Raw genomic sequence first — 230,686 nt, 5'->3', positions numbered from 1 at the left:
GGTGGCCTCGTATCGTTTCTGGTGGCGGTGCCGCTGTGCCTGGGCATAGCACTAGCCTCGGGCGCGCCCCTTTTTTCCGGCATTATTGCCGGTATTGTGGGCGGCCTGGTAGTGGGCGCCTTAAGCCGGTCGGCGGTGAGTATATCGGGGCCGGAAGCGGGCCTGATTATGGTAGTACTGAGCGGGCTGGAGGTGCTGGGTTCGTTTGAGGTGCTGCAGCTGGCTATTTGCGTAGCGGGCGTGATGCAGGTAATTCTGGGCCTGCTGCGAGCCGGCATCATCAGCAACTTCTTTCCCTCCTCAGTCATTAAAGGAATGCTGGCGGCCATCGGCATCATTCTCATTTTAAAACAGATTCCGCACATTCTGGGCTATGATGCCGATGCGGTGGAGTCGTTGGCGCTGTTTCCCTGGACGGGCGGCAACATAAGGGCGCTGCTGACGCACGCCATAGAGGAGTTTAACCCTACCGCGCTGGTTATTGCGCTGGCCAGCCTGACGGTACTGCTGGCCTGGGAACGGCCCTTTTTCCGCGCCAACCCGGTACTGGCCAAAATTCCGGCGGCGCTGGTGGTAATTGTGCTGGGTCTGGGGCTTAATGCCCTAGCCTACCTGCTCAACCCCGCCTATGCGCTGGCAGGAACGCACCTGGTGCAACTGCCCATTCCGCACAGCATGGCCGAGTTTGCGGGCCTGTTTACCCTGCCCGATTTTTCCCAGCTCACCAACCCCAAGGTGTATACCACCGCCTTCGCCATTGCGCTGGTGGCCAGCCTGGAGGCCCTGCTGGCCATAGAGGCCACCGACGAGCTGGACCCGCTGAAACGCAAAACCCCCACCAACCGCGAGCTGAAGGCCCAGGGCGCCGGCAACCTGGTCAGTGGGCTGCTGGGTGGGCTGCCCCTCACCTCGGTTATTGTGCGCAGCTCTGTGAGCATTAACGCCGGCGGGCGCACCAAGCTGGCCGCCCTGATGCACGGCAGCTTTCTGCTGCTGAGCGTGGTGCTGTTCCCGCGCCTGCTGAACATGATTCCTTGGGCCGCCCTGGCCGCTATTCTGCTGATGACAGGCTATAAGCTGGCCCGCGTGAGCATCTTCCGCCAGCATTTCCAGGCCGGCATAATGGAATTCCTGCCCTTCATTGTTACTATTGTGGCCATTCTGCTAACGGATCTGCTGATTGGCATTGGTGTAGGTGCGGCGGCAGGCATGTTCTTCATCCTACGCGAAACCTATAAGAACGCCCACTTTTTCCACAGCTACTCGGTGCAGGGGCAGGATCATCTGCGCATCAGCTTGGGCGAGCATGTGTCGTTTCTGAATAAGGCCAGCATTATGACGGTGCTCAAGGATATTCCGGCCGATACCACGGTGGAAATTGACGGCACCAATTCCGCCTTCATCGACCGGGACGTGCTGAGCGCCATTGAGAATTTCCGCGAAACCGCCCGGCAGCGCAATATTCAGCTGGTGTTTCTGCGTAAGGGCGAGGAATACGCCCAGAATCTGGCCAAGCAGCCCCACGTAACCAGCAAGGAGGCCGACTTTGAGGCTTACTACAAGCTCTTTCAGAACAACCGCAACTGGGTGGCCGAAAAGCTGCGGCGCAACCCGCGCTTCTTCGAAACAGCGGCCCAGCAAATTCCGAAGTTCCTGTTCATTGGCTGCTCCGACAACCACGTTTCCGTGAGTGAGATGACGGGCACAGCCCCGGGCGAGGTATTTGTGCACCGCAACGTGGCCAACCTGGTGGTCAGCACCGATCTGAACCTGATGTCGGTGCTGCAGTACGCGGTGGAAGTGCTGCAGATTCAGCACATTATTGTGTGCGGGCACTACGGCTGCCGGGGCGTGCAGGCGGCCATGCAGAGCGTAGATGCGGGCCTGGTTAGTAACTGGCTGACCAGCGTGCGCGACGTGATGCACCGCCACCAGCACGAGCTGGGCGAGCTGGAAACCGAGGAAGAGCGCTACCGCCGCCTGGTTGAACTAAACGTCATTGAGCAAGTTTACAATCTGCACCAAACCGTTACCGTGCAGAATGCTTACCAGAAATCGGCTCCCTTGCACCTGCATGGCTGGGTGTACGACATCCACGGCGGCATTATCCGCGACCTGGAGGTAGACGTGCGCCGCGACTTCGCCGAGTACGACGCCATCTTCCGCTACCAGGTGGCCCCGGAAGGACTGCGGCGCCTGCCCGGCGAGCTGTATCAGGCCCCCTCTATCTACTCCATGAGCGCCGGGCAAAGCCGTACCCCCATCATTGCCATTCCCCCCTTCGACTACGATAATCCGCTGGGGGTGCCGTAACCTCTCGTCCCCGCCCGTTACAGAAACCAAAGCCCGAAAATCAACCCCAGCTGTGATGAAAATATTGATTGTAGAGGATGAGCTGAAAGTTGCCACTTTTCTGAAAAGCGGACTGGAAGACTACGGGCTGGCGGCGGCCGTAGCCCTGGATGCCACCTCGGCCCAGCGCCTGCTGGCCGCCACCGAGTACACCGCCGTGGTGCTGGATGTTAACCTGCCCGAGATGAGCGGGCTGGAGCTGTGTCGCGTTATTCGCCAGCGCTTCCCTAAGCTGCCGGTGCTGATGCTCACGGCCATGAGCTCTACCGACGATAAGCTCCTGGGCTTTGATGCCGGGGCCGATGACTACCTGGTCAAGCCCTATGAGTTTAACGAGTTGCTGGCCCGCCTGCGGGCGCTGCACCGCCGCTACGCCGTAACCACCGAAGAAAATGTGCTAAAAGTGGCGGATCTGGAGCTGAATGGCCAGAGCAAGCTGGTGAAGCGCGGCGACAAGCGCATTGACCTGACCATGCGGGAGCTGGCGCTGCTGGAGTACTTCATGCACAACCAGGGCCGCGCCCTCAGCCGCCTGGAAATCGTGGATAAGGTCTGGGATTTATCGTTTGATACGGGCACTAACGTGGTGGACGTGTACGTGAACTACCTGCGCAAAAAGATTGACAAGGATTTCACACCTAAGCTGATTCATACGCTCAACGGCATCGGCTACATTCTGGAGGAGCGCGAGGCCTAGCGTATGGTGTGGTATCTGCTCCTGGGTTTTGTGATGGGCGCGGCCCTGCTGGGCGGGGCCGGCTGGTGGCAACGCCGCCGCAGCCGGAGCGCCCTCGCCCACCTCACCCGGCAACTGGAGGCCCTGGACTTGGACGATTATCAGCAGCGCCTTGTAACCCCTGCCGCTGACACCGCGCCGCTCGTGCGGCAGCTTAACCAGCTGCTGGCCCGGCGGCAGGCCGCGTTTGAGGACCAGCGCCGGTTTGTGGTGCAGGCGGCACACAAGCTGCGCACACCGCTCACCAGCATCAGGGGGCAGCTGGAGGTAACGCTGATTAAGCCGCGCAGCGTGGCGCACCACGAAGAAACCTGCCGCTCGGTGCTGCAGGATATTGCCCGCCTCAACCTGCTTTCCGCCGATTTACTGACGCTGGCCCACCTGCGCGCAGCCCGGCTCACGCCCCACCCCATAGCCCTGGATGACGTGCTCTACCAAGCCAGCGCCCGGCTGAAAGCCCGCCGCCCCGGCTATCAGGTACACTTTGAGTTCGATCCTCAATTGGCGGAGCTGCCCGGCCCGCTCACCGTTCCCGGCGATGCAGAACTGCTGGAACAGATGTGCCTGCACTTATTGGAAAACGGCTGTAAGTTCTCGCCCCACAACCAGGTACGGGCCACCCTGGGCCTAGATACACACCACGCCATTCTGCGGTTTGCGGACGATGGCCCTGGTGTGGTGCCCGCCGAGCTGCCGCGCATTTTTGAGCCCTTCTTCATGGGAGCTAATGCACACCTTTATTGCGGCCACGGTCTGGGTTTGGCGCTGGTGCAGCGCGTGGTGCAGCTGCACCGGGGTATTATAGAAGTAATGTCGGAGCCGGGCTCGGCTTTTGTTGTGCGGTTGCCGCTGCAGTAGCGGCAAGATCTTTATAGATATTACATCATAATTACAGTCAGCGTAAATAAAAAGACCCGACAGATAAATCTGTCGGGTCTTTTTATTTATGTTAAGAATAGAGTGAATAAAAGCTCTTAAATTATTATCAATACGCTCTCTTCAACCTATAAGCTCCATTCCACTCGGTTTTATCAAATCTGTTATCATCTGAATTTACATATAACAGATTAACATTAGCATTTTTTTCGCCTAAATCTATATAACCAGCGTAACCGTATTGCCCAGCAGGCACCTTTATTTCAGCACCATTTAGTCGCTTTATTGTAGGATCGGGTATTTTAAACAAAACACTGTCATTATATTTTTCTCTGAGAAGCAGAGACAGGGGGTCGTGTACATTATAAAATTGACGACGCTTAATTTTTAATACCCAATCATTATCAATTTTACAGATTACAGCTTCATCATAATTATTTCTAGACCATAAGCAGTTAAAAAGCAATGCATTAAAAGCGAAGAAAATAAATAATAATTTCATAGATATACTCCTGATATTATAAAAACAAGCACATTATTTCTCAGTCCTAATTCTGCAGGTATCCCACCATTAACTCCGCTGCTTTTTTAGCGGAATTATTGCGGCCCAGTTTCTCGCGCAGTTCTGCATAATCTGCTTTCTGCCTGGCGATAAATGCTTCATCGGCCGTTATCTTTTTCAACTCCTGCACCAGTTTGCGGGAGTTGAATTCGCCCTGAATCAGCTCTTTTACCACTTCCTTTTCAGCAATAAGATTGACTAAGGAAATGTAAGGCACCTTAATTACGGCCTTGCTGATGACGTAGGACACGGCGCTGGTGCGGTAGCAGACTACCTGTGGCACATCAAATAGAGCGGTTTCCAGGGTGGCGGTACCGCTGGTTACCATGGCCGCCTTGGCGTGGCTGAGGATATCGTAGGTCTGGTTGAAGAGGATGCGGACGTTGTTGCGCTCGAAGTTGGCGTAGTAGGTTGCGTCGAGGTTATCGACGCCGGCCACAATGAACTGATAATCCATGAACGGCGGGATGATGGCCGTCATCTCAAAGAGCATTTCCTCGATTTCCTGCTTGCGGGAGCCGGGCAGCACGGCAATAATGGGCCGCTGAGGGTCCAGGTTATTGCGCTGATAGAAGTCGGGGGAAGGCCGGAAGTCGGCTACTACATCGGAGGTGGGGTTGCCAATATAGTCTACTTTGTAGTCGAAGCGCTTGTAGAATTCTTCCTCGAACGGCAGAATCACGAACATGCGGTCAACCAGCTGCTTGATTTTGTGGCCGCGGCTCTGGTTCCAGGCCCATATTTTGGGCGAAATGTAGTAGAATACCTTCAGGCCGGCGGCTTTGGCAAACTTGGCCACCCGCATGTTGAAGCCGGCATAGTCTACCAGAATCACAACGTCGGGTTTCCAGGCCAGCAAATCCCGCTCACACTCTTTCAGAAAGCCCCGAAACTTAAGGATGCTGGTAGCTGCTTCCAAAAAGCCCATAATGGCCATTTCCTGGTAATGGTGCACCAATTCCGCGCCTTCGGCTGCCATCATGTCGCCGCCCCATACCCGGAACTCGGCCTGGGGGTCTTGCTGCTTCAACTCACGCATCAGGTTGGCGGCGTGCAGGTCACCGGAACGTTCCCCGGCTATCAGGTAATACTTCATTGGTTGCTTCTGAATGATGAATTCGGAGGTTGAACAAAGCCTGCGGGCTTACTCAACTTCAGAACTAAGCTTCGCCGTAATACTCCACAAAGTTGCGGGGCGTTTCGTAGAGTTTAATGGAGTGCAGTTGGGCATTGGTGATGGTGGGGAGCTGGCGCTGCAGAATTTCCCAGAATGCCAGCACCAGGTTTTCCGTGCTGGCCAGCTTGCCGGCCATAAAGGGCACGTCCAGATTCAGGTTTTTATGGTCTACCTGAGCAATGATGTGCTCCCGGATTAGCTGGCTGAGCTGCTTCAGATCCACCACAAAGCCGGTTTCGGGGCTGGGCTTGCCTTTCACCGTTACTATCAGGTCGAAGTTATGACCGTGCCAGTTGGTGTTGGCGCAGGGGCCGAAAACCTCCCGGTTCCGCTCCTCGGTCCAGTTAGGGTTATATAGCTTATGGGCCGCGTTGAAGTGTTCCTGCCGGCTGACGTAAATCATTCTGTGGAGTATTGGGTGGTAAGAGCTCAGGGCCTGCTAACTGACTTTATAAGCCAGCCAATACAGGTAATACGGTAAGAAACAGGCGGCATCCATACGTGCTGCTTGTAACACCTACACCCTGAATCCTTCTTTTTTTCGGAGCAAATATACGAAGAACGGTACGCCAAACAGGGCAGTAACAATGCCTACCGGCAAGCCCGCCGGCGGATAGAGCACGCGGGCCAGCAGGTCGCAGGCCAGCAGAAAGTTGCCGCCCAGCACCGCGCACACCCACAGGTTGGCCCGGCCCGTAACCCCCAAAAGCCAGCGCGTGATGTGCGGAATCATGAGCCCCACAAACCCAATGGGGCCACACAAGGCTACTACACAGCCCGTAAGCCCCGAGGCCGCAATAACCAGAATCCAGCGCGTACGGCCTACGTTCATCCCCAGGGCCTGTGCCCGCTCCTCCCCCAGCAGTAAAATGGAAAGGTCTTTCTGCAGAAATAGAAACAGCCCCAGTACCATTGCCAGTGCTACGGCCGGGTAGGGCAACAACTCCCAGCCGGCCCGCTCAAAACTACCCATGGCCCAGAAAGCCACGGAGCGCAGCTTTTCCTGCGAATCAGATAAAAAAGTAAGCAACCCGCCAATGGCGGTAGTGAGGGAGCCAATGGCCACGCCGCCCAGCAGCAGCTGCGCCGGGCGCAATTGCCCTTGCTGCATGCCCAGCACTACTACTACCAGCGTAGTGCCCAGGGCGCCGGCCAGGGCTGCCAGCGGCGGCAGGTAAAAGCCCCCCAGAAAAACACTGGGCAAAAAAGAAAAGCAAAGAATAGCGCCCAGGGCCCCGCCGGAGGCAGTGCCCAGTAGATAAGGGTCGGCCAGGGCGTTGTTTACCATGGCCTGCATGAGGTAGCCACTCACGGCCAGCCCCGCGCCGGCCAGCACGGCCAGCAGCAGCCGGGGTAGGCGCAGCTCTACCAGTACCAGCTGGGCGGGGTCGGCGGGGTTGTAGTGCAGCAGGGCACGGCGCACCAGGGCATAGTCTACGGAGTAGCTGCCCACGCGCAAGCCCAGCGCCAGCAGCACTACCAGCAGCACCAGACCCAGCACTAGCCAAATGGCGGCACGTTGATTCATAGCGTGAAGTAACACCAGCCGGCGGAATTACCGGGCCGCCGGCTGCCGCAACAAGCGTTGCAGCTCCTGAATGGATTCTACCACGCGCGGGCTGGGGCGCTCCATCAGGTTGCCGGTTACGGCAAACACGCGGCGGTTCTGGTAGGCCCGAATGCGGCGCAGCTCCGGATAATTCTTAAAAAACGTGCTGTCCAGCTGCCCAAAGCGGCCGCCCAGCAGCACATCGGGGTTTAGCTGCAGAATGTACTCGCGGGTGAGAGCCGGGTAAGGTTGCGTAAAAGCCTCTGCCACCGCGTTTTGCCCCCCGGCCAGCCTGATTTTATCGGTAAACAGGGTATTCTGGCCATATACATAAATGGGGTCCTGCCAGGTAATGGCCAGCACCCGGGGGCGCGGCCCGGCCGGTGCCGCCGCGGTTATGGCTTCCAGTGCGGTGCGGAGAGAATCGGTGAGGTGGCGGGCTTGTGGTGCGCGGTGCAGGATGCGGCCCAGGTCCTGCAGCCCTTTGAATATGTCCTCTACCGTGTTGTAGCGCTGGTAATACACCGGAATGCCCAGCTTTTCGAGGCGGGCGGCATCGTCCTGGGAGGTGATGCCCTCAATGGTGAAAACTACATCGGGCTGCAGCGCTACCAGGCGCTCCAGATCCAGTGGGTAGCTGTTGACCACGGGCTTGCGCAGGGCCGCTTGCGGGAAGTCGCAGGCCTGGGTGCGGGCAATGATGGTGGCGGTGTCAGCAACGGCGTACAGCATTTCCGTCATGGACGGAGCCAGCGCCAGAATGCGGCGCGGCCGGGCCGGCACAGTGAGGCGGCGGCCCAGGTCATCGGTCAGCTGCTGGGGCCGGGCGGCATTTTCGGTAGCGGCGGGCTGCTTATCGGGCTGGCAGGCGAGCAAACCGAGCAAGGGCAGCGCCCAAAGCACCCGTAGAAATAACTGAGGCATGGGCAAAGGTAGCGCGCCACGCCAAGTACTCAGCCCCCTACCAAAGGCAGACGCCGGATAATGTCTACTTTTAGGCAAAATTTCAGCCCTATGATAGTTGTGACCGGAGCGGCCGGCTTTATTGCCAGCTGCCTTGTAACCCGCCTCAATGCCGCCAACTTCAACGACATTGTGGTGGTGGATAATTTCTCAGTGGAGCGCAAGCTGGCCAACCTCAAAGGCAAGCACCTGCGCGAGTACGTAGACCGCAACGAGTTTTTTGAGTGGCTCGATAAAAACCACGAGGAAGTGGAGTTCATCTTCCACCTCGGTGCCCGCACCGATACCACCGAGCAGGACCGCGCCGTGCTGGACGTGCTCAACCTGAACTACTCCAAGCAGATGTGGCAGGCCTGTGTGCGCTATCAGCTGCCGCTGGTGTATGCCTCTTCGGCTGCCACCTACGGCTCGGGCACGCTGGGCTATTCTGATCAGGATGATGCGCTGCTGCCGCTGTACCGCCCCCTGAACCCCTACGGCGAGTCGAAAAACGACTTCGACAACTGGGCTGTGGAGCAGGAAGAAAAGCCGTTTTTCTGGGCAGGCCTGAAGTTCTTTAACGTGTACGGCCCCAACGAATACCACAAGGGCCGCATGGCATCCGTAATTCTGCACGCCTTCGAGCAGATCCGGCGCACGGGCTCCATGGAGCTGTTCCGCTCCCACAACCCCGACTATACCGACGGCGGCCAGATGCGCGACTTCGTGTATGTGAAGGACGTGGTGGAAGTGTGCTATTTCCTGCTGCACCACCGCCAGCATTCCGGCATCTACAACCTGGGCACCGGCGAGGCCCGCACATTCCTGGACCTGGCCCTGAACACGTTTGCCGCCCTGGATATGACGGCCGACATCCAGTTCAAAGACACGCCCGAAGACATCCGTGATAAGTACCAGTACTTCACGGAGGCCGATATGCGCAAGCTGCGCGGCATTGGCTACGACCGGCCCTTTACCCGCCTGGAAGATGGCATCAATGACTACGTGCGCAATTACCTGGCCACGGGGGCTTATTATTAATCTGCCATGGCAGCCTAACGGCTGGCCATTTTTCGTCCGTATTTCTTTCTGAACTGCCCAGCTGAGCGCAACGCCTAGCTGGGCAGTTCGTTTTAGGGCATACAACGGAGATGCCTAGGCTGCCATACCGCGTATCTGTTTTTATTCCTCGATTTTTTAGTAAGAATTTTTTATTCGATTTTATCACCCCAAACTCTCCCACCTCTCTTTTTGACCCCACCTAAGTGCAACGGAAGACCATAACAATTTTAGGCGGGGGATTTTCGGGCTCGATGCTGGCCGTGCAGCTGGCCCATTTACCGGGCGGGCCATTTGCCTGTGATATTCATTTAGTGGAGCCCCGACCGGCACTCGGGCCGGGGCTGGCCTACACTGCCCGCCGGCCGGAGTATCTGCTGAACGTGCGCAGCGCCCTGCTCAGTGCTTTTCCCGATCAGCCGGGGCATTTTGCTGAGTGGCTGCGCAGCACCAACGCGCCGGCCTGCGAGCAGGATTTCTGCGCCCGCCAAACCTACGGGCGCTACATACAGGAGCAGGTGGCCAGCGTAGTAGCGCAGCAGGCGGCGAATGGCATGCGGGTTACGGCCCACAACACCTCCGCTACCGCAGCCACCCTGGCAGCCGATGGGCAGTCGGCGGTGGTGGAACTGGCGGATGGTACCCGCCTGGAAAGCCATTATGTGGTGCTGGCGCTGGGCAATTTCCCACCACTGCCCCCTACGCGTCCATCGGAAGGGTACAGTGCCCACCCCGGCTTTCATGGTAACCCCTGGGCACAGGGGGCGCTCCGCACTATTGGCCTGGATGATTCGGTACTGCTGATTGGCTCCGGCCTGACGGCCGTAGATGTATTGCTGGGGCTGCGCGCCGATGGACACCGCGCGCCTATTACCGTGGTATCGGGGCACGGGCGCTGGCCTACCACGCACGGCCCGGTAGCCGCGCCTTATCCCAGCTTCTATGCCAGTGATCTGCAGCAATTAACTACCGTGGCTGAGGTAATGGCCGCCGTACGCCGCCGCGTGCGAAAAGCGGCAGCAGAAGGTATAGACTGGCGGTCAGTAGTAGATTCGCTCCGGCCCGATCTGGGCCGGATATGGGCAAATTGCCCCCTGCCGGAACAGGCCCGGTTCCTTCGCCACGTCTCTTCTCTGTGGACTACCATCCGCCACCGGAGCCCGCCTCAGAACGCCGCCACTATTGAAAGCATGATGGCGGCCGGCCAGGTGCAGGTGCACCGGGGCCGGGTATGCCACCTGGCTGCCCAGGGCGCTGAGCTGGCGGTGCAGGTGCGGCAAAAACACGACACAACGGTTCTCACCGCGCAACACGTGGTTTCCTGCACCGGGCCGCTGCTGGACTATACCCGCATTCAGGACCCGCTGGTGCAAAGCATGCGGGCGGCCGGCCAGCTGGTGCCCGATGTGCTGCGCTTAGGCATGGAAACTGATGAGCACGGGGCCCTGCGCAACACGGTCGGCATTGTTTCTCCGGTGTTCTTCACGCTGGGGCCCAGCCGCCGGCCCGCTTACTTTGAATCGACGGCGGTGCCGGAGTTGCGGCAGCAGGCCGTGGCGCTGGCCCAGCTCCTAGGCCAGCGAGTGGCTGACTAAGGGCGGGCTATCAGCACAACGCCACCGCTGGAACAAGCCCGGCGGTGGCGTTTGGTATAGAAAGATACGTGCCTAGGCAGCTATATCATCTTCGGAGTAGACAGGGCGCATGGATACAACCGGCGTTGAAGCGGCTTCAGTGGGTGCTTCCTGGTTATTGCGGCGCAAGGCGCGCATCAACAGGTAGCGGTATTGCTCGGCATCGGCCAAGGCTGCTTCCACGGCCCGCAAGGCATCATCATACGTTACAACCGGAGCCGATTCTGCTTCCTCCCCCGTAGGATACGTAAGGTAGAAAACCGGCGCGTTGAGGTAATCAGCAGGTGATTTCATAGAAGGAAGAAGAGCGTTAATTGTCGTTCGATTTATAACAGAAAGTGCCCTTACTTCATTCCTTTTTCGAGTCCTTTTCAGCAATATTTTATCATTTTAATATACTGATTATCAATAAATTAAAATGATTGCGGGAAATAATTTAAAGCGTTTTTATTGGGCCATAATCTGAAGCACAATCTTCCCGAACTGCTGGCCATTATCCATGCGGCGCATGGCTGATTCGCCTTCGTCCAGGGGCAGCACTTCATCTACTACCGGCTTCAGCTGGTGCTCGGTTACCAGCGCCAGCAGCTCGGCAAAATCCTGCTCGGTACCCATGGTAGAACCCAGGATGGATAGCTGCTTCCAGAATATTTTGGCCGGTGGCAGTTGGGGTATGGCACCCAGCGTGCCCCCATAGAATACAATGCGGCCGCCCGCAGCAGCTACATCCACCAACTGGGCAAAGGCCGGACCAGCGGCGCTATCCACAATGACATCAAAGGGGCCGCCGGCTTCCTTGGCCAAAGCCATGGCCCATCCTTCGGTTTTGTAGTTGATGCCGCCCTGCGCGCCTAATGCTACGGCGCGCGCTATTTTCTCCTCCGAGCCGGAAGTAACCCACACCTGCGCGCCCCGGGCCACAGCCATTTGCATGGCCAGCAAGGCCACGCCGCCGCCAATGCCCGTAACCAGTACCCGCTCATTGGCCTGCAGACCAGCCCGCGTGAAGACTGCCCGGTAAGCCGTAACGCCGGCCAGCGGCAGGGCGGCTGCCTGCGCAAACGTGAGGTGAGGCGGCATAGGGTGCACATACTGGGCCGGCACCCGCAGGTATTCGGCAAAAGTACCTTGCTCGGGCAGCCCTACAATGGTAAAGGCCTTTCCCTGGGCCCGCGGGTTCTCGCCCCAGTTGTGCCCGGGATTGATGAGGACTTTCTGGCCCAGCCAGTCAGCCGAAACACCCTCCCCTACGGCCGATACTAGGCCGGCCCCATCGGAGCCCAGGATACAGGGGAACCGCAGGCCGGCATACTGGCCCTTCTGAATCCAGACGTCGCGGTGGTTGAGGGCGGCGGCATGCACTTGCACGAGTAGCTCACCGGGGCCGGCTGAGGGAGGGGGAACGTCACGGAGCTGCAGGGGCTGGTTGATGCCATCGAGAACAAGTGCTTGCATGCGGGAGGGGATTTTGGGTGAGAGGTATAAAAGAGCACCTACCGGGGCGGGTGCGCCCGGGCAATTAACAAAAAATGAAGGCCGGAGGTTAGCCGGCCAGAAAACGGGCGCGCAACTCCGGGGTGGGCAGCCAGCAGGCCTCCTGTTTGCCAAACCACTGGTAGCGGTGGCGGGCCACCCAGCGGTACACGGCATCGCGCAGGCGCTGCGGCAGCCAGATGGCGGCGTAGCCCCAGCGCCAGGGCCAGGTAAGCTGCCGGGCAATGCGCAACGCCGCCGTGGAATGTGAGTACAGCCGCCCGTTTTCCAGCAGCAGCACTGAGTCCGGCTCGCCGGCCGGCACGGCATGGCCATGCGCCTCTAACAGGGCCTGCCCCTCCGGTGACTGCAGAGCAGCAAAATGGAAATGGCCGGCGGGGTCGTGCTCAATCACAAACTGCACAAACCCGTTGCACAGATTACAGACTCCATCAAATAAAACAATGGCCGGGGAAACTGTCATGCCGCAAAGGAGGGAATACTTACATGAATTCAACTCACAGATAAAGGAAACGTTTCGGCCTGAAATATAGCTACGCTGACTTTTGTGCAGGCCTTATGCTGCTACGCTTCCCCAACGCTGAAAGGCACATCAGGTTCATCATACGGATCCGCATGAATACGCATTTTATTTATTCGGTATTTATTCAAGAATAAAAGTGAATCATCCGGCTCAACGGTGCGTATAACAGGGCTACCTAATTCCCTACTAGCAGAAACCAACTGATTGGGCGTGTGTCTGATATCAGTCGGGTTTCAGTACTATTTTTCTTTTCACTAACTGATTCCTGTTATGAAAAAGTCCTTTGCCTCCGTGGCTATACTGGCAGCCGTACTCGCGCTGTCCACTGGCCTGTCCTTAAGCTCTTGCAACCGGAGCATGTCGACGGATACGGGCACTACTCCCGCAACCGGAACTGATATGAGCACCACCTCCGGCACTTCCACTTCTGGCACCACCACTGGTACTACTACCGGAATGGAAGGCACCACAACCACCGGCACCACAACCACGGGCACAACTACAGGAACAACCTCGGGCACTACTTCAGGCTCCACCACGGGCATGACCACCTCCGGTACCACTACGGGCTCTACTACCAGCAGCACCACCTCGGGTACCACCAGTGGCTCTACTACCCGCTAGTGCGCGTTGAATAGCCCAGCTGCCCTTCTATCATAGTTAACACGGCAGCCTATTGGAATGCAGGACATTCTGGTAGGCTGCCGCGTTGCGTTTTCTTACTTCTCCCGCCCTTTGCCCTGGCTTTCTATGCCGCGTGCCGCTGCTTTCTTCCAGAATCCGTTTGCGCTGGATTTGCGGGCACTGGGGCTGTTGCGTATTGCCCTGGCGGCCGTGCTGCTGACTGACTTAGCCATTCGCAGCACCGACCTGGAGGCGCATTACGCAAACATGGGTGTGCTGCCCCTGCATGCGCTGTTTGCCAATTGCTGGACACCCTATCAGTTCTCCCTGCATACCAGCAGTGGGCTGTGGCAGGTGCAGGCTTTGCTGTTTTTAGTGGCGGCCGGGTTTGCTGCCGCCCTGATGCTGGGCTACCACACCCGCTGGATGACGGTGCTGTCGTGGCTGATGCTGGTTTCAGTACAAAACCGCAACCCGCTTATTCTGCAGGGTGGCGACGACTTACTGCGGATGCTACTCTTCTGGGGCATGTTTTTGCCCTGGGGCCGGTGCTACTCGCTTGATGCGCGGCGCAAGCCACTGCCGGCTTCCTTCACGTATTTCAGCGCCGCCACGGTGGCGTATATCGTGCAGCTGGCGCTGCTGTACTGGTGCACCGCGCTGTTAAAAAACGGCCCGGAATGGACGCAGGACGGCACCGCCCTCTACTACGCGCTCAGCCTCGACCAGATTCTGATGCCGGTAGGCCGGCTGCTGTACCCGCATAGCGAGCTACTACGCCTGCTCACTTTTGGCGCCTACTACACTGAAATGTTACTGCCCTTTGCGCTGTTTATCCCTTTCCGGGTAGCCTGGTGGCGCATGCTGTTCGTTACCGTGCTTTTCCTTTTTCATATTGGTATCAGCCTGACGTTGTTTGTGGGGCTGTTTTACCTGATCAACCTGGCCTCCTTGCTGGCACTACTGCCGGCTTCCGCGCTGGCGGTGCTGGAACGGCACGGGTTGCCGCCATTGCAACGTCTGCAGCAGCGGGCCGCCTTGCACACTGCCGCCTGGCGGAGCCGCATAGCCAGTTGGCCCCGCCCACTTAGCCTGCAGGTGCAAGCTACCTGGCACGGGCACCGCGGTAGCCGGCAGCTGCTGCGCAGCCTGCGCGAGGGGCTGGTGCTGGGCCTGCTGGTGTATATCTGCTGGTGGAATGTGGATAGCGTGGCACCCACGCGCCGACTGTTTTCGGACCAGAGCCGCTGGCTGGGCTACCTGTTCCGGCTGGATCAGCACTGGGGTATGTTTGCGCCCACGGTGTTTAAGGATGATGGCTGGTATATTCTGGAGGCTACAACCACCGATGGCCGGCGCCTGGATTTAAACCACGGTGGCGCCCCGGTAAACTACCGCAAGCCCGCCTCCGTAGTGAGCCTGTTTGCGAATGACCGGTGGCGGAAGTACTCCGAGAATTACTTGTTCATCAACAACGCCTATATGCGGCCCTACTTCTGCCACTATCTGCTGCGCATCTGGCAGGAAAAGCTGCCTGCCACGCCTATCCGGCAGCTGGAGGTTGTGTATATGAAGGAGGTTTCCCTGCCCAACTATCAGGTGGCGAACCCTAAGCGGGAAGTGCTGTGCACCTGCGCTGCTGCCGTGCCGGGCAAGCCGTAAGAGCCTGAGCTAAATAGCCAGTTGGAAATCGGGAGTAAAACTCGGGCAGCGCCATCTTCCGGCAGCTTCCTGCCGTATACAGGGCCCTAGTATCTTCTTCATCAAGTTATCTTTCCTATGAAACATCTGCCTCATATAGTACTGGCCCTGGTAGCGGCCACCGCGCTTTCGTCCTGCGACCGAAGCAACAGCCCCGGCAAAGACCCGCAAACCAGCCAGGACTTTACCAACGCTCCACCGGCCCGCTCCACCGATACCAACCTGGACAGCGTAAGCAAAGGGCAGGACGCCCAAACGCCCATCGGCACCGGCTCCGCCGCCGACATGAAAACATCCACCGACGCGGCCCGCAAAGGCCCCCCCAACGACCCTTCGTCCCCGGTGCAGCGCATGCCCAGCCAGTCTACGGAGCAGCAGGCATCTACCCGCGAAGAGTAGTACCCGACAATCATCTTACAAAAAAAGGCCCGACAGAATATCTGGCGGGCCTTTTTTTATGCAGGAAGATCTGAATTTCGTGAGTTCTTATTTCTGGGTAGCGGCCCAGGCGTCCATCTTGCGCTCCAGCACGGCCAGGGGCATTACGCCGTCCTTCAGCAGCTCATCGTGGAAGTCGCTCAGCTTGAACTTAGGGCCCAGCTGCTGCTCGTACTTGGTGCGCAGCTCCCGGATTTTCAGGGCGCCTACTTTGTAGGAAAGTGCCTGGCCCGGAATGGCCATGTAGCGCTCAATCTCGGCCGTGGCGCCGTCTTCGCTAATGGCTTCGTTTTCCATCATGTATTTAATGGCCTGCTCGCGGGTCATGTTTTTGGTGTGCATGCCCACGTCTACCACCAGCCGGATGGCGCGGTGTATTTCGTCGCCTAGGGCGCCCATGTACTGATAGGGGTCGGTGTAGAGCCCCAGTTCCTTACCCAGGCTTTCGGTGTACAGGGCCCAGCCTTCGCCCATGGCGCCGTACCAGGCAAAGCGCCGGAACTTGGGCAGTGCCGTGTTTTCCTGCTGCAGGGATGTCTGGTAATGATGGCCCGGAATGGCTTCGTGCAGAAACAGCGACTCCATGCCCGAGGTGACGTTGAAGGTAGTAGCATCCAGAATGGGGATGTAGAAGACACCCGGCCGGGAGCCGTCGGGGCTGCCCGCGTTGTATTCTGCTGAGGCCGAGGCGGCGCGGAAGGCCTCCGTCTGCCGGATTTCGAACGGCGTTTTGGGTGTGCGTCCAAACATCTTTTTCAGGTTGGGGTCAATCTTGGCCTGAATGGCGCGGAAGGCATTGAGCACATCTTCCGGCTTTTTGTAGGGCATCAGCTTTTTATCCGACTTCAGGTTCTGGAAGAAGGCCTGCAAATCACCCTTAAACCCTACCTGCGTCTTCACCTTCTCCATTTCCGTGCGAATGCGCTTTACCTCGCTCAGGCCGGTCTGGTAGATTTCTTCGGGGGTTTTATCGGTGGTGGTCCAGTATTTTACATAGTAGCGGTAGTCTTCGGCGCCCTGCGGAATGGCCGAAATACCGGTGCTGGTGCGGGCCTTGGGCAGGTATTCCGTTTTGAGGAAGTCGCCCAGTTTTTTGTAGGCGGGTACCAGTTCCGTGAGAATGGCTTGCTTGTAGGCCTCAGTGATGCGCTTTTTATCCGCCTCTGCTATGTCCTTGGGCATCTTATTAATGGGGCCGTAGAACAGGCTCTTGGTGGGGTCCGTCACCACCATGGCCGTCATCTGCGGAATCATTTTTACCACCAGGGCTTTGGGCAGCACCACGCCGGTTTTCATGCCCTGGCGGAAGTTGCTGATGGCGGTATCCGCCCATACGGAGAAGCCCCGCACGCGGCCCAGCCAGTTATCGTAGTCCTTGGCGGTTTTGAAGGGCTGGTTGCCTTCGCCGGAGCCGTATTGACCCATGGTGAGCGGCAGACCCCAGAACTGCTGGAAGGGCATCATCCAGGTGTTCAGCTGCAGGCCCTGCAGCTTGGTTTCCAGGTCGTACTTAAAGATATCGTAGCTGATTTTATCATTCTCCGAGAGCTTCTCCCGGTCATATTTCGCCAGCTGGTCCAGGTACGACTGGTAGGTGGAGCGCAGCTTCTCCCGAAATTCTTGGGTGCCATCGTTGGGCAGTTGGTCGTTGTAGCGGTTGTCGCCTTGGGCAGTGGCCTCCAAGGGGAAAAGCCGGCTGTTTTCTTCCCAGTACTTGTCGAAAAGCGTGGCCATATCTTGCATTTCGGTAGCCGTGCCGGCCGTAGCGCCGGCCTCCTGTGGTTGCGTCTGCTGGCTACAGCTACCCAGCAGGGTACCAGCCAGCAAAGCCGCTAAGGTTACGTGTTTCATTTAGGGAGAGTTGATTGGGTGAAAGGAAACGAAAGCTAGCAGATTTTGTGGCGAAAGGCAGCACCATGGGCCATAAATGCAGGGCGCCTATTCCACAAAAACAGCCGTGCCGGCGAAGACAAGCTTCGCCGGCACGGCCGCACTCATTTTCAACATTATTGCCTGCCTAGTTCAGCAGTATTTTCTGGCTCATCATACCGGTAGAGGTCATGGCCTGCACAATGTATACGCCGGCCACGGCAGTACGCAGGGGAATAGTGCGGGAGAAAGTGCCGGCGGTTTCGGCTGACAGTTGCTCGGTGTACACTACCCGGCCCATGCTATCCAGCACCCGAATGGCGCGGCAGGTACCAGGGCTGCGCAAATCCACATTCAACGACGACAGGTTGCCGTACACGGCCAGGGTCTGGGTGCCCTTCCCGGTTTGCACCACCGCCACATTGGAGTAGGTGAAGGTGCCGTCGGTATCGGTGGATTTTAGGCGGTAGTAGCTGGTGCCAGCGCGGGGCGTTTTGTCTACGGCCGAATACGAAAGCGTGGAGGAGGACTGGCCCGCGGCCGGCACTACCGAAATGGCTTCAAACTGGCGGCCATCCTGGGAGCGTTCTACCGTGAAGCTGGCGGAAGCCCGTTCCATAGCCGTAGCCCAGCTCAGCTCTACCCGCTCATTCAGGTACTTTGCCGTGAAGCTGATAAGCTCCACTGGCAGTGGGGCACAGCCATTGATGGCAATAGCCTCCAGAGCATTGGGGTTGCACTCCAGGCCGGGGTCGGTGGTGGAAGTGCAGGCCGTGGCCTGCTCCTGTATACATACCCGCAGATTAGGACCAAATAAGCCATTCAACTTGCCCCGGCTTTGGGTGCGTACACAGCCATCTATGGCCAGTTCGCCCGTACCTACCAAGCTGGGGTTTCCCTGCATAACAATCAGGTCGCCTTCAATATTCACCTCTGAGGCAACAGTAAGGGTAGACTGGTTGGCAATGGTGATGCTGCAGGTAGCGGTAAGGGGCGCATTAATCAGGGCATCGGCCTTCAGAAAGGTCAGGGAGGTAACCTCCACGCTGCCATTGGCCAGTAAGCGCTGCTTGTCGGGGCCGGCCTGCTGGCCGAAGCTCAACGTACGGCCCGGGGTAGTGGCTGACTCCGTAACAGAGCCATTAGTGCCAATCATCAGCATCCCATTATTGCCGGCTACCGTATAATTCCGATCCAGCTGAACGGGGGCATTGACAATGATGATGTTGTTGCTGACATCCTGCCCGTTTACGATTTGGTTGGTGGGCACCGGACTTGCATTGGGGGTGCCGGTTACCGTCCAGGTGGAGGCGCTGCTCCACGCGCCGCCGGTGGCGGTGGTGGTATAAATGGTTTGTGCTACCAGCCCTGTGCTGAGCCCGAAGATCAAGAGAGAAAACAGGACAAAAGAAAGTATACTGGTTTTCATTATTGTCGTCTTTAAGGTCAAACTTTTTAGCTTAAAAGCTTGATATTTATACGACAGCACTTATCTTTAGATCAAGAATTATGAGTTAAAAATTTATTAAACTCGTCTTATATATATAAATATTCTAATTAACGGAAAGTGAATTTAAACCGGTTAAATCTGCTTGTTTTACTTGTAACCCTATACAAAAACTGTATTTATTTTACAAGTAATTCTATAAATGAGACAAAAAATTTATCCGAAATGTTCCGATTTTTTTGTCTTTGACTCTGTTTCTTCCCGTGTTACCCAGCACAAAGAGCCCCGGCAGATACACCTGCCGGGGCTCTTTGTGCTGTTAGCCTCACCTGAGCATCTACTCCTGCAACAGAAGGCGTTGGGTTAGCAACCCAGTGGAGGTTATAGCCTGCACGGTATAAATACCCATGGTGCGCTGCCCCAACGGAATCTGGCGCTGCAGATTTCCCCTGGTAGCCGCCGGAATTGCCTCACTGTAGACCACGCGCCCCAGGTTATCAAGCACACGTAGCAGCCGGCATTCTCCCGGGGTGTGCACTTCCACCACCAACTGAGCGGCGCTGCCCGCCTGCCCATAGGCAAGCAATTCGGCCTTGATGGCGGTGGCCTGTACTACCGCAACCGGCGAAAAGGCATGCATACCGTCCACATCGTTCTGGCGCAACCGGTAGTAGTTGGTACCGCTAACCGGCTCCGCATCGGTGGCGGTGTAATGCTGCAGGGTGCTGGACTGCCCGGCGGCGGGAATGTTCACAATGGGTTTGAACACATGGGCATCGGTGGAGCGCTCTACCGTAAAACTGGCCGAGGCCCGCTCCAGCGCCGTGGTCCAGCTTAGCTGCACTTTGCCCCCAACATAATGGGCTGTAAAGCTATTCAGCTCCACGGGCAGGGAAGGCGGCGGACAGCCGTTGTTGGGAATATCCACGTTGGGGTTTACATGCAGGTTACTATCCAGATTATTCCGTCCGCAGCCCCCGCCTTTTCTCACACATACCACCACCGCATCGGAGAACAGGCCCGGTAGAGGGCCATTACTGATGCTCAGAACGTCGCCCTCAATTGTTAAGCTGGCCCCGCTCAGCCCTTCATCAATATCCGGCGTGGTGGTGTCGGTGTTGCCGTTATACACAATCAGGTCGCCTTTCACTACTACATTGGAGGAAATGGCGAAGGTGGATTGATTACTTAGCAGCAGGTTGCAGCTAAGCGTAGTGGCTGATCGGATGGAAGCATCCGACTTATAGAACTCCAGGGAGGCAGCCGTTATCTTGCCGCCACTGGCTACAGAAAGCCGCTGAATGGCTTTTTTACTCTGTTCCACAAATTTTATGGTGTAGCTTTTAGCCAGTAGCGCGCCCAGACTCCCAATGGAGATTTTGCCGTTTGCCCCGGCCGCCTGGTAGTCATGCGTCAGCTTAATTTTATGATCTATCACCACCACATTATTCAGGCCGGAGGTGGGAACGGCCGGCACGGTAAGCCCCGAAGGGTTGCTGGATATAACCCAGGAACTGGGGTTATCCCATTGTAGCGTGTCGCCTGGTAGTAAGGCGGCGGCAGTCGTACTGTAGTAGTAGATCTGCGCGTATCCATTGGTGGAGGCGCCAAAAAGCGCAACAATGAATACTAAAAGAGAGAGTAGAATTGCTTTCATCACATTCCAACTTTAAGGTTCAATTTTTTAATTGAATTTTTATATAATATAAATCTTATCGTTACACAGAGCAAGTTTATTTGTCATATTATTATATAATTTATACCTATAACGATATTACACAAAACTACGTAGGTTCGCCATCAGACTTCTCAGTATGCTGTTGGTGAAGCTTTACCCAAGGTGAGGAAGGAGGAGCCCCTGGCATTGTCCGCCTTTTAAGAAAGTATTTCCGGCTCCTGCTTTCTCTCCCCACACAACAGCCCTTGCCAGATAGCACAGCTACTACTCCAAAAGCCATAAAAAAAGCCCGCTGGTATAACCAGCGGGCTTTTTTACAGAATGGGTTATCCGTTATTTCTTGACCATAGTGCCGAAAGCGCCTTTCCGTTCGAACGCGGCAATTACTTCGTCCTCCACCGGAGTACGCTTCACTACAGGGTTGTTGGCCCAGAACTCCGGGTCGTATTTAATGCTGCGGATAGCATCCAGGTCGCGGTCTTTGGTGCTTACCCGCGCGTATTTAATAGCTGTTGGCGTGGGCGTGGTGTCGTAGAAGAAGGTAAACGACTGCACATTAATGGGGGTAGCGGCCTTGCCGGCGCTGGTGAGCTCCGCGCGCAGGCTGGTCTTCATATAGGATAGCGTCATGGGGCCGGTGGCTCCGGCAGCATCCTGAAAAGCCATTTCAATCTGCAGCTGAGGGTTGCGGAATTTCTGGTTGGGGTTGCTGGAGGTAGCCGTAAAGTTGGGCGTCGTCATCTGGTAGCGCAGCACCTGGTAGGTATCCGTATCGACCCAGATAGTGCCCTTCGATTCGTATTTCTCCAGCTCGGGGCGGGTTTCAAAGGTAATTTCGGCTACTCCGCCTTTGGTAGAATCGGGGCCGGCTACAATGCCTTTTATTTCGAGCAGGTAGTTTTTGAAGGTATTGGGGCTGAGCAGCGCCAGAGACTTTGTGCTATCGGCGCGCGGATCAAACAAGCCGAATGAGCGGGTATAGAGGGAGAAGTTGCTGAAGCTGGTGAGGGCCTGCTTGCCGGCGTAGCGGCCCTGGGCAATGGCCGTGCCCTCAATGCGGGAGTTATTCGACTTCACGTTCCAGATAACTTCCTGCAGCTCCGTAGGCTCGCCGCCAATGCGCGTAATCTGGCGGTAGAAGGCTTTGCCGTAGAATTTCTGGGCGTAGTCGTTCTGCAGGCGGCAGTAGGCCCGGTCTACCAACTGAAATGCATAGCTACCTACTTTCACCTCCGGCAGCGTAATGGAAGCCGAGGCCAGCGAAACCGCCAGCGGCTGTGCCCCGGACGTTACCCGCACGGTGTCGCGCTGGTGGCTGAGCTCCGAGAAAATGAGCGTACGCGGCAAAGAGGGCACGTTGATGGAGAATTCACCGTTTTCGTTACTGGCCGTGCCTAGTGTGGTGCCGCTCACGCCAATGCTCACAAACGGCAGCGGCTCCCGGGTATCTTTATCGATAACGGTGCCGCGCAGCATTACCTGCGCCTGGGTTAGCTGCGCCAGCAGCAACAGAGCCAGCAATAACCCTAGGGATTTAGCGAAGGGCCGGATAGCCCCGGAAAAAGAATGGCGGGAAAAGAACGAAGACCGATAAATCAAAACAGCCGGAATTGAAGTGAGAAGATAGAGAAACCGTAAACGCTGACACTGCCCGTCAGCATGTGTGCCTTGCACAAAAAACGAACCGGATAGTGGTCAAACCAACTATCATCCCCAGAAAGATAATCTTTGCTCTTCCTTTGTAGCCTGATTACTACCGGCCATTTCCCTTTTCCAATGAAACCTTCCCTCCTTCTTGCGGCCCTAACCTCTTTATATATAGGAGCCCATACGCCAGCGCTGGCCCAGCATAAAAAAGAGCTGCGCATTGCCTTTGGCTCCTGCAACCGCCACGATTTACCCCAGCCGCTCTGGGACGATATTGCCGAGGACAAGCCGCAGGTCTGGATCTGGCTGGGCGACAATATCTACGGCGACACCGACGACATGCAGGTGATGCGCCAGAAATACGATGCCCAGTTTAACCAGGAAGGCTACCGCCACCTGCGCGAGCAGGGCACGGCCGTCATCGGCACCTGGGACGACCACGACTACGGCCGCAACGACGGCGACAAGAACTACCCCTTCAAAAAGCAGAGCCAGCAGGTAACGCTGGACTTTCTGCAGGAGCCCGCCAACAGCCCGCGCCGCCAGCAGGAAGGCATTTATGCCGCCTACACCTACAATGTGGGCCGCAAAAAGGTGAAAGTGATTCTGCTGGATGACCGCTACTTTCAGGACACCCTGTACCGCGACGCCAACCTGGTTTACCACCCCAACCAGACCGGCGACATTCTGGGCGAGGCGCAGTGGAAGTGGCTGGAGCAACAACTCACCAGCTCCGATGCCGATGCCCACATCATTGCCTCCGGCATTCAGTTCCTGCCTCAGGAGCACAAGTACGAGAAGTGGGCCAACTTCCCCAAGTCCCGCCAGCGCCTGCTGGATCTGCTGGTTTCCACCAAAACCAAAGGCGCACTGCTCATCAGCGGCGACCGGCACATTGGGGAGATTTCCAAAATGACACTGCCGGGCCTGGAGCAGCCAATTTATGAGGTTACTTCCAGCGGTCTGACCCACCCGGCCACCCATAATTTAGGCGAGCCCAACCAGTACCGCGTGGGGCCGCTGGTCAATCAGAAGCACTATGCCCTGTTCCGCTTCCGCCAGAAACGCCGGAAGCTGCTGGTGTCGGCGGCCCTGAAGGGGGATGAAGGCAAGGTATTTTACACGGAGAACATCGAAATAAAGTAGCCGGACCCTGGTTGCCCCTGGTGGCCGCCGCCGAAAGACCCGCCCGGTAAAAGCAGCACATTCCCCTAACTTCGCAATTCAACCTACGCCCAAGCCGCTTGTCGTTGTTCCGCTACCTCTCGTTTCTATTGCTGGCGCTGCTGCTCCTGAGCCCGACTGATCTGTCGGCGCAGCGCCGGAAGAAATCATCACCCCGCCAGAAAACTACCCGCACGGTAGCCCGTCGGGCACCCGTGCGCAGCCGCCCCGCGGCCAAAGTAGCAGCCCGCCTGAAACCGGTGGCGCCGGCGCCCAAGCCTAAGGCAGTAGCCGTAGTGAGCCAGCCAGCTAAGCTGCCGATACCGTTTGCCGCCCAACTAAGCAGCTCCCGCTGGGTTGATTCGGTGATGCAGACGCTCACGCCCGACCAGCGCGTGGCCCAGCTGTTTATGGTGGCCGCCTACTCCAACCGCAAGCGCATTGATGAAGACTCCGTGTCGACGCTGATTCAGCAATACGGTATTGGGGGACTGATATTCTTCCAGGGCGGGCCCGTGCGCCAGAGCCGGCTGCTGAATCGTTTTCAGAGCCAGAGCCGGGTACCCCTGCTGGTTGCCATGGATGCGGAGTGGGGCGTGGGCATGCGCCTGGACAGCGTGGTGCGCTTCCCCTTCCAGATGAGTATGGGCGGCATCCGCGACAATCAGCTGTTCTATGATATGGGCGAGGAAGTGGCCGCGCAGTTTAAGCGGCTGGGCATGCACGTCAATTTTGCGCCGGTAGTTGATGTCAATAACAACGCGGCCAACCCGGTTATTGGCTTCCGCAGCTGGGGCGAAGACCGCCAGAGCGTAACGGAGAAAAGCTACCTGTACATGAAGGGCATGCAGGATGCCGGCGTGCTGGCCGTAGCCAAGCACTTCCCCGGCCACGGCGACACCGATACCGACTCCCACCTGGCCCTGCCGCTGGTGCGCGTAGACCGGCGCCGCCTCGATACCTTGGAGCTCTACCCTTTCCGGAGCCTGATGCAGCGCGGCCTGGGCGGCCTCATGATTGCCCACCTAAACATTCCGGCCCTCGACAGCACCGGTACGCCTTCCACCCTTTCCCGCCCCATTGTAACGGACCTGGTGCAGCGCAAGCTGGGCTTTGAAGGCATGATCTTTACGGATGCCATGAACATGAAGGGCGTCATCAGCAAGTACCCGCCCGGCGAGGCGGATGTGCGCGCCCTGCTGGCCGGCAATGATATTCTGGAATTCAGCAAAAACATTCCGCTGGCCCTGCAAATGGTGCGCGCGGCCATCAACCGCGGCGAGCTGACCCAGGAAGAAATTGACCGCCGCTGCCGCAAAGTACTGGCCCTAAAGCAGTGGGCCGGTCTGGACAAGTACCAGCCCATCAACCTAAAAAACCTTTCCCGGGACCTCAACGGGCCCCATGCCCAGTACCTCAGCCGCCACCTCTCGGAGCTGAGCGTAACCTTGCTGCGCAACCAAAAAAACCTGCTGCCCCTGCCCCGCCTCGATACCCTGCGGCTGGCTACGCTCACCATCGGCACCAAAGACACCACCGATTTTCAGCGCATGGCGGCCACCTACGCGCCGGTGCGCCACTTCTGGCTGCCCGCCACGCCTACTCTGGATGAGTTGGTGCAGATGCGCGAGGCCCTGCGGCCCTACAACACCATTCTGGTGGCCCTCAGCAACCTGGGCCGTCAACCGGCCACCAGCTTTGGCGTAACGCCGGAAACCAATGTGCTGCTCCGCGAGCTGGGCGCCGCCAAGCAACGCATGATTGTCAGTGTGTTCGGCTCAGCCTACGCCGTGGCCAAGGTGCGGGACTTAGACCGGGCCGAAGCAGTTATTGTAGCTTATCAGGAAAGCCGCAACGCCCAGGAAACAGCCGCCGAGCTAATTTTTGGCGGTATTAATGCGACGGGGCATCTGCCCGTGACGGTATCCGATAAGTACGGCTACGGTGCCGGGCTACCCACGCAGGGCGGAGCCCGGCTGCACTTTGGTGCCCCTGAAGACGTGGACATGGACCCGCGCCTGGAAGCCCGCGTCGATTCTGTGATGGCGCAGGCCCTGGCCGCCCACGCCACCCCCGGGGCGCAGGTTATCATTGCCCGGCGCGGCACGGTGGTACTGCGCAAAAGCTACGGCACCCAAACCTATGCCGAGGCCGGAAAAACGGCCCGCCCGGTGCAGGATACCGATATCTACGATTTGGCTTCGCTGACGAAAGTTACGGCCGCCCTGCCGGCGTTGATGAAGCTGCAGGATGAAGGCAAATTCAGCCCCGACAAAACCCTGGGCGACTATTTCCCCGAGCTGCGCAAGACCAACAAAACCAACCTGAAGCTGCGCGACGTGCTCACCCACCAGGCCCGCCTGCAGGCCTGGATTCCGTTCTGGAAAAGCTACGTGCGCAAAAACGGCAAGCTGAAGTGGTGGTACGTGCGCCGCGACTCCTCTGCCCTCTTCCCCCTGCAGATTGCCCACCACGAGTGGGCCCGCCGCGACCTGCCCCGGCGCATTATGAAGGCCATTGGCAAGTCGCCGCTGAATGCCAAGCCGGGCTATGTGTATTCCGATTTGTCGTTCTACCTCTACCCTATATTGGTAGAGCGTCTCAGCGGCAAGCCGCTGGATGTGTATCTGCGCGAGAATTTCTATCAGCCGCTGGGCGCCACCTCCCTGGGCTTCAACCCTACGCGCCGCTTCCCGCTCAGCCGCCTGGTACCCACGGAATACGACTCGCTTTTCCGCCGCCAGCTCCTGCACGGGACGGTAGATGATGAAGGCGCGGCTCTGCTGGGCGGTCTGTCCGGCCACGCGGGTCTGTTTGGTTCCGCTACTGATCTGGCCAAGCTGGTGCAGCTCTACGCCAACGGCGGCCGCTACGGCGGGCAGCAACTCATCAAGGAAGCCACGCTGGCCGAGTACACGCGCTGCCAATTCTGCCCCCAGAACCGCCGCGCCCTCGGCTTCGACAAGCCCAGCACGCCCCCGGCCGGCAACACCGCCCACGATGCCAGCCCCAGTAGCTTCGGCCACTCCGGCTTCACGGGCACTTATTTCTGGGTCGATCCGCAGTATGAGCTGACGTATATCTTCCTTTCCAACCGGGTAAACCCCACGCGCCGCAACAGTAAATTATCCGACCTGAATGTGCGCACCCAGATTCAGCAGCTGGCTATTGAGGCCATTCGCAAGCCCCGGCACCTGGAGGTGGAAAGCACCGTTCCGGAGGAGAATTAAAAGTCTCCGCTGGATGGTTAGAGTTAAATTAAACCCGTCATGTCGAGCAAAGTCGAGACATCTCGCTAGTGTGGTAATTAGTATGGCAACGTCAGCACGCGAGATGTCTCGGCTCCGCTCGACATGACGTTCTTTCTTCAAATCCGCACCCGTAGGCCCTAACGTCTCAACACGCTGCGAGAAACCTGCAACTAATTTCCTAGCTTATAGCCTCCCCAAACCCACCGCTATATGTTAGGATTGATGATGCTGGAGCCCCTGCGCATTGCCGGGCTCATAGAGCACGCTGCTAAGTGGCACGCCGATACCGAAATTGTAACACGTCTGGTAGAAGGCGGCTTCCACCGCTACACCTACGCCGCCGCGCACCGCCGCAGCAAGCAGCTGGCCAATGCCCTGACCGAGCTAGGGATTAACTGGGGCGACCGGGTGGGCACGCTGGCCTGGAATACACACCGGCATTTCGAGCTGTACTATGGCATATCGGGTATGGGCGCGGTGTGCCATACCATCAACCCGCGGCTGTTCCCGGAGCAGCTGGTCTACATCATCAACCACGCCGAGGACCGGCTCGTCTTCTTCGACCTCACCTTTCTGCCGCTGGTAGAGCGCCTGGCGCCGCTGTGCCCCACCGTAGAAGCCTGGGTGCTGATGACCAACCGCGCCCACATGCCGGAGGCTACCACGCTGCCCGGTGAGGTGCGCTGCTACGAAGACCTGCTGGCTGCCCAGAACGACGAGTTTGTGTGGCCCGTGTTCGATGAGAATATGGCCTCGTCGCTGTGCTACACCTCCGGCACCACCGACCAGCCTAAGGGCGTGCTCTACTCCCACCGCTCCACCTTGCTGCACAGCTATGCCGCCTCGCTGCCAGACTGCTTTAACTGCTCGGCCCGCGACGTAGTATTGCCGGTAGTACCCATGTTCCACGTTAATGCCTGGGGCATTCCGTACGCCGCCCCCATGAATGGCTGCAAGCTGGTGCTGCCCGGGCCGGGACTGGATGCAGCCAGCCTTTATGAATTATATGAGCAGGAAGGCGTAACATTTACGGCCGGCGTACCCACCATCTGGTTTGGCTTGCTGCAGTTTATGCGCGAGAAGAAGCTGCGCTTCAGCACCCTGAAAAACATGATTGTGGGCGGCGCTTCCTGCCCGCCGGCCTTGCTCAAGGCATTTGATGAGGAGCTGGGCGTTACCATCCGCCACGCCTGGGGCATGACGGAAACCTCTCCGCTGGGCACCGTTTGCACCCTGAAAAGCCAGCAGCTTAGCCTGAGTCCCGATGAGCAGTTTGCCATCCAGAGCAAGCAGGGCCGCGCCATTTTTGGGGTGGACATGAAGATTGTGGATGATGAAGGCCAGGAGCTGCCCCACGACGGCGTAGCCTTCGGCGACCTGCTGGTGCGCGGCCCCTTCATTGTGGCCGATTATTACCGGGCAGGGGAGCCCGGCGAGCTAACAAAAAGCGGCTGGTTCCGCACCGGCGACGTAGCCACCATCGACCCCAATGGCTTCATGCAGATTACGGACCGCAGCAAGGACGTCATCAAATCGGGTGGGGAGTGGATTTCGAGCATTGAGTTGGAAAACCTGGCCGTGGGCCACCCCGCCGTGGCTGAGGCCGCCGTGATTGGCGTGCCCCACAGCAAGTGGAGCGAGCGGCCGCTATTAATTATTGTGGTGCGGCCCGGTCATGAAGTAACCGCCGAAGAGATACTGAGCTTCTATGAAGGCAAAGTAGCCAGCTGGTGGAAACCCAATGCCGTGGAGTTTGTGCAGCAGCTGCCGCACACGGCTACCGGCAAACTTCTGAAAACGCAGCTACGCAAGGATTTTGCTGGGTATGTGCTGGGCGGGTAATTCCCGCATCCACAACCCAGCCTAAAAAAAAGGCGCTGCCCCAATGGGGCAGCGCCTTTTCTGTTCCAAGGAAAGCCGGTTATTCCTGCGCTTTCATTTTCTCTTCCAGCATACGCTGCAGCTCCGGCAGGTTTTCCTTCACCCGGCGCTGGCCCAGCTGCATACCCGCCTGCAGCAGCACGTTCTGCTTGCTCACGTATTTCTGTCCCGTTGAGGACTGGTAGAACTTAGTTAATTCGCGCAGCTCTTTTTCCGAGAACTCCCGGGCGTAGAGGTCTACCATTTCGCTTTTCAACGCTGGCCAGCTCATGTATTTGTTCATGAAGGCGCGCATTTCGGGCTCCAGCTTTTTCAGGTTGGGGTTCTGCTCTATCTGCAGGGCCAGCGTCATGTCGATGCTCTGGTTAATGGTTTTTTCCGACTGCATGACTTCCAGCAGCGTTTCGGCGGCTTTGCGCTGCGCGGTGGAAATGGGTGCAGCAGCCGCTACCGCCGGCGCCGAGGCAGCGGTGGTACTTTGAGCCTTTACGGTCGGGGCCGCCAGCAGCAAACCCGCCGCCAGACATACGCCACTCCAACGGGAAATCAGGAAATTGAAGGAATACATACTGAACTCCGGATGATCATGAAGAGATAAGATTACCGCAAGGTCCGGAAAATAACCTGCCCACAAGTACCGGCTAAAGCTTCACAATAATATGACGGCGGTACAGCACCCACAGCACCGCATACCAGATCAGCAGGCAAACCACGGCGCCGGCCAAGGACGCGGCATACGGCGACGCGAAGTACGGCGCGAAAAATTGTGCGTAGAGCCAGTCTTTCATACTGATGGCCCGGCCGGCCGGGCCAGCTACCTGCCATAGGTTGAGCGTGCGCGCCACCAGCGTAGAGCCCACAAATACCAGCAGCGCATTAACGCCTACTACCTGGGCCGGCAAAGCAAAACGCCGCCAGCCCTGCACATCACAAAGCCAGTAAAGCGTAGCCAGCACTGCTACGGCCAAGCCGCCAGTGTACAGCACATAAGAGCTGGTCCACAGGCTTTTGTTGAGCGGAAACCAGTGGCTCCAGATCAAGCCCAGCACTATCAGCAGGCCGGCATCAATCAACAGCCAGACTACTTTCACGGCGGGCTCCAGGCGCGGGCGGCGCAGCCATTCGCCGGTAAGTACGCCCAGCAGGCCGGTGGCAACCGCGGGCAGAGTGCCCAGCAGGCCTTCCGGGTCCCAGGTGCGGCTGAGCTTCCAGAGGTGGTTTTCGGTGAAGATGAGCCGGTCCAGCCACGCGCCCAGGTTGGTGGCGGGCTCCAGGTTAGCCGGCCCAAAACCCGGCACGGGCACTACCTGCAGCAGCAGGGCATAGCCAATGAGTAGCCCAATCACCAGTGCAATCTGCTGGCGGCGGGTGGTGTACAGAAACAGGAAACCGCATATGCCGAAAACAACTCCTATGCGCTGTAGCACACCCGGCAGGCGCACCGTGGCAAACTCAAAATACGGCAGCAGGGCCACCAGAATACCTAGTGCCATAATCAGAGCGGCCCGGCGCAGCACCCGCCGCATGGCCGTGCGGCGGCGGGCGGCCTCGTGGCGGCTGCTATCCAAGGCATATACCGCCGACACGCCTACAATAAACAGGAAGAAGGGAAATACCAGGTCGGCCAGGGTGCAGCCGTTCCACTCGGCGTGGGCCAGCGGCGCGTAGATGTGGCCCCAGTCGCCGGGGTGGTTTACCAGCAGCATTACCAGCACCGTAATGCCACGGAATACATCCAGGGAGATAAGGCGACCGGGTTGAGAAGCCTCCGCTAACGGCTGCACGCCGGTGGTGGCTAAAGCGGCTTGGGTGGTGCTTTGCATGAGAAGCTGACTACTGCGGGAGTGGGAAAATATTGGGTAAATTAGTCATGCTGCGCTTGCCGCCGGGAATTACCTGCTTTATATCCTGGGCGATTTTCTTCTACCGCTTCGTTATGTCAGCCAGTCGCCACCGTTTCCGATTTGCAGGAGCCCTTTTCCTGTGGGTGGGCGTTATCAGCTGTCAATCTAAGCAGCAGGCGCCTGACTTCCCGTTTCCTGAAAATCCCAGCGTATCGGATGCCGCGGGCCACCCCCGGGACACGCTTACGGATTACTTTCACTTACCCGATTATATCAGTAAAGAGCCCCATGTGGAGGCTGGGGTAGCTACGCAAATTCAGAATGACTTCCGGCACCTGGGTAGCGAGCTGTATTACTTTGGCGCGCCGGTACTGTCTAATTACCCGCTTCCCAAACCGGTTTTTCGGGCTTTGCGCCATAGCGCTTCTGAGCCAGTGCAGCTCTTCACCTTTCAGGTAGATGAGAAAGGGCCTTTTCTGCTGGTGCAGGCGCTCAATCATCACTCCAATCTGGGCGGGCCTCAGGCTACGCCCCCGCCTCCCCCAGTGCTTATCCAGATAGCGGCACCCCTGCTGTCTCCTACCGAGCAGGCCGAAAAGAAGTGGCTTCAACGCCCCCCAACCGTTGAGTACACCTGCCGGTATGACCTCAGTAAAAGCCAGTGGTATAACATGACTAGCCAGTTTCCGGAAACTTACTCCCCGTACTACATCAGCCCCAGTGCCTTTGAGGGGTTTGGCGGCAACCGGTGGCTTTTTGAAACCAGCACACCCCGGAGCTATAGTCTGTACTACTACCGGGCCGATTCTCCCAGCTATTTAATAAGGTGGCTGGAAGCCCACGGCTATCCGGAGCAGTAGCTTTACCCGCCAAATATCCGCCCAAACAGGCCTGGGCGGCGTTTGTGCTTGATTTTGACTTTGGTTTTAGAAGCCGTAGACGATGGGCGGCTGCCGATAGTGGACCGGGAAGGCGCGGGGCGGGCCGGCGGCCGGGCCGTTACGGGCGGCGTGGCCGCAGGAGCCGACTCGGGCAGCGTAGCGGGCACGGCAACCGGAGCCGCCGGGGTTTCGGCCACCAAAACTTCCGGCTCCGTTTTCAGGGTAGTCACGCGAATGGGGGCGCTTTCATTGTGCAGCCGGTCTACGGCCGTCACATAGTAGGCATACTCCTGGCCGGGGCGGGCGGTGGTATCCTGCCACACCAGGGGCTTATCGGGGCGGCGGGGCAGCAGTTTGAGGATGCGGCGCGGGTCGTCGGGGCCGGGCGTTTCGCCTTCGGCGAAGCGGTACACCACAAAGTAGCGGGCCTCGTCGCCATCGGCGGCTTGGGAGCCGGCTTGCCAGCGCAGGGTAACGGGGCCGCCGGCGCGGGTGAGCATCAGGTTCTGAGCCGGGCGCGGCGGCACGGCATCCATCCAGGGCATGGTGGGAATGAGGGCCGGGTAGCGGAACAAGTTCAGGCGCAGGGAATCCGTGGTGTGCAGCGGGTTGGCCATGATGGACTTGGCCGAGAAAAACACGCTGCCGCTCACATCAGTGGGGAAAGAGCGGTTGAGACGCACCTGCCGGGGCAGCTCGCGCGGGTTGCGCCAGGTGGTATCGGAGCGGGTGCTTTCCAGCATGCGGTAGGCGCCCTGCCCAATGTAGAGGTGCCGGTCGTAGTGGTTGCGCGACCACCACTCCAGAATAGTGGCGTAGGGCACCAGCCGGAAATTGCTGCTCCAGTAGAGCTGCGGCACTATGTAGTCTACCCAGCCCTGCTGCAGCCACAGGCGGGTATCGGCATACAGATTAGCGTAGCTGGGCTGCCCGGCGCGGGTGTCGGAGCCTTCGGGGTGGCCGGATTTGTTCATCCAGACGCCAAAAGGCGAGACGCCAAACTTCACCCAGCGCTTGGTGCTGCGAATGGAGTCGTGCACCTGCTGAATAAGCAGGTTCACGTTCTGGCGGCGCCAGTCGGCCAGCTTCAGGTTATCGGGGTTGTAGCGGGCAAAGGCGGCTTCATCGTGAATGGCCTGGCCGGGCTCGGGGTACGGGTAGAAGTAGTCATCAAAGTGCACCCCATCAATATCATAGCGGCGCACTACGTCCAGAATAACCTGGGTAATGTAGTTGCGCACTTCCGGCAGGCCGGGGTTGTAGAGCAGCTTGCCGGAGTAGCGGATAAACCACTCCGGGTGCTGCCGGAACTGGTGGTTGGGCGCCAGGCGGCGCGTGACGGAATCCAGGGAAGCGCGGTAGGGATTAAACCAGGCATGAAACTCCATGCCCCGGTCGTGGGCTTCATCAATCAGGAAAGGCAGGGGGTCGTAGGCGGGGCTGGGGGCGCGGCCCTGCTGGCCGGTGAGCCACTTGCTCCAGGGCTCCAGCTCCGATTTATAAAAGGCATCGGAGGCGGGGCGTATCTGCACAAACACGGCGTTGATACCGGCCCGCTGCTCGGCGTTCAGCATGCGCTGGTACTCGCGGCGCTGCTGGTCGGCGGTGAGGGTGCGGGAACTGGGCCAGTCTATATTCTCTACTGAGGCAATCCAGACGCCGCGCAGCTCCCGCTTGGGCGGCATGCCCTGCGCCTCTGCCCGCTGGCAACAGGCAGTGAGTCCCCACACCAACATCCAACTAAACAGAACAACACGACCAACAGTAGAGAATCCAAGCATCAGCACCAAACGAGTAAGATGCCTCGAAATTACGCAGCCTGAGTTGCTTTACCGGAAAAATTTACACCCAAATGTGCCTGGATTGGCTCTAAAAACAACTTTATCCGGCCATGATTATAAAACAAAACAGCCCCAGACCACGCTAGGCCTGAGGCTGTTATCCTATATAAATTACAAAGCGGCCGGGGGGTTAGTCGCCTACTCCGCGGCGCGTGAGGTCGTTGTGTGGCTGCGGGTCGTCGCCGCCTTCCATGCCGTTGGTTTGGTCTGAGTTGCCGTAGCCGCCCCGGATGCCTTCCCCATCTCCCATGTCTTCCTGGGTGCTGGTGGGCTGGGGTTGCCCTTCAGTGGGCTGCTTGGTGTTGGGCTTGGCCGATTCCGCTGACTTTTCGGGCTGGGTGCTGTCGGTGGGCTGTGGGTTATTTTGCATACGGGTATACTATTTAGGGTATTTAGAAGGATGCGAGGCCTGCGTATTTCCGGCTATACGCGGCCTGCGCCGGGTGGTTGAGCCCAGGTTTCCCTGTATCTTGCTGCTTTATCATTTTATTCATTCGCTATTCTTTGCCCCGATGTCAACTTCCAGTACTGCTGGTTCTGATTTCCTGACCCAGAAAACTACCGAAGAGCTTTTATTTCTGATTCGCAACCCCAGCTTATACCACGAGACCTTAGTAACCGCCGCCCAGCACGAGCTGCGCCAACGGGGGGTAAATCCTCGCCAGGCTATTGCTGATACCCAGGACGCCCAGATGGAATGGGATACGGATTCTGGCTCGCGCATTAACTGGGCCGCCGTCCTGACTATTCTGCTCTTTGTGGGCGGCGCGGTGCTGTACTGGTGGCATATGCCGGCAAAGCGTACTTCCGAGGATGGCAAATCCGGCCCGGCCGTTCTGGAAACCGTGGCCTCGCGCCCCATTCCCAACTTTACGGCCCAAACGGAGGCCAGCGTGCAGCGCATGCTGCAGCTGCTGCCGGCCGCAGCCCGCCGCGACGAAAAGGCCACGCGCAAGTACCTGATTCTGGCGCAGCGCTTCTGGACTGCGCAGCATCAATCAGCCTATTTAACCAAAGAAGCAACGGCCGGCCGCATCGATTCCAACTTCCCCAGCCAAGTTGATTTAACCTATCAGGAGTGGCGCAAGCTCACCAGCGTGCTGGTGTATAACCACAACCTGAAGCCCATTATGCAAGCCCGCGTGGACATTATGCAGGACATTGCCCAGCGCGAAATGACGGCCCTTACCCTGATGCGCGGCAACTACCAGCTGGGCAACCCGCCCCTGAACGAGCAGATACGAATAGCCCTGGCCTCCGTGCCCCAGCTGCTGACGGAGTTGCAGGGCAAAACCACTACCCTGCACATGACGCTGGGCAAATAACCCGGCCACCCCGGTAAACTCAACCTTCGGTAAGCCACGCTGTTCTATACATCTATGCTGCCCGCCGAAGACCCGCTCACCGATTTTGCCCACCTCAGTGATGCTGAATTGCTGTACCTGGCGCAGCATGCCCGGCGCTATCCGCCGGAGCTGGGCCACGGGGCTTTGCAGGAGCTGCAGCGGCGCGGCCTGGTTCCGTCCGAGCTGCCACAGCAGTCCCATACTCCCAGAGCTTCTCATCAGCAGGAAGAGCCAGTACAGCCTTCCTGGTGGGCGCAGGCCAGCCGGGTGTTCCGGCCCGGCGGCAGCTATTTCATCACGCCCCTGTTGCTGTGGCTGAATCTGGCGGTTTTTGGATGGATGGTAGCGCAGGGAACCAACGTGCTGCACCCGGCCGGCCCCGACCTTATTCGGTGGGGCTCCAACTTTTCCCCGCTTACCCTGCACGGGCAGTGGTGGCGGCTGTTTACGGCCTGCTTTCTGCACGGCGGCCTTACGCACCTGCTTCTCAACAGCTACGCCCTGGTGTTTATTGGGGTGCTGGCCGAGCCGCTGGTGGGCCGCTGGCGGCTGTTGCTGGTGTACTTGCTGAGTGGGGTGGCCGGCAATATGCTTAGCCTGTGGTGGCACACCGGGGGCGTGAACGGCGTAGGAGCCTCCGGCGCTATTTTTGGGTTGTATGGCCTGCTCTTGGCCCTGGTAGCCACGGGCGCCCGGCATCTTACGCGCCCTCAGCGGCTGGCTTTGCTGGTGAATACGCTTTTGGTAACCGCCACCAGCCTGACCTACGGCCTGCAGCAACCCTCCGTAGATAATGCGGCGCACCTGGGCGGCCTGCTGCTGGGGCTGGTAGCCGGGGTGGTGCTGGGTATTTGGAGCAGGCTTTTCCCCGCGCAGCCCACCATCTGAGTGTCCGTAGTGAGGTGCCGGGTATTTCTGGCGTAAATTTGCTTTATACCGTTGCTGCTGTGCCTGATACTCCTCCCCCTTCTCTGCCCCCTGATGACGCCTCCAGCCCCAAGCCACCTTCTCGCTGGCAAAAGCTGGGCGCAGCCGCCCGCAAGGCGGCCGGCTGGCCCGGCAGTGGCCTGAGCTACCTATACCAGACCTCCCTGGCCAACCGGCACTTTACCCTACCGGTGCTCAACGGCGCCTTCGGCGACCAGCTGGCCGCCCGCCACGACCCGCGGACCATTCAAATGAGCTTCCGCCGCCACGGCGCCGATGTACCCGTCTCCCACCTGCACCTTTCCCCCGACCGCCACAAAACCGTGATATTCCTGCACGGGCTGATGGGCGACGAACTCCTCTGGCAAACCGGCGCCGGCGCGGCGCCGCGCTTTGGCCCGCGCCTGCACCGGGAGCTGCCGGTGCACTGCCTGTATGTACGCTTCAACTCCGGCCTGCACATTTCAGAAAACGGACACCTGCTTAGCCAGCTGCTCACGGAGCTGGTAGCCACCTATCCGGAGGCCACGCAGGAGCTGGTGCTGGTGGGGCACAGCATGGGCGGCCTGGTTATTCGCTCTGCAGGGTATTACGGAACACAGGATGCGGCTGCATCCGCCCCGGAGTCTTCTTCAGGAGAAAGCCGGCCGGCTGTTAGCTGGGTAAAGCATTTGAAAACGGTGTTTCTGCTGGGCGTCCCCAATGAGGGCTCCTTTCTGGAGCAGAACAGCTACCTCACCTCCATGGTGCTGCGCAAGATTAACTTGCGCCCCACCCGCTTTGTGAGCGACCTGATAGACCGGCGCAGCAATGGCATCAAAGACCTGCGCTACGCCCGGCTGGTAGACGAAGACTGGCAGCACCCGCACGCCGACCACCTATTGCCCCCGCGCACCCTGGTGCCGCCCCTGCCCGGGGTGCACTACCATATTCTGGTGGGCTCCCTGCTAAAATCCACCGCCTCGGCCCTGGCCCATTACTTCGGCGACGGGCTGGTGGGGGCCGGCAGCGCTATCGGCACCGTTTTCGGCGACCCCGCCCTGCCGCCCGATGTGCAGGTAAGCACGCGCACGTTTGCGCAGCAGCACCACGGCTCCCTGATTTCCAATGAGCAGGTGTACCAGTATCTGAAGGAGAATATCCGGAGTTGAATCTCTGCTTATGAAAAAGGACCCAAACTAGTCAGCATGGGTCCTTTTTTCATAAGCAGAGATTTTAATTTTTTACTTGATAATCAACTCACCAAAGCCTGCCGACACAATAACATGTGGCAGCGTGAGGCCGGCTTCAGTTACGCCCTGTGTGGCTTCTGCGGGCTGGCCATCCACGGTTACCGTGGCGGGCGCGAAGGGCAGGCCGTGCAGCACTACGCTGTAGGTTTCGTAGGTTGGCTCGAAAGGGCCCGCAATTTCCTGCTTCAGGCTGAAGGTGTTATCGTTGCCCTGCACCCGGAAGTGGCGCGTGGTGCTCTGGCCTTTGGCGTAGCCGTAGCCTTCACCGCCGTCCTCGTAGAGCACGCTCAGCTCTTCGCCTTCGGTGTAGTACACGTGCAGTATGAGCTGCTCTACCACTTTCTCGCCCACGTACTGCATGAGGGGGTAGAAAGGAATAACGGCACCGGCGCGCACGAACAGTGGAATCCGGTCCAGGCCGGCGCTGGCCCACACTTCGGCCCCGCCGCCTTTGGGCTCATCGGTCCAGTAGTAGAACCAGTTGCCGCGCGGCAGATACATCCAGCGGCCATCGGCACCGGCCTGCGTGATGGGGCACACCAGCAGGTGGTCGCCCAGCGCAAACTCAGCCATGCGCAGGTACGTGTCGGTATCGTTCTGGTCGAGGAAAGCCAGGGGGCGCAGCATGGGCGTGCCTTCCTGCACGTACTGCCAGAAGGTGGTGTACATGTAGGGCAGCAGGCGGTAACGCAGCTCGATAAACGACTTGGCCAGGTCGCAGAACTCCTGCCCGAACGACCAGGGCTCCTGGTCGCCGTGGTCGCCACTGCTGTGGGTGCGGAAGAACGGGTGGAAGGCCGCCAGTGCTACCCAGCGCACGTACAGCTCGCCATCGGGGGTATCAATAAAGCCGCCTACATCCGAGCCCACAAAGGAGAAGCCGGAAATGCTCAGGCGCTGGCACTGAATGTTGGCCAGCCACAGGTGCTCCCAGGAGGCAATGTTGTCGCCGGTCCAGCCGGAAGAGTAGCGCTGCCCGCCGGCGTAGGTGCTGCGCGTGATGGTGAACGGGCGGTTTGGATAGGAAAAGCGCTTCACGCCCTCGTTGGTGGCGCGGGCCATTTGCATGCCGTACACGTTGTGGGCTTTGCGGTGGGTGCCGGGGTGGCCGTCGTAGTCAAAGCGCACATCGTCCGGGAAAGTGCCTTTCTCGAACACGGCGGGCTCGTTCATATCGTTCCAAACGCCCTTCACGCCGGTTTCCTCAATGAGGCCCTTGAACAGGCCGGCCCACCACTCGCGCACGGTGGGGCGGGTGAAATCGGGGAAGTTGCAGAGGCCGGGCCACACGGAGCCTTTCATCAGGGGGCCGTCGCCGCGGCGGCAGAAGTAGTCCTTTTCCAATGCCTCGGTATACACCGGGTAGTTGGGGTCAATCTTAATGCCGGGGTCGATGATGACAATGGTTTTGAAGCCATCCTCGGCCAGCTCCTTCACCATGCGCTTGGGCTCAGGGAAGTGCGTGGGGCTCCAAGTAAAGCACCGGAAGCCATCCATGTAGTCGATGTCCAGGTAAATAGCGTCGCAGGGAATTTTCCGGTCGCGGAAGCCCTGGGCAATGGCCTTTACGTTGCTCTCGGGGTAGTAGCTCCACTTGCACTGGTGGTAGCCCAGGGCCCACAGCGGGGGCAGCTCGGGCGGGCACGTGAGGCGGGTATACTCCTGGGTTACTTCCATGAGCGTGGGGCCGTAGATGAAGTAGTAGTTCATCTCGCCGCCCATGGCCCAGAAGCTGGTTACATCGGCCCGCTCCGCGGCAAAGTCGAAGAAGGACTTAAAGGAGTTGTCGAAGAAAATGCCGTGGGCAATTTTCTGGTGCAGTTCCAGGTAAAACGGAATGTTCTTGTAGAGTGGGTCGGAGCCTTTTACGTAGCCGTACGTATCAGTGCCCCAGTTCTGGTAGCGCTTGCCGCGCAGGTTCATGTTATCGGGCTTGTCGCCGAGGCCATAGTAGTGCACGCCGCTCTGCACCTGCTTGCTCATCTTCACGATGTCGTTGCCGGTCTCGTAGTCGTACTCCCAGTGGAAGCCTTTCTCGTCGGCCGAAAGCAGACTGCCGGAGCGGTCCAGAATGCGCACCCCGGCGTTTTCCTTGCTGATGGTGCAGATCAGGCGCTCGGTGGTAATGCGGTAGTGGTCGGGTTTTTCCTTGAACTCCAGGAATTCCAGCTCGCGGCGGGGCTGGTCGGCGGGAACGGCGTAGCTGAAATCAGCCTCAAAACGACCTTCCGCCGCGTAGCGGAAGCGCAGAATTTTATCGGTTACCACGTACAGCATCAGCTGCACGCCATTATCACAAGAGAAAAGAAAACCTTCGTCAGTGGTTCGGGATGAAATGACCTTGCCGGGGAAGTGCTCATGCTTCCGCGACACCAGGTCGTTGATCATGTAATTGTTATCCTGAATTGAATCGGCCATGAAGGTGTGGATGCGGGGCAAAAAAATGTCCGGCCGGGCCGGACAGACGAGCTTCGTTTCGCAAGGTAAAAACGATTCATAGGAATTTTGCCTATCATTAATCGTAGATTGCCAAAAAGCCGCTTCCCCGTATATTCAACGGCTTTTTACTTTTCCCCTGCCCCCTCAAACACCCCGCCATGGAAACCCCTAACCTGAAGGTATTACTACTAGGCTGGGATGATATGTACCCTCCGCAGCACCCGGCCCCGGCCCCGTTAGGGCTGGCCCGCGCGCTGGCAGCCCACCACCAGCTTACGGTAATACTGCCCACGCTGCCGGCCTCCTCCGCCCCCATATCCGGCGCAGATGTAACAGTCATCGGCAGCCTGTCGGTGGAGGAATTGCAGTCCGCCGTAGACCAGTCCCGCAGCGCGGTAACGGAAAGATCTGCCTGGAAAACGCCGGCTGCCCCCTATCTGGGCGCCACGCCGGCCGGGGAATCTGCTCCGGCTCCGGCCCTGCAAGCTACCGCCTATTCCGCCGGTCAGCCGGCCACAACTTCCACCGGAACGTCGGCCAGCTCTTTCCTCTCTGCTTCTTTGCTGGATGCCGAGGATAGCGCCGGGGAGCCCGACGCCGCCGAAGCCAATGCGCTGGATGAGGGCCAACCCCTGGAGCAGCCGGTTGCTTATGCCAAGCCTGCCGACACCCGCAGCCTTCTACCGGCCAACGCCGAGCGCACCACGCCACACCATGCGCTGGCCGTACTTAATAATGAGCTGGACCAGGAGGCCAACCTGAATTTCCGGGTGATACAGTATGCCCGCTTTGCCACGCCCGTAGTAGCCGATAAGCCATTTGAGGTGATTTACGCCGCTGAGTGGCCTACCTGGCTGGCCGCCATGGAAATCCGGCAGCGCACCGGCCGGCCGCTGGTGCTGCACGTGCACTCCCTGTGCACCGACCGTAACACCACCGACGACCGGGGCTGGATTCAGGCATTGGAGCGCCTGGCCATCCGCCGCGCCGATTTGGTTATCATGGACTCGGAGGAGATATGCCACCGCGTGCGCCAACTCTATAACATACCTTTGCACCGCACCCACGTGCAGCATGGCGAGGTAAATACGGAAGAAGTAGCCCGCGTTATGCAACACGTGCTGGAAGTGACCCAGCTGAAAGCCAACCGACAGCAGCCGGCTTAATTACCAAGCACTTTTCTTTGGCAATGCGGCACCAGAAATGGCACGCAGATGAATTGCCTGCCGCATCAAATAACTCAGATAGATTCCCTTGACTCCCGAACACACCTTTGACGCCCCCCTGGAGCTGGATGCCGAAACCGGCGGCGTTTTCGTTTTGATTCCCTTCAGCGTAGAAGAAACCTACGGCGTGCGCGGCCTGCTGCCCGTGCAGGCTACTATTGATGGTTTCCCATACCGCGGCAGCCTCTCCCCCATGGGCGACGGCCACCATGCCCTGCTGGTGCAAAAGCAAATCCGCAACGCCATTGGCAAATCTTGGAGCCAGTCGGTGCACGTTACCCTCTCCCGCGACACGGAAGAGCGCACCGTAAACGTACCCGAGGAGCTGGCCATGGCCCTTGACCGCGCCGGCCTGCGCCAGCGCTTCGATGCTCTTTCCTTCACCCACCGCAAAGAGTTTGCCCAGGGCATTGAGCGGGCCAAGAAATCCGAAACCCGCGCCCGCCGCGTGCAGGACGCCCTGGACCGGATTGCCTCCGGCCGCAAGCCGTAATCTTTTTAAACTGTCATCCTGAGCTTGCGAAGGCGAGGAATCTGAGGAAGCCAGTACGGCCATACTCAGATTCCTCGCCTTCGCTCGGAATAACAGTTTCTATTGAAGCTATTCAATATTTCAAACCCTTGTCATCCTGAGCTTGCGAAGGACCTTATCACGGCTAAACGACTAGCGTAACAACGGCTCGTGCAAGCGTGATAAGGTCCTTCGCAAGCTCAGGATGACAGGAGTTTTGAGTAATGCAGGAGTTTCGTTTTTACCCGATGCGCTGCAGCACCAGCGCCGTGCGGTTGGTGACGTACAGGCTGAGCTTGTTTACGCCGTCTTCCTCAAAGGTCTCGTAGGTCAGGCCATCGTCTACGCGCTGGAAGCCGCCGAATTGGGCATCATCGGAGTTGAGAATGATGCGGTAGCGGCCGGCCTGGGGCACGAAGAAACGGTAATCGAACACGCTGCGGTCTACGTGGAAGCTGAAGACGAAGATCAGCCCGGCGCGCTCAAAAATCAGTACCTGGTTGTTGCTGTCGATGTTGAGCTCGTGGGCCGGGCCGGCGGCCAGCAGGCGCCGGTTGCGGGCCGTGGTCACCATGGCTTTATCGAAGGCCAGCAGGTACTGGTATTTCAGCTCGGGGTTGGTAGAGAGGCTCCACTGGCGGCGGGCAAAGTGGAAGCTCCACTCGTTGCCCTGGCGCGGGAAGTCCACCCACTCGGGGTGGCCAAACTCGTTACCGATGAAATTAAGGTAAGCCTCGCCGCCCAGCGCCAGCGTGAGCAGGCGGATGAGCTTGTGCAGGGCCATGCCGCGGGCCACCACCGGGTCGGGGTCGTCCTTGTGCATGTGGGTATAGATGGCGGCGTCAATCAGCCAGTGGGCCAGGGTTTTGTCGCCTACCAGGGCCTGGTCGTGGCTTTCGGCGTAGGCCACGGTTTTCTCACCGGCGCGGCGGTTGGTGAGCACATACCAGAGGTCGTGCAGGTTCCAGTCCTCGTCGCGGGAGTGCTTGAGCAGCTTGATCCAGTAGTCCGGAATACCCATGCCCAGGCGGTAGTCAAAGCCCACGCCGCCTTCGCTGATGGGGCGACACAGGCCGGGCATACCGCTCATGTCTTCGGCAATGAGCAGGGCGCTGCGCTTGCAGTCGTGCACCAGGGTGGTAGCCAGCTGCAGGTACAGGATGGCATCATCATCTACCTCGGGGCCGAAATACTGGTCGTAGTGCCCAAAGCCGACGCCCTCGCCGTGGTGGTGGTAGAGCATGCTAGTCACGCCATCGAAGCGGAAGCCATCGAAATGAAACTCCTCCAGCCAGTAGCGCAGGTTGCTGAGCAGGAACTGCTGCACCTCGGGCCGGCCGTAATTAAACAGCTTGGAGTCCCAGCCGGGATGGTTGCCCCGCTCGCCTTCGTGGAAATACTGCCCGCCGGAACCATCGAAATCCGCCAGCCCTTCGGCCTCATTTTTCACGGCGTGGGAGTGCACCACATCCAGCAGCACGGCAATGCCCCGGTTGTGAGCTTCGTTAATGAGATGCTTCAGCTCCTCGGGGGTGCCAAAGCGGGAAGAAGCGGCAAAGAAATTGGCCACATGGTAGCCGAAGGAGCCGTAGTACGGGTGCTCCATCACGGCCATCAGCTGAATGCAGTTGTACCCCAGGTCCTGAATGCGCGGCAGGATATTTTCGGCGAATTCCAGGTAAGTACCCGTGCGGGCTTCCTCGGTGGCCATGCCCACGTGGCACTCATAAATAAACGGTTCCCGCACAAAATTGGGGATGCGGAATTTCTGATCAGTCCAGGCGAACTGGGTTTCCGGGCGCCACACCTGGGCAGCAAAATCCTTGGATTGCTCGTCCTGCACGGCGCGGCGCAGCGTGGCCGGGAGCCGGTCTTTGCCGCCTTTCTGGGTTACCACGTGCACCTTGTAGCGGCTGCCGTGCGTGAGGCGCTGGTCGTAGTCTTTATCACTGAGAAATACTTCCCACACGCCGTCCTGACTGCGCTGTAATGGCGTGGCCTGCCGGTCCCATTGGTTGAAATCACCTACCAGAAACAGCCCCTGCGCGGCCGGGGCCCACTCCCGGAACCAATAGCCCTTGCGGCGGGGGTCATAGTTGAGGCCGAGCCGCTGGTGCGCGGAGGCGAACTTGGTCAGGGAGCCGTACTGCTGGTTTATTTCCTGCAGGCGCTGCGCCAGACGCTCTAAACGGGCCCGCAGCACGGGCTCGTAGGGGGCCAGCCAGGCATCCTGCTGCACCAAAGGCAGGTGCGGGGTAGAAGGTGCTATATCAGTTGGTTCCGTAATCATGGCAGGTCGGGTTTGGGTCAAAACTACGAGGAGCGGGGGATTATGGTAGTGCTTTCCGAAAAGAGGCCATCTTTTTGTTTCCCCAACTCCGGGGCGGCAGCCTATGTGTAGCGGCTTCACCCCTTATCTTCGCCGGGTATGAAACGATATTTCCTGCCGCTGACTCTGGCGGCTTTCTTTGCCTGCACTACCTCACAGGCACCGGTTATTTCCAAGGTTGCTCCTTCCCTGGCCGCGCCGATTCCCGCCGCTACGCCCGTGGTTACGGCCAAAGCCATGGTGGTATCGGCACACCCGGAGGCTTCCCGTATTGGGGTGGAGATTCTGCAGAAGGGCGGCAATGCCTACGATGCGGCGGTAGCCGTGCAGTTTGCGCTGGCCGTGGCGCTGCCGGCCGCAGGCAACATTGGCGGCGGCGGGTTTCTGCTCTACCGCGGCGCCGATGGCACGGAAGGCGCCCTGGACTTCCGGGAAACGGCCCCGGCGGCCGCGGCCCGGGATATGTACCTGGACGCGCAGGGCAATGTAGTGCCTGACCGCAGCACCCTGGGCCACCTGGCCGTGGGCGTACCGGGTACCGTAGCCGGCATGGTGGAAGTGCACAAAAAGCTGGGCAAGCTGCCCTGGAAAGAGGTAGTGCAGCCGGCCGTAGACCTGGCCGCCAACGGCCTCAAACTAACTGAAAAGGAAGCCGCCGGCCTCAATAGCAACCAGGCCGCTTTCCGTAAATTCAACGCCACCCACTTGCCCGCCTACGTGCGGGAACAGGGCGAGTGGAAAGCCGGCGACCTTATCCGCTACCCGGAGCTGGCGGCCACGCTCACCCGCATCCGCGACCAGGGCCGGGCCGGCTTTTATGAGGGCGAAACGGCCACCCGCATTGTGGCCGAAATGCAGCAGGGCAAAGGACTCATCACCAAAAAAGATTTACTGAGCTACCAGGCCAAATGGCGCACGCCCTTGCACGGGCAGTACCGCGGCCATCAGGTGCTCACCTTCCCGCCGCCCAGCAGCGGTGGCGTGGCATTACTGCAGATGCTGCAGATGCTGGAGCCCTATAATCTGGCCCAGGCTGGCTGGCACTCCCCGCAGGCTGTGCACTGGATAACGGAAGCTGAGCGCCGCGTGTACGCCGACCGCGCCACCTACCTCGGCGACCCGGACTTTGGCCGCGTGCCCGTGCCGCAGCTTTTGGCGGCCAGCTACAATCAGCAGCGCATGGCAACCACCCTGCCCTACCGCGCCACGCCCAGCAAAGATGTAACCGCCGGCGCGGGCCTGCCCGGCTACGAATCGGACCAAACCACGCACTACAGCATTATAGATGCCCAGGGCAACGCCGTAAGCTGCACTACCACGCTCAATGGCGGCTACGGCAGCAATGTAGTGGTGGCGGGCGGCGGCTTCCTGCTGAACAACGAAATGGACGACTTCAGCAGCAAGCCCGGTACGCCCAACGCCTATGGTTTGGTGGGTGGCACGGCCAATGCCATTCAGCCCGGCAAGCGCATGCTTTCTTCCATGACGCCGGCCATCCTGACTCAGAATGGCAAGCTGGAGCTGGTAACCGGCACTCCCGGCGGCAGCACCATCATCACCTCGGTGCTGCAAAGCATCCTGAACGTCATCGACTACGGCATGAACGCCCAGCAGGCCGTGGCTGCCCCGCGCCTGCACCACCAGTGGCTTCCTGACCAGATTGACGTAGAAAACGGTGCCCTGCTGCCCGCCGCGCAGGACACGCTCCGCGCCCGCGGTTACAACCTGAACCCACGTGGCCGCTGGGGTCGTCTGGATATTATTCGGGTGCTGCCCGGCGGCAAGCTGGAAGGCGGCGCCGATCCGCGCGGAGATGACTCCGCACAGGGGTATTAGGGAAGTATCAAGTAGCGCAAAGACCCAAATTTGAAATAACCATTGCCCGTCATGTCGAGCGGAGCCGAGGCATCTCGCTAGTGTGGTATACCATAGCAACGAAGCGGGCGAGATGCGTCGGCTACGCTCAGCATGACAATACTATTACAACAAGAGCACGCGAGATGTCTCGGCTTCGCTTGACATAAAGGTCTGCATTTCCCTAACAGAAAAGGCCACCCTGCTACAGGGTGGCCTTTTCTTGTTAGAGTATTAGAGTATGCCGTTTGTTATCTGGTGGCTGACAATCTCATATTGCCGGCAGCAGCAATAAGCGTTTGACCCAGGTGGCGGAGTTGGTCGCCGAGGTTATTGTGGAGGTGGGCAGCCATGAGGGAGGTTTCCTGGCCCAGGCGCTGTAAGGACTGGCTGAGCTCCAGGGTGTCGCCGTTCTGCAGGTAGCCTTTCAGGCTTTGCAGCTCCGATACCATGGCGTCGCTACTGTTGTTGTTTTGCAGGGTGGCAATCCAGCCATCAATGCTTTCCAGGGCCGCATCGAGGTGGGAGTGCAGGCCATGGTTAATACCATCGGTGAGGGCAATGATAGTGCTTTCGAGGTGTTCGGCGTGGCTTTCCATAGAGATAGGGAGTTGTGGGAATGAAAACTAGGACCCCTCTTTACGCCGGGAAGCAGAAAGCTGTTGTGCTTCGGCCAGCTGGTTCTTTTTAGACCCGTTGGCTTTGCCAGCCCCGGGGCAGTAACTTGCCCGGCTCATTAAGCTTTGTTGCCATGCTCCGTTGCTTACGCCACGCGTTGACTTTGCTGCTGTTGTCGGTTTCTCTTGCGGCGGTGGGCCAGCGGGCAGGCGGCGGCCCACCCACGCAGGACCCATTCGGTAAAAGCGAAATTCCGGGGCGCACCGTGGCGCTGGGCAACTACCAAAGCCACTCGTATGCTGCCGGTATCCTCACTATAAAAAGCACTACAGGTAGCACGTTGCGCGTGCGCCCTTGGGCTGAGGGCGTAGTACGGGTAGAATACTTTCCGGTCGGCCAGCCCGTGCAGGAAATTCACTTGGTGAGTGTGGTGCAGAATGCACAGCTGCCAGCAAACAAGAATAAAGTATTGCCACTCGCCTTTGCCGACCACTTGGAATGGCACCCCTCTTATGAGGGCAGCAGCGCAGATTACGGCATCTTCATTCAAAAAAAACCGCTACGGGTAAGCTTCCGGCAGGGCAGCGAGCTACTAATAGAGGAAGCAGGCGGCGCTTTACAACGGGAAGCTTCTGCGGCCGCTAACCCGGGCGGCATGGGCGTCAGCTTCCGCCTCGCCCCCGACGAACACCTGTATGGCACCGGCTCCCGCGCCCTGCCCCTGGACCGACGTGGCCGAAAGCTCACCCTCTACAACGAGGCGCACTACGGCTACCAGAATGGCGAGCCTACCCTGAACGCCAGCCTACCCTCGGTACTCAGCAGCCGGGGCTACATGCTGTTTTTCGATAACCACACGGCGGGCACCCTGGACCTGGGCGCCACTGAAAAAAACACGCTGGAGTACCGCGGCGAGGGACTTTCCAATCTGGCCTACTTCATAATAGCCGGCGAATCCTATGCCGAAATTCTGAGCCGTTATACCCGGCTTACCGGCCGCCAGCCACTGCCGCCGCGCTGGGCTATGGGCCTTATTCAAAGCCGGTTTGGGTACCAGAGTGAGCAGGAAATGTATCAGGTGGCGGGCCGCATGCGGCGCGAAGGTTTCCCGCTGGATGGCCTGGTGCTGGACCTGTACTGGTTTGGCGGCACCACCCGGCAGGGCGACTTTCAGTGGAAGCAGCCCAACTTTTCTGACCCCAAACGCATGATGCGCCGCCTGGATTCCGCGGGCGTAAAAACCATCCTGATTACGGAGCCCTACATTATGCGCACCTCCCGCAACGATGCCTTGGTGCGCCGCCAGGGCCTGGTGGGGCGCGACAAGAACGGGCAGCCCTACACGGTGGAATCTTTCTGGGCCGGGCCCGCCACGCTACTGGATATGTTCCGGCCCCAGGCCCGCGAGTGGATGTGGAAGCAGTACGACCGGCTGAAGCAGGACGGTGTGGGCGGCTGGTGGAGCGACCTGGGCGAGCCGGAAAACCAGCCCGCCGATATGTTTTATGATGCCGGTCCCACGCGCCGCATTCACAATGCCTACGGGCAGGCCTGGGCCAGCATCATCAGTGAAGGCTATGCCCGGCAATACCCGCAGGAGCGCCTGTTTAACCTGGGCCGCTCGGGCTGGGCGGGCATGCAGCGCCACAGCGTATTTCCGTGGTCTGGCGATGTGAGCCGGTCCTGGGGCGGACTGCAGGCGCAGGTGCCCATTATGTTGAGCATGGGCCTGGGCGGCGTGGGCTACATGCACTCCGATGCCGGTGGCTTTGCCGGCAACACCGCCGACCCCGAACTATACACCCGCTGGCTGCAGATGGCCAGCCTGGGCCCCATTTTGCGCCCCCACGGTTCCGGCGTGCCGCCCGAGCCTTACTGGTATCCGGAGCCCTACAAAAGCGCTGTGCGCGAGTTCACCCACCTGCGCTATGAGTTGCTGCCCTACCTCTACACGCTGGCCTGGGAAAACAGCATGACCGGTACGCCACTGACGAGGCCTATGAATTTCGGGGAAACCCAGCTGCGCAATGAGGCCCTACTGGAAGCCTCCGCCGAAGGTCAAGATTCGGCCCGGGCGCAAAATACCTTAGACGCAGCAACCAGCTGGAGCTGGAGCACCAAGGCCTCCAGCCAGTGGGGCAGCAACCAGCTGCTGGAGCGGCAGCAAAAGCGCTTTGCAACTCAGAACAAACCAGAGTTCACCAACCTCAACGATCAGTATTTTCTGGGCTCCAACCTGCTGGTAGCCCCTGTTGTCCAGCCCGGCCAGCGCCGCCGCAACGTGGTGCTGCCGGCCGGTAACTGGATTGATTTTTACTCTCATGAAACCCTGCCCGGCGGCCAGACTGTGGGCCGGAATGCCCCGCTGGCCCGCATTCCGGTGCTGGTGCGCGCCGGGGCCGTTCTGCCCCTAGCGCCCTATGTAAATACCACCGCCCGCTACCGCACCGATACCCTGCGGGTGCGCTTCTACGCTGATCCTACTGTGAAGACATCCAGCTTTACGATGTATGAAGATGATGGAAAATCGGCGCTGGCGCAACAACAAAACGCATATCAGCTTATTGCTTTTGAAGGCAATGTAACTGCCCGTGGCACCACCCTGCGCGTGGCCGTACGCGGCACCTACCCCGGCGCACCCACCCAGCGTACGGTGGAGCTGCTGATTCCGCGCGTGGCCGCCGCACCGGCAGCCGTACTACTCAACAACAATGCGCAGGCGGCCACCACCTGGCAGTACGATGCCGCCTCGCAAAGCCTGCGCCTGCGCTTTCCATTGGGCACGCAGCCGGTCGTAATTTCTATTCCGGGCCTGCAGCTGGATACTACGCCCGCCACCAACTTAGCGCCTGAGGCAGTATCACTGGAAGCGCCCAACAACCGCACATTCAGCGGCAGCGTACGGCTGCCCTACACGCTGTTTTCAGCGGGGCAATATCCGCTGGTTATCAAAAACGCGGCGGGCGAAATCGTAAAAACATTACCTACAGAAACCTCTGCCGGCTCGCACATCATCACCTGGAACGCTGATGACCAGCAAGGCCAGCCGGTGCCCGGTGGGGTATATTGGGCTGAGATGAACGGGCAGCACCAGCGGCTGGTGCTACTGCGCTAATGGCCGTTCCGCTTGAGGTAATCCCGGCCTTTTTGCCAGTATGCTTCGCCCAGGTGCCACCAGTCGCGCAGCTGCTGAAAGGCAGGTGAAAACAGAATGTGCAGGCCGCCCACCCAGCCCAGGGAGCCTACCCAGCCGGCCAGCACATCGGAAGGATAATGCACACCCAGGTACATGCGCGAAAGGCCCACCCCCAGCGCAAACAGCCCGCCCAGAATCCAGATGGGCCAACGCCAGGGGCTGCGCCACACCAGAAAGCCGATGGCCGCAGCCAGCGCCATAGAGCCCATGGCGTGGCCGCTGGGAAAGCTGTAATAAATACCAGGGTCTGCGGAGTCCCACAAAGCGGGCCGGGGCCGGCCAAATACTGTTTTCACCAGCAGATTCAGCAGAATGGCCCCGCCCGTGGACAGGGCAAAAAACAAGGCATCGGTGCGGCGCCGCCACAGAAACAAGCCCGCCGTTAGTACAAAGCCGGTGGTGAGCATGGGCGGCGGTCCGCCAGCATTGGTTAGCGCCAGGGCTATTTTATCCAAAGTGGGCGTAGCATAGCTGTGGATAAACTCCAGAATAGGTTTGTCGCCGAAAAACCCACCCGATTCCCAGATATCCTCGGCTACTTCCACAAAGATGATCCAAGGACCCACAAAGCTGAACAGCAGCAGGGCCAGCAACACCCAATGCGTGTGCAGGAAACGGCGAAGCAGAAAAAGCAGTTTGGTAAGAATCATGTGCAGCAGGGCGTATTAGTGGTACTGTACTGGCTTTCCGGCAGATTGTTCGTTTCTTTCCGGGCGGCTGATCTGCCTGGCCCCGCCGTAGCGGCTCCTCTCTCCTGCTTATGAAAAATCCCGGCGTCCCGGTTCTGGCCCTTGATTCGTTTCCGCAGCGCCCGGCCCGGCAGGCCTACTACCTGGAGCGCCTGGACCGGCACGTGGCCAACTTTCCCGGAGTCAGCACGCCACACTCCCACAGTTTTTACCTGCTGCTCTACGTTACGGCGGGCCACGGCACCCATACCATTGATCTGGTGACGTATGCGCTTCAGCCGGGCAGTGTGTTTTTTATGACGCCCGGGCAGGTGCATCACTGGCAGCTTTCCCCGGATGCGCAGGGCTACATCATCTTTTTCAGTCCCGACTTCTACCTGTTCCGCTACCCCGGCCACCGGCTTTTTGAATACCCGTTTTTCAACCCGCTGCACCCACCGGTGCTCTATCTTACCAGCGAAGAAAACGAGCTGCGCCGCGTAGTGGAGCTGATGTGGGAGGAAGCCACCACACCCGCCCCGCAGCAGGAAGAAGTGATGCGCTCCTGCCTGCATATTTTCCTGGAGCTGGCGGCCCGGCACTACCCGGAAACCGGGACGGCTGCGCCGGAGGAACACCCGCACGGGCTGCAGCTGCTGCGGGAGTTTGGCCTGCTGATAAACCAGCACCTCAAGGAAAGCCGCACCGTGCAGCATTATGCCGACCAGCTGCACATCAGCCCCAACCACTTGAACGCCCTTTGCCGACGGCACCTGGGCAAAACCGCCAGCAGGCTCATTCAGGAGCGGGTGGTGCTGGAGGCCCGGCGCCTGCTCACACACTCCACCCAAACCGTGGCCCAGATAGCCGATGCGCTGGGTTTTGAAGATGCCTCCTACTTCGGGCGCTATTTCCGCAAGCACACCAACACTACCCCAGAGCAATACCGAAAGGCCGAACAGCAAGCCCAGCCCGCGCGGGAGCATTGATTTGTACCGGACAAACCCGCAAATGCATCTTACCGGCCCCCTTCTATCGTAGTAGCTTTGTATTGTTCCATGCGCTTGCGCACCGCTATTCATGCAGAAGATAGAATCTACGCCCCTGGCCCTACTGGCGCAAAAATGCCCGCGTTGCCATACCGGGCCCTTGTTTAACCATAGCACGCTCCACCTCACTAAATACGCCGATATGCCCGAGGCCTGCCCCGTGTGTGGACTGCGCTACGAGCCGGAGCCCGGGTTCTACTGGGGCGCTATGTTTATCAGCTTTGCTTTCTCCACGGGCATTATGCTGGTCGTAGGCTTTCTAGTGTACCACCTGCTCAACGACCCCGACGTGTGGGTGTACATTTTAGCCGTGGCCGTAGTCACGGTGCTATTGATGCCTTTCTCTTTGCGCTACTCCCGCGCCCTGATGCTATATCTGTTTGGCGGCGTGCACTACGATCCGCACTTTACGCCTACAGGTAGTGCCGGCGCAACCAAGACGCTCTAAGGCTGGTCTGCGTACTGCTTTTACCCCGGCTCTTTGCTACCGAAATAGCATGGGGCTGGGGTAAATTCGTTTTAGGTATTCCGTGGCAGCTCAAACCGGGCTATTGCGTGAAAACTGATAATTTCCCGCATGGTTTCCCTTCGTCTGCCGCTGCTGGTAGGCCTGCTGAGCTTGCTCGCAGCCTGCCAATCATCATCTACTTCTGAAACCGACTGCGCCCCGGCCGCGCCGCCGCAGTATACCATCAAGCACCCCGCCTGGGCCGATTCGGCCAGTATTTACGAGGTGAACATCCGGCAGTACACGCCGGAGGGCACCTTTCGGGCCTTTGAGGCGCACCTACCTCGCCTACAGCAAATGGGCGTAGGTATTCTGTGGCTGATGCCGGTGCAGCCCATTGGCCAACTCAACCGCAAAGGCTCGCTGGGCAGCCAGTATTCCATCCAGGACTATAGGGCCGTCAATCCGGAGTTTGGTACTATGGATGACCTCCGGCACCTGGTGGCCGAAGCCCATAAGCGGGGCATGCACGTTATTCTGGACTGGGTGGCCAACCACACCAGCTGGGACAGCAAGCTGGCAAAAGAGCACCCGGAGTGGTTTACCAAAGGCCCCCAAGGCCAGTTCGTGCCGCCCGTCGCCGACTGGCAGGACGTCATCGACCTGGATTTCTCTAAGCCCGAGCTACGCCGCTACATGACGGAAAGCATGGCCTTCTGGGTTCGCGAAGCCGACCTGGACGGGTTCCGCTGCGACGTGGCCGGCCTGGTACCCATGGATTTCTGGACCAGCACGCGCCAGGTGCTGGAAAAGCAGAAACCCGTGTTTATGCTGGCCGAGTGGGATGAGCTCCACGAGCCGCCCTTCCTGAAAAAAGGCGAGTTCAACCCCAACACCGGCATGCTGGAAAAGGCTTTCGATGCCACCTACGCCCTGCGCATGCGCTACCTGCTCGACAGCATCAGCCGGGGTCAGCAGCCGGTAGCGGCACTGGATAAGTACCTGCAGGTAGAGCGCACCCGCTACCCCGCCAATACCTACCTCATGTACTTCACCACCAGCCACGATATCAACAGCTGGGATGGCACGGAGTATGAGCGGCTGGGCAAAAACGCTCTGCCCCAGGCCGTACTCACGGCCCTGCTGCCGGGCATTCCCATGGTATACAGTGGCCAGGAAGCTGCCCTGAAAAAACGGCTGCGCTTCTTCGATAAGGATACCATTCCGTGGAACGACTTCCCGCTGCAGGATTTCTACACCCGGCTGCTGCAGCTCAAAAAACGCAACCCCGCCTTGCGCAACGGCGATGCGTGCAGCCAGTTCACCCGGCTGGCCTCGCCCGCCAAAACGTATGCTTTTCTGCGGCGCAAGGGCAAAGCCAGCGTACTGACCGCGGTGAACATGGACGCGCAGCCCCATCAGCTAACCATGGCCACGCTGGGGCCGGGCGTGTACCGGGAGGTGTTCAGCGGGCAGGTGCTCCGGCTGGGGTCAGGCTCCCGGGTGCTGGTGCCGGCCTACGGCTACCGTGTGTATGAGCGGCTGCCCGACCCACCCCGTGATGGTTTGTGGTAACGGCTTTCCGCGCCGGCTGCCCTTGCTCAGCCGGCCGTAGTCTGTTCCTTGCCAGCCCTTTTTCCGTACACGGCGGGAGTTTCCTGTGTCACTGTAGCTGTCTTTGTCCGTGTCTGAATCTGCTGCCCACCCCGATGCCCACCGCTTTCAGGTTCGTCACCCGGAATGGGCGGCCCATGCCACCATTTACGAGGTAAACCTGCGCCAATACACCCCGGAAGGTACTTTCCGGGCGTTTGAGGAGCATCTGCCGCGCCTGGCCGCTATGGGCGTCAGTATTGTGTGGCTGATGCCTATTCACCCCATTGGCGAGGTGGGCCGTAAAGGCACGCTGGGTAGCCAGTATGCCGTGCGCGACTATTTTGGGGTGAACCCGGAGTTTGGAACGCTGGACGACTTGCGCCACCTCGTGCAAACGGCCCACAGCCTGGGCCTGTATGTGCTGCTGGATTGGGTGGCCAACCACACCAGCTGGGATAACCTGCTGGTGGAGGAGCACCCTGACTGGTACCAGCGCAATGCCGCCGGCCAGCTCCTGCCGCCCGTGCCCGACTGGACCGATGTGGTGGCGCTGAATTATAAAAGCCGGGAGCTGCGCCGCTACATGACCGATGCCCTACTGTACTGGGTGCGCGAGGCGGATATTGATGGCTACCGCTGCGACGTGGCCGGCCTGGTGCCCACCGACTTCTGGGACGAAGCCCGCCTGGAGCTGGACGAGGTGAAGCCGCTGTTTATGCTGGCCGAGTGGGACGAACTGTACCCCTCCGGCGGCCTGAGCTGGGAAGACTTCAACAGCGACACCAAGCTGCTGGAAAATGCCTTCAACATGACCTTCGGCCTGCGCCTGCACTACCTGCTGGACCACATTGCCGAAGACAAGCAGGCCCTCAGCGACATTGATATTTACCTGGCCGCCGAGCGGGCCAAATACCCACCCTCGGTGTACCTGATGCACTTCACCAGCAACCATGACGTGAATACCTGGGACGGCACCGAGTATGAGCGGCTGGGCCCATTGGCACTGGCCTTTGCCGTGCTCACGGTGCTGGTGCCCGGCATGCCGCTGGTATACTCCGGCCAGGAAGCCGCCCTGAACAAGCGCCTGGCCTTCTTCGATAAAGACCACATCGACTGGCGGGATTTCCCGCTGCAGGATTTCTACACCCGCCTGCTCCAGCTCAAGCGCCGCCACCCCGCCCTGCGCAACGGCGACACGACCAGCCAGTTTCAGCACCTGGAAAGCGCCCCGGAAGTGTATGCCTTTATCCGGCAGAAAGGCCCGGCCGCCGTGCTCACCGTTATCAACCGGGCGGCAGCCGACCGAGCAGTGGCCCTGCCCACCGCTGCAGAAGGCACCTGGACGGATATTTTCCGGGACGAGAGGGTTCTGCTTCAGCCTAACGAAAAGCTGACGGTGCCCGCGCACGGTTGGCGGGTGCTGGCGCGCGAGTAAGCTTACCTAGGGCCCAGTTAGCGCAGTATTTCATCCGGCCAATAACCTGCCCGCCCGCTTACCGGTTAATACCGGATATTCCTTTATCTGCTTTTTAAACTCATTATTGCATGCAACAACGTGAACTGGGCCGCTCAGGCTTGCATATAGCCCCACTGGTTTTGGGCGGCAATGTTTTCGGCTGGACGGCCGATGAAGCCACTTCCTTCCAGATTCTGGATGCTTTTGTTGCCGGGGGCGGCAATGCCATTGACACCGCCGATGGCTACTCTGTGTGGGTACCCGGCCACGTAGGCGGCGAGTCGGAAACCGTGATTGGCAAGTGGCTGAAGCAACGCGGCCGCCGCGACGATGTTGTGATTGCCACCAAAGTGGGCTGGGAAGTGAATACCGAAAACAAAGGCCTCGCCAAAAACTACATTCTGCGCGCCGTAGAAGGCTCCCTCAAGCGCCTGCAAACCGACTATATCGACCTGTACCAATCGCACAAGGACGACCCCACCGTGCCGGTGGAGGAAACCCTGGAAGCCTATGCCCAGCTGGTGAAAGAAGGCAAGGTGCGGGCCATTGGGGCTTCCAATTTCTCGGCTGAGCGGCTGCGCGAGTCGCTGGCGGCCAGTGAGGCGCACGGCTTTCCGCGCTACCAGAGCCTGCAGCCGCTGTATAATCTCTATGACCGCGCCGAGTTTGAAAAGGAGCTGCTGCCGCTGTGCCGGCAGGAGAACATCGGCGTAATTCCCTACTACGGGCTGGCTTCCGGCTTCCTCACGGGAAAATACCGCTCAGCCGCCGACCTGCAGAAAAGCCCCCGCGGGGGCGGCGTGGGCCAGAAATACTTGAATGAAAGAGGTCTGCGCATTCTGAAAGGGCTGGATGCCGTGGCCGCCCGCCAGCAGGCTACACCCGCCCAAGTAGCCCTGGCCTGGATTATGGCCCAGCCCGGCCTTACCGCTCCCATTGCCAGCGCCACCAGCGTGGCGCAGCTGCATGAGCTGCTGCCCGCGTTGCAACTGCAGCTCTCCGCTGAGGATGTAGCAACGCTGGATAAAGCCAGCGCTTAAATCCGGCTTCTTTATCAGAGTTACTTCATAGAAAAACGGCCTTCCCAAGCTTTATTAAGCGCCTGGGAAGGCCGTTTTTATTTTCAGAAGGGAGCCAATCAAATGGCTGCCCGGCTACCGGACGGTCCGGTGAATTTCACGCTCAATTTCTTTCTGGGTTACCTGATCCTCCATTTTGACAGGCTTCATCGGCGACTCCACAAAGTTGAAGTAAGCATCCTCATTCCAGGGGCCGCGCACGTCCCGGTCGCCGTTCTGGCCGGGGCCGGTGGAGGCATTAAAGTACTTGTCTACCACGCCGGGCGTGGGGGCCAGCAGGCCCACTTCCAATGGGTCTTTGCCCATGCTATCCAGGGCCAGCATGAAGGATTTCATGTGGGTGATTTCGCGGGTCATCAGGAACTGTAGGGCATCTTTGGTGCCGGCGTCGTCGCAGAAATTAATCAGGCGCTCATACACTATTTTAGCGCGGGCCTCGGCGGCAATGTTGCTGCGCAGGTCCACGTCCAGCTCGCCGGTAATCTTCAGGTAGTCGGCCGTCCAGGGGTTGCCCTGGGAGTTGAAGAGGTTAACGCCGCCTCCGCCGGCAATAGCCACCAGCGGATCGGCTTCGGCCAGCTCCCGGGCCTCTTTGGTGGGCTTGAGGTGCAGGCGGGCCAGGCTACCAATAATTTCCAGGTGGCTTAACTCCTCGGTTCCAATATCCATCAGCAGATCCTTGCGGCCGGGGTCGTCGCAGTTCAGCCCCTGAATGGTGTATTGCATGGCCGCGGCCAGCTCACCATTGGCACCGCCAAACTGCTCCAGCAGCATATTGCCGAACCGTGGATCGGGGGTGCCTACCCGCACCGTATACATTAGCTTCTTCACGTGATGATACATAACTACCAGTTTCAAGGGTGAATAATAAAGAAGGGTGTACGCCTCCTTTTTCAGCCCTGTTTCCGGTGGGGCCGGCTTTTTCCGGCATGGCCCAAATTATGTATCCAGCATCGTTGAGTCCTAATATTCAGATAATTCAACGGTATAAACGGAGTACCAGCCCCCTGCTTCTATTGCCCGGGTACGAGCATCTTCCATCAGGTCAGGGCCGCTTCCGTCACCTTGCTGATGTCTTGGCTAAGCTGCCGGATAAAGGCGAGCTGCTCGGTAAGAATCTGGTCGTCGGGGGTGCGGGTGGCGGGAGCGGCAGCGGCCTCAGCCGGAGCCGACTCGGCGGGGGCAGCGGCAGCGGGGGTGGCAGGATCCAGGCGGCGCAGGCTGGCCGTGAGGGCGGCCATGGCCTGGCCCAGCGGGCGCTGCTGCTCCGGGGGCACCGTAGTGCCGGGCTGGGTGGTTAGCGTGGCACCCAGTGTGGCAATGTTGGAGGACAGGATATGGTTGAGCACCACAAACTGCTGCACTTCCTCGCTGTGCTGCCGCTTGCTTTCCGGCTCGGAGAGCATGCGTTGGAACGCGGCTGAGAGGTTGGCGGAGCTGATATACACGGCTTTGCGCACCAGCTTGTACTCCGTGAGCTGCAGGGGGCGGCCCGCCAGCCGGTCGGCCAGCTGCTGCAGATAGCGCAGGTTTGCCTCTACCACGTCGCGCATGAAATGGCGCAGCTGGTTGGCCTCCCAGGTGGGAAACAGCAGGTAGCCGGCGGCCAGGGCTATGGCGCAGCCAATGAGGGTATCCACCACCCGCTCGCCCAAAAGCTGCAGAAAACCCAGGCCCAGGAAGGTGAACATGATGAGCAGGAAGGGCGTCATCAGAAACACCGACACCACATAGTTGCGGCGCTGAAAGCTGTAGGTACCTATCATCAGGAACACCATCAGCACAAAGCGCAGGGTAGGGTCGGTTATCAGCCACAGCAGCACTACGCCCAGCAAACCGCCACCAATGGTACCCAGCACGCGCTGGTAGTTGCGCTCTTTGGTCAGGCTGAAGCCCGGCTTGAGCATGAAGGCGCAGGTCATCACAATCCAGTAGCTGTGGTGCCCGAAGGACACCCACTTAGCCACTACAAAGCCAAACAGGCAGGCCAGCCCCATGCGCACGGCGTGCCGGAACACCGAGGATTTTATGGTGAGGTTGCTCAGCAGCAAGTCCGGCGAGAGGTTTTCCCGCGACACAAACCGGCGATATTCCACCGGCCCTACATCCCGGCGGCGGGTGGGCGAAGCGGGGTCAAAGTACTGCACTAGGGCCTGGAGCTGCTGCTGCATATTGCGGAAGTTCACCAGCACCTTTTTCAGCATGAGCACACTAATGCCGGAATCCGGGTCTGCCAGGGCATCAATGCGGGCTTTTAGCTGGTCCAGCTCGGCGGTCCAGTCGGGGCGGGTGTGGTAGGGGCGCTTGGAATGAATGGCCAGGCCAATGGCGTCCAGCTCCGCAGCCATTTCCCGAATCAGGCGGGCCATATCGGGCAGCAGGCCCGTAGCGCCAAAGCGCTGGCGCAGGGCGGCGTAGTCGTAATACGTAGCCGTAATGTGCTCATACAGGTCTATGGCCTCAATAAAAGCAAACATGAGGGCCCGCCCAATGCCAGTGGAATCTTCTACCAGCTGGCGGCTTTTGAACAGGAGCTGGCGCATGGCATCCTGCCTTTCACTTACCACTACCTGCTGGGCCAGCAGAATCCGGTAGGCGGCATTTAAGTCTTTCTGAGGCTCATAGAAATCGGCCTTCAGCTCCAGAAACTTAGCAATAGCATGGATGCATTCGCCCAAAGCGCGCTCTACCGGCCGGTAGGGCCGCACCTGCCGGGTAAGCAGGCTGGCGGCCGTGTACCACAGCCCGCCCACCGAGACCAGCGCCGCATATTGCAGCACCTGTTGGGGCGTGAGGGGCTGGTCCATCATAATAATCATGACCAGCAGCGCGGCGGTGCCCACGGCTCCGGCGCGGTTGCCGTACACCATCAGCATGGTAAAGCAGAAGCTGAACAGCATGATTTCGGCGCCCAGCACGTACACATTGTGGCGGACAAAGCCAGTGACCAGCGCCACCAGCAGCATACACAGCACACAGGCCAGCATGCCGTTGCGCTTGTGCAGGGTGGGCCCGGGAATATCGGTTACACTCACGCAGAGGGCCCCCAGGGAAAGAATAAACCCGGCCTGCAGTTGGTTGAGATAAGCGCAGATGAGGCCCGGAATTAGAACCAGCAGGGTAATGCGGAGGCCATCGGCGAGGTCCTGCCCGAAGAGAAAAAACTGAAGGCGGCGGGTGTCAAAGGTCATCAGCGAGGGAAGGCGGGGCAGGGCTTTTGCAGCGGTGGCTGGCGGTGGAAGACAGGGCCTGGCAGCCGCGGCTCAAATACGCAACTCCTACGTAGCAAACCAAGGTAATGATGGCCGCACTGCTGGAAATGCCAAGCGCCGGCAAACGGCACTGGCAACCTGACAGCACCGCGCACCCGGTACCCGCAGCTAGCGGGTGGGGCTTGCTACCGGACTAACATCCTCATAGCGAAATTGCTTTTCCAGGGCCGCAAAAGGCCGGCCATCTACCTCGGCATAAGGATAGATGAAGTAATTCAGCGGTTCGCCGCGCTGGCTGGGGGCCAGGGTCAGGTCGCGGCCCCGGGTGAACTCCACGCGGTTTTCATCGTGGGCCCCGAAGAAGTAGCTCCGACGGGCTGGGTCTTTGGCGGCCTCGGAGGCATCAATGGGCACCCAGCCGGTTTCCGGGGTGTAGAACTCGGCCCAGCAGTGGTAGCCTTTGATTTCGCCGGTGCCGCGCTGGGCGGGCAGCGGAAAACCGATGCTGAAGCGGGCGGGAATGCCCACGGCCCGGCAATAGCCAATGAAAACGGCGTGAAAATCGGTGCAGTTGCCGCGGCGGGCGTCGCAGGCGTAGTAAATATCTCCCTGGCCCCAGCCCTGCCCGGTTTTATCGTATTTCACAGTAGACACCACGTGGTTGTAGATGGCCTGGGCTTTGGCGAGCGGCGTGGTGGCGTGTGCCTTGGTTACTACTTCCTGCGCCCACTGCCGGATTTGGCCGTCCAGGGGCACCAGGTGGTCGGGGGCCAGCCAGCGGGCCAGGTCGGCGTCGGCGGGCGGTACCGGGTTGCGGGCCTGGGCCGGCAACGAGGCCTGGAGCGGGTTGCGGTGCTCCCGGCGCACGGCATTAAAGCGCATGGTTACGGTAAAATCTGCCGCCGGGGGACTCAGTAATTTCAGGTGCAGTACCCGGTTTCCGTGCTGGGCGGGCAGTATCTCGTACGGATAAGGGGAAGTAATTTCCAGCTGATCAATATCCTGCCAGGCATCCGAATGCGGCATGGGCAGCCATAGGTTCAGTTCCTGCGCGCCCTGCGGGGCCGGGTGCACCGTGGTGGAGTACTCAAAGGTAAAATGGCGGGTGCGCATGGGTTCAGTCGGGTTTCCGGGGCGGGCAAACATAGCGCCGCCAGCCATCAGCAACAAGGCCAGCACGGGCAGCAACCGGGGCAGGCGCAGGTGCCCCAACAAAAGACTCCGGAATTTCAGCAAGGCTATAGAATAAGAAGCGGGCGGGTGGGAAAGCAGGTTGGATATGCTCTTTTTCCCGCGCCCTGATAGGGGGCAAAGGTACGCTCATATTTAAGATGGTGCCCGCGGCCGGCGGGTACTTCGCTTAAGAATAGGGCATTTGCCGATATTGCCGGCCTGACCCTTATCCGCTTGCTATGCTACCGCTACTTCGTATTCATCATATCGCCATTATCTGCACCCAGTACGCCGTTTCGAAGCGGTTTTACACCGAGATACTGGGCCTGTGTGCCCTGCGGGAAGTATACCGGGCCGACCGGGACTCCTGGAAGCTGGACCTGTCTCTGGGCGGCGAATACATTATAGAGCTGTTCTCGTTTCCGGCACCGCCCGTGCGGCCCACCCGCCCCGAGGCCGCCGGCCTGCGCCATCTGGCCTTCGCCGTGGCTGATCTGGAGGCTACCATTCACCGACTGGATGCGCACGATGTCGCCTCGGAGCCCATTCGGGTAGATGAGTTCACGGGGCGGCGCTTCACGTTTATTGAGGACCCGGATGGGCTGCCGCTGGAGTTTTATGAGGTCTGAGGGTCGGAGAAACCACTTATAAAAACAATGTCCCGACCGTTAGGCCGGGGCATTGTGGCATCCACCTGGCCGCGCGAAGCGGCCAAATGGGCTTGCATGGTATGCCTCAGAATGTACGGTTTCGTGCATCCGGAGTTGCCCTGATATGCTGCGCGCCAGCCGGTGCATGTACCAAGGAGAAAGGCATAAGGCGAGGAAAACAGTTTCACAGATATCCGTTTTTCAGTGGGACCTAACCGCCTCCGTTACGTTGTACCCAGCGGTAGCTTTGTTTTGTTGGAAATGCAGAACCTGCCCTCCCCGCCTATCCGTTATTGGCGGTTCCGCCCTACCTTGCCCCCACTATGCCTCAGTCGTCGCCCCCGCTTCCCTATCTCATCATTGACTTCGACAGCACTTTTACGCAGGTAGAAGGGCTGGACGAGCTGGCCGATATTGCCCTGCAGGGCAGCCCCGACCGGGAAAGAATTGTGGGCGAAATCCGGGCCCTCACCGACCAGGGCATGAGCGGCAGCCTGAGCTTTTCAGAGTCGTTGCAGCGGCGGCTGGCCTTGCTGCCGGCCCGGCGCGAGCATATCGGGCAGCTGGTGGAGCGGCTGAAAGGGCTGGTTTCTGAAAGCATCCGCCGCAACCAGGCGTTTTTCCAGCAGTTTGCCGGCCGCATTTACGTGGTCAGCAGCGGCTTCCGGGAGTTTATTGAGCCGGTAGTGGCCGAGTTTGGTATCGGCCCCGATTTCGTGCTGGCCAACACTTTTACGTACGATGCAGAAGGCCGCATTACGGGCTTCGACGCCGAAAACGTGCTCAGCCAGAACGGCGGCAAAATCCTGCAGCTGCGCCAGCTGGACCTGGAGGGCGACGTGTACGTACTCGGCGACGGCTACACCGACTACCAGATTCGGGAAGCCGGCCTGGCCAACCGCTTCTACGCCTTCACGGAAAATGTCAGCCGCGAGGCCGTGGTTTCCCGCGCCGATGAAGTCCTCCCCTCTTTCGACGAATTTCTTTACCAGAATAAACTGCCCATGACGCTCTCCTACCCCAAAAACCGCATTAAGGTCCTGCTCCTTGAAAACCCCGACCCGCGCGCGGCCGAGCTGTTCCGGCAGGAAGGCTACCAGGTAGACCTGGTGCCCGGCGGCCTGGACGAAGACGAGCTGGTGGACCGCATTGAGGGCGTGAGCATTCTGGGCATTCGCTCCAAAACGCAGGTGACGCCCCGCGTGCTGGAAGCCGCCAACCGCCTCATAGCCATTGGCGCCTTCTGCATCGGCACCAACCAGATAGCCCTCACGGAGTGTATGAAAAAGGGCGTGGCCGTGTTCAACGCCCCTTTCTCCAACACCCGCTCCGTGGTAGAGCTGGCCCTGGGCGAAATCATCGTACTGGCCCGCCGCATCCCGGAAAAGAACCCCAAAATGCACCAGGGCGAGTGGGATAAGTCGGCGAAAGGCGCCTTTGAAATCCGGGGCAAGAAGCTGGGCATCATCGGCTACGGCAATATTGGCGCGCAGCTTTCGGTGGTAGCCGAGGCCGTGGGCATGCAGGTACTCTACTTTGATATTGCCGAAAAGCTGCAGCTGGGCAACGCCGTGAAGTGCCGCACCCTGGACGAGCTTCTGCAGCAGGCCGATATTGTGACCATGCACGTGGATGGCCGTCCGGAAAACACCAACCTCATCGGGGCCCGGGAGTTTGCGCTCATGAAGCCCGGCACCATCTTCCTCAACAATGCCCGCGGCCACGTGGTAGACGTGCCCGCCCTGGCCGAGGCCATCCACTCGGGCCACCTGGGTGGTGCGGCCGTTGACGTTTTCCCCTACGAGCCCAAAACCAACCACGAAACCTTCGAAAGCGAGCTGCGCGGCCTGCCCAACGTGCTACTCACGCCCCACATTGGCGGCAGCACCTCGGAGGCTCAGCGCAACATTGCGGAGTTTGTGCCCGAGCGCCTGATGCAGTACGTGAACACCGGTAACACCCAGCAGAGCGTTAACCTCCCCAACATTCAGCTGCCGGTGCAGCAGGCCCACCGCCTCATCCACATTCACCACAACGTGCCCGGCGTGCTGGCCCGCATCAACAACGTGCTGGCGGCCCACTCCGTGAACATACTCGGCCAGTACCTCAAAACCAACGAGCACATCGGTTATGTAATCACCGATATCGACAAGGAGTACGAGCAGGAGGTAATTGGCGAGCTGCGCAAGGTGGAGCACACCATTAAGTTTCGGGTGCTGTACTAGAGGGTTAATCCTACGCACTTTTCTTTATACCATTATGTCATGTCGAGCGCAGTCGAGACATCTCACGTGCTGACGTTGTGGTGCTAATCACTATTCACCACACTAGCGAGATTCCTCGACTTCGCTCGGAATGACCGGCTTAATGTTGTCATATATTCTATGCTGAGTAGACATGGTATCAGACGATTTCTTGGTCTACTAATACTCCCCATAATATTCATTGGCTGTTCGCCTGAGAAGGAGAAAGCCACACCAGCGGCTTCTGCAAGTGAAATAAATTTCACTAAAACACCGCAAAAGCTACCTCTGGACGAGGGTTTGCAACGTCTGATCAGAGCGTATGGCAAGCAGCGCGGTGGAGGAAAAATATTCTGTCTCGAGTTCGAGAAGCTGGCCTACGACAGCCTGCAGTTCTCTTTGTATGGCGCCGGAAACTACGTACCCATCGTTGATTTCTGCCGGCCCAATTTTTACGCGGAGTTTGATGATAATCTGGTTCTGATTGCTACCGGAGCTGAATTTGTAACACCGGGCTCTTCTTACCGGGACACCTACCGCGAGGGTTTCTATAAAATCGTAACCAGGAAAGTGTTGGGGAAAGCCTACACCCCAGCCCAGCATGATAGTCTGCAGCTTACCTATGGAGCTTATAATCTACCGGTCTGGCGAGTGATTCTGCATGTAGGAGATGAGCAGCCAGGCAGGATCTATACTGTTGTTGATTCCTTTGCCGTGCCCGCCAGAGATAGGAGAATACCACCTCCTCAACACAAAACCGTGCTTAAAGGCCGGGAATAGTATAGCTCCGTTACATCCGCTCCCGCACCTGGGCCAGCACTTTCTGCATTTCCAGCCGGATGGCGCTGGTTTCCTGCACATGGTTGTTATTCATGAAGCTAAAGGCTAGTAAGCGGCCTTTTTTGGTGCGCAGGTAGCCGGCCAGGTTGTGCGTGTTGGAAAGGGTGCCGGTTTTGCCCCACACCCAGGGGCCGCGCTGGTCGTGGTAGAGGCGGCGCAGGGTGCCGTGCCCGCCCCCGGCGGCCAGCAGGCTGAGCAGGCGCTGCTCGGACACTTCCTGGTGCAGCTTCAGGAGTAGCATGGTCATGTCCCGGGGCGTGATGAGGTTCTGGCGGGAGAGGCCGGAGCCGTCTACCCACACGGGCGCATCGGGCAAATCATGCAGGTACCGCTGTTTCATGGTGCGAATGGTGCGGGCCGTATTCAGGGAATCGGGGCCCAGGCGACTGGAGCACATGAGTAGCAGCTGCTCGGCCAGAAAATTGTCGCTCACCTGAATCATGCGCCGGTACAAGGAATCGACGGGCAGGCCGGCCAGGGTGTGCACCTGCTCCTGTGCCCGCGCCTGCCACGGCGCGGGCAGGATAGGCCGGTGCAGGGTATCCTGCAGCAACGACATCAGCAGAGCCGGGCTGGTGCGGAAAGGGGTTTCATCCACCCAGTTTTTCTGGATGGGCATGACGAAGAACTTATTTTCCAGCACCGCCCGTCGCACATGGTCGGAGCGGTTGAGGTAGCCGGAAGGTGCGGGCGCTACGCTGGCCGTGAATACCTGCGGCAGCACCAGGGGCTGGGCTTTGCCGGCACGGGCGTAGAAGCGCACGGTGTGGCCATAGATGGGAAATGGGCCGCGCTCCGGCTGGTAATAGTAGTTGTAGTCGTCCCAGCTCCAGCCGGGTCCGAAGGGCTCAACGCAGGGAATTTGGGCGTAGAACAGCTTTTCGGGGCGGCGCTGCAGGAACTGGAAAGCGGCACGGGAAGGCACGTCGCCGTGCAGCAGGGTAGGGTCGCCGGTGCCCCAAAAGATGAGGGAATCCTGGCGCACCACGTAGCGCAGGCTGGGCAGGGAGTCACCCAGCAGATGCAGGCCGGCATACAGGCTGAACAGCTTCATGGTGCTGGCCGGCACAAAGTATTCTTCGTCGCGGTAGCCGAAGAGCCGCTCCCCGGTAGCGGCATCGGTAATACTCAGGCCTACCTGATGCTGTTTAAGCACCGGCGAGTGCGCCACCAGCTTATAGAGCCAGTGCGGGCCATTCTTGCCGAACAGCTCCATTTCGGCAGCCTCTTCTCCATCGTTGCCCATGGCCTGGTAAGCCATGCCAAAGCCCAGAAAAAGTAACAGGAAGTAAAGCTTGCGGCGCATAGGCTGGTAGCGCCTGCAATTATGCTTTCAGCGCTGATTACATGTGAAGTAATAGCACCTAATTAAAGCAATACTTTAATACAATGTCAACCTTTCATTTCACAATGATATGTTTTACTTCTGTTAATCAGACACTTAACTTATTAATTATTTTTGCATATTATCTTATAAACTGATTTTCAGCTGGTTTAAAAATGGCCTGAGCGCTTGAATAAAGGCAAAGGAGCCCGGGCTGAAGGGCCCTCTGCTACCTGAAGCCAGCCGCCTCCCCTACCCTGTTAGCGGAAACGGGCGGCGGTGTTTTTTCGGGCAAAAATGTTTTCGATCCGTCGGCCTTCCACTTATTACCCTACCTTTGTTTCCCGTTATGCCAGACCGAATTCTCCCCCCCACGGCTGCAACGGCCAAGTTCATTTTCGTAACCGGAGGAGTGACCTCTTCGCTGGGCAAAGGCATCATTTCGGCCTCCCTGGCTAAGCTGCTGCAAGCCCGCGGCTTCCGCGTCACCATCCAAAAGTTCGACCCCTACATCAACATCGACCCCGGCACGCTGAACCCCTATGAACACGGGGAATGCTACGTGACCGACGACGGCGCCGAGACTGATCTGGACCTAGGCCACTACGAGCGTTTTCTGAACGTGCCTACCTCCCAGGCCAACAACGTTACCACGGGGCGCATCTACAACCACGTTATCAGCAAGGAGCGCGAAGGCGCCTACCTGGGCAAGACCGTGCAAGTAGTGCCGCACATCACCGATGAGATTAAGCGGCGCATGCTGCTGCTGGGTCAGGACGATAAGTTCGACGTGGTTATCACCGAAATCGGGGGCTGCATTGGCGACATTGAGAGCCTGCCCTTCGTGGAAGCCGTGCGCCAGCTGCGCTGGGAATTGCCACCGAATGATTCGCTGGTCATTCACCTCACCCTGTTGCCCTACCTGAAAGCGGCCGGCGAGCTGAAAACCAAGCCCACCCAGCACTCCGTGCGCGACCTGCGCGAAGCCGGCCTGCAGCCCGATATTCTGGTGTGCCGCTCGGAGTACCCCATTCCGGCCGAAATGCGCCGCAAAATTGCGCTGTTCTGTAACGTCAAAATCAACTCCGTTATCGAGAGTCTGGATGCGGACAGCATCTACTCGGTGCCGCTGCTGATGCTGAAAGAGCAGCTCGACGACCGGGTTATCAAGAAAATGAAGCTGACCGGCGGTACTACGCTGCCCGATCTGGAAGCCTGGAAAGACTTCCTGGGCCGCCTGAAAAACCCCACTGAGGAAGTAACTATTGCGCTGGTAGGCAAATACGTGGAGCTCCCCGACGCCTACAAGTCCATCAACGAATCCTTTGTGCACGCCGGCGCGCAGAACGAGTGCAAAGTGACCGTACGCAGCATTCAGTCCGAGAACATTAACGCCGATAACGTGGCCCAGCTGCTGCACGGTGTGGATGGCGTGCTGGTAGCCCCTGGCTTTGGCGAGCGGGGTTTTGAGGGCAAAGTAGCGGCCATTAAATATGTGCGCGAAAACGGCATTCCGTTCTTCGGCATTTGCCTGGGCATGCAGTGCGCCGTGGTGGAGTTTGCGCGCAACGTGCTGGGCCTGAAGGATGCCAGCTCTACGGAGATGGACCCGCACACCAGTGCCCCCGTCATTGCCATGATGGAGGAGCAGAAAAGCATCACCCAGAAGGGCGGTACCATGCGCCTGGGCGCTTACGACTGCGAGCTGCGCAAGGGCTCCAAAGCCGCCAAAGCTTACGCCCGCAACCACATCAGTGAGCGGCACCGCCACCGCTACGAGTTCAACAACGAGTACTTGGAGCAATTTGAGCAGGCCGGCATGCTGGCCTCGGGCATCAACCCCGACACCGGCCTGGTGGAAGTGGTAGAGCTGGCCAACCACCCGTGGTTTGTGGGCGGGCAGTTTCACCCGGAGCTGAAAAGCACCGTGCAAAACCCGCACCCGCTATTTGTGCGCTTTGTGAAAGCGGCCATTCAGTACCACAAGGGTCAGTTTTAGGCGCTGGAGGCCGTGTCATGGCTTCGCGGGGCTCGCCATGACCCACCTCCGGACAACGGACAACTGGCTTCTGATATATCACAACTGAATATTCACGGAGAACTGCGACCTTTGTGCCCGCATTGCCTGGCATTTGTTGGGCGGCTTTTCCTGCTGCAACTCTTTTTTTGCCCTCACCTCTTCCTCTAATGGATAGAAATCAAGCAACCGGCCTGTTTTTAATTTCGGCCATGCTCCTCGCCTACCTGTTTTTCTTCAGGCCTACGCCGAAGGAGCCAGTTGCCGAAAAAGCCGTTACCACTGCCTCGGCCAAAGTACTGGCCGATAGTACGGTAAGTGCCCCGCTGGATTCGGCTACGGCCGTCCGCACCTTGGGTGCTTTTGCCACCGCGGCCCAGGGCACTGCCCAGCAGGTAGAGCTGAAGAACGACCGTCTGGCTATGTCTTTCTCTACGAAAGGTGGCCGGATTGAAGCCGTTCGGCTGAACGAGTACAAGACCTTCTTCGGGCAGCCGCTGTTTCTGTTTGATAAGCAGAGCGCTCAGATGGATATGAGCCTGCGCACCAACGACGGGCGCACGGTGAAGTTTTCGGACCTGTATTTCCAGCCCACGCAGGTGCAGCCCGTAACGGTAGGCAACAAAAAAGGCCAGCAGTTGGCTTTCACGGCCAGCGTAGCCGGCGGCACTATTCAGCAGCTTTATACGCTGTTCGATAACAGCTATGAAGTAGGCTACGACCTGCGCCTGAATGGCCTGAACACGGTGGTAGCGCCACAGCCGCTCACGTTCACCTTCGTGGACCACGTGCGCCAGACGGAGCAGGACCTGAAGCAAAACCGTAACCACTCCATCATCAACCACTACCTGGCCAACGACGACCACGGTGCCCTGGGCGAGGCCAGTGAGAAGCCCGAGGAGATGGTAGTGAACGAGCCCCTGAAATGGGCCGCCCACAAGCACGACTTCTTCGTGGCCGGTATCATTGCCAACTCCACCTTCACCACCGGCAAGTTTGTGTCGAATGTGAACCTGGCCGATTCCACCTTCATCAAAACCCTCAGCACCACGCTCACCATTCCCGCCGCCGATGTGCAGCAGGGCAAGGCGCAGATGCGGTTCTTCTTCGGTCCTAACTCCTTCAGCCTGCTGAAGGACGTAGCGCCCGGCTTCGACCGGAACGTGTACCTGGGCTGGGGCCTGTTCCGCTGGGTAAACCGCTTTGTGGTGCTACCCGTGTTCCACGTGCTGGAGCAGTTCATCAGCTCCTACGGTATCATCATTGCCATTCTGGTGGTGCTGATTAAGCTGGTGACCTGGCCTTTGACCTACAAGACCTACGTGTCGCAGGCGCGCATGAAGGTGCTGAAGCCGGAGATTGACCAGATCAAGGAAAAGTATGCCGATGACCAGGTAAAGCAGCAGTCGGAAACGATGAAGCTGTACCAGAGCATGGGGGTTTCGCCGCTCAGTGGTTGCGTGCCCATGCTGCTGACGATTCCGATTCTGTTTGCCATGTTCCAGTTCTTCCCCAACGCCATTGAGCTGCGCCAGCAGCCTTTCCTGTGGGCCAAGGATCTGAGCACCTACGACGTGTTCATCAAGCTGCCGTTTTACGTGAAATGGTACGGCGACCATGTGAGCATGTTTACCCTGCTGATGACGCTTTCTACGCTGCTGATGACGTGGCAGAGCAACCAGATGAACACGGCCATGCAGGGCCCCATGAAAATGTACAGCTACCTGATGCCGCTGATTTTCATGTTCGTACTGAACAGCTTCTCGGCTGGCCTTACCTGGTACTACTTCATGTCGAACATCGTCACCTTCGCGCAGCAGGCCATTACCCGCCGCTTTGTAGACGACTCCAAGATTCGGCAGCAGTTGGAGGCCAACAAGGTGAAGAACAAAGACAAAAAGCCCAGCGGTTTCCAGGCCCGCCTGGCCGAGGCCATGAAGGCCACGCAGGAGCGGGAGTCGGATGCCCGCAAGGAAGGCAAGAAGAAAAAGTAACACCGGCGCTTCCCGCTAAGTAAAATGCCTTTCCGCCGATGCGCGGAAAGGCATTTTTATTTTCTGCTCCTTGTTACGACTGCAGCGTTCCTTCTCACCCTTGCCCCACCTGCCATGCGTTTTCTTCTCGGCTTTCTGTTGCTGATGGGCTTTGCTCACCTGCCCGCCTGCGCGCAGCAGGGTTCCACCAATAAGCCCATCCGCTACACCCCGCCCAAGACCAAACCGGCCGTATCGGCTCCCCAGGTTTTGCTGGACACGCCGGTAGTAGCCCCCAAAACACAGGCCAGCGCAAAGCTGCCGATATTGATTTTTGAGAAAACGCCCTGCTTTGGCCGCTGCCCGGCCTACAAAGCCACCGTTTACCGCAACGGTCGCCTGAGCTACGAAGGCTTGAGCAACGTGCCGCTGCTGGGCCAACATGAGCTGCAGCTGCCCGCTGCTACCGTAAATCATATCCTGAAAGAAGCCCAACGCATCGGCTTTGCCCGGCTGCAGGGCGTGTACTCCCAAAACACCTCCGACCTGCCCTCCACCTACATTTCCATCCTGCAGCCCGACTGCAACCTAAAGGAAGTGCGCGTGGAAGAAGGTGCCCCGGAAGAGCTGAATAAGCTGCTGCAGTACGTGCACGAGCAGATTATGAAAGTGGCCCTGCCGCCAACTAAGTAGGGGTGTAGTGTAATAATAAAGAACGTCATGTCGAGCGCAGTCGAGACATCTCGCGTGCTGACGTTGCAATAGTATTGTCATGCTGAGCCTGTCGAAGCATCTCTACCGCTTCGTTGCAGTGGTATACCATACTAGCGAGATGTCTCGACTGCGCTCGACATGACGGCTTACGTGAAGCAAGACATGACTTTTCCTTTGTAATTCCTTCTACTCTTTCCGCACCCGTTCCAGCACCAGCTGGTTCATGGGGTTGGGCATGAGGCCGCGCACGTTGTTCTGGGTAAGGCGCACTACTTCGTCGTAATACAGGGTAATGACGGGGCATTCTTCTACGATGATGCGGTCCATCTGGCGGTAGAGGTCATAGCGCTTGTCGAGATTCTGCTCCAGCTTGGCCTGCTCGTAGAGCTTGTCGTAGGCGGCGTTTTTGAAGTGCGTTTTGTTGGGGCCGGCCGGCGAGAAGTTTTTGCTGTAGAACAGGGCCAGGTAGTTTTCTGCGTCGGGGTAGTCGCCCAGCCATGACTTGGTGAAGAAGGCCGCCCGGCCGTTGTCCACCATTTCCTGCTGCGCGGCCGATTGATTGACATCGATTTCTACCTGCACGCCCACATCAGCCCAGTTCTTCTGCAGGTATTCGCACACTTCTTTGCGCTCGGCCACGGTGGTCAGGCGCAGCCGCAGGGGCTTGCCGGGACCAAAACCAGCCGCCCGCAGTAGCTCCCGGGCTTTTTCCGGTTGATAGGTATAGCCGGGCACCAGCTTTTGACTGAAGGAGGGCAACGAGGCGGGCACGAAACCCGAAGTGCCCGGCACGCCCACATTGTTGAGAAAATAAGCCAGCAGCTCTGGGCGGTTAATAGCGTAGCTCAGGGCCTGACGCACACGCTTGTCGCGCAAGGCCGGGTTGGCAGCCTCCCCGCGCAGGTTGGTGGGGTCCTGCTGCAGGCCGAGGTATTCCGTGTTGAGGTAAGGTACTTTCTGCAGCTGAAACTTGCCCTTGAAGTCCTCGCGCACGGTGCCATCGGGGTGCATAATCAGGTCCCGGGAGCCCGCCCGGATGCCGCTCAGGAAATCAAGCCGGCCCTGCATAAACGTCAGGAACTCGGTTTTGCGGTCCTGGATAAAGCTGATCTGTACGGCGTCCAGGTAGGGCAGTTGCCGGCCCTGGGCGTCCATTTTCCAGTAGCTGGGGTTGCGGTGGTACACAATGGCATTGCCTTCATCCCACTCCTTAAATACAAACGGACCGGTGCCGACGGGGTGCTCCCGAAAATCCTTGCCGTAGCGCTGTACGGCCTCCCGAGGCACTACATAGGCATAGGGCATGGTCAGAATTCCCAGAAACGGAATAAAAGGCTCCTGCAGGTGAATACGCAGCGTGGAGTCGTTTACGGCCACAAAGCAGGTATCGGCAGGCTCGCCCTGGGCGTTTTCCAGCACCTTACCCCGGAAAATCCAGCCGCCGGGGCTGGCCGTGGGCGCATCCAGCAGGCGCCGGAAGCTGTACACGAAATCCTGGGCCGTTACCCGGCGGCCTTTGCCATTGGCAAACACCTCGGAATCGTGAAAAAACACATTGGGGCGCAGCGTGAAGGTATACTGGCGGCCATTGGGCGAGATGCTGTAGCCGCGGGCAATGGAAGGGCCGGGCTTGAGCTGCTCATCCAGCTCTACCAGCCCGTTGTAGAGCTGCGTGGTAGCCCAGATGTTGGCCTGGTTGCGGGCAAAAGCCGGGTCCAGGGAGGTTAGCGCCTCGGGCTGGTTGTAGCGGAATACGCGTCGGGCATCGGTGGTTTGCTTATTCCCGCCGCAGCCAGCCAGGGCAGGAAGCAGCAGAAAGACCATCCGGGAAAAGCAACGCGAAAACGGAATCATGGGAAAGGTGAAAGCGTGTATATTTGTGCAAGTGTAAGGGTTCAGGGGTTAGCCATTGTGTTTTGGCCAGCAGCTTTTCTCCGTTAGCCCACCGCACTTGCCTCTCCTGCCTGAGGAGAACCGGTGCTGCGGCGCCTTGGTGAAACCCTTATTTTGTCATAAACTAGCAGTCGGCTGAAGCCTCTGGTTATCGGCTTACTTTGCGACATTCTCTTACCAACCAGCTGGCAGCCAACGGCTAATAGTGCAAGCAAATGGGAAAAATTATTGCGGTAGCCAATCAGAAAGGCGGGGTGGGCAAAACCACCTCCTCGATTAACCTCGCGGCCTCGCTGGCAGCGCTGGAATATCGCACCTTGCTGGTAGACGCCGACCCTCAGGCTAACGCCACCTCTGGCGTCGGCTTCGACCCCAAAGACATTCAGAACAGCATTTACGAGTGCATGGTGGATGGCATTAATGCCCAGGATATTATCCTGACCACCCACGTACTGCCCCACCTCGACCTGATGCCCTCCCACATTGATTTGGTAGGCGCTGAGGTGGAGATGATTAACCTGCCCAACCGCGAAGAACGGATGAAGGAGGCCCTGCGCCCCCTGGCCGATCAGTACGACTTCATCATCATTGACTGCTCGCCTTCCTTGGGCCTGATTACGGTGAATGCCCTCACGGCTGCTCACTCCGTTATCATTCCGGTGCAGTGCGAGTACTTTGCGTTGGAAGGTCTGGGCAAGCTGCTGAACACCATCAAAATTATTCAGAGCCGCCTGAACACGGAGCTGGAAATTGAGGGCATTCTGTTGACCATGTACGATGTGCGCCTGCGCCTGAGCAACCAGGTGGTGGAAGAAGTAAAGTTGCACTTCCAGCAGTTGGTGTTCGATACCATTATTCCGCGCAACGTGAAGCTGTCGGAGTCGCCGAGCTTTGGCATTCCGGTTATTCTGCACGATGCAGAGAGCAAAGGCTCTATCAGCTACCTCAATCTGGCCCGCGAAATTGTGGAGAAGAATGCGGTAGATGCCACGCCGGAGGCCGCGGAAGACAGCGCGGCCTAAGCCATAACAGCCAAAAGAAAAGCCCTTACTTGTTGAGGGCTTTTTTTATGACTTTTATCGGCAGCACAAATTCGGTGAATTTTTATCGGCCTAAAAACCAGCAGCACAGAGCCCAGACCCTATTTTCCCAAAACCCCTTGCGGGGTAAGTGCAAATTTTACACCCCTCCGATTGGCGCGACAAATTCAGAAGCTGTAAATTCATGGCTCCTTTTGGTGTATAATCGGTAACAACACCCAAATTTCGCTTCCTGTGCAGTATCCGTTATTTTGTTCTCTGCTGGCTGGCCTTGTCCTGACTGGCGCTACGCCCGGCGGTACCCACGCCTGGGCTGGTCCCACCGGTAACGCTTCCGTTTCAGCCACCAGCGCAGCGCCGGCAGTGGTTGGCAGCGGGCTTACGGGCAGCTACTACCCCAATGGTACTTTAGCCGGAGCGCCTGTTCTGCGCCGCGTAGATGCCTCCGTGGACTTTAACTGGGGTCTGGGCGCGCCTTCCAAGGACCTGCCCACGGATTACTTCTCGGTGCGCTGGGAAGGTCTGCTGGTGGCTCCTACCACCGGCACCTACCGCTTTCAGGTACCCACCAACGATGAAATTCGGCTGTGGGTAAATGGCAAGAAGGTGCTGGATACCTGGGACGGCCGCCGCGAGGATAATTCTAACGCTTTTGTGCAACTGGCGGCTAACGAGAAAACCAGCATTAAGCTGGAATATGTAGATGCCGATGGCGAAGCCCACCTGCAGCTGCAGTGGCTGGCGCCCGGCAAAGGCCTGCAGATTATTCCCATGGAGTATCTCTACCCCTTGGGTTCCAGCATTACCCCGGTAGTAACGGCCCCTGCAGCGACGCCAGTGGTAGCGGTGGCAGCGGTAAAGCCCGCTCCGCCTACGCCCGCTCCGGAAGTGCCGGCCCCCAAAGTAGCGGTTCCTGTTCAACCGGCCGCGCCCAAACCAGCGCCCCCCGTTCGCACCCCTGCACCGACACCGGTAGCGGTAGCGGCAAAACCAGCCGCGCCAGCTCCTAAACCTGCTGCGGTTCCAGCAGCTCCGAAACCGGTGCAGAAAGAACCCGCTCCGAAAGCTGTTGCGGCCGTTCCGGCTGCGCCCCGCAAAGAAGTTGCTAAGCCGGAAAAAGCGATTGCCAGCAAGCCTAAGCCTCCCGTAGCCGCGGCACCCAAGCCCGCTCCAGCGGCGCCAAAGCCAGCCGCTGTTAGAGCGCCGGCCCGGGTGGAGCCCGCCATATATATTATTACTTCGCGCTCCACCGGCCGGGCTCTGGAGGTACAGGACCCCAGCCGCCCCAATATGCGCGCTTACCAAACTGTTCCCACGGGTGGTACGGCAGCGGCTCCCCAAAATGAAGCCACACATTGGCGTATTGAGCAGCAGAATGATGGTTTCTACCGCCTGATGGTGCCCGGCAATAACCGCGTACTGGAAGTACTGGGCAGTTCTACCTCCAATGGCGCGGCCCTGAACCTGTGGCCTTATTACAGCGGCAACAACCAGCAATGGAATATTGAGCTGACGGAAGACGGGTATTATAAAATCGTAGCCAAACACAGCAAAAAAGCCCTTACCGCCCGCGACTCTACCGACACCGGTATCGTACAGTGGCGCTTTAAGGACAATGAAACCCAGGACTGGAAGCTGACCAAGGTAATCCCCAACCAAAACCGGGAGCTGCTGCAGGCAGCCGTAGACCGGCCCGGTATCGGCGCTAACCGCATGAGTTTGTACCCCAACCCCAGCAACGGGGTAGTACAACTGACGTACCGCCTGCCGGAAGAACTGCCCGTGGGTTGGGTTTTATACAACCAGAATGGCGCCGTGGTGCGCGTATCGGACTACCGCCGCCGCACAGTGGGCATACAGCTCCAGACCCTGGAATTCACCGATCTGCCCCCCGGCGACTACTACCTGCACCTCACGGTAGGCACTACTACTACCCGCCACCCGCTGAAGCTGCGCAAGCCCAGCGCAACGGTTCCGGAGGCCAGCGCCGGTCAATAGCCTGCCACTCTGCCAGCGAATTTCTTTCCGGCCAGCGTTATCGATAAGATGACGCTGGCCGTTTTTTTAGTTGAGGAGCAGGCAGTTCCGCTGGCCTGATTGCCCACAATTCCCCGGCCCAACAAAATTTCCCATCCTTCCCCGACGTTTGTGTATTTTTGAATCCTGCTTTTGCCCGGTGTTGGGCAGAAGCCTATTGCAGGTATGTCAGAGAAACCCGAAGAGAAATCTACGCCAGCGGCGACACCCAAGCGTAAAATAGGTGGTCTGGGCCGGGGGCTTAATGCCCTGATTGAAGGCAGCTACGAGAAAAAGAGTGACCGGCTCGTGTCGCACCCCGTCAACTCGGTGGGCTTCATTCCGGTGGCGCACATCGAAGCCAACCCCTATCAGCCCCGCACCCACTTCGATCAGGAAGCGCTGCAGGAGCTAGCCGAAAGCATCCGGATTCAGGGTATCATTCAGCCCGTAACGGTACGCCAGACGGGCACCAACGCCTACCAGCTCATCAGCGGGGAGCGGCGCTTGCAGGCGTCCAAGCTGGCTGGCCTGGATACCATTCCCGCCTACATCCGCAAGGCCGATGACCAGCAGATGCTGGAAATGGCCCTGATTGAGAACATTCAGCGCGAGAATCTTAACGCCATTGAAATTGCCCTCAGCTACCAGCGCCTGGTGAGCGAGTGCAACCTGAAGCAGGAAGAGCTGGGCGACCGGGTAGGCAAAAACCGCTCTACGGTAACCAACTACCTGCGCCTGCTCAAGCTGCCGCCCGATATCCAGGTAGGCCTGCGCGATGCGGTAATCAGCATGGGCCACGCCCGCGCCCTTATCAGCATTGAGGATGCCGAGCAGCAGCTGGCTTTGTTCCACCGCATTGTAGCCGAGGAGCTGTCGGTGCGCCGGGTAGAGCAGCTGGTGCGTACCGGGGCTGGCCTGCCCAAGCCCGCCGACGCACCCAGTGCCCAGCAGGTACAGGAAACCAACGTGCAGGTACCCGTGGCAGAGCTACGCCGTACCGAGCGCCACCTCTCGGAGCGTTTTGGCAGCCGTGTGATGGTGAAGCCCGGACCGCAGGGCCGCGGCGAAATCAAAATTGCTTTCGACTCCGTGGAGGACATGCAGCGTATTCTGCATATTCTACAACCCGCGTAAGCACAGCTATGCATAACGGGCTGCGTCATATCCTTCTGACTTCATTGCCAGTCTTGCTGCTGGCCGGTCAGGGATGGGCGCAGGCCTTTACCGCCGGTTCTTTAGTGTCTGATTCTACCCGCCGTACCGAGCGGTTGCTGGGCTGGTCGGTAACGCGGCCAAAGAAAGCCGCTATTCTCTCGGCCGTGCTCCCGGGTGCCGGGCAGATCTATAACCGTAAATACTGGAAGCTGCCGCTGGTATACGGGGCTATTGGGGGTGCTATTATCGGAGAAATGCATGCCCAGCGCCTCTACAAAGAGTATGCGCGGGGCTATGAAGCCCGGATGGATGGCAACCCCAGAACCATTGACCAAGGAGAGCACTCCGGGAAGGAACTCTCGGATGCCAACGTACATACCACGCTAAGTTCCCTGCGAACCTCCCGCGACCAGTGGATAGGCGGCATTGCGCTGGCCTACACCCTAAACATTGTGGACGCACTGGTAGATGCCCACCTGTACGACTTCGACGTTAGTAACGACCTGAGCCTGCACTGGCAGCCCAGTGTGCTTCAGTTACCCGCTGCAGCTCCTACGCCCGCTATTGCTTTTTCTTTTCATCTGAAATCCAACCGTTGAATGAATATTCTGCTGAATGGATACAGAACTAAGGAAGGCTTGCGGAAAGCTCAGGGCAATGCCTGGACAGGTAACGCCCTGCAAGGCCGCCTGCGGGCTATACTGCTGGCTTTATTGCCAGCCCTGCTGCTGACCGGTTCAGTACAGGCGCAAACCGTGGTTACCGCCGGGCCGGACTCGGTGCAAGTAAGCACCCCGCCTACTGCGCCGGACACCACGCGCCGCACCGAGCGGCTGTTGGGCTGGCACGTGACGCGGCCGAAGAAAGCGGCCATTTTATCCGCCGTTCTACCCGGCGCCGGTCAGATTTATAACCGCAAATACTGGAAGTTGCCGTTGGTATACGGGGCCATAGGCGGCACGCTGGCGGTGGAAATTTTCTATCAGCGCCGCTATAAAGAGTACTCCCGCGGCTATCGGGCCCGTATTGATGGCGACTCGCTTACCACTGATGACGGCCCCCGCTCTGGCCTGGAGCCCACGGACGATGCTGCCAAAGCGGGCCTGGTTTTCTACCGTGCCCGCCGGGATACCTGGATTGCTTATACGGCTGTAGCTTATACCTTAAACATTGTGGACGCGCTGGTGGATGCCCACCTGCACGACTTTGATATCAGCGACGACCTGAGCTTGCACTGGGAGCCCAGCGTGTTGCGGGTGCCCACTTCCGGCCTAACCCCCGGCGTTGCTTTTTCTTTTCAATTGAAATCTAAGCGTTGAATGAATATTCTGCTGATTGGCTATGGTAAAATGGGTCATGCCTTGGAAGCACAGGCCATAGCCCGGGGTCATCGTATTGCCGGCATTATAGATCCATCTAGGCCGGAAAGCCGCATTACCGATTTCACGCCGGCTACCGTTGACGTGGCTATTGAGTTTACCCACCCGGACTCCGCCTTTCTGAACGTATCCACGGCCCTGCGCCAGGGCATTCCGGTGGTGTGCGGCTCCACGGGCTGGCTGCACCACTTTGAAGAAGTTCGTGAGCTGTGCCAGGAAGCTGATGGCTCGCTTTTTTACGCCTCCAACTTCAGCGTGGGCGTGAATCTGTTCTTTCACTTCAACGAGTACATAGCTGCTAAAATGCATCAGTTTGGCGGCTACGATGTGCAGGTGAAGGAAATTCACCACGTGCACAAAGTAGACCAGCCCAGCGGCACGGCCCTCACCACCGCCGAAGGCATTCTGCGCCACTTCCCTACTAAAACCCATTGGCGCAACGAAACTACCGCCAATGAGCAGGAACTGGCTATTGTCTCCGAGCGCGAAGGCGAAGTAGTGGGCACGCACATTGTAACCTATACTTCCGCCCTCGATACCATTGAGCTGAAGCATGAAGCCCACAGCCGGGATGCCTTTGCCCAAGGGGCTTTGCTGGCCGCCGAATGGCTGCCCGGCCACCAAGGCGTATTCGGGATGAAAGACCTGCTGGGCCTGTAAGCCGAAGCATATTCCACATTCGCATAATTAGTCGGATATTCCGCCGTTTATCAGGAACTCCTCTCCCATAGCGAGGCTTTCCTCTTCTAGTTGCTTTCTGCTGACCTGACTCATGGCCGTAAAATTCTGGGAGAAAAATCCCGCGACGGAGACCACCCACAAAAAACCCAAAAGCGTTGCGCGCGAGTGGGGTGATGCTATCCTGTTTGCGGTAGTAGCAGCTACCCTGATTCGTTGGGCCACCTTCGAGGCGTATACCATTCCGACGCCCTCCATGGAAAACTCCCTGCTGGTAGGCGACTACCTGTTTGTGAGCAAGCTGCACTACGGCCCCCGCACGCCCCAAACGCCGCTGCAGGTACCCCTCACGCACCAAACCATCTGGGGCACCAATATTCCCAGCTTTTCCGACGCCATTCAGCTTACCTCCCACCGCCTGCCGGGGTTTTCCGAGGTGAAGCGCAATGACGTGGTAGTGTTTAACGTGCCGTTTGAGAAGCAGTACCCCGCCGACCTGCGCACCAATTACATTAAACGCTGCATTGGCATAGCCGGCGACCAGATTGAGGTGCGCCAGAGCCAGGTTTATATCAACGGCAAGCCCGCCCAGAACCCGCCCAAGCTGCAAACCAGCTACGAGCTGGCTACCGACGCTCCTATCCGGGATGATATCTTCCGCGAGCATAGCGTGGTGGACTACGACCATATGGGCATTCCGCAGCCGCTGTTTCAGGGCGATACGGCCTTTTACACGGTGCACCTCACCAATGAAGCCGCGGCTTTCCTGCGGGAGCAGCCCTACGTGAAGCGCCTCACGGAGCAGCGCCTGCCCGCCGGCATTCCCGACCCCAGCGTATTCCCCAACACCGTAGACTTTCCCTCACCCACTCCGCTAAGCGCCACTACCCGCCCCTGGAATGCCGATAACTATGGCCCGCTCCAGATTCCGAAGGAAGGCCAGACGGTAACTATTACGCCCGAAAACGCAGGGATTTATTTTAAAATCATTGCCCAGTACGAGCATAACAGCGGCGTAACCTGGCAGGACGATACCATCTACCAGAATGGTAAGCCCGTTACGCAGTACACGTTCAAGCAGAACTACTACTTCATGATGGGCGACAACCGCCACAACTCCCAAGACTCCCGCTATTGGGGCTTTGTACCCGCCGACCATATTGTGGGCAAAGCAGTACTCATCTGGCTGTCGGTAGACCCCTTCGCACCCAACTTCTTCAGCAAAATCCGGTGGAGCCGCCTGTTCCATCTGATTGACTAAATCAGCCCTGTTCATGCAGAAAAAAAGCCTCGCAGTGTGCGAGGCTTTTTTCTTGTAGATGCATTACCACTGAATGGGGTGTTTGCCGTGGGCTATAAGGTATTCGTTGGTTTTGCTGAAGGGCCGGGAGCCGAAGAAGCCCCGGTCGGCGGCGTAGGGGGATGGATGGGCGGCTTTCAGCACCAGGTGCTTGCTGGTATCAATGATTTCGCCCTTTTTCTGAGCGTAGGCCCCCCACAGAATAAACACCACGTTTTCCTTCAGCTCCGATACTTTCTGAATAGCCACATCGGTAAACTGCTCCCAGCCTTTCTTTTGGTGAGAGCCGGGCTCCCCAGCGCGTACCGTGAGCGTGGCATTGAGCAGCAATACGCCCTGCTGGGCCCACCGGTCGAGGTTGCCGTTGGGGGGCGGGGGCGTGCCGGGTATGTCTTCCTGCAGCTCCTTGAAAACATTTTGCAGGGAAGGCGGGGTGCGCACTCCCTCGGCTACTGAGAAGGCCAGCCCATGGGCCTGCCCCTTGCCGTGGTAAGGGTCCTGACCCAGGATTACCACCTCCACCTTATCGAAGGGGCAAGCCTCAAAGGCATGAAAAATCTGCGGGCCGGGCGGGTATACGGTAGCCGTAGCATACTCTCCCCGAAGAAAAGCCGTGAGGTGCTGAAAATATGGTTTTTCGAACTCGTCAGCGAGTACCTTACGCCAGCTTTCTTCTATCTTTACATTCATACCAGAAAAACAGTTATTGAAGTTTTGGTAAGCCTAGACGGCCCGGATTTGCGTACATAAACCAAATTTCGCCCCCGGGTGTTACGTTCTTCACCGCATAGCTCAGGAGTCATGAATACGACCACTACGCAGGGAGTAACCGTAAGTGTTACGACCAACTATCTACCCGATTATTCCAGCCCCAGTCAGGAGCACTTTGTGTTTGCCTATAAGATTGACATTCGCAATAACGGCGAATATACCGTGAAACTCCTGCGCCGCCATTGGTTCATCTACGATGCCAATGGCGTGGTGCGCGAAGTGGAAGGCGAAGGCGTGGTGGGCCAGCAGCCCGTGCTGGAGCCCAGCGAGGCGCACCAGTATGTCTCGGGCTGCAACCTCAAGAGTGGCATGGGCAAGATGCGCGGCACCTACCAGATGGAGCGCCTGGTAGATGGCAGCCGCTTTGACGTGGAGATTCCCGAATTTACCCTGGTGGTGCCTTTCCGCCTCAACTAGCTCCTGCATTTGGCCTGCTGAAGCCGATACCCTCCTTTTAGAATCTTCTCCTTGCTGCATCAGGCAATCAGTTACTTCCGGTTTTTGCTCCGCTCGGGGAATGCGCACGGTCTGCATTCCCCGTTCGTTTTTGGTCTCTATACCCACGTTATTAATCATCGGGGTGCGTTTGCCGCTTTTGGGGCCATTGAAGCCCGGCGGCAGGAGCTGCGCCAGAGCCCGCAAATCCTGTTGGTGCGCGACTTTGGCGCTGGTTCCCATACGGGAGCCGGCCGGCAGCGCCCTGTGCGCGACATAGCCCGCACGGCCGCCAAGCCCGCGGCTCTGGCCCAGCTGTTGTTTCGGTTGGTGAATCATTTTCAGCCCCGCACGGTGCTGGAGCTGGGCACCTCCCTCGGCCTCACCACCGCCTACCTAGCCGCCGCCGATTCCCGCGCCCGGGTTATCAGCTTTGAAGGCTGCCCTCAAACCGCCGCAGTAGCCCGGCAGACGTTTGAGCAGCTGGCCCTGCCAAACGTGGAGCTGGTACTGGGCAACCTGGATGAAACCCTGGAGCCAGCCCTGCAGGCGCTGCCGGAGTCGCTGGACTTTGCCTTCTTCGATGGCAACCACCGCTACGAGCCCACCATGCGCTATTTTGAGCAGTGCCTGGCGCGCAGCACCGAGGGAAGCGTCTTTGTATTTGATGATATCCACTGGTCTGCCGAAATGGAGCGCGCCTGGGCCTCCATTCAGGCCCATCCTCAGGTGCAGCTTACCATTGATCTGTTCCACGTGGGGCTGGTTTTCTTCCGGCGGAAGCAACCCAAGCAGCATTTCACCCTGCGCTTTGACAACCCCGTGGATAACTTGTTGGAAAGTACCCGCCGCTTATCCGCCTGATATTCTCATTTCCTGCTTATTCTGACTGGAAAACTCTGCAACCGCAGGGCTTTTTCTTTAGCCCTATGGCCTGCTCACGCTCTGTGGCATGCAATGGAAAACACGTCATAATCTTATTAAAAAGTACATTTATTATAACTTTTAAAATATTAATTTTAACTAAATGTATTTATCAACCCTTTATCCCTTTTACTTATGATCAACTATATCACCCGCGGCCTCCTACTGGCCACCTTATGTGTAGCCGCCCAAACAGTTCGGGCGCAGGAAAACACCAGCACGGTTGCGCAAACCGGCAACGACAATCTGACCACTGTTACGCAGGTGGGCGAACGAAACCAGGCCGCCGCTGAGCAGATCGGTGACGACAACAGCATTGAGCAGTTGCAATCCGGACAGATTTCCTCCAAGGTGCTGGCCTTTCAGAAAGGAAATTCCAACGTCATAACCCAACAGCAACTAGGCGATGGTGCCGACCTCATCAACCAATTAGAGGCCACGCAAACCGGCAATGAAAACAAGATTGACCAGACCCAGAAGGTAGTAGGGAACCTGGGGGTAGCTACGCAAACCGGCAACCAGAACAATGCTATCCAATATCAATATGGCCGGGGGAATGAGGCCTCAACCGAGCAGACAGGCAACTTAAATTACAGCGAGCAACAGCAGTTTGGCAACTTTAACGTGGCGACCATCAGCACCACGGGCAATAGCAACAGTGCCTATCAGGAACAGTATGATTTGTCAAACCGGGCTAGCATCACCCAACAAGGCAATGGCAACCTGGCCACTCAGTACCAAGGGACGGGCAGCGAAAACAAGGCCGATATTTATCAGGAAGGGGATGACAATATTGGCCTGCAGATTCAGGAAGGGGCTAATAATATTGCTTCGCTGACCCAGGTTGGCAATGCTAATGCGTCGCTTCAGATGCAGTTTGGTAATGGCAACGAAGCCTCTACGAGTCAGCACGGCGACGGCAACCTGGCCTTTCAATACCAGGAAGGAATGGCCAACGCAGCTACCATAGACCAGGATGGCAATAACAATACGGCCGTGCAGGCCCAGCTAGGCGATTTTAATACCGCGCAGGTGTGGCAAGGCAGCAACGGGCAGAGCAGCGCTATTCTGCAGGTGGGCAACAACAACACCGCTACCGTCCGTCAGGATCATCCTTAATTTATTCCCCTACTCTCTCCTAAACACCAGAAGCCCGGCTGCTACACACGTAGCAGCCGGGCTTCTGGTGTTTAGACTACCGCAATGCTGCGTTAGCGAATGGCCTCCCGAACGCGCGTGAGCTTCACCAGCAGGGCCTCCAGCTGATCCAGGGGCAGCATGTTGGCCCCGTCGGACTTGGCGGTAGCGGGCGTGGGGTGCGTTTCAATGAACAGGCCGTCGGCGCCTACGGCAATGGCGGCTTTGGCAATGGTTTCGATGAGGGCGGGCTGGCCGCCGGTTACACCGCTGCTTTGGTTGGGGCGCTGCAGGGAGTGGGTTACGTCCATCACCACGGGCACATCAAAAGCACGCATAGCCGGCAGGTTGCGGAAGTCCACCACCAGGTCAGAATAACCAAAGGAGTTGCCCCGGTCGGTGAGGATGACGGGCGAATTGCTGGTCTGGTGTACTTTATCCACGGCAAACTGCATGGCCTCCCCGTTCAGAAACTGCCCTTTTTTGATGTTCACCACTTTGCCCGTGGCCGCAGCGGCGGTCAGCAAATCAGTCTGGCGGCACAGGAAGGCAGGAATCTGCAGCACATCCACGTACTCAGCGGCCAGGGCTGCCTCCCCGGATTCATGAATATCCGTAACGGTGGGCACGCCCATCTCGCGGCCTACCTTCTGCAGAATGCGCAGCGCCGTTTCGTCGCCGATACCGGTAAAGGAATCGAGGCGGGAACGGTTGGCTTTGCGGTAAGAGCCCTTGAAGATGTAGGGAATCTGATACTTATCGGTGAGGCGCCGCACCTGCTCTGCAATGCGCAGGGCCATGTCTTCCCCCTCAATAACGCAGGGGCCGGCCATCAGAAAGAACTGACCGGAGTTGGTATGCCGGAAGTGCGGCAGGTGGTTGGCGAGAGTGGTGAGCATAGGAGGTCGAAGTAAATCAGCTGAATTTTTTCTTCAGGCAGATAAATAACTCCGCGCCCTGACGAGGCGGAATGGAGTTATACGCCGTGTCGAAATGATGAAAATCGAAATAAGGAGCAAAGTAGCCCCGGTACTCTTCCGGAGTGCCGCCAAACGGAGGCTCTACGGAAGAACCAAAATCTTTCTGGAACAAAAGGCCCATCAGGGTACCGCCCGGCACCAGTAAACGGGCACATTGCGCCGCATATGCGGGCCGCAGATGGGGAGGCAGGGCGCAAAAAAACGTTTGCTCTACAATAAGATCAAAGGGCGGTTGGGGCTCCAACTGGAAAAAATCCTGTAGCAGGAGGTGTTCTACCGGAAAATCCGGGACGCGGTTACGCAGTTCCTGCAGGGGCTCTGGGGCAATATCAACCACCCACACATTAGTATACCCCTGCCGGTGCAAATACTCGGCCTCATAGGCCCTGCCGGCCCCTGGAATAAGAATACGGCGGTCATCGGGGCCAGTCAGCTGCTCAAAATACGCCTGCAGCGGCGGGGTAATAGCACCCGCATCCCAACCGGTGCGGCCGGCTTCGTATCTGCGGCGCCAATAGGACGCATCGAGGGTTGGTGCAACTTGCATAGAAGTATGTATTTTCGGGCACCCTCTTGCGTGGGCAGCCAATCCCTTTATTTTTGTGCGTAAAGGTAACGCACAGCCCGGATTGTCCGGGTTTAACTTAACCCCTTTCTAATGGAACAAGCCCAAAATCCGGAGCCCAAGAATAACAGCCGCGTGCTGCTGGTAGTAGCCCTCATTCTGGTGCTACTGGGCATCAACGGCGTCCTTTTCTACATGAATCAGCAAAAGGGCAAGCAAAATGAGCAGCTCACCGCTGATGTGCAAGCCAAAGACGCCAAGCTGGAAGAGCAAATCAAGCAGTACGAAGCCCTGAAAGCCGATTTTGAGCGCCAGAGCCAGGAAGTTCAGTCCATGGGCCTGGCCAACGACTCGCTGGAAAACAAAATTGCCTCCATTAATGCGGATCTGCTGAAGCTGCGCTCCTTCCGGGCCGGCAGCTTTACCCTCTCGGAGCAGAAGCGCTTCCGCGACCGGGCCAGCAACTTTGAGCGCCAGCTTAAGCAGAAAGACGAGGAAATTGCCAAGCTGAAGTCGGATAATGAGGCTCTGTATACGGAGACGACTACCCTGAAAGAGCGGCAGAACAAGCTCACCGACACCATTACCACCATTGCCCGCACCAACCAAGAGCTAAACGAGAAGGTAAACATTGCGTCGCGGCTGCAGGCCGAGAACATCCGGGTAAACGTTATCAACTCCCGCGGTAAGGAGAAGGACGACGACGAGGACGTGTTCAAAGCCAAGCGTGTTGAAAAAGTGAAGGTAGCCTTCAACCTGGCCCGCAACGATGTGGCCCCGAAGGAAACCAAGCAAATCATGATGCGCCTGATTGAGCCCGACGGCTCGGCCCTGTATAACCTGAGCACCGGCGGCGGCACGTTTATGGTAGATGGCGCTGAAGCCTTCTACACCGCCAAGCAGGACATGGTGTTCGACAACACCAAGCAGAACGTACAGTTTGTGTACGCCAAAGGCACGGAGTACAAGCCCGGCGTGCATACCGTAGAGCTTTACGCGGATGGCTACCTGATTGGCACGACCAAGTTCACCCTGAAGTAGACGAAACAGGACCAGGAGGCCAGCCTTCTATTTCTTTATCCACGCAACAAAAAAGCCCCGCTACAGATTGTAGCGGGGCTTTTTTGTGTCAAGTATAAGCGTGGTGCTTACTCCTTTTTTAGGCTCGATTCAAACTCTTCCAGCTTCGCTACGGTACCGGCAATGTTTTCGGTAAACAAGACCACCACGGCACCTTCCGGTGCATTGGCCAGGGCATGGTCAATAGCCTCCATTTCATGCTCAATGTAGGTGATGGGCAGCTCCGTCTTGTCCAGGCGCAGGCCGCGGGTCATCAGTTCCCGCAGCTCCTCAGCGGTTTTGCCGCGCAGGTCGCGGTCCTGCCGCAGAATTACCTCGTCAAAGATCTGGCCGGCAATGCGGGCAAAACCCAGCGTATCCTCTTCGCGCCGGTCGCCCAGCCCCGATACAATACCGATTTTACGGGTGGCCGGGGTAGCATTGAGGAACTCGGCAAATTTGCTGATGCCATGCGTGTTGTGCGCATAGTCCACAATAACATCAAACTTAGGAAACCTGTACTCATTCATGCGGCCCGGCGTTTTGCTGGCCGAAGGCACGAAGGTGCGCAGCGCGGTTTTGATATCGTCGCGCTCGAAGCCGCACAGGTAGCCGGTAAGAGCTGTTGCCAGAGAGTTTTCGATATTGAAGCGGGCGCGGCCGCCAAACGTTACCGGAAACTCCGAGGCGCGGTCTATCCGCAGCTTGTAGCTGTTTTTGTAGATGGAAATGTAGCCTTCCTCAAATACGGCGGCCACTCCCCCACTTTCCACGTGCTCCAGAATGCGCGGGCTGTGCTCGTTCATGCTGAACAGGGCCACGCGGCAATCCAGCTTCTCCCGCATGGCATACACCAGGTCGTCGTCGGCGTTGAGCACGGCCCAGCCGCTTTTGCGCACGGTGCGGGGCAGCACGCCCTTCACCTGCGCCATTTCCTCCACGGTGTTGATGTCGCGCATGCCCAGATGGTCAGCGGCCACGTTGGTTACTACGGCAATGTCACAGGTGTGGAAGCCCAAGCCCGAGCGCAGCATACCGCCGCGGGCGGTTTCCAGCACGGCAAAGTTTACCGTGGGATCTTTCAGCACAAACTCGGCACTCTGGCCGCCGGTGCAGTCGCCTTTCTGCAGCTGCCGGCCCTGAATGTAAATACCATCGGTGGTGGTAAAGCCCACTTTGTAGCCGCGAGATGACACCATATGGGCAATCAGGCGCGTGGTAGTGGTTTTACCGTTGGTGCCGGTGATGGCAATGATAGGGATGCGCGAGGTGCTGCCCCGGGGGAACAGCATGTCCACCACGGGCGCGGCCACGTTGCGGGCCAACCCTTCGGTAGGCGAAATGTGCATCCGGAAGCCGGGCGCAGCATTTACTTCAATTACGGCCCCGCGGGTTTCATTCAGCGGAATGGCTATGTCGGTCGTCAGCAGATCAATACCGCAGATATCCAGACCTACAATGCCCGCTACCCGCTCGGCCAGCAGCACGTTGTAGGGGTCTACCAGGTCGGTTACATCGGTGGCGGTGCCGCCGGTGCTGATGTTGGCCGTGCTCTTCAGGTAGATTACTTCGCCGGCCGGCAGCACCGATTTCAGGGTGAGGCCCTGGCCTTTCAGCAAATCGACGGTGTGCTTATCGGCCTTGATACTGGTGAGCACCTTCTCGTGGCCCACGCCCCGGCGGGGGTCTTTGTTTACTTCATCAATCAGCTGCTGAATGGTGTTTTTACCGTTGCCGGTTACGCTGGCCGGGGTGCGGCGGGCGGCCGCTACCAGCTTGCCATTCACTACCAGCAGGCGGTAGTCATGGCCTACCACAAACTGCTCCACAATCACGGCTCTGGAGTATACCTGCGCGGCTTTCAGGCCCGCCAGCGCATCTTTCCAGTTGGTGATGTTGATGCTGGCACCTTTGCCATGGTTGCCGTCCAGCGGCTTGGTTACAATGGGGAAACCCAGTTCCTCAATGGCGTCGCGAAGCCCATCGGGCGAGTACACGGTGGTACCGCGGGGCACGGGCACGCCCGCATCGTGCAGCAGGGCTTTGGTACGGTTCTTATTGCCGGCCACCTCTACCCCGGCGTGCGAGGTATAGCTAGTGGTGGTAGCCCAGATGCGCTTCTGGTTTACCCCGTAGCCCAGCTGAATGATGTTGCTGTTCTTAAGCTGGATGTAAGGAATATTGCGCGAGGCGGCCTCGGCCACAATGCTGTAGGTACTGGGACCGAAGAATTCTTCTTCCCGGATATCGTGCAGCTCGTCAATAATTGGCTTGATGTTGACTTTCTGCTTTTTGCAGAGCGACTCCACAATCTCCACGGCGGCTTCGGCCGCGCGGCGGCCGGCGCGCTCTTCCTGGTAGCAGAATACCACGTACTCTACGCCGGGCTCATGCGACGGGTAGGACTTGCCCCAATGCACCGGCATGCCGGCCAAGCGCTGCAACTCCAGGGCTACGTGCTGAACGATGTGGCCCAGCGGCTCGCCATCAGCCAACATTTCCTGCGTGAGGGGCGGATGTTTCAGCGCTTGTTGCTGGGTATAGGAGGTATGCGTTTTCTCCTGCCCCAGATCCGGTAGTAACTTCGTCAGCCGCTTGTCCAACCCCGGAAATTCATTCGACCACTTACCGGCAAACTCCTCCAGGTTCACCTTCAGAACAATGAGTTTGTGATGTTTGACCGACCAGTAACTCGGTCCGCGCATGGTGCGCAGTTCTACAATTTTCATACAGGGATTAGGGTGGGGACTTGTACTTCGTGCGCAGTTCTACGGAGCAATGCGGCCCATGGATAGGCACTTTGGGAGCTCCCCCCATTATTTTTACGCCCGCCACCGCTAAGCGGCTGACTGGCATGCGGGAAGGTCGGGATTTTTCTACTGTTTCTCTGCAATACCGTTCCAAAACGGGCTAAAAAGCCAAAACCCCAGCCGGGGCTAATCGGCTGGGGCACTAGGCAATAGAAAACAGGAACTAGGAAAAGAGGTGACGAGCGGATTCGAACCGCTGTAGGAGGTTTTGCAGACCTCTACCTAGCCACTCGGTCACGTCACCGGATTGGGGACGCAAACATACACCATTATCTGGCTTCTACCAAACTCAGAGGCACTTTTTCGCTTTGGCGGCGCTAAGTTGCTGGCATTCTGAGCAGATGATTGAGAGGCTTACCAGCTAGTCTCTGGCTTGATAATAACCATCCGTCTTCTCCAGACCCTGGACAACAAAAAAACCCCGGATTGCTCCGGGGCTTTCTTTACTCAGAGGAGAAAAGCTTAGGCTTTCTCTTCGTCCTTCTTGTCAGCGGCTTCGTCGCCGGCAATCAGGTCTTTGGCTTTGTCGATGGCGTCGCCGGCAACTTCCGTTACCTTCTCTACCACGTCGCCGGCTACTTCCTTGGCTTTGTTGAAAGCATCGGAGTGGGTAGCAGCGTCGATGGCCTCACCAGCAACTTCTTTGGCTTTATCGAAAGCGGCCGAAGCGGCACCGGTGATAGAGGAGAGCAGACCACCTTCAGCTTCAGCAGCAGGCGCTTCCGCAGCGGCGGGAGCTTCAGCTGCTTCAGGAGCTTCCGTAGCCTCAGCTTTGGCGGCTTTCTTAGGAGCAGCGCCGGTTTTCAGCTTCTGCTCACCAGCCTCACGCTCGTTGCCCATCATCTTGTCGCGCAGAGCGGACAGAGCATCCAGGTCGCCGAGGGTCGACTTCTCAGCCGTTGCGGGCTTCTTGAGGTCGCTCAGCTTGCCTTCGCCTTGTGCAGGAGCACCGGCAGCACCGCCCGTGGTCTTCTTCTTGGTGAACTTCGAAGCGCGGCTGTCCTCTTCCTGCTGCTGGTTGAACACAGCAGTGTGCGACAGTACGATGCGACGATCATCCTTGGAGAATTCTACCACGCGGAAGTCGAGCTGCTCGCCGTTTTCAGCCTGCGAGCCGTCTTCCTTCACCAGAGACTTGGGATAAGCGAAGCCCTCGATGCCGTATGGCAGCTCGAGAACAGCGCCACGGTCGGTTTTCTCCGTGATGGTAGCCTTGTGCACCGAGCCGGGGGTGAATACCGTCTGGAACGTATCCCAGGGATTTTCTTCCAGCTGCTTGTGGCCCAGGGCCAGACGACGGTTGGTAACGTCCAGTTCCAGAACTACTACGTCCAGACGGTCGCCTACCTTCACTACTTCCGAAGGATGCTTGATCTTCTTGGTCCAGGACAGGTCGGAAACGTGTACGAGGCCGTCAACACCTTCTTCCAGCTCTACGAACAGGCCGAAGTTGGTCAGGTTACGCACCAGACCGTTGTGCTTGGTACCTACGGCGTACTTGGTGCCGAAGTCGCCACGAGTCCATGGATCTTCGCTCAGCTGCTTGATACCCAGGCTCATCTTGCGGTCTTCGCGGTCCAGGGTCAGAATCTGAGCCTCTACTACGTCGCCCTGCTTGATGAAGTCCTGCGGGTTGCGCAGGTGCTGGCTCCAGCTCATTTCTGAAACGTGGATCAGGCCTTCTACGCCAGGTACAATTTCCATGAACGCGCCATAGTCGGCTACGTTCACGATGCGGCCTTTCACTTTCGAGCCAGGCTGCAGGTCCTGGGGCAGAGAATCCCATGGGTGAGGAGTCAGCTGCTTCAGGCCCAGCGAAATACGCTTCTTGGCTTCGTCGAAATCCAGAACTACTACGTTCAGCTTCTGGTCCAGCTGCAGCACTTCGCTCGGGTGAGCGATACGGCCCCACGAGATGTCAGTGATGTGCAGCAGGCCGTCTACGCCGCCCAGGTCGATGAACACGCCGAAGTTGGTCATGTTCTTGATAACGCCCTCGAGGATCTGGCCTTTTTCCAGGTTGTTGAGGATGGCTTCGCGCTGCTTCTCGAGGTCTTTCTCGATCAGGACTTTGTGCGAAACTACCACGTTGTCGAAAGCGGCGTTGATTTTCACCACTTTCACTTCCATACGACGACCAACATAGATGTCGAAGTCACGGATGGGCTTCACATCAATCTGCGAGCCGGGCAGGAAGGCTTCTACGCCGTCCAGATCCATGATCAGACCACCTTTGGTACGACGCTTTACAACGCCTTCCAGGATGGTGTCATTTTCCAGTGCATCGTAAATGGCTTTCCAGGCCTGCTTGATCTTCGCCTTCTTGCGCGACAGGATCAGCTGACCGTTGGAATCTTCCTGGTCCTCGATGAATACCTCTACTTGGTCACCGATTTTGAGGTCGGTCAGGTCGCGGAATTCGGAGAGGGGCACCAAACCGTCGGACTTAAAGCCGATGTTCAGGATTACGTCGCGGTCGGTGATACCTACCACGGTGCCTTTTACTACTTCTTCTTCCTGTACTGTGGTGAGGGTCTCACCGTACATCTGCTCCATTTCGGCGCGCTGCTCAGCGGTATAATTACCACCGAAGCCGCTGGCTCCAACGTTGTCCCAGTCGAAGTTGTCTACTACTTCTGCCATGTGTTATGGTTGGCCCTTTTGTACACGTCCGGCGCAGGGCCCGCCTCCGGAACGCGTTTTTGTTTGATTCACAGCGCAAAAGCGCCGGCCCGCCACCCTGGCGGGGGCGCAAAGATAAGGAGTTTGGAGCGGTTCCACTAAACGGATTTCATCATTCCGCTTTCCAATCTCAACATTCCACTTTACATTGGTAGCCTAACTAAAATCAAAATTGTGTCTTACTTAGATAAGTGGGCTAATATAGAAGCCCGCCTCAAAAACATTCAAAGTTTACCGCCCTTATCTGGTTATATCCGCGACGGTATTGTGAACATTGACAATTGGCAGAACCAAGAAATACGTCCTCTCTTTATTGGCAAAGAGGCATATGGTGATGGAGGATGGTCAATAACTGAACATGCTCTGAATGAAAACCCTGCCGAGTTCTGCAGACGTGCTCCTAGCAGTTGGCGCAAAACGTCAGTTATCAGTTATGCTCTACAAAACAGCTTGGCAGCATATTCAGATATATATCCTATTCGTAACTCAAACAAAGTAGCTGAGTCATTAAGGAGTATAGCCTTCATAAATGTTGGTAAACATGGCGGTGGTAAAACAACATCACCCCAACGACTGACCGACTTGTATCGACAAAACCGTACCCTGCTGCATGAGCAAATTGCCCTTTGTCAACCTAATATTATTATTGGGTGGAATACATTAGACCTATTTGAACAAGACACGGATTTTGTCCGTCAGGTTGGTAATACCAAGAATGATAATCCTAAACTTGGTAAAGTTCGAAGCTGGTCTAGTGACGGAAAGCTATTTATTGCCACAACTCATCCAGCATATTTTAAAATCAAAACACAGGATTATGTAGATGGCATCCTAAATGTTGTACGTGCAAACAGCACCAATATCAACCGGGGTTTGCCAGTATTTTAAGCCAAATCACGAGTATGCTTAATATAAACAAAAAAGCCTCACATCACTGTGAGGCTTTTTTGTTTATATTATTTGTAAAATCTTACCGACGTCCCAACTGCCGCAAGTGAGCTACGTGCGAAGCCACTGCATAGCGCATGTTCGGATATTCGTTGTACTCAATGCCGAACTCCAAGCACATCTGGCGCAGAATCTTATTCAGGGCCGGGTAGTGCACGTGGGAGATGGTGGGGAACAGGTGGTGCTCTACTTGGAAGTTGAGGCCACCTACCAGCCAGCTGATGATTTTGCTGTCGGTAGCGAAGTTAGCGGTGGTTTTAATCTGGTGAATGGCCCATTCATCCTCAATCTTGTTGGTGGTAGCGTGGGGCACTACAAAGCTGGTGTGCTCTACGGTATGCGCCAACTGGAACACAATGCTGAGCGAGAAACCGGCCACGCAGGCAAACACCACGAAGCCAATCAGCCAGGGCAGGAAGCCCACCATATAAATAGGCAAGGCGACAAACAGGCCCAGGTGCAACACCTTAAAACCCCAGAATACGCCCTCATCAGTGGCAGTCATTTTCTTGATGGGCATCTCCCCTATTTTCCGCTGGAAATACTTCTGGTAATCCATGTAGAAAATCCAGGCAATGAACAGCAGGGCGTAGAAAAACCAGAAGTACAGGTGCTGAAAGCGGTGGAGCATACGGCGGGGCTGGTCGGGGCTGAGTCGCAGCCAGGGCTGGGCGTTCAGGTCGTCGTCCACGCCTTCCACGTTGGTGTACATGTGGTGAATGAGGTTGTGCTTGGCATTCCACATGAAAGAGCTGCCGCCCATTACGTTCAGGGTGAAGGCAGCAAACTGGTTCAGCCACTTGGATTTGCTGAAGGAGCCGTGGGCGCCGTCGTGCATCACATTAAAGCCAATGGCGGCTCCAATACCACCCAGCAAGGCGCATTCCAATATGGCTACCCAGGTGGGCGGCGTCAGGAATACCAAATGCAGGTACACGGCCACAAAGGAGGCCGTGAGAAGAATGGCTTTGAAATACAGGCTTTTGTTGCCGGTGGGGGCAGTGCCTGCTTCGGCGAAGTAGGCATTGGTGCGGCGCTTAAGCTCCTGATGGAAAGAGCGTGACGCGGCAAATTTGGGTGCTTGCATTGAAATGAGAAGAAAGAATGGCGACAAAGGTACCGCCAACTGCTGCGCTAACGCCGCATAAGCCGTAAAAAAGCCGGATTTTATAAGTCAGGAGGTCACCCAGTCTGATGTGGGGCACGGCCAAAGGTTTTTTTACTCTTCCAGGACAGGCTCAGCAGTAGAATGGTTCAGAAGTAGGTCGCCGCCACGGGCAGCCTGCGGGCTTTCGGTGACGGTAAAAGGCTGGTAAGCGGAAGCGTTTCGCATAGCTCAACAGGTAGGTAACAGCTATACGGGAAAAATGGCTGAGCGGCTTTACGTACAACATATTGGCAAGGCCGGTCCGGCACCCGTAGCGCCGCGTATGTAGGCACACTGTTCTTTCATTTTTACTGCATTTGTACCTGATATGAGCTACATCAAAGCCGGCCCCGACGCCAATGGCCACCCCGTAAAGCTGCACTATACCGACCTGGGCCAGGGCGCCCCCATCGTCCTGATTCATGGCTGGCCCCTGAACCACGAATCTTGGGAATATCAGCTGAAAGAGCTGCCCAAGCACGGCGTGCGGGTTATTGCCTACACGCGCCGGGGCTTCGGCAACTCCGATAAGCCCTGGGATGGCTACGACTACGACACGCTGGCCGACGATCTGAAAGCCGTACTGGACGAGCTGAACCTGCAGAACGTAACGCTGGTGGGCTTTTCCATGGCCGGCGGCGAAGTGGCCCGCTACATGAGCCGGCACGGCGGCGCCCGCGTGAGTCGGGTGGCCTTTGTATCGGCCGTGACGCCTTTCCTCCAGAAATCGGCCGATAACCCCGACGGCGCCCCGGAATCAGCCTTCACCGGCATATTTGAGGGCCTGGAAAAAGACCGGCCCGATTTCATGCGGTCCTTCGCCAAGAAGTTCTACGGTGTGGGCCTTATGAGCCACCCCGTGAGTGACGCTACCCTGGACTGGAACCAGTCTCTGGTGATGCTAGGCTCGCCGCGCGCTACCGAAGCCTGCGCCCACTCCTTTGCCGAAACCGACTTCCGCCACGACCTGCCCACTATTAAAGTACCAACCCTCATTATCCACGGCGACCAGGACGAGACAGTACCAATTGAAGTAAGCGGCGCCCGCATGAAGGAGTTTGTGCCCCACGCTACCTATAAAGTGTACAAAGGAGCACCCCACGGCCTTTTCATTACGGAAAAGGACAAGCTGAATGAAGACATTCTGGCTTTTGTGAATGGGAAAGCCTAAAAGCTGTCATTCCGAGCCGAAGCGAGGAATCTGAATTTGATTACTGGCTGGGTATAGGCTGTTTCTAAAATTTCAGCGACGGTCTATCGGGCAACACCTTCCCCAGATTCCTGGCTTTCGCTCGGAATGACACTTCTTATTTCTACCAAATGAAAACGGCAGCGAGCTTTAGAGCTTGCTGCCGTTAGTGTAGATAGGCGTGCCAGTTTTCATCAATGGTACCGGCACTGAGCTTGAGGAAACCAGCCAGCGTGGGTTTTTTGGGCTGTTGCCTGATGGTAAGTCCGGCTTCATGCGGCGTTCGGTGGCCTTTGGCGTGGTTGCAGCGGGAACAGGCCGTGAGCAGGTTGCCCCAGCTGGAGTCGCCGCCGCGGCTGCGGGGCAGCACGTGGTCCAGCGTCAGGTTTTTGGTGGAGCCGCAGTACTGGCACTCGAAATGGTCGCGCTTCATGATGTTGTGCCGGCTCAGGGCAATGCCTTTGTAAGGCACGCGCACGTAGCGCTGCAGCCGGATGATGCTGGGCTTGGGGTACGCCTCTGAAATAGTGCGCAGAAAACCACCTTCCGACTTGGCAATCATTTCGGCTTTGTCGAGAAAGAGCAGGACAAAGGCTTTCTGCACGCTGCAGAGCGTAATGGCGGTGTAGTCGCCGTTTAGCACAAGTACTTTCTGGTCCATATACACGGTGGCAGGAATCATCTGAGGATTAACGAAAGCTAGATGATTCTAAGCGCATTAACAAGAGTTGCAGGGTTTAGTTCGAGGGCAGGAATAGGCCTTATAAGTGCGGTAGCCGTCGGTGTTTTTAATGAGGAGAGGCCTGGGTGGCAGTTCACAGTTTCTTGATGTAAGGATAATATTTAGCTGCTTTTTGCTACTGGCCAGCCCTGCACCTTTGCATCGGATATCCAAAGAAAAGTATCTGCTACCCTTACCTCTGAAGTCTATGAAACCCTTTCTGTCAACATCCCGCAAGCTGCTGCCGCTGCTGTCCCTGGCCGCCATTAGTTTTGGTAATCCGGTTCAGGCCCAATCATCAGCAGAAACCAAACCCCAGCCCGTGGGCATCGAGCGGGTAGATACCTTCAGCTACCTGGTGCGCATCAGTAACCCGGCGCTGCAAAAAGCCCGGCTGCAACTCGTGCGGCTCTCCGACAGCGTAGTGCTGTATGAAGAAAGCAGCGCCAAAGCTACGTTTGGGCAAAAGCTGAACGTGCAAAGCCTGCCCGATGGACAATATGCCATTGTAGTGCGCGTGGGCCCGCAGCAGTACCGCTATACCCTGCATCTGCAAACCGAAACCCACCGCACCACCGACCTAAGTACTGCCAGCGTAGTACTGCGCCCCACCAACAAACTTCGCTAACCGCCGCCCCCGATATCAGCTACCTGTTTATTGTATTCGCTATAGCCATCAATCATTTGTATTGCTACCACAAAGGAAAAACGCCCCTGCAGCAAGCGGGGGCGTTTTTTTGTGGTAGCGGGAAAAGCCTTAGTCGGCCAGCAGGCGCTTAATCAGGCGCAGCTTGTGGGAGTACTTCTGCCGGTCGCGGTTGAAGATGCCGTTATGGTCAAGCGGGTCGATGCGGACTTCGCCGTGGGCGTGGAGGATGGTTTGGTCGTCGAGGATCAGGCCTACGTGCACAATGTTGCCGTCGGCGTTATCGAAAAAGGCCAGGTCGCCGGGGCGGGACTGGGCCACGAAGTGCACCGTCTGGCCGTGGTCAATCTGCTGGCGGGCATCGCGCGGGAGCGGCACCCCAATCAGGCCGTAGAGCTGCTGCACCAGCCCGGAGCAGTCCAGCCCGAAGATGCTTTTGCCCCCCCACACGTAGGGCGCTTTCAGGTAGAGCTGGGCTATTTTGATGAGCAGGCGCAGGCGCTGGTCCTGGGGGCCTTGGGGGCCGTGGCCGTTCTGGGGGTTGGTGGCCGCGCCGTTGTAGAAGTACTGGTGCTGGCCCAGGCGCAGCGTCATGCCATCGAAAAACGGCAGGCGGCAACCCAGCGTCACCGGAATGCGGCTTTTGCTCTCGCTTACTATCTGCACCACATCCAGGCTGCGCGGGTGGTCCTGCTGCTGCCAGGCAGTGAAATACTCGCTGGTGACGGGGGTGTGCTGTTTAAAATCAAGCCAGCCCACGTACTGGTCGGCGGCAATACGAATCTGGTGCCACTGGCCCTGCGTCTGCAGAATAGTATAGCATTCGCCAAACATCAACTCCGTTACCAGCTCGGCTTTATCGGTAGGCTCGGCGCGTACCGGCACGGCGCTCAACGCGCAGATTCCGTATTCCAAAAGAAGAATTCTAAACTAAAAGGAAGAAGAGCAAAGTTGGGGAATTATAAGGTTATCGGAACATAACTCCCCTCCTTTTTTAAGGAGGCGTTGGGGGTGGTAAAGGCGTTGTTTACCGGGAACAAGAAGCTACTAGATTTTTAGCTTTAACTCAACCACCCCTAGCCCCTCCCTGAAAAAAGGAGGGGAACTTGCTTTTAGCTCCTAACTCCCCGCTTCTAACTCACCCTTTCCCCTAGTAGTCCCGCAGGCGGTCCATTTCGCGCTTCTGGTCCTTGGCTTTCAGGTCTTCGCGCTTGTCGTAGAGCTTTTTGCCTTTGGCCAGGGCTATTTCCAGCTTGGCAAAGCCCCGGTCGGTAACGAACAGGCGGATGGGAATAATGGTGAGGCCCTGCTCCTGGCTTTTATCGGCCAGCTGGCGCAGCTCCCGCTTATTGAGCAACAGCTTCCGCTCCCGCTTGGGCTCGTGGTTGTTATAAGTGCCCAGGGCGTACTGCGCAATGCTCAGATTATGCACCCACAGGCTGCCATCGGAGTGAAAGGTGCAGAAGCCGTCCTGCAGGTTCACGTTGCCGTCGCGGATGCTTTTGATTTCGGTGCCCTGCAGCATCATGCCCGCATCATACTTCACCAGAAACGCATATTCGTGGCTGGCACGACGGTTCAGGATGCTGATGCGCTTGGGAGTATCGTCTTTTTGTTTTGCCATGAGGAGTTTGCCGCCGGTGGGCGGGTAATGCAGACTTCGCAGATAAGCCAGGTAAGATTGCGCGGCCCGCAGAAAGAACGGGAGAAACCGCTAATCCGCCGACTCGCGCAGCAACGCAAAGCGGGCGGCCAGCCGGGCACCGTCTACGATGCGCTGGCCGGTGCGGCCGGTAGCCACCAGCCGCTCGCCTACGCGGGCTTCTACGTGGCAGGTCAGCTCCTGGCCTTCCAGATGCTCAAAAGTAGCCTGAAATTCCACGGTTTCGCCTTCAAAAGCCGGCGCGTGGTGCTTTATGTGGAGCATGGTGCCAATTCCTTCCTCGCCTTCTTCCAGCATTTCTTCCACAAACTGCCGGCTGCTCCACTCCAGGGCCTGCCCCAGTGCAAACGTGCTGAGCACGGCATGAATCAGCTTGCCATCCAGCACGGCAAAATCGGAGGGCTTTACCTGGATGGAATACGTGCGGACGTCGCCGGGGAGAAAGGGATTTTTCATGCTGCGGGGTTATGCAAGCTTCAGGCGTGGGTCGGGGCTGGTGAGCTGGGTGGTGAAGTCGCCGGCTAGGTACTGGAAATGGGCCGTCATGGCCACCATGCCGGCATTGTCGGTGCAGTACTGAAACTCAGGAATGAACACTTCCCAGCCCTGCACCAGGGCTTCCTGCTGCAGGGCTTCGCGCAGGCCGGAGTTGGCCGCCACGCCCCCGGCCAAGGCAATGTGCGTCAGGCCCTGATCGTGGGCGGCGCGGCGCAGCTGGCGCAGCAAGGTTTGGATAATGGTGTGCTGAATGCTGGCGCAGAGGTCGGTGAGGTTTTCCTGGATGAAGGCAGGGTTCTGGGCGGTTTCCTTTTTCAGGAAGTACATCACGGCCGTTTTCAGGCCGCTGAAGCTGAAATCGTAGCCGGGCATGGCGCCTACTGGGAAGGGGAAGCGCGTGGGGTTGCCCTGCCGCGCCAGCTTATCCAGGTGGGGGCCACCAGGATAGGGTAAGCCCAGCAGCTTGGCGGTTTTATCGAAGGCCTCCCCGGCAGCATCATCAATCGTCTGGCCGATGACCTGCATTTCCTGGGGGCTGCGCACCACTACTAACTGGGTGTGGCCGCCGCTTACCGTGAGGCACAGAAAGGGAAATGCGGGTCGGGGCTCCTGTATAAAGTGCGCCAGAATGTGGGCCCGCATGTGGTTCACGGCAATCAGCGGCTTATCGAGCCCCAGCGCCAGGCTTTTGGCAAACATGCTCCCTACCAGCAGGGAGCCCAGCAAGCCCGGCCCCTGGGTAAAGGCCACGGCATCCAGCTGGGTTTTGCTGATGCCGGCGCGCTGCAGGGCGGCTTCCACTACCGGAATAATATGCTGCTGGTGGGCGCGGGAAGCCAGCTCGGGCACTACGCCGCCGTATTGCTCGTGCACTTGCTGGGTGGCTACCACGTTGGAGCGGATTTCGCCGCCCACCATCACGGCGGCCGAGGTATCGTCGCAGGACGATTCAATAGCCAGGATTACGGGTGCATTCATGTTTTTTCAGTTGCCGGTTGCCCGGGGCCGGTGGCCAGCGCACGGCTTCAGAAATTAATCCTGATCAGCCTGGCAATTGGAAACACGCTACGGGCAACTCAATATGTTCCCTGCAAAGGTCGTTGTAAAAGCAGTATGCGCCTAACTGACCCTGGTCAGGCAGGCTTCTTCTTTAACCTCAACCGCCATGCGTACGTTTGGGGGCTGTGCCCGAAATACCTCATTGTAGGCAACGGTTGGGCCGAACCCTGTATCTTCGCTACTCCGCCACCCTCCCACTGCGTTTCTTCCACCTGTGCCACGCTTCGTTGCCATCCTGCTCAAAACTCTGCTGGCACTGGTTGTGCTGCTGGCCGTGGTGCTGGGCGGCACCCTGGTAGCCCTGCGGTTACCGGGCGTGCAAACCCGCCTGGCGCAGAAGGCGGCCACCATGCTTACCAAGCGCCTGGGCCATAAAGTCATGGTGGGTCGCGTGGATATCCGGCCGTTTTCCCGGGTATTATTAGAAGAGGTGCGGGTGCTGGACCGCCGCGGTAATGAGCTGTTCAACATTGGCCGGGCCGATGCCGACATCAAGCTGTTTTCGGTGTTCGACCCCACCCATCTGCACGTGGGCAAGCTCACACTGGAGGAGCCGCGCTTCGCCATGATTACCTACGCCAACCAGCCCGACAGTACCAACCTTTCGGAGTTTCTGGCGGCCGTGAAGCGCCTCATCGGCCCTACCGATACCACCAAAGTTTCCAAGCCCTTCGATTTTAAGATTGATGCCATTGGTCTGCGCAACGGCCGCTTTGTGCTGGACCGCCGCAACGTGGCTCGCGAGCCGTACTACGGCCGCACCATGGATTACGCCCACCTGCGCATCGACAGCATTTACGGCGACTTCAACGCCATTCAGCTGCGCGGCGATACTATAATGAGTGAGGTACGGGATTTGAAGGCCGTGGATACGCCCTCCCGCACCCGGCTGCAGAAGCTGAGCACCGACATGGTTTTCGCGCCCACTTTCTGGGAGTTCGATAAAACCGACCTGCGTGTGGGCCGCAGCCATTTGCAGCACTACGTGCGCTTCGACTACAAGCACTTCCTCAACTTCACCGACTTCAACGACTCGGTGCGCGTCACGGCCCGCCTCTCCCCCACGCGCATCTACTCCGACGATATTGCCAAGTTTGCGCCCCAACCCGAAATCCGCGACCTGCACGAAACCGTGCTGCTCTCGGGAGAGGCCAAGGGCTACGTGCACGATTTCCACACCAAAAACCTGGACGTGCGCTACGGCAAAAACACGCATGTGCTGGGTGATATTGGCGTGGAAGGCCTGCCCAACCTGAAGGAGAGCTTCGTGGATATGCGCCTGAAGCCTTCTGTTATCGACGGGCGCGACATTCGCCGCTACATTCCGGACTCCGGCTGGCCGTATGTGCAGCGCCTGGGCACGGTGAAGCTCAAGGGCGAGTTCCAGGGCTTCTACAACGACTTTGTGGCCAACGGTGCTTTCCAGACCGCACTGGGCAATGTGGTGTCCGACGTGAACCTCAAGTTCAAGACCGACCCGCGCTACTCCAGCTACGAGGGCAACGTGAAAACCACGGGGTTCCAGCTGGGTAAGCTGCTGGGTGACGAAAGCACCGTGCGCGACATTACCATGAACGGCCGCGTGGAAGGCGTGGGCTTTACCCCGGAAGGTGCCCGCCTCACGGCCAAGGCCACCGTGCAAAGCATCTGGCTGCAGGGCTACCGCTACCGCAACATCGTTACCAACGGGCAGTTCCGGAAGCAGGCCTTTCAAGGCAAGCTTTCCATTGATGACCCCAACCTGCGCGCCACCGCCGACGGCAGCATCGACCTGAACAAAGCCCGGCAGGCCTTTGACCTGCGCGCCAAAGTGCAGCGCGCCAACCTGCGCGCCATTGGCCTCACCAAGCAGAACTTTACACTCTCTACCACCGCTGATGTCCGCTTTCAGGGCCTGAAGCTGGACAACCTGCTGGGCACTATTGTGCTGCGCGATTCGCGCCTGGGCTACAATGGCCGCGTGGTAGCTATTGATACGTTTGACGTTTTCTCCCGCCGCGACCCGGACGGGCAGCGCCGCCTGGCCATCCGCTCGGAAATTGCCGACCTCACGGCCGTGGGCAACTTCGACTTCACCCGCGTGCTGCGCGATGTAAATGTGCTGCTGGAAGAATATCGCCTCAACTTTGAGAGTGACGAAGCCGCTACCGCCGCCTACTACCGCCGCAAGCGCCGGCAGCCCACCCCCGATTATGCCATTCAGCTGAACCTGTATCTGAAGCACCCCAACCCGGCGCTGAAGGTATTTGTGCCCGGCCTCACCCTCTCCGACTACTCCCGGGTTGACGGCTCCTTCCGCAACGGCAACACGTCCATTTTCTCGCTGGGCGGGCACTTTGATGCGCTGCAGTACGACAGCGTGCGGACGAAAAACACGGAATTCGACTTTACTACCTCCAAGCTGCCCTACCAGCCGGAAGTGCTGGCGCAGGCCAACATTACCTCGGAGAGCCAGCATCTGCCCGCCCTGGGTGCCACCGATAACTTCTACGTGGAGGGCGTGTGGGACCAGGAGAAAATCAACTTCTCCACTTCTCTGGCCCAAACTGGCACCACCAACCGCGCCCAGATTAACGGGGCGCTGGTGTTCCTGCCTGATGCCGTGCGCATCGTGTTCCGGCAGTCGGGCGTGAATTTGCTGGGGCGAGACTGGAGCATTGCGGCCGAAAACTCGGTGGTGATTTCCGGCGGCGGCAAGGAAATCGATATTCAGAACCTGAACCTGGCCAACGGCGAGCAAAGCGTAAACGCCCAGGGCCAGATTTCCCGCGACCCAACCAAGCTGCTACGCCTGGCCGTGCAGAACTTTGAGCTGGGCACGCTAAACTCTATCACCAAGCAAAACATTACGGGCCGCGTGAATGCTGTAGGCGACATGCGTGCCGTGTACGGTAACCTGGTAGCCAACGCCCGCCTGGACGTAGACTCCCTGGTATTTGATAATGTACTGATTGGCGACGTGGCCGGCGTGGCCGACTGGGACAACCCCTCCCAGCTACTACGCCTGAATGCCAATGTGCTGCGCGACGGCGCCCGCCTGGTAGCCCTGGCCGGCACCTACAAACCCAGCGAGGAGATAAACCAGCTGAACATAACGGCAGTGCTGGACAAAGCCCCCGTGAAGCTGGCCGAACCGCTGCTCAATACGCTGTTCAGCAACATGGGCGGCACCACCGATGGCACCCTGCGCCTGACCGGCCGCCTGGCGGCGCCCAACCTGGTGGGTACCCTGGATGTAACGGACGGGCAGCTCACCTTTGATTACCTGAACACCACCTACACCTTCTCAGACCGGATTCGGTTTGCCGAAGACCGGATTGCCTTCCGCAACATCCGCCTGCGCGACCCGCTGGGAAATTCCGGCACCCTGAATGGCAACATTTTCCACAAGGGCTTCCAGGATATGTCGCTGGCTTTGCACGCCACGTTCCGCAAGCTGCAGGTGCTGAATACCACCCGCAAGGACAACGAGCTGTACTTTGGCACCGCCTTCGCCACCGGCGAAGCTCACATAACCGGCCCCACCGACGACCTGGTGGTGAACGTGACGGCCCGCAGCGAGGACGGTACCCGCTTCTCCCTGCCCCTGGACAATGCGGCCAAGGCCGAGAAAGCCAGCTACATCAAATTTGTAAACCGCAACCTGCCCGATACCACTACCGTGCAGGTGCCGGTGGCCACTACCGGGCAGGTAGACCTATCGGGACTGCGGCTGAACTTCAACCTGGATATTACCCCGGATGCCTACATCGAGATTCTGCTGGATGAAAGCACCGGTGACGTAATCCGGGGTACGGCCAGCGGACAGCTGCGCCTGAATATTGATACCCGCGGCGAGTTCAACATGTTTGGGCAGGTGGAAATTGTGCGCGGCCTGTACAACTTCACGCTGCAGGGTTTGGTGAACAAGGAGTTTCAGGTGCGGCCGGGCGGCACCATCAGCTGGAACGGCAACCCGCTGGACGGGCAGCTGAACGTAACCGGCACCTACACCCAGCGCACCTCCATTCAGCCCATTGTGGCCAGCAGCAACGCCACCGTGCCCGTTACGGCCGTGATGAATCTGACGGGCCCCTTGCTGCTGCCCGTGATTCAGCTCAACCTGGAGTTCAATGACATTCCTTCCACGGCGGAAGGTGAAATCAACTCCTTTATAGCCTCTCTGCGCAATGATGAGCAGGAGTTGAACCGGCAGGTATTTAGTTTGATTGTGTTCCGGCAGTTGGCCTCGCCGGGTTCCCTGGCCTCCGTTACCAAGTTCTCGGGGCAGGATAATGCTTTTGGCAACAGCCTGGGGCAGATTATTTCCACGCAGCTGGGTCTGCTCACCGCTCAGATTGACCCCAACCTGGAAATTGCCTTCAACATTAATGGGGTAACGCCCGAGGAGCTGCAGGCTCTGCAGGTACGCCTGAGCTACAACCTGATGGGCGGCCGCCTGCGCGTAACGCGGGAAGGCGGCTTCAGCAACAGCACCACCTCTTCGCAAACCGGCGTTACTACCCAATCCTCGCTGCTGGGCGACCTGAGCGTGGAGTATTTCCTGCGCGAGGATGGCAAGCTGCGCGTGCGCCTGCGCTACGAAACCACCCCCCGGGACTTCAGCCAGGTGTTGAATACCTACGCCAACCAGTCGCGGGCCGGTATCAGCGTGCTGCATACGGAGCAGTTCAACTCCCTGCCCGAGCTCTTTGCCCGCAAGCGCCTGAACCGCCGCGACGAAGCCCGCCGAAAGGCCCGCGAGCAGCTGAACATCGACGACGACCCCCGCACCGTTATTAATTGAGTTACCCGTTGTGTGTTGCCGGTGGCCAAGTCGTTCAATGATTTTCACCTTTGATAACTGGCCACCGGCAACGGACAACTGGCAACGGATACCTACCTTTGCCCCCTATGCCTCCAGCCCGTCCTACCCGCAAAAAGAAGCTTGGCAACTATCCGCATACCATGGTGGTGTTCAGCATTACGCTGGCGCTGCTGGTTATCGGGCTGTTTGGTTTGCTGCTGCTCCACGCGCACAAGCTCTCCGAGGTAGTAAAGGAAAACATTGAAATGCAGGTGTATCTGGAGCGCGACCTGCCCGAGGCCCAGCTTTTGCGCCTGCAGCAAACGTTTTCCAGCAAGCCTTTTATAGCCTACCGCAATAACCAGCCGCAGGTGCGGTTTCTCTCCAAAGAAGAAGGTGCGCGCCAGTTTGTGGAGCAGACCGGCGAGGACTTCCAGCAGTTTCTGGGCGACAACCCCCTGCGCGACGCCTACATCCTGAAAATCAACCCCGAGTATTCCGACACCAAACACCTGCGCCAGGTAGAGCAGGAGCTGAAGGCGGAAACCGGCGTATTTGAGGTGCAGTATGTGCAAAGCCTCATCACCTCTATTAATGAGAATGTGCGCAAGCTCAGCCTGATTCTGCTGGGCTTTGCGGCCGTGCTCACCTTTGTGGTGGTGGTGCTCATCAACAATACCATTAAGCTGGCCCTTTTCTCGCAGCGCTTTCTTATCCGGAGCATGCAGCTGGTGGGGGCTACTTCCTTCTTTATTCAGCGGCCGTTTTTGCGGCGGGCTACCTGGCAGGGCTTCGTGAGCGGGGTGCTGGCCTCGCTGCTGCTGCTGGTGCTGCTGCAATACGCCTACCTGGAAATAGACGAGCTGCGCCTGCTGCGCGATGAGCGCCTTTTGGTGGTATTGATGCTGATTCTGGTAGCGCTGGGCAGCTTTATTGGCTTTATCAGCTCCTACCGGGCCGTGCGCAAATACCTGGGCATGTCTCTGGACGAGCTTTATTAATACCGGGCTGTTTCCCTCTGAACTCCGAACAGCTCCTGCTAACTAACGCATCATAAACCCCGAATAACGACCTCATGGCTGCTACTAAATTCGCCTTTGGGCGGCGCAACTACCGACTGATGCTGCTGGGCGTGGCACTGCTGGCCGCCGGCTTTATCACCATGACGCTGGACACAGCCGACTACGGCGAAGGCTTCCTGGGCATTACGCTGGGCCCACTGCTGCTGGTAGCGGGGTTTGTGGTCGAGTTCTTCGCCATTATGGCCAAGTCCGGCGACGAGCCGGTGGCCGAAACAATTACCACCACCGCTGCCACTACTACCGTAAATCAACCTCAGCCAGTGGCGCCCACTGCGGCCCCGCGCCCTACTTACAAGCGTTCCTAAATGAATTATTGGCACGCGTTGCTCCTCGCAATAGTAGAGGGGCTCACGGAATTTTTGCCCGTTTCCAGCACCGGGCACATGGTTATTGTGGCTAACCTGCTGGGAATTGGCCAATTGCCTTACACCGAAACCTACATAACTGGCATTCAGCTGGGCGCCATCCTCTCGGTGGTGGTGCTGTACTGGCGGCGGTTTTTGCAGAGCACCGGTTTCTATATGAAGCTGGCGGTGGCTTTTCTACCGTTCGGCTTTTTGGGTTTCCTGCTGAAGGATGTAATTGAGCAGCTGCTGAAAAGTGTGGCGGTGGTAGCCTGGGCCTTGGTGCTGGGCGGCATCGTGCTGCTGTTCGTGGAGCAAATTTTCAAGAACAAGAAGCCGCACTACGTTTCCATGCCCAAGTACAAACAGGCCTTCCGCATTGGCCTGTACCAGTGTATTGCCCTGATTCCGGGCGTGTCGCGCTCCGCGGCCACCATCCTGGGTGGCCTGGCCCAAGGCTTCGACCGTCGCTCGGCCGCCGACTTCTCCTTCCTGCTGGCGGTGCCCACCATGGTGGTCATTACCGGCTATCAGCTACTGAAAGGCTATAAGTCGAACCCGCTTTCCATAGATCAACTAAAGATGTTGCTGTTTGGCAATGCCGTGGCTTTTGCCGTGGCCATGCTGGCTGTGCGCTCTTTCGTGAATTTTCTTACCCGCTATGGTTTCCGGGCCTTCGGTTTCTACCGTATTCTGGTTGGGGCCATCATTCTCATTATGCTGGGTCTGGGCATTAACCTGAAGCTGATATGAGCACGCACCTTCCCGATTCCACTCCTCCGGCCGCTGCTGGTTTCGATTTTGAAGCCGGCGAAGTGCTCCTGTTTGACAAGGCGCTTACCTGGACCTCTTTTGACGTGGTACGCAAGGTGAAGAACACGCTGCGCATCAAGAAAATCGGCCATGCCGGCACCCTGGATCCGCTGGCTACCGGCCTGCTGATTCTGTGCACCGGCAAGAAAACCAAGCAGATTGACCTGATTCAGGCCCAGGAAAAAGAATACACCGGCACTTTCCGCCTGGGCCAGACCACACCCAGCTTCGACCTGGAAACGCCCGTGGATGCGGAGCTGCCCTATGAGCACCTCACGGAGGCCGAGCTACGCGCTGCCACCGCGCAGTTTGTGGGCCTGATTCAGCAAACCCCACCGTTGTTTTCGGCGGTGAAGGTGAACGGGGAGCGGGCCTACGAAGTAGCCCGCCGCGGCGAAGAAGCCGAAATCAAGTCCAAGCAAATCGAAATCAAAGCGTTTGAGCTGACGCGCATTGCCCTGCCCGAGGTAGACTTCCGGGTAGTGTGCTCCAAAGGCACCTACATCCGCAGCCTGGCCCGCGACTTTGGCGCGGCCCTGGGCAGTGGCGCCCACCTCACCAAACTAGTGCGCACCCGCATTGGCGAGTACCGGCTGGAAGATGCCCTGAACATGGAGCAGCTGCAAGCCCTGGCCCCGCCCCGACCCGCCGGCCTCGAAAATGCTCGTCCGCGCTCTGAGCGGGGCGGCCGCCCCCGCCCGCCCCGGGCCGGGCTGGAGTACTATGCCGCCCAGCAGGCTGCGGCGGCCGAACAGACCGCCCCTGATCAGGATTCATCCGCCTCCAACTCCTAAGCTTATGCTCGTCGTTCGGGACCCCGCGCAGTTTCCGTTTCTTGGCCAGGCCGTGGTCACCAGCGGTACGTTCGATGGCGTGCATCTGGGGCACCAGAAAATCCTGCAGCGGCTGCTGGAAGTAGCCCGGCAGAGTGGAGGGCCTTCGGTGGTGATTACCTACTGGCCGCACCCGCGCCTGGTGCTGGCCCCGCCCCTCGCTCACCCCCAGCCCCTGGATCTGCACCTGCTGAACACACTGGAGGAGCGCATTGAAAAGCTGCAGGAGTACGGCGTTGATTATCTGCTGATCATCCCCTTTACCCGCGAGTTTGCTGAGCTGACTTCGGAAGAATACATCCAGCAGATTCTGCTCAAAACGGTAGGCACCAAAAAGCTCGTCATCGGCTACGACCACCGCTTTGGCAAAAACCGCGAAGGCGGCTTTGAGTACCTCAGTCAGAACGCCGACCGCTACGGCATGGAAGTAGAAGAGATTCCGCGCGAAGACGTGGATGCCGTGGGCGTGAGCAGCACCCGCATCCGCAAGGCCCTGCAGGCCGGCGACGTGCAAACCGCCCACCGGCACCTGGGCTATTATTATCCTTTAACGGGCACTGTTGTGCGCGGCAAGCAGTTGGGCCGCACTATTGGCTGGCCAACAGCCAACATCCAAACCCAGGAGCCCCTGAAGCTGGTGCCCGCTCGGGGCGTTTATGCGGTACTGGCTACCACCGCGGCCGGCACCCACCACCCGGCCATGCTCAACATCGGCGTGCGCCCCACCGTGGGCGGCGACGTAACCCAGACCGTAGAAGCGCACCTTCTTGATTTCGACGGCGACCTGTACGACCAGCCCCTGACAGTGCAGTTTGTGGCCCGCCTGCGGGATGAGCAGAAGTTTGATGGTCTGGAAGCGCTGAAAGCGCAGCTAGCCCTGGATGCCCAGGCGGCCCGCCAGCATCTGATTGGCGGTTAGCCGATTTAATACCCCAACAACGCTACCTAAAACACGTGTCATCCTGAGCTTGCGAAGGACCTTCTCCCGTTTGAACGAGTCGTTGTGACGATGTTCGTTCTGCGGTGATAAGGTCCTTCGCAAGCTCAGGATGACACGTGTTTTTATGACTGGTTTTAGTACTCCGGGGTTCCTTCTGCTGGCTCATATCCCACTTCTAATTACCTTTCCGCTCCCAACCTTACCACCCATCCATGATTAATAAAGTTGTAGCCGATGCTCAGGCGGCCCTGCAGGGCATTGAGGACGGCATGACGCTGATGCTCGGCGGCTTTGGCCTGTGCGGCATCCCCGAAAACTCCATTCAGGAAATCCTGCGCCGGGGCGTGCGCGAGCTTACCTGCATCAGCAACAATGCCGGCGTCGATGACTTTGGCATTGGCCTGCTGCTGCAAACCAAGCAGGTACGCAAGATGATTTCCAGCTACGTAGGCGAGAATGCCGAGTTTGAGCGCCAGCTGCTCTCCGGCGAGCTGGAAGTAGAGCTGATTCCGCAGGGCACCCTGGCTGAGCGCATCCGCGCGGGCGGAGCAGGTATCCCGGCTTTCTTTACCCCGGCCGGCTACGGCACGGAGGTGGGCGAAGGCAAGGAAAGCCGCGAGTTCTACGGCAAAATGTACCTGATGGAAACTTGGCTGAAAGCAGATTATGCCTTCGTGAAAGCCTGGAAGGGTGACACCGCCGGCAACCTTATCTATAAAGGCACGGCCCGCAACTTCAACCCCATGATGGCCACGGCCGGCAAAATTACGGTGGCGGAAGTGGAAGAGCTGGTACCGGCCGGCGAGCTGGACCCCAACCAGATTCATACGCCCGGCATTTTTGTGCAGCGCATTTTCGAGGGCAAGAACTACGAGAAGCGCATTGAGCAGCGCACGGTTCGTCAAGGCTAAATCCCACCCATCATGTTAGATAAACACGGCATCGCCAAACGCATTGCGCAGGAAGTGCGCGATGGATACTACGTTAACCTGGGCATTGGCATTCCTACGCTGGTGGCCAACTACATTCCCGCCGGCATTAATGTGGTGCTGCAAAGCGAAAACGGCCTGTTGGGCATGGGCCCCTTTCCGACGGACGACAAAGTAGACCCCGACCTCATCAACGCCGGCAAGCAGACTGTTACCACGCTGCCCGGCTCCAGCCTCTTCTCTTCTGCTGATTCCTTCGGGATGATTCGGGGGGAGCACGTGGACCTGACCATTCTGGGCGCCATGGAAGTCTCGGAGCGCGGCGACATTGCCAACTGGAAGATTCCCGGCAAAATGGTAAAAGGCATGGGCGGCGCCATGGATCTGGTAGCCTCCGCCAAGAACATCATCGTGGCCATGCAGCACGTAGCCAAAGACGGCAGCAGCAAGCTGCTGCCCAACTGCACCCTGCCTATTACCGGCCTGCACTGCGTAAAGAAAGTGGTAACCGAGCTGGCCGTGCTGGATATTACGCCCGATGGCTTTGTGCTGCGCGAACGGGCTCCGGGCGTATCAGTAGAGCAGATTCAGGCGGCTACGGCCGGCAAGCTGGTGATACCGGAAGGCGGCGTGCCCGAAATGGTGCTCTAAGGCTGACTTTTTCTGCTGGATAGTTGTTGTATTTCCGCCCGGTTCAGCTGCTGAATCGGGCGGAATGCTTTTGCCGTTTTCTGCCAGGCCCAACGTAACCCCCGCGCATGCCGTACCTTTGGGCAAAACTCCGTTTCCAAATTTCCTTATGCCTTCTCCTAGTTCTAAATCCGGCGGTAGCCACGCTAAAAAGGCAGCCGTAGCTGTTGAGCGCCTGACGCCCACGGCGGTACCAGCTCACAAACTGGTGCTGCGCACCCTCCGCCGCGGCGACTACAAAGCCGTGCGCGACATCATGGACAAGGTGTATTCCAATATGGAAGGCGCCTGGGCCCAGGATGAATACAATAACCTGCTGCGCAAATTCCCCGAAGGCCAGATCTGCATCGAAGACAATGGCATAGTGGTAGCCGCCGCCCTGGCCATTATTGTGGAGTACTCTGATTTCGGCGACCGGCACACCTACGCCAAAATCACTGGCCTCGGTAAGTTTGATACCCATAACCCGGATGGCGACACGCTCTATGGCGTGGACGTGTTCGTGGACCCCGAATACCGCAGTCTGCGCCTGGGCCGCCGCTTGTACGATGCTCGCAAAGAGCTGTGCGAGAACCTGAACCTGCGCGCCATGGTGGCAGGTGGCCGTATTCCCGGCTACGCGGCCTACGCTAATGAGATGACGCCCGCCAAGTACGTGGAAATGGTGCGCAACAAGGAAATTACGGACCCCATCCTCACCTTCCAGCTCTCCAACGACTTTTACGTCCGCAAAATCATCCGCGGCTATCTGCCCTACGATTCCGAGTCCAAGGCTTTTGCTACGCTGCTGGAGTGGATTAACGTGTATTATGACGAGGACGTGGACAAGCTCATCGGTAACACGAAGAGCAACGTTCGTATTGGCATTGTACAGTGGCAAATGCGCGCCACCCGCAGCCTGGAAGACTTGCTGCAGCAGATGGAATTCTTCGTGGACACGGTGAGCGGCTATAAGTCGGACTGCGTGATGTTTCCCGAGTTTTTCAACGCCCCGCTCATGGCCCTCACCAACGAGGACTCGCCGGCGGTGGCCATCCGGGCCATGGCGGCCTTCACCGAGCCCATCAAAATCAAAATGATGGAGCTGGCCGTGAGCTACAACATCAACATCGTGGCCGGCTCGATGCCGGTGTACGAGGACGGCAAGCTGCACAACGTGGCCTACCTCTGCCGCCGCGATGGCACAGTGGACGAACAGTACAAGCTGCACGTGACGCCCGACGAGGCCAGCTACTGGGGTATGCGCGGCGGCGACAAGCTCAAGTGCTTCGATACGGACTTTGGCAAAATCGGCATTCTGGTGTGCTACGACATCGAATTCCCCGAGCTGGCCCGCATGCTGAGCGACGAGGGCGTGAAAATCCTGTTCGTGCCGTTCTGGACCGATACCAAGAACGCCTACCAGCGCGTGCGCATCTGCGCCCAGGCCCGGGCCATTGAAAACGAGTGCTACGTGGCCATTACGGGCTCAGTAGGCAACCTGCCACGCGTAGAAAACATGGACATTCAGTACTCGCAGAGTGCCGTGTTCAGCCCCTCTGACTTTGCCTTCCCCCACGATGCCATCGTGGCCGAAGCCACGCCCAACACGGAGATGACGCTCATTGCCGACCTGGACCTGGACCTTCTTAAGGATCTGAACACCAGCGGGGCCGTGCGTAACCTCCGCGACCGGCGCAAGGACCTGTACTCGCTCAGCTGGACGGTGAAAAAGTCGGACCGTGACGAGGAGCTGCTGTCCCAGGGTTCTGAGGAGCGCCACCCCCGGGTAACCAAGCGAAAGGCCATTGCGGCCGGGTAAGCCAATGCCCTGCTCAGCAAGAATCCCCACCCGAAGCCAAATATTTGGCTTCGGGTGGGGATTCTTTTGTCTATGTGATAGATAAGCTTAATAGTTGTAAATCCTGGCTACTTTTGACTTGTCTTTACAATGTTATCCTATTTAGTACCCATGAGATTACTTCTTCTTGCTTTCTGCTTACTAACTACTTTATGGGGGTACGGCCAGCCTCCCAAAATGAAACCCGGGAAGAACAAATTTGAAAAGGGGAAACTCGTTGACAATCGGCCTGTAGGCTTATGGGAGTATTTTGATTCAAATGGTAAGCCAGATCTTACGTTCGACTATGACTCGAGTAAGATTGTCTTTTCCCGTCCGGATACCACCCGCTATTGGCTTAAAGTAGATACTGCCTGGCAGTTAGTCCGGCCAATGAGAGCACCGCGCTTGCTGGGTAGCCGGGAACATGATATAATTCAAATTGCTCAAAGCATTAAATACCCATCCGTCGCCATTAAATCCGGAACGGAAGGCACTGTTCTAATCTCTTATGTCGTGACTCCAACCGGACAGGCTCAGGACTTTTTAATTGAAAATGGAGTATCGCCCGCCTGCGACGATGAAGCATGGAAGGCCCTGCGGGATAATTTTAACAACTGGATTCCGGCCATATATCGTGGCAAGCCAGTACCAGCCCGGTTCTACCTTATGGTTACTTTTCGTATGGTTGCCTCAGAGCAGCGAAGGAAAGAATCAGATAAGGAATTGAGTGTATTAACCGCTGGTAAAAACGTGCACTTTGTCGACCACGTTATCATCACCGCCTTAGGTATTGAACGCAAAAGCGGCGCTTTACCCTTACCAAAACAATAATTTTAACCATGGGCTCTGCTCCATAAAGCTAATGGAAGAATAGAAACAAACGACTGATTTTTCTATTCCACTACACCATGTGTGGACTGGGTTAGTTTTTATTTACTAAGCTTCGGGGCCGATGTTGTCGGCATATCTACGCATTCAAACACCACCCTATGAAACGCATTTTCATTACCGGTGCCAACCGGGGCCTGGGCCTCGAGCTAACCCGCCAATATCTGGAGCGCGGCGACCAGGTTTTTGCCGCCAGTCGCAACCCCGATGCGGCCACCGAGCTGCGCGCCCTGCGGGCGCAGTACCCTGACCGGCTTACCCTGATTGCCCTTGATGTAACGGACCCCGCCTCCATTAATGCGGCCCGGAGAGCTGTGGAAGCCGTAACCGATGGCCTGGAAATTTTAATTAACAACGCCGGTATTTACCCCGGCGCTGGGGCCGATGGGCAGGCTGCCTCCCAGCGGCTGGGCGCCCTCACGGTGGAAGATGCCCTGTCGGTCATGAAAACCAATGCTATTGGCCCTTTGCTGGTTTCGCAGGAGTTTCTGGGGTTGCTGAAAGCAGGTCAGAAAGGCCGCATCATCAGTCTGTCCTCGGGCCTGGGCTCCCTCACGTGGAAAGCCTCCGGCGACCCTTACCATTACAGCGCCAGCAAAGCAGCCCTGAACATGTACATGCGCGCTTTGGCGGCTGAAATTGGCAACCAGGGCCTGATATGCATCCTGGTTGACCCCGGCTGGGTACGCACCGATATGGGTGGCTCCAGCGCCGCCCTGCCTCCCTCCGACTCCGCCAAAGGCATTATTCGCTTGGCCGAGCAGCTGCACGCGGAGGAAAACGGCAGCTTCGTAACCTGGCGCGGCGAGCCGGTGCCGTGGTAAGCGGCCGGTAAAACGGGAATCATTTAAAGTAAAAAGCGAAGCGGAGGCAAGCCTAGTGGCCTGTCTCCGCTTCGCTTTTTTACTTCTATTTTGAATAGCCTTTATGAGCAGGCTTAGCCGTAGGTGGCGGCCAGATACGCATGATCCTGGAGGATAGTATGCAGAAAAGGCTCATCCTGCAAATCAGTCTGAATGCTGGTCAGCGCCTTTACTTTATTGGCAACTTCGTGCAACAGCATATAATTATTGCGCTTCAGAGCCTGGTGCATCAGCCGGCGTACCAGATTGATGTCCTGATCAGAGAGGGTGCTGACCTGGGGGAACACCACCATATAGCCGGCCGGGAGGTCGGCGAGGGGCAGGCTACCGGTGGCGGGGGCCGGCCGCAGACTCACTACCATGGTATTGGCAGCCATATCACCCAGGCGCTGGCCGTGGCCGTTGAGCAGCACGGCCACGGTGGCAATGCTCCCGAAGGAGGCACTCACTTCAAGCAGGCCCAGCAGCCAGCGCAGCAGGTAGTCGCCCAGGTGAGGGCGCAGCCCGTCGCGCCGCGTTACTTTTATCTGGCGGGCGCGCTTGCCTATACTTTGCCCGTTGAAGAATATCTCGCAGAGGGGTTGGTAGAGCAGCCACGGCAGGGCTATCAGCAACATCAGCAGAATACGGCGCTCATCCTGAGAGCTGGTGGCCTTCTCAATCAGAAAGTTTACCACCACTGAAAATAACAGCAGCACCAGCCAGTCCAGTAGCTGCGCCAGTATCCGGTCGCCCACGCTGGCTACTTCATATTCCAGCGCCACGTTCTGGGCGGTTTGCACGTGAATCGTACTCATGAACAGGTATTTTGAACAATAAGGGAAAACTTGAACAATAAGGGAAAAACCCGGCGGCGGAGCAGGCTATTTTTATATATTTGTCAGACGCTGCTATTAGCGATTATCTCTATTTCCGTGGATTGGGCGCCATATGCGCGAAGTTTTATTTCTGCGTCAGAACCAGGCGAAGTGGCGGGAGTATGAAAGCACCCCGGCCCGCACCCCGGAGGAGCTGGCCAACCGCTTTATTGAGCTAACCGATGATTTATCGTACGCCCGCACCTTCTATCCGGACTCCAGCACCACCGCGTATCTGAATGCGCTAACGGGCAAGCTACACCAGGCACTGTACAAAAACAAAAGCGCAGAGCAGGGCCGCTTTGTGCATTTCTGGCTGCGTGAACTGCCCCTACTGGTGGCCCGCCACCACGGCACGCTGGGCGTTGCCCTTTTGTTTTTTGTGCTCTGCACTGCCCTGGGAGCCTTATCCGCCGCCCTCGATGACTCCTTTGTGCGCGTGGTGCTCGGCGACCAGTACGTAAACCAGACGCTGGCCAACATTGAGCGCGGCGACCCGATGGCGGTTTACAAGGGTGCGAATGAAAGCGTGATGTTTCTCTACATCACCGTGAACAACATCAAAGTCTCGCTGCTGGCCTTTGCTACTGGGCTGCTGCCGGGGCTGGGCACGGGCACCATCCTGTTTCGCAATGGCATGATGCTGGGGGCATTTCAGCAGTTTTTCTACCAGAAAGGGGTGCTGCTGCCTTCGCTGCTCACCATCTGGATTCATGGCACGCTGGAAATATCGGCTATTGTGCTGGCCGGAGGTGCGGGGCTGGTCATGAGCCGGGGGATTCTGTTTCCGGGAACCTATGCCCGGCGCGAGTCCTTCCGCCGCGCCGCCCGCGACGGCATGCAGCTGGTGCTGGGCCTGGCCCCCATCTTTATTCTGGCGGGCTTTCTGGAAGGCTTTGTAACGCGCCATACCGAGATGCCGCTGGCTGCCAGCCTGCTCATTATTGGCGGCTCGGCGGGGTTCATTATCTGGTACTTTATACTATATCCGCGCCGGCTGCACCAACAGCAGACCAAGGCTTTCCCTGTTTCCTGATTTCGTATTTATAACTCTCTGCTATGGCTCATCTGCCCTTTACCCGCCCCACTGATTTTCTGCGTGAGCGGGAATTTGGCCGCAAAATCGAAGCTTCTTTTGACTTTGTCCGGGCCCACTTTCGCCCCTTAGGTAAGTGTTTAATGTATATTGTTCTGCCGCTGCTCCTTCTGCAGGGCATTGCCGGCGGACTGCTACAAGCACGCATGGGTGGCTTGTTCAACACCTGGAAGACCATAGTTTCCCGGGGCGGAGCCAGTAACCAGGCCGAGTCGTTACAGCGCCTTTCCAATATGATTAACGGCCCGGAATATTGGGTGGCCATCCTGGGTAGTCTGGTTTCTTTTACGCTGCTTATCCTCACGGTATATGGTTACCTGGTGCTGCGCCTGGAAAAGGAGGACCCGCTGGAGCCAGTCACGGTGCATGAGGTGTGGGCGTTAGTGAAGCGGCGTTTCGCCGGCACCATACTTTCCTTTTTTGGCCTTACGCTCGTCTTAATTCTAAGTGTACTGGCCATAGGCATGGTTCTGGGCCTGGCTACCGCCTTTCTACGCGGTAACCCCTTCATGGTATTTGTGACGATTTTCGCCATCTACGCGGTTATGTGCTACGCTATGGTAGCATTGAGCCTGTTCTTTATTGTTCAGCTACGGGAGCGGAAGGGCTTTTTCGCCACCATTGGCCGCTGCTTCACGCTGGTATGGGGCAAATGGTGGTCTACCTTCGGGTTGATCTTTATTATGTTGTTGCTGGTAGGTGTACTGGCATTTGTTGTTTTGGCAATTACCTCTCTTATCAGCAGTCCTTTCACAATGACCCCGGAGCAGGCCCAATCCGTTTTAGGGCGGGTAATGTCGGTCGTAGCAGCGAGTCTGAATTCGGTGTCAACTATGGCCTTGTACCCTTTGCTGTTTCTGGCCCTGGCTTTTCAGTATTTTAATCTGGTAGAGCGCAAGGAAGGCCAGGGCCTGCACGCTTTGGTGGATACCATTGGTGCCCAGCTCGAAGCGGTGCCTACCTCCCGCTCCTACCAGCCCGAGGATGAGGGCGAATACTAGCCGCCCGGCGCCGGCCCACCCGCGGTGGCTGCCGGTAGCCGTGCTTTCCGCGCTGGTACTGCTCCTCACGGCGGCCACTCCGGCTATTCCGGCCCGGACCAAGCCAGCGCGCGCCGCTATCCACCTGCCCACCGACCGCACCACCCCCCGCCGGCTACTCATGCCGGCGGCCCGGCTGCGCGAGTTTCGGCGGCAGCGTGCGTTTCAGTATGTGGAGCCGCTGCCCGAAGAAGCCAGCACCTGGGACCTGTTCTGGCGGCGCTTCCGGCAGTGGCTGGGCGAGTTGCTGATGGGCCCGGGCTACCAGAGCCGGGGGCGCTACGTGATGTACGCCGCTTTTGGGGCAGCCTTTCTATATGTGCTGCTGCGCTTGTTGCGGCTGGATTATACCAGCGCCTTTGGGCGTGCCTCCCGTTCCTTGCCGCTCAGCTATGAAGCAGCGCCCGAGGACATCAATAGCATTGATTTTGCCGCCCGCCTGGAAGAAGCCGAAGCCACCGGCAACTACCGGCTGGGCGTGCGGCTGGGCTACCTGCTCATCCTGCACACGCTGACCTCGCGCCACCTTATTAACTGGCAGCCGGACAAAACCAACCACAGCTACCTGCAGGAGCTGGCCGGCACGCCCTGGCAGGATGGTTTCAGCCTGCTCACCCGCCAGTTTGAGTATGTGTGGTATGGCGAGGAAACCCTCACGCCCCTGCGCTATGCCACCGTGCGCGATGCCCGGCAGCAGTTTCTGGCAGCCCTTACCCGCCGCGCCGCCTCATGACCAGATTCCGAGCTTATCTTCTGGGGCTGGTGGTATTGTTCGCAGGCTTTGTGGCCGTGGAATACTTTAAGCCGGAGCCCACCAACTGGGAGCCCACCTATCAGAACCGACACAAAATTCCCTACGGTACTTACGTGCTCTTTGAGCTGCTGCCGGAGCTGTTTGGCCAACAACGCGTGAGCATAGTTCGCCAGCCTATTGCCAACCAGCTGCTGCCTAACCTGGGTAAGCAGCAATTTTCCAGCGCCGATACGGTGCTGCCGGTGAATGCGCCCGCTGCCCGGGTGCTGCAAACGCCGGCCAATTACCTATTTGTGCACCACACCTTCTCGCTCAGCCGCCTGGACCGGGACGCCCTGCTGCGCTATGTGGCCCGCGGCAACCATGCCTTTATTGCCACCGAGTACCTCGACGACCTGCTTACTGACACCTTGCGCCTGCAGATGGTGAGCATCTCCGATGACGTAAAGCGCCGCGCCGGCCGGCTGGCTACCCGCAAAACCACCATTGACAGCACCACCCTCCAGCTGCTGAGCCCGGCTTTTGCCGGCCATGCTCGCTTCCGCTTTCCGGCTGCTCAGGCAAACCAATATTTTAAGCCCGATAGTGCTTGCCGGGCCACAGTGCTGGCCACCAACGACCAACGGCAACCCGTGCTGGTGCGCGTGCCCTTCGGCCGGGGCTCCTTGTTCCTGAGCTCTACTCCCGCCGCTTTCAGCAATTATTTTCTGCTGCGCCCCGCCACGGCGGGATTCGGGGTGGCAGCGCTGTCTTATCTGCCGGCGCGCCCTGTTTTCTGGGACGAATACCAGAAGCAAGGTAGCCTGGGCGAGCAGTCTTTGCTGCGGGTGGTAATGCGCCACGATGCCTTGCGCTGGGCTTACTATCTACTAATGGTTAGTGCGCTGCTGTTTGTGGTGATTGAAGCCCGCCGCCGGCAGCGCGTTATTCCGGTGCTCAAACCCTTGCCCAACACTACGCTGCTGTTCACCCGCACGGTGGCCTCCCTGTACCGCCAGGGCAGCAACCATGAGCGCATCGCCGAGAAAAAAATCAACCTGTTTCTGGAGTTCCTGCGCAACCGCTTTCAGGAAACTTCCCCCGACCTCAACGACGAAGCCTTCCGGGAGCGGCTGGCGCAAAAAGCCGGCATGCCCCGCCCCCGCATCGACGAGCTGATTCGTCGGATTCACTTTACCCGCACCGCCCCCACCGTCACCGACCATCAACTGCTGCTGCTCAGCCAGACGCTGGCCACCTTCCGGCGCGATGCCCGCTAACTTATCTTTTCTATGACTTCTGATTTCTCCTCCCCCGCTTCCGATTTAACCACGGCTCAACCTTCACTCTCTGAAACTGAGTTGGCACCGCCAGCAGCGGAAACGCCCTTCGGCGCCCGCACCGATTTCAACCAGCTGCAAACCGCTGCCGCTGCCATCCGGCAGGAGCTGGGGCGTATTATTGTGGGCCAGCAGGAGTTGATTGAGCTGCTTTTGACGGCTATACTGGCCAATGGCCACGTGCTGCTGGAAGGCGTGCCGGGCGTAGCCAAAACCCTCACGGCCAAACTCCTGGCCCGCACCCTGGATATACCCTTCAGCCGCATTCAGTTCACCCCGGATCTGATGCCTTCCGATGTGCTGGGCACGTCCATCTATCGGCCTAACAAAGCGGAGTTTGAATTCCGGCCCGGTCCCATTTTCGCCAGCGTAGTCCTCATTGACGAAATCAACCGGGCACCCGCTAAAACGCAGTCGGCGCTGTTTGAGGTGATGGAAGAGCACCATGTGACGCAGGATGGCGTGACCTACGCCATGCAGGAGCCATTTATGGTGCTGGCCACCCAAAACCCGGTGGAGCAGGAAGGTACCTACCGCCTGCCGGAGGCCCAGCTTGACCGTTTCCTGTTCAAGATTCACATCGGTTACCCCTCCACGGAGGAGGAAGTTTCTATTCTGCAGGGCCACCATGCGGGCCGGGGCAGCGCTATACTCTCGGCGGTGCAGGCCGTGCTCACGGCCGAGCAGGTGGCCCAGCTACGCCAGCAGGTACAGCAGCAGCACGTGGAGCCCAAACTGCTGGAATACATTGCCCGCATTGTGGGTCAGACACGGGCCCACAAATCCCTGTATCTGGGCGCTTCTCCCCGTGCCTCCCTGGCGTTGCTGAATGGTGCCAAAGCCCTGGCCGCCCTGCGGGGGCGCGACTTTGTAACGCCCGAAGATGTGCAGTATCTGGCCCCGGCCGTGTTGCGCCACCGCATTCTGCTCACGCCGGAGCGCGAGATGGAAGGCACCACACCCGATGAGGTAGTGAAGCTGATTCTGCAGCAGATTGAAGTACCCCGCTAGGTTGTAGCCGCTCCATTCTGCTTTTTCACCCGCTTTGCTTTCTGGCTTTTGAAGTCCTTTTTCCTTACTAAGCGCCTTTTTTTGCTGCTGGCCTGCTTGATAGCCGGGCTGGTGGTAGCGTTTTTCTGGCCCGTGCTGCTGGCGCCCATGCAAGTGGCGCTGGGGCTGGTAGTGCTCTTGACTTTGCTGGACGTAGCCCTGCTGTACCTGCCGGGCTCCAACGGCGCGGGACAGGTATTCGGACGCCGCGTTTTAGGCGAGAAGCTGGCCAATGGTTCCGACAACGACGTAGCCATTTACCTCGAAAATCACTACCGGTTTCCCATTCAAACCGAAACCATTGATGAGATTCCGCATCAGTTTCAGCGGCGCGATGTGCTGTTTCAGGTAAGCCTGGCCGCCGGCGAAACACAGTCCATTCACTACCAGCTGCGCCCCGTGAAGCGCGGGGAATACCAGTTTGGCGCCGTGCACGTGTATGTTGCGTCGCCTATCGGGCTGGTGCGGCGGCGCTTTCGCTTCAGCCAGGACCAGACGGTGCCGGTGTACCCTTCGTTTCTGCAGATGCGCCAGTACGAGCTGCTGGCCATTCACAACCGCCTGACGGATGTGGGGGTGAAACGCATCCGGCGGGTAGGCCACAGCATGGAGTTTGAGCAGGTGCGCCCCTACGTGCCCGGCGACGACCCGCGCGCCATTAACTGGAAAGCCACGGCCCGCCGTGCCGGCACCGGCGGCACTGATGCCCTGGTGGTAAACCACTTTCAGGATGAGCGCGCCCAGCAGGTATACTGCCTGATTGACAAAGGCCGGGTGATGCGTATGCCGTTCGAAGGCCTGAGCCTGCTGGATTACGCCATTAATGCCACGCTGGTGGTCAGCAATATTGCCCTGCTCAAGCACGACAAAGCCGGCCTGTTTACCTTCTCCAACCGCCCCGGCGCCATGCTGCCCGCCGACCGCCGCAGCGGCCATATGCTCAAGCTGCTGGAGATACTGTACCGGCAGAAAACCAAGTACCTGGAAACCGATTTTGAGCTTCTGTACGCTACCGTTCGGTCCAAAATCCGGCAGCGCAGCCTGCTTATTCTTTTTACCAATTTCGAAACTCTGAACGGCCTGCACCGGCAGCTGCCCTATCTGCGCCGCCTGGCCAAAGACCACCTGCTGCTGGTGGTATTTTTCGAGAACACCGAGCTGCATCAGTTTCTGAATACCCCGGCGCAATCCACCGAGGACGTTTACAACCAGACCATTGCCGAGCAGTTTGCGCAGGAGAAGCGGCAGATTGTGCTGGAACTGCAGCGCTATGGCATTCATGCCCTGCTCACGGCCCCGCAGCACCTCACGGCCAATACTATCAACCGGTATCTGGAGTTTAAGGCCCGGGGGCTGATTTAAGCCCGGCAGGCTGGCATGAAGTTCGAAGGGCTACCCAAAACCGCGCTGGCCCGTATCTTTCAGCGCTTCTGTTCCCTTGTGTAGCCCTATGCTTCAGCGTCTCCGCTTCTTTGCTCTTTCCCTGCTTTTTCTTTTTCCGGCCGTTATCCTTCAGGCGCAGCCTACTACGGCCACTCGCAACCTGATGCCGGTACCCGCCGAGCTGAAATGGGGCAAAGGCCGTTTTGTGGTTAAGCAGCACTGGCGCGTGCTGCTCCCCTCCGCCCCGGCAGATTCTGCGGTAACGGCCGCGGTGCAGCGCTTTAATTTCTGGCTGATTGAGCGCACCGGGCGCCCGAGTCTGGCCTTTGCCCAAAGTGAGCCCACCCAGCCCACCGAGTTGAGCATCCGGTATGGCCGCTCCGGCAAAGTAATGCTGGGCGAAGATGAGTCGTACACCTTGCGCGTAACGCCCATTGGCGTGGTGCTGGAAGCGCCTACCAGCCTGGGCATTCTGCGCGGGCTGGCTACGTTGCAGCAGCTACTCACCGTAGAGAAAAAGTCCTTTTATTTCCCGGAGGCCGATATTCACGACCGGCCCCGTTTTGCGTGGCGCGGCCTGCTGATTGATGCCGCCCGGCACTTTATGCCGGTGCCCGTGCTCAAGCGCAACCTGGATGCCATGGCCGCCGTGAAGCTGAACGTGCTGCACTGGCACCTCACCGATGACCAGGCATTTCGGGTAGAAAGCCGCGTGTTTCCGCGGCTGCATCAGGCCGGCAGCACTACGCCCGGCTTCTACACCCGCGTCCAGATTAAGGAAGTCCTGGACTATGCCGCCGCGCGGGGCATTCGGGTGATTCCCGAGTTCGATGTTCCCAGCCATGCCACCAGCTGGCTGGTGGCTTACCCGCGCCTGGCTTCTATTGATACCGTTTACACGCCCTATCAGAGCTTTCGCACCTCCAATATTGCCCTCGATCCTACCCGCGAAACCACCTATACCTTCATCGACTCCCTGTTTGCGGAGATGACCCAGCTGTTTCCCGACCCGTATTTCCACATCGGCGGCGACGAGAACGACGGGCGGCAGTGGCGGCGCAACCCGCGCATTGCCCAGTATATGCGCGCGCAGGGCATGCTCACCCCCAAAGGCCTGCCCGATAAGCATCAGCTTCAGACCCAGTTCAACCGCCGGGTGCTGACCATTGTGCAGAAGTACAACAAGAAGATGATTGGCTGGGATGAAATTCTGGGCCCGGGGCTGCCCACTGATGCCGTTATCCAAAGCTGGCGCGGTAAGAAAGGCCTGTACGATGCCGCCAAAGAAGGCCACCCGGCTCTGCTCTCCAATGGGTATTACCTGGACCTGAACTTCTCCGCCGCCTCTCACTACCTTACTGATCCGCTGCCAGTCGACGCCCCCCTCACAGAAGCCCAGAAGAAATTGATTCTGGGCGGCGAAGCCACTATGTGGAGTGAGTTTGCCGACGCCAATATCATTGACAGCCGCATCTGGCCCCGAGCCGCCGCCGTGGCCGAGCGTCTGTGGTCGGCCGGTACCGTTACCGATGTACCGGATATGTACCGCCGCCTGGCCGCGGTATCAGCTCAGCTGGAAACCCTGGGGCTGCAACATCGCCAGGCACCGGAGCAAATTCTGCAACAGCTGGCCGGCTCCCCCGATGTAACGGCTTTGCGCACCCTGGCCGAAGTGCTGGAACCCGTGAAGGAGTACAAGCGGCATTTCCAGGGCTTCACCTACACGCCCCAAACTCCGCTAAACCGCCTGGTAGATGCCGCCCCCGCCGAATCAGAAAAAGCCCGCCAGTTTGGGGTGCAGGTGGATAGCCTGCTGGCTTTGGTAAAGGCCAACCAAGGCAAGCTCCCCCGCACCGCCACTGCCCGCCGCGTGTTCAATGGCCTGCGCAGCCAGCTGCAAATCTGGCAGCTGAATGAGGTGCGCGTGCAGCCGTTGCTGCAAACATCACCCAGCCTGCGCGAATACGCGCCCCTTTCCACGCACCTGGCCCAGGTAGCGTCTATCGGCCTGGCTCGCCTGGCGCAGCTGGAGAAAGGTCAGCAGCCACCTGCTGGCTGGATGGCACCCCTGCAAAAGCAGCTGGATGCCGCCAAGGCCCCGGCCGGGCAAACCGAACTGGTAGTGGTGGATCCTATCAAACGCCTGTTAAGTCAATAATCCCACTTTAAATAAATAGCCCCGTCACAATCATGTTTGTGGCGGGGCTATTTGCTGAAAATGGATCTGGCCGATAGGCCTTTAAAACAACACCGAAACCTGCATGCGACCGGTGTGAACCGGGCTCAGGCCATTGGGCTTGCGGCCATCGTAGCTGAGCGTCAGGTTGAGGCCGTTGCTCAGGCGCTGCTCGGCGTTCAGGTTCCAGGTGAGGTTGTTGCCGGGGCGCAATGCATTCAGGATTTCTAGGCCTACTACGGAAGATATTTCACCCTCAAACCCTACCCGCACCAGGCGCGTGGCCGCCGTTACGGTGCGCTTTCCTACCTGGCTTAGGCGAGTCTCGATGCCCAACTCATCAAACACCCCGCGCGCGTCCGGGTCGGGCCCGTCGGCCAGGGTATTCTGCTTGGTGGTGTGCAAATAGGTACCGGTAAAGCGGAGCGTGTTGCTGGGCTGATAGCTCAACTCGGGCGCAAATTCATACAGCAGCAGCCGGTAGTTGCGCGCACTCAGATAATCAGAAGCCATTTCCCGGATGCTGCGGGCCGTAACCACCCGCGCGGTGAACGACTGCGCCAACGTGCGGCGCAGCAGCAGGCTTTGGCTGGCCAGGTTGCGGATGTCCGTACCCTGCGCCAGCAGTACCTTTTGCTGGGTTTGCTGCACCGTAAACTCGGCCCCAAAAATTGGATTGGACCGGTTGAAGTACAGCGTATTGCGCAGCAGCTTGTTCAGACTCAGCAACGACAATTCTTCGGTCTGCAGCGCAAACGGGTTCAGGCGGGAGCTCAGGCTCTTATCCGTGGTTTTCCTGTCCAGCGTGACGGAGGTGAGGGCCGAAAAACGCGCGGCAAAGCTGCGCAAGCCCGGCTGCTCCCGCCAGCTGGCCGGGGCCGTGGTATTCAGGCGGTAGCTGAAGCGGTTGGTAAAAGCCAGCAGGTAATCATCCGTCGGCAAAAACACCTTGATGTGCGTGCGGTACTGCGCGTCGGGGGTTTGGGCTTCAAAGAATTCCTCCTTTTCCTCCCGGCCATTATTGTTGGCGTCGCCGCCGTAGAAGTGGGTGCCCTGGCCGTTGGGCACCGGTAGAAAGGAATAGTCGCGCTTCAGCTCCCGGCCCGAGGCCACGCTGTAGCTTAGCTCGGAGCGCAGCACATTCTGCAGCAGGCTGGCATTCCAGTCCAGCTTACCCAGCACGGTGCGCTGGCGGGCGGAGTCGCGGGAGGCCAGGTCTCGGTAGGTGGCCAGCAGGCTCAGATCCTGCTTTTTGCCCAGGCGCGTGGTGAGGCTGCCCTGCCAGGTTTGGGCGCGGCCCCGCTCCTGCAGGCTGGTCTGCTCCGGGTTAGGCGTCTGGTCGCGGCGGTAGCTGTAGTCCAGGCGGAAGCGGGTGCGGGCGCTGTCCTGGCTTTGCAGGAAGATGTTGTGCTCGTCGAAGTAATTGGCGGAGGTCAGGGAGTCGCCGGAAGGCAGGGCCACGCGGTTTTTATCGAAGCGGTAGGCGTAGCCCGGCACCAGTGGGCCACGGGTGTAGCGGGCCTGGGCCTCGCCCCGCGCCCAGTTGGAGCGCCGCCGGCCAACTTCCGAGCTCAGCACAAACAAAGCACTGCGCAGCTCTACGTAGCCTACCTCGCGGGCCACATCCAGCCAGTGCTGCACGCCGTTTACCTCGCCGGCGCGGTATCGTCGGCTCAGGCGGTAGGTGAATTGGTTATCCGTGTCTTTCACGGCCCCGGCCGAGAAATTGAAGATGTTGTCTTCGCGGGGCGGGCGCTGCGTGCCGTTGCCGCGCACGGTGCTGGTGGTACTCCAGTTGCGGTCAAACTCAATATCCCGATACCGGTCAATCGGCGCAAACAGCTTGCTGGTATACTCGTAGTCCATGGTGCTCCGGAACTTATAGTTCTGCAGCACCGGCAGGTTCAGGGGACGGTCTACCACGGCATAGCCCACCCGAAAAGCCCGGCCCTGGTCCGCCTGGGGCGAAAAGCGGTTCAGATCAAGCTGCGACGACGCCAGATCCACAAATACCGTGGCCGTAGAATCAACCCGGAAACTAACGCCTGCGGATATCACCTGTTTTTGCAGGGGCGTGGGCAGGCGGCGCACGGGCTGGTAGTTGCCCTGCGGCACCCCGTTAATGGGCGCCACGTACTCAAACACCCGCCCGTTGGCACTCACGGCCGTGGTGCTCAGCACATAGTTGCCACGGTTGGCGCCCACGTTGGTAAAGCGCACGTTGTACACGCCGCGCGTAGAGTCCGGGGGGTAAGTGAAGATGGCCGTGCTTTGGCCGGTTAGTTCATCAATTAAAACGGTGCGGTTATACTGCACCTGGCGCCGGTCGTAATTGGTAGAGTCACCGCCGGGCACGTCCACAATGCTCACGTTTTCGCCCACGTTGCGCAGCAGCTCCCGCTCATCGTCTTTTAGGTCGAGGTTGGGTGAGTTGTTGGGGTTGTCGGCTTCGCGGTAGTAGTTGGCGTGCACGCTCAGGCGGCCCAGCTGCTGGTAATGGCTCAGGTGCGTGAGCGAGCGGGCGTAGTTGAAATCAGAATACTCAAAATCGATGCGGATGCGCGAGTTGCGGGTGATGAGGTGCTTGGGCGAAAACGTTACCTCAGCCTGGTTGTAGTCGATAACATAATCAAAATCGAAGCCTCGGGTGAGCAGGCGCCCATCCAGATATACCCGCTCCGAGTTGGCCAGCACAATGATAAACTGCTCGCCGTTGGGCCCGCGCAGACGGTATGGGCCCTGCACGTTTTCAATGGGCGTTACCTCAATCGAAGCAAACTTGCCTTTGGCTACCCCGGCGGCCACACTGGTGGTAGCGTAGCGCCCCCGGCCTAATATGGTGGAGGTAGTGGCCGTGGCCGGAGCCGCCTGCGCGGGAATGGTGCTGTTGCCGGAAACATCGGCGCTACGGCCCGCCACGCCTAGCGGCAGCTTGCCAAAATTGGCTTCAATGGCCGCGCCCTGAATGTTTTTGTAGAAGCGCAGGAAGTAATCGGGCTTGCTGCGCAGCACTACGTCGCCGGCCGTCAGGTTCCAGCGCGGGTGCGTGAGGGTCACGTAAATCCGGTCGAACTCCTGCAGCTGCTGGGTGTTGCCTTCGGGCTGGAAGGGTACGTTCTGGTCGGAAATAGCCGCCGTAAGCTGTACCTGGTCCGTGAGCTGGCCTTCCAGCTGCAGGTTCAGGGAGGAGTTGACAAATACGTTCTGGGTGTTGCCAAAGGAAATGCCCCGGCTCAGGTTGCCGGTTTTGTTGATACCCGGCGTGGCCAGAATCTGCTCTTTCACCGCGAAATCATCATACCCAAACGGCCGGCGCGGGAAGCTGATGCTATCCATAAGGCTGCGCGGGCGCTGAAACCGGGGTGCAGCCAGCCGCAGCGGCAGGACGCGGTAGCACACCAGCACGGAATCCAGGCGGGGGCTGGGCAGCACAATATCCGGCTCGCCGGGGTTCAGAGCCGGGTAGCGAGTCCGTTCCCGGATAAAGCGGTACTGGTCAGTGCGGGCATCATAGGCCACAGAGCGGCCGTTAATACTCACGGAGGAGGGCACCACCGTCAGGGTATCGGGCAGCTGAAACAGGGTGGTGTCCCGCGCGGGCTGCAGCCGCACCCACTGGCAGCGCCGCGAGCTGGGCACAGCCTCCGCCCGCTGCTGGCCCACTGCCTTTTGCAGCGGCCCCAGCAGCAACAGCCACCAGCCCAGAAGCAGAAAGCAACGCGGAAAGCGGCGGATCATAAGCGCGGATTGGATGGCAGCAGTGGCAACAGGCCGTACAACGCGAAGTACGGGATTATTCGTGCCCGGCAAACAGGCAGCGCCCGGGGTTAGGCCGGGGCCAATGGCAGCTCAATATAGAATGTGGTACCATCCCCCTCCTGGGTTTCAAACCAGATGCTGCCGCCGGCACTCTCAATGCCGCGCCGCGCTACCGCCAGCCCAATGCCCGAGCCCGTAACCTTGGTAGTGAAGTTGGGCACGAAGATCTTTTCCTGCACAGCCAGGGGAATACCCGCGCCATTGTCTTGAATGCAGATGCGCACTTTATCGGCGGCGGGCTGCTCCAAGAGCACTTCAATTTCCGGACGTCGGCCATCCGGCACGCTCTGAATGGCGTTGATAAGCAGGTTATTGAAGGTGCGCACCAACAGATTTTCGTCTGCGAAGACAAAGAAGCCCGCTTCCTGCATGCCCTCAGGCAGGATAAACTGCACTTTGCCGCCCGTAGCGCTATCCTGGTGCAGGGCCACGCAACGCCGCAGAATAGGTACCACATCCAGCCGCTCGGGCCGCATGGCGGGCAGGTTGGTAAACGTGCTGAAGGAGGTAGCAATATCCGACAGCACGTCAATCTGGGTGATGAGTGTCTGGGAAATCTTGCCAATCAGCTCCTCGGCGTTGGGTCGGCGCTCGGCAATGGCTTTCTGCAGAAACTGCAGGCTCAGCTTCATGGGCGTGAGCGGGTTTTTAATTTCGTGGGCTACTTGCCGGGCCATTTCGCGCCAGGCGGCTTCCTTTTCCTGCGCCGCCAGCTCCTGCTTACTTTCTTCCAGCTTCAGCAGCATGCCGTTGTACTCGCGCACCAGCAGGCCAATCTCATCCGAAGACTCATAGGAAAGCAGTTCGTTCTGCCCGGTAAGGGTGGTGTGCTTGAGCTTTTCGGTGATGAGCTTAAGCGGGGTTGTCAGGATGCGGGAGGCCACGAAGGTGAGCACCAGAAACAGGATGAACATCACTGTAAAGATGTTCAGAATGGTATCTACCAGCTCAATCAGCTTGGTATCCAGCTCCTTCTCCGAATCGAAAAACGGAATACCCACATACCCAATAACAGGGCCCAGCCCCGGCTTGGTGGAGGGCATGCGCAACGGCAGGTACAAAGCGTTGAACGACAGACTCCCGGCCTGTTCAGAAAGCAATATCCGGGGCTGGGCCCGCTCATTGAGGGCCTTAATAGCCTGCGGATTCATCAAAGGACTCAGCAGCCCACTCTCAAATATCAGCGGCTGACTGCTAACCAGCAGCTGGCCGTGCTCATCGTAGAGGTTGAGGTCGGTTTCGGTGAGGTTGGCTACGTTTTCGGCTACATCGGTGAGCTTCTCCCGGCCGGTGGAATCGGCCAGCAGGGCGCGGTTTTTCAGCAGATTGTCCTGCACGGCCTTGCCTCGCCGCTCGTAGGCATGCAGCAGGTCGTGCTTGTAAGAAGAGGTTACCTGACTGGCAATGGCCACGCTCACCACCAGCAGCGGCACCAGAATACCCATGTTCAGGAACAGCTGAATCTTGGTGCTGAAGTTGGTGCGCAGCATATACGGGTAGCGCCCCTTCGCCAGCAGATACGCCACAATGCACAGCAGCCCGAAGAAAGTGTGCAGCAAAAACAGGAAGGAAAAGTTGGCAAACCAGCTCCGGAAGGAATACTTGGGCGTACTCACTACAACAGTCCGGTCCTGGGAGCCGGTAATGCCTAAATGATGCGTACCGGCCACCGTAATGCCGGTGGTATACAGGCGCGGGTCGTTTAGCTGTTCCGGCTTCAGGTCATTTCCATAGTCGAAATCCCCTTCACTATACACCAGCCGCTTGCCCTGGTAGCCGGCATAGCTGAGCTCGGGACCCAGCCCGGGCTGGAAGAACTTTTCATCCACCAACAGCTCGGGTACCAGGCTATTGGTGGTGAGTTTTTTCAGGACCAGCTCCAGCACAACTGTGGCATTGCCGGCCCCGGTGGCTACCGGCACGGGCACAAACAGCACGTAGCGACGGGAGCTGAACGTAGCCCCGTTATGAATCAGGTACAGGTTGGGCTGGTCGGTGGACATAGCGCCGGCCAGCAGCCGCCACCGCTTGCGGCGCAAGGGGGCCGCCAGGCTGTCCTCGCCCAGGGGCCGGCCGGTAGGGTCAAACAGCCACACCGTAGACTCATACTTATCAAAGTAGTCCCGCAGATAGTACTTGGTAATCTTCTGGCGCACCACTTCCTGGTTATCGAAGGGGCTGGCCAGCTTGGCCTGCAGGAGCGGGTCGCTGGCCATTTCGCGGGCGCGCTCAGCCAGCAGGAACTCGCCCTGCAGGTCGTTATCGAGCAGCAGATTGCCCGCCAGCTTTTGTTTGGTTTGAATGAGCTGGCGGTCGAAGTGCTGGTAAAGTGCCAGGGCGCCCACGGTGGCACTCAGGCCAACCATCAGAAACACAAACAAGTATAGCTGGTAGGGCACCACCGCCGAGAGCTGGCGCAGCCCCGTAAGGCGCAGCGTAAAGAAGAACGCCAGCGTGAGCCCCAGCAAGGTTAGAGCAGGTACCTCCAGGGCCAGGCCCAGCAGCAGCCACACCAGCGCACTGGCCGCCAGCACCAGCACCGCCAGCTTTTTGGTAGCCGGCCGCATAATAGCGGTAAACACCTGCGACAGCATGTAAAATATCAGCAGGTAGCTGCCCGTATGCAGCACAATAGCCAGCAGCAGCAGCAGCTTGAAACCTGATAAATCAATGCTTTGGGTAATATCCAGCACCAGCTGGGAGTTGGTGAAGGTGCTGGCGTAGAACTCATATAGCGTCAGCAGCAGGGCATAGAAGATCATGACGGTGGCCGTACCCAACCCGGCACGCTCCCGCCAGTCCCGCAGATGCCAGATGCGGCGCACCACCCCAAACCGACGGAAAAGGCGCAGGGCATAGGATACTACCACTACCAGCAGCAGGGCATTAATGAGCAGGTCGCCGAGGGAGGGTGAAAGCCAGGACGCCGCGTACACCCGGGGGTTAAACAGCTCCAGCTCAATAAAGGAAAACGGCAGTCCCCAGTACAGCAGTGCCGCCCGGAATGCCAGTAAGGGCAGCACCACGGCCGCAGCTCCCGCCAGCAGGCGGCGCTGCTGAAACAGACCCCGCGCCAGCTTGCCCCAGCCCGCCAGATAGAACCCAAAACCCAGCAGCAGCAGCCCCAGCGGCACATATTTCCCCGTAATGGGGTTGGGATGCACGCTCTCCAGCGAAAACAGGTAAGTGCCATCGGCGGAGTACAGCCGGGGCAGGCTGGGGCGGGCATTGGCGGTAACAATGCGCAGGTCCAGCCCGCGGAACAAGGCCCGCTCGGCGCCCTCGCGCAGGTACCGGTTGCTGATGCCGTAGCGCCGCTCCAGCGGGATATAGGTGAGAATACTGTACGCCCCGGCCTGCCGGCGCAGCACTAGGTACCGACCAAACTTCACATCCAGGAGCTTTTCATGGAAGCTCTGATTGATATTATCCGGGTCGGGCCGGGTGGTATGATCTGACCAGTACAGCAGCTTAGTGCCCTGGTAAATAAAGGTGGGGTAGGTGGTATTCCGCAGTAAGGAGGTAAACGTAACGGCCCCGTGCTGCACTTCGGCTGCTATGTTTTCGGCATCGGCCTGGGCCGTGCGCTCAGCCTCATGCAGCACCGATTGCAGCTGCCCCGCTTCGGCCCGCAGCAGCACATCCGACGCCAGCCCGTAGTGGTTGCCCAGATAGGCGCCCAGAAAACACAGGGCTGCCAGCAGCAGCAAAACCAGTGGAGAATGACGAGGAAGCTTCAAGTATAAATAGCTAAGCAGCCGGAGCTGAACGGGCAGATAGCATGGGTTGCTAACAAAAATGCCGCCATTCGGCGGCATTTCCTAGTATTTCGGGTTGGGGGCGGGCGGTTGCGCAGCCGCAGGGTTGTAGCGAATGCCTCCGAACAGGTACAGCATCAGAGTGCGGGCGTAGCGGAACAACAGCGGGGTAAGGGCCAGCATGATGACGGAAACGCCCGTTACGTATACCCAAACAGCCGGATCATGGGCCACAAAGTACAACAGCAACCCTACTATCAATACCACGCCTACGGAGAGGCCATAGCTGATGTACATGGCGCCCCAGTAAAAGCCCACTTCCGGCTCGTAGTGCTGCCCGCAGACGGGGCACTTCTCGGGCATCTCATCAAACTTATTCAGGTTATAAGCCGGATGCAGAAACAAAGGTCCCTGATGGCACCGGGGGCATTTTTGCGCCAGGATAGCCAGCAAAGCAGAGCGGGTGCCGGCCATTAGCGCAGCGCCTGCTTTTTCTTTTGTGCGTTGCGGTACCAGAAAAAGCCCACCGTGCCAATCAGCACATACGGGATAGTCATCAGATACACAATTCCCTTATTCAGGCCGGAGGTATCGTAGCCGGATTTCTCCGTGCGCGAGGCTTCCACCTGTGTTTTACACATTGTGCACTGCGCCTGCGCGCTGAGCGGCAACAGGCTTAGCCCGCAGCTCAGCAGCAAGGCCAGTATTCCCCAAGCAAGTACCTTTTTCATATCTTCTTAAACACCCGCGGGCGGGCAAAGTTTCCTGTTGCTGCGCTCAGCTTCAGGTATAGTACGGGGCAATCATGAAATACACGATGACGCCCGTAACCGAGACGTACAGCCATACCGGGAACGTCCAGCGGGCAATGCGGCGGTGCTTCTGAAATTGCTCCGTGAGAGCGAAGTACAGCGTGAACAGTACCAATCCTACGGTTACAATAGCTAGCAGAATGTGGGAAAGCAGCAGCACAAAATATACCGTCCGCACCAGGCCCTCGCCTCCAAACTTAGTGGAAGGCACCTGGGAGTGGTAAATAACATACGACACCAGAAACAGCGAGGAAATCAGAAAGGCCGTGCCCATCATAGCCCGGTGTTGCGCTACCTGCTTGTTGCGGATGAAATAGAAGCCCATCAGCAGGCAAAGCGCCGTCAGGGAATTCAATACGGCATTTACCGCCGGCAGAAACTTTACCTGGGCCCCGGGTATGCGGAAGGCTTCGGGAAAATAGTAGAGCACGGCCACCACCAGTGGCACCGCGGCTGCCAGTATGCCCAGAATGAGTTTGTATTTGGTGTGTTGGCCGGGGTTAGCGGCGGGGTAGGTCGTGGTCATACATGTACAGCAGTACGCTGATTTCGGTAATGAGGCGCTCAATATCCCGCGGTTTGGTGCCATCATAGATGCCCCGCACGTGCTGGTCGCGGTCTACCAGAAATACCAGCTGGCTATGCACCAGCCCGGGCGCTATGCCGGAAGGGCGGGGCAGGCGGAACTCCTTTTCTGCCAGCTGATAGATGTCAGCCTCATCCCCGGTCAGGAAAAACCATTTGCCCGCAATAGCACCCACCTGCTCAGCATAGCGCTCCAGTACAACCACTGAGTCCTGCTTAGGGTTTACCGTAAAGGAGGCCAGCCGTACGCGCGGCTCGTGCCGGTACTTTTCCTGAACCCGCTGCAGCTGGGCATTCACCTGGGGGCAGGCCCCCGGGCAGGAAGTATAAAAGAAACTGGCCAGGTAAAGGCCGTTTTTCGCCAGCTCCTGCCCGGTCACTATCCGGCCTGTCTGGGCCCGCAGCCGGAAGTTGGCTATGGGGTGAAAAACAGTATCGCGCTGCCACTTCTCCCCTACCCGCACAGAATCGATGCGGTCAGGCAAGTAAGTTGGCAGCGCGTAACGGTTGGTACCGAAGGTTTTGAGAAACAAAAACGCCAGTACCGGAACGAGCAGTAGCAGGCCCAACAGTAATATTTGTTTGGGCCGCATTGACTAGCGGTTGAAAATCACCTCGCCGATGTAGGAGCCTTCTGTTACCAAGGCAACCAGCAGCCAGACCAGCAGCGCCATCGGAATCAGGATAGTCCAGATCAGGCCTTTGGTTTCATGCTTCAGGTGCATGAATTCGCCTACAATGAAGAAGGCCTTCAGAATAGTCATCACAATGAAGATGCTGTTCTTGAGCGTAGCCATGGTGTGCGGCAGGGCAAAAGCAATAGCGAATTCCAGCGTAGTGATGCCTACAATCCAAGCCAGTGCAATGAAGATGGGGCGCGTGTTAGGCTTGGCGTGATGTGCTTCTACTGAGGGGTCGAAATCTTGAGCAGAATGAGCCATAGGGGCTTTGATATGGTGAAATTGTGAGGGAGTGAGTTAGATAAAACAGTAAGCTTCAGATCAGCTTACCCTTTTACAGGCACACCATTTCACAAATCAAATGAGATAGAAGAAAGTGAAGACGAATACCCACACCAGATCCACAAAGTGCCAGTACAGGCCAATCTTCTCTACCATTTCGTAGTGGCCACGCTTGTGGAAGGTGCCGTTGGTGGTAGCAATAAAGCACCAGATCAGCAGGCAGACGCCCGAGAATACGTGGAAACCGTGGAAGCCGGTGATGAAGAAGAACAGGTCAGCAAACAGTACCGGTCCGTATTCATTCTGCGTGAGGGAAGCGCCAAATATGGTACTGCCGTCCAGCATTTTCAGGCCATGCTCGCTACCGGTGATGAAGTGATGCCACTCCCACGCCTGGCAGCTGATGAACATGCTCCCGAACAGGATAGTCCACAACAGCCATTTCTGCACGTCGTTCTTATCCATGCGGTGGCCGGCTTCTACAGCCAGTACCATGGTTACTGACGAGAAAATCAGGATCATCGTCATCAGAGCCACAAAGGCCAGCGGGATGTCCATGCCGTGCAGGCCGGGGAAGGAATTAAATACCTTTTCCGGAATGGGCCAGTAGGCAGTAGAGAAGGTAAAGTCTTTCGGTGCACCGTCATAAGCCAAGTGGCGCTGGCGCATCAGACCATAGGTGGTCAGGAAAGCCGCGAACGTGAAAGCATCCGTCAGCAGGAAGAACCACATCATCAGCTTGCCATAGCTAGCCTTGAAGGGTTCATTGCCTCCGTCCCAGGAACCGCTGCGGGGCTCGGGCAGGGCAGCAGCCGGAATGGTCTGTGTCGTGGTTGTGGTGGACATTGCGTGCGTGGTAAGTCGAAATCAGTGGTTCAAAAGTAGGAACAAATACAGGTACAACCAAAGCCCTCCCAGGAAGTGCCAAAAGATGGTCACATTGCCTATAGAGAGCATTTGGCGCGAATGCACCTGATAGTTAAAGGCTTTACGCAGGACTTTGAGCAAAAAAATCAGGCCGGCCAGCAGGTGAAAAGCGTGTACGCCCATCAACACATACAGGAAAGAGCCAGATGGATTAGCATCAACGCCGCCAAAGTGAATCTTGTTACGTACCAGCTCTCCCCACACGCTGTATTGGCCGGCCACGAACACCAAACCCAAGACAATAGTCAGTATAAGGCCCAGCTTTACGCTTTTCAGGTTGTCTTTGCGGGCTGAGAAGTAAGCCCATTGTACTGTAGCACTGCTTAGAAGAATGACGATTGTAGTATAGAGCAAGCTGGTAGGCAAATCAAATTCCAGCCAGTTGCCTTCTTCGCGGCGCACAATATATGCGCTGGTATATGCTGCGAAGATCATGGTGCTACTTACCATCATCAGCCACAACAGCAAACGCAGCGGGTGGGTACCGGTGCCGGGCTCTTTATTAGTGAGGGGCTCAACAGAAGAATACATATGCTTTTTTATTTACTGAGTTATAAGCAGAAGAGCCAATTTTAGGTCAGCCAGACGAGCTTCTCTCCTGCTAGTACAACCCACTTCCTTACATTTTGATTTTATCCATTACCAAGGCTATCTGCACAATGGGCAGATAGAGGAAGGATCCAAACATGATGCGCATGGCCGCTTTCTTGCTTACGGTGCGCATCAGGTAAAATGTCTGCATCAGAAACAGCACGCCGCAAATAGCCGCTACCATGGGGTAGGTGGTATTGGTCATGCCAAAGTAAAACGGCAGCAGGCTCAGCGGAATCAGCACCAGCGTATAGGTCATGATCTGCATGGCCGTGCGCAGGTCTTTGCCGCCCGGGGTGGGCAGCATCTTAAAGCCGGCTTTTTTATAGTCATCATCCAGCACCCAGGCAATGGCCCAGAAGTGCGGAAACTGCCACATAAACTGAATCCCAAACAGAATCCAGCCTTCAGCGCTCAGCATGCCCGTGGCCGCTACCCAGCCAATGAGCGGGGGCATACCGCCGGGAATAGCACCCACTGCCACACAGATAGGTGAAATGGTCTTTAGCGGGGTATAGATGAAGCCATACAGAATCAGCGAAACCAGCGAAAGCGCCGCGGCAAGCGGATTGAAGAAATAAGTCAGAATCCCCAGCCCGATAACGCCCATTATGACTACAAAAGCCCAGGCTTCAGTTATCGAAAGTACCCCTTGCGGTAGTGGGCGCTTGGCAGTGCGCTTCATCAGCTTATCGAGGTCTTTCTCGAATATCTGATTGATGGTATTGGCAGCCCCCGTTACGGCCAGTCCGCCCACCATTACCAGCAATGCCCGGCTCCAGTCCAGCTCCTTTGCTCCCAGCAGGTAGCCAATGGCGCTGGAGAAAGCCACGGTTAGCGAGAGACGGAACTTAAGCAGCTGAAAGTATGCCCTGACTTTAGTCATCAAAAGGAATAACAGAGAAAACGGGAATACTCCCGCCCGAACGGGCCGCAAAGTTACGCAACAACGCGCGGAATAGCGGCCTGCCCCACCAATTTCGTTGCTCTTCGATACACAACCAGCGCCAGAAACTGCACCCCGAACAATACGGTAGCCAGAGTGAGATGCACGGGCTGCACCGAAGCAGGAAAAGCAAAGTACGCCAGCACAATACCCGCCACAATTTCTGCCGCCAGCACGCCCACAATGGCCACCGCAGCGCGCTGCAGAGGCCGCGAAGGCAAAGCATACAGTCGAAACGCTACGTACACATTCAGCAGCAGCAAAACAGCTGAGAAGGTGCGGTGAAAGCGGAAGGCACCGCCCAGCTGCTCTACCCAGTTCTCCCGCCCCAGATACTGCGCGGCAAAGGCTACAATATCAATCTGCTCGCGCACTTGGGTACCCAGCACTATCTGGCCAAAAGTAAGCAGGATAGTCAGCCACAGCCAGCCCGTGAGGCCAGGCTCCAGCGCTACAGGCGCCGTGCTGGTTTCTTGCTGGGAGCGGTTGACCGCATAAATCAGCATGGCCACAATCAGAAGGGCCAGTCCCATATGAATGGTAACCATAATAGGCAGCAGGTTGGTAGAAACCACCAACGAGCCCAGCCAGCCTTGTACGCCGGTCAGCAGGAAACTGCCCAGGGCCAGCCAGAACACCACCCGGTCGCGGCGCCAGTAGGGCCCGGCAAACAACACCGTCAGGAAAACCAGCACGCCAATCAGGGCACCTAACAGCCGGTTCACGTATTCAATCCAGGTTTTAGTGGGATTGAAGTCAGTTTCCAGGTATTGCGTGGGGTGGGCAAAGATGTCGCTGGCTACCTGCCGGAACCCCAGCCGCTCCAGGGTGGCGGCCAGTTTTTTGTTTTTAGCCACCCGCTGCGCCGTGTACACTTCTTTGTAGTTGGCGGGCAGCTGGCTGATGTGTGTAGGCGGCACCCAGGAGCCAAAGCATTTGGGCCAGTCGGGACAGCCCATGCCGGAACCGGTGCTGCGCACTATTCCCCCTACCAGTATCAGCAGGTACACGGCTACCACCGTCAGGATACCCACCACCCGAAAGCGGCGGCTATAGGCAGGTAAATTCATAAGGAAAATACTATTGAGGCAGATGTGGCCCGGCTACTTAAGCTAAACCATTCTGCCGGAGAAAAGGCTTCTACGCGGCGGCAAAAGTCCATAAAAAACGGGCCGCCGTAAGTACAGCGGCCCGTTTCTAGGCAATCAGGCCAAAAGGCCGTTATTCCATTTCACGCTCGTAAGGCAGGTTAGAAGACTGCGTCTGCGAGTATGGGATGTTCTGCGGGATGAAATCCTCAGCAGCACCTGGCTTGCTATAATCATAGGGCCAGCGGTATACTGCGGGGATAGCACCAGGCCAGTTGCCGTGGCCGGGCTGAATCGGAGTCGTCCATTCCAACGTCGTCGAGTTCCACGGGTTCTGCGTAGCGCGACGGCCACGGAAGATGCTGTAGAAGAAGTTGAAGAGGAAGACAAACTGCGCGAAGAAGGCCAGAATAGCCGCAATAGAGATAAAGCGGTTCAGGTCAGCAAACTGCGAGAACATGTCAAAGCCAGTCCAGGCGTAGTAGCGACGTGGGAAACCGGCAATACCTACGTAGTGCATGGGCAGGAACACCAGATATACCCCCAGGAACGTGAGCCAGAAGTGCACGTAGCCCAGTTTCTCGTCCATCATACGGCCGAACATCTTGGGGAACCAGTGATACACACCAGCAAACAGACCAAAGAAGGCCGAGCTACCCATTACCAAGTGGAAGTGAGCTACCACGAAGTAGGTGTTGTGCATCTGAATATCCAGCGCGGCGTTACCGAGTACGATACCCGTCAGACCACCCGAGATAAACAACGACACAAAGCCAATGGAGAACAACATAGCCGCCGTGAAGCGGATGTTACCACGCCACAGCGTAGCCAGCCAGTTAAAGGTCTTCACCGCCGAAGGCACTGCAATAATCAGCGTCAGGAACATGAAGACCGAACCGAGGAACGGGTTCATACCCGTCACGAACATATGGTGAGCCCACACAACGAACGACAGCAGCGAGATACCCAGCAGCGAGCCAATCATAGCGCGGTAGCCGAAGATAGGCTTACGGGCGTTGGTAGCCAGAATTTCCGATACCATACCCATAGCAGGCATAATAACGATGTACACCTCGGGGTGACCCAGGAACCAGAACAAGTGCTGGAACAGAACGGGTGAACCGCCTACGTTATGTAGCGCCTGACCAGCAATATAGATGTCGGACAGGAAGAAGGACGTACCAAACGAACGGTCGAAGATCAGCAGCAGCGCAGCCGACAGCAGAACCGGGAAAGAGAGCAGACCCAGGATAGCCGTCAGGAAGAACGCCCAGATGGTCAGCGGCAGCTTGCTCATGCTCATGCCGCGGGTACGCAGGTTAATAACCGTGGTGATGTAGTTTACCCCACCCAGCAACTGGGAGGCGATGAACAGCGCCATGGAAACCAGCCACAGGGTTTGACCCAGGCCGGAGCCGGGAATAGCTTGCGGCAGGGCGCTCAGCGGCGGATAAATTGTCCAGCCAGCCGATGCAGGACCGGTTTCGATGAACAGCGAGATGAACATGATAACGCTGGATACAAAGAAGAACCAGTAGGAAAGCATGTTCATGAAGCCCGAAGCCATGTCGCGGGCACCAATTTGCAGCGGAATCAGGAAGTTAGAGAACGTACCCGACAGACCGGCTGTCAGCACGAAGAACACCATGATAGTGCCGTGCATGGTTACCAGGGCCAGATAGAACTCCGGGTTCAGCTTACCGGCTTCTATCCACTTGCCCAGGAACGGCGAGAGCCATTCGAAGGTAGAGTCAGGCCAGCCGAGTTGAAGACGGAACAGGCTGGAGAGCGTACCCCCCAGAATGGCCCAGAAAATACCCGATATGAGAAACTGCTTGGCAATGACTTTGTGGTCAGTGCTGAAGATATATTTCTCTAGAAAGCTTTGCTCATGATGTTCATCATGATGCAGATGCTCATCGTGTTCGGTGTGCGTCTCGGTTGCCCCGATGCCACCTTGCGCTTGAGCTTGGGTAGGAAGATTAGCAGCCATAAAAGAGCGTGCGATTAAAAAGTTACAGCGAAGCCTTGGCGGCAGGAACTACGGCAGCGGCCGCCGGGGCAGCTACTGGTTCAACCAGATTGCCGGCCTTCTGTTTGAAGGTAGCCAGTAAATCTGGATTCTGAGAAGAGAAAGACTGTTGCTTAGCAAACCAGGCAACGTAGTCATCTGGTTCATCTACCACAATAGACAGTTTCATGGCGAAGTGACCACGGCCGCAAATCTGGTTGCAGGCCAACTCATAGTTGAAGGCAGGATTGCCCAACTGCGCACGCATCTCATCCGTGGTTTTGGTAGGGGTAAACCAGAACTTGGTTGGCATACCGGGTACGGCGTACATCTGCACGCGGAAGTGCGGCATATATACAGCGTGCAGTACGTCGCGGGAGCGAATCTTCAGTAGCACGGGGTGGCCTTTGGGCACGTGAATCTCACCAGCTACAAAGTCATCCAGACCAGCCTGGTCGTTCAGGTCGAAGCCAAACTCGTTGGTGGCATCAATCAGACGGTAGTTCACCACGCCCAGTTTCTGGTCGCGGCCAGGGTAGCGCACCAGCCAGTTGAACTGTTTGCCCATTATTTCCAGTACTACGGAATCTTTGGGAGCCGGGCCCGTGATTTTAGACCACTCTTTCCAGCCGGCGAATACCAGACCAGCCATTACGATGGCGGGAATCAGCGTCCAGATAATTTCAATCTTGTTATTGTGCGGGAAGAAGAAAGCGCGGCGGCCTTCTTTGTGCTGGTACTTATAAGAGTACACAAACAGCGCCACCTGCGTAATCACGAACACAATGCCCAGAATGATCATTGTCGTCCAGAACATACGCTCCGTAGCGTGACCATGCACCGAGGCGATGGGCGGATTCATCTTATCAAAGCTGTCGACGAACGACCATGCAAAGGCCGCTCCACCCAGTACCATGAAAAGAATCATCAGGATACCATTCACGCGGTTGCTCATGCCCACATCGCGCACAAAGCTTCCCGAGAAAATAGAGGTTAGAATCTGGAGGCGGAACAGCAGGCCGAACACGACCAACAGCAACACCAGTACCAGCAGAATACCAAGAACTGTCATGGTTTAAGGAGTTAGAAGCTAACAGCTGGGAGTTGGAAGCCGGCGTAAACCGTTGGCTTCCAACTCCCAGCTGCTAAGAATTAGGTGGTATGGTGTACGCTTTCGTCCAGGAACGGGTGATGTACCGGAACCAGCGAAGCTTGTGACAAACGCTTGGTGAACAACATCAGGAAGGCACCCAGGAAAATCAGGGCCACGCCAATCTCAATGATAAACCCATTGTCTGCCTTCATTGTTGCCGGCATGAACATCAGATAGAAGTCCGACCAGTGACCGATGATAACGGCAATGCAGACGATTTTCAGCATGATCATCTGACGCTTGGCATCCCGGGTCATCAGCACCAGGAAGGGGAAAGCGAAGTTGATGAGCAGGTTGAAGAAGAAAATCCAGGTATACTGGCCGTTGAAGCCACCCAGGCGCTGATTGTAATAAACCGCTTCCTCAGGAAGGTTAGCGTACCAGATCAGCATAAACTGGGAGAACCATACGTAGGTCCAGAAAATGCTGAAGCCGAAGATGAACTTACCCAAGTCGTGCAGGTGGCTGGCGTTCATGAAACGCAGGTAGCCGGCTTGCTTCAGGTAGATAGCCGTAAGCGTGGTAGCGGCAATGCCCGTTACCCACCAGGAAGCGAAGACATACCAGCCGAACATGGTGCTGAACCAGTGTACGTCCACCGACATTACCCAGTCCCAGGCCGACATCGACGAGGAAACAGCATACAGCACCAGGAAAAGGGCTGATACGTTAATGCTCTTGTGGAAATACTCCGTGCCCCCGTTCAGGTCTTCTTCCAAAGAAAGCTTGCGCAGGCGCTGGGAGAAGAACCACCAGATGCCCAGGTAAAGCACCGTGCGAATGATATAGAAAGGCGTGTTCAGGAAACCGCTCTTACCAGCAATGATAGCATCGTAGTGCTCCGACTTGGGGTCCATGATGCCTTCGTGCGTCCAGTGGAACAGGTCATGACGACCCAGGAAGAACACGACCAGCATAATGATGGCACCGGGAAGAATCCAGGCGCTCATGGCTTCGTTGATGCGCTTAATCAGTACCGACCAGCCAGCGTAGGCTACGTACTGCAGGGCTACGAAGAACGTACCAATGGTGGAGACACCCACAAAGAATACGTTGTTGTGCCACAGGCTTACTATCAGGCGCTTCAGCCAGATGGGAGAACCCTCGGCCTGGGCGTGCTCTGCTCCGTGAGCGGCAGCGCCGGCAGCTTCGTGGTGCGCCCCAATGCCCATAGCGGACAGAATGAGACCAATAGCCAGCACAACGACGCCGGCTACCAGGATCATGAGGAACTTTCTATTTGTGCGCGGCGACACCTCCAGGTATTCAGCCGTGGCGCTTTCGTGATGCGTCAGAGTTGCCATAGTGGATTAGTTAGCCTTGCCGTTAGTTGCAGTATCACCCTGACCAGGCGTGAGCGAGGCTTTACGGGAGCCTGCCTGGGTCATATTCTCGTTCATATCACCTGAACTCATAGGCGAGTCGGCAGTAGGAACGTCAGCAGTAGCGCTACCGGACTTCACCATCTCAGCCAGTCCATCGGGGCCTTTGCCTTGCTGCAGTACGCGGACGTACATAGCAATTTTCCAGCGTTCTTCCGGGTTCACCTGCGAGCCATGCGGCATCATGCGGCCTTTGCCCCACTCAATTACATGGTACACATGGCCTTCGTTCATGGTCTTGTAAGCACCGGTTGAGTAGCTCGGCACACCCTTGAACTTCTGCCCTACCAGACCCTGCCCGTCGCCCTGCTCACCGTGGCAATGCTGGCAGTTGCGCAAGTACAGTACCTTGCCTTCTTCCAGATTTGCTTTAGTATAAGCGTAGGGGTTCTTCAGCGTCTTTTCAGCAATAGACACGCTGTCTTTGCCGATGTGGTCGTAGTAGTTCAGCTTGCCCCGGGGAACGGTGCCCACCACGGGGGTGCGCTCGTTGATACCCATAGGGTTTACCGTGTTGGCGTTAACCTGACGGAGCGGATCATACGGAATGGACTCGTACATCTGCGGCGCATACTCGATGCCCGGATCATCGGCCCGATTACAGGCGGTGGAGGCCACCGCGGCGAACAGCAATGCCGACGCCTGCAGAGTTAGTTTCAGCGAATGCGTCATTAGAACTTAGACATTTCTTTTTCGTTCACTTCCGAAGCACCGTTGGCACGCAGCAACTGGGTCAGGTGGCCCAGGTCCGTACCTTCTTTCAGCTCAATAGCCATAACAAACTTGTCATCGGTAGAGCGTACGTCCAGTACCGGAGTTTTCCAGCGGGGATAGAGCTTACTGATGGCATAGAAGGTAATTACCATGCCGTGGCAGCAGAAGAACACTGTGAGCTCAAAGGCAACCGGAATAAAGGCGGGCAGCGCAATGTGCGGCTTACCACCAATAATCATCGGCCAGTCTACCCCGAGGGTGTAAATCTGCAGCCACAGGGCGAAGGCTAGGCCGGTCATGCCGTAGAAGAAAGCGGCAATGGGGAGGCGTGAACGTTCGATGCCCATGGCATCGTCGATGCCGTGAATCGGGAACGGCGTGAAAACTTCGTAGATCTTAACGCCCGCTGCGCGGACGTTTTCAACGGCGTGCAGCAGCACGTCTTCGTCGTCGAAGATACCGAGGGCGAAGCGCTTAGTCATGCTTATCGTAGTTTACAGGAGCCGAAGCCGGAACCCCGTGGGTGGCGGGTTGATGAGCAGCGTGGTGCGGGTCGTGACCGGTGTAGGTCGGGCCGTTGTCCACGGTGTATTTCAGGACTGCTTTCACTTCCGCCATGTTAATCACGGGGAAGAACTTGGCGAAGAGCAGGAACAGGGTGAAGAACAGACCCAGCGTACCTACATAGATACCGATATCAATGATGGTAGGCGAGAACATGGCCCAGCTCGAAGGCAGGTAGTCGCGGTGCAGCGAGGTAACGATAATTACGAAGCGCTCGAACCACATACCGATGTTCACGATGATGGACAGCACGAACGTGGCGGGAATGCTGTAGCGTACCCGACGGAACCACACCAACTGGGGCGAAATTACGTTGCAGGTCATCATAGACCAGTAAGCCCACCAGTAAGGGCCAGTAGCCCGGTTGATGAAGGCATACTGCTCAAACTCTACCTGCGAGTACCAGGCAATGAAGAATTCCGTGATATAAGCTACACCCACAATAGAGCCCGTAATCATCATGATTTTGTTCATGAGGGCAATGTGCTCCAGAGTAATGTAGTCTTCCAGCTTAAATACTACCCGCGTGATAAGCATCAGGGTAAGTACCATGGCGAAGCCGGAGAAGATAGCACCAGCAACGAAGTAAGGCGGGAAGATGGTGGTGTGCCAGCCCGGAACAACCGAGGTAGCAAAGTCCATGGATACAATGGTGTGTACCGACAGTACCAGCGGCGTAGAAACACCAGCCAGAATCAGGGACACCGTTTCGTAGCGCGACCAGTGCTTGGCAGAGCCTTTCCAGCCCATGCTCAACAGTGAGTAGGCTACTTTAGCAATCGGGCCTTTCGCCCGGTCACGGATGGTAGCGAAGTCGGGCACCAGACCCGTGTACCAGAACACCAGTGACACGGTGAAATAGGTCGAAATAGCGAATACGTCCCACAGCAGCGGCGAGTTGAAGTTCACCCACAGCGAGCCAAACGTGTTTTGCAGCGGGAACACCCAATAGGCCAGCCACGGACGGCCCATGTGCAGAACCGGGAACATGGCGGCGCAGATTACGGCAAAGATGGTCATTGCCTCGGCTGCGCGGTTAATGGAGGTGCGCCACTTCTGACGGAACAGCAGCAGTACTGCCGAAATCAGGGTGCCGGCGTGACCGATACCTACCCACCACACGAAGTTGGTGATATCCCAGGCCCAGCCGACCGTTTTGTTCAGACCCCACTCCCCGATACCATACCACAGGGTGCGGTACACGGAGTAGAAGAAAATGCCGAGGAAAAAGAGGGCAACGCTCAGGGCCGCCATCCACCGAATATTCGGCTTGGCTTCTACCTGGCGGCACACGTCCTGGGTGACGTCGTGGTACGATTTCCCCCCGGTTACGAGCGGCTCCCGTACAGGCGATACGTGCTGCATAGTTTTGGACTTAAATGGGTAATGGGGGAAGCAGCGGTGCTGAAGGCAATACTGCTTCCCAAGGAGCTCAATTTCTAGGCGTTAAACTCTGACTTCTCCGTGTTGCGAATCTTAGTCAGGTACGTGACGTTCGGCTGCACGTTGATGCCATCCAGTACGTGGAAGGCACGCTCACCGTCTTCGCGGCGCAGCAGCTTGCCAATAAGGGAGTCAGCATCGCGCATGTCACCGAATACGATAGCCTGAGTAGGGCAAGACTGAGCACAAGCCGTTATAATCTCGCCATCCTGCGGACGACGCTTCTGCTTCTTGGCTTCCAGCTTACCCAGCTGAATGCGCTGTACGCACATCGAGCACTTTTCCATCACACCACGGGCACGTACGGTTACGTCCGGGTTCAGGACCATGCGGCCCAGATCCGTGAACATGTGGCCGTTTACGGCTTCAAACTTCTCGTTGGAAGTGTACGAGAACCAGTTAAAGCGACGCACTTTGTAAGGGCAGTTGTTAGCGCAGTAACGCGTACCTACGCAACGGTTGTAGGTCATCTGGTTGAGACCTTCCGAGCTGTGCGTGGTAGCTAGTACCGGGCACACCGTTTCGCAAGGAGCGTGGTTGCAGTGCTGGCACATCATCGGCTGGAAGATAACCGAGGGATTCTCGGAGGGGTCTTCCATGGCTGCGTAGGTGTCCAGCTTGCCTTTGGTATCGAAATCGGTTTTGTGCGCGTCGGAGCTGTAGTAGCGGTCGATACGCATCCAGTGCATCTCGCGACGGTTGATAACCTCCTGCTTGCCTACTACGGCTACGTTGTTTTCCGCCTGGCACCCAATCACGCACGAGCCGCAGCCAATGCATGAGTTGAGGTCGATGGCCATGCCCCAGTGGTGGTTCTTGTATTCGTAGTCCTGCCACAAGGATACTTTAGCAGGCGCTACCAGACCATCCGGGGTAGAGAGCTTCTCGTATTCCGTAACCTCTTTGGGGTTTTCGATATACTGCTTCAGCGTAGACTCCTGCACCACCGGCTTGCGGTCCATGATGGTGTGGTGTGTCTGCGTCTGGGCAATGGGCGACTTAGCGCCGGTTTTTTCCAGCGTTACGTTGTTGGCGTAGATGATAGCGCCGTTGCGCATCGTAGCCATGGGCAGTACGTTGGCACCTACGTTGTTGCCTACTTTACCCGCCATCTGGCGGCCATAGCCCAGGGCAATGCTCACGGAGCCGGCAGCCTGGCCTGGCTGAATCAGCACGGGCAGCTCTACGGATTTACCGTTTGCCGTTACCTTCAGCACGTCACCCTGCTCCCACTTCTGCTCCACAGCCATAGCGCGCGGCACAGCTACGTAGTTGCCCCAGGTAGCTTTCGATACCGGGTCGGGCAGTTCCTGCAGCCAGGGGTTGTTGCCTTCGGAGCCGTTACCGACCCCTACTTTCTCGTAGATAGCCAGTTCAACGCCCGAACCTTTAGGGGCAGAGTTGATGGCCGCAACAGCCTCACCCACACCCATGGCCGGTGCTACAGGAGCAGCCGGCGCGGCCGAAGCCGTACCCAGTGCCACGCCATCATGCACGGCCTTATCCCAGCCTTTCTGGAAGTTACCGCCCAGCAGGCCTTTCCACTGATTGCGGAGGAAGTTGTAGTAGCTGGAAGGGTTGCCGGCCCAGGTCAGCAGCGAATCCTGCGCCTGACGGGTAGCAAACAGCGGCGAAATGGCGGGCTGAGCCAGGCTTAGGAAGCCACGCTTGGGCTCATAGTCATTCCACGATTCCAGATAGTGATGATCCGGAACAGCGTAAGTACACAGCGAACCAGTCTCGTCGAGACGGTCGTTGAGGGAGATGGTGAGTTTTACGTTGGGCAGTGCGGCTTTCACTACGTCGCCCATCGGGTGGTCATACACCGGGTTAGCGTTGTAGAAAATCACAGCGCCTACGGAGCCGGCTTTCAGCTCGTTCACCAGACGCGCCATGCGGGCGTCGTCGCCCTGACGGATCATGGAAGGATTAGCCAGGTCAACCGCCGTAGAGCCGAGGCTGCTGTTGATGGCGGCTACCAGCGTCTGCACTGCCGGGTCGTTAGAGCCCGATACCACGAGGCCACGGCCGCGGGCTGCTTTCAACTCCGTAGCGGCTTTCTTTAGCTGGGCGTTGCTGTAAGAAGAGGCAGCGCCCCCTCCTACCACGTCGTTATACAGCGCCAGAGTAGCAGCACCCAGTTCCGAGGGCTTCAACGGCACGCGTACGTCAGCGTTGGAGCCCGTCAGCGACAGCGCTGATTCGAACTGGAAGTGGCGCGACATGGTCTTCTTGTCGCTGGATACTTTGCGGTTGGAGACGTACTGACGGGCAAACTCCACCGGTGAGAGCCAGGTACCGAGGAAATCGGCGCCCAGGCTTACAATCACATCGGCTTTGCTGAAGTCGTAAGCGGGAGCAACTCCGCCGTTGGCGCGCAGCAGGCCCGATGCCGAGTTGGCATCGTACATCACGTGCTCCGTGCTAGGGTAGCGCGAGGCAAACTCAGCAATTACCTTTTTGGTAGAAGGGCTGATGATGGTAGGCGACACGATGGCAATTTTGCCCGTCGTGGCAGCCAGCGCAGCCCGGATTTCCTGGTCTACGCGGTCCTTCTCCGCTTTCTGGCCTTTAATGGCGAAGTTCTGCAGGCGGCCACCATCGTAGAGGCTCAGCACCGAGGCCTGAGCCCGGGCCGACAGGCCACCACGCGTGATAGGCGACTCCGGATTGCCTTCCAATTTGATGGGACGGCCCTCGCGGGTTTTCACCAGTACACTGTTATAGTCCTGACCCGTGAAATAGGTGGAGGCGTAGAAGTTGGCAATGCCCGGATCTACTTCCTGCGGCTTATTCAGGTAAGGAATGGCTTTACGGACCGGCGTTTCGCAGCTGGCAAGGGTAGCAGCGGCAATGCCGAAGCCCATCAGCTTGAGGAAGTCGCGGCGGGGGGCAACCGTGGCGTCGGAAGAGCCAAAGGATTCCTTCACCGGCAGATAATCTGCAAACTCCGAGAAGGCATCCTTCACGAATTCCGGCGAATTCTCCAGTTCCTCAATTCCCTTCCAGTACTTAGGCGACTCTTGCATCGTGTGGGGTATTGTGGTATTCGGTATTGGGGTTGGGTATTGGCTATTTGGGAGCAGAAAGGGTTTCAGGCGAAAACCTGAAACCCATTCCCCAAAACCTTTCTTAGTAGTGGCACTTCGAGCACTCCGTGCCGCCGTTGGACGACACCGTGAATGGCACGGCGCCATTCTCTTTGTCGTGCAGCTTCACGAGGTTATCGTAGTATGCGTTGCCCTTCGTGTTGAGCGGGGTTTCGCGGTGGCAGTTGATACACCAGCCCATGGTCAGAGCCGAGTACTGATACACAACGTCCATATTCTCGATTGGACCGTGGCAGGTCTGGCACTCAATGCCGCCCACCTGGGTGTGCTGCGAGTGGTTGAAGTAAGCCAGGTCAGGCAGGTTGTGAATACGCACCCACTGAATCGGCTGGTTCTTCTGAATAGCCCGGTAGATTTTCTTGATTTCCGGCGACTCTGTTTTGATCTGCGAGTGGCAGTTCATACAGATGTTAGCCGAAGGAATGTTGGCCGATTTGCTCTTGTACACCGAGGTGTGGCAGTAGGCGCAGTTGATCTGGTGCTGACCAGCGTGCAGCTTGTGCGAGAAGGCAATGGGCTGCGTGGGCTGGTAACCCTGGGTGAGGCCAATGGCCATCACGCCCTGCACCGACTCATATAACACGACCAGAACGAAAATACCCAGGGCAAGGCCGCGGACCAGTTTCGACTTGTACAGCTGCGACCAGTCGAAGCGCTGTTCCAGCAGCTCCACGTCGCGACCGTCCAAGTCTTTGCGGCCGCGCAGCACATCCTTCATGATGTTGGCGATGATAACCAGCGTTACCACCAGCACAATCATCACCACTACCAATACAATCAGCAGCAGGTCTACATACTTACCGGCACCGGCTTCCGTGCCAGCGGCAGCAGCTCCTGCGTCAGGGGCGGCACCGTCTACCTTCGCTGGAGCACCAACGGCAGCAACTTTACCTTCCTCAGCGGTGATGTACGAAACAATGGAAGTAATTTCAGCATCCGACAGCTGGAAGCTGGGCATCTGCTGTTTCTGATACTCATTGAAGATCTTCACCGCATAGTCGTCGCCGCTGGCCACTAATTTGCTGGAGTTCTTTACCCATGGAATAATCCAGGACATGGGGCGGCGCTTGGCAATACCAGCCAGGGCCGGGCCCACTACTTTTTCATTAATAGCGTGGCACTGGGCGCAGTTGCCTTTAAACAAGGCATCGCCAGCGGCAATGGCTGCGGCGTCGCCGGTGGTAGCACCTGCTGCTGCAGCGGGGGCAGCCGCGGCCGTAGCGCCGGGCACCACGCCTTCTTTGCTCACGGCCGGCGCCGATCCTACATCCTGTGCCGAAGCACGGCTGAAGGAGGCAAACGTCAGAAACAGAGCGAGAAGAAAATGGGGAAGGGAACGAAGTCGGATGCTATCCATAGCACAGATTGACTGAAAAAAAGAAACGCGGGGGGGCTTCAAGGCCACAAATGTAGGTCGGGAATGGTTTAGAACAAACCAGCTTAAGCTAATTTTCGCCTTTTGGAGCTTGCTTAGAATGGTTCTAAAAAACATCAGCCTGTAACTCTTCTATATAAGTAGGCAAAAAAAGCTTCTATCAGCAGCAGCATAATTTCTCTGCGGACTAATAGCTCCACCGGTAGTACTCGTTCGGCGCTGGCATTGTTTATTGATAACTGATAATCAGTTAATTCTTTCGGCGGCAAGCACAATAAAACGGACCTATATAATAGGCATGAGTTGAAAAAGAGTATCTTTGCGCCCTCATTCAGTTTTTTCATCACAATTTTCACCCCGTCGTAATGGAAGTAAGAAATTACGAGACGGTCTTCATTCTGACTCCCGTGTTGAACGAGAGCCAGGTGCAAGAGACGGTCGAGAAGTTCACCCAGGTGCTTAAGGAAAATAGCGCCGACATTATCAACCAGGAAAACTGGGGCCTGCGCAAGCTGGCTTATCCGATTCAGAAGAAAAACACCGGGTATTACTTCCTGGTAGAGTTCACTGGCTCGGGCAACATCGTGGATACGCTGGAAGTAGCGTTCCGTCGTGACGAGCGGGTTATCCGCTTTCTGACCACCGTTCTGGACAAGCACGCTGTAGCTTACAGCGAGCGTCGCCGGAAAGGTGAGATGAACCAGCAGAAAGCCAAAAAAGAAAACGAAGCCGTTGCCCAGTAAGACTATGAGCCTCGCAAACGAAAGAATCCACAAGCAAGAGCAGCGTACCAAGTACTGCCGCTTTAAGAAGGCTGGCATTAAGTACGTGGACTACAAAGACCCGAACTTCCTGCTGAAATTTGTGAACGAGCAGGGCCGCATCCTGCCCCGTCGCATCACCGGCACCAGCCTGAAATTCCAGCGCAAAGTGGCCCAGGCCGTAGCGAAAGCTCGTCACCTGGCCCTCATGCCGTACGTAACTGACTCGCTGAAATAGACATGGAAGTAATTCTGAAAGACGACGTTAAGAACCTCGGCTACAAGAACGACATCGTTAATGTAAAGCCCGGTTATGGTCGCAACTACCTGCTGCCGCAGGGTCTGGCTATTCTGGCCGACAAGACCAACAAGAAAATCGTAGCTGAAAACGTACGCCAGGCAGCCCACAAAGCTGACAAAGTAAAAGGCGACGCGCAGGCCATTGCCGACAAAATCGGTGCTGTTGTACTGGACATCCCTGCTAAAGTAGGTGAGAGCGGCAAAATCTTCGGCCGCGTAACCACGCTGCAGTTGGCTGAGGCCCTGAAAAACAAGGGCATCGACGTTGACCGTAAGCGCATTTCTTTCGACCAGGAGCCATCCGTAGCCGGTGAGTACACCGCTACCATCAACCTGCACAAAGAAGTGAAGCACCAGGTTCGCTTCAACGTAGTAGCTGAATAAGCACTGCGTCCTGCAAAAAGCCCGTCCGCTATTGTGGACGGGCTTTTTTTATTACAGACAACCATTAGCACAGCCAGTAGGTAGGAAGTGAGGCGGGCTGTTACCTTTGCACAGGCCCAAACTTCTATCTTTCTGTTTCGGTCGTATCTTTTGGCTTGCCCGGTGCTGCCCGCCTACGGCGGCAATTTGTGGCCCGCCATTTATCCGCGGCCCGTTTGGGGTCGAACTTATTCTGATGTTCCGTACTGAACTCCTGCTTACGCCTCATCCACAGCAACTGCCCCTTTCGGCGCGGGTATTAACGATGGGTTCCTGCTTTTCGGAAACCATCGGTAGTCGCCTCTCCGATTTCAAAGTATCCACGCTGGTTAACCCCTTCGGCACTGTTTTCAATCCCATTGTGGCTTGTCAGTTGTTGCGCGCGGCCGCCGGCGAGGATATGGACTGGCAGCAGCACCTGGTAGAAGCCCGTGGCCGCTGGCAGAGCTATGATCTGCACGCCTCCATCGGGGCAGCTTCGCCGGTAGCCCTGCTTCAGCAAATACAGGATGTAGTACAGCGCACCGGCGCCTTTCTGGCCCAGGCCGATGTGGTGATGCTCACGCTGGGCACTGCCTTTACCTACCGCCTGAAAGAAACCCAGGAACTGGTAAACAACTGCCATAAGCTGCCTGCCGAGCGTTTTGAGAAAGAAATGCTCACGCCGGATGAGATTATTAACGCGGTGGCCGAAACGCATGCGTATCTGCGGCGCAAGAATCCCAAGCTGCGGTTTGTGCTCACGGTAAGCCCGGTACGCCACCTGAAGGATACGCTGCCGCTGAACTCGGTGAGCAAATCGGTGCTGCGCGTGGCCTGCCACTATCTTAGTGAGTTGCTGCCGGATGTAAGCTACTTCCCGGCCTACGAGCTGCTGCTGGATGATTTGCGCGACTACCGCTTCTATGCTTCCGATATGCTGCACCCCTCGGCCGTAGCGGAGGATTATATCTGGGAGAAGTTCAGTCGCACGTATTTCGACGCCAACTTCGGTCGGTTTAAGAAAGAATGGGAATCGGTGCGGCAGGCCCTGGCACACCGCCCCCTGTACGAAGGTTCGCCGGAGCATCGGCATTTTCTGGAAAGCACGCTGGAGCGCCTGCACCGCCTCAGCAGCCAGGTAGATCTGCGCGCCGAGATTCGCCAGCTGCATAAGCAGATTATGCAGCTTCCCCCTCCTCCAAAGATTCAGCCCCTTGTAGAGCCCGAAGTGGAGGACAATGAGGAGCGGATTGATGTAGGCGGCGAGGCTGAGTTCGTTAGCCTGGCTCCGGCAGAAGTTCCCCGCCAGCCGGTTGAGGAATCGGTTATCAGCGTAGCCACAGAACCGGTTGCTACGGAGGAAGCCACACCGGAAGTACCAGTGAAAAAGAAGCGACGTACCCGCGGCGGTGCCAAGCGCAACAAAAACAAGAAAGCAGCTGCCCAACTGGCGGCGCAAGCTACAGTGGCTGATGCTGTAATTACTGAAACACCGCCGTCTGTAGCGGAGGTACCAGTGGCTGCTCCTACGCCTACTCCGCACCCGGCCCTGCCACCGGCCGTTGCCAAAGCCGCGGCTATGTATGAGGCCTCCCGTCAGGCTGCCGCGAAGGAAGGTATGCCTGCCGTATTGGCTGCGCCCGCACCAATAGAAGCGGAACCGGTAGAAGAGCAACCTGCACCAGTAGAGCCTACCTCAGCGGCCAATAAACGACCGGCCCGGCGCACGGCCAGCCAGGTTCGGGCCTCGGCCAACCGCAAGCCACGCCGCCCGGCAAAAAGCAAAGCCAATCCTGAACAGCCAACGGAAGCCGCAGCCCCGGTAACTCCGCTGCCCGCCGTGGAGGCAGCACCAGTGGCAGCAGCGCCCGTGGTCTCCGCATCTGCTCCTGAGCCGGCCGCAGTTCCGGTAGCTCCCGAAGCGCCGGCTAAACCGAAAGCCAGACGGCCCGCCCGCCGGGCAACGCCTGCCAAAGAAAAGAAGGCCTTACCCCCACCACCTAAGCCTAAAGTGGCGGCTGCGCCCTCTCCCCTGCCCACAGATGCGGCGGAACCCAGCGCCCCCAAAAAGCGCGGTCGGCCACCCCGAAAAAAGCCGGTGAGCCCGGACGAAGCCACTCAGAATTCGTAAACGCAAAACCCGGCCCCTTTCAGCCGGGTTTTGTTATTCTTATCCTATTTGCTTTACGCTATGAACTCATCGAATCCCACCCATACCAACCGCCTGGCCCAGGAATCGAGCCCTTATCTGCTGCAGCACGCCCACAATCCGGTAGATTGGTACCCGTGGGGCGAGGAAGCGCTGACCAAGGCCCGCACGGAACAGAAGCCTATTATTGTGAGCATTGGTTACGCGGCCTGCCACTGGTGCCACGTAATGGAGCGGGAGTCGTTTGAGAATGCGCGCATAGCCGAGGTGATGAACCAGCATTTTGTCTGCATCAAGGTAGACCGGGAGGAGCGCCCCGATGTGGACCAGGTGTACATGGATGCCCTTCACGCCATGGGTTTGCAGGGCGGCTGGCCGCTGAACGTGTTTCTCAACCCCGAAGCCAAACCATTTTATGGCGGCACCTATTTCCCGCCCCGCAACTGGACGCAGCTGCTGGAAAGCATTGGGCAGGCCTATAAAAGTGACCAGCGCAAAGAGCTGGATGCCTCTGCCGAGCAGTTCGCGCGGGTGCTGCAAGCCAGCGACCTGGACAAATACCGCATTCCGGAAGCCGCCGAAGGCCTCTCCGATGAGCAGTTCAAGCTGCTGGTGTATAACCTGGCGAAAAACTTCGACCGGGAGCGGGGCGGCATGAACCGGGCGCCCAAGTTCCCCATGCCCAGCATCTGGCGTTTTCTGCTGCGTACGCACAAGCTTACGGGCAGCCAGGCCGTGCTGCAGCAAACCATGCTCACGCTCCGCGAGCTGGCCTGGGGCGGTATCTACGACCAGGTGGGCGGGGGCTTTGCGCGCTACTCGGTGGATGCCGAGTGGCTGGCGCCTCACTTCGAGAAAATGCTTTATGATAACGGCCAGCTGATAAGCCTGTATGCCGAAGCCTACCAGGTAACGCAGGATGAGCTATTCCGGGAAGTGGTGTACGATACCATCCAGTTTGTGCAGCGGGAGCTTATGAGTCCGGAAGGCGGCTTCTATTCCTCCCTGGATGCCGATAGCGAAGGCGAAGAGGGCAAATTCTACGTCTTCACCAAAGACGAGCTCCGCGAGATTCTGGGCGATGAAGAGCCGCTGGCTTCCGACTATTACAACTGCACAGCCCTCGGCAACTGGGAGCATGGCCGCAACATTCTGCACCGCCGCCAGTCAGACGCCGACTTTGCCAAGGCCCACCAGCTCACGCCGGGCGTACTGGCCGAAATGGTGCAGGGCTGGAAGCAGAAGCTGATGGCCGTGCGCGCTACCCGCGTCCGCCCCTGCCTCGATGATAAAATCCTGACCGGCTGGAATGCCCTCATGCTGCAAGGCCTTCTTGATGCCTACCGTGCCTTCGGGGAGGCTGATTTCCTGGTCTTGGCCCGGCAGAACGCCCACTTCATCCAGCAGCATCTGCGCCACGGCCCCGGTCTGTTCCGCAACTATAAGAATGGCCGCGCTACTATCAGCGGGTTCCTGGAAGACTATGCCCTGGTTATTCAGGCCTTCACCAGTATCTACGAAGCCACTTTTGAGGAAACCTGGCTGCGCGAAGCAGAGCAGCTGACGGAATACACGCTGACTAATTTCTTTGACCCGACGGAACAGCAATTCTTCTATACCGATGCTACCGGTGAAGCGCTGATAGCCCGCAAAAAGGAGCTGTTCGATAACGTCATTCCCGCCTCAAACTCCATCATGGCCCACAACCTGCACCGGCTGGGCCTGCACTTGGACAATGCCCGCTACACGGAGCTGGCCGCCGCCATGCTGCGCCGTGTGCAGGAGCTGGTAGTCCGGGAGCCCCAGCACCTCACCAACTGGGCCTCGCTCTATGCCGCTCTGCTTCGTCCTACGGCCGAGCTGGTTATTGTTGGCCCTGAGGCCGAAGAGCGCCGACAGGAGCTTAGCCGACATTACCTGCCCAATGCTGTAGTGGCGGGCGCTTCTCATTCCAGCACGTTGCCCCTGCTACAGGGCCGGGAGCCCAAAAACGGCGAAACCACGCTGTATGTATGCTTTAACCGCGCCTGCCAGCTCCCAGTACACACCGTAGCCGAAGTACTGACTCAGCTGTAAAGTAGCGCGAAGCTCCGGCTTCGCGTACGAGCAACGCGAGTAGCAGGCATATACAGCCGCGTAGGAACTCGCTCCGCTCGTACGCGAAGCCGGAGCTTCGCGCTACTCTGCGCTACTATGCGCGCTACTGTCATTTAGCGAGGGGTCCATTACAAAGACGGCGCCGCAACCTGCTATCTTTACCCTTCGCTTCCAGTCTGATTTACCTTTGAGCCTTTCCTTTGACTTTGTTCAGCCCGAACCGGCTGCAGTAGACCGCGTCACCCTGTTTGCCGACGTGATTCTACCGCTCCCGCTGCCCAAGCTGTACACCTACCGCGTACCCTTCGAGCTGAACGACCAGGTAGTGGTGGGCGGCCGCGTGATTGTGCAGTTCGGCGCCAAAAAAACGCTTAGCTGCATTGTAGCGGCTGTGCACGAAAACCCGCCCAAGGAGTATCAGGCCAAGTACATTCTGGAGTTTATTGACGATGCGCCCGTTGTGACGCAGCCCCAGTTGAAGCTGTTCCGCTGGATGGCCGATTACTACATGTGCACGCTGGGCGAAGTCATTAATGCCGCCCTGCCCTCGGCCCTGAAGCTAAGCTCCGAGTCCCGGGTACAGCTGCATCCGGCCTTTGTGGCCGAGGAAAACCCGTATCCGCTCAGCGAGCAGGAGCAGAAAGTAGTGGAGGCGCTGAACACTGGTGAAGAAGGCAAGTCGCTAACCTTTACTGATGTTGGCGAAATCCTCGGTATCACCTCTTTTCATCGGGTTATTAAGTCCCTGATGCAGAAAGACGTCATCTTTCTGTTTGAGCACTTAGCCGATAAATACTCGCCCAAGGTGGTGAAGAAGGTGCGGCTGGCCCACCATTTTGTGGCCGAAGCGGCGCTAGAAAGCCTGTTTGCGCAGCTGGCCACCCGCGCCAAACAGCTGGATGTGCTGATGCGCTATCTGCAGAAGGTGCCCGTGTACCAGAACGAGCACCGCAACCATCAGGGCATCGAAAAAGCCTACCTCACCAGTGCCCCGCACCTTTCGGCTTCGGCCGTCAATACGCTGATCAAGAACGGCGTGCTGGAGCAGTTTGATGTGATTGTGTCGCGCTTTCCGCTGGATGATTCACCGGAAGCCAAAATCACCTTCACCCTCAGCGAAGCCCAGACCACGGCCCGCGACGAAGTTCTGCAGCACTTCGGGGAGAAGGACATTGTGCTGCTGCATGGCGTAACGGGCGCCGGCAAAACCGAAATCTACATCGACCTGATCCGCAAGGCCATGGAAGGTGGCGGGCAGGTGCTGTATCTGCTGCCCGAAATTGCCCTCACGGCCCAGATTGTAACCCGCCTAATGCGTGTGTTCGGCACCCGCCTAGGCGTGTACCACTCTAAATTCTCTGATAACGAGCGGGTGGAAGTGTGGAATGGCGTGCTTTCCGGCCGCTTTCAGGTAGTGGTAGGTGTGCGCTCCGCGGTGTTCCTGCCGTTCGATAATCTGTCGCTGATTATCGTGGACGAGGAGCACGAGTCGAGCTACAAGCAGTACGACCCGGCTCCGCGCTACAATGCCCGCGAAGTGGCGTTGATGATGGCCAACTTTCAGGGCGCCAAAACCCTGCTGGGCTCGGCCACGCCGGCTGTGGAAACCTATTACCAGGCCCGCGCTGGTCGGTATGGTTTGGTTACTCTCAGCAAGCGTTTTGGCGAGGCCGGCTTGCCGGAAATTGTGCTGGTGGATACGCGCAAGTCGCGGGATGCGAAGAAGATGCAAAACCACTTCACGCCCGAGCTGATGACGGAAATGGAGACCAAGCTAGCCCTGAAAGAACAGATTATTCTGTTCCAGAACCGGCGCGGCTACTCCCCTTTCATCAACTGCCTGGACTGCGGCTGGATACCCAAGTGCCAGAACTGCGCCGTGAGCCTAAGCTACCACAAGCACGCCCATGAGCTGCGCTGTCACTACTGCGGCTACCACGACCGGATGCCGGTAGAGTGCCCCGCCTGCGGCTCGCGCAACCTCAAAACTGTGGGCTTTGGCACCGAGAAGATTGAGGACGATCTGAAAGTAATGCTGCCGCAGGCCAACGTACAGCGCATGGACCTGGACACTACCCGCGCCAAGAACTCCTACCAGCAGATTATTTCTGATTTCGAGAAGCAGGTGACCAACGTGCTGGTGGGCACCCAGATGGTGACCAAAGGTCTGGACTTTGCCAACGTGAGCCTGGTGGGCATCATCAACGCTGACAGCATTATTCACTACCCCGATTTCCGGGCGCACGAGCGGGCGTTTCAGATGTTTGTGCAGGTGAGCGGCCGTGCCGGGCGCAAGGGCAAAAAAGGCAAAGTCATTATCCAGACCGGTGACCCGATGCAGGTGATTTTCGACAAGGTCATCCGTAACGACTATATCGAGTTTTACGAGTACGAAATCCTGCAGCGGCGTGAGTATGGCTTTCCGCCGTTTATGCGCGTCATCCGGCTTACGGTGAAACACATGGACCAGCACCTGGCTGAAGGTGCTGCCATTCTGCTGACCAATGAGTTGGTAGACCGGCTGGGCCGCGAGGCCGTGCTGGGGCCGGAAGCGCCATATATCTTCCGCATCCGCAACTTCTACCTGCAGGAAATTACCATCAAGCTCAGCCGCGAGCATACCGTGCTGAAATCAGCCAAGGCCGATATTCAGGCGGCCATCAATGCTGTAAAGGATCAGAAGGAATACAAGCAGGCGCGGTTTGTGGCCGACGTAGATCCAATGTAATCCAGAGTACCACTGTCAATACCAACAAAAAGCCCCGACCATTCTATGGCCGGGGCTTTTCTAAACCATGTTGGCTACCGACTTATACTTCGTCGAGCAGGCCCAGGATGATGAAGATGATACCGATGATGGCAATGATGCCACCCAAGATACCGAAGATGGCGCTAATACCGCTGAACAGCGAAATCAGCAGACCAATCAACAGCAGGATGATGCCCTTGCGGATGTTGCCGCTCAGTGCGTCAGCCTTGGCCGTGTCGCTGTGGGTTTTCACCTGCGCTTTTTGCGCCAGCTTATTCATTTGCTTGGCTACTTTGCCAACGGCTACTTTCTGCAGCATGCTCATTTTCTTGGGCGAAGCAGCAGCCATAGCGTGCGAAGCAGCCTGGGCGGCCTGGGCAGTGGTGGCCGGAGCCGCTTTGGGAGCAACTGCTACGGGAGCAGCTTCCAGAGCCGGCGCAGCTACTGCGGCCTCTTCGGCGGCTACAGCTACCGGAGCAGGCTGAGCAGCCACAACACGCTCAGTACCGTGGTAAGGCGTAGTTTTAGGCAGCATAGCATACTCGGCACGACTGCAGCTGCTCAGACCAGCGGCTACGACAACCAGTGCAGCCAGGCTCTGGCGCAGGTAGTGGAAATGTTGTTTCATAAGGATTTGGTAAAGGTGAAAAAGGAAATACCGTGCAGGAGCGTCCAGGCAGAAAATCCGTCATTGGGGTTCAAATGCCTTTGCTGACTGCAATTATAGCTAATAAAATTCCCAGAGCAACAGGAAGAGAATTCAACTTTCCCGCAATATTTTTATGCTGTCTGCCCTTTCCCACCTTCTCACCACGGTTTATCTATTTTCCGCCTTCATCTTTCCTGGGCGGCGGGGCAACAGGCGGGCGGGTAGCTTTTGCTGGTGTCAGGCGGCCTAGGACAGCTGCAGAAGATTGGCGGACAAGCCATTATGCAGGAGCCATTCCAGGAACAAGGTGGCCAGACTGGGCTTGTTACGCTTGGCTCAGAAGCCAGGGGCGCTGGGCTGACACAGCCGAAAACCGCAGAAATTAAATCCCTGCGGAAGAAGCGGCCACACACTTGTTATGCTTAACAAAGCGTTGAATAGCAGAACAAGGAACATTTTGTGGCCAAAAGGCCCTTACAGCAGAGGCATTGAATTAACGCTGATTTAGGCAGCTGTTAAGAATAGCCAGAGCTCTTCCGTTTTTATATGCATCATAGCACCTCGTATTTTCTGTACAGCTCTTACCTGCTGGTTATTGGTGCCTTATTGGTGGCGCCTGCCTGCACGCAGCCCCCCGCCGAAAGCCGGGCCGTGACAGCGCATGCCTTGGCAACTGATAGCTCTGGGTATGAAACCAGGCCGCCGCAGGACCCTAATGGCATCAGCAAATACTACCATGGCCGGCAAATTGCGCACGTAATGGGCCATGAAGGGGCCGACTGGCTGGAGCGCCCGAACCGGGCGGAGGAAGAGCGCACCGATTTACTGCTCCGGGCTCTCAAGCTGAAGCCCACAGATGTGGTGGCGGACTTAGGCGCCGGTACCGGGTTCTTCACCTTCCGCATCAGCCCGCTGGTGCCGCAGGGTCAGGTATTAGCCGTGGATATCCAGCCGGAAATGCTGCGCAGCATTGAGAGCACCAAAGCCCGCACCAAGCTGACCAATGTGGTGCCCATTCTGGGCACCACTAAAAGCCCCAACCTGCCGGCCAAGAGTGTAGACCTGGTTTTGCTGGTTGATGCTTACCACGAGTTTGACCACCCCCGCGAAATGATGCTGGCCGTGCACGATGCCTTGCGGCCGGGCGGGCGGGTAGCGCTGGTGGAGTACCGAGCCGAAGATCCGCAGGTGCCCATCAAGCGCATTCATAAGATGAGCATGGAACAGGCCCGCCGGGAGCTGGAAGATGTGGGGCTGGAGTTTGTGGAGAATATAGATGAGCTGCCTCAGCAGCACCTACTCATTTTCCGGCGGCCCCGCTAGCACATTTTGCAGCCGGCCGGCCTTACCTTTGCCGGCTATGAATGCCAATCCGCGCCAGCTTTCCATCCACGATTTCACCTACCAGCTTCCCCCCGAGCGCATTGCCCCGGAGCCTTTGCCCCAGCGGGACCAGTCGCGCCTATTGGTGTACCGCCAGGGCCAGCTGACGGACCGTCGTTTTTATGAGCTGCCGACGGAGTTGCCCGCCGATTCCCTGCTCGTGTTTAATGACACCAAAGTGGTGCGCGCCCGGCTGTTCGCGCACAAGCCCACGGGAGGTATTATTGAGCTGTTTTGCCTCGAGCCCGTGGCCCCGCACCGGGCTATTGAGCCGGCCATGCAGCAAACTGGCTCCTGCGTGTGGAAATGCCTAGTGGGCAACGGCAAACGCTGGAAAAGCGGCCCGGTATTGCTGGAGTTCATGGCCCAGGGCCAGCCCGCCACACTCACGGCCGAGCGCCAGGAAGTGGCCGATGGCTATTCCATTATTCAGTTTAGCTGGCAGCCGGCGGAGCTGCCCTTTGCGGAGGTGCTGCGCGGCGCGGGCCATTTGCCCCTCCCCCCCTACCTCAACCGCCCCGATACGGATGTAGATGCCGTGCGCTACCAGACGGTATATGCCGCGCAGGAAGGCGCGGTAGCAGCCCCCACCGCTGGCCTGCATTTTTCAGAAGCCGTACTGCAGGAGCTACAGGCCAGAGGAATAGAAACAGCGCACGTGACGCTGCACGTAGGGGCCGGCACTTTCCAGCCCGTGAAGGCCGACCGCATGGCCGAACACCCCATGCACGCCGAGCCCATCAGTGTAACGCCCACATTGCTGCGGCAGCTGCTGGCACATACACAGGGGCCCGTGCTGGCGGTAGGCACCACCAGCCTGCGCACGCTGGAAAGCCTCTACTGGCTGGGCGTGCAGTTGCTGCTGGAACCTGCCTCAGCCAATATGTCCCTTCACGTAAGCCAGTGGCAGCCGTATGAGCCCGGTTCTGAAATACCCGCCGCGGAGGCACTGCAGGCCCTGCTGCACTATCTGGAGCAAACCGGCGCCGATGTGCTGCATGCCACTACCCAGCTGCTGATTGCCCCGGGTTACCGGTTCCGCATTGCGCAGGGGCTTATCACCAACTTTCATCAGCCGGAGAGTACGCTGCTGCTGCTGGTAGCGGCGCTGGTGGGCCCCCAATGGCGCCAGCTGTATGAGCATGCGCTAAGTAAAGATTATCGGTTTCTGAGCTACGGCGACAGTTCCTTGCTGCTGCCATAAACAGAGTTTTCAGGGTTTTTTCGGCCTTTTATGGGTACTTCGCTTCATATCCCGTATAAGGCTGAATTATTATCCCTAAACTCGACTCAGCCATGAAAAAGATAGTATTGCTGCTCGCATTTGCAGCCATTTCGACTGCCGCTTCGGCGCAAACGGAAACCAAAACGGAAATCAAGGACCCGGCAACGGGCGCTAAAACCACTACCGAAGTAGATGTGCGCGACAACGGCACCATGAAAATGGAAACCGAAACCCGTACCGGCCGCACGGAAGCCGGCGAGGTTATTCAGACTGCCGGTGATGACGTGAAAGCTGCCAGCAAGAAATCGGCCCGCGCCGTGAAGAGAGCCGGCCGTAAAACCGGCCATGTAGCCAAGCGTGGTGCCCAAAAAACTGCCCACGGCGTAAAAAAAGCCAGCAAAGCGGTTAAGAACAAAGCACAGGACGTAGTGGACTAACCCTCCTTCTACAGCACAAAAAAAGCCCCCGATACAGCGTTGTATCGGGGGCTTTTTTATGTTGGGTGGCTATTGCCCCACAAAGAATATGGCATTGCCGAAGAGCAGCTTGCCGCCCTGCCAGAAAGCCCGGAACAGGGGGTTATCGGCCAGGTAAACAATCTGACCACGGCCCATGTCCTGCGTGCCCAGCACCAGGGTATCCGTGAGCTTACGGCGGGCTTTGGAGCCTGCGAAGCCGGAGGAATAGTTGTTCTTTTTCAGAACGCCCACGTTCCAGCCGCCCTGCCCCAGGAACTGATAGTTCACCGTATCCCGAATCAGGGCATAGTACGTGCCGCCGTAGCCAAAGGCCAGGGGGTGCGTGTTGTCCAGCTGCACCCGGAAGATGCTGCCCTGCACCATTTCCTGCAGCTGCTCGCGTTCAGAGTCGGCGTAGCGGCGCAGTTTACGGTAGGGGTCGTTCTTTTTCGTGCTGGCGCTATCGGCGGGCTTCACTTTCAGGTCGAAGTCCTTTTTGCCGGCCAGGAATGCGGCCGCACCTTCCATAGCAATAACTTTTCCGCCGCCCCGCACCCAGGATTTCAGGTTTTCGAGGCCCTTTTCCGGGAAAATGTCGCCGTAGTTGCCGTCGGGCAGGATCAGCACATCAAATTTGGACAGGGGCACACTGCTGAGGTAGTCTGACCCCAGTACGGTAACGGGGTAGCCAATCTGCTGCTCAAAGAAGTGCCATACCTCCCCAAAAGCCGTGGCCGACACACCCTCTCCGGCCAGCACGGCCACGTTGGGTTTATTTACAAAACGCACGTAGCCGGAGCCCAGATCGGCCCCGCTAGTGGAAAAGCCCGAGCTGACCGCCTGCACCATGACGCCGGAAGAATCGGCCTGGGAACGAACCAGCTGGTCGAATTTCGGACCCAGGCCTTCGTTCCCGTTGCGCGTGATAACCAGCGTGCCGGAGGCGTATTTCTGCCCTTCGGCTTCAAATGGACGGGCCGCCACACGCACTTTCACTTTCTGCTGCAACAGCCGGCTCAGGAAGCGGATATCCTGCAGGTTGTTCCACCGGGCTACGTAGGCATAGGGAGAAGCGCCGGCCGTGGCCGTGCCTTTCACGGTGGTAGCTGCAGCGGGCGCTCCGGAGCCATCAATCCGCTGCTTTACGGCGTAGGCTTTCAGCCCGAAGGCATAGGGCAGCGCCCAGGACGTAATATCGTAGGTGAGGGAGTCCTCCAGCGCGGGCTGGGGCTCAAACAGCACCTTCACCAGCGTAGATTTAGGCTGATACATGCTCACCACCACGTCGCGGGGCTCAATCTGCACGTTTTCGGTTTTGCCGGAGGTGTAGTTGAAGCCTTTGGTTTTAACCCGCTTGGGCGCAAAGCCGTAGCGAATCTGCTGCCGGTCGAGGTACTGGGTGAGGGCCTTCAGCTGGCCCGGGTCGCCGCTGCCGGCCAGTACAAAGGACTTGTACTCGCCCTTCGGCTTGTTGCGGGCGTCATCAAAATACTGCTGAAAGTTCTTCACCAGCTCTTCGTGCCGGTCGGCCGTGGCCTGAATGGTGGCCAGGCTGGTGGCGTAGTGGTGCGAAATGCGCTGCTCCAGCGTCAGGGTGTCACCGTCGGACTTGGCAATGCGCACGCCGGCGCGGCCGGAGCCGCCCTGCTCGTAGGTCATGCCAATGGCGCCGTTGAAGGAAGGGTATGTGTCGCCGTAGCTGGGGTAGAACAGGTCAAAGGTTTCGCGGGTGAAGTACAGCCAGTTTTTCTGGTCGAACACCTTGCGGTTATAGTCGCCGATGATGTTCTGGAAGTTGCGCTGCCAGGGGGTAATATCGGCGTGGAAAGGCTTGGCGGCCGGCGAGAAATAGTAGGGCTCATCTACTCCCATTTCGTGGAAGTCGGCGTGCACCTGGGGCAGCCACTGGTTGTAGAGCGTGAGGCGCTGGCGGCTCTCCTGCTGGGTCTGCCAGGCCCAGTCCCGGTTCAGATCGAAATAATAATGGTTGTAGCGTCCGCCGGGCCAGGGCTCGTGGTGCTCCCAAGAATAGGGCGAGGCATCCGGCGACTGGCTGCGCACGCGGTTATACCACTGCGCATACCGCTCGCGCCCGTCGGGGTTAATGCAGGGGTCAACTACCACCACTACATTCTGCAGCCACTTCTGCACCTGCTCGTTGCCGGGGTTGGCCAGATCATAAAGCACCAGCATCACCGCTTCCGACGACACGGCTTCGTTGCCGTGCACGTTGTAGCTCAGCCACACAATGGCCGGCTGCTGGCGCTGCACCGCGCCGGATTCCAGGCCGGCCAGGCGCAGGTTGTTGCGCCGAATATCTTCCAGGCGACCGATATTATCCGGGGTGCCTACCTGCACTACCTCTAGGGGGCGGTGCTCGTAGGTTTCGCCATAGCGCTGCAGCTGCATGCGCCCGCCCGAGGCTTTCACCACGTGGTCTACGTAGCGCAGCAAATCGGCGTGGGGGGTAAAGCGGCTACCCAGCGGGTAACCCAAGAATTGCGCGGGCGTCTGCAAGGGGCTCGCGGCCTGCTGCGCATAGCCGGCAACAGGTAGCACCAGCCAAAGCAACAGGGGCAGCCACGCTGCCCAACGGCTAATTTTCATGCGAAACAGATAAAGGTGAGCGGGAAAGGAATCAGCGAAAATACAATCCGCTATCAGAACCCCATGCTAAACGCTCACCTTTCTGCTGCCATGCCTGCCCGCTTAGCTGCTTTTAGGCGGATGCGACCTCATCAGCCTGCGGAATGGGCTCAGTGATGATGGCCGAGGGGCCTTTTTCCCGCACCTCGTGCAGCACCTTTTCTACCACGCCACGCCCAAAAAGGCTGATGCCCGCATTAAATACACCCAGCGCCACGGTGCCAGCCCCTACCCACTCACCGGTGGGCGCACCTTTCTGCTTCATTTCTGTGGCCCATTGAATAAGGCAGGCGCCAAAACCAATTACAACCAGCCCGGTAGGGGCAAATATCAACCATTTTGTTTTGTGCGTCGTCATACCTCAACAGGTTAAAATAAGTAAGCAGGCCCCGAACTACGTATGCCCGCAGGCAACAGGAACGGTTCGGCCTTATCTGTGCAATCGTACCTTTACGGGCGGAGGTTACACGGGTGCAAAAATTCCTGGTAGCATGTAGCGCCTGTTTCTTCCTTTTTTGTTGACCGCCACTGCTTTACAATATTTGATTATGAGTGCTCTTGCCTACGAACAACTGCTGCGCGAAGCCTTCCGCACCGATGCCGATGCCGCCCGCTACCTCACGGAGCCCGACACCTCGGCCTACGCCGCGTTTGAGCACGCCTCCAAAGCAGACCAGGCCTTCCGCTTTGAGCGGGTACGCCTGGGCGTGGCCATGAGCCTCATGAAGCTGCTGGCCGAGCTGGGCGACCATGAAGAAAGCCGCCGCGTGCTGGACATCCTGCATCGGGCACTGCGCGCCCGCTCCTCCGCCGACATCGATGCCATTATTACGCGCGATGCCAAGGCATTTGAGCGGCTCTATACCAACCTGTATGTAAATGACGAAGGCGAGTTGCTGCTGCAACTGTTTGAAATGACGCTGGATGCCGACTCCAAGCAGCGCATGGACGAGGTAATAGCCGAAGCCCTGGCCTTGCTGCCCGAGCTGGATTTCAGCCACCACGCCGACGAAGACGAGGACGAAGAATAAGCCGGTGGCCTACCCGGTTTCAGATTAGCGGCAAACAGCTACCTTTTCAGCGTTTTCGGGCTGGCAAATCTGCCAGGCTGGTTTATAGCCTCTTACGGTTGCTGTTCTATGACGCTCGTCTTTCTGGGTTTGGTGTTGCTTATTATGGGGCTGAATGCCGCCAAAATCTCCTTTGCCTTTGAGCGGTTTCGGAGTCTGTTGATTTTTGGCGGGCTTTTGCTGGTTGTTCTGGGGCTGGCCCTCAGTACCATTGTGCAGATAGAAGCCGGTAATGTGGGCGTACAAACCCTTTTTGGGCAGGTGCAGCCGCGCATTCTTACCAGTGGCCTTAATCTGGTTAATCCGCTGGTAGAGGTCACCCGCTTCGATACCAGAACTCAGAACTACACCATGTCGGCGCTGCACGGGGAAGGGCAGCAGCAGGGCGACGATGCCATTCGGGTATTATCCGCCGATGGGTTGGAAGTAGTTATCGACCTGACGGCCCTGTACCACGTGATACCCGGTGAAACCCCGCGCATTCTCACCACCATCGGCACCGACTACGAGAATAAGATTGTGCGCCCCATTGCCCGCACCCGCATCCGCGACAACGCCGTGTACTACGATGCCGTGGCACTGTACTCTTCCCGCCGCGACGAGTTCCAGAACCGCATCTACAAGAGTATAGAATCCGATTTTCGGAAAAACGGCCTGCAGCTGGACCAGCTCCTGATCCGGAATATTCAGCTGCCTTCTTCGGTCAAAGCCAGCATCGAGAGCAAGATTTCCGCTGAGCAGGACGCCCAAAAAATGCAGTTTGTACTCCAGAAAGAGCGCCAGGAAGCCGAACGGAAGCGCGTAGAAGCCCAGGGCATTGCCGACTATCAGAAGATCCTCAGCAACCAGCTCAGCGACAAGCTCCTGCAGTACGAAATGATTAAGGCCAACAAAGAAATAGCTACCTCGCCCAACAGTAAGGTGATTATCATGGGCAGCGGCAACGCTCCTCAACTGCTGCTTTCCGATAAATAGGCTAATACCGCAGCTATAGAAAACAAAAGCCGCTCCGATGCTCGGAGCGGCTTTTTTAATAAGATGTCAGGCTAAGTATTAATAGCCTTCGTTCTGAACTAAGTTGGAGTTTACGTCGGTTTCGCGCTGCGGAATGGGCAATACCAGTTTCGGCGAATTCCAGGGCAGGTTATCTACCTGCATTTCGGTGCGCTTCAGATCGTGCAGCAGGAAGCCTTCAAAAGCTAGTTCCAGGCGACGCTCCAGCAGGATTTCGTCGATGGTTACGCTGCTATAGGGTTGCAGTTGGGCCCGTTCGCGCACCATGTTCACGTCATCAACAGGAGAGGCACCTACTTCAGTACCAGCTCGTAAGTTGCCTTCTGCCCGAATCAGGTACATTTCAGCCAGACGAATCAGGTGGATGTTACCGTGGATATTGTCGAACTTGGTTGACAGGCCATAGTCGTAGTCGATGGAGTTCAACCGGTCATCATCTGGCTCGAACTGATTGACGAAAGTTTCCGTCAGATAAATCTCGCCACGGGAGTTAATGGAGTAGAACGTATTCAGATCATTAATACCCGCCTGAGGGGTGAGCTGAATGGCGAAGATATCTTCGCTGGTATTACCCAACGCGGCAAACTCGGCGGCATAGGGGTATACCAAGGCGTAGTTATCGGAGCTAATCACCTTATCAGCCTGCACGGCGGCCTTGGCATATTCCTGCTGTTGCAGATATAGGCGTGCCAGCATAGCAGAGGCAGCATATTTGGTTGCAAAGAAGCCATTAGTAGCCGGCAACAGTGTTTCGGCTTCGGTAAGGTCTTTAATAGCCTGTTCGTATCCCTCCGCCACCGTATTACGCTTTACTTTAGCTTCCTCACCGGGACTCTTGTTTACATCCGTTGGCGTCAGCACAATTGGTACGCCTAGGTTGGCCGAAGGATTTCCATCATTCCAGGCCTTGCCGTAGTATCGTACCAACTCAAAGTACAAAGCTCCCCGAATGAACTTAGCGCCACCTTCCACACGCTCCTTCTGCACCTCTGATACTTTATCGAGGTTGGCTAATACCGTATTCACCGTATTGATGGTGGCGTAAGCACTCGTCCACGTATTGGCTACGAATGAGTTGTTGGTCAATACTGACTTAGCTATCAGCTCTTTGGGCTGTAAGTAAGTACCGCCAAATTGCACTTCACCGGCATCACCCAGCAAATCGGCGTAGTACTGCAGGCCTCCGCCATACAAATACTGCCCGCCGAGCTGCTCGTAGCCTCCGTTCAGCAATGCTTCAACATCGGCAGAGGTTTTCAGTGCTTTTTCCGGGCTTACATTCGTTACTGGCTCTATATCCAGCTTGCTGTCGCAACTGGCCAATGGTAGCGCCAAAAGGAGCGCACCGAAGGCTATTTTATACCACTGTGTTTTCATCTTGAGAATTTCTAGGCTCCAGGCCGTTTAGTACAATTGGATTAAAAACCAATGTTGATACCCCATGTGTAGGTACGGGCCTGCGGCGTCGAATAGAAGTCGTTGCCCTGGCCAATGTTGCCGGCGAGGTAGTCAGTATTCACTTCCGGGTCCCAACCTTCGTAGTCGGTGAAAGTGAGCAGGTTTACCCCCGTGAAGTATAGGCGCACACGCTCCATTCCTGCTTTTTTGCTCCAGGCAGTAGGCAGGTTGTACCCCAACGTTACCTGCTTCAGGCGCACGTAGCTGGCATCTGAGAGGTAGCGCGTTGAGTTGGCAACGCCATTTCCTTCAAACAAACGGGCCTGCGGTACATCCGTAATATCACCGGGCTTCTGCCACCGCTTCAGCTGATCTTTTGTCTGGTTATCAAAGCCATTGCTAGCGCTGGCCGACATGTACTGACCGGCACCGTTATAGACCTTGTTGCCAAATACTCCCTGGAACGTAAAGCCCAAATCAAGGCCTTTAAACCCAAACGTATTAGTGACGCCACCCGTCCATTTTGGGTTAGGATTGCCTACTACCACCCGCTCAGCGGCGTTATAATCGGGAGTAGTTCCGCGGTTGAGGCTACCATCCGCATTAGGTGTGTTCAGATAGTACAGCGCATCGCCATTCTCAGGGTCTACGCCGGCGTATTCAACCGTGTAGAAAACTCCAATAGGCTGGCCTTCTACCGCGCGGTTGATGTAACCACCTTCAATTACTTGGCCGTTCAGGTTGATTACCTTGTTCTTATTGTAGGATGCGTTGAAGTTGGTAGTCCACGTGAAGTTGCCTACCAGGTTTTGCGTGTTCAGCGCAAATTCTACGCCTTTGTTCTCCATTTTACCCAGGTTCTGCAACTGCCGGGTGAAACCGGTAGTACCGGGAAGGTTAACATTCAGCGCCAGCTGGTCTGACTTCTTTTGATACACATCTACCTCACCGGAAATGCGGTTATTGATAAAGCCGAATTCCAGACCAGCATCAATCTGAGTAGTCAGCTCCCACTTCAGATCGGGGTTACCAATCTGTATGGGGCGCTGGGTGGGGAGGCTACCGTAGCTGCCAGCACCAAACAAGCTGCGGGAGCTAAAGTCGCCAAAGCCTTGGTTACCCGTTTTTCCGTAGCTGACGCGAGGTTTCAGGAAGCTCAGTACCTCCTGGTCCTGCAGGAAAGCTTCCTCCGTAACTACCCAGCCTAGGGAAGCAGCCGGGAAGAAACCGTATTGGTTGTTTACCCCAAAGCGGGAAGAGCCATCTACACGGGCGCTTAACGTCACCAGGTATTTGCTATCGAAGGCATAGTTAGCACGGCCAAAATACGAGAGTAGCGAGCTAGCCGATTCAGAAGAGGAGCCTGCGTTGATAAGACCTGCGCTGGCAATGTTCTTATAGGCATCACTGGGAAACTGCTGGCCCGATACGCTGTTGGCGCGGTAGGTACGGCCTTCGTAAGCCATGCCTGCTACGGCTTCCAGCGAGTGAACTTCATTGGCGGTGAAGCGGTAAGTAAAGAAGTTGTTGGTAGTGAAACGCAGGTTCTGCGAGTAGTTGCTCTGCGCGTTGCCATTGCTGGTAAAGTCGGTATTACGGGCCGTCAGGCGGCCGGAATAGTACTCTTCATTCTGGTCGAGGAAATCAATGCCCTCTTCCGTGCGGAAGGAAAGACCTTTCAGAATTTGATACTGGGCAAACACATTGCCCAGTGCCCGGTACACCGTGGTTTCGTTGGAAGCATTTTCCACGCTCAGCAGCGGGTTATAGTACACTGGGTACAGCGTGTTAGGCAAGCCGGTTGCCAGATCCAGCGCGCCGCTTAACAGTTGGGTGCGGGGGTCAATTACGGGCGTAATGGGAGACAGGGCCACAATCTGCATGGGCGTGCCAAACGAGTTATCATTGTCCAGCCGGTGGTTTTTCGTACGTGCCAGGCTCAGGTTAACCCCCAGCGTGAGCTTATCAGTAGCGGTATGCTCGATGTTGAAGCGGGAAGTCATCTTCTGAAAACGGTTCGAAATCAGAATACCCTTCTGGTCGCTGTAGCCGCCGGACAGGTAGAAACGGGTTTTTTCGTCGCCCCCGGAAGCACTGAGGTCGTACTGGCTGTAAGGATTTTTCTGCAGTACTTCCTTCTGCCAGTCGGTATCTACGGCCCCGGTTTTATAGTCATCATTACCAGCCGACCACCGGCGCAGACGTACGTTGGTGTAGGCCACATAATCGAAGCTGGGGTCCCGCTCATTTTCGTTGGCAGCCGCTTCACTTACTAGCTCCACATACTCCTTAGCGTTCAGGAATTCGCGGTAGTTGGTAGGTTCGCTGGTACCATACTGCACGCCCAGGTTGAAGTTGGTTTTGCCCTTACGCCCATGCTTGGTGGTAATCAGCATCACCCCGTTGGAGCCCCGCGAGCCATAAATAGCCGTGGCCGATGCGTCTTTCAGAATGCTGATAGACTCAATATCGTTCGGGTTCAGGTCGGCAATAGGGTTGGTAGCGGCCGAAGTAGTTGATTGATCTTCTGAAATAATGGGAATACCATCAATTACATAAAGCGGTTGGTTGCCACCGCTAACCGAAGAGGTACCTCGGATGCGCACCTTCACAGCCTGACCCAGCTTACCGCCGGTATTCTCTACAAATACTCCGGCTGCTTTGCCTTGGAGCGCCTGCTCAAATGTGGGAACCGGCGTGTTCTGAATCTCCTTGGCAGACACCTGCGTGATGGCGCCGGTTAAGTCTGCTTTGGCCTGCGAGCCATAACCTACTACCACAGTTTCGGCCAGCAGCGTCTCGCTGGATTGCAGCCGCACGGTAATATTGCTTTGCCCCGCTACTGCTACGGTCTGGGTGGTAAAGCCAATGGAGCTAATAACTAAGCTAGCACCTTCCTGTACAGTTAGCGAAAAATTACCGTTACTATCAGTGCTGGTGCCGTTAGTGGTGCCGCGCTCCAGAACGGTTACACCAGGTAGCCCTGATCCATCACCTGCAGCCGTAACCCGCCCACTAACGGAACGGGTTTGAGCCCAGGCTGCTACACCCAGCACTAAATAGAGCACTAGAGTAAGGAGTAGTCTGTGTTTCATGATATATGACCTTACGGCCAGGTTAAGTGAGAAAAACTTGGTTAGAAAAGTTCAAAAATGATCTTTTCTAATGCGTTTGGCAATACTAAACAATTATGCAGGATTTCAACAGTGTTTAGGATTTTGGCTGTCTAATTAGCTGATGCACGGAAGAAACAGAATGCACAGCAAAAAACCCTGTTTATTTGCAGCAACTTAGCTTTATGCCACAGATTCAGTACCTCACGGCCCACGTGGCCATTCAGCGCGCCGCCGAAGCGCTTCAGGCGTGCACACGCATCGGCATCGACCTGGAATTCGATGATATGCGCCACCGCTACGGCCGCAACCTCGCTCTGATTCAGGTTTTTGATGGCCAGACCGTTTACCTGATTGACCCGCTGCCGCTAACCAACCCGGCCCACGAGCTGGAGCCCCTCTGGGCTATTCTGCGTAACCCGGCCGTGGAGAAGGTATTCCATAGCTGTAAGTCGGATATTTTGCTGCTGGATGAGCTCTACAGCGTGCACGTGCGCAACATCACCGACACCAGCGTGCAGTACACCCTGCTGGCCGAAGCCGACAACAACATTTCGCTGGGCCGCCTGATTCAGTCTGAACTAGGACTGGAAGTAGATAAAGGCGAGCAGAAATCGAACTGGCTGAAGCGCCCCCTCACCGAGGCCCAAAAGGAGTATGCGGCCAACGATGTAATCTACTTGTTTGAGCTGGCCGACCGGCTGGCCGCCAAACTGGCCGCGCTGGGCCGTACCCAGTGGGCTGCGGAGGAGAATGCCGCGCTGGAAGAGGTGCGCTATACCCGCGACGAGCGGCCTTATCTGCGCGTAGCGGGCAAATACCGCATTCTGCCGGAGGAAATGCCCCTCTTCCGCGACTTGTACCTGGTGCGCGACCAGATGGCCCGTCAGCTGGACCGCCCGCCATACATGGTTTTTGCCAACGATAGGCTGGCCGAGCTGGTGCGCGACACCCCTCGCAGTGAAAACGACTGGAAATCGGCCCGTGGCCTGCACCCGGATTTGAAGCGTGCCCCCTATCTGGAGCGCCTATCGGCGCTTTCGCCCCACAACTTTGTAGCTACTCCTGAGCCGGCGCCCAGCGCCGAAGGCCGTCGATTCCCCTTCCGCCGCCGCCTCAGCGGAGAAAAAGCCGCCCGCGCCGATGCCCGCGAGCAGCTGCTCCTGCAACTGAAAACCCACATTACGGAAGATGTAAACAGCTACGTGGCCAACCTGGTACTCTCCAACCGCCTGGTAGCCGATATAATCGAGTTAGGCGCGGAACACGTGCTACGCCCCTGGCAGAAAACCATTCTGCGCGAAACTGCCCAGCGCCACAACCTGGACTACGACCTGGTGGCATTACCCTTCTAAATCACGGATTCGTCGGATTTCTTCGGATGCCACGGATTTCATGGACCATAGATTGGATGGATGTTAAACGGATTGAACTGATTTCAACCCCAGGTAAGCCCAACAAAAAAGCCTCGCAGATTGCGAGGCTTTTTTGTTGAAAAGTAATCGTCCACAAAATCCGTGGCATCCGAAAAATCCGACGAATCCATGATTTAGAATTGCGCTGCTTCTGTGCTGCCTACCAGGGCGGCTGTGCTGTTCTTGCCAGAGGCTACAACGTTCTGCACTGCATCGAAATAGCCCGTGCCTACAAAGGCCTGGTGTTTCACGGCTTTAAAGCCATGGTTCTGCAGCGCAAATTCCCGCTCCTGCAGCTCAGAGTAGCCGGCCATGCCCCGGTCGCGGTAGGCCTGGGCCAGCTCAAACATGCTGGTGTTGAGGGCATGGAAACCGGCCAGGGTGATGAACTGGAATTTATAGCCCAGGGCCGCCAGCTCTTCGCGGAAGGTCTCCATCTGCTTTACACTCAGCTTGGAAGCCCAGTTAAAGGAAGGAGAGCAATTATAGGCCAGCAGCTTACCGGGGAATTGAGCATGAATGCCTTCGGCAAACTGCCGGGCCTGCTCCAGATCGGGGTGGGAGGTTTCCATCCAGATCAGGTCGGCGTAGGGAGCGTAGGCCAAGCCGCGGGCAATGCAGGCTTCTACGCCGCAGCGCACCCGGTAGAAGCCTTCACTGGTGCGCTCGGCTTCCTGCAGCACAAAGGGCTTGTCGCGGGAGTCTACATCGGCGGTGAGCAGGTCGGCGGCATCGGCATCGGTGCGGGCCACAATGAAGGTGGGCACGCCCATTACATCAGCCGCTAAGCGGGCGGCTACCAGCTTCTGTACGGCTTCCTGGGTGGGCACCAGTACCTTGCCGCCCAGGTGGCCGCACTTTTTGGCCGATGACAGCTGGTCTTCGAAGTGCACCCCGGCGGCCCCGGCCTCAATCATCATCTTCATCAATTCAAACGCATTCAGGTTGCCGCCAAAACCGGCTTCGGCATCGGCTACAATAGGCACCATCCAATGCACATCACCATCACCGGAGAGATTCTGAATCTGGTCGGCGCGGAGCAGGGCATTGTTGATGCGGCGCACCACGCTGGGCACGCTGTCTACGGGGTACAGACTCTGGTCGGGGTACATCTGGCCGGCACCGTTGGCATCGGCCGCCACCTGCCAACCGGACAGGTAAATGGCGTTCAGGCCGGCCTGCACTTCCTGCACGGCCTGGTTGCCGGTGAGGGCGCCCAAGCCGGCCACATAGGGCTGCGTGTGAAGCTGCTGCCAGAGGCGCTCAGCCCCCTGTCTGGCCAGAGAATACTCAATCTTCACGGAGCCCTGCAGCTTTACTACATCCTCGGCGGTGTAGGGGCGTTTCACGCCATTCCAGCGGGGATTCTGGGCCCAGTCCTGGGTAATGGCGGCAATGCGTTCCTGCTTGTTCATGGGGAGTTGGGTTGGGAATGAAAAGGGTTAGGGAAAGGCAAGGCGCTGCCCGGCCGGCGCTTGGGCGGCTTTTTTAAGGAAATTGAAACGGAGTATTATCCGCTTATCCTCGCTTCAGCGGAAGAGAGGATAAGTGGCATTGAAAAGAGCTAGGCCAGTTGCTCGTAGGCGGGGATTGTCAGAAACTCTACAAACTTCTCGCTGATTACCAGCCGGTCGAACAGGCGGGCGGCTTCCAGGTAGCGGCCTTTTTCAAACTGCTCCTCTCCTACCAGCGCCTTAATCTTCTCCAGCTGGCCCGGCACCAGGTAACGGTACAGATCCAGCGTTACGGCCCGGCCATCGGTTAGCGTGGTGCCGGGCGTGTGCACCCACTGCCACACCTGCGCCCGGCTGATTTCAGCCGTAGCGGCATCTTCCATCAGGTTGTAAATGGGCACGCAGCCGTTACCGCGCAGCCAGGACTCGATGTACTGAATGGCTACGTCGATGTTCAGCTTGAGGCCTTCTTCCGTGATGGTGCCTTCGGGCGCCTGCACCAGGTCGGCGGCGGTAACGTGCACGTCTTCGCGCTTGTTGTCAATCTGGTTGGGGCCGGGCATCAGCTCATTAAAAACATCCAGCGCCACCGGCACCAGACCGGGGTGCGCTACCCAGGTGCCGTCGTGGCCGTTTTTGGCCTCGCGCACTTTGTCCAGGCGTACTTTCTCCAGGGCTGCTTCGTTGGCCTCGGGGTTGTTTTTGATGGGAATCTGGGCGGCCATGCCACCAATTGCGTGCACCCCGCGGCGGTGGCAAGTCTGGATAACCAGCTGCGAGTAGGCAGCCATAAAGGGCACCGCCATGGTTACCTGGGCGCGGTCGGGCAGGCGGAACTCGGGCTTTAGCCCCAGCCGCTTGATGTAGGAGAAAATATAGTCCCAGCGGCCGCAGTTGAGGCCGGCACTGTGCTCACGCAGCTCATACAGGATTTCATTCAGCTCAAACGCGGCGGGCAGCGTCTCAATGAGCACTGTGGCTTTGATGGTGCACTTGGGCAGCTTCAGCGACCATTGCGCAAACCCAAAAACGTCGTTCCACAGGCGCGCTTCCAGGTGGTTTTCAATCTTGGGCAGATAGAAATATGGGGCGCTGCCACGGGCGCACAGCTCGTGGGCATTGTGGAAGTAGTATAGGCCGAAATCGAACAGGGATGCGCAGATGGGCTCACCGTCTACCAGCACGTGCTTTTCTACCAGGTGCCAGCCGCGGGGGCGCACTACCAGGGTGGCCGTTTCCTCATTCAGCTTATACTCCTTGGCCGGGGTGCTCAGGCTGATGGTGCGGCGCACGGCGTCGCGCAGGTTGCGCTGGCCTTCAATCACATTTTCCCAGGTGGGGGCGTTGGAATCTTCCAGATCCGCCATAAACACCTTGGCGCCGGAGTTCAGAGCATTTATCATCATTTTCCGGTCTACGGGGCCGGTAATCTCCACACGGCGGTCCTGCAAATCGGCCGGAATAGGTGCTACCGTCCAGGGCTTTTCCCGGATCAGGCGGGTTTCGGGCAGGAAGTCGGGGAGCTTGCCGGCCTCAAATTCCAGCTGCCGGGCTTCCCGGCGGGCCAGCAAATGGCGGCGGGTGGGGTCGAAGCGCCGGTGCAGCTCCGCTACAAAGGCCAGCGCCGAGGGCGTGAGAATAGCTGCAAATTCTGGCTTGAAGGCTCCTATTACCCGCACGCGCTCCGGCGTGAGGTAAACGGACTCGGGTACTACGGTCTGAGGTTCGGCAAAGGGCGACATATCTGGGGAGATTGAAAGTGAGACAGTTGAGGAACTGACCAAACATACGAAAGCGAATTATATCAAACAAGCGAATATTCGCTAATAATATTGAATCGCTAAATCCTGTTACTTTTGAGGGTTATAGCTGCCCGGTTAAGACGGTGTTCTAAAATCCGTGTTACTTGCAGGCTAGTCCCCGGCATTTCTGCTCTTCTTTCTTTCGCCTATGCTTAGTCACGGCCAGGTTGTCCGCCTGATTTTTGGTCTTAAACTGCGCGAGCTGCGTCAGGAACGCGGCTTTACCCCCGCCGAGCTGGCCCGGGCCTGCGACGTTTCGGTTTCCTATCTGAATGAGATTGAAAAGGGCAAGAAGTACCCCAAGGCCGATAAGATCCTCAGCATGAGCAAGGTGCTGGGCGTGAGCTACGACCAGCTGACCTCGCTCACGCTCAGCCGCCGGCTGGAGCCTATTTCCCAACTACTGCAGTCTGATGTGCTGAAGGAGTTTCCGCTGGAGATGTTCGGGTTGGAGCCTATCCGCATTGTGGAGCTCATTGCTGATGCGCCGGCCAAGATGAATGCTTTCATCAGCACGCTCTTCGAAATAGCCCGCAACTATGAGCTGCGTCAGGAAAATTTCTTTCTGGCCGCGTTGCGCTCCTACCAGGAGATGCACGACAACTACTTTGAGGAGCTGGAGCAGGACGTGCGCACCTTTATAGTAGAAGAACAACTGAGCTCAGCTGCCCCCTTTGATACCACCCAGCTGGAGCGGGTGCTGGTGGAGAAATATGGCTATACCATAGACCGCACCATTCTGGGCGACTATGGCTCTTTGGGCCGCCTGCGCTCCGTATATCAGCCCAAGCTAAGCCGCCTGTTGCTGCGCCCCGGCCTCACGCGGGCCCAGGAGTCGTTTGTACTGGGCCGGGAGGTGGCTTTCAACTACCTCAACCTGAAAGAGCGGCCTTATGTGAATGCAAACTTTCCAGTGCGCTCTTTTGATGAAGTGCTGAACAACTTCAAGGCGTCCTACTTTGCCAGCGCTTTGCTGATGGAAGAAGACAGCCTGGTCCGCGACGTGCAGCAGTTTTTCAGCGCCGACCACTGGGACCCCAACCGCCTGCTGGATCTGCTCACGAAGTATGGCGTGTCGCCGGAGATGTTCATGCAGCGCATCACCAACCTGCTACCCCGCCATTTTGGGCTGCAAAGCCTATTCTTCCTGCGTTTTGATCAGGCCAAGGCCAACGCGCCTTACGTTTTGACCAAGGAGCTGCACCTCTCGCGCCTGCACAACCCGCATGGCAACGAGTTGCACGAGCACTACTGCCGCCGCTGGATTTCCCTGCGCCTGATTCATGAGTGCCGGAGCGTGGCCCTGCGCCAGGCGCCCGCCTTCAGCATTGGGGCGCAACGCTCCCGCTACCCCAACGAGGACGAATATCTGTGCCTCACCCTGGCCCGCGCCGGCACGGCCGTAGAGCCGGCCGTAAGCGTAACCGTGGGCCTGCTCTGCGACGATAACCTGCGCAATAAAATCCGGTTCCTGGATGACCCGGCCATTGTGCAGAAGCGCGTAAACGAAACCTGCGAGCGTTGCCAGATTCCGGACTGCGAAGTGCGGGCGGCGCCTCCGGTGGAGGTAGAGCGGCGCGAGCGGCGTGAGCAGCTGCGCGGGGCCATTTCCAACCTGGTGAATGCCGGGTAAACGGACTTCGGCTTATCTTTGAAGCCAGTTGACAGGTAACAGTTGAGGTATTGAGGGCTTTATTGAGACGTATAGGTTGGGTGGTACTGGCGTTGCTGCTGCTGGGCGGCAGCTGGGCGGGCTACCAGGGCTGGCGCATGTGGTGGAAGCCTAATGTTGCGCCCTCTGCCGAGGGTCCGGCCTACCTATTTATCCGTACCGGCGCTACGTTTCGGGAAGTGCTGGATACCCTAGCCCGGCAGGAGCTGCTGCAGGATACCGCCACGTTTCGGTGGCTGGCGGTGCGGCGGGGCTACCCGTTACAGGTGCGGCCGGGGCGCTACCTGCTCACGTCTGAGCTAGGCAACCGGCAGCTGCTCGATATGCTGCAGAACGGCCATCAGGACACGCTGGTCTTTGAGCTCAATGCCTTCAAATACAAGCCCCAGCTGGCCCGCCAGATCAGCCGCCAGCTGGAAGCGGATTCCACCAGTCTGCGCCTGTTGCTGGCTGATAATGCGTTTTTGCAGCGTACCTATCAGCTGGACACCACCACCATTTTAACCCTGTTTCTGCCCGGCAGCTACCGGCTGGTCTGGAATACATCTGCCCACCAGTTTCTGGACACGGCAGCAGCCATGCACCGCCGCTTCTGGACGCCCCGCCGCCAGCAGCAGGCCGATTCGCTGGGCCTTACCCCGGTGCAGGTGCACGTGCTGGCCAGTATTGTGCAGCGCGAAACCTCCAAGAAGGAAGACAAGCCCGTTATTGCCGGGGTGTACCTCAACCGCATGCGCCGTGGCATGCGCCTGCAGGCCGACCCTACCCTACTCTGGGCCATTGGTAATTTTGGGGTGAAGCGCGTGCTGAACAAGGATAAGCTGGTAGACTCGCCCTACAATACCTACAAGCACAAAGGCCTGCCGCCGGGCCCCATTACCTCCGCCAACCGCCAGAGTCTGGACGCTGTGCTGAAGCCAGCAGCCCACCGCTACCTGTTTTTCTGTGCCCGTCCCGACCACAGCGGCTTTTCCGATTTCGCCGAAACCTTTGGGCAGCACAAGCAAAATGCCCGGCGCTACCAGCATATGCTGGATAGCCTGCGTATTCTGCGCTAGTTGCTTACTGCTCCGGGATGTGCACAATGCGCAAGGAAGGCCCCATTTGCAGGGCTTGCTGCTGCCGGCTCAGGGTTTCTTCATAGCCCAGTCCGGTAAACTCGGAATGCTCCAGAAACAACATCGGCGACAACAGCAGAGGCTCGGTAAACGTCGCTTCCGCCGGCAGCTTTTCCAGCCGGGAAAACTTGTTGATTCCAGTTACCAGCCGGTAGCCATCCAGCACCACGTATTGCACGCCGGCCGCCCTTAGTGCTGGCAGTTGGTTCTCATTGCTGATGACCTGTACGCTGATGCCCGCCGGAGCCGCGAATGGCAGCAGCGCATTGCTCACGGTGCTGGCCACCCGTCGCTGCCCGTGCTCCTGCAGCCAATGCGCTACCTGCTGGTACTGCGTAGGGGTATAGCGGTAGATATGGTGTTGCAGCCGCAGCAGATTTCCCCCGATGACCAGCAACGAAAGCCCTACCAAAATTCCGACCCTTACCGCCACGCTTAACCGCTGCTGCATGATGGCGGAGCTCAACAGCCGCCGCAGAACCAGAAAACCCAGCGCCGCAAACAGCCCATAAGCAAACAGCAACCCACGCGGCGCCTTCAGAATCAGAGACATACCACCCAGAAACAGCCAGGCCCAAATAAGCAGATATACCGGCAGCGTGAGGCCCTTGCGCCAGGCACGCAGCTCCGGCCAGAATACTACCGGCGTGAGCAGCAACCCCACGCCCAGCAGCGGCGACTCAAACTGTAACAGCAGCCGGGGGTAGTACCATAAATCCAGGCGCACATTGCCGGCGCGGCCAGCTTCGTTCATGGCTGAGGGCCACAGGATACCGGCGTAGGTGGCCAGCCAGCGGTACCAGGGCAGAATAGTCAGCCCTGTAACCAATATGCCCAGCACCAGAAAAGGCGCCGCCAGAATGGCCGTTACGCGCCACGCGTTGCCGCGCTGCCAGAGTAACCCATCGGCCTGCAATATTTCAAAGGCCCCCAGAATGGGAAACGTTAGCAGGAATTTGTAGTTGATGCACAAGCCGGCGGCCAGCCACAGCGCCACCCGTAGCAGCGTCTGGCGGCTGGGCTGCTGCAGTCGCTCATAATAGGCGCGCAGCAGCTCCCCAAACAACAGCAGGCTGGCCGAGCTCATAGTGAAGTCGCGGCCGGAGAAGGTGAGCGTGGTGCAGGTACCGATGAGCAGGACCAGCAAGGCCGTTTCGAAGCCCCGCAGCCGGGCATAGCGCGCTACAAAAGCTGCCAGGCGCCCGACGGCGGCCACGGCCAGCAGCGCATTGAGATACAGAAACCAGTGAAAATCGGGCTGCAGGGCGGCTACCGGGGCAAATATCAGGTAGAAGCCGGGGCTGGCATGGTGAAAGATATTTCGCAGATTGCCCTGCGCTACTTCCTGCACAATCTGCCAGTTGCGCACGGAGTCATAGTCGGGTAAAGCAGCCTGGGGTAGGCCGTGCAGGCGTATAGCGGCCAGCAGCAGCAGGGCCGGCAGCAGCCAGAGCAAGGTTTTCGGGGAGAATTTGTCGTTTTTCGCGTCGGGCATGGCCGTCAGATTGCAATCTGCCCACGAAATAAGCAAAACAAACCACTTCCCTCTTTCTTATGCGTGCAGTTATTCAACGGGTGCGGCAGGCCAGCGTGACGGTAGAAGGCCGCGTGACCGGCGAAATCGGGCCGGGTTTGCTGGTACTGGCCGGCTTCGCCCCCGACGACGATACCCGCTCTCTGGACTGGATGGCCCGCAAGCTGGTGCAGCTGCGCATTTTCTCCGACCAGGAAGGCAAGCTGAACCGCAGCGTGCAGGACATCCAAGGGCAGGTGCTGGTGGTCAGTCAGTTTACCCTGTTGGCCGATGCCCGTAAAGGCAACCGACCCAGCTACATTGGCGCCGCCCCACCCCCCATTGCCATTCCGCTCTACGAGCAGTTTGTGCGCCTGCTGGAACAGCTCCTAGGGCAGCCTGTGCCTACTGGTGAGTTTGGGGCTGATATGCAGGTAAGCCTGCTAAATGATGGCCCGGTAACTATTGTGCTGGATTCGCCGGCGACCAATCAGTAAAGCCTTTCTTTATCAAAAACTTCTGTCATCAACCCAACTGTCATCCTGAGCAAAGCGAAGGACCTTCTCACGTTAAAACAAGTCGTTGTTATGCCAGTCGTGCTAACGTGAGAAGGTCCTTTGCTTTGCTCAGGATGACAGATAGGTTTGTTTGCATCTTTCCCCTCCCTTACTCCCCACAACATGACCATCGAAGAAGCACAAAAGACCGTGGACACCTGGATTCAAACCACTGGCGTGCGGTATTTCAATGAGCTGACCAATATGGCTATGCTCACGGAGGAGGTGGGCGAAGTGGCCCGCATCATTGCCAGGCAGTATGGCGAGCAATCATTCAAAGAATCCGATAAAGACAAGGTGCTGGCCGATGAACTGGCCGACGTGCTTTTCGTGGTAATCTGCCTGGCCAACCAGACCGGCGTAAACCTGACCGAAGCTCTGCAGCGCAACCTGGAAAAGAAAACCCAGCGCGACGCCACCCGCCATCAGCAAAACGAAAAGCTGCGCTAAGCGAGCTTCTCCACTTCAATTTGCCCGTTGCGGAAGAGCGGCACCACCGCGTACTCATCCTGACGCACGCAGAACTCCATATCCTTGTGCGACTCCAGACTATTGAGGCGGCGCACGTGGGCTGATTTGAGCAGGTAGCCAGCCACATCGGGCTGGGCAGCCTGCCAGAGGTCTAGCGCGGCTAGGGTGGCATCGGAGCTAGTGATATCAAAGGAATCAGCGAGCCTCTCGGCCAGGGCACCCCCGAAAATGGTATCCTCCAGGCAGAACTTACCTTTCCAGCCGGCGCATACAACTACCACGTCTTTCTGCTGCTGGCGCAGGAACTCGGCCACGGCACCCAGATTCAGGAAAGCCCCTACTACCACGGCATCGGCGGCACTTGAAAGCTGCAGGGCGCGGGTACCGTTGGTGGTGGTGATGGCTACGCAGCGGCCCTGCACGGGTACTATCCCATCCAGGTAGCCAAAGGGTGAGTTGCCCAGATCTACGCCTTCTGCCTGCCGGCCGTCCCGCTCAGCAGCGGTGATGTAGCCTTGTGCAGCCATGGCCTGGCATTCCGGCAGCTCACTTAGCGGCACCAGGTGCGTTACGCCATTGGCCAGCGCCGTAACAATGCTGGATGTGGCGCGCAGGATATCTACTACCACCGCCACCCGGCCTTTCAAATCATACAAAGGCAGCAACTCCGGCGAAAAGCAAATATCAAGGGTCGGCATGATGCTCATTTCAGCAACTCCAAAAAAGACCGTCATGCTGAGCTTGCCGAAGCATCTCGCTCGCTTCGTTTCAATGGCAATAATTACCACCCCAACATCAGCACGCGAGATGCCTCGGCTTCGCTCGGCATGACGGTCAACTAATTATTTCAATTTTTATTATGCCTCTTCCGTGCCAAGCACGAAGGGCAGTTTAACCACCGTAGCAGGCTGGTTTTTGCCACGAATCTGAACGAAGATTTTACTGCCGGGGGCGCTCAGCTCGGTCTTCACGTAGCCCAGGCCAATGCCTTTGCTGAGCGAAGGCGACTGGGTGCCGGAGGTTACTTCGCCTACTTTCTCACCGGCTTCATTCACCAGCTCGTAGTGGCTGCGCGGAATGCCGGGGCCGTCCATCAGGAAGCCTACCAGCTTGCGCGACACGCCCTGCTCCTTCTGCTGCTTGAGGGCGGCGGAGTTGGTGAAGTCTTTCGTGAATTTGGTAATCCAGCCCAGGCCGCCTTCCAGGGGAGACGTCTGGTCGTCGATGTCGTTGCCGTAGAGGCAGTAGCCCATTTCCAGACGCAGCGTATCGCGCGCACCCAGCCCAATGGGCTTCAGGCCGTAGGGCTGACCCGCTTCCAGGATTTTGTCCCACACCTGCTTGGCGTACGCATTGGGAATATACAGCTCAAAACCTCCCGCGCCGGTATAGCCCGTGGCCGAGATGATGACGTTAGGAGCACCGGCAAACGTGCCCTGCACGAAGGAATAGTAGGGAATGCTGCTGAGGTCGGTATCAGTGAGGGACTGCAGGGCGGCAATGGCTTTGGGGCCCTGCACGGCAAACAGACTCAGCTCGTCCGAGAGGTTTTCCATCTCGGCGCCTTTAGTGTTGTGCTGCTGAATCCAGTTCCAGTCTTTGCTGATGTTGGATGCATTAACCACCAGCAGGTAGTCTTCCTCGGCCAGCTTATACACCAGCAGGTCGTCTACAATACCGCCTTCGTTGTTGGGCAGGCAGGAGTACTGGGCCTTGCCGGGCGTGAGCTTGCTGGCATCGTTGCTGGTCACGCGCTGAATGAGGTCCAGCGCCTGGGGGCCGTGCACCCGGAACTCGCCCATGTGCGACACATCGAAAATGCCCACGGCCCGGCGGACGGTGTGGTGCTCGTCGAGGTCGGAGGAGTAGCGCACGGGCATATTGTACCCGGCAAAGGGCACCATTTTCGCGCCCAACTGCTGGTGCACGTCATTGAGGGCAACGGTTTTCAGTTCTTCGGCCATTCGGGGAAAAGAAGAAGGTGGGTGTGGAATCGGGGGAGGATACGGGGGTTGCCGGCGACCCGGCAAAAGCCGGGGTGAAATTAGCCAAAAGTAGCGGGCCCGGCTGCTTTTCAGGGAAGGCATTATCTTTGTGGCCCGGCTGCCGCCTTGCAACACCACCTGCCTAATGCGTGTTCTTAGCAGCCGGGCTACCCTGTTTTGGCCGCTTTTTCCGCGCTATTAATCCTTTCCGGCTACCAAGAAGCCCAGCTTACCCAACCCCTTATGAGCAACGAACTGAAACAGGATTTTGAGACGGCTACCATAAAGCATCTGCTTTTCAAATCGAAGCTGCGCTCTTTCCTGCATGGTTCCAACACGAATGAGGCCCCTATCCGGGACCCGGAAGTATGCCTGCTGGGCCAGTGGATCCGAAATCATGGTTTACCGGTGTACGGGCAGCTGCGCGAAACACAGGAGCTGGACCGCCAGCATCGGCTGGTGCATCAGGTAGCCAACCGCTTAATGGATTTAAAGCTGGCCGGCCACCCCGAGGAGGCCTTGGCCGGTTTTGCTGAAATTGAAGTGGTTTCGGAGAAAATCGTGCTGCTGCTCCAAACCATGCAGCAAAAGTTGCGTAACGGCGCCTAATTCAGGCCGGGCTCCGGGAGCCTGTTGTTCGCCCTTGCATGAAATTAAACCTCGCCACCAAGCTCTTTGCTGGTTTTCTGGCCATTCTGATCTTGTTTGCGGCCGTAGTGGCTGTTAACTATCAGCTTTCCCGCAAGGTGCTGCGCAACCTGGAGCGCGTAGAACAGTCCCAGCGCATTACCTCCGATGCCACCTCCCTGGTGCGCAATATTGTGGATATGGAATCCGGGTTCTACGGATTTATGCTGGTGGGCAATGAAACCATCCTCACCCCATACTACCAGAGCGAGCGGAAGCTGATTGACCGGTTTTCGCACATGAAGGAGCTGCTGGACCCCGCCGGCCCGCAGTACGCCCGCATTCAGCGCGCCGAGCGCCTCTACCACCAATGGTCAGACTACTCGCACCTGCTGATCAGCGAGAAGCGGGCCATCCTGCGCAAAACGCCTGACCAAACCGGCCTCACTCAAGTAGAGCACCGGGGGCTGATGGAGAATCTTTCGGGCAAGAAAATCACCGATGAAATCCGCACCCTGTTCCGCGGCTTTGAGCTGAACGAGGACGAAGCCCGCCTTGAGCTGCGCGAAAAGCTGGCCGAAAGCGTGAACCAGACGCGCCTGCTCTCCATCATTATTACCCTGCTGGCCTTTATTCTGGGCCTGCTCTGGGCCACCTACATCACCCGCCTCATTGCGCGGCGCATTTCCTCCATGGTGTCCCTGGCCACGCGCATTGCCGGCGGCGACTATACCACCCGCATCATGGACACGGAGCATGATGAGATGAGCGAGTTGGCTTCCTCGCTCAACGTCATGTCCAACACCATCAACACCACCGTTACCCAGCTGGAAGGCCGCAACCTGGAGCTCGATCAGTTTGCCTACGTGGTATCGCACGACCTGAAAGCGCCGCTGCGGGGCATTGAAAGCGCCACCCGCTGGATAGAAGAAGATATGGGTCAGGCACTGCCCGCGCACATTCAGGAGTTTCTGCTGCTGATGCGCACCCGGGTGCACCGCATGGAAAACCTCATCAGCGGCATTCTGGAGTTGGCCCGCGTGGGCCGCACCCCCCAGGCCGAGGAGCGCGTGAACGTGCGCGAGCTGCTGACCGAAACCATGGACATGCTCAGCGCACCGGAAGGATTTCAGCTGAAGCTGCCGGCTTATCTGCCCACTATTACCACTTCCCGGGTGGAGCTGCAGCAAGTGTTTGCCAACTTGCTCAGCAACGCGTTTAAGTACCACCACCAGCCGGAGCAAGGCACCGTCAGCATACGCTTCAGCGAAGACCGCCGCTTTTATACGTTCACGGTAAAAGACAACGGACCGGGTATTGCGGCGGCCTACCATGAGCGCATTTTCGTCATCTTCCAGACCCTGACGGAGCGCGACACGCTGGAGAGCACCGGCGTGGGCCTGGCCATTGTAAAAAAGCTGGTAGAGCGCCAGGGCGGCACCATCCGGATAGAGTCGGAAGAAGGTCAGGGAGCGGCCTTTACGTTTACCTGGCCCAAGCCGCACGCCCTGGCACCGGAACCAGCCGCCGGCCTGGCTTCAGCCATTCTTTCCCGCTAGCCGTATAGTCGTCGAAATCAATGTTCCCACCCCGCTCTTTTGCGCCTTCTTTCGCTATGTCAACATTTGCCACTGAGCCCAGTATTCTGCTAGTTGAAGACGACCAAATGGATATCATGAATGTGCAGCGGGAGCTGCGCAAACATGCCGTTGACGTACCATTGCACATAGCCCGCAATGGCCGCGAAGCCCTAAACCAGCTGCGGGGCGAAAACGGGCAGGAAAAGATTAACAAGCCCAGCGTGGTCATGCTCGACATTAACATGCCCAAGCTGAATGGCCTGGAGCTGCTGGAAATTCTGCGCTCCGACCCTGAGTTTGTGGGCCTGAATGTGTTTATCATGACTACCTCCGACCTGGAAACCGACCGCCTCAAAGCCCGGGAGCTGGCCGTGAGCGGCTACATCATCAAGCCCCTCAGCTTTGATAAGTTTGGCGAAGGCGGCTCCACCGTAGATGGCTTCAGCCTGTTCCTGGACCTGCTGCAGCTAAAGGAGAAACGGTAGTTGCCAGTTGCCCATACAGCAGTTATTTATAGTCTGACTAAAGCCAATAAAAAAGCCTTTCCTGAACAGGAGAGGCTTTTTTATTGACTAACTCCGGAAACTCACAGCAGCCGGAAACCCATGCGGTGGTGCTCCGTGGGGCCATATTCCCGGATAGCCGCCCGGTGTTTGGGGGTTGGGTAGCCTGCGTTCTGCTCCCAGCCATACTGCGGATACTGCTCCGCCAGCTGCTGCATCCGCTCGTCGCGGAAGGTTTTGGCCAGCACCGAAGCCGCGGCAATGCTCTGAAAGGTAGCATCGCCGCCAATGTGCAGGCTGTGCTCAATGCCAAAGTAGGGGCGGAATCGGTTGCCATCTACCAGCAAATGCGCAGGCGTGATGCCTAGCAAGTCTACGGCGCGGTGCATAGCCAGGTAGCTGGCCTGCGCAATATTGATGCTCGCAATTTCTTCCGGGGAGGCTTCGGCCACGGCCCAGGCCACGGCGTGCTGGCATATTTCGGTGCGGGCGTGCTCCCGGCGCCGGGCCGTCATCTGCTTGGAGTCGTTGAGGTAGGCGCAGCTAAAATCAGGCGGCAGAATAACGGCGGCGGCAAACACCGGCCCGGCCAGGCAACCCCGGCCGGCTTCGTCCAGCCCGGCTTCGAGGGGGTGACCCGTATGAGTTACTAGTAGCATGGCCGGCAAAGGTAGCCATGAAAAAGCCTCCCTAGGCTGTTGGAACCCGGGGAGGCTTTCTGATTTTAAGTTGAAAAGGAATGCCGATTAATGTCGGCCGGCAGTGCTCCCGATTTCATCGGTGCCGGGCTCGCCCCGGCGGTTGCCTTGCTTGTCACGGGGGCCTTCATCGAGGGCCTCGTCTTCATCGGTGGTAATGTATTCGTTGGTGGTGGGGCCCAGCCCCCGTTTTGTTCCGACAGCGCAGCTTCTACCTGCGCATGCTTAAGGTTGAAGAGTGGGTCGCCTGGTTCAGGTGCTGCCGGCTTTTTAGAATGATTGGCCATAGGTGCAGAAAAAGCGGCCGGAATGTGGACGGCCAGCCGTTATCTTGGTACGGCAACGCCCGCCGGGAGGTTAGCCTACTGCTGAGCTTTACGGGCTGGGTCAGAAGGCACAAATCGGCCTAAAAAACCGCCTGTCAAGGCTCTGAGGCAGAAAACCGCCTGTTCTTCGGCCATAATTATGTTATGCCTTCGGGCAAGGGTAGTGCGTGCCCCAATCCTGCCGTACCTTTGCAGGGTTGGCACTTCCTATACGTACTATGCATCCCTCCTCCTCTCCTGCTCCCGACGAAACGCACAACCCCTGGCAAGTACTGTCTTCCGAAGTTGTATACCAGAACCCCTGGATTCGGGTGCGCGAAGACCAGGTGATTAACCCCGGCGGCAGCCCCAGCATTTATGGTGTAGTATCCATGAAAAACAAAGCCCTGGGCATAGTACCGGTTGATGCCGAGGGCAACACCTGGCTGGTAGGCCAGTTTCGCTACCCCCTGAATGAGTACAGTTGGGAAATTCCGATGGGCGGCGGCCCGGTAGAAGAAGATATTCTCCTCTCGGCCCAGCGGGAGCTGCAGGAGGAAACCGGCTTCACGGCCGCCCGCTGGACGTGCATTGCCCGGCTGCACACTTCCAACTCCGTTACGGATGAGGAAGGCTTCGTGTACCTGGCCGAAGACCTCACGCCCGGCGCCGTGGCTCCCGAAGAAACCGAAGTACTGCACCTGTGGAAGCTCCCCCTGGCCGAAGCTGTAGAAATGGTGATGAACGACCGGATTACCGATGCTATCAGTGTGGCCGGCCTGCTAAAAGCCGAACGATTTTTACGAAGCCGGGCGTAGTCGCCGGCAACTATTTCCAGGCCGGTTGCGGTTTAGCTTCCGTCGGTATTTTTATGTAAGCCCTTCGTTTTCTCAGCGTATGCGTCATCTATTGCGTTTTCTCGCTCATCGGATCTACACTACCTGGAGTACTTTCTGGTTTGTACTTCCGTTTGTGGTCACGTATCCGGTCATGTGGGTGCTGGGAAAGCGCCCGGCCTGGTACCGGCACCTGCATAGCTTCAACCGGGGCTGGTCTATCTTCTCCCTGCGGATGTGGGGCATGCCGGTGGAAGTAGTGCGCGAAAACCCGTTGCCCGCTTCGCAGCCCTGCGTGTACGTGGCCAACCATAGCTCTTACATTGATATCCCGGTGCTGTTCAAAGCCATTCCGGGCTTCCTGAATATTATGGGCAAAAGCGGCCTGGCCAAAGTACCCTTGTGGGGGCCGCTGTTTGGGCGGGTGTACATCACCGTAAACCGGGAAAGTGCCGTCAGCCGGGCCCGCTCCATTATTCAGGCCCGCAAAAGCCTGGAGGCGGGGCGCTCCGTGGTTATTTTTCCCGAAGGCACTATCTCCAAAAAACCCGGCGAGGAAATGCTGCCTTTCAAAAACGGCGCCTTTCAACTGGCCATTGCGGCTGGGGTGCCCATTGTGCCGGTTTCGATGCCGCTGAACCACCGCTTCCTGCCCGATCTGGACGGAAAGCTGCGGGTGCGCTACTCACCCTTGCGCATTACCTTGCACACGCCTATTCATACTACCGGCCTTACTGCCGCCGATGCTCCGGCTCTGGCGCAACAGGCTTATCAGGCTATTGCCAGCGGTTTTCTACCCGAGGCCGCCGGTATTCCGGAGCCTTCTTCCCTGCGCGCGCCTAAGCCTGCGGCCGCCGTTCCGGCCCCGCTGCCGGAGCCTGTAGGGTCCGATGCGGAGTTAAGTCTGCACAAATCGTAATTTTGCCTCTCCCTAACGCCATTCTGTTGTGAGTACCGACCTTGCTACCCTCCGCCAAATAGCCCACCTCTCCCGCCTGGAGCTTACTCCCGACAAAGAGCAGCAGATGCTGGGCGACCTGAACAAAATCCTGGATTGGGTAGACCAGCTCCGCCAACTCGACACTACTTCCGTAGAGCCTCTCATTCATTTGTCGCACGAGATAAACGTGCTACGGCCGGATGAGGCAGTAAACAGCGTATCCCACGCGGAGGGTTTGCGCAATGCGCCCCGGAAAGATTCTGATTACTTCCGCGTACCGAAAGTACTCGAGTAATTGGCGTCTACTCCTGTAATTCCTTCGTTGGTGAAGCCCGTTGCCTGGTGGCAGCGCGCCACGCTGTGGCCTTTGCTCCTGCTGGTAGCAGCGGTGGCAGTGGCGGCACTCTGGCAATACGCCACCGGCGCCGATGCCACCATTCCTCTGGCTACCGTAGCGCAGCTTACGGACGTACCCACCACCATAGCGCAGGTTCCGGTGGGCCTGCATACGCTGCCGGTGCGCGCCAATGGCTACCTGCTTACCGAAACGTTTAATAGCACGGGCCCCGTTATTCGCCCCTGGCTGGCGCTGGGTTGGGTAGTGATTCTGGGCCTATGCCTTACCTATTGGGTGGCCGTGGTAAGCACGCTGGCCCGCCCGGCCTTTATTGCCGGCATGGCCTTGGTCATCTTCCTGCTGATGTCGCTCAACGCCGATTTACTGGGCGTTTTCAACAGTCAGGAGCAATATTTTCTGATGCTGAGCCTGGCTTTGTTAGGCGGCACCGCGTATGCGCTGCACTCTTTCTGGCCCGGGGTTTCGCTGGGCCGCCGGCTGCTGCTGTTTGGGCTGCTGATTGGTGGACTCGGGCTCCTACTCTTTCTCGGCAGCCCCGCTCCCGCCGAGCAAACGGCTCTGCATCTGGCCAGCTATGGCACGCAGGCGGGCACGGCGGCTTTGGTGCTGCTGGTGCTGTGGGTCAGCATCGAAAACATTCGAGGCTTGCTTTGGCTGAACACGCAGGCAGAAAACCCGGGCAGCCGCTTTGGCTTGCTGCCTTTCGTGCTGACGAGTGCATTGTATCTAGGCTTGCTGGCGCTCTACTTCTTTTCTGATGGAGCAGTTGAAGTCCTGCCCGGCATGCATGTGGAGCCGTTTATCTTTCTGCTAACGGCCATCGTTATTGGAGCCTTTGGCCTACGTCAGCGCGCGGCCAGCTATGGCGGTACGGTAGCCTTCTGGCCCGGAGCGGCGCACCTGTACGGCACGCTGGTGGCTTTTGCCCTGGCTTCGCTGGGCTATGCCTTTGGCACCGCCAACGACCCGTTGCTTACCGCAGCCCGCAACTTTACGGTGCTGGTTTTCCTGCTGCTGGGCGCGGTATTTCTGCTGTATGTGCTGCTGAATTTTGCGCCGCTAATCCGGCAGCGGTTGCGGGTATACCGGGTAGTTTTTGAGCCCCGCCGCTTTCCATTGTACGCTGCCTTTATTATTGGACTAGGCGCCTTAGCCGGGGTGCTGATTCGGAATAACATGTTTTTGTATTACCAGGCCCAAGCCGGCTACTACAATAACCTGGGCGACCTCACCCGCTACCAGAGCGAGCTTCAGCCTACGGCCGATGCGCTGGCGCTGCTGGCCGAGCGCTACTACGCCGAGAGCGACGCGCTGGACCGTTTCAATCATAAAGCCAGCCTGGGCCGCGCCGCGTTGTATCATGTTCGTGGGCAGCGCCAGAATGAGATAAATGCCTTACGCCGGGCCCTTGTCCGGGCTGCCTCGGAGAAGATTTCCCTGCGGCTGTCGGCGCTGTTCGATCAGCCCAAGGATTTCTTTGACCGCCAGCGTATTCTGCAGGAAGCCCTGCACAGCACCCCCGGCAGCGCCCGCCTCGCCAACGACCTGGCCCAACTGTACACCCGCTCCTCCCTCACCGATTCGGTTACTTTTTACCAGCAGCGCGCAGCCAAACTGGACGCCCACAATGCCGTGATAAAGAGCAACCAGTTGGCCTTCCTCATCAAGCAGCAGCAATGGCCCGCTGCCGATTCCCTCACCCGCCAGTCTGCGGCCCCTACTTCCGATACCTGGCAAAGCAACGCGCTGCTCCTGGCAGCCCTACGTAATCCGCAAACGGCCACCCTGCAGGGCGCGCCCAACGATACAGTATTAGCCTTACCTGCTTTCACCCGCCTGTACCACGAAGGACTGCTGCGCGCCACCCGCCGCGATACTACGCTGCTGCCGGCTTTCGCTAATCTGCTGAAATACGCCGGCAACGATGCCTATGTGGAGCAGCTGATTTTCCTCCGGGCCCTGACGCAGTACTACGGAGGCCATTTAGTGGCCGCCCAAAACACGCTGCTGCCGCTTACCACCGCCCAGAGCCCCAGCGCCGCCTACTACCAGCACCTGTTGGGTTTATGGCTGCTGGAGCAGGGAGCAGTGGCCACCGCGGCCAGCTATTTATCACAGGCGCAGCAGCTGGGTCAGCAGGATGCCGCGCTGGTCCAGGCATACGCCCTGGCACTGGCCGGCAAGCCCGATTCTGCCCGCCAAGCGGCTGCAGTAGCCGTGGCTACCGCCGATAAGCCTGCCGCAGCGCAAGCCCTGCAGCTCCTTCCCTTGCTACGGGCTTCTTACGCGGACGTTGTAGCAGCTTCTACCCCGGATTCTGCGAAGGTGATGTATCTGGCGCTGCTTGGGGCAGGGCTTACCCCGGCGCAGCGCGGCCTGCTTTTCCAGTCCATTAATACTGCCGCGCTCCAGCCTGCCGGCGCATTGGCTCAGGCCCAGGCTGCTTTGCGGGCCCGCCAGCCTACTGAGGTGGCTGCCCTGCTGAAGGCTTATGCACCTGCCATTGGCATGCGCACTGCCAGCGCCTCCCGCTGGAACGTGCTGCGCGGGCGCTATGCTTTGCTTACCGGCCAAACAGATGTGCTCCGGCAGCTGTTATCCCAGGCATACTTTGCGGTGCCGGAGCAGGCTTACCGGTTGTATTTCCGGGCGGCTACGGCCTCCTCACCGGCGCAGGCCAGCCGTTTGTACCAACAGCTTATGCAGCAGGCGCCTTACCTGGAAGAAGCCACGCTGGCGGCCGCCCGGCACTTTCAGGAGCAGCACCAACCCCAACAGGCTTACAATATGCTGTTGCGGGGGCTGGAGTATAATCCGGAGTCCGTACCGGTGTTAAAGGCCTATATTTTGGCCGCGTTAGATTCCGGCCTGCCGGACTATACCACCGAGCCGCTGGCCAAGCTCAAGGCATTGCTTTCACCCGCAGAATATATTACCTTTCATACACAGTATAACCATCGGCGGGGTGCCCCTACACCTGCCCCTGCCCCCTGGCGCTAGCCCCTTTGCGTATGTTGACTCCAGTTATCGAAACGCACGACATATCGAAGGTGTACCAGATGGGCACCGAGCGTATTCATGCCCTTCGCTCCATCACCATTACCATTCAGCGAGGCGAGTACGTGGCCTTCATGGGCCCCTCGGGCTCAGGTAAGTCTACCCTCATGAATATCATTGGCTGCCTGGATACGCCTACCAGCGGCCAGTATATCCTCAATGGGAAAGACGTGAGCCACATGAGCGACAACCAGCTGGCGGAGGTACGCAACAAGGAAATCGGGTTTGTCTTTCAAACCTTCAATCTGCTGCCCCGCGCTACTGCGCTCGATAATGTTGCGCTACCGCTGATTTATGCGGGCTATAGCAAATCAGAGCGGCAGGAGAAGGCTATGGATACGTTGCGCAGCGTAGGGCTGGAAAGCCGGGCCAAGCACCGTCCCAACGAGCTTTCCGGGGGCCAGCGCCAGCGCGTGGCCATTGCCCGGGCCCTGGTAAATGACCCCAGCATTATTCTGGCCGACGAACCCACCGGTAACCTCGACAGCAAGACCAGCTACGAAATTATGGAGCTGTTTGAGGCGCTATACGTGAAGGGCAATACCATTATTATGGTAACGCACGAGGAAGATATTGCGCACTACGCGCACCGGGTGGTGCGCCTGCGCGACGGCTTGGTGGAGAGCGACCTGCCTAACCTCAACGTTACCTCCCATCATCATCTGTCCACGCAATAGTTAGCTGGTTGATTTACTGGCGGTAGCACCTTTCTTCTTTCATTGCTGCAACCAGAAGAATAGTGGCCTGTTATTAGGCACCTACCTTTTCCCTCTGCATGAAAATATATACCAAGACCGGCGACCAGGGCCTAACTTCTTTGATCGGCGGTACCCGGGTGCCCAAATCCAGTCTGCGTATTGAGTGCTACGGCACAGTGGATGAGGTAAACTCCTATATAGGGCTGGTGCGCGACCAGGAAGTAAATGCCGCACGCCGCGACCTGCTGAAAGAAATTCAGGACCGCCTGTTCACTATTGGCTCCTCCCTGGCCTCCGACCCAGACAAATCCCGGATGAAAATTCCGGACCTGCGCCCCGAAGATGTTGCGCTGCTGGAGCAGGAAATGGACCGCATGAATGAGGCCCTGCCGGAGTTGCGCGAGTTTATTCTGCCCGGCGGCCACCAGGCAGTTTCCTTTGCTCACGTGGCCCGCTGCGTATGCCGCCGGGCCGAGCGCCTAGTAGTAGCCTTGCGCGAAGATGCTTTCGTGGCCGACCTGGTGGCTATCTACCTCAACCGCCTTTCCGATTATCTGTTCGTGCTCAGCCGGGTCATGGCCCAGGAGCTGAACGCCGAAGAAGTCACTTGGAAACCCCGCCTGTGACATCTTTCGTTAGATGACCTATTCCCCACCCACTCGTATTTACCACCATTTGTATGCTGGACACCCTCACCATCCGGACGCAGCGCACATCTGCCTCGCGTCTGCCGGAGCTGGACCTCAACCACCTGGAGTTCGGCAAAGTATTCTCCGACCATATGTTTGTGGTTGATTTCCGCGACGGTGAGTGGCAGGAGCCGCAAATTGTGCCTTACGGCGACATGACCGTTAGCCCCGCCAACTCGGCGCTGCACTACGGGCAGTCCATTTTTGAGGGCATGAAAGCCTACAAAAACGAGCAGGGTGACATAGCTCTCTTTCGCCCCACCGACAACCTGCACCGCCTGAACGCTTCAGCGGAGCGCATGTGCATGCCTACCCTGCCCGAGGAGCTGTTTATGCAGGGCCTCACGCAGCTTATTCGCCTCGATGCCGGCTGGGTGCCCAATGTTGCGGGCATGTCGCTCTACATCCGCCCCTACATGTTTGCCACTGATGGCATGCTGGGTGTGCGCCCCTCCGACACCTACCGCTTCATGATTATCACCTGCCCGGTAGCCGCTTTTTATAACAAGCCGCTGCGGGTTCGTTTTGAAGAGAAATACGTGCGCTCTGCGGAAGGTGGGGCGGGCTTCGCTAAAAATGCAGGCAACTACGGTGCCGCCATGTACCCCACCAAGCTGGCGCAGCAGGAAGGCTACAACCAGCTCATCTGGACGGATGCCTCCGAGCACCGCTACGTAGAGGAATCGGGTACCATGAACGCCATGTTCGTAATTGATGGCCGCCTGATTACCCCCGCCCTGAGCAGCTCTATTCTGGATGGCATTACCCGACGCAGCGTGCTGCAGCTGGCCCACGACTGGGATATGCCGGTTGAGGAACGCAAAGTATCGGCTAAAGAAATTCTCGAGGCTCATGCTAATGGCATGCTGGAGGAAGCGTTTGGGGTAGGCACGGCCGCCACCATTGCGCCCATCAGCGTTATTGGTCAGCACGGCCAGGATTATACCCTGCCAGCTACTTCGGAGGCTTCCTTCTCCAAGCGGGTAGCCGCTGAGCTGGATGCCATTCGCACCGGCGCCGCCCCCGATACCCACGGCTGGATGGTGCAGGTATAACTCTGCTTCCCTCCTTCCTATAGCTTTAACGCCCGCAGCTGGCTTTTGCCGGTTGCGGGCGTTGTGGTTTACTACCTTTGCCCAACACATTACTCATTTTACTCCATGACCAACGACCAGGTGAAGGAATTGAAGGGCCGCGCTGAGGCCCTGAGGAGGTATCTTTGACTACGATGCCCGCAAAGAGCAGGTAGCCGAAATAGAAAAGCTCACCACGGCACCCAATTTCTGGGACGACTCCAAAAAAGCCGAAGCCACCCTGAGAGAGCTGAAGTCCATTAAAGTATGGACCGATGAGTTTGAGGCCGTGACCAAAGCCGTAGATGACGTAGAAGTGCTCTACGAGTTCCATCGGGAAGGCGACGTCTCAGAGGAAGAAATGCAGCGTGAGTTTAAAGCGGCGGAAAAGGCCGTGGAGGACCTGGAATTCAAGCGCATGCTTTCCGATGAGGAAGACCAGCTCTCAGCCATCGTGGAGATAAACCCCGGTGCTGGTGGCACCGAAAGCCAGGACTGGGCCGAGATGCTCATGCGCATGTACATCATGTGGGGCGAGAAACACGGCTTTACCATACGGCAGGTAAGCTACCAGCCTGGCGAAGGTGCCGGTATCAAGTCTGCTTCCCTGGAAATAGACGGGGACTTTGCCTATGGCTATCTGAAAAGCGAAATTGGCGTGCACCGCCTCGTGCGCATGTCGCCCTTTGATAGCAGCGGGCGGCGCCATACTTCCTTTGCCTCCGTGTTTGCCTACCCTGTAGTGGATGATACCATCAACATTCAGGTTAACCCAGCCGATATTACCTGGGATACTTACCGCGCCGGTGGCGCTGGTGGCCAGAATGTAAACAAGGTGGAAACCGCCGTGCGACTTACCCACGCTCCGTCCGGCATCATCATAGCCGTGCAGATTGAGCGCAGCCAGCTCATGAACAAGGAGCACGCCATCCGGATGCTGAAGTCCCGCCTCTACCAGATTGAGATAGACAAGCGTAACGCCGAGCGCGACAAGGTAGAAGCCGGCAAAAAACGAATTGACTTCGGCTCTCAGATCCGCAACTACGTGCTACATCCTTACAAGCTTATTAAGGACCTCCGCACCGGTATAGAGCGCACCGATGTGCAGGCCGTGCTGGATGGTGACCTGGATGAGTTTATTAAAGGGTTTCTGATGCAGAGTTAATACACAAACCGAATTTTCACCTTCCTATAAGGACACAAAAAAGAGGCTGCCAATATTGGCAGCCTCTTTTAATTAGTTAGCTAAGATTAGAACTTATCCCAGAAAACGGCAGTGCTTGGTTCATCGCCACCGATGGCAGCTTTAGCAGCATTGTAGTTTGCTGTGTTCAGGTTCTGCTCTGGAATTGGGTACGTATACCGTTTTGGCATAGCATCCAATACGGCGTTGTTTGCAGTGGCCAGTTTTGGCTCATCCAAACGACGTACTTCTTTCCAGTTTTCAACAGGCTGACCATACAACGCAATCCACTTCTGGAAACCGATTGATTTTTTGTAATCAGCCGGGTTGTAAGGATGCGCTGCTAAGTAAACCAATGCATCAGCTTCTGAATTGCCCCATTCTTTAATGGAAGCAACTACACCTTTGCCATAGTGCTCGGCAGCAGTACCACCAACAGCAAAGCCACGCGCAGCAGCTTCAGCTAAGAGAAACTCTACTTCGGCGTACGACATCAGCACACCAGGGAAGGTAGGCTCACGCAGTTTGTCACTAGGCAGGGAATAAGAGAAGCTGTGTGCATCACCTGCAACACCACCTTTATAAGTATCCTCCGTGCCTTTTACTGGATTGAAGTAATCATCACGACGTGGGTCGCCTTGCAAAGCATCAAGGAAAACTTGCGTAGCGATGAAGTCGGTACGACCACTGAACACCAGATCTTCCCACAGGGGGTTAGTGTTCGGCGTAGTAGCATCGAAAGTCAGATCAGCATTGTCATCATTCGAAGTAAATACACCGGGAGCGGCAGCGGCAGCCATTGTACCAGCCTGAGATGGATCTACGTCTGAAATCGTCAAGGCCAAGCGAAGCTTCAGCGAGTTTGCGAATTTCTTCCAGGCCGCAACGTCGCCATCGTAGATCAAATCACCGGAGGCAAAACCGGCTTCTGCTTCATTGAACATGCCAATAGCTTTGTCCAAGCGCTTGATAATGTCATCATAGATGGCTTTATCATCCGTGTAAGCAGGACGTGGCTTATTGAAATCAAGTGCTTCTTCGTATGGAACATCACCAAAGTTGTCCACCAGAACAGCCCACGTGTATACTTCCAGTACCTCAATAGCTGCGAGTTGGTTAGCTTTTTCAGCTTCCCCGATGAGGGGGTCAGCGCTAATAAGCTTTTTACCTTCCTGCAGGTCACGAAGTACATCACGGTACAGCGTGTTCCAGAAACCGTTATTGATCTGACGCGTTACAAAATCGTAACGGCTTTCGTCAGGATACGTGGTTTCAGCAAACTGCTGTACCCATAAACGGAAGGGGTTAACGTTAACGTTAGTGCTAACCATGGCCCGCGTCAAGCTACGCTCTGCGCTCGATACCAGCGTGACGCCGGGTACCAAAGTAGCTCTTTTGGGGTTCGAATTATAATCGTCATCTAGGCCCCCTACGCAAGACGCGGTAAGCATCAGTGCCGGAATCCCTAACCAGAGAAGTTTTTTCATGAGTAATTACAGATTAGAAACGGAACCGAATGTTTGCACCTACCGAACGGGTGGTAGGGTAAGCACCACTCGAATAGCCTTGGCCAACGTTGCCGGAGCTCAAAGACTCTTCTGGGTCAGCATCTGGCAGGTTCTTGTGAATGATCCACAAGTTACGGCCTATCAGCGACAGATCGATGCCTTTGAAAGCTGCAACTTTAGCAACCAGAGCTGAAGGCAAAGAATACGTCAGAGCTACTTCACGCAGCTTCACGAAGCTTGCATCATAAACGAAACCAGCCGTGGGCTGACGAACGTAGCCATATAGACCGTAGGCATTGTTAGCTGCACGTCTATCGTTTGGTTGTCCGGAAACATCTACGCCGTTGAGGATAGTTCCTTCGTCATATACACCGGGCTGAATGATACCGCCTGAGGTAGAAGCATAAGTACCATCGGCGTTACGAACGATTGGATCACGCGAAGGATTACCCAATTCGTTGGTGCCGGCAGTTTCAGGCGTCATACCCGTAGCAAGGCCATAATAGCGGTCCAGTGAGAATACGCTACCACCTTTACGAACGTCAACCAGTGCAGTCAGCGACAAGCCTTTGTAGCTTACTGTGTTGGTTACACCACCAAACCAGTCAGGAGAAGGGTTGCCGATTTCAGCATTGGCACCTGTACGCTTGTAGTATGGGCTAGGAGCATTAGTAGCGGTCTTGGCCATTACTTTGTTGCCATTGGCATCATACACATAGTCCGTACCACGGAACGTGCCGAAAGGACGACCTACAGTAGCGTTCGAGGAGATACCACCCTGATAGCTGGCAATAACCAGATTGTCAACACCTTCCGTCAGTGAGATAACCGTGTTCTTGTTCTTAGTGAAGTTGGCGTTTACTGTCCAGTTGAAGTTATCGTTGCGAACCGGGGTAACAAAAGCACTCAGCTCAAGACCTTTGTTCTCAACGTTACCAGCGTTAATAAAGCGCTGAGCATAACCTGTGGCCGAGGAGATAGAAATAGCAATGATCTGGTCAATGGTGTTGGTTTTGTACACCGTTGCATCAAAACCTAAACGGTTCTGCATGAACTGCATTTCCAAACCAGCCTCATAGCTTTTTGTGCGTTCTGGCTTCAGGTCAGGGTTGTTCTTGGTTACTGGGATAGAGAACAGGGCCGTTGAACCGAAGGCGGTAGGCTTGTCATAAGCATCGCGGATTGAGTAGATAGGGGCATCAGCACCTACTTCAGCATAGTTCAAACGAACTTTACCGTAAGACAACCAAGGCGAATCCTTCATCAGCTCCGAAAATACAAAGCTAGTGGCAGCCGAAGGATAGTAATAGGTGTTTTTGCCTTCTGGCAGGGTGCTCGACTTATCGCGACGCCCGGTTAGATCCAAGAACACCAGCTCTTTGTAGCCAAAGGTGGTGCTGGCGAAAAGACCATCTACTGCTCTTCTTTGATCAGACTCAATGGGAGCTTCCATTGGGCTCAGGCTGTTAGACAGCGAGTACAGACGGGGAACAACCAGGCCACCGTTGGTGCTGGCGGAGATAGAGGAGAATCTCTCGCGACGCATGTTGGCACCAATCAAACCACGGAAAGTGAAGTCTTCCGTAAAGTTCTTCGAGAAGTTACCGATCAGGTCGTAGTTAGCTTCGCGGGAAGTACGGTTGAAGCGGGAATAGTTAGAAGGATCTACAGCACCAACGGCGGTGCGCTCTTCCTGCAGTTCGTCATAGGAGTCCAGCGTTACACGGCCCAATACGTTAAACCAGTCGGCAAACTTGTAGGTAGCCGATACGTTACCGAATACGCGGGTACGGTTGTCGGTTTCGTAGTTTTCGTAGCGCGTGAAGTATGGGTTATCCCAGTAGATTGGGCTTACATCAGTTGGACCATAAATGTTCCAAGTAGCGTTGGTCTTGTTGCGGAAGTACTCCTCACGCTGACGCTTCAGGTCAACGTTAGTCTGCCACCACTGACGCATATTGGTCATGATGTTCTTCGAGTCGTAACCCGTGCCATAACGGCCTTTGCCATCAACGCGCGAGAAGTTAACCGAAGCGGAGGTAGTAAGCTTAGGCGAAACATTCAGCGAACCAGCGAAGTTTACAATGTTCTTGCTGATTTTGCTGTTTTCCAGGATACCACGGTCATCAACGCGGTTATAACCCAGTTTGAATGTACCTGCATCGTTACCACCATCTACGCTGATGCTGTTGTTCAGGGTAGAAGCAGTTTGGAAAAATGTATCAGCACCATTTTTACCAGCAACCCATGGAGTAGCTTTGCCAAAGTTAGGCGAGCCAGGGAAGAACGAATCCCACTGATATACCTGCAGGCTTGGATCGAAGCGAGCACCGAACGAAGCATCTTCCGTCGTTGGAGCAACCAGATCAGGAGTACCATCACCATTAACGTCGGTATAACCGAAGAAACCGGATGGATCATCATAATAAGGACCATAACCAGCACCGTACTGGGTCTGGTGCTTGATGAAGGTGCTCTTGTCAATTTTACCAACGGTAGCACCGGTGTTAATCGTAACGCCCAAGCCTTTGCGGCCTTTCTTGGTCGTAATCAGAATTACACCGTTAGAAGCACGCGAACCATACAGAGCAGTAGCAGCCGCCCCTTTGAGTACGCTCATCGAAGCAATATCATCAGGGTTGATGTCAGCTGCTGCGTTACCATAGTCATAACCACCACGGCCAGTAGTCTGGTTACCTGAGTTGGTGTTAGCATTACTAATCGGAACACCATCTACTACAAATAGTGCCTGGTTATTACCACCAATAGACTTGGTACCACGAATGGTAACGTTAGTGGAAGCACCTAAGCCGCTACCCTGACGAATGCTCAAACCAGCTACTTTACCAGAAAGGCTGTTAATGAAGTTGGGGTTACGAGCCTGCGTGATAGAACTACCTTCAACCTGTGTAGCCGCATAAGGCAACGAGTTGCGTGAACGTTCTACACCCAGAGCGGTTACTACTACTTCACCAAGTTGTTTCGTGTCAGGAGCCAAGCTGATATCAATAGTAGAAGCGCTACCAATTGGGCGCTCAATAGAGACATAGCCGATAGAAGAGAACGTCAATACAGTAGCTGAAGCTGGCACCGACAGCGAGTATGTGCCATCAGCGTTGGTTGAAGCTCCAGCAGTGGTTCCCTTAGCCAGAACGGTCACTCCCGGCAGTCCCTCTCCGCTTGTGCGGTCAGTTACTCGTCCAGAAATGGCCCGATCCTGTGCGAAAGCCTGCTGCAACAGGCCTACCATCAACAGGATGGACATGAATAAGATTTTTTTCATGTGCTTTTGATTTGGTGAGTGAAAAAGTGAATGGTGAGTAAAAGGTGAAAAGTGTAATGGTTGTAGGGTTACAGTTGGCAAGTATAAATGGAAAAAAGGCATAATCCAACTACTATAAGTTGGGCTACATGCGAAAAAACCCTGCTTGGCGCTTGCGAGACTCTCTCCTACATTAAGCCAACGTTGTGCCGGCTACAACTACTCTCGCTTATCAATGCCTTAGAAAGATACCACTAATTTATAGAAACTCCTTTTCGAATAGCAAATGATATTAGATGTCTTGATTCAAAGCTGTGATGCTTTGAATCAAGAAGCTATTTCAAATAAATCAATTGTAATTAAAACATGTATTGATTCAATATAATATATATAATAAATCAATAAAATATGAATTTAACAATATTAAATACCAAAAAAATCATTTTATATGATTTTATCATACACTCATATCTTGACTGCCTAAAAGCTTCGGCTGTGATTTTGCTATCAGAAATCAAAGAAACAGTTGAAGGTAGCTGGTAAGTATAATCCTGTATCGTTTTGTATTCAGGTAGGTTTCCCGTTCGTAAAGCCAAGAATAAGTCGGAAACCTTTATGGAATTCCTTTTCAACTAGCATCATGGAAGGTGTAGCAAAAAATCGTATTTTAAGTAGATATTTTTGTCTTTTTCACCTAACCACGTGCAATCATGATGAAGAAAAGGCTACTCCTGTGCCTACTGGCATTGATAATGTTAGTTCGGGTGGGATTATCGCAGGACCGAACGATTTCGGGCAAAGTAACTGACCGGCAGAATAACCAAGGATTACCTGGTGTAACGGTCTTAGCTAAGGGCACTACCAAAGGTGCTTCAACCAATGCTGATGGTACGTATTCCCTTGAGGTGCCAGCGTCGGCCAACACTCTCCAGTTTAGCTTTGTAGGATACCGAAGTGTAGAACGCAGCATAGGGAACAATACCACAATTGATGTGGCTTTAGAGGTTGATACCAAGCAGCTTAACGAAGTAGTAGTAACGGCACTGGGCATTGAGCGGGAGAAAAAAGCCTTAGGCTATTCAACTCAGGATGTACGTGGAGATGCCCTTGTGCAATCAGGCGAAAAGAATATCGTTGAAGGGCTGGCGGGCAAAGTGGCAGGTGTGCAGGTAATTGGTAGTGCTGGCACACCTGGTGCCTCTTCCAAGATTCTGATTCGGGGCAACAACTCCTTCACTGGGGAAAACCAACCCTTATTTGTAATTGATGGGATTCCACTGGATAACTCATATTCCGTTACCGAAGGCCAGGACTATCCTTTTAACGCCAACCTGAATGGAGTAGGATATTCGAACCGCGCTATTGATATCAACCCCAATGATATTGAAACCATGACGGTGCTGAAGGGGCCAGCCGCAGCCGCACTTTATGGAGTACGAGCTGGTAACGGCGCGGTGGTTATTACTACCAAGCGAGGCCGGGCCGGGCAAAAGCCCAGCGTTTCTTTCCGTACGGAACAGGAGTTTAGCCAGGTAAACCGGACTCTAGACCAACAGTTTAAATATGCTCAGGGTGTTGGTGGTGGCAATCAACGCAACGCCTCGGGCGGCATTGTTACTCCCTCTTATGTAACCTGGACTGCCGGTGACGACGGCATTTTTGAAACGGAGGACGACAACATTGGAACTACCCAAATTTGGGGGCCTACGAATGAATCACTAGGGATTACGCCTACAGACAACGTAGATAAGTTTTTCCGTACCGGTTTTTCCACTACGAATGATATAGCCGTATCAGCAGGAAATGAAAGAGGCGCCGTGCGCTTCTCGCTGGGTCAATTGCATAACGAAGGGATTGTACCGGAAACTAAATTTGACCGCTACACCCTGCGGCTAAGCGCGGACACCAAGCTCAGCGAGAAAGTGGATGCTGCAGGCACCATTAACTACGCCAATACAGGAGGCACGCGCGCCCAGCAGGGAAGTAACGTGTCTGGGGTAATGTTGGGTCTGATGCGCGCCCCCAGTAGCTTTGATCTGGCGGCGGGCTACGAAAATCCCGATGGCACCCCGCGCAACTACTTCCAGGGCTACGACAACCCTTACTGGACGGTAAATAATAACCCTACCAAGGATGATAATAGTCGGGTACTGGGCAACATCACACTTACTTATAAACCATTGCCCTGGCTACGCATTACTGAGCGAGGCGGCGCTGATATTTTTACCGACCGCCGAAAAACGGTTTTTGCCGTGTACTCTAACGACCCGCCGGAGCCCACTGGCGAGATTCGGGAAAACACTCAATATCACCGGGAGCTTTACAACGACCTGATTGCCAACGCAACGCATGATTTTTCCGAAAAGCTGTTCGGTAGCCTTACTGTAGGAGGCAATTTGGACGAGCGGTACGACCAGAGCTTGTTTGCGCGGGGCCGTAATCTGGCTGTCCCGAAGTTCTATAACCTCTCGAACGCTTCTGACAGATATGCCGATGAGCAGCGGACCACCATCCGCACCGGGGCCTTGTATTATGATGCCAACGTATCATTTAATGAAACCTTCTTCCTGGGCACAACCGGTCGTTATGAAACGGCCTCCACGTTTGGTCCGGATTTTAAGGGGTTCTTCAATCCATCGGTTAATGCCTCGGTGGTGCTCAGTGAGTTGGGCGGTTTAAAAGACATTGGCTTACTGAACTTCCTCAAAATACGCGGGGCCTATGCCCGTGGAGGCAACATTCCGCCAGCTTATGGTACCCGCACTTATTTCCTGGCTCCCTTCTTCACCGATGGGTTCACCAATGGCTTATCATTTCCCTACCTAGGGCAGAATGGCTCTGGCCTGGGCTCTACCCTGGGAAACAGCAATTTGAAGCCAGAAGTGGTTATCTCACGGGAAGTGGGCGCCGAAGTGCGGCTGAACGACAACCGGATTACCATTGACTTCACCTATTATCACAATAATTCCAAGGACCTGATTGTAGCCCGGCCGGTATCTAGTGGTTCCGGGTATCTGGCCTCGCTGGAAAACGTAGGGGAAATCCAGAATAAAGGGATTGAGGCAGTGGTTACGCTGGTGCCCTTCAGAAGCGAAAATGGCTTTAACTGGGATATGCTGTTCAACTTTACCCGCAACCGCAGCAAGGTGCTGGCGCTGGCAGAGGGCATAGAACAGCTACAGATTGAAGCGGCCTTCGATATTAGTGCCTACGCTATTGTGGGGCAGCCCTATGGTGTCTTGTATGGCACGCGCTGGGAGCGGAATGAAAACGGCGACTTACTTATTCAGGCAAACGGCCTGCCCCGCTTAGCCGCTACTACCGGTAATGTAGGCAACCCTTATCCTGACTATACGCTGGGTATCCGCAATAACTTTTCCTATAAAAAGCTGAATCTATCGGCGCTGTTTGATATCCGAAAAGGCGGCGCTATCTGGAACGGCACTACGGCCCGCTTAAACCGCTTGGGCATTTCAAAAATCACCGAAGACCGGGACCGGGATTATGTGATACCAGGAGTTAAAACCGACGGTTCACCGAACGACATTGCCATTCCTGCTTTCACCTACTTCCAGCGCTACCTCGGCGACAACGGCGGGGCGCAGGAAACCCAGGTACAGGAAGGCAGTTGGGTGCGTTTGCGGGAGGTAACGCTCTCCTACAACTTCGGCCAGCCCAAGTTTCTCTCGTTTGTACGCGGCCTGGAGCTATATGCAGCGGCTACCAACCTGTGGCTCAAAACCGATTATACCGGTATTGACCCTGAAACCAGCCTCACGGGTTCCGGCTCCAACATTACCGGGTTTGACTACTTCAACATGCCGAATACCCGCAACTACCGCTTTGGCCTCAAGGCCAATTTCTAGCGCCGGGATCATTCAGAGCTTAACCATATAATCATGAAAAAGCGACTCGCCTTATTTTTGGCTACCGTGCTGCTTGTTGGGCAGACGGGTTGTGACCTGTTCACAGATGGCTATGACATCAGCCCCAACAGTGCGTCTACTACCACTTTACCATTGCTGATGTCGGGCTCTCAATTGGAGCTTATCAATATCTATACCGGGCAGGTGGATAGAATTTCCAATGTTTTTATTCAGCGCCTGGCAGGTACTGACCAGCAATACGCCACTTACGCTACCTATAATATAAATGAGACAGATACCAATAACGACTTCGATTCAATCTATCAGGGTGGGCTGATTAATGCGCAAAACATGATAGATCAGGCCACGGCAGAAGGTTCTCCTTATTATGTAGGCATCGGCAAAATTATGAAGGCTATGCTGCTGGGCATTGCCACTGATGTGTTTGGGGATGTTCCCAACCGTGAAGCGTTGCAAGGCAAAACCAACTTCAATCCCGCGTACGATCCGCAGGAAATTGTGCTCCAGGATATCCAGACGCTACTTACTGAAGGCATTGCAGAGCTGCAAAAGCCCGCCAGCAGCAATAAAATCCAGCCCCGCACCGATGACCTTATTTTCAACGGCAACATTGAGGGCTGGATTAAAACTGCCTGGATAGTAAAGGCCCGCTATGCCAACCGCCTCAGTCGCCGTGATCCATCCGGTTCAGCTACGCAGGCTCTGCAATTCCTGGATGCCGCGTATGCTGCCGGGCTCAATAGCTCAGCCGATGACGCCAAGGCTCCCTTCGGTGGTACCGGCTCCGACCTGAACCAGTTTTATGCCTTTAATAATGCCCGGCCCAACTATGTGAAGATGGGCGCCCGCCTGGTTGATTTGATGAAGTCTCTCAATGACCCCCGACTTGGAGTATATGCCACTGAAGACACTAATGGAGAAATAAGTGGCACACCCTTGGGCACTACCGATCAGTCTAGTTCAGACATTGGCGAATATTTCGCTTCGCCAGCTGCCTCTGTCCCCATGGTTACCTATGTAGAGGCTAAATTTATCGAGGCCGAGGCTGCCCTACGGCTTGGTCAGCTTCCACGGGCGCAGGCAGCCTATACAGAAGCCATTACAGCCCACTTCAACGAGTTGGGCGTGCAGGGTCAGCTACCAGCTTACTTGGCGGCAAACGGTACGCTAAGCGGAACCAATGCCTTGGCGCAGATCATGACGCAGAAGTACATTGCCACCTTCCTGCAATTAGAAGGCTGGGCGGACTACCGCCGCACCAAGCTGCCATTACTTACCCCAGACCCCACCGGCATTATTGATGTAATTCCGGAGCGCCTTCCCACTTCCCAGAATGAGCGGGTAAACAACAAAAATGCTACGGTAGTACAGGACCTTGCTGTTCCAGTATACTGGGCTCAACCTTAGTGAGTATGCTGCTAGAAAACAAGAGGCCACCTATTAGGTGGCCTCTTTCAGTATTACCGGTTTGACAATTAAATATCAGACAATCTTAATAGTACTGATTTATCTCCAGCAGCCGGGCCCTGTAGCCAAGTCAAAATGCGCTGGGCTACCTCTTCCGAGGTATTCAGTCTATTTTCCTGTTTATAAGCTTTAAAGGTGCTCACGCCGCTAAAGTTTTGCTCGTCTGATTCCCGGATCTGCTCCTGCATTTCGGTATCCATTACCCCGGGAGACAAGCTATAGATCTGTACGCCACTGCCGCGCCGCTGCTGTTCTTCGGCGGCTACCTGCGTGAGCATTTCAAGCGCGGCTTTAGAGGCACAATAAGCTGCCCACCCATCAATAGAGCGTTGGGCGGCGCCCGAGCTGATATTGAGCACCGTTCGGGGCATAGCTAAGTGGGCGTAAGTGCGCAGGAAGGTATTCATGAGCATGGAGGGAGCCACCACATTTACGTCCATCACAAACTCAAAGTGCTCATTAGGCACTTCGCCCACATAGCCTATTTCGCCCAGCACGGCGGCGTTGTTAATCAAGGTAATACTGCTGGCGTGGCTGCATTCTGGAAACACTTTATGGAGGTTGTTCTGCACGGCCAGCATATCGGAGAGGTCAAGCGGCTGGTGGTGGTAGCGCGCATGCTCAATGGTAGCGTGGCGGGATACGCCAATTACAACGGAATCAGGCTGCTGCAGTACTGTTTCGGCCAGGGCTTTGCCCAGCCCGCGGCTGGGTCCGGTAATAATATAGTAGTGCATAGAAGAGGAGTATCAGGTGAGGAAGGGAGTGGGAACAGCAAAAAGTACGAGGGAAAAAGAAAAGAGGCAGCCTTGGCCGCCTCTTTTTCTATAGTGCCAAACTGGTCAGCTCACAGAATATACTGCGACAGGTCCCGGTTGCGCACCATGCCTTGCAGGCGCTCTTCCACCAGCTCGCGGGTAATCAGGATGTGCGCGTTGGGGCCGATGCGGTCCGGCACGTCAAAGAGGATTTCGTTCAGCAGCCGGCTCATGACGGTGTGTAGGCGGCGCGCGCCAATGTTTTCTACTTCCTCGTTCACCTCAAACGCAATTTCCGCCAAGCGTTCCAGGGCGGCGTCATCAAACGACAGCTCCACTTCTTCGGCTTTCAACAGGGCCTCGTACTGCTTGGTGAGGGCATTTTTGGGGTCTTTCAGAATGCGGAAGAAATCCTCTTTGGTGAGGCTCTGCAGTTCTACACGAATGGGAAAACGGCCCTGCAGCTCCGGAATCAGGTCACTGGGTTTGGCCACGTGAAACGCGCCGGCCGCAATAAACAGGATATGGTCGGTGTTGATGACGCCATATTTGGTGCTCACGGCTGAGCCTTCCACAATGGGCAGCAGGTCGCGCTGCACGCCTTCCCGGCTTACATCGGGGCCACCGCCCCCACCCTTGCTGCTGCGGCTGGCTACTTTGTCTATTTCATCAATGAAGATGATACCCGCATTTTCGGCCTGCCGGATGGCTTCATCCTTCACCTCATCCATATCAATGAGCTTGGCGGCTTCTTCATCCAGCAGAATCTTGCGCGCCTCGGCAATGGTGACTTTGCGCTTGCGGGTTTTCTTGGGCATCATGCTGCCCAGCATATCCTGCAAACCGGCCAAGGAAGCATCGTCCAGGCCGGCCGGGCCGCCTACTACCCCCAGGCCGGGCGTGGAGCTCTGCTGCACTTTGATGTCGATTTTACGGTCGTCCAGCTCCCCGGAGCGGATTTTTTCGCGGAACCGCTCCCGGGTGCGCTCATTCAGCTCGTAGTCGGGCGTGGTGCTGGCATCGGCGCTACCGGAATAACCCACTGCCGGGCGAGTAGTCGAGGTGCCGCTGATGGGCGGAATCAGTGCATCCAGAATCAAATCTTCCACGGCCTGCGCAGCCTGTGCTTTTACTTCCTCCTTGCGGCGCTGCTTCACCATGTTCACCGACTGCTCTACCAAGTCGCGGACCATGCTTTCCACGTCGCGGCCTACGTAGCCTACCTCCGTAAATTTGGAGGCTTCCACTTTGGTGAAGGGCGCATCGGCAATGCTGGCCAGGCGGCGCGCAATTTCGGTTTTACCCACGCCCGTAGAGCCAATCATGAGGATATTATTGGGCACTATCTCGCGCTGCATATCCAGGGGCGCGTGCAGGCGGCGCCAGCGGTTGCGCAGGGCAATAGCCACGTGCCGTTTGGCCTCGTGCTGCCCGATGATGTACTTATCCAGTTCGGCCACAATTTGCGTGGGCGTCAGAAACGTAGTGGATTGGAGCATAACCGTAGAAGGATGAAAAGCAGGCCTGGAATACGGCCCGTAGTAAACAGTAGGATAGCAATTGCGGCCAAAGGGTTGTCTGGCCGCTCAACCAGTCCGCAACCGTCACGCAGAGAGAGGCTCGGTTTACGCAGCCTGGGGGGAAAGCAGATTCAACTGCCGCTGTTTTTTTTGAAGATGGAGTCCAGGCTGCGGGCCAGGGTGAAGTAGTTGCTGGCGCCGCTTACGTGGTAATAAGCCCGGGTATAGTCGAGCTGAAACTGACTTAAACGAAATGTAACGCCAAAGCTTAAGCCCGCCCCGCCGGAGCGGGTATCCAGCCGCAGCTCGCGGCGGCGCAGGTGGTTATAGCCCACGCGCACCTGAAAGTTCTTGCTCAGCAGCAGCTCCCCTCCCACCACAAAATGCCGGGCAATCTTGTCGCCCACCGACTTTTTGGGTTTTATCTCCTCGTTGTTCTCGTCCAGCTTGCCGCGCTGGGCGGAGTCCAGATACACAATGTCGAACTGCTGCAGATGATGCGCCGTGAGCGAGAAGCGCATGGGCATATGTTCGGGCTTGATGGTAGCGCCCACCTGCACATCCAGCGGCAGCGGCTCCCGCTCAGAACCGGCATAGGGCCGCAGCTGGTAGCCCAGGTTCTTTACGGCCAGGGCCACGGTGAAATCGGTGGTGGGGTGTTTGAAAAGCCCGCCGGCATCCAGCACCGTGCCCACGGAGTGGTTGCCGGCAATACCCGAAACCGCCAGTTTGGCGGTGCCGCCCAGCGTGAAGTTACCCGTGGTAACGGCTTTGGTAATGCCCAAGGCATATTCATTGACTGAAAACTCGCCTAAGCTATTGCCCGCCGCATCAAACTGCTCAAACCGGCCATAGTTCAGGTACGTGAGCCCCACGCCCATGCGGCCCAGCCTGCTGGAGTTGAACACGTAGGTAGCCGTGCTTTGGCGGATATCGGCCAGATAATCAATGTACGTCAGGGAGGCGCGGCCATCCATTTCCTCATTCAGCAGGGCCGGGTTTCCCAGCAGCATGGTGCCATCAGCATCCCGCGCGCTTACGTTTACGCCCCCCAGCCCGGCCAGCTTGGCGCTGGCGGGCAGGGAGAGAAACTCGAAAGCATGCTGACCACCGATCTGCGCCCAGGCGCTAGAGCCAGGCAAGCCGGCCAATGCCAGTCCCAGCAGCAGTATCCCTATGCGGTGCCCTTGCTTCATCTTCCTAAAGTAGCCGATTTTACAAGAGCGAACATGAACTAAAAGCTAGGACTGAGCCGGGCTTGGGTTGATTACTGTACTTCCACGCTGGGCCCCAGGGTGGCGGGGGTTTCTTCCCGTACCACCAGCTTCATGGGGTGTGGCACCAGCTCATCCAGCAGGGCTACTTTCAGCACTTCATCTATGCGGTCGGCGTAGTGAATATTGAGGTCCTTGAGGTATTCGGCGGAGATTTCCTGGATGTCTTTGCGGTTTTTACTGCACAGAATAATATCCAGCACCCCGGCCCGCTTGGCGGCCAGAATCTTCTCCTTGATGCCGCCCACCGGCAACACCTTGCCGCGCAGGGTTATTTCGCCCGTCATGGCCAGGTGGCTGCGCACGCGGCGCTGGGTAAACACGGAGGCAATGCTGGTGAAAATGGCAATACCGGCACTGGGGCCGTCTTTGGGCACGGCGCCTTCCGGAAAGTGAATGTGCAGGTCGTACTGGTCGAAGAGGCGATAATCAATGCCCAGCTCATCGGCGCGGCTGCGCAGGTAGCTCAGCGCCGTTACCGCTGATTCTTTCATTACGTCGCCCAGCTGGCCGGAAAGCGTGAGCTTACCCCGGCCCCGGCTCAACAGACTTTCAATGAACAGGATATCCCCGCCCACAGAGGTCCAGGCCAGCCCGGTTACCACGCCGGCGGTATCGTTGTCCTGGTAAATATCCCGGTCGAAGATGGCCGCACCCAGGATTTTGGCAATATCCTTCGGCTCCAGCGTTTCCGGGAACGGCTCCTTCATGGCCTTGTGCTTGGCAATGTTGCGCGTAACGGCCCCCAGCTTGCGCTCCAGGCTTCGCACCCCACTTTCACGGGTATAGTCATCAATAACGCGCTGCAAAGCCGCAGTGGTGATATTCACGTCCTTCGTGCTCAGGCCGTGCTCGGTCAGCTGTTTGGGCCAGAGGTGCTTTTTGGCAATCTGGGTTTTCTCCTCCAGCGTGTAGCCCGTCAGGTCAATAATTTCCATACGGTCGCGCAGGGCGGGCTGAATGGTGTCCAGGGAGTTGGCCGTGGCAATGAACAGCACCTTGGAGAGGTCATACTCCACCTCCAGGTAGTTGTCGGTGAAGGTGGAGTTCTGCTCCGGGTCCAGCACCTCCAGCAGCGCCGAGCTGGGGTCGCCGCGGAAGTCGGAGGCAATCTTGTCGATTTCGTCGAGCACGATAACCGGGTTGGAGGCGCCGGCCTTCTTGATCTGGGAAATAATGCGGCCGGGCATGGCGCCCACGTAGGTTTTGCGGTGCCCACGGATTTCGGCCTCATCGCGCACGCCCCCCAGGCTCATGCGCACATACTTGCGCCCCAGCGCCTTGGCAATGCTGCGCCCCAGGCTGGTTTTACCCACACCGGGCGGGCCGTACAGGCACAAAATGGGGGCCTTCAGGTCCTGCTTGAGCTTGAGCACGGCTAGGTACTCAATGATGCGCTCCTTCACCTTTTCCATGCCGTAGTGGTCCTGGTCGAGGATTTTGCGGGTACGCTTTAGGTTGAAGTTGTCTTTGGTATACTCGTTCCACGGCAGATCCAGCAGGAACTCCACGTAGTTCATGTTCACCGGAAACTCGGCGGCCTGCGGGTTGATGCGGCCCAGCTTGTCCAGCTCTTTGGTGAAGTGCTTGGCTACCGGCTCGGGCCAGTTTTTGGTTTTGGCGCGGGCCCGCAGCTTGTCAATTTCCTGATCAGGGCCATCAAAGCCCAGCTCATCCTGCAGCACTTTTATCTGCTGGCGCAGGAAATAGTCGCGCTGCTGCTGATCAATGTCGATGTGGACCTTGGTCTGGATGTCGCGCTTGATTTCCAGCAGCTGAATTTCCTTCAGCATGAGCTCCAGCAGTTGGGTGCCGCGCTGCACACCGTCACTAATTTCCAGCAGCTTCTGCTTCACGCCCACTTCCACGTTGATGTTGGAAGAAAGGAAGTGCGTGAGGAAAGCCGGCGAGTCGATATTATCCAGCGCCACCTGGGCTTCCTGCGGAATTTCGGGGTTCAGCTTCAGCATTTTAGCTGCAGCGTCTTTCAGTGAGGCCACCAGACCTTTCACCTCTTTGGAGCTTTTGGCCGGAAAGGTTTCGGGGAAATAGCTGACGCGGGCCGTCAGGTACGGGCTTTCCTGCACCTGCTCTTCAATCTGAAACCGGCATTGCCCCTGAATGATGATGGTGGTATTGCCATCGGGCAGCACCAACAGCTTCAGAATGCGCGCCAGGGTACCTACCGTGTACAGATCGGCCAGGGCGGGGTCGTCGCTTTGGGTATTTTTCTGCGCGATAACGCCTACAATCTTGTTTCCCCGATAGGCTTTGCGCACCAGCCGGATGCTCTTTTTGCGCGTGACGGTAACGGGCAGCACCACACCCGGAAAAAGCACGGTATTGCGCACCGGCAGCAGGGGCAGCACCTCCGGCATCTCGCCTTCCAGCATCGTGTGCTCAGGGTCGGTGGCTACAATAGACACCACCTCTTCAGAATCATCGGCGAGAAGCAGCACAGGGGCAAAAGGAGGCTTATGCGAAGAATTATCTTGGCTCATAGAAAGGACGGAGGGAGCTGCGGTGCCAGATTGACAGCCAATAAGGCATGGACCGTAGCAAGAAGCGGAGATTCAACCGAAGGTACGGCTTTGACAAGTGCCGTGCCATGCCTGCAGAGTGTCATTTTTGGCACCTGCTGCTGCCGGGGCGGCAGTACAAGCTGGCTATCTGGCTTTAGATACGGCGCGCATACCCGGAAACGTAGAAAAACTCCTATTTTTGATGCTACCCTATTTCCCCGCGGCTCCCACCTGGCCGGTATTGTATTCTATGCCTCGTTCTATTCGTGCTATTCTGGTGCTGCTGGCTCTGGCCGGGAGCCTATTGGCCGCCCAAGCGCAGTCGGCGCTACGGGTGCGCCCACTAAACGCTAAAAAGATCCGGCAGCTGCGGCTACGGCCCGATGGCACCCCGGAATTTGCCAACGTAAACCGGGTGCCCTTCTTCTACAATAAGAAAGACCTAAAGGCCATTCAGCAGGCCGAAAAGCGCAAAAACTGGAAGCTGGCCCGCACGCTGCTGGAGCAATACGTTGCCCAGTTCGGCATTGAGAATTTCTACCGGGATACTAATATGCTCTGGCGCCTGGGCCAGCTCTGCGAGCGAAACGGGCAGGAAGAAAAAGCCAAGGCCTACTACCGCCTGGCCCTGAAGCACCACCGCCAGGACGTGCGCAAAATTCAGCTGTATTATGACTCGCTGGAGAAAAAGGATATCGACCTGTACGTGCCCCTGCAGGAGTATTATGCCCTGGTAGAGTACCGGAAGAACATTGCCACTTTCCACCCGCCCAAAGGCGTGTACACCAGCATGGGCTCTGGCATCAACTCTGATGCCCCCGATTACGGCCCGGCCGTGACGGGCGATGGCAACACGCTTATTTTTTCCTCGAAGCGAAAAATGCGCGGCATTCATGGCGTAGTAGATGAGGATTTATACCTCTCCCGCCGCGAGGGCGAATACTGGACGGATGCCGAGCCGCTGCCCAAGCCCATCAACTCGCCCTTTAATGAGGGCTCCGCTTGCCTCACCAAGGATGGCAAAACTATTTACTTCGCCCGCTGCGAGTGCCCCGAGTGCCACGGCAATTGCGACCTCTATACCGCCAACTTCAAAGACGGCGAATGGAGCGTACCCAAGAGCCTGGGCACCGACGTAAACTCCCCGGCCTGGGACTCGCAGCCTACCCTCTCTCCCGGCGAGGACACTTTGTATTTCGCTTCTGACCGGCTGGGCGGCTTCGGGCTTTCCGATATCTGGTACACCCACAAGCTCAAGAACGGGGAATGGTCGAAGGCAGAGAATATGGGGCCTATTGTGAATACCCGCGAAAGTGAGGTGAGCCCCTTCTACCACCCGCTGTACCATGTGCTGTACTTCAGCTCGCGCGGGCAACTGCTCAACTTCGGCGACTTCGATATCTATAAAACTTACCGGGTGCGCGGGCGCTGGCAGGAGCCGCGCAACATTGGGCCGCTGGTAAACGGGAAAGGCTCTGAGTACTATTTTACCATTGATGCCGACTCCAGGAACCTGTACTATGCCCGCTCCGAGCAGAAGGACATGAAAAACCTGGACCTCTACTCCTTCCCGTTGCCCATGGAAGCCCAGCCACTGGCCACCACGCACGTAGAAGGCTCGTTGGTAGATTCCGTATCCAGCAAACCGCTGGGAGGCATTGTGAGCGTAATTGATACCGATGACGGCATTGAAGTAGCCAGCAAATACCTGCGGGAAGATGGTAGCTTTGATTTCGACCTGATTGAAGGCTCCCACTACGTGCTGCTCATTCAGAGCCCCGATTTCTTTAGCGTGGAGAAAAAGCTGGAGCTGAAGGGCGACACGGTCATGAAGCTCATGACTAACTCCTTCCAGTATGGCATCCCGATGATTTTCAAGAACATCGAGTTTGATCAGGACAAGGCCAGCATCCGCCCCGGCATGTATGCGGTGCTAGACCGCATTGCCCTGTTTATGGTAGACCACCCCACCTACCGCCTCAGCATTACGGGCCACACCGATTCCAAAGGCGACCCGGACTTCAACGAAAGACTTTCCCAGGACCGCGCCGAGTCTATCCGGCGCTACATTGAGCAGAAAGGCAAGCTCAAGCCCAACCGCATCGACAGCTTCGGCTACGGCAGCACCAAACCGCTGAAAGACCCCGAGGCTACCGAAGAAGATGCCCGCACCAACCGCCGCGTAGAGTTCCGCCTCATCCGCCCCGATGCGGATAAGAAAGACGCTGGCGGAGGCGCCGGCTGGTAGATTGGGGAACTGGTAAGTTGGTGAAGCGGAGAAATGCTGAGGCAAAAAAGAAGCTGTCATCCTGAGCTGGCGAAGGACCTTATCATGCTAGAACGATAATCGTCACAACGACTCGTTTTAACGGGAGAGGGTCCTTCGCCAGCTCAGGATGACAGCTTCTTTTTAGTTAGCAGGGGGTTTATTTACCAGCTAAACGTCTGTTCTTCCTCTCCGCTCCGGAACAGGGTGCTTTGCTTCTTGCCGCCGGCTTCCAGGTTCACGATGTTCATCTCATCTGAAAATTGATCCAGCAGCAGCTTGTGGTGCAGGGTAAGACTCTTGAGTGCACGGGGCAGCTTCACGGTGCAGTACAGCCAGTGCGCGTCGCCCTCGTGCTGCATGCCTAGGTAAGTGAGCGGCAGAGTCTCGCCGGGCTTAGTGCCAAAGCGCAGCGTACGGGCCAGATAGGCGGCTGTTATGGGCTTGGTTTGGGTAGCAGGCATTTGCAGCAGGCTGATGGGCTTGGGCTGCCCCTGAGAAAGCGCCTTTTCAAAGTCATCGGTAAAAACCTTCAGGGCAATTTCCAGCTGCTGCTTTTGGGCATTATAGCGCACATCCATGATGCTGGCGTGGTAGGCGTGGGCCATGGCGGCCAGGCTGATGCTCAGGCCAATCAATAAGAATACAAGACGACGCATAACAAGTGGGCTACAAAAAACTCCCCTCCTGTGGGAGAGGCTTCGGACTAAGGCCGAAAGATTGAACAGCGCGCTATTCAACAATCAGACCAGCCCGCGCCTACCAACCGCAGAAGGGGAGCAATGGGTTCAGATCAGCCGGTTGTCATTCCGAACGCAGTGAGGAATCTGAGGAACGCTTACCCAGATTCCTCACTCCGTTCGGAATGACAAAGTTGCTTAAAACAGCGACTTAAACAGGTCGTTGAAAATGACGAAGACCATGAGGCACAGAATCAGGGCCATGCCTACTTTCTGCGCGTTTTCCAGGAATTTATCAGAAGGCTTGCGGCCCGATACCATTTCGTAGGTCAGGAACAGCACATGGCCGCCATCCAGGGCCGGAATGGGCAGCAGGTTCATGAAGGCCAGCACCATGGAAAGCATGCCGGTCAGCGTCCAGAACTTCAGCCAGTCGAAGGTGGCACCGTATTGCTGGGCAATGGCCATAGGCCCGCCCAACGACTTGCGGGCCGAAGCCTCGCCGCGGAATATCTTGCCAAAGGCTTTTACCTGCGTGGTAACAATGCCAAAGGCCTGCTTGGTACCAGCCGGCACCGACTCCAGCAGGCTATACTGGCGGGTGGCATACTGCAGCAAAGACTTGGGCCGGAAGCCTACTTTGCCATCTTCATCCACGTTTACCTTCAGCGTAACTGGCTGGCTGTTGCGCTCCACTACCAGCGGTGTTTCCTTGCCAGCGTTGTCTTTCAGGGCCTGTTGCAGCTCGGGGAAAAACTGAATGGGCTTGTCAGCTACTTTCAGGATACGGTCGCCGGCCAGCAGGCCCGCTTTGGAAGCGGGTTGGCCGGGCACTACCTCACCCACCACAAAGGGGTCCAGGGGCACCACAAACAAGGACTGGTCCTGGTCGGCGAGGCGGTCCATGAAGTTCTGGGGCACCGAAATATCCACCAGCTGGCCGTTGCGCTCTACGGTGTAGTAGCTACCGGAGCCCAGCACCACATCGGGGCCATACACTTCGTTGAACTCCGTGAAAGGGCGGCCGTTGATTTTCACGATTTTATCCCCGGTCCGGAAGCCAATTTCCTTACCCAGCTCGTTCGGCACCACCCCAAAACGCACCTCAGAGGCCGGCAGGTAGCTTTCGCCGTACTTAAAAGTCAGCAGCGAGAAGATAACGATACCGGTAATGACGTTCACGATGATACCGCCCAGCATCACAATCAGGCGCTGCCAGGCGGGCTTGGCGCGGAATTCATAGGGTTGGGGCTCCTGCTTAAGGCTCTCCGTGTCCAAGGACTCGTCTACCATGCCCGTGATTTTTACAAAACCACCCAGCGGCACCGCGCCCAGCATGTATTCCGTGTCGCCTATTTTCTTCCCGAAAACCTTAGGCGGAAAGCCGATAGAGAATTTTTCTACGCGCATTCCAAACCATTTGGCCGCCAGCATGTGCCCCATTTCGTGCACGCCTACCAGAATTGTCAGCCCCAGAATGAGCTGGCCGGCCATTACTAAAATATCCATTCAGTTTGTTGAGTTGTCAGGTGTTGGGTGTCGGTTTTAGATTTTTGGTTGAACTGTCTTGTCGAGACATCTCGCGTGCTGCTGTTGTGGTAGTAGCTATTTACCACACTAGTGAGATGCTTAGGCTTGCGCTCAGCATGACGTTTTAACAACCAAAAACTAAATTTTGACCAGTTCCAGCGCCACGCGGCGGGTTTCCTGGTCGGTGTAAACATAGTCATCCAGCGAAGGTTCGGCAAGGTACGAAACCCGCGCGAGGCACTCCTCCACGATATCGGGCATTTGCAGAAAGCCTACCTGGTCGCGCAGGAACGCGGCTACGGCAATTTCATTGGCTGCATTAAGTACGCAGGGCGCGTTGCCGCCCCGGCGCATGGCTTCAAACGCCAGCGGCAGGTTGCGGAAAGTGGTGCGGTCGGGCTGCTCAAAGGTGAGTTGCGGGTAGTCCAGAAACGAGAAGCGGGGGAAGTCGGATGGCAGCCGCTCCGGGTAGCCCAGCGCGTACTGAATGGGCAGTTTCATATCCGGCAGGCCCATTTGAGCTTTCAATGAGCCATCCTGAAACTGCACCAGGGAGTGAATAATGCTTTGCGGATGCACCACCACGTCAATCTGGTCATCGGTGAGGTTGAAGAGCCATTTGGCCTCAATCACCTCCAGCCCTTTGTTCATCAGGGAAGCCGAATCGATGGTGATTTTGGCGCCCATGTCCCAGTTAGGGTGTTTCAGGGCCTGCGCTTTGGTTACCTGCGCCAGCTGCTCCATAGTGCGCCCCCGGAAAGGCCCGCCGGACGCCGTAAGAATAATTTTCTCGATGGGGTTGCGCTCCTCCCCTACCAGACACTGAAAAATAGCAGAATGCTCGGAGTCCACCGGATACAAGCCCACGCCGTGCTGCTTCACCAGCTCGGTTATTAGCTGGCCGGCCACCACCAGCGTTTCCTTATTGGCCAGAGCAATGGCTTTCCCGGCCCGAATGGCGCGTACGGTGGGCAGCAACCCGGCATAGCCCACCATGGCCGTCAGCACAATATCGGTATCGTCGCGGCCGGCTACATCGGCCAGGGCGGCGGCCCCGGCCAGCACTTCGGTTTCGGGCTGATTGGCCAGCGCCTCCTTAACCGCCGCGTACTTGCTTTCATCACCAATCACCACAGCGGCGGGCCGGAACTCGCGGGCCTGCTGCACCAGCAAATCGGCGTTGGATTGCGCCGACAGGGCCGTTACCGAGAATCGGCCGCGGTGGCTACGAATAACGTCTAGTGCCTGCGTGCCGATGGAACCGGTGGAGCCAAGCAGGGTAACGCGTTTGGGGAGGAAATCACGCATATACAAAAGTAGTGCGTTGCGGGGCTTTCCTCACCATGCTTATTCTATCCCTTGAATTTGGACGGGCTTCCCGTTGAAAACCGCCTGCTCGCCCACCCGCCTGCCGCTCAGGGCCGCGGCTACCGGGGCCGCCGCTGATACGGCAAAGTAATCCTGCCCCTCCACCGTAAGCTTGCCGGCGCTGATGCTAATGTAGAAACGGCCCATGCTGGTTTGCACCAGCGCGCCGGGGCGCACGGTATCGCAGGGTTTATCGGGCTGGATGCGGTCCAACTCACCCTGCAGCTGTTTAGCCTGCTGGAGCTGCACGGCATTCCGGTCCCGCTCGTTCTGGGCCATGGCGCGGCCGGTTTCATACTTGTCGCCGGCGCTGCTCTTGGTTTCCGAGTTGGCCGACTCCTGCGCGGCCTGCATGGCGTGCTGGCAGGCTTTGATGCGCTGCTGAACGTAGTGCTGGCAGGCAGCGTGAAGGGCGGGTTTTATGGGCATTTTTCTGGATATCTATTTTTCACGGTAGCGTTACGGTGACGACTACCGGAAAATGGTCGGACGGATAACGCCCGCGCAGGGAGTCTGTCAGCACCCCGTAGTTCAGCACCGTGATGCCCTGACTGACAAAGATGTAATCAATGCGGTCCGTCAGTGGGGCATCTAATTTGAAGGCGTTGAAGGTGCCCGTGGGCCCGTATGGAGGCTGCGCCGTTATCTGGTACGCGTCGCGCAGCAGCGTTTGCATGGTCTTGATCTGCTCGGTGTCGGGCGTGGAATTGAAGTCTCCTGCGCAGATGACGGGGGCATTTTTGGCAATTTCCTGAATCTTCTGCACCATTAGCCGGCCCGACTGGCGGCGGGCTTCCACGCCCTGATGATCAAAATGGACGCTGAAAAAGTAGAACTCCTTTTTGGTTAGCACATCCCGGAATTTAGCCCAAGTGCAGATGCGGTTGCAGCAGGTGGCATCCCAGCCTTTAGACGGTTGATCCGGGGTTTGACTCAGCCAGAAATCCCCCGTTTGCAGCAGCTGCAGCCGGCTTTTCTTGTAGAAAATGGCCGAATGCTCGCCGGCTTCCTTGCCATTCTCGCGGCCGTGGCCTACAAAGGCGTACTCCGGCAGCTCCGCCACATCCGTTAGCTGCCCCCGGAAACCCTCCTGCGTGCCAAACACATCAAAATCGTGGTAGCGCACTAGGCCTTTGACCATTTCCTTGCGCAGCGGCCAGGCATCGGGGCCATCACTGGCAATGTTTAGACGCAGATTATAGGTGGCCACCCGCAACGGCACCACCTTTTTGGGGGCAGCCATCAGGGGGCCGCATAGCAGCAGGCTCAGCAGTAAAAAAACGAATGGGCGCATATACAAAGAGGGTTTTAAAGTGCCATTTGACTACGCGGCTACTTTGTCAAACCAAAACGAAAAGTAGGGATTCCTGACTAGGCACTGGATCAGATGACGCTTAGCAGCCCATCGGCTACTTTCCTATCATTACTCAGTCGCGGCACTTTGTTCTGCCCGCCCAGCTTGCCCAGGCTCTTCATGTAGCGTTGGAATGCCCCCAGTGGTAAGCTTGTGATTTGGAGAGGAGTCAGGATGCGGCCCTTTATCAAATCATTATAGTACACGTTGCGCTGGCGTAGGCCTTCATCCAAGGCTGTCGCAAAACCGGCTATGTCTTTGGGTGGGTGCGCAAACTCGATAAGCCACTCATGGTAGGAGTCAACCAAGGGGTTGTCGCTGATGTGCGGGGCGACGGTAAACTCCACCACTTCTATCTCCGGGTGCTGCTGCATAGCATCACGCAGAATCTGCTCTACCTCTTCCCCAATTACATGTTCTCCAAAAGCCGACAGGTAATGCTTGATGCGGCCAGTAACCACAACGCGGTACGGGGCAAGACTCACAAAGCGTATGGTGTCGCCAATGCTGTAGCCCCAGAGGCCGGCATTGGAATTGAGCACTAGGGCGTACTGCTTGTCCAGCTCTACATCGGCCAGGGTCAGGCGGGGCGGGTTTGCCTCAAAAATGCGCTCGGCGGGAATAAACTCGTAAAAAATGCCCGTATCGAGCAGCAGTAAGAGGCCCGGATTGCCGGGCTCATCCTGAAAGGCCAGGAAACCTTCAGAGGCCGGAAACAGCTCAATGTGGTCGATGGGGCGCCCTATGGTTTCAAACAGCTTTTTACGATAGGGCTCAAAGTTTACCCCGCCGTACACGAACAGATTAAAATCAGGAAATACCTCTCCTACCGGCCGGCCCGTGCGGGCAACAATCTTGTCAAAGTACATCTGCACCCACGGGGGAATGCCGGAAATAAGGGTGAGATGCTGGCCCAGCATTTCATCGGCAATGTGGTCCAGCTTTGTTTCCCAATCCTCAATACAGTTGGTAGCATAGCTGGGCAGCTGATTGCGCCGCAGATAGGCTGGGATATGGTGGTTGATAATCCCGGAAAGCCGCCCCGTGGGTATGCCACCCACATTTTCCAACACCGGGGAGCCGGTGAGGAAAATCAGCTTGCCATCCAGGAACTGGCTGCGGCCCGTGGCATGCACATAATGCAACAGGGCGTCGCGGGCGCCATTGATATGATTGGAGATGCTGGCCTCCGTGATGGGAATATACTTGGCCCCGGAGGTAGTGCCACTGGATTTGGCCAGGTACAGGGGCTTGCCCGGCCAGAACACATTGGCTTCGCCCTGCTTCAGGCGGTTGAAGTAGGGGGCCAAACCTTCGTAGTCGCGCACCGGAACCTGCCGGGCCAGGTCGGCGGGCGTGGTCATGGCCGCAAACTCATGGTCGCGCCCGAAAGCAGTTTGGGCAGCCTGCCCCACAATTTGCTTGAATACGCGCTGCTGAGTGGCTACCGGATTCCGCTGCCACTGTTGGTAGCGGTGGTATATAAAGGCAGCAAAAGGGCGGCTAAGAACAGATTTCAGACCCATGCAGAAGCTTGAATAAAGGCCAGATGCGAAAAGCAGGCGGCCGGGCGGCGGAAAGCAACCGTCAAAAATACAGTTCCTGTAGCCATAAGCCAGCGCTTTAGATTGATCCTGCCGCTGGAGTTTACCGTACCTACAGTCTTTAACGCAACTCTCTACTTAATCTGAACACCTCATGATCAATCAACGTGGCAATGCCGTATGGAACGGCGACAACAAAGGCAGCGGCGAAATTTCTACCCAAAGCGGCCTGGTAAAAGCCCCCTACTCCGTGGGGGCGCGCTTTGAAGGGCAAAAGGGCACCAACCCGGAAGAGCTTATTGGAGCAGCGCACGCGGGCTGCTATACCATGTTTCTCACGGGCCAGCTGACCAAAGCCGGGGCGCAGGTAAAGCAGCTCCGTACAGAGTCTAAAGTGACGCTGGATACTTCCGGGGATATTCCGAAAGTGGTGAAAATCTCGCTGAAGACGGAAGGCGAAGTGGAGGGCATTACGCAGGAAGAGTTTCAGAAGCACGCGGAGTTTGCCAAGCAGAACTGCCCTATTTCCCAGCTGCTGCAGGCCGTGCCCGAAATGGAGCTGGCCTCGGCTACGCTGAAGAGCTAACCTCTTTTTAGTATCAGAATGCCTTCGGTTAAACCGGCTTCGCTCCCAGCGTTGCCGGTTTTTCGTTTACTTTGTAGGTCTGAAAAGACTAATCTGCCCTTATGCCGCCAAAAACTACCCGAATACGCCTGCAGCCCGCCAATAACTCGCGCCTTCCCTTCTGGGGGCAAATCGGTTTTGGCCTGCTCTGGATTGTTTACACCGTTGCCCTGATTGTGACCGACAGCGGCCTGAACGATTTGCACTTCCTGCACTATGTGTTTCTGGCCTTCAGTCTGGTGTATGTGGGCTACGTGCTGGTGCACAACGCCCCTATTTTTGGCACCCAGAGCTACCTAGAGTTTACGCCGGCCTACATTGTGCATAAGGCAGGGCTGTTCCGTCCCAAGCAGGCCTTCCCGGCCGAGGCCATCAAAGGCTTGGATCTGGCCCCGCAGCAGCTGCGCGTGCAGCTGCAGGACGGTGGCACCCACGCGCTCAGCCTGCGCGAGGTGCGCGGCGTAAAGCGCAAACGCTTCCTGCGCGACCAGGTCCGCAGCTTTGCCGCCCAGCATAACATTCCGCTGCGCGACGCTCAGCCGGCCATCTAACGGCCATCAGCTATAAAAAAAGCCTGCTCCGGTACCGGAGCAGGCTTTTTTGTTGCGTGTAACCAGCCTATTTACCGGTTTTGCCGTTGGTAAACTTCTTGCGCAAATCCTGAATCTGCCCCCGGAACTGCTTGTCTGAGTCAATCAGGTCGGAAACCGTCTGTACCGAGTGGATAACAGTGCTATGGTCACGGCCGCCAAAGTGGTAGCCAATGCTTTTCAGGGAATGGTTGGTGTGCTCCTTGGCAAAGTACATAGCTACCTGCCGGGCCGTTACCACTTCCTTTTTGCGGGTTTTGTCTTTCAGCAAATCCACGGAAATGCTGAAGAACTCGGCTACCGTCTTCTGAATGAAATCCAGGTTTACCTCCGCTTCTACGTCTTCAATAATGTGACGCAGCGCCTGCTTGGCCATTTCCAGGTCAATTTCGCGGCGGTTGAGGCTGCTTTGGGCTATCAGGGAAATCAGTACGCCTTCCAGTTCCCGCACGTTGGTGTCCACGGAGTACGCCAGGTATTCCACCACCTGCGGCGGAATATCAATGCCATCCTGCTCCATTTTATTCTGGATGATGGCCATGCGCGTCTCAAAGTCGGGGCTTTGCAGATCGGCGGTGAGGCCCCACTTAAAGCGGGAGAGCAGCCGGTCTTCCAGGCCCACCAGGTCGCGGGGCGGCCGGTCGGAGGTCATCACAATCTGCCGGCCCGCCTGGTGCAGGTGGTTGAAGATGTGGAAGAACATTTCCTGCGTTTTATCCTTACCGGACAGAAACTGCACGTCGTCCAGAATCAGAATATCCACCAACAGATAAAAGTTGGCGAAGTCCTGCACGGCGTTGCTGCGCAGGCTCTCGATAAACTGATTGGTGAATTTCTCCGCTGACACGTAAAGCACAAACTTGTCGGAGTTGCTGGCTTTGATGTGGTTGCCGATAGCCTGCACCAGGTGCGTTTTGCCCAGACCCACGCCGCCATAAATCATGAGCGGGTTGAAGGACGTGGTGCCGGGCTTGTTGGCCACCGCTAAGCCCGCCGAGCGCGCCAGGCGGTTGCAGTCTCCCTCAATGTAATTCTCGAAGGAGTAGGTATTGTTGAGCTGCGAATGCAGGTAATTACGGTCGATGCCCTTGGCAGCCTCGAAAGGGTTGCGCAGCTGCTGCTGGGCCGGAGCGGCCGCGGCGGCGGCCACGTTGCGGGCGCTGGCCGTCATGGCCCCTACGGCCAGTGAACCAGCCGGTGAGGCAGCCTGCGTGGGCGCGGCGGCTTTGCGGGCCGTTGGAATATTGACGGTGCGGGGCTTGTTCTGGCTGTTGCCCTGGTCTACTACAATAGAGTACTCCAGGCGGCCTTCCGGGCCCAGCTCCTGATAAATACCGCGCTTCAGCTCTTCTACATAGTGCTCTTCCAGCCACTCATAAAAAAACTGGCTGGGCACCTGAATGATCAGCACGTTGCCTTGCAGCTCAATGGGCACAATAGGCTCAAACCAGGTGCGGAAGCTTTGCTCCCCAATGCTGCTCCTGATGATGCGAAGACAGTTGGCCCAGACGGTACGGCAATCCTTCAACATCAATGAAACTGGAGCAAAAACGCTGGGTTAGAGCAAATAAGAAGAGATGAAAAGGCCTGTCCCCGGGAGGGCCATTTTTTTGAGGGAGACAAAAATGTGGAAAAGTCAGCAGAGAAAAAAACTGACTTCTGCTTGCGTTTATCAGGCGGCGTGCACGGGCAGCACTGAAGCCTGCGCTACGCTGGCCCGGCGGGTTCCCCGTTCAAAGGTATAATCCAAACGGCCGAGGTTAATCCCAGACCAGCCTACCTGGTTAATCAGCGTTGCGCGGCCGTCAGGGCTCTTAATGGGGGCGGGCGCATCGAGGAAGGTATGCGTATGCCCGCCCAGAATCAGGTCGATGCCGCTAACCTGCGCGGCCAGCTTCCGGTCGTCAATTTTATTGCTTTCGTACTTGTAGCCCAGGTGCGAAAGACAAATAACCATGTCGCACTTTTCCTGGCCGCGCAGTTTGGCTACCATTTCTTTGGAAACGGCCACCGGCTCCAGATACTTGGTGGCGCCGAAGTTGCGGTCGGACACCAGCCCGGCCAGCTCAATGCCGATGCCGAACACGCCAATGCGGTGGCCGGCTTTCTCGAATACCTTATAAGGCTGGAAGCGGCCGGCCAGCGGGGTCTGGGAGAAGTCGTAGTTGGCAATGAGGAAGGGGAAGCCGGCGTTGGGCAGCTGCTTCTGCAGGCCTTCCAAGCCGTTATCAAAGTCGTGGTTGCCGAGCGTAGAGGCCTCGTAGCCCATCTGCGTCATCAGCTTCAACTCCAGCTCGCCGCCGAAGAAGTTGAAGTAGGGCGTGCCCTGAAAAATGTCGCCGGAGTCCAGGAGCAGTACGTGCGGCTCCTGCTTGCGGATTTGCTCAATAAGCGCCGCACGCCGGGCCATACCCCCCATACCGGCCCACTGGCTGGCATTATCGGGGAAGGGCTCAATGCGCGAGTGCATGTCGTTGGTATGCAGAATCACGAGGCGCGAGGCATCGGCGGCCGCAGCCGGGAGGCTCAGGCCCAGCAGGCTCAGGCTGGCAGCACCCAGGGCGCTGTTTTTTAGAAAGTCGCGGCGGTTCATGGTAAGCAGTATCTGTTTGGAAAGCGGAGTTCTGGGGGAGCGTGTTTGTGCAACACGCATTCAGAGCTCTTCATTCAGCTTTTTAAATTCCTTATTTCACTCGTCCTTCTACCTTGGCCACAACCGGCTTGCCCTGCTTGGTGAGGGCCTGAATGTGCTCGGCAATGGCGGTGCGCAGCAGCACGCCGGTTTTGCGGGGGGTGATGGTCTTGAAAAACGTCATCTGGTCGCCGCCGCCGGCCAGATAGTCGGAAATAGCAATGGTATAAGTGCGAGTAGCGTCGAAGGGTTTGCCGCCAATGCGGATATCGGTGGGCTTACCATCGGGCGAGACGGTATAGGTGGCATTGGAAAAGGCCATTTTTACGCGGGCTCCATAGTCGAACAGCTGCTGCACCACGCTGCCGGGGGCATCCAGCACCACCAGCTCATTCTCGAAAGGCATCAGCTCAAACACGGAGCCCAGGGTGATATTGCCGGCCGGCAGCTCGGCGCGCAGGCCGCCGTTGGTCATCACACCCAAGTCAATGTTCTCTTTGAGGGCGGTAGTGGCCCGCTCCCGCTGCAGGTCGGCCACAAAGTTGGCCAGCGGCGACTCGCCCGGGTTCTTTTTAATAGCAACCGGGGCCGTGCCCAGCACTTGGTTCATCTGCTCTTCTACCTTCTGATGATAGGGCGCAATAACGGCCTCTACCTTGGGGTCGGCGGGCAGGGCTTTGCTAACGGGTTGGGCGGTAACGGTGGGTAGCTGCGCTGTGGCCTGGTAGGGGCCCCGCTGGCAGGCGGTGCCCAGAGCCAGCGAAGTAAGCAGGCCCAAGGCCGCTACGCGAGAACGAAACAAATGCATAGATATGCGGAAAGAGTCAAAAGGGAATGCAGCCGACAAAGGTACAGCATGTAGCCGGGAATGCCCGCCAGGAGCAAACAGCAAGCCAACTGCCCGGACGTAAGGATGGTTGGGTCAGGAGAACATCCTTGCTAATTCACAGCGCAATAAGAACCCCGGTCATTCAGAAGAGTTCTTCTGAATGACCGGGGTTCTTGATTTAAGGTTCAGTAGCTACTTGCCGAATGTGAAGCCTGCCAAAACAGATAAGCCTTTTGAATTAGATACTGTTCTTCCAGTACTCGAAGTATTATCTAACCAATCGGCGCGAGCTTCCAAGTCCATACTACCCCATTTACCAACAGGAACTGATACACCTGCTCCTAACAGCGCGCCAAAGTTGTAAGGGCGTATCTCAATTTCATCCCTATACTTTACATCTGGGTTACGCACTGGATTGCTTATGCTCCAGGCTTCGCTCCCAACATTTACTGAAAACATGGCTCCACCCTGCATATAAGGCCTTATAAATCCTTTGGCGAAGGTATACCGGAGTATGGCAGGTACGCGGACAGACGATATTTTTATATGCACCTCACGCTGTGTTGGCTCCCCGGCATAAATTCCATCAGTAGCATTATTGATAAACTGCTTTTCGAAAAGCTGCTGAACATAAAACCCTTGGAAATGGAGTGTGAGCTTTGGATTAAAACTTCTGGGAGCCAATGCTAAGCCAACCCCGAAAGTCGGCATCATCTGTGATTCCATCCTCTCTGCTTTATCCACTCTGGGGGCGTAATACACCGTTGATGTTCGTGCACCACCAAGAATGGAATATTTAATGACCGTTTTCTGCGGGCTTTCTATATACTGAGAACTGCCAGCGCATACATTATAAGCGTGAACGGCTTTTATTAGCTGCGATTCTTTCAGTTCAATGCGCGGTAGTGTAGTCTGAATCGATGGGCAGTCAGCCATCATTGACCAAAGCACATTGCGGAAAAGATATGCTCTTTCTACAACGTTGGAATTTTGGCTGGTTGCCTGGTTATACCGGCTAACTGTAGTATCCCGCTGTACCAATGCCTGCAAGACATTATCCTCTTTGCTCGCATAGAGTGCTTGCTTACCATCAGCAGTAGTCAACTGGAATAAGGATACTTTCCCCAACACAATGGCCCGTAAAAAAGCCTTTACAGGTGGCAGGCCCGATAGCTGGCGAGTCTGATATTGTTTTTCGGCAGCGAAGCCGTAGCCGCGCAGTTGCTCGGGCTTATACTCCGTAACCTCCGAGTTCACCCGGAACCGACAAAGTCTCGCATTGCGCTCCTCACTGCGATAGTCAACCTCACCGCGCAGCGTATCGCCGGAGAGCGGTAATACATAACCAGGCCGGAAATCAGATTGGGCTACGGCGGCCCTACTGCTAATCAGTAATAGAAGAAAGAGTACTTGTTTTTTCACGAATTGGAGAAAGAAAATAGATAAAAACGGGCAAAGATACCTCCTGCGCTTTCTTACAGCCGGTTTTATCAGTAAATATTATCTACGCCCGAACCGATATCTTTAGGCCGCTTTTCGAAGCTTGATTTCTCACCCCACCCTGCTGCCGTATGGCTGATTCCCCGCGTCCTGTGCCCGTTTCTTTCTCCGAGTTTGAACCCGTGACCACTGCGCAGTGGCAGCAGCGCCTGAGCCGCGACCTGAAAGGGGCCGACCTGGCTTCGCTGCAATGGCACACGGCGGATGGCCTCACCATTGAGCCCTTCTACCACCGCGAGGCGCTGGAAGTACTGGGCGGACCGCCCGCCCCCCTGCTGCACACCTCCCCCGAAAGCTGGCGCAACGTGCCCACCTACCAAGTGCCCGCGAAAGAAAATGGCCACGCCGCCATTGACAGAGCCGCCGCTGCTATTACGCTGGGAGCCACGGGTGCGCATTTTGCGCTGGCCGATGCCCTCAGCTTTGATGTAGACTACCTGCACCAGCAGCTGCCCCTGCATGCCACCTATGTTGGCTACACCGTGCACCAGAACCCTTCAGAGCTGGTGCAGCGCCTGCTGGTTACGGGCACGCCTTCCCTGCTGGGCTTTTTGAGCTGTGACCCCATTACCAACCACGCGCCCGACTTAAGCCTGCAGCTGATTTCCCTGCGCAAAGCCATTGCTCTCACGCAGCCTCACCCCGGATTTCATGCACTGTCCCTCAATGGGGCCTACTTTGCCAACCGGGGCGGCACCATTACCCAACAGCTGGGCTTTCTGCTGGCCGCCGCCGCCGCGTATTTAAGCGAGCTGCCTTCTGCCCTGCTGTCCGTTGCAGATGTGGCCGCGGCCATGCAGGTACAAGTGGGGCTCAACCCTTCCTACTTCCCTGAAATTGCCAAGCTGCGCGCCCTGCGCCGCCTGTGGGCCACGCTGCTCCACGCGTATGGCGTGCCGGCACAGATAGCCGAGAGCCTGCCCATATTTGCCGCCACTTCTAACTGGAGCCAGACCACGCTGGACGCCCACACCAATCTGCTGCGCGTTACCACGGAAACCATGGCCGCCGTGCTGGGCGGGGCCGATGCCGTAAGCGTAACACCCTTCGACAGTATATTTCATGAGCCCAACGAATTTTCGGAGAGGCTGGCGCGCAACCTGCCTATTCTGCTCCGCGAAGAGGCCTTCCTGGGCCGCGTAGCCGACCCCGCCGCCGGCTCCTACTACCTCGAAACCCTGACTGATAAGCTGGCCAGTGAAGCCTGGAGCCTGTTCCAGAAAGTGGAAGCCGAGGGTGGCCTGCCCGCCGCCGCCAGCATGGTGGCCCTGGAGCTGCACGGTGCCGCCCAGGCCCAATTCCACCGTATTGCTACCGGCGAGCAGGTGGTGGTAGGTACCAACCGCTTCCAGAACCCGCAGGAGAAGTTCGACTTCAACCCCAAAAAGCTCCTGCGCAGCAAAAACTTCGACACCACCCGCGCCACCTACCCCACCGAGGTGCTGCGGCTGGCTACGGCCCTGCACTTTGAGCGCCGCGAAAAGAAAAACAAGCGCGCCGCCGTGGTGCTGCTGGGCCCCGGCACCAACCAGCTGATTCTGGAATCGTTCCTGCGCACGCTGCCTGACCAGGAGCGCACGGAAATAGATGCGGCCCACCCGGCCGGTACGCTCTCCGTGCTGTTTTCCTCGCCTGAGGAAGTGACGCTGATGTACGCCACGCCCACCCAGTTCCGGGAGCTGGCGCGGGTGGTATACCGCGTAGAGCCCTCCGACGATACCTTTGTGCCCCCCACCCTGCTCACCGGCGACCTGGCCACGATGCAGGAAGGCGTGCGCCTTTATGGCTTCCAGGAATTCACCGTGCAGGGCTACAGCACCGAAGACGTACTGGCCCGCCTGCAAGGCCGCTAGCTGTCACAAGAAAAGAAAGAACGTCATGCAGAGCGTAGCGAAGCATCTCGCTAGTGTGGTAAACCTAATTACTACCCCAACATCAGCACGAGCAATGCTTCCACTACGCTCAGCATGACTCAAGAATAAAACTCCCCATGAAACCCAACTTCGCCCAGATACCCTACAACGCCGCGCCGCTGCCTACCATTCCCGCGGAGGCAACGGAAACCAGCACGCCGGAGGGCATCAGTCTGCACAGCTTTTATACCGCCGATGATCTGGCGGGCATCAGCCACTTGGGCTTTGGTGCGGGCCAGGCGCCGTACCTGCGCGGGCCCTACGCCAGCATGTACGTGCAAAGCCCCTGGACCATCCGGCAGTACGCGGGCTTCAGCACGGCCGAGGAAAGCAATGCTTTCTACCGCCGCAACCTGGCGGGCGGGCAGAAGGGTCTCTCCGTAGCGTTTGACCTGGCCACGCACCGCGGCTACGACTCCGACCACCCCCGCGTGGTGGGCGACGTGGGCAAGGCCGGCGTGGCCATCGACTCGGTGGAGGATATGAAGGTGCTCTTCAACCAGATTCCGCTGGATCAGATGTCAGTGTCGATGACCATGAACGGGGCGGTGCTGCCCATTATGGCGTTTTACATTGTGGCCGCTGAGGAGCAGGGCGTAACGCCGGAAAAGCTGTCGGGTACTATTCAGAACGATATTCTGAAGGAGTTCATGGTGCGGAATACCTACATCTATCCGCCCGCGCCCAGCATGCGCATCATTGCCGATATCTTCGCCTACACGGCCCAGCACATGCCGCGCTTCAACAGCATCAGCATCTCGGGCTACCACATGCAGGAGGCCGGCGCTACCGCCGATATTGAGCTGGCCTATACCCTGGCCGACGGCCTGGAGTACGTGCGGGCCGGTTTGGCCGCGGGCATGACCATTGACCAGTTTGCGCCGCGCCTGTCGTTCTTCTGGGCCATTGGCATGAACCACTTCATGGAAATTGCCAAGCTGCGCGCCGGTCGTTTGCTCTGGGCCAAGCTCATCAAACAGTTCAACCCCACCAACCCCAAAAGCCTGGCCCTGCGCACGCACTGCCAGACCTCGGGCTACTCCCTGACCGAGCAGGACCCCTTCAACAATGTGGCGCGCACCTGCGTGGAGGCACTGGCCGCCGTGCTGGGCGGCACCCAAAGCCTGCACACCAATGCCCTGGACGAGGCCATTGCGCTGCCCACCGACTTCTCGGCCCGCATTGCCCGCAACACCCAGCTTTACCTCCAGCACGAAACGGACATTACCAAGGTGGTAGACCCCTGGGGCGGCTCCTACTACGTGGAAAGCCTCACTAAAGAGCTGGCCGATAAAGCCTGGGCGCTAATGCAGGAAGTAGAAGAGCTGGGCGGCATGGCCAAAGCCATTGAAACCGGCCTGCCCAAAATGCGCATCGAGGAAGCCGCCGCCCGCAAGCAGGCCCGCATCGACTCGCACAAAGAGATTATTGTGGGAGTGAACAAGTACCGCCCCAGCCAGGAAACGGTAGGCAACGAGCAGCAGATTGAGGTGCTGGACATTGATAATGCCGCCGTGCGCGAGTCGCAGATTGCGCGGCTGAACAAGATTAAGGCTGAGCGCGACAACGCCTCAGTGCAGGCCGCTCTGGACGTGCTGACGGAAGCCGCCCGTACCGGCCAGGGCAACCTGCTGGAGCTAGCCGTGCACGCCGCCCGCTTCCGCGCCACGCTGGGCGAGATTTCCGATGCGCTGGAGAAAGTATACGGCCGCCACCAGGCCACCATTCGCGCCATATCGGGCGTGTATTCTGCCGAAATGGACTACGACCAGGAATTTGCCAAGGCCCGCGACGCGGCCGATGCCTTTGCCCGCCAAGAAGGCCGCCGCCCCCGCATGATGGTGGCCAAAATGGGCCAGGACGGCCACGACCGGGGCTCTAAAATCATTGCCACCTCCTTCGCCGATGTGGGGTTCGACGTGGACATTGCGCCCCTGTTCCAGACGCCCGATGAAGTAGCCCGCCAGGCCGTGGAGAATGATGTGCACATCGTGGGCGTGAGCAGCCTCGCCGCCGGCCACAAAACCCTCATTCCTCAGCTTATTGAGGAGCTAAAGAAGCTGGGCCGCGAAGACATCCTCGTTATTGCCGGCGGTGTGATTCCGGCCCAGGATTACCAGTTCCTATATGATGCCGGCGTGGCTGGCGTGTACGGCCCCGGGACGGTTATTGCCGTGGCGGCGCAGGAGATTTTGGAGAAGCTTACTGAAGGATAATGGGCAGCTGACATTCCCCAAACAAATTGTCATGCTGAGCGCAGCCGAAGCATCTCGCTAGTGTGGTAAATAGTTTGGCAACGACAGCACGTGAGATGCGTCGACTTTGGAATGCAGACTTAGCGCTCCATATAAGCATTTACCTATATTACCGACGTTCAAGCAACCCGCAATGCTTGAGTTGAGAATTCTACTATTCTTTAACGCTGGGAGTATCCGTAAATGCAATATCTATGAACCAGAAGGCCTTTTCCCGGAATATTCTGTATTTCACCGCCGTTGTAGCTATCAGTATTTGGGCCCTCCTGGCTTGGGACTATTACCATGGCGGAGTGCAGAGCCACCATTTTTTGGCCAAGGAGGAAATGCCTGCCATTTCTAACTGGTGGGGTGGCTTGCTGCTCCCTCTGCTTACCTGGTTTCTTCTTTATCGCATCAAGCAGAAGAATTACGACCCTAATGAAGAGTATGCCAAGTCCCCAGACTTCTTCCGGCGCGAATTCCGGGGGTTTATAGGCGGCCTGCTGTTTGGGACTTTACTCTCTGTTTTATTCAGTTTAGGCCAGACGGACCTTGCGGGCATGTTGATGCTAGGACTATTAATGGTGGCTTTTTTATTCCCGATTTATCGACCCGAGTGCCTGCTCGGCTTTGTGCTTAGCATGACCTATACATTCGGGGGAGTGCTGCCCACTATTATTGGTCTTCTACTGTGTGTAATAGGTCTGGTGCTGTATGGTTATATCCGGCCAGCAGTGTTATACATAGTGTCAAAGGGCGTGCTCATGCTTTCCCTCTATAAACAGAAGATCAACAGCTGAAGTCGCGGCTTTCTAGTATTGATGCTGTGCTAATGAATAATCACATGCTTGGTAGCAGTAGCCACGCACGATACGGACATTTCCACTATCCACGCGTTGTAGCATTAAAGTGTCCTGGTTGCGGTCAACAGATGATAGCAACAAACCTTGATTGTCCGGCTGGCTACGAGCATTTCTGGGATGTAGATCCTTACCGAGGATTATGGGCAGCTGTTTGCCCTCACTGTGGTTCTGGTAAGGAAATGAATTGGGAACAGATGAAGGATTATGAGCTTTGGTATAAACTGAGCCTTCGTGAAGAAGAAGTCTGGGCCTGGAACAGCGGCCATCTAGCATTTATCATTCAGAAAGTGGAGAAGAAAGTGGATAAAGCTCATCCTTGGGCTTATTTTGAAGCGTACCTGAATAAGTCCTGGCTAGTTAAGCTGAGTCAGGAACGGTACATCAATAAGCTTAAAGCACTTTTGTAGAAGGAAACCAGACTTTCCCATGCGCATAGACGACATAGAACAGGAAGACGCGGACATCGACTGGTTTGCCACAGATAGCAACGGCTATATCCTGCACGTAGCCTCCGGCGGCGGAGTCCTGCCTGAATCCGTAGCCGCTTCTCAGGAAGTGCTGCTGGAGCTGCATCAGTATTTCCTGACGATGCCGGAAGCAGAATCGGCTGAGGCGGTGCCGCTGGAAGCGGGTGCGGAGCAGGATGCGCACTTTCAGGGTTTTGCCCGCTATGCGCATCGGGGCCTGTTTTCCTTCGCCAAGGCCCAGCTGCATGATCGGGCTGATGCGCGGTATTACGTGGTGGCCCGCCCCGTGCGGCCACTTACAGTAGCGGAGCTGCCCAGGCACATAGCCACGCTGCTGAGCCGAACCCAGCTACCGGCTTCCGTGGCGCAGCAAACCTCACTGGATATTTCCACCATCTTATAAGTACCATCGGCCCGCCAGTAGCGGGTCGGTTTGGTTTGTAGCTATGCCCAATTCTATGCCTGCCACTACACAGCTCCAATTTCTGGGTCACGCCAGCTTCCGGATTACTACTCCCGAGGGCCGGGTTATTCTCATTGACCCCTGGTACACCAACCTGCAGTTCACGCCTACTTATGCCTGGCAGCCGGAGCAGGTGGATCTGGTGCTCGTCACCCACGGCCACGGCGACCATTTCGACTTCGACCTCCCCGCCCTGCTCATCCGCACCGGCGCCCGGGTAGCGGCGCCCGCCCCGGTCCGGTTTTACCTGCAGGAGCAGGGTGTGCCCGCGCCGCAATGTGAGCCCATGAACATAGGCGGCAGCGTTGACCTCCCGGAAGGCCTGTGCCTGACCATGACGGCCGCCGTCCACCCCGCCCACATCGACCTGCCGGATGGCTCCACCGCCGTCCCGCACGAGGCCGTGGGCTACATCCTGCGCTTCTCTGATAACACCGTGCTCTACGCCGCCGGCGACACCGCCCTGTTCGGCGACATGCGTCTGCTCGCCGACCTCTACCAACCCACCATAGCCCTGCTCCCCATCGGCGACCGGTACACTATGGGGCCGCGGGAAGCCGCTGTTGCCGCCCGCCTGCTGCGGGTGCCGCAGGTAGTGCCGTTTCACTACGGCACCTTTCCATCCCTGGTGGGCACGCCGGAGCAGCTGCAGTCCTTCCTTCAGCCCGCAGATGGCGTAACCCTGCAGGTACTGCAAGCCGGCGAAACGCTGGACGTAGGGCAGCTGCTGTAAAGCGGAGCCGGCGGAGATTCAACCGCAGTACTCTTTTGGGAGCTGCCTGT

Annotated in this window: 183 protein-coding genes and 1 tRNA gene (1 of these 184 cut by a window edge); 100 read left to right on the top strand and 84 right to left on the bottom strand. The window is 57.4% G+C overall.

Features of this window, described 5'->3' with window-relative positions; genetic code table 11:
• The 3 genes in view from AM218_RS17000 to AM218_RS03135 are tightly spaced (at most 55 nt apart) and all read left to right on the top strand, a layout consistent with a single transcriptional unit that may run on beyond the window.
• On the top strand, positions 1–2,313 hold the 3' portion of the coding sequence (locus AM218_RS17000; protein WP_231717534.1) for a SulP family inorganic anion transporter. It extends 63 nt beyond the left edge of the window; the window shows 2,313 of its 2,376 coding nt (coding positions 64–2,376); its start codon lies off the left edge, out of view; its stop codon occupies positions 2,311–2,313.
• 55 nt (positions 2,314–2,368) lie between these two features.
• Entirely contained in the window at positions 2,369–3,049 is a 681-nt protein-coding gene (locus AM218_RS03140; protein ID WP_054411789.1) for a response regulator transcription factor, read from the top strand.
• Positions 3,050–3,052: 3 nt separating this feature from the next.
• Positions 3,053–3,946, top strand: coding sequence for a sensor histidine kinase (locus tag AM218_RS03135; protein ID WP_054411787.1), 894 nt, complete (start codon positions 3,053–3,055; stop codon positions 3,944–3,946).
• A gap of 127 nt (positions 3,947–4,073) precedes the next feature.
• Here the strand turns inward: AM218_RS03135 and AM218_RS16670 are convergent, their stop codons facing one another.
• From AM218_RS16670 to AM218_RS03115, 5 genes are all read right to left on the bottom strand, one after another.
• Positions 4,074–4,466 carry a hypothetical protein gene (locus AM218_RS16670; RefSeq protein ID WP_157547495.1) on the bottom strand — a complete coding sequence of 131 codons (393 nt, stop codon included), beginning with the start codon at positions 4,464–4,466 and terminating at the stop codon, positions 4,074–4,076.
• A gap of 46 nt (positions 4,467–4,512) precedes the next feature.
• Entirely contained in the window at positions 4,513–5,622 is a 1,110-nt protein-coding gene (lpxB, locus tag AM218_RS03130; RefSeq protein ID WP_054411784.1) for a lipid-A-disaccharide synthase, read from the bottom strand.
• A gap of 64 nt (positions 5,623–5,686) precedes the next feature.
• Positions 5,687–6,106 (bottom strand): 6-pyruvoyl trahydropterin synthase family protein, encoded by a 420-nt coding sequence (locus AM218_RS03125; RefSeq protein ID WP_054411782.1) that lies wholly within the window; start codon positions 6,104–6,106, stop codon positions 5,687–5,689.
• A 114-nt stretch (positions 6,107–6,220) separates the two neighbouring features.
• Entirely contained in the window at positions 6,221–7,231 is a 1,011-nt protein-coding gene (locus AM218_RS03120; protein WP_054411780.1) for a FecCD family ABC transporter permease, read from the bottom strand.
• 27 nt (positions 7,232–7,258) lie between these two features.
• A complete protein-coding gene (locus AM218_RS03115) occupies positions 7,259–8,176 on the bottom strand; it encodes an ABC transporter substrate-binding protein (protein WP_054411778.1) in 918 nt (305 codons plus the stop codon).
• Positions 8,177–8,266: 90 nt separating this feature from the next.
• Here AM218_RS03115 and rfaD point away from each other — a divergent pair, with 90 nt between their 5' ends.
• Together rfaD and AM218_RS03105 are read left to right on the top strand one after the other, a co-directional pair.
• The gene (gene rfaD, locus AM218_RS03110; RefSeq protein ID WP_054411776.1) at positions 8,267–9,235 is read left to right on the top strand and encodes an ADP-glyceromanno-heptose 6-epimerase; all 969 of its coding nucleotides are present in this window, start codon (positions 8,267–8,269) and stop codon (positions 9,233–9,235) included.
• Between the two features lie 224 nt (positions 9,236–9,459).
• Positions 9,460–10,848 carry an FAD/NAD(P)-binding protein gene (locus AM218_RS03105; protein ID WP_262489779.1) on the top strand — a complete coding sequence of 463 codons (1,389 nt, stop codon included), beginning with the start codon at positions 9,460–9,462 and terminating at the stop codon, positions 10,846–10,848.
• Positions 10,849–10,920: 72 nt separating this feature from the next.
• On the opposite strand, the gene AM218_RS03100 is transcribed toward AM218_RS03105, so the two are convergent.
• From AM218_RS03100 to AM218_RS03090, 3 genes are all read right to left on the bottom strand, one after another.
• Positions 10,921–11,181 carry a hypothetical protein gene (locus AM218_RS03100; RefSeq protein ID WP_054411772.1) on the bottom strand — a complete coding sequence of 87 codons (261 nt, stop codon included), beginning with the start codon at positions 11,179–11,181 and terminating at the stop codon, positions 10,921–10,923.
• 153 nt (positions 11,182–11,334) lie between these two features.
• Positions 11,335–12,342, bottom strand: coding sequence for a quinone oxidoreductase family protein (locus AM218_RS03095; protein ID WP_054411771.1), 1,008 nt, complete (start codon positions 12,340–12,342; stop codon positions 11,335–11,337).
• A gap of 88 nt (positions 12,343–12,430) precedes the next feature.
• Positions 12,431–12,844, bottom strand: a complete 414-nt coding sequence (locus AM218_RS03090; protein ID WP_054411769.1) for a thiol-disulfide oxidoreductase DCC family protein — start codon at positions 12,842–12,844, stop codon at positions 12,431–12,433.
• 330 nt (positions 12,845–13,174) lie between these two features.
• Between AM218_RS03090 and AM218_RS16895 the strand changes: the two genes are divergently transcribed.
• From AM218_RS16895 to AM218_RS03075, 3 genes are all read left to right on the top strand, one after another.
• Positions 13,175–13,528, top strand: a complete 354-nt coding sequence (locus AM218_RS16895; RefSeq protein ID WP_197274007.1) for a hypothetical protein — start codon at positions 13,175–13,177, stop codon at positions 13,526–13,528.
• Between the two features lie 126 nt (positions 13,529–13,654).
• Positions 13,655–15,190, top strand: coding sequence for an HTTM domain-containing protein (locus tag AM218_RS03080; RefSeq protein ID WP_054415244.1), 1,536 nt, complete (start codon positions 13,655–13,657; stop codon positions 15,188–15,190).
• Positions 15,191–15,307: 117 nt separating this feature from the next.
• Positions 15,308–15,628 (top strand): hypothetical protein, encoded by a 321-nt coding sequence (locus tag AM218_RS03075; protein ID WP_054411766.1) that lies wholly within the window; start codon positions 15,308–15,310, stop codon positions 15,626–15,628.
• Positions 15,629–15,715: 87 nt separating this feature from the next.
• Here the strand turns inward: AM218_RS03075 and AM218_RS03070 are convergent, their stop codons facing one another.
• The 4 genes from AM218_RS03070 to AM218_RS03055 form a co-directional block, all read right to left on the bottom strand.
• A complete protein-coding gene (locus tag AM218_RS03070) occupies positions 15,716–17,518 on the bottom strand; it encodes a DUF885 domain-containing protein (protein WP_054411764.1) in 1,803 nt (600 codons plus the stop codon).
• A 166-nt stretch (positions 17,519–17,684) separates the two neighbouring features.
• The gene (locus tag AM218_RS03065) at positions 17,685–18,926 is read right to left on the bottom strand and encodes a T9SS type A sorting domain-containing protein (RefSeq protein ID WP_157547494.1); all 1,242 of its coding nucleotides are present in this window, start codon (positions 18,924–18,926) and stop codon (positions 17,685–17,687) included.
• Positions 18,927–19,320: 394 nt separating this feature from the next.
• A complete protein-coding gene (locus tag AM218_RS03060; protein WP_157547493.1) occupies positions 19,321–20,640 on the bottom strand; it encodes a hypothetical protein in 1,320 nt (439 codons plus the stop codon).
• A gap of 354 nt (positions 20,641–20,994) precedes the next feature.
• Positions 20,995–22,182, bottom strand: coding sequence for a carboxypeptidase-like regulatory domain-containing protein (locus AM218_RS03055; protein ID WP_054411755.1), 1,188 nt, complete (start codon positions 22,180–22,182; stop codon positions 20,995–20,997).
• 255 nt (positions 22,183–22,437) lie between these two features.
• On the opposite strand from AM218_RS03055, the gene AM218_RS03050 reads away from it, so the two are divergent.
• The 3 genes from AM218_RS03050 to AM218_RS03040 all read left to right on the top strand — a co-directional run bounded on the left by AM218_RS03050 (position 22,438) and on the right by AM218_RS03040 (position 28,565).
• Positions 22,438–23,454, top strand: coding sequence for an alkaline phosphatase D family protein (locus AM218_RS03050; protein WP_054411754.1), 1,017 nt, complete (start codon positions 22,438–22,440; stop codon positions 23,452–23,454).
• 98 nt (positions 23,455–23,552) lie between these two features.
• On the top strand, positions 23,553–26,702 hold the full coding sequence (locus AM218_RS03045) for a serine hydrolase domain-containing protein (RefSeq protein ID WP_231717533.1): 3,150 nt from the start codon (positions 23,553–23,555) through the stop codon (positions 26,700–26,702).
• 231 nt (positions 26,703–26,933) lie between these two features.
• The gene (locus AM218_RS03040) at positions 26,934–28,565 is read left to right on the top strand and encodes a 3-(methylthio)propionyl-CoA ligase (protein WP_054411750.1); all 1,632 of its coding nucleotides are present in this window, start codon (positions 26,934–26,936) and stop codon (positions 28,563–28,565) included.
• A 79-nt stretch (positions 28,566–28,644) separates the two neighbouring features.
• Here the strand turns inward: AM218_RS03040 and AM218_RS03035 are convergent, their stop codons facing one another.
• On the bottom strand, positions 28,645–29,172 hold the full coding sequence (locus AM218_RS03035) for a DUF2059 domain-containing protein (RefSeq protein ID WP_054411748.1): 528 nt from the start codon (positions 29,170–29,172) through the stop codon (positions 28,645–28,647).
• Between the two features lie 73 nt (positions 29,173–29,245).
• Positions 29,246–30,427 (bottom strand): acyltransferase family protein, encoded by a 1,182-nt coding sequence (locus AM218_RS03030; protein ID WP_054411746.1) that lies wholly within the window; start codon positions 30,425–30,427, stop codon positions 29,246–29,248.
• A 113-nt stretch (positions 30,428–30,540) separates the two neighbouring features.
• Between AM218_RS03030 and AM218_RS03025 the strand changes: the two genes are divergently transcribed.
• Positions 30,541–31,308, top strand: a complete 768-nt coding sequence (locus tag AM218_RS03025; RefSeq protein ID WP_157547492.1) for a hypothetical protein — start codon at positions 30,541–30,543, stop codon at positions 31,306–31,308.
• A gap of 2 nt (positions 31,309–31,310) precedes the next feature.
• Here the strand turns inward: AM218_RS03025 and AM218_RS03020 are convergent, their stop codons facing one another.
• Together AM218_RS03020 and AM218_RS03015 are read right to left on the bottom strand one after the other, a co-directional pair.
• On the bottom strand, positions 31,311–33,059 hold the full coding sequence (locus tag AM218_RS03020; RefSeq protein WP_410471221.1) for a glycoside hydrolase family 10-like protein: 1,749 nt from the start codon (positions 33,057–33,059) through the stop codon (positions 31,311–31,313).
• Between the two features lie 241 nt (positions 33,060–33,300).
• A complete protein-coding gene (locus AM218_RS03015) occupies positions 33,301–33,540 on the bottom strand; it encodes a hypothetical protein (RefSeq protein ID WP_054411741.1) in 240 nt (79 codons plus the stop codon).
• A 142-nt stretch (positions 33,541–33,682) separates the two neighbouring features.
• Here AM218_RS03015 and AM218_RS03010 point away from each other — a divergent pair, with 142 nt between their 5' ends.
• Genes AM218_RS03010 through AM218_RS03000 form a run of 3 tightly spaced genes read left to right on the top strand, consistent with a single transcriptional unit; the run spans position 33,683 to position 36,594 of the window.
• Positions 33,683–34,495, top strand: coding sequence for a hypothetical protein (locus tag AM218_RS03010; RefSeq protein ID WP_157547491.1), 813 nt, complete (start codon positions 33,683–33,685; stop codon positions 34,493–34,495).
• Between the two features lie 54 nt (positions 34,496–34,549).
• The gene (locus AM218_RS03005) at positions 34,550–35,404 is read left to right on the top strand and encodes a rhomboid family intramembrane serine protease (protein WP_054411737.1); all 855 of its coding nucleotides are present in this window, start codon (positions 34,550–34,552) and stop codon (positions 35,402–35,404) included.
• 59 nt (positions 35,405–35,463) lie between these two features.
• Positions 35,464–36,594 carry an esterase/lipase family protein gene (locus AM218_RS03000; protein WP_157547490.1) on the top strand — a complete coding sequence of 377 codons (1,131 nt, stop codon included), beginning with the start codon at positions 35,464–35,466 and terminating at the stop codon, positions 36,592–36,594.
• Positions 36,595–36,666: 72 nt separating this feature from the next.
• Here AM218_RS03000 and AM218_RS02995 read toward each other — a convergent pair whose 3' ends face one another.
• Positions 36,667–39,093 (bottom strand): glycoside hydrolase family 31 protein, encoded by a 2,427-nt coding sequence (locus tag AM218_RS02995; RefSeq protein ID WP_231717532.1) that lies wholly within the window; start codon positions 39,091–39,093, stop codon positions 36,667–36,669.
• A gap of 179 nt (positions 39,094–39,272) precedes the next feature.
• On the opposite strand from AM218_RS02995, the gene AM218_RS02990 reads away from it, so the two are divergent.
• On the top strand, positions 39,273–40,280 hold the full coding sequence (locus tag AM218_RS02990) for a glycosyltransferase (RefSeq protein WP_054411733.1): 1,008 nt from the start codon (positions 39,273–39,275) through the stop codon (positions 40,278–40,280).
• Positions 40,281–40,368: 88 nt separating this feature from the next.
• Complete coding sequence (locus tag AM218_RS02985; protein WP_054411731.1) at positions 40,369–40,833, top strand: YdeI/OmpD-associated family protein; 465 nt, start codon at positions 40,369–40,371, stop codon at positions 40,831–40,833.
• Between the two features lie 259 nt (positions 40,834–41,092).
• On the opposite strand, the gene AM218_RS02980 is transcribed toward AM218_RS02985, so the two are convergent.
• Positions 41,093–43,141 carry an alpha amylase C-terminal domain-containing protein gene (locus AM218_RS02980; RefSeq protein WP_054411729.1) on the bottom strand — a complete coding sequence of 683 codons (2,049 nt, stop codon included), beginning with the start codon at positions 43,139–43,141 and terminating at the stop codon, positions 41,093–41,095.
• A gap of 138 nt (positions 43,142–43,279) precedes the next feature.
• On the opposite strand from AM218_RS02980, the gene ggt reads away from it, so the two are divergent.
• Positions 43,280–45,016, top strand: coding sequence for a gamma-glutamyltransferase (gene ggt, locus AM218_RS02975; protein ID WP_082318039.1), 1,737 nt, complete (start codon positions 43,280–43,282; stop codon positions 45,014–45,016).
• Between the two features lie 269 nt (positions 45,017–45,285).
• Here ggt and AM218_RS02970 read toward each other — a convergent pair whose 3' ends face one another.
• Positions 45,286–45,633, bottom strand: a complete 348-nt coding sequence (locus tag AM218_RS02970; protein ID WP_054411727.1) for a hypothetical protein — start codon at positions 45,631–45,633, stop codon at positions 45,286–45,288.
• A 152-nt stretch (positions 45,634–45,785) separates the two neighbouring features.
• Here AM218_RS02970 and AM218_RS02965 point away from each other — a divergent pair, with 152 nt between their 5' ends.
• Positions 45,786–48,767: a TIM-barrel domain-containing protein gene (locus AM218_RS02965; RefSeq protein WP_157547489.1), complete on the top strand. Its 2,982-nt coding sequence runs from the start codon at positions 45,786–45,788 to the stop codon at positions 48,765–48,767.
• Here the strand turns inward: AM218_RS02965 and AM218_RS02960 are convergent.
• Entirely contained in the window at positions 48,764–49,498 is a 735-nt protein-coding gene (locus tag AM218_RS02960; RefSeq protein WP_054411723.1) for a phosphatase PAP2 family protein, read from the bottom strand. The genes AM218_RS02965 and AM218_RS02960 overlap by 4 nt on opposite strands.
• 110 nt (positions 49,499–49,608) lie before the next feature.
• Between AM218_RS02960 and AM218_RS02955 the strand changes: the two genes are divergently transcribed.
• From AM218_RS02955 to AM218_RS02935, 5 genes are all read left to right on the top strand, one after another.
• Complete coding sequence (locus AM218_RS02955; protein ID WP_054411721.1) at positions 49,609–50,505, top strand: AraC family transcriptional regulator; 897 nt, start codon at positions 49,609–49,611, stop codon at positions 50,503–50,505.
• 91 nt (positions 50,506–50,596) lie between these two features.
• Positions 50,597–51,013, top strand: a complete 417-nt coding sequence (locus AM218_RS02950) for a DUF983 domain-containing protein (RefSeq protein WP_071843680.1) — start codon at positions 50,597–50,599, stop codon at positions 51,011–51,013.
• A 129-nt stretch (positions 51,014–51,142) separates the two neighbouring features.
• Entirely contained in the window at positions 51,143–52,588 is a 1,446-nt protein-coding gene (locus tag AM218_RS02945; RefSeq protein ID WP_054411719.1) for an alpha-amylase family glycosyl hydrolase, read from the top strand.
• Between the two features lie 109 nt (positions 52,589–52,697).
• Positions 52,698–54,044: an alpha-amylase family glycosyl hydrolase gene (locus tag AM218_RS02940; protein ID WP_157547488.1), complete on the top strand. Its 1,347-nt coding sequence runs from the start codon at positions 52,698–52,700 to the stop codon at positions 54,042–54,044.
• 110 nt (positions 54,045–54,154) lie between these two features.
• Positions 54,155–55,105 (top strand): aldo/keto reductase, encoded by a 951-nt coding sequence (locus AM218_RS02935; protein WP_054411714.1) that lies wholly within the window; start codon positions 54,155–54,157, stop codon positions 55,103–55,105.
• 114 nt (positions 55,106–55,219) lie between these two features.
• On the opposite strand, the gene AM218_RS02930 is transcribed toward AM218_RS02935, so the two are convergent.
• From AM218_RS02930 to AM218_RS17115, 3 genes are all read right to left on the bottom strand, one after another.
• Entirely contained in the window at positions 55,220–56,002 is a 783-nt protein-coding gene (locus AM218_RS02930) for a manganese catalase family protein (RefSeq protein WP_197274006.1), read from the bottom strand.
• Positions 56,003–56,184: 182 nt separating this feature from the next.
• Positions 56,185–58,335 (bottom strand): FUSC family membrane protein, encoded by a 2,151-nt coding sequence (locus AM218_RS02925; RefSeq protein WP_054411712.1) that lies wholly within the window; start codon positions 58,333–58,335, stop codon positions 56,185–56,187.
• A gap of 189 nt (positions 58,336–58,524) precedes the next feature.
• On the bottom strand, positions 58,525–59,592 hold the full coding sequence (locus AM218_RS17115; RefSeq protein ID WP_262489778.1) for a transglutaminase-like domain-containing protein: 1,068 nt from the start codon (positions 59,590–59,592) through the stop codon (positions 58,525–58,527).
• A 176-nt stretch (positions 59,593–59,768) separates the two neighbouring features.
• Here AM218_RS17115 and AM218_RS02915 point away from each other — a divergent pair, with 176 nt between their 5' ends.
• From AM218_RS02915 to AM218_RS02905, 3 genes are all read left to right on the top strand, one after another.
• Positions 59,769–60,158, top strand: a complete 390-nt coding sequence (locus AM218_RS02915) for a VOC family protein (protein ID WP_044514671.1) — start codon at positions 59,769–59,771, stop codon at positions 60,156–60,158.
• A 344-nt stretch (positions 60,159–60,502) separates the two neighbouring features.
• A complete protein-coding gene (gene serA / locus AM218_RS02910) occupies positions 60,503–62,404 on the top strand; it encodes a phosphoglycerate dehydrogenase (RefSeq protein ID WP_054411710.1) in 1,902 nt (633 codons plus the stop codon).
• A gap of 318 nt (positions 62,405–62,722) precedes the next feature.
• Positions 62,723–63,202 carry a hypothetical protein gene (locus AM218_RS02905; RefSeq protein WP_157547487.1) on the top strand — a complete coding sequence of 160 codons (480 nt, stop codon included), beginning with the start codon at positions 62,723–62,725 and terminating at the stop codon, positions 63,200–63,202.
• Positions 63,203–63,212: 10 nt separating this feature from the next.
• Here AM218_RS02905 and AM218_RS02900 read toward each other — a convergent pair whose 3' ends face one another.
• On the bottom strand, positions 63,213–64,568 hold the full coding sequence (locus tag AM218_RS02900; RefSeq protein ID WP_054411706.1) for a D-alanyl-D-alanine carboxypeptidase/D-alanyl-D-alanine-endopeptidase: 1,356 nt from the start codon (positions 64,566–64,568) through the stop codon (positions 63,213–63,215).
• Between the two features lie 367 nt (positions 64,569–64,935).
• Here AM218_RS02900 and pyrG point away from each other — a divergent pair, with 367 nt between their 5' ends.
• The 3 genes from pyrG to AM218_RS02885 all read left to right on the top strand — a co-directional run bounded on the left by pyrG (position 64,936) and on the right by AM218_RS02885 (position 69,269).
• The gene (pyrG, locus tag AM218_RS02895) at positions 64,936–66,585 is read left to right on the top strand and encodes a CTP synthase (protein ID WP_054411704.1); all 1,650 of its coding nucleotides are present in this window, start codon (positions 64,936–64,938) and stop codon (positions 66,583–66,585) included.
• 188 nt (positions 66,586–66,773) lie between these two features.
• A complete protein-coding gene (gene yidC / locus AM218_RS02890; protein WP_054411702.1) occupies positions 66,774–68,597 on the top strand; it encodes a membrane protein insertase YidC in 1,824 nt (607 codons plus the stop codon).
• Between the two features lie 114 nt (positions 68,598–68,711).
• Positions 68,712–69,269 carry a DUF6438 domain-containing protein gene (locus AM218_RS02885; RefSeq protein ID WP_054411700.1) on the top strand — a complete coding sequence of 186 codons (558 nt, stop codon included), beginning with the start codon at positions 68,712–68,714 and terminating at the stop codon, positions 69,267–69,269.
• A 207-nt stretch (positions 69,270–69,476) separates the two neighbouring features.
• Here the strand turns inward: AM218_RS02885 and AM218_RS02880 are convergent, their stop codons facing one another.
• The gene (locus AM218_RS02880; protein ID WP_231717531.1) at positions 69,477–71,114 is read right to left on the bottom strand and encodes an ABC transporter substrate-binding protein; all 1,638 of its coding nucleotides are present in this window, start codon (positions 71,112–71,114) and stop codon (positions 69,477–69,479) included.
• 284 nt (positions 71,115–71,398) lie between these two features.
• On the opposite strand from AM218_RS02880, the gene AM218_RS02875 reads away from it, so the two are divergent.
• From AM218_RS02875 to lepB, 7 genes are all read left to right on the top strand, one after another.
• The gene (locus AM218_RS02875; protein ID WP_044514688.1) at positions 71,399–72,205 is read left to right on the top strand and encodes a ParA family protein; all 807 of its coding nucleotides are present in this window, start codon (positions 71,399–71,401) and stop codon (positions 72,203–72,205) included.
• 252 nt (positions 72,206–72,457) lie between these two features.
• A complete protein-coding gene (locus AM218_RS02870; protein ID WP_082318036.1) occupies positions 72,458–74,221 on the top strand; it encodes a PA14 domain-containing protein in 1,764 nt (587 codons plus the stop codon).
• Positions 74,222–74,425: 204 nt separating this feature from the next.
• Positions 74,426–75,376 carry a ParB/RepB/Spo0J family partition protein gene (locus AM218_RS02865; protein WP_054411692.1) on the top strand — a complete coding sequence of 317 codons (951 nt, stop codon included), beginning with the start codon at positions 74,426–74,428 and terminating at the stop codon, positions 75,374–75,376.
• A gap of 8 nt (positions 75,377–75,384) precedes the next feature.
• Positions 75,385–75,996 (top strand): DUF5683 domain-containing protein, encoded by a 612-nt coding sequence (locus tag AM218_RS02860; RefSeq protein ID WP_157547486.1) that lies wholly within the window; start codon positions 75,385–75,387, stop codon positions 75,994–75,996.
• Positions 75,997–76,716, top strand: coding sequence for a DUF5683 domain-containing protein (locus AM218_RS02855; protein ID WP_054411689.1), 720 nt, complete (start codon positions 75,997–75,999; stop codon positions 76,714–76,716). It abuts the gene before it with no gap.
• Complete coding sequence (dapB, locus tag AM218_RS02850; protein WP_054411687.1) at positions 76,717–77,436, top strand: 4-hydroxy-tetrahydrodipicolinate reductase; 720 nt, start codon at positions 76,717–76,719, stop codon at positions 77,434–77,436.
• 112 nt (positions 77,437–77,548) lie between these two features.
• Positions 77,549–78,715, top strand: coding sequence for a signal peptidase I (lepB, locus tag AM218_RS02845; protein ID WP_054411685.1), 1,167 nt, complete (start codon positions 77,549–77,551; stop codon positions 78,713–78,715).
• Between the two features lie 63 nt (positions 78,716–78,778).
• On the opposite strand, the gene AM218_RS02840 is transcribed toward lepB, so the two are convergent.
• A complete protein-coding gene (locus tag AM218_RS02840) occupies positions 78,779–79,444 on the bottom strand; it encodes a uracil-DNA glycosylase (RefSeq protein WP_054411683.1) in 666 nt (221 codons plus the stop codon).
• 111 nt (positions 79,445–79,555) lie between these two features.
• Between AM218_RS02840 and apaG the strand changes: the two genes are divergently transcribed.
• The 3 genes from apaG to AM218_RS02825 all read left to right on the top strand — a co-directional run bounded on the left by apaG (position 79,556) and on the right by AM218_RS02825 (position 82,003).
• On the top strand, positions 79,556–79,942 hold the full coding sequence (gene apaG, locus AM218_RS02835) for a Co2+/Mg2+ efflux facilitator ApaG/CorD (RefSeq protein WP_054411681.1): 387 nt from the start codon (positions 79,556–79,558) through the stop codon (positions 79,940–79,942).
• Positions 79,943–80,026: 84 nt separating this feature from the next.
• Positions 80,027–80,824 (top strand): O-methyltransferase, encoded by a 798-nt coding sequence (locus AM218_RS02830; RefSeq protein WP_231717530.1) that lies wholly within the window; start codon positions 80,027–80,029, stop codon positions 80,822–80,824.
• A 195-nt stretch (positions 80,825–81,019) separates the two neighbouring features.
• Positions 81,020–82,003 carry a hypothetical protein gene (locus tag AM218_RS02825; protein WP_054411677.1) on the top strand — a complete coding sequence of 328 codons (984 nt, stop codon included), beginning with the start codon at positions 81,020–81,022 and terminating at the stop codon, positions 82,001–82,003.
• Positions 82,004–82,095: 92 nt separating this feature from the next.
• Here the strand turns inward: AM218_RS02825 and kdsA are convergent, their stop codons facing one another.
• Positions 82,096–82,920 carry a 3-deoxy-8-phosphooctulonate synthase gene (gene kdsA / locus AM218_RS02820; RefSeq protein WP_054411675.1) on the bottom strand — a complete coding sequence of 275 codons (825 nt, stop codon included), beginning with the start codon at positions 82,918–82,920 and terminating at the stop codon, positions 82,096–82,098.
• A gap of 16 nt (positions 82,921–82,936) precedes the next feature.
• Entirely contained in the window at positions 82,937–83,548 is a 612-nt protein-coding gene (locus AM218_RS02815; protein WP_054411673.1) for a methyltransferase domain-containing protein, read from the bottom strand.
• A 111-nt stretch (positions 83,549–83,659) separates the two neighbouring features.
• Between AM218_RS02815 and AM218_RS02810 the strand changes: the two genes are divergently transcribed.
• A complete protein-coding gene (locus AM218_RS02810) occupies positions 83,660–84,607 on the top strand; it encodes a DUF8428 domain-containing protein (RefSeq protein WP_054411671.1) in 948 nt (315 codons plus the stop codon).
• Positions 84,608–84,714: 107 nt separating this feature from the next.
• On the opposite strand, the gene cphA is transcribed toward AM218_RS02810, so the two are convergent.
• The 3 genes from cphA to rpsA all read right to left on the bottom strand — a co-directional run bounded on the left by cphA (position 84,715) and on the right by rpsA (position 90,078).
• Positions 84,715–87,354: a cyanophycin synthetase gene (gene cphA / locus AM218_RS02805; protein WP_054411669.1), complete on the bottom strand. Its 2,640-nt coding sequence runs from the start codon at positions 87,352–87,354 to the stop codon at positions 84,715–84,717.
• 254 nt (positions 87,355–87,608) lie between these two features.
• Positions 87,609–87,679: transfer RNA gene (locus tag AM218_RS02800), tRNA-Cys, on the bottom strand.
• 218 nt (positions 87,680–87,897) lie between these two features.
• Positions 87,898–90,078 (bottom strand): 30S ribosomal protein S1, encoded by a 2,181-nt coding sequence (rpsA, locus tag AM218_RS02795; protein WP_231717529.1) that lies wholly within the window; start codon positions 90,076–90,078, stop codon positions 87,898–87,900.
• A gap of 213 nt (positions 90,079–90,291) precedes the next feature.
• Between rpsA and AM218_RS16660 the strand changes: the two genes are divergently transcribed.
• Positions 90,292–91,005, top strand: coding sequence for a hypothetical protein (locus tag AM218_RS16660; RefSeq protein WP_157547485.1), 714 nt, complete (start codon positions 90,292–90,294; stop codon positions 91,003–91,005).
• A gap of 82 nt (positions 91,006–91,087) precedes the next feature.
• On the opposite strand, the gene AM218_RS02790 is transcribed toward AM218_RS16660, so the two are convergent.
• The gene (locus tag AM218_RS02790) at positions 91,088–92,152 is read right to left on the bottom strand and encodes a fatty acid desaturase family protein (protein WP_054415232.1); all 1,065 of its coding nucleotides are present in this window, start codon (positions 92,150–92,152) and stop codon (positions 91,088–91,090) included.
• A gap of 388 nt (positions 92,153–92,540) precedes the next feature.
• Between AM218_RS02790 and AM218_RS02785 the strand changes: the two genes are divergently transcribed.
• Entirely contained in the window at positions 92,541–93,383 is an 843-nt protein-coding gene (locus AM218_RS02785; protein ID WP_054411667.1) for an alpha/beta fold hydrolase, read from the top strand.
• A 184-nt stretch (positions 93,384–93,567) separates the two neighbouring features.
• Here the strand turns inward: AM218_RS02785 and AM218_RS02780 are convergent, their stop codons facing one another.
• Positions 93,568–94,062: an HNH endonuclease gene (locus AM218_RS02780; RefSeq protein ID WP_054415231.1), complete on the bottom strand. Its 495-nt coding sequence runs from the start codon at positions 94,060–94,062 to the stop codon at positions 93,568–93,570.
• 268 nt (positions 94,063–94,330) lie between these two features.
• Between AM218_RS02780 and AM218_RS02775 the strand changes: the two genes are divergently transcribed.
• Positions 94,331–94,750, top strand: a complete 420-nt coding sequence (locus tag AM218_RS02775) for a hypothetical protein (RefSeq protein ID WP_054411665.1) — start codon at positions 94,331–94,333, stop codon at positions 94,748–94,750.
• A 129-nt stretch (positions 94,751–94,879) separates the two neighbouring features.
• On the opposite strand, the gene AM218_RS02770 is transcribed toward AM218_RS02775, so the two are convergent.
• The 4 genes from AM218_RS02770 to tsaD all read right to left on the bottom strand — a co-directional run bounded on the left by AM218_RS02770 (position 94,880) and on the right by tsaD (position 97,907).
• The gene (locus AM218_RS02770) at positions 94,880–95,683 is read right to left on the bottom strand and encodes a C40 family peptidase (protein WP_044514733.1); all 804 of its coding nucleotides are present in this window, start codon (positions 95,681–95,683) and stop codon (positions 94,880–94,882) included.
• A gap of 235 nt (positions 95,684–95,918) precedes the next feature.
• Positions 95,919–96,392, bottom strand: a complete 474-nt coding sequence (smpB, locus tag AM218_RS02765; protein WP_054411663.1) for an SsrA-binding protein SmpB — start codon at positions 96,390–96,392, stop codon at positions 95,919–95,921.
• Positions 96,393–96,482: 90 nt separating this feature from the next.
• Entirely contained in the window at positions 96,483–96,887 is a 405-nt protein-coding gene (locus tag AM218_RS02760; protein ID WP_054411661.1) for a thioesterase family protein, read from the bottom strand.
• Between the two features lie 9 nt (positions 96,888–96,896).
• Positions 96,897–97,907, bottom strand: a complete 1,011-nt coding sequence (tsaD, locus tag AM218_RS02755; RefSeq protein ID WP_054411659.1) for a tRNA (adenosine(37)-N6)-threonylcarbamoyltransferase complex transferase subunit TsaD — start codon at positions 97,905–97,907, stop codon at positions 96,897–96,899.
• A 295-nt stretch (positions 97,908–98,202) separates the two neighbouring features.
• Here tsaD and AM218_RS02750 point away from each other — a divergent pair, with 295 nt between their 5' ends.
• The 11 genes from AM218_RS02750 (at position 98,203) to AM218_RS02700 (ending at position 111,939) form a co-directional block, all read left to right on the top strand.
• Complete coding sequence (locus AM218_RS02750; RefSeq protein WP_054411657.1) at positions 98,203–102,774, top strand: translocation/assembly module TamB domain-containing protein; 4,572 nt, start codon at positions 98,203–98,205, stop codon at positions 102,772–102,774.
• A 107-nt stretch (positions 102,775–102,881) separates the two neighbouring features.
• Positions 102,882–103,775: a cell division protein FtsX gene (locus tag AM218_RS02745; RefSeq protein WP_054411655.1), complete on the top strand. Its 894-nt coding sequence runs from the start codon at positions 102,882–102,884 to the stop codon at positions 103,773–103,775.
• A 74-nt stretch (positions 103,776–103,849) separates the two neighbouring features.
• Positions 103,850–104,161 carry a DUF3098 domain-containing protein gene (locus AM218_RS16240; RefSeq protein WP_071843679.1) on the top strand — a complete coding sequence of 104 codons (312 nt, stop codon included), beginning with the start codon at positions 103,850–103,852 and terminating at the stop codon, positions 104,159–104,161.
• Positions 104,162–104,953, top strand: coding sequence for an undecaprenyl-diphosphate phosphatase (locus tag AM218_RS02735; RefSeq protein WP_054411653.1), 792 nt, complete (start codon positions 104,162–104,164; stop codon positions 104,951–104,953).
• Positions 104,950–105,807 carry a tRNA pseudouridine(55) synthase TruB gene (gene truB / locus AM218_RS02730; RefSeq protein WP_054411651.1) on the top strand — a complete coding sequence of 286 codons (858 nt, stop codon included), beginning with the start codon at positions 104,950–104,952 and terminating at the stop codon, positions 105,805–105,807. The genes AM218_RS02735 and truB overlap by 4 nt, the downstream gene beginning before the upstream one ends.
• 4 nt (positions 105,808–105,811) lie before the next feature.
• Positions 105,812–106,765 (top strand): bifunctional riboflavin kinase/FAD synthetase, encoded by a 954-nt coding sequence (locus AM218_RS02725; protein WP_054411649.1) that lies wholly within the window; start codon positions 105,812–105,814, stop codon positions 106,763–106,765.
• A gap of 233 nt (positions 106,766–106,998) precedes the next feature.
• Positions 106,999–107,697 (top strand): CoA transferase subunit A, encoded by a 699-nt coding sequence (locus AM218_RS02720; protein WP_054411647.1) that lies wholly within the window; start codon positions 106,999–107,001, stop codon positions 107,695–107,697.
• Between the two features lie 12 nt (positions 107,698–107,709).
• Positions 107,710–108,366 (top strand): 3-oxoacid CoA-transferase subunit B, encoded by a 657-nt coding sequence (locus AM218_RS02715; RefSeq protein WP_054411645.1) that lies wholly within the window; start codon positions 107,710–107,712, stop codon positions 108,364–108,366.
• 295 nt (positions 108,367–108,661) lie between these two features.
• Positions 108,662–110,206 (top strand): carbon-nitrogen hydrolase family protein, encoded by a 1,545-nt coding sequence (locus AM218_RS02710; RefSeq protein WP_231717581.1) that lies wholly within the window; start codon positions 108,662–108,664, stop codon positions 110,204–110,206.
• A 150-nt stretch (positions 110,207–110,356) separates the two neighbouring features.
• Complete coding sequence (locus AM218_RS02705; protein WP_197274005.1) at positions 110,357–111,058, top strand: energy transducer TonB; 702 nt, start codon at positions 110,357–110,359, stop codon at positions 111,056–111,058.
• 158 nt (positions 111,059–111,216) lie between these two features.
• A complete protein-coding gene (locus AM218_RS02700) occupies positions 111,217–111,939 on the top strand; it encodes an SDR family oxidoreductase (protein ID WP_054411641.1) in 723 nt (240 codons plus the stop codon).
• 113 nt (positions 111,940–112,052) lie between these two features.
• Here AM218_RS02700 and AM218_RS02695 read toward each other — a convergent pair whose 3' ends face one another.
• Positions 112,053–112,775, bottom strand: coding sequence for an RDD family protein (locus AM218_RS02695; RefSeq protein WP_054411638.1), 723 nt, complete (start codon positions 112,773–112,775; stop codon positions 112,053–112,055).
• Between the two features lie 133 nt (positions 112,776–112,908).
• On the opposite strand from AM218_RS02695, the gene AM218_RS02690 reads away from it, so the two are divergent.
• From AM218_RS02690 to AM218_RS02660, 7 genes are all read left to right on the top strand, one after another.
• Complete coding sequence (locus tag AM218_RS02690; protein WP_054411636.1) at positions 112,909–113,871, top strand: stage II sporulation protein M; 963 nt, start codon at positions 112,909–112,911, stop codon at positions 113,869–113,871.
• Between the two features lie 23 nt (positions 113,872–113,894).
• Positions 113,895–114,932 carry a hypothetical protein gene (locus AM218_RS02685; RefSeq protein ID WP_054411634.1) on the top strand — a complete coding sequence of 346 codons (1,038 nt, stop codon included), beginning with the start codon at positions 113,895–113,897 and terminating at the stop codon, positions 114,930–114,932.
• Entirely contained in the window at positions 114,916–115,704 is a 789-nt protein-coding gene (locus AM218_RS02680) for a DUF4129 domain-containing protein (protein WP_054411632.1), read from the top strand. Before AM218_RS02685 ends, AM218_RS02680 begins: the two co-directional genes overlap by 17 nt.
• Positions 115,701–116,984 carry a DUF4350 domain-containing protein gene (locus AM218_RS02675; protein WP_054411630.1) on the top strand — a complete coding sequence of 428 codons (1,284 nt, stop codon included), beginning with the start codon at positions 115,701–115,703 and terminating at the stop codon, positions 116,982–116,984. Before AM218_RS02680 ends, AM218_RS02675 begins: the two co-directional genes overlap by 4 nt.
• 12 nt (positions 116,985–116,996) lie before the next feature.
• Positions 116,997–118,055 (top strand): AAA family ATPase, encoded by a 1,059-nt coding sequence (locus AM218_RS02670; protein WP_082318034.1) that lies wholly within the window; start codon positions 116,997–116,999, stop codon positions 118,053–118,055.
• Positions 118,056–118,103: 48 nt separating this feature from the next.
• Positions 118,104–119,456 carry a DUF58 domain-containing protein gene (locus AM218_RS02665; protein ID WP_157547484.1) on the top strand — a complete coding sequence of 451 codons (1,353 nt, stop codon included), beginning with the start codon at positions 118,104–118,106 and terminating at the stop codon, positions 119,454–119,456.
• A gap of 88 nt (positions 119,457–119,544) precedes the next feature.
• Positions 119,545–121,635: a beta-N-acetylhexosaminidase gene (locus AM218_RS02660; protein WP_054411628.1), complete on the top strand. Its 2,091-nt coding sequence runs from the start codon at positions 119,545–119,547 to the stop codon at positions 121,633–121,635.
• Positions 121,636–121,716: 81 nt separating this feature from the next.
• Here the strand turns inward: AM218_RS02660 and AM218_RS02655 are convergent, their stop codons facing one another.
• The 19 genes from AM218_RS02655 to AM218_RS02565 form a co-directional block, all read right to left on the bottom strand.
• A complete protein-coding gene (locus AM218_RS02655; RefSeq protein WP_054411626.1) occupies positions 121,717–125,391 on the bottom strand; it encodes a DUF8818 domain-containing protein in 3,675 nt (1,224 codons plus the stop codon).
• A gap of 89 nt (positions 125,392–125,480) precedes the next feature.
• Positions 125,481–129,212, bottom strand: coding sequence for a sensor histidine kinase (locus AM218_RS02650; protein WP_157547483.1), 3,732 nt, complete (start codon positions 129,210–129,212; stop codon positions 125,481–125,483).
• An 81-nt stretch (positions 129,213–129,293) separates the two neighbouring features.
• Positions 129,294–129,704, bottom strand: coding sequence for a DUF983 domain-containing protein (locus tag AM218_RS02645; protein WP_071843678.1), 411 nt, complete (start codon positions 129,702–129,704; stop codon positions 129,294–129,296).
• Complete coding sequence (locus AM218_RS02640) at positions 129,704–129,961, bottom strand: CAMCR motif-containing small membrane protein (protein WP_054411622.1); 258 nt, start codon at positions 129,959–129,961, stop codon at positions 129,704–129,706. Before AM218_RS02640 ends, AM218_RS02645 begins: the two co-directional genes overlap by 1 nt.
• A gap of 52 nt (positions 129,962–130,013) precedes the next feature.
• The gene (locus tag AM218_RS02635; RefSeq protein WP_054411620.1) at positions 130,014–130,568 is read right to left on the bottom strand and encodes a DUF420 domain-containing protein; all 555 of its coding nucleotides are present in this window, start codon (positions 130,566–130,568) and stop codon (positions 130,014–130,016) included.
• Positions 130,543–131,220, bottom strand: coding sequence for an SCO family protein (locus tag AM218_RS02630; protein WP_071843677.1), 678 nt, complete (start codon positions 131,218–131,220; stop codon positions 130,543–130,545). The genes AM218_RS02635 and AM218_RS02630 overlap by 26 nt, the downstream gene beginning before the upstream one ends.
• 3 nt (positions 131,221–131,223) lie before the next feature.
• Positions 131,224–131,568, bottom strand: coding sequence for a cytochrome C oxidase subunit IV family protein (locus AM218_RS02625; RefSeq protein WP_054411615.1), 345 nt, complete (start codon positions 131,566–131,568; stop codon positions 131,224–131,226).
• A gap of 96 nt (positions 131,569–131,664) precedes the next feature.
• Positions 131,665–132,435, bottom strand: a complete 771-nt coding sequence (locus tag AM218_RS02620) for a cytochrome c oxidase subunit 3 (RefSeq protein ID WP_054411613.1) — start codon at positions 132,433–132,435, stop codon at positions 131,665–131,667.
• A gap of 21 nt (positions 132,436–132,456) precedes the next feature.
• On the bottom strand, positions 132,457–133,047 hold the full coding sequence (locus AM218_RS02615; protein WP_054411611.1) for a cytochrome c oxidase subunit 3: 591 nt from the start codon (positions 133,045–133,047) through the stop codon (positions 132,457–132,459).
• Positions 133,048–133,135: 88 nt separating this feature from the next.
• On the bottom strand, positions 133,136–133,993 hold the full coding sequence (gene cyoE, locus AM218_RS02610) for a heme o synthase (protein WP_054411609.1): 858 nt from the start codon (positions 133,991–133,993) through the stop codon (positions 133,136–133,138).
• 53 nt (positions 133,994–134,046) lie between these two features.
• A complete protein-coding gene (locus AM218_RS02605; RefSeq protein WP_054411607.1) occupies positions 134,047–135,123 on the bottom strand; it encodes a COX15/CtaA family protein in 1,077 nt (358 codons plus the stop codon).
• 151 nt (positions 135,124–135,274) lie between these two features.
• The gene (locus tag AM218_RS02600; RefSeq protein ID WP_231717528.1) at positions 135,275–137,134 is read right to left on the bottom strand and encodes a cytochrome c oxidase subunit I; all 1,860 of its coding nucleotides are present in this window, start codon (positions 137,132–137,134) and stop codon (positions 135,275–135,277) included.
• 22 nt (positions 137,135–137,156) lie between these two features.
• Positions 137,157–138,224, bottom strand: coding sequence for a cytochrome c oxidase subunit II (locus AM218_RS02595; protein ID WP_054411605.1), 1,068 nt, complete (start codon positions 138,222–138,224; stop codon positions 137,157–137,159).
• A gap of 80 nt (positions 138,225–138,304) precedes the next feature.
• Positions 138,305–139,609 (bottom strand): hypothetical protein, encoded by a 1,305-nt coding sequence (locus AM218_RS02590; RefSeq protein ID WP_054411603.1) that lies wholly within the window; start codon positions 139,607–139,609, stop codon positions 138,305–138,307.
• A 6-nt stretch (positions 139,610–139,615) separates the two neighbouring features.
• Positions 139,616–140,359 (bottom strand): c-type cytochrome, encoded by a 744-nt coding sequence (locus tag AM218_RS02585; protein WP_054411602.1) that lies wholly within the window; start codon positions 140,357–140,359, stop codon positions 139,616–139,618.
• On the bottom strand, positions 140,359–140,883 hold the full coding sequence (locus AM218_RS02580; protein WP_044514800.1) for a DUF3341 domain-containing protein: 525 nt from the start codon (positions 140,881–140,883) through the stop codon (positions 140,359–140,361). Before AM218_RS02580 ends, AM218_RS02585 begins: the two co-directional genes overlap by 1 nt.
• Positions 140,876–142,330, bottom strand: a complete 1,455-nt coding sequence (gene nrfD / locus AM218_RS02575) for an NrfD/PsrC family molybdoenzyme membrane anchor subunit (RefSeq protein WP_231717527.1) — start codon at positions 142,328–142,330, stop codon at positions 140,876–140,878. The genes AM218_RS02580 and nrfD overlap by 8 nt, the downstream gene beginning before the upstream one ends.
• Positions 142,331–142,404: 74 nt before the next feature.
• Positions 142,405–145,437, bottom strand: coding sequence for a TAT-variant-translocated molybdopterin oxidoreductase (locus tag AM218_RS02570; protein ID WP_054411600.1), 3,033 nt, complete (start codon positions 145,435–145,437; stop codon positions 142,405–142,407).
• Positions 145,438–145,540: 103 nt separating this feature from the next.
• The gene (locus AM218_RS02565) at positions 145,541–146,875 is read right to left on the bottom strand and encodes a cytochrome c3 family protein (RefSeq protein ID WP_071843676.1); all 1,335 of its coding nucleotides are present in this window, start codon (positions 146,873–146,875) and stop codon (positions 145,541–145,543) included.
• A 383-nt stretch (positions 146,876–147,258) separates the two neighbouring features.
• On the opposite strand from AM218_RS02565, the gene rpsF reads away from it, so the two are divergent.
• The 6 genes from rpsF to priA all read left to right on the top strand — a co-directional run bounded on the left by rpsF (position 147,259) and on the right by priA (position 155,333).
• Positions 147,259–147,636 (top strand): 30S ribosomal protein S6, encoded by a 378-nt coding sequence (gene rpsF / locus AM218_RS02560; RefSeq protein ID WP_054411596.1) that lies wholly within the window; start codon positions 147,259–147,261, stop codon positions 147,634–147,636.
• Between the two features lie 4 nt (positions 147,637–147,640).
• Positions 147,641–147,892, top strand: coding sequence for a 30S ribosomal protein S18 (gene rpsR, locus AM218_RS02555; RefSeq protein ID WP_044514807.1), 252 nt, complete (start codon positions 147,641–147,643; stop codon positions 147,890–147,892).
• Positions 147,893–147,894: 2 nt separating this feature from the next.
• Positions 147,895–148,338: a 50S ribosomal protein L9 gene (gene rplI, locus AM218_RS02550; protein WP_054411594.1), complete on the top strand. Its 444-nt coding sequence runs from the start codon at positions 147,895–147,897 to the stop codon at positions 148,336–148,338.
• A gap of 235 nt (positions 148,339–148,573) precedes the next feature.
• Complete coding sequence (locus AM218_RS02545) at positions 148,574–150,490, top strand: GSCFA domain-containing protein (RefSeq protein ID WP_082318032.1); 1,917 nt, start codon at positions 148,574–148,576, stop codon at positions 150,488–150,490.
• A 60-nt stretch (positions 150,491–150,550) separates the two neighbouring features.
• Entirely contained in the window at positions 150,551–152,584 is a 2,034-nt protein-coding gene (locus tag AM218_RS02540; RefSeq protein ID WP_054411591.1) for a thioredoxin domain-containing protein, read from the top strand.
• A 208-nt stretch (positions 152,585–152,792) separates the two neighbouring features.
• Positions 152,793–155,333, top strand: coding sequence for a replication restart helicase PriA (priA, locus tag AM218_RS02535; protein ID WP_054411590.1), 2,541 nt, complete (start codon positions 152,793–152,795; stop codon positions 155,331–155,333).
• 82 nt (positions 155,334–155,415) lie between these two features.
• On the opposite strand, the gene AM218_RS02530 is transcribed toward priA, so the two are convergent.
• Positions 155,416–155,982, bottom strand: a complete 567-nt coding sequence (locus AM218_RS02530) for a hypothetical protein (RefSeq protein ID WP_054411588.1) — start codon at positions 155,980–155,982, stop codon at positions 155,416–155,418.
• Positions 155,983–156,549: 567 nt separating this feature from the next.
• Here AM218_RS02530 and AM218_RS02520 point away from each other — a divergent pair.
• The 3 genes from AM218_RS02520 to AM218_RS02510 all read left to right on the top strand — a co-directional run bounded on the left by AM218_RS02520 (position 156,550) and on the right by AM218_RS02510 (position 159,048).
• On the top strand, positions 156,550–157,326 hold the full coding sequence (locus AM218_RS02520; protein ID WP_054411584.1) for a class I SAM-dependent methyltransferase: 777 nt from the start codon (positions 156,550–156,552) through the stop codon (positions 157,324–157,326).
• A gap of 37 nt (positions 157,327–157,363) precedes the next feature.
• Positions 157,364–158,590 (top strand): S-adenosylmethionine:tRNA ribosyltransferase-isomerase, encoded by a 1,227-nt coding sequence (locus AM218_RS02515; RefSeq protein ID WP_054411582.1) that lies wholly within the window; start codon positions 157,364–157,366, stop codon positions 158,588–158,590.
• Positions 158,591–158,682: 92 nt separating this feature from the next.
• Complete coding sequence (locus tag AM218_RS02510) at positions 158,683–159,048, top strand: hypothetical protein (RefSeq protein ID WP_054411580.1); 366 nt, start codon at positions 158,683–158,685, stop codon at positions 159,046–159,048.
• A 69-nt stretch (positions 159,049–159,117) separates the two neighbouring features.
• On the opposite strand, the gene AM218_RS02505 is transcribed toward AM218_RS02510, so the two are convergent.
• Positions 159,118–161,676 (bottom strand): M14 family metallopeptidase, encoded by a 2,559-nt coding sequence (locus tag AM218_RS02505; protein ID WP_054411578.1) that lies wholly within the window; start codon positions 161,674–161,676, stop codon positions 159,118–159,120.
• A gap of 112 nt (positions 161,677–161,788) precedes the next feature.
• Positions 161,789–162,073, bottom strand: a complete 285-nt coding sequence (locus tag AM218_RS02500) for a hypothetical protein (protein WP_071843675.1) — start codon at positions 162,071–162,073, stop codon at positions 161,789–161,791.
• 190 nt (positions 162,074–162,263) lie between these two features.
• Here AM218_RS02500 and AM218_RS02495 point away from each other — a divergent pair, with 190 nt between their 5' ends.
• Both AM218_RS02495 and AM218_RS02490 read left to right on the top strand, forming a co-directional pair.
• Positions 162,264–162,746 carry a hypothetical protein gene (locus AM218_RS02495; protein ID WP_054411576.1) on the top strand — a complete coding sequence of 161 codons (483 nt, stop codon included), beginning with the start codon at positions 162,264–162,266 and terminating at the stop codon, positions 162,744–162,746.
• A 108-nt stretch (positions 162,747–162,854) separates the two neighbouring features.
• Complete coding sequence (locus AM218_RS02490) at positions 162,855–163,760, top strand: prohibitin family protein (protein WP_054411574.1); 906 nt, start codon at positions 162,855–162,857, stop codon at positions 163,758–163,760.
• 78 nt (positions 163,761–163,838) lie between these two features.
• On the opposite strand, the gene AM218_RS02485 is transcribed toward AM218_RS02490, so the two are convergent.
• Positions 163,839–165,134: a RagB/SusD family nutrient uptake outer membrane protein gene (locus AM218_RS02485; protein ID WP_231717526.1), complete on the bottom strand. Its 1,296-nt coding sequence runs from the start codon at positions 165,132–165,134 to the stop codon at positions 163,839–163,841.
• Positions 165,135–165,217: 83 nt separating this feature from the next.
• A complete protein-coding gene (locus AM218_RS02480) occupies positions 165,218–168,292 on the bottom strand; it encodes a SusC/RagA family TonB-linked outer membrane protein (RefSeq protein WP_054411571.1) in 3,075 nt (1,024 codons plus the stop codon).
• A 203-nt stretch (positions 168,293–168,495) separates the two neighbouring features.
• On the opposite strand from AM218_RS02480, the gene AM218_RS02475 reads away from it, so the two are divergent.
• Positions 168,496–169,665 carry a ribonuclease D gene (locus AM218_RS02475; RefSeq protein ID WP_054411569.1) on the top strand — a complete coding sequence of 390 codons (1,170 nt, stop codon included), beginning with the start codon at positions 168,496–168,498 and terminating at the stop codon, positions 169,663–169,665.
• Positions 169,666–169,859: 194 nt separating this feature from the next.
• Here the strand turns inward: AM218_RS02475 and aceA are convergent, their stop codons facing one another.
• Together aceA and aceB are read right to left on the bottom strand one after the other, a co-directional pair.
• Complete coding sequence (gene aceA, locus AM218_RS02470; RefSeq protein ID WP_054411567.1) at positions 169,860–171,140, bottom strand: isocitrate lyase; 1,281 nt, start codon at positions 171,138–171,140, stop codon at positions 169,860–169,862.
• A 149-nt stretch (positions 171,141–171,289) separates the two neighbouring features.
• Positions 171,290–172,921 (bottom strand): malate synthase A, encoded by a 1,632-nt coding sequence (aceB, locus tag AM218_RS02465; RefSeq protein WP_054411565.1) that lies wholly within the window; start codon positions 172,919–172,921, stop codon positions 171,290–171,292.
• 208 nt (positions 172,922–173,129) lie between these two features.
• Between aceB and AM218_RS02460 the strand changes: the two genes are divergently transcribed.
• Together AM218_RS02460 and mltG are read left to right on the top strand one after the other, a co-directional pair.
• A complete protein-coding gene (locus AM218_RS02460; RefSeq protein ID WP_054411562.1) occupies positions 173,130–174,614 on the top strand; it encodes a helix-turn-helix domain-containing protein in 1,485 nt (494 codons plus the stop codon).
• A 62-nt stretch (positions 174,615–174,676) separates the two neighbouring features.
• Entirely contained in the window at positions 174,677–175,711 is a 1,035-nt protein-coding gene (mltG, locus tag AM218_RS02455) for an endolytic transglycosylase MltG (protein ID WP_157547482.1), read from the top strand.
• Positions 175,712–175,715: 4 nt separating this feature from the next.
• Here mltG and AM218_RS02450 read toward each other — a convergent pair whose 3' ends face one another.
• On the bottom strand, positions 175,716–177,266 hold the full coding sequence (locus AM218_RS02450) for a glycosyltransferase family protein (RefSeq protein ID WP_054411558.1): 1,551 nt from the start codon (positions 177,264–177,266) through the stop codon (positions 175,716–175,718).
• 59 nt (positions 177,267–177,325) lie between these two features.
• Here AM218_RS02450 and dtd point away from each other — a divergent pair, with 59 nt between their 5' ends.
• Together dtd and AM218_RS02440 are read left to right on the top strand one after the other, a co-directional pair.
• Complete coding sequence (dtd, locus tag AM218_RS02445; RefSeq protein ID WP_054411556.1) at positions 177,326–177,781, top strand: D-aminoacyl-tRNA deacylase; 456 nt, start codon at positions 177,326–177,328, stop codon at positions 177,779–177,781.
• A gap of 183 nt (positions 177,782–177,964) precedes the next feature.
• Positions 177,965–178,291: a nucleotide pyrophosphohydrolase gene (locus AM218_RS02440; RefSeq protein WP_054411554.1), complete on the top strand. Its 327-nt coding sequence runs from the start codon at positions 177,965–177,967 to the stop codon at positions 178,289–178,291.
• Here the strand turns inward: AM218_RS02440 and AM218_RS02435 are convergent.
• Positions 178,288–179,010: a 2-phosphosulfolactate phosphatase gene (locus tag AM218_RS02435; RefSeq protein ID WP_054415218.1), complete on the bottom strand. Its 723-nt coding sequence runs from the start codon at positions 179,008–179,010 to the stop codon at positions 178,288–178,290. The genes AM218_RS02440 and AM218_RS02435 overlap by 4 nt on opposite strands.
• Positions 179,011–179,169: 159 nt before the next feature.
• Positions 179,170–180,276, bottom strand: coding sequence for a glycine cleavage system aminomethyltransferase GcvT (gcvT, locus tag AM218_RS02430; protein ID WP_054411552.1), 1,107 nt, complete (start codon positions 180,274–180,276; stop codon positions 179,170–179,172).
• A gap of 264 nt (positions 180,277–180,540) precedes the next feature.
• Here gcvT and AM218_RS02425 point away from each other — a divergent pair, with 264 nt between their 5' ends.
• From AM218_RS02425 to AM218_RS02415, 3 genes are read left to right on the top strand one after another with little or no spacing between them, the layout of a single operon-like run.
• Positions 180,541–180,906, top strand: a complete 366-nt coding sequence (locus AM218_RS02425; RefSeq protein WP_157547481.1) for a CZB domain-containing protein — start codon at positions 180,541–180,543, stop codon at positions 180,904–180,906.
• A 38-nt stretch (positions 180,907–180,944) separates the two neighbouring features.
• Positions 180,945–182,483 (top strand): sensor histidine kinase, encoded by a 1,539-nt coding sequence (locus AM218_RS02420; RefSeq protein WP_054411547.1) that lies wholly within the window; start codon positions 180,945–180,947, stop codon positions 182,481–182,483.
• A gap of 56 nt (positions 182,484–182,539) precedes the next feature.
• A complete protein-coding gene (locus AM218_RS02415; RefSeq protein ID WP_054415217.1) occupies positions 182,540–182,989 on the top strand; it encodes a response regulator in 450 nt (149 codons plus the stop codon).
• 101 nt (positions 182,990–183,090) lie between these two features.
• Here the strand turns inward: AM218_RS02415 and rnhB are convergent, their stop codons facing one another.
• The gene (rnhB, locus tag AM218_RS02410; protein WP_054415215.1) at positions 183,091–183,666 is read right to left on the bottom strand and encodes a ribonuclease HII; all 576 of its coding nucleotides are present in this window, start codon (positions 183,664–183,666) and stop codon (positions 183,091–183,093) included.
• A 583-nt stretch (positions 183,667–184,249) separates the two neighbouring features.
• On the opposite strand from rnhB, the gene AM218_RS02400 reads away from it, so the two are divergent.
• The 8 genes from AM218_RS02400 to prfB all read left to right on the top strand — a co-directional run bounded on the left by AM218_RS02400 (position 184,250) and on the right by prfB (position 192,826).
• Positions 184,250–184,828, top strand: a complete 579-nt coding sequence (locus AM218_RS02400; RefSeq protein ID WP_054411542.1) for an NUDIX domain-containing protein — start codon at positions 184,250–184,252, stop codon at positions 184,826–184,828.
• Positions 184,829–184,907: 79 nt separating this feature from the next.
• The gene (locus AM218_RS02395) at positions 184,908–185,765 is read left to right on the top strand and encodes a lysophospholipid acyltransferase family protein (RefSeq protein WP_082318031.1); all 858 of its coding nucleotides are present in this window, start codon (positions 184,908–184,910) and stop codon (positions 185,763–185,765) included.
• A 28-nt stretch (positions 185,766–185,793) separates the two neighbouring features.
• Positions 185,794–186,081 (top strand): Asp-tRNA(Asn)/Glu-tRNA(Gln) amidotransferase subunit GatC, encoded by a 288-nt coding sequence (gene gatC / locus AM218_RS02390; RefSeq protein ID WP_044514854.1) that lies wholly within the window; start codon positions 185,794–185,796, stop codon positions 186,079–186,081.
• Positions 186,082–189,144 carry a tetratricopeptide repeat protein gene (locus AM218_RS02385; RefSeq protein ID WP_157547480.1) on the top strand — a complete coding sequence of 1,021 codons (3,063 nt, stop codon included), beginning with the start codon at positions 186,082–186,084 and terminating at the stop codon, positions 189,142–189,144. It begins immediately after the preceding gene.
• 11 nt (positions 189,145–189,155) lie between these two features.
• Positions 189,156–189,878, top strand: coding sequence for an ABC transporter ATP-binding protein (locus AM218_RS02380; RefSeq protein WP_054411536.1), 723 nt, complete (start codon positions 189,156–189,158; stop codon positions 189,876–189,878).
• Between the two features lie 98 nt (positions 189,879–189,976).
• The gene (locus AM218_RS02375) at positions 189,977–190,525 is read left to right on the top strand and encodes a cob(I)yrinic acid a,c-diamide adenosyltransferase (RefSeq protein WP_054411534.1); all 549 of its coding nucleotides are present in this window, start codon (positions 189,977–189,979) and stop codon (positions 190,523–190,525) included.
• Positions 190,526–190,578: 53 nt separating this feature from the next.
• Complete coding sequence (locus AM218_RS02370) at positions 190,579–191,643, top strand: branched-chain amino acid aminotransferase (protein WP_054411532.1); 1,065 nt, start codon at positions 190,579–190,581, stop codon at positions 191,641–191,643.
• Positions 191,644–191,748: 105 nt separating this feature from the next.
• Positions 191,749–192,826, top strand: a protein-coding gene (gene prfB / locus AM218_RS02365) for a peptide chain release factor 2 (RefSeq protein ID WP_157547479.1) whose coding sequence is annotated in 2 segments (ribosomal slippage) — positions 191,749–191,808 and positions 191,810–192,826 — 1,077 coding nt in all. Because the reading frame shifts where the segments join, the coding sequence is not laid out codon by codon here.
• An 86-nt stretch (positions 192,827–192,912) separates the two neighbouring features.
• On the opposite strand, the gene AM218_RS02360 is transcribed toward prfB, so the two are convergent.
• On the bottom strand, positions 192,913–194,331 hold the full coding sequence (locus AM218_RS02360; RefSeq protein ID WP_054411529.1) for a SusD/RagB family nutrient-binding outer membrane lipoprotein: 1,419 nt from the start codon (positions 194,329–194,331) through the stop codon (positions 192,913–192,915).
• Between the two features lie 13 nt (positions 194,332–194,344).
• Positions 194,345–197,635, bottom strand: coding sequence for a SusC/RagA family TonB-linked outer membrane protein (locus tag AM218_RS02355; RefSeq protein ID WP_054411527.1), 3,291 nt, complete (start codon positions 197,633–197,635; stop codon positions 194,345–194,347).
• Between the two features lie 689 nt (positions 197,636–198,324).
• Between AM218_RS02355 and AM218_RS02350 the strand changes: the two genes are divergently transcribed.
• Positions 198,325–201,480, top strand: a complete 3,156-nt coding sequence (locus AM218_RS02350) for a SusC/RagA family TonB-linked outer membrane protein (protein ID WP_082318030.1) — start codon at positions 198,325–198,327, stop codon at positions 201,478–201,480.
• Positions 201,481–201,513: 33 nt separating this feature from the next.
• Positions 201,514–202,908, top strand: coding sequence for a SusD/RagB family nutrient-binding outer membrane lipoprotein (locus AM218_RS02345; protein ID WP_071843671.1), 1,395 nt, complete (start codon positions 201,514–201,516; stop codon positions 202,906–202,908).
• Between the two features lie 68 nt (positions 202,909–202,976).
• Here AM218_RS02345 and AM218_RS02340 read toward each other — a convergent pair whose 3' ends face one another.
• The 4 genes from AM218_RS02340 to lon all read right to left on the bottom strand — a co-directional run bounded on the left by AM218_RS02340 (position 202,977) and on the right by lon (position 208,913).
• A complete protein-coding gene (locus AM218_RS02340) occupies positions 202,977–203,705 on the bottom strand; it encodes an SDR family NAD(P)-dependent oxidoreductase (protein WP_054411521.1) in 729 nt (242 codons plus the stop codon).
• A 110-nt stretch (positions 203,706–203,815) separates the two neighbouring features.
• A complete protein-coding gene (hslU, locus tag AM218_RS02335; RefSeq protein WP_054411518.1) occupies positions 203,816–205,225 on the bottom strand; it encodes an ATP-dependent protease ATPase subunit HslU in 1,410 nt (469 codons plus the stop codon).
• A gap of 152 nt (positions 205,226–205,377) precedes the next feature.
• Positions 205,378–206,442 (bottom strand): type IX secretion system protein PorQ, encoded by a 1,065-nt coding sequence (gene porQ, locus AM218_RS02330; protein ID WP_054411516.1) that lies wholly within the window; start codon positions 206,440–206,442, stop codon positions 205,378–205,380.
• A 71-nt stretch (positions 206,443–206,513) separates the two neighbouring features.
• Complete coding sequence (lon, locus tag AM218_RS02325) at positions 206,514–208,913, bottom strand: endopeptidase La (protein WP_231717580.1); 2,400 nt, start codon at positions 208,911–208,913, stop codon at positions 206,514–206,516.
• A 379-nt stretch (positions 208,914–209,292) separates the two neighbouring features.
• On the opposite strand from lon, the gene AM218_RS02320 reads away from it, so the two are divergent.
• Positions 209,293–211,290 (top strand): OmpA family protein, encoded by a 1,998-nt coding sequence (locus AM218_RS02320; protein ID WP_054411512.1) that lies wholly within the window; start codon positions 209,293–209,295, stop codon positions 211,288–211,290.
• A gap of 182 nt (positions 211,291–211,472) precedes the next feature.
• On the opposite strand, the gene AM218_RS02315 is transcribed toward AM218_RS02320, so the two are convergent.
• The 6 genes from AM218_RS02315 to AM218_RS02290 all read right to left on the bottom strand — a co-directional run bounded on the left by AM218_RS02315 (position 211,473) and on the right by AM218_RS02290 (position 217,766).
• The gene (locus AM218_RS02315; RefSeq protein WP_071843670.1) at positions 211,473–211,967 is read right to left on the bottom strand and encodes a DUF6702 family protein; all 495 of its coding nucleotides are present in this window, start codon (positions 211,965–211,967) and stop codon (positions 211,473–211,475) included.
• 219 nt (positions 211,968–212,186) lie between these two features.
• Positions 212,187–213,497, bottom strand: coding sequence for an RIP metalloprotease RseP (gene rseP / locus AM218_RS02310; RefSeq protein WP_054411508.1), 1,311 nt, complete (start codon positions 213,495–213,497; stop codon positions 212,187–212,189).
• A gap of 159 nt (positions 213,498–213,656) precedes the next feature.
• On the bottom strand, positions 213,657–214,826 hold the full coding sequence (locus AM218_RS02305) for a 1-deoxy-D-xylulose-5-phosphate reductoisomerase (protein WP_054411506.1): 1,170 nt from the start codon (positions 214,824–214,826) through the stop codon (positions 213,657–213,659).
• 39 nt (positions 214,827–214,865) lie between these two features.
• Positions 214,866–215,315 (bottom strand): hypothetical protein, encoded by a 450-nt coding sequence (locus tag AM218_RS02300; protein WP_054411504.1) that lies wholly within the window; start codon positions 215,313–215,315, stop codon positions 214,866–214,868.
• A 19-nt stretch (positions 215,316–215,334) separates the two neighbouring features.
• Positions 215,335–216,180, bottom strand: coding sequence for an endonuclease/exonuclease/phosphatase family protein (locus tag AM218_RS02295; protein WP_054411502.1), 846 nt, complete (start codon positions 216,178–216,180; stop codon positions 215,335–215,337).
• 89 nt (positions 216,181–216,269) lie between these two features.
• Complete coding sequence (locus tag AM218_RS02290) at positions 216,270–217,766, bottom strand: GH3 auxin-responsive promoter family protein (protein WP_054411500.1); 1,497 nt, start codon at positions 217,764–217,766, stop codon at positions 216,270–216,272.
• 172 nt (positions 217,767–217,938) lie between these two features.
• On the opposite strand from AM218_RS02290, the gene AM218_RS02285 reads away from it, so the two are divergent.
• Positions 217,939–218,370, top strand: coding sequence for an OsmC family peroxiredoxin (locus AM218_RS02285; RefSeq protein ID WP_054411498.1), 432 nt, complete (start codon positions 217,939–217,941; stop codon positions 218,368–218,370).
• Between the two features lie 101 nt (positions 218,371–218,471).
• On the top strand, positions 218,472–218,960 hold the full coding sequence (locus tag AM218_RS02280) for a hypothetical protein (protein ID WP_054411496.1): 489 nt from the start codon (positions 218,472–218,474) through the stop codon (positions 218,958–218,960).
• A 67-nt stretch (positions 218,961–219,027) separates the two neighbouring features.
• On the opposite strand, the gene dnaA is transcribed toward AM218_RS02280, so the two are convergent.
• From dnaA to AM218_RS02260, 4 genes are all read right to left on the bottom strand, one after another.
• Positions 219,028–220,530 (bottom strand): chromosomal replication initiator protein DnaA, encoded by a 1,503-nt coding sequence (gene dnaA, locus AM218_RS02275; RefSeq protein ID WP_044514885.1) that lies wholly within the window; start codon positions 220,528–220,530, stop codon positions 219,028–219,030.
• 141 nt (positions 220,531–220,671) lie between these two features.
• A complete protein-coding gene (locus tag AM218_RS02270; RefSeq protein ID WP_054411494.1) occupies positions 220,672–221,592 on the bottom strand; it encodes a bifunctional metallophosphatase/5'-nucleotidase in 921 nt (306 codons plus the stop codon).
• Between the two features lie 91 nt (positions 221,593–221,683).
• Positions 221,684–222,433, bottom strand: a complete 750-nt coding sequence (locus tag AM218_RS02265) for a 5'-nucleotidase C-terminal domain-containing protein (protein ID WP_231717525.1) — start codon at positions 222,431–222,433, stop codon at positions 221,684–221,686.
• Positions 222,434–222,652: 219 nt separating this feature from the next.
• Positions 222,653–223,882, bottom strand: a complete 1,230-nt coding sequence (locus tag AM218_RS02260; RefSeq protein ID WP_054411490.1) for a porin family protein — start codon at positions 223,880–223,882, stop codon at positions 222,653–222,655.
• 149 nt (positions 223,883–224,031) lie between these two features.
• Between AM218_RS02260 and AM218_RS02255 the strand changes: the two genes are divergently transcribed.
• The 6 genes from AM218_RS02255 (at position 224,032) to AM218_RS02230 (ending at position 230,636) form a co-directional block, all read left to right on the top strand.
• The gene (locus tag AM218_RS02255; RefSeq protein WP_054411488.1) at positions 224,032–225,813 is read left to right on the top strand and encodes a methylmalonyl-CoA mutase family protein; all 1,782 of its coding nucleotides are present in this window, start codon (positions 224,032–224,034) and stop codon (positions 225,811–225,813) included.
• Positions 225,814–225,950: 137 nt separating this feature from the next.
• A complete protein-coding gene (gene scpA, locus AM218_RS02250) occupies positions 225,951–228,089 on the top strand; it encodes a methylmalonyl-CoA mutase (RefSeq protein WP_054411486.1) in 2,139 nt (712 codons plus the stop codon).
• A 233-nt stretch (positions 228,090–228,322) separates the two neighbouring features.
• Positions 228,323–228,910, top strand: a complete 588-nt coding sequence (locus tag AM218_RS02245) for a hypothetical protein (RefSeq protein WP_054411484.1) — start codon at positions 228,323–228,325, stop codon at positions 228,908–228,910.
• Between the two features lie 32 nt (positions 228,911–228,942).
• Positions 228,943–229,380 (top strand): hypothetical protein, encoded by a 438-nt coding sequence (locus tag AM218_RS16655; RefSeq protein ID WP_157547478.1) that lies wholly within the window; start codon positions 228,943–228,945, stop codon positions 229,378–229,380.
• A gap of 19 nt (positions 229,381–229,399) precedes the next feature.
• Entirely contained in the window at positions 229,400–229,843 is a 444-nt protein-coding gene (locus tag AM218_RS02235; protein ID WP_054411480.1) for a hypothetical protein, read from the top strand.
• Between the two features lie 55 nt (positions 229,844–229,898).
• Positions 229,899–230,636, top strand: a complete 738-nt coding sequence (locus AM218_RS02230) for a metal-dependent hydrolase (protein WP_071843835.1) — start codon at positions 229,899–229,901, stop codon at positions 230,634–230,636.
• Positions 230,637–230,686: the final 50 nt, after the last annotated feature.

Origin of the sequence: Hymenobacter sp. DG25A (assembly GCF_001280305.1) — a bacterium.
Classification (GTDB): domain Bacteria; phylum Bacteroidota; class Bacteroidia; order Cytophagales; family Hymenobacteraceae; genus Hymenobacter.
This window is presented reverse-complemented; position numbering and strand designations above follow the sequence as displayed.

Excerpts from the sequence above, each read along its gene's own strand:
- AM218_RS03140 (WP_054411789.1), top strand. The coding sequence starts at position 2,369 with ATGAAAATATTGATTGTAGAGGATGAGCTGAAAGTTGCCACTTTTCTG.
- AM218_RS03135 (WP_054411787.1), top strand. The coding sequence starts at position 3,053 with ATGGTGTGGTATCTGCTCCTGGGTTTTGTGATGGGCGCGGCCCTGCTG.
- AM218_RS16670 (WP_157547495.1), bottom strand. The coding sequence starts at position 4,466 with ATGAAATTATTATTTATTTTCTTCGCTTTTAATGCATTGCTTTTTAAC.
- lpxB (WP_054411784.1), bottom strand. The coding sequence starts at position 5,622 with ATGAAGTATTACCTGATAGCCGGGGAACGTTCCGGTGACCTGCACGCC.
- AM218_RS03125 (WP_054411782.1), bottom strand. The coding sequence starts at position 6,106 with ATGATTTACGTCAGCCGGCAGGAACACTTCAACGCGGCCCATAAGCTA.
- AM218_RS03120 (WP_054411780.1), bottom strand. The coding sequence starts at position 7,231 with ATGAATCAACGTGCCGCCATTTGGCTAGTGCTGGGTCTGGTGCTGCTG.
- AM218_RS03115 (WP_054411778.1), bottom strand. The coding sequence starts at position 8,176 with ATGCCTCAGTTATTTCTACGGGTGCTTTGGGCGCTGCCCTTGCTCGGT.
- rfaD (WP_054411776.1), top strand. The coding sequence starts at position 8,267 with ATGATAGTTGTGACCGGAGCGGCCGGCTTTATTGCCAGCTGCCTTGTA.
- AM218_RS03100 (WP_054411772.1), bottom strand. The coding sequence starts at position 11,181 with ATGAAATCACCTGCTGATTACCTCAACGCGCCGGTTTTCTACCTTACG.
- AM218_RS03095 (WP_054411771.1), bottom strand. The coding sequence starts at position 12,342 with ATGCAAGCACTTGTTCTCGATGGCATCAACCAGCCCCTGCAGCTCCGT.
- AM218_RS03090 (WP_054411769.1), bottom strand. The coding sequence starts at position 12,844 with ATGACAGTTTCCCCGGCCATTGTTTTATTTGATGGAGTCTGTAATCTG.
- AM218_RS16895 (WP_197274007.1), top strand. The coding sequence starts at position 13,175 with ATGAAAAAGTCCTTTGCCTCCGTGGCTATACTGGCAGCCGTACTCGCG.
- AM218_RS03080 (WP_054415244.1), top strand. The coding sequence starts at position 13,655 with ATGCCGCGTGCCGCTGCTTTCTTCCAGAATCCGTTTGCGCTGGATTTG.
- AM218_RS03075 (WP_054411766.1), top strand. The coding sequence starts at position 15,308 with ATGAAACATCTGCCTCATATAGTACTGGCCCTGGTAGCGGCCACCGCG.
- AM218_RS03070 (WP_054411764.1), bottom strand. The coding sequence starts at position 17,518 with ATGAAACACGTAACCTTAGCGGCTTTGCTGGCTGGTACCCTGCTGGGT.
- AM218_RS03060 (WP_157547493.1), bottom strand. The coding sequence starts at position 20,640 with ATGAAAGCAATTCTACTCTCTCTTTTAGTATTCATTGTTGCGCTTTTT.
- AM218_RS03050 (WP_054411754.1), top strand. The coding sequence starts at position 22,438 with ATGAAACCTTCCCTCCTTCTTGCGGCCCTAACCTCTTTATATATAGGA.
- AM218_RS03040 (WP_054411750.1), top strand. The coding sequence starts at position 26,934 with ATGTTAGGATTGATGATGCTGGAGCCCCTGCGCATTGCCGGGCTCATA.
- AM218_RS03035 (WP_054411748.1), bottom strand. The coding sequence starts at position 29,172 with ATGTATTCCTTCAATTTCCTGATTTCCCGTTGGAGTGGCGTATGTCTG.
- AM218_RS03030 (WP_054411746.1), bottom strand. The coding sequence starts at position 30,427 with ATGCAAAGCACCACCCAAGCCGCTTTAGCCACCACCGGCGTGCAGCCG.
- AM218_RS03025 (WP_157547492.1), top strand. The coding sequence starts at position 30,541 with ATGTCAGCCAGTCGCCACCGTTTCCGATTTGCAGGAGCCCTTTTCCTG.
- AM218_RS03015 (WP_054411741.1), bottom strand. The coding sequence starts at position 33,540 with ATGCAAAATAACCCACAGCCCACCGACAGCACCCAGCCCGAAAAGTCA.
- AM218_RS03010 (WP_157547491.1), top strand. The coding sequence starts at position 33,683 with ATGTCAACTTCCAGTACTGCTGGTTCTGATTTCCTGACCCAGAAAACT.
- AM218_RS03005 (WP_054411737.1), top strand. The coding sequence starts at position 34,550 with ATGCTGCCCGCCGAAGACCCGCTCACCGATTTTGCCCACCTCAGTGAT.
- AM218_RS02995 (WP_231717532.1), bottom strand. The coding sequence starts at position 39,093 with ATGGCCGATTCAATTCAGGATAACAATTACATGATCAACGACCTGGTG.
- AM218_RS02990 (WP_054411733.1), top strand. The coding sequence starts at position 39,273 with ATGGAAACCCCTAACCTGAAGGTATTACTACTAGGCTGGGATGATATG.
- AM218_RS02980 (WP_054411729.1), bottom strand. The coding sequence starts at position 43,141 with ATGATTACGGAACCAACTGATATAGCACCTTCTACCCCGCACCTGCCT.
- ggt (WP_082318039.1), top strand. The coding sequence starts at position 43,280 with ATGAAACGATATTTCCTGCCGCTGACTCTGGCGGCTTTCTTTGCCTGC.
- AM218_RS02970 (WP_054411727.1), bottom strand. The coding sequence starts at position 45,633 with ATGGAAAGCCACGCCGAACACCTCGAAAGCACTATCATTGCCCTCACC.
- AM218_RS02965 (WP_157547489.1), top strand. The coding sequence starts at position 45,786 with ATGCTCCGTTGCTTACGCCACGCGTTGACTTTGCTGCTGTTGTCGGTT.
- AM218_RS02960 (WP_054411723.1), bottom strand. The coding sequence starts at position 49,498 with ATGATTCTTACCAAACTGCTTTTTCTGCTTCGCCGTTTCCTGCACACG.
- AM218_RS02955 (WP_054411721.1), top strand. The coding sequence starts at position 49,609 with ATGAAAAATCCCGGCGTCCCGGTTCTGGCCCTTGATTCGTTTCCGCAG.
- AM218_RS02950 (WP_071843680.1), top strand. The coding sequence starts at position 50,597 with ATGCAGAAGATAGAATCTACGCCCCTGGCCCTACTGGCGCAAAAATGC.
- AM218_RS02945 (WP_054411719.1), top strand. The coding sequence starts at position 51,143 with ATGGTTTCCCTTCGTCTGCCGCTGCTGGTAGGCCTGCTGAGCTTGCTC.
- AM218_RS02935 (WP_054411714.1), top strand. The coding sequence starts at position 54,155 with ATGCAACAACGTGAACTGGGCCGCTCAGGCTTGCATATAGCCCCACTG.
- AM218_RS02925 (WP_054411712.1), bottom strand. The coding sequence starts at position 58,335 with ATGACCTTTGACACCCGCCGCCTTCAGTTTTTTCTCTTCGGGCAGGAC.
- AM218_RS02915 (WP_044514671.1), top strand. The coding sequence starts at position 59,769 with ATGCTACCGCTACTTCGTATTCATCATATCGCCATTATCTGCACCCAG.
- serA (WP_054411710.1), top strand. The coding sequence starts at position 60,503 with ATGCCTCAGTCGTCGCCCCCGCTTCCCTATCTCATCATTGACTTCGAC.
- AM218_RS02900 (WP_054411706.1), bottom strand. The coding sequence starts at position 64,568 with ATGCGCCGCAAGCTTTACTTCCTGTTACTTTTTCTGGGCTTTGGCATG.
- pyrG (WP_054411704.1), top strand. The coding sequence starts at position 64,936 with ATGCCAGACCGAATTCTCCCCCCCACGGCTGCAACGGCCAAGTTCATT.
- yidC (WP_054411702.1), top strand. The coding sequence starts at position 66,774 with ATGGATAGAAATCAAGCAACCGGCCTGTTTTTAATTTCGGCCATGCTC.
- AM218_RS02885 (WP_054411700.1), top strand. The coding sequence starts at position 68,712 with ATGCGTTTTCTTCTCGGCTTTCTGTTGCTGATGGGCTTTGCTCACCTG.
- AM218_RS02880 (WP_231717531.1), bottom strand. The coding sequence starts at position 71,114 with ATGGTCTTTCTGCTGCTTCCTGCCCTGGCTGGCTGCGGCGGGAATAAG.
- AM218_RS02875 (WP_044514688.1), top strand. The coding sequence starts at position 71,399 with ATGGGAAAAATTATTGCGGTAGCCAATCAGAAAGGCGGGGTGGGCAAA.
- AM218_RS02865 (WP_054411692.1), top strand. The coding sequence starts at position 74,426 with ATGTCAGAGAAACCCGAAGAGAAATCTACGCCAGCGGCGACACCCAAG.
- AM218_RS02860 (WP_157547486.1), top strand. The coding sequence starts at position 75,385 with ATGCATAACGGGCTGCGTCATATCCTTCTGACTTCATTGCCAGTCTTG.
- AM218_RS02855 (WP_054411689.1), top strand. The coding sequence starts at position 75,997 with ATGAATATTCTGCTGAATGGATACAGAACTAAGGAAGGCTTGCGGAAA.
- dapB (WP_054411687.1), top strand. The coding sequence starts at position 76,717 with ATGAATATTCTGCTGATTGGCTATGGTAAAATGGGTCATGCCTTGGAA.
- lepB (WP_054411685.1), top strand. The coding sequence starts at position 77,549 with ATGGCCGTAAAATTCTGGGAGAAAAATCCCGCGACGGAGACCACCCAC.
- AM218_RS02840 (WP_054411683.1), bottom strand. The coding sequence starts at position 79,444 with ATGAATGTAAAGATAGAAGAAAGCTGGCGTAAGGTACTCGCTGACGAG.
- apaG (WP_054411681.1), top strand. The coding sequence starts at position 79,556 with ATGAATACGACCACTACGCAGGGAGTAACCGTAAGTGTTACGACCAAC.
- AM218_RS02825 (WP_054411677.1), top strand. The coding sequence starts at position 81,020 with ATGATCAACTATATCACCCGCGGCCTCCTACTGGCCACCTTATGTGTA.
- kdsA (WP_054411675.1), bottom strand. The coding sequence starts at position 82,920 with ATGCTCACCACTCTCGCCAACCACCTGCCGCACTTCCGGCATACCAAC.
- AM218_RS02815 (WP_054411673.1), bottom strand. The coding sequence starts at position 83,548 with ATGCAAGTTGCACCAACCCTCGATGCGTCCTATTGGCGCCGCAGATAC.
- AM218_RS02810 (WP_054411671.1), top strand. The coding sequence starts at position 83,660 with ATGGAACAAGCCCAAAATCCGGAGCCCAAGAATAACAGCCGCGTGCTG.
- cphA (WP_054411669.1), bottom strand. The coding sequence starts at position 87,354 with ATGAAAATTGTAGAACTGCGCACCATGCGCGGACCGAGTTACTGGTCG.
- rpsA (WP_231717529.1), bottom strand. The coding sequence starts at position 90,078 with ATGGCAGAAGTAGTAGACAACTTCGACTGGGACAACGTTGGAGCCAGC.
- AM218_RS02790 (WP_054415232.1), bottom strand. The coding sequence starts at position 92,152 with ATGCAAGCACCCAAATTTGCCGCGTCACGCTCTTTCCATCAGGAGCTT.
- AM218_RS02785 (WP_054411667.1), top strand. The coding sequence starts at position 92,541 with ATGAGCTACATCAAAGCCGGCCCCGACGCCAATGGCCACCCCGTAAAG.
- AM218_RS02780 (WP_054415231.1), bottom strand. The coding sequence starts at position 94,062 with ATGGACCAGAAAGTACTTGTGCTAAACGGCGACTACACCGCCATTACG.
- AM218_RS02775 (WP_054411665.1), top strand. The coding sequence starts at position 94,331 with ATGAAACCCTTTCTGTCAACATCCCGCAAGCTGCTGCCGCTGCTGTCC.
- smpB (WP_054411663.1), bottom strand. The coding sequence starts at position 96,392 with ATGGCAAAACAAAAAGACGATACTCCCAAGCGCATCAGCATCCTGAAC.
- AM218_RS02760 (WP_054411661.1), bottom strand. The coding sequence starts at position 96,887 with ATGAAAAATCCCTTTCTCCCCGGCGACGTCCGCACGTATTCCATCCAG.
- tsaD (WP_054411659.1), bottom strand. The coding sequence starts at position 97,907 with ATGAATGCACCCGTAATCCTGGCTATTGAATCGTCCTGCGACGATACC.
- AM218_RS02745 (WP_054411655.1), top strand. The coding sequence starts at position 102,882 with ATGCCTCCAGCCCGTCCTACCCGCAAAAAGAAGCTTGGCAACTATCCG.
- AM218_RS16240 (WP_071843679.1), top strand. The coding sequence starts at position 103,850 with ATGGCTGCTACTAAATTCGCCTTTGGGCGGCGCAACTACCGACTGATG.
- AM218_RS02735 (WP_054411653.1), top strand. The coding sequence starts at position 104,162 with ATGAATTATTGGCACGCGTTGCTCCTCGCAATAGTAGAGGGGCTCACG.
- truB (WP_054411651.1), top strand. The coding sequence starts at position 104,950 with ATGAGCACGCACCTTCCCGATTCCACTCCTCCGGCCGCTGCTGGTTTC.
- AM218_RS02725 (WP_054411649.1), top strand. The coding sequence starts at position 105,812 with ATGCTCGTCGTTCGGGACCCCGCGCAGTTTCCGTTTCTTGGCCAGGCC.
- AM218_RS02720 (WP_054411647.1), top strand. The coding sequence starts at position 106,999 with ATGATTAATAAAGTTGTAGCCGATGCTCAGGCGGCCCTGCAGGGCATT.
- AM218_RS02715 (WP_054411645.1), top strand. The coding sequence starts at position 107,710 with ATGTTAGATAAACACGGCATCGCCAAACGCATTGCGCAGGAAGTGCGC.
- AM218_RS02710 (WP_231717581.1), top strand. The coding sequence starts at position 108,662 with ATGGACAAGGTGTATTCCAATATGGAAGGCGCCTGGGCCCAGGATGAA.
- AM218_RS02705 (WP_197274005.1), top strand. The coding sequence starts at position 110,357 with ATGAGATTACTTCTTCTTGCTTTCTGCTTACTAACTACTTTATGGGGG.
- AM218_RS02700 (WP_054411641.1), top strand. The coding sequence starts at position 111,217 with ATGAAACGCATTTTCATTACCGGTGCCAACCGGGGCCTGGGCCTCGAG.
- AM218_RS02695 (WP_054411638.1), bottom strand. The coding sequence starts at position 112,775 with ATGAGTACGATTCACGTGCAAACCGCCCAGAACGTGGCGCTGGAATAT.
- AM218_RS02690 (WP_054411636.1), top strand. The coding sequence starts at position 112,909 with ATGCGCGAAGTTTTATTTCTGCGTCAGAACCAGGCGAAGTGGCGGGAG.
- AM218_RS02685 (WP_054411634.1), top strand. The coding sequence starts at position 113,895 with ATGGCTCATCTGCCCTTTACCCGCCCCACTGATTTTCTGCGTGAGCGG.
- AM218_RS02680 (WP_054411632.1), top strand. The coding sequence starts at position 114,916 with ATGAGGGCGAATACTAGCCGCCCGGCGCCGGCCCACCCGCGGTGGCTG.
- AM218_RS02675 (WP_054411630.1), top strand. The coding sequence starts at position 115,701 with ATGACCAGATTCCGAGCTTATCTTCTGGGGCTGGTGGTATTGTTCGCA.
- AM218_RS02670 (WP_082318034.1), top strand. The coding sequence starts at position 116,997 with ATGACTTCTGATTTCTCCTCCCCCGCTTCCGATTTAACCACGGCTCAA.
- AM218_RS02660 (WP_054411628.1), top strand. The coding sequence starts at position 119,545 with ATGCTTCAGCGTCTCCGCTTCTTTGCTCTTTCCCTGCTTTTTCTTTTT.
- AM218_RS02655 (WP_054411626.1), bottom strand. The coding sequence starts at position 125,391 with ATGATCCGCCGCTTTCCGCGTTGCTTTCTGCTTCTGGGCTGGTGGCTG.
- AM218_RS02645 (WP_071843678.1), bottom strand. The coding sequence starts at position 129,704 with ATGGCCGGCACCCGCTCTGCTTTGCTGGCTATCCTGGCGCAAAAATGC.
- AM218_RS02640 (WP_054411622.1), bottom strand. The coding sequence starts at position 129,961 with ATGAAAAAGGTACTTGCTTGGGGAATACTGGCCTTGCTGCTGAGCTGC.
- AM218_RS02635 (WP_054411620.1), bottom strand. The coding sequence starts at position 130,568 with ATGACCACGACCTACCCCGCCGCTAACCCCGGCCAACACACCAAATAC.
- AM218_RS02630 (WP_071843677.1), bottom strand. The coding sequence starts at position 131,220 with ATGCGGCCCAAACAAATATTACTGTTGGGCCTGCTACTGCTCGTTCCG.
- AM218_RS02625 (WP_054411615.1), bottom strand. The coding sequence starts at position 131,568 with ATGGCTCATTCTGCTCAAGATTTCGACCCCTCAGTAGAAGCACATCAC.
- AM218_RS02620 (WP_054411613.1), bottom strand. The coding sequence starts at position 132,435 with ATGTCCACCACAACCACGACACAGACCATTCCGGCTGCTGCCCTGCCC.
- AM218_RS02615 (WP_054411611.1), bottom strand. The coding sequence starts at position 133,047 with ATGTATTCTTCTGTTGAGCCCCTCACTAATAAAGAGCCCGGCACCGGT.
- cyoE (WP_054411609.1), bottom strand. The coding sequence starts at position 133,993 with ATGACTAAAGTCAGGGCATACTTTCAGCTGCTTAAGTTCCGTCTCTCG.
- AM218_RS02605 (WP_054411607.1), bottom strand. The coding sequence starts at position 135,123 with ATGAATTTACCTGCCTATAGCCGCCGCTTTCGGGTGGTGGGTATCCTG.
- AM218_RS02600 (WP_231717528.1), bottom strand. The coding sequence starts at position 137,134 with ATGGCTGCTAATCTTCCTACCCAAGCTCAAGCGCAAGGTGGCATCGGG.
- AM218_RS02595 (WP_054411605.1), bottom strand. The coding sequence starts at position 138,224 with ATGACAGTTCTTGGTATTCTGCTGGTACTGGTGTTGCTGTTGGTCGTG.
- AM218_RS02590 (WP_054411603.1), bottom strand. The coding sequence starts at position 139,609 with ATGGCAACTCTGACGCATCACGAAAGCGCCACGGCTGAATACCTGGAG.
- AM218_RS02585 (WP_054411602.1), bottom strand. The coding sequence starts at position 140,359 with ATGACGCATTCGCTGAAACTAACTCTGCAGGCGTCGGCATTGCTGTTC.
- AM218_RS02580 (WP_044514800.1), bottom strand. The coding sequence starts at position 140,883 with ATGACTAAGCGCTTCGCCCTCGGTATCTTCGACGACGAAGACGTGCTG.
- nrfD (WP_231717527.1), bottom strand. The coding sequence starts at position 142,330 with ATGCAGCACGTATCGCCTGTACGGGAGCCGCTCGTAACCGGGGGGAAA.
- AM218_RS02570 (WP_054411600.1), bottom strand. The coding sequence starts at position 145,437 with ATGCAAGAGTCGCCTAAGTACTGGAAGGGAATTGAGGAACTGGAGAAT.
- AM218_RS02565 (WP_071843676.1), bottom strand. The coding sequence starts at position 146,875 with ATGGATAGCATCCGACTTCGTTCCCTTCCCCATTTTCTTCTCGCTCTG.
- rpsF (WP_054411596.1), top strand. The coding sequence starts at position 147,259 with ATGGAAGTAAGAAATTACGAGACGGTCTTCATTCTGACTCCCGTGTTG.
- rpsR (WP_044514807.1), top strand. The coding sequence starts at position 147,641 with ATGAGCCTCGCAAACGAAAGAATCCACAAGCAAGAGCAGCGTACCAAG.
- rplI (WP_054411594.1), top strand. The coding sequence starts at position 147,895 with ATGGAAGTAATTCTGAAAGACGACGTTAAGAACCTCGGCTACAAGAAC.
- AM218_RS02545 (WP_082318032.1), top strand. The coding sequence starts at position 148,574 with ATGTTCCGTACTGAACTCCTGCTTACGCCTCATCCACAGCAACTGCCC.
- AM218_RS02540 (WP_054411591.1), top strand. The coding sequence starts at position 150,551 with ATGAACTCATCGAATCCCACCCATACCAACCGCCTGGCCCAGGAATCG.
- AM218_RS02530 (WP_054411588.1), bottom strand. The coding sequence starts at position 155,982 with ATGAAACAACATTTCCACTACCTGCGCCAGAGCCTGGCTGCACTGGTT.
- AM218_RS02520 (WP_054411584.1), top strand. The coding sequence starts at position 156,550 with ATGCATCATAGCACCTCGTATTTTCTGTACAGCTCTTACCTGCTGGTT.
- AM218_RS02515 (WP_054411582.1), top strand. The coding sequence starts at position 157,364 with ATGAATGCCAATCCGCGCCAGCTTTCCATCCACGATTTCACCTACCAG.
- AM218_RS02510 (WP_054411580.1), top strand. The coding sequence starts at position 158,683 with ATGAAAAAGATAGTATTGCTGCTCGCATTTGCAGCCATTTCGACTGCC.
- AM218_RS02505 (WP_054411578.1), bottom strand. The coding sequence starts at position 161,676 with ATGAAAATTAGCCGTTGGGCAGCGTGGCTGCCCCTGTTGCTTTGGCTG.
- AM218_RS02500 (WP_071843675.1), bottom strand. The coding sequence starts at position 162,073 with ATGACGACGCACAAAACAAAATGGTTGATATTTGCCCCTACCGGGCTG.
- AM218_RS02495 (WP_054411576.1), top strand. The coding sequence starts at position 162,264 with ATGAGTGCTCTTGCCTACGAACAACTGCTGCGCGAAGCCTTCCGCACC.
- AM218_RS02490 (WP_054411574.1), top strand. The coding sequence starts at position 162,855 with ATGACGCTCGTCTTTCTGGGTTTGGTGTTGCTTATTATGGGGCTGAAT.
- AM218_RS02480 (WP_054411571.1), bottom strand. The coding sequence starts at position 168,292 with ATGAAACACAGACTACTCCTTACTCTAGTGCTCTATTTAGTGCTGGGT.
- AM218_RS02475 (WP_054411569.1), top strand. The coding sequence starts at position 168,496 with ATGCCACAGATTCAGTACCTCACGGCCCACGTGGCCATTCAGCGCGCC.
- aceA (WP_054411567.1), bottom strand. The coding sequence starts at position 171,140 with ATGAACAAGCAGGAACGCATTGCCGCCATTACCCAGGACTGGGCCCAG.
- aceB (WP_054411565.1), bottom strand. The coding sequence starts at position 172,921 with ATGTCGCCCTTTGCCGAACCTCAGACCGTAGTACCCGAGTCCGTTTAC.
- AM218_RS02460 (WP_054411562.1), top strand. The coding sequence starts at position 173,130 with ATGCTTAGTCACGGCCAGGTTGTCCGCCTGATTTTTGGTCTTAAACTG.
- AM218_RS02450 (WP_054411558.1), bottom strand. The coding sequence starts at position 177,266 with ATGCCCGACGCGAAAAACGACAAATTCTCCCCGAAAACCTTGCTCTGG.
- dtd (WP_054411556.1), top strand. The coding sequence starts at position 177,326 with ATGCGTGCAGTTATTCAACGGGTGCGGCAGGCCAGCGTGACGGTAGAA.
- AM218_RS02440 (WP_054411554.1), top strand. The coding sequence starts at position 177,965 with ATGACCATCGAAGAAGCACAAAAGACCGTGGACACCTGGATTCAAACC.
- AM218_RS02435 (WP_054415218.1), bottom strand. The coding sequence starts at position 179,010 with ATGCCGACCCTTGATATTTGCTTTTCGCCGGAGTTGCTGCCTTTGTAT.
- gcvT (WP_054411552.1), bottom strand. The coding sequence starts at position 180,276 with ATGGCCGAAGAACTGAAAACCGTTGCCCTCAATGACGTGCACCAGCAG.
- AM218_RS02425 (WP_157547481.1), top strand. The coding sequence starts at position 180,541 with ATGAGCAACGAACTGAAACAGGATTTTGAGACGGCTACCATAAAGCAT.
- AM218_RS02420 (WP_054411547.1), top strand. The coding sequence starts at position 180,945 with ATGAAATTAAACCTCGCCACCAAGCTCTTTGCTGGTTTTCTGGCCATT.
- AM218_RS02415 (WP_054415217.1), top strand. The coding sequence starts at position 182,540 with ATGTCAACATTTGCCACTGAGCCCAGTATTCTGCTAGTTGAAGACGAC.
- rnhB (WP_054415215.1), bottom strand. The coding sequence starts at position 183,666 with ATGCTACTAGTAACTCATACGGGTCACCCCCTCGAAGCCGGGCTGGAC.
- AM218_RS02400 (WP_054411542.1), top strand. The coding sequence starts at position 184,250 with ATGCATCCCTCCTCCTCTCCTGCTCCCGACGAAACGCACAACCCCTGG.
- AM218_RS02395 (WP_082318031.1), top strand. The coding sequence starts at position 184,908 with ATGCGTCATCTATTGCGTTTTCTCGCTCATCGGATCTACACTACCTGG.
- AM218_RS02380 (WP_054411536.1), top strand. The coding sequence starts at position 189,156 with ATGTTGACTCCAGTTATCGAAACGCACGACATATCGAAGGTGTACCAG.
- AM218_RS02375 (WP_054411534.1), top strand. The coding sequence starts at position 189,977 with ATGAAAATATATACCAAGACCGGCGACCAGGGCCTAACTTCTTTGATC.
- AM218_RS02370 (WP_054411532.1), top strand. The coding sequence starts at position 190,579 with ATGCTGGACACCCTCACCATCCGGACGCAGCGCACATCTGCCTCGCGT.
- AM218_RS02360 (WP_054411529.1), bottom strand. The coding sequence starts at position 194,331 with ATGAAAAAACTTCTCTGGTTAGGGATTCCGGCACTGATGCTTACCGCG.
- AM218_RS02355 (WP_054411527.1), bottom strand. The coding sequence starts at position 197,635 with ATGAAAAAAATCTTATTCATGTCCATCCTGTTGATGGTAGGCCTGTTG.
- AM218_RS02350 (WP_082318030.1), top strand. The coding sequence starts at position 198,325 with ATGATGAAGAAAAGGCTACTCCTGTGCCTACTGGCATTGATAATGTTA.
- AM218_RS02345 (WP_071843671.1), top strand. The coding sequence starts at position 201,514 with ATGAAAAAGCGACTCGCCTTATTTTTGGCTACCGTGCTGCTTGTTGGG.
- AM218_RS02340 (WP_054411521.1), bottom strand. The coding sequence starts at position 203,705 with ATGCACTACTATATTATTACCGGACCCAGCCGCGGGCTGGGCAAAGCC.
- hslU (WP_054411518.1), bottom strand. The coding sequence starts at position 205,225 with ATGCTCCAATCCACTACGTTTCTGACGCCCACGCAAATTGTGGCCGAA.
- porQ (WP_054411516.1), bottom strand. The coding sequence starts at position 206,442 with ATGAAGCAAGGGCACCGCATAGGGATACTGCTGCTGGGACTGGCATTG.
- lon (WP_231717580.1), bottom strand. The coding sequence starts at position 208,913 with ATGCTGGAAGGCGAGATGCCGGAGGTGCTGCCCCTGCTGCCGGTGCGC.
- AM218_RS02320 (WP_054411512.1), top strand. The coding sequence starts at position 209,293 with ATGCCTCGTTCTATTCGTGCTATTCTGGTGCTGCTGGCTCTGGCCGGG.
- AM218_RS02315 (WP_071843670.1), bottom strand. The coding sequence starts at position 211,967 with ATGCGTCGTCTTGTATTCTTATTGATTGGCCTGAGCATCAGCCTGGCC.
- rseP (WP_054411508.1), bottom strand. The coding sequence starts at position 213,497 with ATGGATATTTTAGTAATGGCCGGCCAGCTCATTCTGGGGCTGACAATT.
- AM218_RS02305 (WP_054411506.1), bottom strand. The coding sequence starts at position 214,826 with ATGCGTGATTTCCTCCCCAAACGCGTTACCCTGCTTGGCTCCACCGGT.
- AM218_RS02300 (WP_054411504.1), bottom strand. The coding sequence starts at position 215,315 with ATGCCCATAAAACCCGCCCTTCACGCTGCCTGCCAGCACTACGTTCAG.
- AM218_RS02295 (WP_054411502.1), bottom strand. The coding sequence starts at position 216,180 with ATGCGCCCATTCGTTTTTTTACTGCTGAGCCTGCTGCTATGCGGCCCC.
- AM218_RS02290 (WP_054411500.1), bottom strand. The coding sequence starts at position 217,766 with ATGGGTCTGAAATCTGTTCTTAGCCGCCCTTTTGCTGCCTTTATATAC.
- AM218_RS02285 (WP_054411498.1), top strand. The coding sequence starts at position 217,939 with ATGATCAATCAACGTGGCAATGCCGTATGGAACGGCGACAACAAAGGC.
- AM218_RS02280 (WP_054411496.1), top strand. The coding sequence starts at position 218,472 with ATGCCGCCAAAAACTACCCGAATACGCCTGCAGCCCGCCAATAACTCG.
- dnaA (WP_044514885.1), bottom strand. The coding sequence starts at position 220,530 with ATGTTGAAGGATTGCCGTACCGTCTGGGCCAACTGTCTTCGCATCATC.
- AM218_RS02270 (WP_054411494.1), bottom strand. The coding sequence starts at position 221,592 with ATGAACCGCCGCGACTTTCTAAAAAACAGCGCCCTGGGTGCTGCCAGC.
- AM218_RS02255 (WP_054411488.1), top strand. The coding sequence starts at position 224,032 with ATGGCTGATTCCCCGCGTCCTGTGCCCGTTTCTTTCTCCGAGTTTGAA.
- scpA (WP_054411486.1), top strand. The coding sequence starts at position 225,951 with ATGAAACCCAACTTCGCCCAGATACCCTACAACGCCGCGCCGCTGCCT.
- AM218_RS02245 (WP_054411484.1), top strand. The coding sequence starts at position 228,323 with ATGAACCAGAAGGCCTTTTCCCGGAATATTCTGTATTTCACCGCCGTT.
- AM218_RS16655 (WP_157547478.1), top strand. The coding sequence starts at position 228,943 with ATGAATAATCACATGCTTGGTAGCAGTAGCCACGCACGATACGGACAT.
- AM218_RS02235 (WP_054411480.1), top strand. The coding sequence starts at position 229,400 with ATGCGCATAGACGACATAGAACAGGAAGACGCGGACATCGACTGGTTT.
- AM218_RS02230 (WP_071843835.1), top strand. The coding sequence starts at position 229,899 with ATGCCTGCCACTACACAGCTCCAATTTCTGGGTCACGCCAGCTTCCGG.